This is a genomic window from Cyanobacteria bacterium FACHB-DQ100, assembly GCA_014695195.1.
Lineage (GTDB): Bacteria > Cyanobacteriota > Cyanobacteriia > Leptolyngbyales > Leptolyngbyaceae > Leptolyngbya.
The window spans coordinates 56695-287380 of sequence record JACJNW010000023.1 but is presented as its reverse complement, the minus strand read 5'-3'; the positions used below and the strand labels follow the sequence as shown (position 1 = coordinate 287380).

Here is a 230686-nt window from a genome sequence, read left to right as displayed (position 1 = left end):
ACTCACGCCAAAGGAGAGAGCCGTTGCAGTCATGGCAAGGTTAAAACTGATACGAGCTTGGCGTAAGCGTTCCTGCATGATTTCTTCAAGGAGATGGTTCATAGGTTTAAGAGAAATGAGTGGACGTGGGGCGAGGCGCGTCTTTGCCTTAAACTCATCAAACTCGAAAATCCTTGAGTCATGGTTTGAGTAAGGAATTTAGTTGTGTCAGACTTATGTCAGTGTTGCGGTGAGCGTATGGGTAGGGGCATTCGAGCATCGATCGCTGGAATCGAAACAGCAAAGCAGGCACTCAAACTGAAGGGCTGGACTCAGGAGTATCTGGCTGGTGCGTCTGATTGTTCTCGGCAGACTTTGAACAAGTTTTTTAAGGGGAACGCGATCGAGAAGCGAATCTTTCGAGCGATCTGCACCGAACTCGAACTGCAATGGGACACGATCGCGGAAATTGAGCCAGAAAGCAATCAGCCACCGAGTTTAGATGAACTGGTCGAGGCGGTGCGCATCAATCTCTACGACACGATTCAGAATCAGTGCGGCTCTATGCGAGTCTTGGATATGTCGCAGCCGCTCACGTTGAATGCCATCTATACGGCTGTCAATATTTTGGAGAAAATTACCGGACGCAGACGATTAGAAATGGCAGAACTGCTCCAGACTTGCTCGCTGGAGAACTTCGATCGCTTTAGCCTCGGTGGAGTGCAAGAGGAACGAGTTCCGGGGCTAGAAGCGGTGAGAAAGTATTCCAAGCTCATGATTTTGGGCAAACCAGGAGCAGGAAAAACAACGTTCCTCAAGTATTTAGCGATTCAGTGCGTTGATGGAGCGTTCAAAAAGGATCTCGTTCCTTTGTTCATTACGCTCAAGGATTTTGCCGAAGCGCCGAATCAACCCAGTTTACTAGAGCATCTGATTCAGCTTTTCGAGCGCTATGGAATTGCAGTCGAAACCAAAGTGAATCTGGGCGGAAATGCAACGCCTGTAGAACTGCTGCTGAGACAAGGCAGGATCTTGGTGCTGTTAGATGGATTAGATGAAGTGAGAGAAACGGATAGCAGTCGAGTCTTAAATCAGATTCGGGACTTTGCTAACCAGTTTTCTAAAAATCCGTTTGTGATTACCTGTCGAATTGCAGCACGTGAATACACTTTCGATCAATTCACTGAAGTTGAAGTTGCCGACTTTGATGATCAACAAATTGCGACTTTTACAAATCAATGGTTTCAAGCTAAAAATGATTCGGTTAAGGCAGAGAACTTTATTAAAAAGCTGAAAGAAGAAGACAGTATTCGAGAACTGGCAACTAGCCCGCTTTTACTGACATTGCTCTGTCTAGTATTTGAAGAAGCGGGCAGTTTTCCAGCGAATCGATCGGAACTCTACAAAGAGGGCTTAGATGTCTTACTGAAGAAATGGGATGTGAAACGCAACATCGAACGGGATCAGGTCTATCACAAGCTTTCTTTGAAACGCAAGGAAGATCTCCTGAGCCAAATTGCTCTAGATACGTTTAAGCAGGGAAACTACTTCTTTAAGCAAAAAGACGCGGAACGCTACATCACACGCTATATCCGAAACTTACCCAATGCCAGTCAAGACGAAGAGGCACTGCAACTTGACAGTGAAGCCGTTCTCAAATCCATTGAGGCACAACATGGACTCTTTGTAGAACGGGCACGAGGCATTTATTCCTTCTCGCATCTCACGTTCCATGAGTACTTTACCGCCCGAAAGATCGTCACGAGTGCTGATGCCGATTCACTTCTGCTAGAGCTTGCGACCCAGATCACCGACAAACGATGGCGGGAAGTTTTTCTACTGACGGTTGGAATGTTAGAAAACGCAGATGCGCTACTGCAAACGATGAAGCAGGGGATCGATCGTATTCTTGCTCAAGACAAAGGATTGCAACAGTACCTAAGTTGGATTGAGAAAAAATCTCGTTCAGTAGAAGCGCCTTACAAGCTTACGGCAATTCGAGCCTTCTATGCGGGACATTATGATTTTCTTCCTCTTCTTGATCGTTCTCTAAGCCGTGACCTTGCCTGGTACTATGAACCAGCCATTGATCCGGAGGTCGAGCGCGAAATTGATACTGCTATGGCAGCTTATCAAGACCAGGAAACGTATCCAGATCTCAATCTTTCTAAAAGCAGTAATATCTCTTCTGAAAGTTGCTTACCTTCTGGTGATTCACTAGATTGGAACATTGCCCTTGATTTTGATCTTCAAATGCTTCTTTTTAATTGCGATGAGTATTATCAAGGTGAAGTATTGTATTGCCATCTTCATAGAATCACTCTCTATGAAGAAGAGCCTATCTTAAAGCGTGAGTTTGAAATTCTTGCTGAACAAATTCTCTATCAGGGAGCGGTGGACTGGGAGAAGTGGGACGAATGGTGGGCAGTAAATAGAAAAACGTGGATAAAACAACTCAGAGCAGCCGCGATTCAGTACCGAAATGTGGGTCACGATTGGCAATTTCATGAGGAGCAAAAAGACCTTTTGCAAAAGTATTACCATGCGAATAGATTGCTAATCGACTGCCTCAACAGCGATTGCTACGTCAGCCGCGAAGTCCGCGAAGAAATTGAAGCCACCCTGCTCCTGCCATTGCAAAGCAGTTCCCGCACCGAGTAAACGTATCTCACGAATAGTAAAGCTAGGTTGCGTATCATATTGAGCAGACCTGAGCAAAAAGGCAGAAAGGAACAGCAAATATGCAAACAGTAGACACGAGAATTTACGATCGTCTCCGCATCCTCCCCGCCCAACTCACCGAGTTTTGTCAGCGTTGGCAGGTTGCTGAACTTTCCCTCTTTGGTTCAGTCCTACGAGACGATTTCAATCCTGAAAGCGACATTGATCTGCTCATTTCCTACCAACCCACTGCCAAGCGAGGCTTATTTGAAAAACTCCAAATGCAGGACGAGCTTGAATCCTTGTTTCAGCGCAAAGTCGATTTGGTGAGTAAAAAAGCGATCGAACAAAGCTCCAACTGGTTGCGTCGCAAAAACATTCTCAGCACTGCCGAGGTCATTTATGTCGCGTGACCAAGAAGCCCTGATCGACATCACCGAAGCCATCAAACTCATTTTTCAGTACAGTGCAGATATCAGCCCAGAAGCTCTAGCTGCCAACCTCGAAAAACAAGACGCGATTTTGCGTCGCATTACGATCATTGGCGAAGCTACCAAACGGCTCTCTCAGGAGTTTAGAAATCAACATCCCAGTATTCCTTGGAAAGCAATGGCTGGAATGCGAGATGTGATCACGCATGACTACAATGAGGTGGATCTCGATGAAGTTTGGACAGTCATCCACGAGAACTTACCTCTGCTTTTGGAATACATTGAACCTTTACTTCCGCTTGAGGAGTAAGCTGTATTCTTCATCCGAAATAATAAAAACAATCACTTTCCCAATGCCCCATAGTCTTGACAAGCTCATCGTCGCCGCGAATCAACTCGACGAAGCAGATCGACTTAGAACGTCAGCTTCTCTACGATCGCGCTCATTAGACACTTTCCGGCTTACTATCGCGCTGCATCAGTTCGCCAACGGCTGACTGGGGCGTAATTTCTCCCCGCAGTAAGCGATCGACCTGAGTGGAAATCGGCATCGAAATTCCTTGAGCTTGCGCTAATTTGACTAAAACCTGAGTCGTATTAATTCCTTCTGCGGTTCCTTCCAGTGTTGCTAGAACTTCGGAAAGCGTTTTCCCTTGTGCGAGTCCATACCCAACTTGATAATTCCGGCTCAAGGAACTGCTACAAGTTGCCAATAGATCACCCAAGCCCGACAAGCCGTAAAACGTCTCCGGCTTCGCGCCCCAATACGTACCGAGCCGAATCATCTCAGCCAGTCCCCGTGTCACTAATGCTGATTTCGCATTCGCACCCAACTGCAACCCGTCACAGGCTCCAACGGCGATCGCAATCACATTTTTTAAGGTTCCACCCAGTTCAACCCCAAGCGGATCAGCATTGGTATATACCCGAAATCGCGCGGAAGAAAAGGCTTGCTGAACGCGATCGGCAACGGCTTGATCCCGACTCGCAACCACACTGGCAGCAGGTAGCCCTTGCTGGATTTCCTTAGATAAATTTGGCCCGGATAGAACTGCGATCGTACTCTCTGGAAATGCAGCCTGCCAAACCTGCGAGGGCAGCAACGGCAACGCCGTTTCACTCCCCGATTCAGAATCTAATCCCTTCGTTGCCGTAACGATCGGCGGCATCGCAATCGAAATTTGCTGAATCACCGATCGCACGCCTTTCATCGATACGGCTGAAATGACAAGATCGGATTGGGCAATCGTTTCATCCAGGGATCGATCGCTTTGCCGCGACCACCCTGCGACCTCATGCCCATTGTCTCGTACCAATCCTGCCAGCGTTGACCCCCAAGCCCCCGCCCCAATTACCGTAATCCTCATCGCGGATACTGCTTCATCAGCGCCTGAACCTGCTCGGCATGATAGGAACTCCGAGTTAATGGAGTCGAAACCACCTGCAAAAAGCCGATCGATTCGCCATAGTCCCGCCAAGCATCAAACTGCTCTGGTTTAACAAAATTCTGCACCCCTAAATGCTTCTGGCTCGGTTGGAGATACTGCCCGATCGTCAAAATATCGCAGTTCACCGCTCTCAAGTCCTGCATCGTCTCGCGCACTTCAGCATCGGTTTCACCCAATCCCACCATGATCCCCGACTTGGTGTAAACGCTTGGATTACTCTTGCGTACCTGTTTCAGCAATTCGAGCGATCGTGCATAATTCCCTTGCGGACGTACCCGACGATACAGCCGTGAAATCGTTTCAGTATTGTGATTCAGCACTTCAGGAGACGCACTTAAAATGACCTCCAGCGCGTCCCAATCGCCGCACAAATCCGGAATCAAAACTTCGATCGTCGTTTGAGGCGAAACCGATCGGATCTCCTGAATACAGCGAACAAACTGCGATGCTCCACCATCCGGCAAATCATCCCGATTCACCGAAGTCACCACGACATGATTCAACCGCATTCGTCGTACCGCTTCCGCGAGTCGAGTCGGCTCCGTCGGATCAAGCGGCTTTGGCTTCTTCTCAAAATCAATGTCGCAATAGGGGCAAGCACGAGTACAAGCAGGCCCCATGATCAAAAATGTCGCTGTTCCCGCATTAAAGCACTCACCGATATTCGGGCAAGATGCCTCTTCGCACACCGTATTCAGCGCTAAATCTCGCAAGACTTCCTTGACAGTTCCGACTCGCTCCCACTGAGGAGCTTTGACCCGTAGCCATTCCGGTTTAACAACCACTGCTTTACCTATGTGTGCGATCGCGTTTTGCGTGTTCTATCTTAATTTGTCCTGACTCTTCTTAACAACCCTGGAATTTTTCGCAAATCCCTCGACGCAGACGCAAACTTGCATTATGATGAAATACGCATTGCAAAAAATGCTTTGCGGGATGTAGCGCAGCTTGGTAGCGCACCTCGTTCGGGACGAGGGGGTCGTAGGTTCAAATCCTATCATCCCGATTTTGGTTAATTGACCGCATGAAACACTAACGATCGCCGCGATCGCTCAACGACTCACAGCAAATAAAAGCCCCGATCCGTCAAGAATCGGGGCTTTATTGTAAGCACAACGACACAGAAGCTTAAACTCGACCGCGTAGCATTTGCGCCATTTCGTTTTGCTTCGGCGACATTTCCAGCGCCACTTCTTCCGTAATTTGACCTTGCTCGTACAGCTTGTACAACGATTGATTCATCGTACACATCCCGTCAAATCCGCAGCGAGGAATAATTGCTTCAATCTCATCGAGTTCCCCTTTGCGGATGTAATCTCGAATCGCATCAGTATTGATCAAGATGTCATGGAACGCTGCCCGCTTGCCGTCCGTCGTCCGACATAGCCCTTGTGCGACGACCGCCACCAGCGATTCCGCCAGCGCAACCCGCATCGTTGCCTGTTCGTTCGGTTGATAAAGGCTGAGAATCCGCTCGATCGTTTTCACCGCGCTATTCGTGTGCAGGGTTCCCATGACTAAGTGACCCGTTTGCGCTGCTTTTAAGGCTGTGTTGACCGTTTCCTTATCCCGCATTTCACCGACCAGGATGATGTCTGGGTCTTCCCGGAGCGCGGCTTTCAGAGCGTTGTCAAACTTGCGAGTGTGCATTCCAACTTCGCGGTGCTTGATCAAGGCTTTGCGGCTTTTGTGAATAAATTCGATCGGGTCTTCGATCGTAATAATATTCTTCGGCATCTCCTTATTGATGTAATCGATCATCGCTGCCAGCGTAGTCGATTTCCCTGATCCGGTAGGACCTGTAATTAGAATCAACCCCTTGTGATAGTGACAGATATCCTTGAACACCGTTGGCAGGTTTAGCTGCTCCATCGTCAGGATTTTCAGCGGAATCAAACGCAGCACCATCGCTGGGCCGTGTAGCGAACCGAAGATATTAATCCGAACCCGTGCAAAGTCGTACTGAGTCGCACCGTCGAAGTCCATACTTTCTTCAAACTGGCTGATCTCCTCCTCAGACAATACTTCCCGCAGCCAACCCATGAACGTTGCATGATCCGTTTCAGACCATTCGGTCGTTTCGATTTCGCCTCGGTTGCGATAGCGCGGAACTTCACCCACTCCCAAATGAACATCCGAAAATCCTTTATCAAATGCGGTGCGGATGATTTGTTCTAGGGTCGGTGAGTCAGAGCGACGAGACGCAGTTGGGACAGACGGTGGAATTGTGGGGCGATGTCCCATTGCAGGGGGAGGAGTTGCTCCAGTCGGAGTTGTCAACGGTGCAGAAGGCGAACTAGCTGGAATTGGGACAGGCGGAGCGGGCGGACGACTTGCAGGCATTGCCAAGGTTTGAGTCGCGCCATTTCTTACTGCTGGCTCAGTCACTTCCGCAGATAGATTGGGCACCGTCCGCAGGGAAGGCGGCGGTGCAGGAGGCATTCTTGGAGCAGGTGGCGGAGGAATGTCGCGAATGGCGGCAGTGCTCTCAGTGTGCGGCGCGGATGAACGCTGTGATTCTAGTGTCATATGCCTACGTTGATAAAATCCCTGAGTACATGGGTTGGATTAATCGGGTGGCGGGGGCAGAGGGGCGAATGAATGCTCGATTTGGAAAATCTTTACGGTTTGAACCTTGGCACGGTGAATGCCAGACCCCTAACATGAATTAAGCTTTCCCAGATGTCACGGGGGAGTATCAAGAGGGATGAGGAGCTATGAGTGCGTCGGAGCGTTGGTACGTAGTGAAGCGACCCACTGCCCAATGTCAGATTTTGACTGAGGATGAGCTAGAAAAAAGCCAAACGACAAATCCCTCTGAGATCGTGGAGCATTGGGGCCCATTTACCTCAGAGGGAGAAGCGATCGCGCGTCGCGTCGGATTGATTCGATCAGGAAAATGCCAGCCGAGCTAGTTTTTAGCGCGGTTGCCTTGTTTAGCAGTAATGGCTTGGTTGAGTACCTGCATGGCTTTGACGTACTGCGGGTCGTTAGCAGTGCCAATCTTCTCGCGGTCTTTCACTAAAGCTTGCCGCTGCTGTTCGCTCAGTTCAACCACCACATCTGGGTCAATTCCATGCTTGTTGATGTCGCGACCCTTGGGCGTGAGATATTTCGCGATCGTCACTGCCATTCCCGATCCGTCACCCAGGCTGCGAACCGATTGGACTAAACCCTTACCAAACGTTTTCGTTCCGACGATCGTGCCGCGCTTGTTATCTTGAATGGCGCCAGAGAGAATTTCACTGGCGCTGGCTGAACCGCCATCTACCAGTACGACGAGCGGCTTATCGGTCAAGGCGCGACCGTTGGCTTCTTCTTTATCTGAAATGCCCTGGCGATCGACGGTTGAGACGATGCCGCCTTTGGGAACCCACATCCGAGCGATGTCCACGCTGGCGTAGAGCAATCCGCCGGGGTTCGATCGTAGGTCAAGCACATAGCCTGTGACGTTCTCTTTTTCCAGCTTTTGAATGGCTTCACGCATCTCCGGAGCGGCATTTGCGCTGAACTGAACGAGACGAATGTAGCCGACCTTGCCCGTGGGCGATTGCTGAACGCTAGCGCGAACGGGATGAATTTCGATTTTGGCGCGTTTGAGGTTGAACTCTAGCTGCTGAGTACCGCGTAGAACCGTGAGCTTGACTTGAGTGTTCACAGGCCCGCGAATCAGCGTCACGGCTTTGTTCACGTCCATTCCTTCAGTGCTTTTGCCGTCGATCTGCTGGATGATGTCTTTCGCCTGGACTCCGGCGGCTGAAGCAGGACTCCCCTCGATCGGCGAAATTACCGTGAGTTTCTTGGTTTTTTCATCGGCTGCAAGCTGGATTCCCACGCCCGTCAACTCACCGGAAGTATCGATCTGCATATTGCGAAACTCGTCCGGGTCCATAAAGCGCGTGTAGGGGTCGCCCAATCGCTTGAGCATTTCCCGAATTGACTTGTAGGCTTCGGTTTTGTCTTTGTAGCTGCGGTTGAGATATTGGCTCCGCACCGATTTCCAATCGACCTGATTAAAGGTCGCATCGACGTAATTGCGATCGATCACTTGCCAGACTTCATCCACAAGCTCTTTAGGACTATCCCGAAAGAACGCTTGCCCTTTATTAAGATGAATCCCGGCTCCGGTGATGGTCACTGCGGTAACGGCGGCAGCCGTTGCTCCTAAGACAAGCGCTCGTTTCGTCATGACTATACCTGCTGAAGTTCTGGAGAAGTGACAAAAGGTTATGCTCAATTTAACACAGGCATTTAGGGCGATCCGTAATTATTGCCCAGTTTTTGGATGGGGATTTGGCGATCGCCGCAAAAAACGGGAAAAGAAGAACTCAAACCGTCAAGATTTGTTTCGCTTTCTCTTGCTGCTATTTCGGCTCGATCCATTTGCCGTCCCCTTTGATCAGGTTAATCAGTTCTGCAACGCCTTGATCTTCTGGGACTTTCTTGATCTCTTCGCGTCCTCGGTACAAGGAAATGTAGCCCGCCTGCTTCCCGACGTAGCCATAGTCGGCATCTGCCATTTCACCTGGGCCATTGACGATGCAGCCCATCACGGCAATGTTTAATCCGGTTAGATGATTTGTGGCTTCTCGGACTTTTTGCAAGACCTCTTCTAGATTGAACAAGGTGCGACCACAAGACGGGCAAGCCACATACTCAACCATCGTGCGCCGCAGCCCCAACGCTTGCAGAATGCCATAGCAAACGGGAATCTCTTTTTCTGGAGCCTCGGTTAGAGAAACGCGAATAGTGTCACCAATGCCCTCAGCTAAAAGGGTACCGATGCCAGCCGTGGATTTAATCCGACCATATTCGCCATCTCCCGCTTCGGTCACGCCGAGATGGAGCGGATAAGCCATCCCTAGTTCGTCCATGCGTCTGACCATCAAACGATTCGCCGCCAGCATGACCGGAACTTTTGAGGCTTTAAGCGAGATTTCAAGGTTGTAGAAGTCGAGCGACTCGCAGATGCGGATGAATTCGAGCGCGGATTCTACCATCCCTTCTGGGGTATCACCGTAAGTAAACAGCATCCGTTCCGCCAGCGAACCGTGGTTCACGCCGATTCGCATTGATTTGTGCTGATCTCGCAGGGAGATCACCAGTGGAGCAAGCGTTTCTCGAATCTTTTCGCCGATCGCGTCAAACTCAGCCTGCGTGTATTCGGTGGTTTTCGGCTTTTCAAACACATACAGACCGGGATTAATCCGCACGTTATCGACGTAATTTGCCACTTCTAGGGCGATCTTCATGCCGTTGTGATGCACATCTGCAACGAGCGGAACGGGCATATAAGTTTTGTGCAGGCGATCGCGGATTTCTTCCATCGCTTTCGCGTGTGCCAAGCTAGGAACAGTGACGCGGACGATCTCGCAGCCAATCTCATGCAGACGACGAATTGCCGCGACTGACCCTTCAATATCGAGCGTGTCTTCGTTGATCATCGATTGAACGGCGACGGGATGATCGCTGCCGATCGAGATGCTACCCACAGGAACAGAGCGAGTTTTGCGACGATGAATCGTAGTGTCAGTGGAATACTGAGCCACCGGAGTAGCCGAGGCGATCGGGGTAGGCAGAGTTTGCATAACGCGGGGATGATGGGTCGATAGCAAAAAAGACAGAATCTCACCAATGAGAGCTTCTGTCTTTCAGATTGCCATAGAAATGAACCATTTAACCGGATTTTCCGCCTATCCCCGGCATAAGCGAGATTCTTGTTTAACAGAACCTGCCATTGCTGCACTTTGCAGCGTCATAAAGGCGCGAAAATCTTCTTGATCGTACTTCGAGGAGAGCAGAAGCCGCAGTTGATTTTCGGCTTCGATCGAGAGCAGTCCGGTCGTTAGCGCTTGTTGAACGACTTCGCGAATTCGTGACATAGCAAACACCCCAACAGCCACAAGTGAACGAGTTTCAGTACGAACAACCCAATGGATTTATGCAATTCCGTAGAATTACGCTTTCGACTGACAGAAGTTTCAGGCTAAATCGATGGTTGAGATCTTAGAGGAGCTTCTCTAAGAAAAGCGGTATAGCAGTGAACAATTTTTTGAATTATCCAAATTGTTCAAACCCAGACCAGAACTAGCCTTGACGCAGATTGACGAATTTGAAGCGAGAATGTTCCCAGACTTTGAAAACAATTTTGCTCTACGATTCTGATTTCAGCTAAGAGACGGCTAATCCGGAGGAAAAAACGAAATGATACAAACAGGAGGGAGGGCTGTGCGAGTTTTCCCTGTGTCCCCAACTGTTTGCCGCTTTGTATCAGAGGTTACTCATTTGGAGGTAATTCCAGCGCGATCGTGCCTAAGTTTCCTTTGCGGAAGTCAGTGAGAACTTGTCGTGCGGTGCGTTCTGCGTCACCCTTGTAATTCAGGTCTGCCAAGGTTTTGATATAGCTTTCTCCGGTTAGGTCTGCGATCGCGAGTCCGTAGCGCGATTCCAATGCCGCAGAGGAGGACTGCAACAATTCCACCAAAGATGCTGCAACTCTTTGATTGTCATAAGCTGCTTCGCCAATATCGTCACAGATGGCTAGTTTAATGGCGGCTTGCTGATCTGTAAGCTTGTTGGGCAAAACTCCGGGCGCGTCGAGTAATTCGATTTGGTCAGAAATTCTCACCCATCTCAGTTGCCGCGTTACGCCGGCACGACGGGCACTTTCGACCACTCGCCGTTTGAGGAGTCGATTGATCAGCGCCGATTTTCCGACATTGGGAAAGCCAATAACAACGGCTCGAACGGGACGAGCCAGCATCCCGCGATCGAGTCTGCGCTGATTCATTTTGACTCCTGCCGTTTGGGTAGCTTTGGCGATCGCTTCGATCCCCTTGCCGTGCTGTGCATCCGTAAACAGTGGCTCCTCGCCCCGCTCTTGAAACCACTGTGTCCACTGCTCTCTTGCTTTTTGCGGGATCATATCCACTCGATTCATTACCAGAATTCGCCCTTTCTCCCCGATCCATTGATCGACCTGCGGATGATGCGTGGACAAAGGAATTCGCGCATCCCGAACTTCCAGCACGACATCGACGCGCTTGAGTTGCTCTAGAAGCGCTCTTTCAGCTTTGGCAATGTGACCGGGATACCACTGGATGGAAGGTGCAGACATCTTAAGTTAATTCTCGAAGAGTTGGGCGGGCGTGAGTTGGGGAAATCGGAGGGAGCGGATCGAGCGATCGTCCTGGAATGTTCCGATTTCAGCGTATTCCTCACCTTGAAGTGCCAGAACCGTGATGGATCGATTTTCGGGATCAATTAGCCAATACTCAGGAATGCCACGCTTGGCGTATTGAGCGCGTTTGCGAATGAGATCACGATCGCGATTGGCTTTTCCAGGACTGAGTACCTCAACGACAAGCTGAGGAGGCGGTGCGTCAATTAGGATCGTAAGGCGTTTCTGAGTCAGAGCTAGGTGAACTTGATCTAGAATCACCAAGTCAGGATATCGGTTTGCTGCATCTTCTCTTTGCAGCACTGGAACTTGAACTTCGCAGGTATGAGGGCGAATTAACCGAGGTGGAACTCCTGCCTCTACAAGTTTAAGTAGAAGAAGGTTAGGAATAAAATCATTCGGCTCAGATTCTGGTGGCAAGGCGAATAATTCTCCATCGATCAGCTCATAGCGATTATCTGTCCCGTCATCGAATTCCAGGTACTCTTCAAACGTGGCAAATTTGGGTTTGGCTTGAGTCATCGGTTAAGGAACGACTAGGACAGGACAGGGAGAAAGGCTGATCACTCGATTGGTGACGCTATCGGATGCGCCTTCGGTCGTGAGTCCGAGACCCCGACATCCCATGATAATCAAATCGGCTTCTACCTCATCAGCGACATCACAAATGGTAAAGGCAGGCTTGCCCTCGCGCTCGATCGCATCGACTTCGATCCCCTGCTGCGAAAAGAGCGAACGGGCACTTTCCAGCAGTGTCGCGACGGCTGTCGGAGACGACATCGCATCGGGATGATCGCTCATCGTTTCCACTACCGAGAGCAGAATCAAGCGGCTTTGATGCACTTTGACGACATCCGCAACCGTTTCAACCGCTTGACGGGAATCGCGGCTTTCATCGATCGGAAACAATACAGTCTTAAACATAATTTCAAATCCAGACTCAACTTATTTCCAGCATTACAGAAACTTCGATCATAGGTGACGCGATTAATGGAAAAATAAGAAATAGGTAGAAAGACTCATTTAGGAGCCAAGATCGTGCCGAAAAAGACTGTCAATGATTTATCGTCCGCCGAATTACAAGGCAAGCGTGTTTTAGTTCGGGCAGATTTCAACGTGCCTGTGGATGATCAAGGGAACATTACCGATGACACGAGAATTCGCGCAGCATTGCCCACGATCGAAGCGCTCACCTCAAAAGGAGCAAAAGTAATTTTATCCAGTCACTTCGGTCGTCCGAAAAATGGCCCCGAAGATAAATATCGCTTAACTCCGGTCGGAAAAAGACTTTCAGAACTGCTCGGTAAGCCCGTGGTCAAGACCGATGACTGTATCGGGGATGAAGTGAAGTCGAAAGTCGATGCGATGCAGCCTGGAGACGTTCTGCTGCTAGAGAACGTGCGGTTCTACAAGGAAGAAGAAAAGAACGATCCGGCATTTGCTGAGAAATTAGCCTCAGTTGCAGATTTATACGTCAACGATGCATTTGGAACCGCTCACCGCGCCCACGCTTCGACCGAAGGCGTAACCAAATTCCTTAAGCCTTCTGTTGCAGGATTGCTGATCGAGAAAGAGCTGCAATATCTGCAAAGCGCGATCGAAAATCCTCAGCGTCCCTTGGCAGCGATCGTTGGTGGCTCGAAAGTTTCCAGCAAAATCGGCGTAATCGAAACCCTGCTCGATAAGGTAGACAAATTGCTGATCGGCGGCGGTATGGTGTTCACGTTCTATAAAGCGCGTGGCTTGTCGGTCGGCAAATCCTTGGTAGAAGAAGACAAGCTGGAACTTGCGAAATCCTTGGAAGCGAAAGCGAAAGAGAAAGGCGTTGAACTGCTGCTGCCAACTGATGTTGTGGTTGCCGATAACTTTGCGCCCGATGCCAACACTCAAACCGTGAGCGTCGAAAATATCCCCGATGGCTGGATGGGCTTAGATATTGGCCCCGACTCTGTGAAAACCTTCCAAGCGGCTCTGGCTGACTGCAAGAGCGTGATCTGGAATGGGCCGATGGGCGTGTTTGAAATGGATAAATTCGCCAAAGGAACTGAGGCGATCGCGCACACTTTAGCTGAACTCACCCCGAAAGGTACAGCGACCATTATTGGCGGCGGCGATTCGGTTGCAGCCGTTGAGAAAGTCGGAGTGGCAAGTCAAATGAGCCACATTTCGACGGGCGGTGGCGCAAGTCTGGAACTGCTTGAAGGCAAAGAACTTCCGGGAATTGCAGCGCTCGATGAAGCGTAGAGTTTTCTGAAATTAAGCAAGCCCGTCGATCGCAAATAACTGCGATCGACGGGTTGTGTTTTATCTCGGATTGACTTTACCGATCGTCTTCAGCTTTCCATCCGGTTCAACTGTCCAGACATCGTAACTACCGACAACATCGCCTGCTGCGTCAATATCAACATCCCCACTCGCACCTTGATAGTTGATGTCTTTTCCTTGACGCAGCAGCTCTAAGCCCTTACACACATCCGTTACCACTTCTCCGGGTGCATTCGTCACCTCGCGTAGCTTATCTTTCATCGCCTCGCCCGTATTTGACTTTGCAGCTTGCGCGGCTAATGCCAAAATCGCAGCGGCATCCCACGCATGAGGCGCATAAGCCACGAGCGGACGTTTTTGCTTTTCTTCCCACAGTTTGGTAAAGGCAGCTAACCCTGCACCACTCGCGCCCGGAACGGTTCCAAGCGCTCCGGCGACAATCGATCGGTTGTTCTGTCCTTTGCCAACTTTATCCACGAAATCCTGCGAGTACACGCCATCGGTGAATAAAAACTGCATATTCTGGCTTTTTCCTTGTTCGTAAGCAGATTTCGCAATCAAGCTGCCCGTGTCGGCATACATCACTGCCATGACCACTTGTGGATTTCCGGCAAAAGCTGCGGCGGCTTCGGCTTCAACGGTCGTCGCCTTCGGATCATACCGAGTCGGTCTGTCTTTGTTCGTCACCTTGCCACCCAGCGCTTCAAACGATTTGACAAACTCGCGCTCAAAGCCAACCCCGTAATCGTTGTTGATCACGATCGTTCCAGCCGTTTTCAGATTGCGCTCACTGGCAAGTTTTGCCAACGCTTGCGCTTGATAGATGTCGGGCGGTGCAGTTCTTGCCCAATAGCCTTGATACTTGCCTTCTTTGGCTTGCTGAGTGAATACAGGACTGGTGCTTCCAGGAGAGATGAGGACAACTTTATTGCGAACGGCGATCGGGATCGCAGCCGTTGAAACGCTACTGGCGAACGAACCGACAACGCCCGCGACTTTTTCCCGTTCTGCCAATCGCGTCATGCCTTCTGCACCTGCGGCGGGATCGGTTTGGTCGTCTACGCTAACAAGGGTAACAGGTTGACCGTTGACACCACCGCACTGATTCACGGCATCCACCAGCATCGGAACAGCGTTGACCATTTGCTGTCCGACTGAGGCGAGGTCTCCCGTTGAAGGCAGGAGCGAACCGATTTTTAAGCCCCCAGCAGGTGCGGCAGAGCCAGCAGGTGATGCCGTTCCGCCTTGTCCGGTAGGTGGGGTGGATTCTTGGCAAGCGGCAGCAAGTAACCCCACAGAGAGCGTGAGGGCAGCCAGCGACAGAGCGCGACCAAGTTTAGGGCGAGAAGCCAGGTTACTCATTGCAGGTTCAACTCCTTTGAACGATCGAGAAATCCGAGTGTAGATCTTAAGTGAAGCCGATTTTAAACCCAAGACTCCCGAAATTCAGCATTATTTACTGAAATTCGTCGATCGTTCGAGTAACCACCAGAGTTCACCTTGCGGCTTGATCAGTCTTGCAGGGTAAGTATTTTCATCTGCTTGGTCGGCAAAAATCTGAGTGAGGGCGTTGTATTTGCTTGCGCCCGCCACCATGAAGATGACGGTCTGTGCTGCATTGATTAGCGGTGCAGTGAAGGTGATGCGGGGATTGCCATCTTTGTCGCCCACAGTGATGAGACGATCGCGCACTTGTAAAGCAGGGGTATGAGGAAACAGGGAGGCCGTGTGAGCATCATCGCCGATACCAAGCAAAATCAAATCGAAAGCGGGAAATTCTCCCGGCTTGGCGTTGAAAAAGGTTTGCAGTTCGGCTTCGTGTTTTTGAGCGGCGATCGCCGGAGCAGCGTCATCGGTTGGCATCGGATGAATATTTGCAGGGGGAATCGGCACTTTATCCAACCAAGCCAAACGAGCCATGCGTTGATTGCTGTCGGGATGATCTGCCGGAACATAGCGTTCGTCACCCCAAAAGATGTGGAGCTTATCCCAAGGAAGATTTTGCTGCGCTAGTTTTTCGTAGAGCGGTTTGGGAGTGCTACCGCCGGAAAGCGCGATCGTGGCAATGTTGCGAGTTGCGATCGCAGCGTGGAGGTTTTCGACCACGAGTTCGAGGGCACGATCGACGAGCGCATTTAGATCAGCGAGAATTTCAATCTGTGGATTCATCAGAGCAATTTCACAATTCTTCTTCGTCAGGATAAGGGAAGAATTTTCAGATCTCTGCTGTCTTTAGATCGATGTAAGAAATCCGATGTCTAAAGAAGTAGGTAAGAAGTAGGTAAAGGGCAATTGCTGCAACAGAAGTGGGTACTCTGCATATTAACTCCCCTCAGTGTTCCACCTGTTAAACTTAGCCCCCAAGTCATGAAAATTAGCCATTGGATCAAAAAGCATTCGCTTGCGGTTGAATGTTGTTTAATTTTTGCAAGCTGCGTTTATGTCTATCTAGCAAACGATAGAACGATTACAACTCACGACGCGACTCCGAATACACTGCTTGCATTTAATTGGCTTTTTAATCACCAACTCAATTTTGATAATTTTAGGGACAGTTATTTCTCTAATAATGTGGTGTGGTACTTTACAGAGTCTCCCACCGGACATTTAACCGCTGCCTATCCGATCGGCACTGCAATCATCACATTTCCCTTCTATGTCGTTTTTGCAGTCATTCGCTGGATACAGCATCTAACGAGCGATGTATTTCTACAGTCCAGCTTATACTCATTTAACATTCATTCAGCTATTTTTGAACCCGATCGACTTTATTTTGAGAAGCTAGCAGGAACTTTGACCACTTCAACTGCAGTGGTTCTGTTTTATCTAGCTGCTCGACTTAAATTTAATCAAACAGTCTGCATAATTTTGACGTTTACCTATGCTTTTGCAACTCAGAACTGGGTGACAAATTCCCAATCGATGTTGCAACATACCGGAGCGAATTTAGCAGTCTGTGGGATTTTGCTTTGTTTTCTGAAGGCGAACCGAACCCAGGGAAAAGCTCGGAAGTGGCTATTATTTGCAGCAGGAGTCTTATCTGGCTTGATTCCTGGTATTCGCCCGACGGATGCTATTTTTTTGGTTGCAGCAGTTGTTTATGCTGTCTTTATTTACCGCCGAGACTGCGTTTTTTTATTGTTCGGGCTACCTTCGGCACTTCTCTGTATTAGCTGGAATTTGTATTATTTTGGAACGCTGTTTTTGGGCGGCTATGCCAGCCAAACGCGACTATATGACTTTTCGATCGAGCCGGTGACTCAAGCCTCTCTAGGTCTGCTGTTCAGTCCTGCGCGTGGTCTATTTACGTTTTCGCCTGTTCTATTGTTTATGATTCCTGGAGCATTTCAAGTCTTTAGGTTTAGAGCCAAGCGAGATGAACAATTACTGCTTTGCTTTGCTAGTGCCGCAGTGGTGTTGTTTATTAATTACTGCTTTTTTTCGGTCTGGTGGGCTTCTTGGACTTACGGCAATCGATTTCTAGCCGATGCTTTACCTATCTTTTGTCTGTTAGTAGGCTATGCGATAGCAGACATCGTTGAATTGAGTGCGACACTTGGTAAAAGAATTAACTATTCGCTAGTTTGCTTCCTGGCTCTCCTGCTATTTTCTACATTCGTTCAATGTGTCGGTGCATTTACTACAAAATTTGGCAGTCTTGATTGGAATGGGATTCCAGTTGAGATTGATGTTAATACCAGTGCCGGAGTAGGTCGATTGTGGGACTGGCACGATAGCCCGATCGAGCGGAGTGCGAGAAATCTGTTTCATGAGCTAACCGGTTTGCCTCAGAATCCAGCTTCTTCTTTTTCTGGACTTAATGGAAAAATTGAAAACGTTCAAGTTTTGAATCAAGCTTGGGAAGGTAGAACTGTGGTAGGCGCTCCCAGTAATGCTGCTCTGCTGCAAGTCGATCTTCAGAATACAGGGGCTACGAAGTGGCTAGGATATGATACAGGTCTGAAGCGTGGCTCGATCGCAGTGAGCGCACAATTTTACGACCAGGAGAATCAGGTTGCAAAGCAGGGTATGCTTTACATCCCTGGAGTGACTCATCCGACTCAGTATGCTCGTGCGATCGGAGTTGTTGAGCTACCCGTGAACTATGGGGCCTATCAATTGAAGCTGTCATTAGTGAATACTCAAACGTCAGAAAGCATCTCAAAGAAACAGTATGAGCTAAGCGTTAAGATTGATCCAAAGTACCAGGTTTTTGAGCAAGAATTTATTCAGGTGCAAGTCCCAAAACAGATTGCTGCTGGAAACACAGCAAAATTGTTTACGGTGGTTCAGACTCGCAGCAATTTCCCTTGGTATCGAGAACCGCGTACCAAAAAGTTTGAAGTTAAGCATCCCTTTAATGCCTCCTACCATCCGGTTCGGTTTGCTTACCGTTGGATCAATGAAAGCGGCGAGGTGACGAAAGGAGAGCAAACTCCACTACCCTGGACGCTGATTTATCGCAAAGATTGGACGTTTGGCATCTTTGATCAAGCCGGTATCAATACAATGATCAAAGCGCCCGATCGTCCTGGCAACTATACCCTGCGACTCTCTATGTTTCAGGAGGGTGTGGGTTGGTTCGACGAAAAAGGCGCGAAACCAAAAGACATTCCTATCACCGTTACAGCGAGTTAGTTATCGTACTTAGCAAATAAACTCAGGTTTGAGTCGGAGATAAGTCACCCAACTGTAAGCGAAATGCTCTTCGCGATCGAGATGTTTTAATCGCGTCGGCATTTCATCCCACAGCGGCTCCAGTGGACAGCCTTCCATTACAGGCGGAATCAGCGCTGGGAAAAGATAATACTCATCAATCCAACTAAAGAGTTCAGGCAAAATCGGATCGTTCCGCTTGAGTAGATGAGTAATGCTGGTGTGATAGGTGTCTTCATACTGATTGTCATCGAGTAGGACGTGCTGAATTCCATATCTCAAACTCTGTTCAATTCGAGGAGCAACGTTTTGATGATCATCGAAGATTGCACAAGTTTGAACAGATGGATCAAGCTCAAAATTGGCGCAGGAAAAGTCTTGTGTACTGTAGCCAGCACGAGGAGACCGATAGCACGTTGAAAGATTGAGCGGCATCATCAAAACTGGATCAAGACAATATAGTTCTGCATTCGGCAGGATTGAATCGATCAGCCAAGTTGAAAAACCACGCCAGAAACCAGACTCGATTACGACATCAGGTGTGATGCGTTTGAGAAAATAGCAGTAGGCAAAAGCCGAGTCGAATCGAATTCCACCTGTATTATCGAAAGGGCGTTGATCGTAGAGATTGGCGAACTGCTCTAACTGCTCTGATAAAGTTGCACGATCGCTAAAAAGCTCCACAGCTTCAACATCAACACCGGGAATTTGCAAGGGAAAATTAGTCTTAACCATAACAATTCAGAATTTAGACAGTGACAAGTTCAAACAAAATGCTTTCTAGTTTTGCAAGCGCTTTCGTTTGCGTGAATTCAGTCATTGCTTTGCGTTGTCCGTTCTGAGCGAGCTGCTTCCAGGCTTCAGGATTTGCTGCGAGAGAAGATAGAGCATCAGCCAGTGATAAAGGATTTTCAGATTCAAAGAGCAGTCCATCTTCTCCGGGATAGACAATCTCGCCTGCACCACCTGTACCACTGGTAATCAGCGTCAGTCCGGCTGCCATTGCTTCGATTTGACTGATTCCGAATGGCTCTTGGAAGCGAGAAGGAAAAACAAGAACATTGTGAGTTTGATAAAGCTCTCGAAGCTGTTGGCGAGATAACACACCAGGGAAGTCAATTCGATCGCTCAATCCCTCAGCAACCGCAAACGATTTCAGCGCTTCCACAAAGTCAGGCTGAAAGGTTCCACCCGCGATCGTGGCGCTAAACTCAATTCCACTCGCGTTCAGAATGGCTAAAGCTTCGATCAGGACATCCGCGCCCTTGTAGGGTGCAACTAAGCTGGCATAAGCGATTCTAAGCCGATCGCGTTTTGGTAACTCCGATCGATAGAATGTTTCGACATCTGCACCTGGATAAATGGCTTGAGCATTGGCGATCGGATAACCTTGCGCCGTTAAGCTATGAATAATCCAATTGCTGCAAGTGATGTAGCGGTATGCTGATCGTCTTGGCGCAAGTTCGGCAACATAACCCGGATTCGCATTCATCACATAATGAGCGATCGGAATTTTTCGGTTTAACAGTGCATCAATCAATTCAGTTCCAACTTCTAAAAAATCCAAGTTTCCAGCAAAGCAAACATCTGGATGAAACTCATCAATATGCTGTTTTAAGGCTTGGATATTGTGCTGTAAGCGATCGCGAACCGTTTCTGGGTCAAAATGTCTCGCTCCCTCAGCAGACCATTCACCCAATAGCAAAAAGGCGCGATCGACTGGAGGTTCTGGATAGCGGCTTTCATGAACACCAAACAATCCTGGAGCATCGCTGGTCAGGACTAGGACTTGATGCCCTCGATGTTGGAGCAATCTGGCGAAATCTGCGATCGAGCGTTCATATCCTCCTAACACTTGAGGGGGATAGAGATTCGTCAGAATCAGAATTCTGAGTGACTTGGCGCGTTGAGTGGAAATCGCGCGATCGAAAATAACTGAAGCAGTCAAAGCAACCTCCAGATATCAATACAATTCAAGAACAATCCTCAGCTTTGGGTGTAAATTGCCCACATTTGCTGATAAGCGCGTTCCATTTCACGGGCAAACTGTCTGCCGTTCCATAAAGGAGCCGATCGCTTTGATTGATGTAGCTTAGAAATGACACTTTGCCGTAGGGCTGCATCGGTTCCGAGCCGTACACCCCATTCAATATACTCGCGATCGTTAAAAGCGATCCCTTCTGTTACACCCGCATTCATCATCATTGTGTAACTGTTCCGAGCCGCGAATTGTTCACCGACACGAGTAACGATCGGAACTTCCATCCAGAGCGTTTCCATTGTGGTGGTGGCTCCATTGTAGGGGAAAGTATCGAGAACCACATCGGCGATTTGTAAGTTGGCGCGATGAATCGGACAAGAGGGATCGCCCTTGAGAAATCGGAGTCGATCGCGAGATACACCTTCTTCTTCAGCCAGTTTGAAAAAGAACTCTTGAACCGATTTCGCATCTGCGAGTCCTTTGATTAAGAAGTAACTATTTGGAACTTCCTGGATGATTTTGAGTTGGCAACGGACGTGATCTTGGTGGCGTTTGTAGCCGCGTTGAGCGCTAAGGAACACGATCGCATCTTTGGGAATGTTGAGATCTTCGCGGCGTAAGGTTGGGGGATCGATTTCAAAGCCATCCACTGCAATGTAAGACTGCGGTAAACGCCAGATCTTTTCGTGGTAATAACTCTGGGCATCGTCGGGAAGCACGTAAGGATCAGCGATGAAGTAATCGATTGTGGGTAAACCTGACGCATCCCAACCCAGCCAAGTTGCTTGAATTGGGGCAGGTTTGAGCGAGAGAATCTGACAGCTTACATCCAGCGTGATACTGTCTAGATCAATCAGAATATCAATCTCATCTTGGTAAATTTGATCCGCGATTTCTAGATAGGTTGCTTCGGCGTAAGTCGTGAACTTGTGAGCATATTCAACGGTGTCGGCATACCAAGCTTGCAGCGGATCAAAGGCTTCTCGATAACCGAGAAAATATCCGTGAAGTTCGATTTGTTCTCGATCGTGATGTTGGAATAACCATCGAGCCAACCAACCGACTGAATGCGTTGCCATGCAGTAGGACAGGTAGCCAACTTTCAGCCGTTGACCTATACGATCGCGCTTTTGATGATGGTAGAGTTTACCGATCGTGGCGGCATGATTTTGAAATCCAGTTTGGGCAAGCTTGATGACTTGGTTTTCTAGAGTTCTCCATTGTTGCGGCTGGTCTTGGAGGTAGGCGAGGTAATAGCCTGAATTGAATAGGCGCGTGAGTTGGGACAGTCGAGCATCAGACGGAGGTTGCTGAACTAGGCGTTCTAGTAGAGTTCGATGATGCTGTGCGGCTTCGACCGCCTCTTGCCAGAGTCCGCCTGCTCCAAGCAATCCCCGCAACATTAAGCCGTTTGAGTAAATTTGTTCAATCAGCGTTTCAGAGTGCTGATAGCGAAATTTAGCGACTTCAACCGCTTTTAGGTGATTACCCAGGTTATGATGCAGGGCGGCTAGTAATCCTAGAATGTCAGACTGAACGGGATTAATTTTGAGCGCACATTCGGCAATACGGATAGCAAATTCTTCCTCAAACGCTGTGAATCCAAAGCGCAGGAGTGCAGCGATGACCGAGTTTGCTGCCGCATCACTGTACTGTAAATGCAAAATTGCAACTTCGACAAAGGCAAGCAGCGCATCAGAAGCGGGAGCCGTTTTTAAGAGTCGATCGAACACCTGCCAGAGATATTCAAGCGAAACTTGGGCGTTCGGTTGTGCAAGCTGCTCAATCAGTCCGATGTCTTCGAGGAGTGAATCAGTTAGAAGATTGAGGTCGATCGAGAGTGTGACAATGTGTAGTAAGTTCTCGATATGCTCAGGGCATAGTTCTCGAAGATGCTGACGAATTACCCAAGCAGTTGTTTGCTCTAGTTTTGCGGTGCGGCGTTCTGCTTCAGTATGCAGAATTTGACTGAGTTCAGCAACGGCGGCATCCATCTGGTCGGTATCAATTTCAGAGAGCGCAAATAACCAAGTCGTTTGGGCTTCTTCTTCTTGTTCCTGAAGCAGCAGCAGTAATCCTAAATGCCAGTAGTGCGAATGGTTAGACGATTCGATCTCAATTGCTTGCTCGTAGAGGGCGGCGGCTTGAGCAAAACTGTCTTGCTGAGTGTAGAGGGCAGCTTGATGTTGCCAATCGATGGATAGGCTTGAGGGGGAAGTGAAAGGAGACATACGGAGGCTGATGCAATTTCGGACATAGTAGACGAAAAAAAGGAAAGTGAGCAGAGAGAATCTACTCACTTTCGGATTAAGCAATTTGAGCTTTAGGCTAAATTACTGAGCTTGAGTGGAGCCACTACCACAAGCAAGGGTAGTACCGCTAACAGTACCAACGGCGACTGCTGTAGTTCCAGGAGCGTTGTTTTCGCACAGAATTCCAGTCGTATTTGTTTCACTGGTGGTGGAGTTCGTCGTCAAGACAACAGTTCCACCATAGGAGCGAAGTGCGGTCACTTTAGAGGTTCCCAAGCTCAAGCTATGAGTTGCGGGGGTGGCGGCACCAGCAGCAGAGCCAGTGGTGGAGTAGTTGTAGTTTGTAGTCGAGTCAGCAACAGGCTGGGACATATCAGCCAAGTTGCTTGCGAAGCGGCTTTTCTCCATGTAGAACGCTTGCTGAGTCCGAAGCACTGTACCAACATATTGCTTCGCTTCAGATTGCTTACCTTTGTTTGCCTGGTTCAAGAACGAAGGAAGCGCGATCGCCGACAGAATACCGATGATGATGATTACAACGAGCAATTCAATCAGGGTGAAACCACCTTCTCTTTTTTTCGAGACCAAGTGGCTGAGGAACTTTGCCTTCAATTCAGATTTCATGAGAGACGCTTCTCCTTTAAGGTGTGGTTTGTTTGAACTTCTAACGCCTGAATCTAATCTGCCCAGCGTGATCAGATTTGATATCACCTGAAGTGAGAAAATCTTGAATCCGAATTTGGCGAATCACTAAACACCACTCTCGATCATGACATAGCCGCTTTCTTCTAAAGGCTGTAACAATTCTTTCACCCGCGCCAATGCTTCGGCTTCTGAGGTCGGTTCCAAAGTCACTAGATCAATCGGTCTCAACTTCTGCCACCATTGAACTAATTCCCGCACCGATCGTGATTTCTCTAATAGCGGCAGCAAGCATCCTGTCCCTTGACTATCAATCACAATCGATTCATCAGTCAGTGGACAAAAGCGATTCATCTCAAAAATTTTCGCCTCAGTCGCACAGCTCTTTAAGGCTGCGCGAAACTCATCGGTAATTAGATGCAAAGGTAGATGCACAATCGCAGTTTGCCAAGCTTCATCGCTCCATTCTGAGATCGACTCATATTGTTGTGATTGTCCAGGCAATCCACACCAAACATCTAGCAATCGATGGCGAGGATTCAATAACTCGTAGAGATGAAGCTGTTGCGCGATCGACTGATCTGAAAAACCCATCATCACATTAAATGGCAATTCACCAATGTCATTAAACAGTGAGAGCAAATCCCATTCCCGCCAATTCACCATTGAGATTAGTTCTAGTCCCACGCTCTCGATCGCTTCAAACAACTCTAGGATTGTCCAGCCTTTATCCCCGTCAAGCAGATAGTTCGCTAAAACTGCCTCATCGCTGGTTTCAAAATTTGAATTCCAACCATACTGTTTCACGAACACATCATTTTTCAGGCATTTCACTATTTCTCGCACAAGTTTTACTTCAGCTTCAGGTTCAGGTCTAGCCATAAAGCCAAGCTGCTTAAAGAATTTCTGAGCGCGATGATAAATTATTCGTTGCAATGAACTATGAAAGTTTGTGCGAAGAATTCCGTCCGGCTTCAGCACTTCTTTCATCGCCTTCAATCCCGCGATCGGATCAGGCAACAAATACAGCACTTCATCATTATTAATGTAGTCGAACTGCATTCCCAGACTGGGCAGATCTTCAAGCGCGATCGCGTGAAACTCGACATTCTCGATGTTGTGGTACTGCAATCGCTTCCGGGCTAAATCCACCGATGCCGGAGACAGATCAATTCCGACAATTTTCGCGCCCGGATTCGCGATCGCCAATTCCAAGGACTTATATCCGGTTCCACAACCCGCATCTAAAATCAGTTTTCCAGCCGGAGTCACTACTTTTTGATTCCGACGATAGTAAGCAGTGACCAGGCTGTGAATATAGAGTGCTCTTGGATTTTTGGGAAACTCTTCTAAGGGGATTCTGGGATACGGAGCATTGTCGAACTGCTGACGCATCTTCTCTAAAAAGTCAGACTTGAGCGGAGTCATTGTCATCGTGGTTTCTCTCGAATTCAGGGCTTAAACGGAAAACTCCTACCAATATGCACGCATCTTCAAGAATGACCTCCGTAAAGCTACGGCTTGATGCAGCTAGGGTAAAAATCAGGTGAGCAAATCTGTCGAGCAACCGAAATCTAAGCTCGATCGCTGAGGCGATCGTCGAGAGAACTAAATCCACAGCAGTATTTTCCGTCTTTGCCTCATACAAATTCCACATCAAATAAAATCACATGGCATAATGATGTGTCTGACCTAATTAGGGGAACTGATAGCACTCCCAAAACCGACTTAATTTAAGGAGAAAAAATGGCACGAGTGATGGTCGTTGGAGCGGGTGGGGTGAGCCGCGTTGTTACTCACAAACTTGCTGCACTGGAAGAGTTTGATCAAATCCTACTCGCCAGCCGGACTCTAGAGCGATGTAATCGGATCGCCCAGAGTATTTCTACAAAGTCCATTCAGACCGCACAACTCGATGCGGATGACGTGCCCGAAACCCTAAAGCTGCTGGAGACGTTTCGCCCCGATATTCTGATTAACGTAGCATTGCCTTATCAAGATCTCGCGCTGATGGATGCGTGTCTGCAAGCAGGCGTACACTATCTCGATACGGCAAATTACGAGCCTCCCGACAATCCCAAATTTGAATATCGCTGGCAGTGGGCGTACCAAGAGCGCTTTTTTGAGGCTGGACTAACCGCCATTCTCGGCTGCGGTTTTGATCCCGGTGTGACGGGCATCTTTACCGCCCATGCTCTCAAACATCATTTTGATGAGATTCACGAACTCGATATCGTGGATTGCAATGCTGGGAGCCATGGTCGCGCCTTTGCAACGAACTTCAACCCAGAAATCAATATTCGCGAGATTACGCAACCCGGACGCTACTACGAAAAAGGCGAATGGGTCACGGTACCGCCGTTGTCGATGCACCAGTCGATCGAGTATCCGGAGATTGGCGATCGTGAGTCCTACTTGCTCTATCACGAAGAACTCGAATCGCTGGTCAAACATATTCCAACCCTAAAGCGAGCGCGATTCTGGATGACCTTTTCCCAGAGCTATCTCACTTATCTAGATGTGCTGCAAAACCTGGGTTTGACTCGGATTGATCCCGTTGATTATGAAGGAACACCTGTGATTCCTTTGAAACTCCTGAAAAAGCTTTTGCCTGATCCATCTTCGCTGGCAGCAAACTACACGGGGCAGACCTCGATCGGCTGTCATCTGCGCGGCATCAAAAACGGCAAACCGCAGCAGTATTACATCTACAACAACTGCGATCACGCCAAGGCTTACCAAGAAGTCGGAGCGCAAGCGATTTCTTATACGACCGGAGTTCCAGCAGCGCTCGGAGCCTTGATGGTAGTAAACGGCGCTTGGCAAAAACCAGGAGTGTTCAACGTCGAGCAGCTTGATCCTGATCCCTTTATGCAGCGAATCGGAGCGCTTGGTTTACCGTGGCATGAAGTGATTGGACATCCCTCGCCGTTTGCGGAGGTCTAGCGATGATTGACAATACAACTTTGGCGACGATTCCGTCGCCTTGCTTTGTGCTGGATGAAGCGCGGCTTGAGCGCAATTTACAAGTGTTTGAGCGAGTCCAGCGATCGGCTCCCGTGAAAGTGCTACTGGCGCTGAAGGGGTATGCACTGTTTCATAGTTTTCCGATGATTCGGAAGTCTCTCGCCGGTGCTTCGGCAAGTTCGCTCTGGGAAGCTCGGTTAGCAGCAGAAGAGTTTGGCGGTGCGCTGCACGTTTACTCGCCTGCCTATCGCGATCAGGATTTGCCGGAATTGTTCGATCGTGCTTCTCATCTGACGTTTAATTCATTAAGCCAGTGGGAAAGATCGCGATCGTTGGCAGAGTCTACATCGATCGGACTGCGGATTAATCCGTTGTATTCCCCGGTCAAAACTGCGCTCTATAACCCGTGTCAGCCTGGATCACGTTTAGGAGTTTTGCCGGAGCAATTGGGCGATCGCTTACCCAATGGCATCAGTGGCTTTCTATCGCACAATCTCTGTGAAAGCGATTCTTTTGCGTTAGAAAAGACTCTGCTTCAGATTGAGCAGCACTATGGTCACTTGCTGCCTCAGATTCAGTGGTTGAATCTGGGCGGCGGGCATCTGATGACGCATGAAACTTATGATGTGGATCACGCGATCGCAGTGCTTTCTGCATTTCACGATCGCTATCCGCATTTGCAGTTGTACTTAGAGCCGGGGTCTGCGATCGTCTGGCAAACCGGATTCTTATTGAGCACAGTTCTAGATCTGATTCCGGTTCAGGATCTCACTCACGTCATGCTAGATGTGTCATTTAGCGCTCATATGCCTGACTGCTTAGAGATGCCGTATCAGCCTGCAATTGTCGGTGCTTCGGTGCTGGAAGCTGGAAAAGTCGGGTATCGTTTGGGTGGATCAAGCTGTTTAGCTGGGGATTTCCTCGGAGATTATCAGTTCGATCAACCCCTCTCGATCGGCGATCGCATTGTGTTTGAAGACATGATGCACTACACGATGGTTAAAACCACGATGTTCAACGGAGTAGCTCACCCCGCGATCGGCTGCCTCAAGCGAGATGGATCGTTTGAACTGTGGCGGCAGTTTGGCTACGAGGATTATCGCTCCAGAGTTGGGTGAAGATTGCAGAAGATCAACCGCGATCGTGAAAATCATGTTTTACGATGTGATTTGACGCGATCGTGGTTTCTTTATGTCTAAACGCAAAAAAGGCAAGCCAGAGTGGATCAAAGAAACGCTGCAAATGAGCGACAATCACGGCTGGAACTCTAAACCAGGCTACAAAATTTTTGTGGCGGGGCGGGGTGCCGTGCGATTTGATGTGCCGCAAGATTGGCATTTTGAACCCGATGAAAAATCTTTTTGCTTCCATGACGCGCCACCGCCAAACGACGACTGTCGGCTGGAAGTTTCTTACAACCACCTGCCCGAAAACGATTGGAGCTTGTTTCCACTCGCGCATACCGTAAAAAAGATTGCGATCGAAGACCGGCGCGATGTGATCGAGCAAAGCGAAGTTATCACACTAAAACGCCAAACTGCTCGAATTGCCTGGATACAAATTAAGTTCATCGATCCGAACGAAAATCGCGAAGCCTATTCCCGGATTTGTGTCGGGCTTGGCTCAAGGATTCAATGTCTGATCACGTTTGATTACTGGGCAGATCAAGCAGAAAAGCTCACGCCTGTTTGGGATGAAGTGATGAATTCGCTAGTGTTGGGCTTGTATATCCGCGATCTAATAACAGGCTTTGCGATGCCGGATTAATTAGACCTTTGCACGGGTTGCGGATGCCTATCGAATGGAATTCGGGCGTTGCATTTTATTCAGAATCTCGATCGTCCAGATTCGATTTCTGCTCCGATGATTTTGATTTTCCCGAATACCGTTCGATTAATGTGTTAAAAACACTATCTACAAAGCGATCGCTAAAGCCAATCAAAAACGATAATACAAGGATTACCTTCCCTGTAATTTGATTATCGCCGCTAGAAGGTAGAAACAATCCCGAAGTCAAAATCAAATAAAATGCAGAGCTTAGAACAATGCCTTGAACATGACGAGTAATCATCCATTTAGTTGCATCATCGAAAAAGTAGACAGACTTACGATTAAATCGATGAATTGTTGCAGCAAAACTACCAATAAAGCTCCAAATGATAACCGCTGCCGGAATTCCTAGAAGGTGAATGTTATGTTCAGCCAAAGGTTGATTTGAGTTAATAACGTTAAAAACCTTGATAAATCCAAGAAAAGAAATATCAGAAAGTTTTGGAAAAATTGTTGTGAGCAGTGGCAAAATGATAATGCAAGTTGCAATGAAAAGAATATAGCCAGTGACCATTGAAAGCGTTTTAGTACGGCGTCTCCGATCTTTCTTAACTAATTGCTCAACGTGTAATCGACGAAGTTCGATCGCAATCATGTCCCCAATCACTGCATTAGCTCTATCGTTATCGTCTAGTACATCCAGTTTTAATAGTTTTGTTGTACAAATCGTCGCTGAATCTTTAGGAGGATATTCGGTAGTTTCTAGAAGATGACTAATAGATTCAAGTAACATACTAATAATTTCGCAGTTACTTTCTGCTTCTTTTTTAAACTCTAAATGACCAATCTTAGAGACATACATTTTAATAACTTTTTCTCTGATTGAGATTGGCCCGATCGAGTTATTAAAAAGACCATTTAATCTCTGATAAATCAAATCAACCTTGTTTTTGAGATCTGCTAATTGCTTTCTTACCTTAGTATCATCAGCATCAGGAGTAGACCAAAGATCATTCAATTGATTGCTGTATTGCTTTAAGCAAACGGAATTTACAGGAGCTGCTAAATTCAACAGAGGCTCATAATCAGCTTCATTCTCCGACTTAAGGTAATTGGAATCAGATGTAGATTTTGATCGGCAATTCGGCTTACTTGGCGTTCCGATCGAGACGCGCACCGGGCCTAAACGTAACTGCCATCCAATTGGCTTGTGATTAACCTTACTTGGCGTTCCGATCGAGATTGCACGTAGCTTAATCAACGACACTAGCGCATCCGAAATGGGAATCAGCTTATTAATTTCCTTCTGCAAGCGCTCAAGCTCACCAGGATGTACAGAGTTCTCAGGATGTGTAAAGTCTAATTTGGGCAGTGTATTTCCGTTCATGTCTAGTACCTCAAAAGCTTGAATGAGATTCGTTAACGTAATGCTTTGCTCAGAAGCAGTGCGATCGTTGATGTTGAGTTGGCGATCGCACTTTCTAGCCTGTCTGTCACCCCGTAAGCTAAATGACCTTTCTGGCTTTCTCGTAGTATTGTTCACGATCGTCTAAACCGTTGTAACCTCCATTGACGCGAAACGTGACTTCCTCAACGGTTCCACCTCGGTCACATAACGCATTCATCTTGTTGTTGTGCCACCAAAATCCAGCGCTAGAGAAAGGATAGATTTTTGCAACATACTCACAGCCTTCCATCACCTTAGGATCACCGATCGCCTGCGCGAAAGCGGCATAGTTCGCTCGTCCGGTAAGCTGAATTGCGCCTGCTCCTTTGTACTTCGGACCGTCTCCCGGATGCACATTGCCCAAGTCAGCGCGGAATTCATAGGCAGTTCCACCGGCAAGTTCCTTTAACCAGCGCAGCCCACCAGACTCATGAGCAATCTGGCTGAGAAAGTGACGCATTCTTACGGGAGTGTTAATCTCATACCGTGCTAAACAAGCATTCAAATCCCGAAATTCTTGGTCATGGAGCGGATTGCCAAAAATTGCTTCTGCTTGCGCTTTGGTGATCAGGGCTGCTGCTGTAGAAGCAATGAACGGCTGCACTGCGCTGCTGCTTAATCCTTCCCAGTGTTCGTTGAACATATAGAATGTTCCGCTATTAGCTGCAAGTGTCACTTTGAAATGCCCATTCTCGGCAGTTTCAAAGCTAACCACCCCGTAGGATTTACCAACAGGAACGATTACAACTTCATGCGATTCAAGCTGTGATGAATCCAGCAGCTTTTTCTTTAGCTTAGTCTCAGTCTTAGCAACAATTGTGTGCATTGTTTTTGCTTAAATTTCCAATGAGTTTTCAGTAGACAAATGTGAGCAGCTTCAGAGCCGCTGGATGTCGATCGAGTCCTCGATCTCACTCTTGTACCAATTCCTTGCTCGGTGTAGTAACTTCCAAATCTTCCCCTCGCTGCTTAACCGAGAAGTCAGAGTCGCTTTTACCGGACTGAGCGAGACCCGCAGCACCTGCGATCGCGGTTCCTGCTAAGCCAAACGCAGCCGTTGCTTTTTCTTTATCGACATCCTTATTCACGACAACTAAGATTCCAATCGCAGCTCCGACTCCTGCTAAAACGAGGGGTGTTGCCGATCGAATAACTTCTGGATTCCAGAATTTCATAACTTGTTGCTCCTTTATAATTGCTGTGGTTCTTGAGGAGATGCGACCCTAGATTCCTTCAAAGAGGATTCAGTTTGTTAGTTCTTGATGATGTGAAACCAGGCGTTTTGCTCAGTTGAGAGCAATGTTTTGCGGTGGTAAATTGCATCCGCGTCACCATAGCCACTTGCCGCAACGCAGTAAGCATAGATGCCGTAGCTGGAGTAGCGTACATTATTGCCAGACTTGGAGGTGTCATACTGACCGCTCGAAAAATCAAACTCTGCATACGGATCATCAACGATGAAACGGTAAGAGAGTGTATTTGGGTCGGCTTCGTACCCAACCAGGCAGATGACATGACCCGAATGGCTGAACCAGCCATGAGTGATTACAACACAGCCATCATCAAGGGCAGCCTTAGCATCGTTCAAAGATCCCGTCAGAAGGAACTCGTAAGATTTGACACGCGGGCGAAGATATTTACCCATCACACTAGGATCGCCAGCAACACCGATCGCGTCTAAATCTGCGCGAATTCCATAAACGTCATCAGTCCCTAAAACTTTAGCAATACAAGCACTTTGGCAGGTATTCACATCAGGTTGTGCAACAAACTCTAGAACTTTGGACATGAAAGCGACTCCTATGAATTTGGGGTTTTTAGTTACAAATGAACCGTAACGTAATCTGCTTGACCAACTCATCTATTCGTGAATCTTAAGTTTTTTATAAACGATTTGACGGGCGGAAGAAGTCAGAATATAGTCGGACGAAAGTCAGAAGAAATACCGAAGAAAGTCGAAGTTTTCGTTTAACTCATTAGATTGAGTTTGTCAGAGCAAGGGATTCGCAGACCGCTGTAATTGCATCAGAAATAATCAACTAGCAAGGTGAAATTTCATCTTCGCTAACTTTTGCTGTTGAAGGATAAAGGAAATGACTACTGAGGAAGCATTAAAGACGATCGGACACGCTTTAGATCGGGGATATCTCAATCAAGTTGAAGAAATTGTATTTCGTGCAGTTTGGGAAGGTCGATCGTATCTTCAAACTGCCCAGATGTCGGGCTACGACTACGGTTATATCAAAGATACAGCCTACAAACTTTGGCGATCGCTTTCAGGCGCTTACAGCGAAAAAGTCACTAAGCACAACGTTAAAGCGATTGTACAGAGGGGTGGACAGAAACCGCTACAAGAATCACAATTTAGGTCGGAACAAATAACAGATTTTACAACATCTTATCAAGATTGGGGCGATGCCATTGATGTATCAACCTTCTACGATCGCACTCAAGAATTAACCAAACTGCAACAGTGGATCGTGTGTGATCGCTGTCGGTTGGTGACGCTACTCGGTCAAAGCGGGATCGGTAAAACAGCGTTATCGGTGAAATTAGCTCAGCTTGTAAAACCCGAATTTAAGTTTGTAATCTGGCGAAGTTTGCGCGATACACCTACGCTGACTGAGCTATTAACAGACTTAATTCAATTGCTTGCGCCCAACACTGATATTCCGGCAACTGTTGGTGGTCAACTTTCTCGATTGATTCACTGCTTGCGTGAGTCACGGTGTTTAGTCGTTCTGGATCACTTCGATATGCTCCTGACTGGTCGAACGCAATCAAATCAATATCAATTAAGCTATGAAGCCTACGGGGAGCTTTTGCGCCGCGTTGCAGAAATTCCTCATCAGAGTTGTGTTGTGCTAACGAGTCGAGCAAAGCCCGCCGAAGTGGTTGCGTTTGAAGGCGAAAAATTAGCAGTTCGATCGCTGCCCGTTGCTGGAGTAACGCCAGCAGCAGCAGAACAGATTCTAGCTGCAAAAGGCTTACAGGGAACTCCTGCGGAAATTGCAGCGATCGTAGCGCACTACGAAGGCAATCCTCTAGCGTTAAAGATTGCTGCAAGCTCAGTTCTCGATGTGTCTAACGGTAGCATTGAAAACTATTTGGGCGAACAAACACTCGATATTCAGACTGCTTAAATAGACCTCTTTCGTAGATCAAGAACTAAGCGCAAGTTCAAGATTGACAGTGCCCTCTCTCGCAAAGTGAGTCCGCGTTGGAGGGTTTTGTTTCTAGAGTCGCAAATTGATTCGCCCAGATTTCTTAATAGGATGGCCAGGTTGATACGATAATCAAGCGGTTTACAGTTTGATTCATGGTTCAGACGATTGTTGTGAAAATCGGGACTTCGAGCTTGACTCAGCCAGAGTCGGGACAGCTTGCATTGGCGACGATCGCGGCTTTGGTGGAAGTTTTAAGTCAGTTGCGCCGACAAGGACATCGCGTGGTGCTGGTGTCGTCCGGTGCGGTCGGCGTCGGATGTGCGCGATTAGGCTTGGTCGAACGTCCGCGATCGATGTCTCTTAAGCAAGCGGTTGCCGCAGTCGGTCAGGGGCGCTTGATGCGGATTTATGATGACTTTTTCACAGCGCTGCAACAACCGATCGCGCAAGTGCTGCTAACTCGTGGAGATTTGATTCAACGCAGCCGATACGTGAATATCCTCCGCACGTTTCAAGAGTTGCTCAATTTGGGGGTCATTCCGATCGTCAATGAAAACGATACGGTTGCTACCGATGAATTGAAGTTTGGCGATAACGATACACTCTCCGCACTGGTGGCAAGCGTGGTCGATGCGGATTGGTTGTTTTTGCTCACGGATGTCGATCGCTTATACTCTGCCGATCCCCGCAGCAATCCTGATGCTCAACCGATTACGATCGTCAACCATATCGATGAACTTGCACAGGTACAAACCGGAAGCTCCGGGACGCAATGGGGCACAGGGGGCATGGTCACGAAGATCGAAGCCGCTCGAATTGCCACGGGAGCAGGCGTGAGAACGGTGATTACCCAGGGTCGATCGCCGCAAAACCTACTGAAGATTCTTTCGGGTGAATTAATCGGCACTCAATTTGAACCGCAACCGCGTCCGTTTAATGCCCGTCAACGCTGGATTGCTCATGGTCTTGTTCCCGTTGGACAGTTGTATCTCGATGAAGGCGCGGTGAAGGCGATTCGGACATCCGGACGATCGCTCTTAGCTGCCGGAATTATTCAAGTCGAAGGCGAGTTCGATAGTCAGAACGCTGTCAAAATCTGCGATCGCTCCGGTGTCGAGATTGCGCGGGGCATCGTCAACTACAACAGTGACGAACTCGAAAAGATCCGGGGTCGTCAATCTGACGAAGTTGCAAAGATTCTCGGCTATGTGGGCGAAGAAACCGTTGTACATCGTGATAATCTTGTCCTTTCGTGATCGCCCCTGCTACAATTCAATCCCGAATAACCCCTCAATCCCGAATCACCCCTGCCGAGGAGACCTGTGACTCAAGTGACCTATTCTGAATCTGTGCAGTCCTTTCCAGTCCTAGGGCTACCGATGCACCTATTAAGCAGCTACGATCGCTGGCTGAGTGAGCGGATCGAGCAACGTTTGGGTTGTCATGTGATCACGCTAAACGCCGAGATGACGATGCAGGCAGAGCAAACTCCGGCACTGGCAAGGACAATTCATCAAGCTGAACTGGTGATTCCAGATGGATCAGGGATTGTGCTGTATGGACGGCTTCACGGCAAGCGCATCCAGCGAGTTCCGGGAATTGAACTGGCACAGACTTTACTGGAGCGATCGACCCAATTTAAAGAGCCTTGGTCGATTTTCTTCTTCGGCGGTGCGCCGGGTGTGGCTGAGACTGCGGCGCAAAATTGGCGACAAAAGATTCCAGGAATTTCGATCGTCGGAGTGCAAAACGGTTATCTCAAGCCCGAAGACGAAATGGAGTTTCTACACAGACTCAAAACGCTACAACCGCGTTTGATCTACGTGGGGTTGGGTGTGCCTCGCCAAGAGTTATGGATCGCACAGCATCGTCATCTTTGCCCGAATTCCGTTTGGGTTGGAGTCGGCGGCAGTTTCGATGTTTGGGCAGGCACAAAAAATCGCGCTCCTCAATGGCTCTGCGACAATCATTTAGAGTGGTCGTATCGACTGTATCAGGAACCCTGGCGCTGGAAGCGAATGATGGCGCTTCCAAAGTTTGTTTTGAGATCGGTCATGTATCGCCTAACCAAGCGCAATCCCGTAAGCGGATAAATGCACCGAATCGAGGATGTGTAACGGCATAGAATGAAGGCTGAAGGGGGATATCCTTCCTTCTTTGTATCCTTCATAGTTTAGATTCATGCTCCATCTCGAATTCAAGCAGCGACGCGATCGCTTTATGTCCAAAATCGGTAACGGAACCGCAATTTTCCGCAGTGCGCCGCTGGCGGTGATGCACAATGATGTGGAATACAATTTTCGCCAGGACAGCGATTTTTTCTACCTCACCGGATTTAACGAAGCAGATGCGGTTGCGGTATTTGCACCTTGGCATGAAGAACATAAGTTTATTCTGTTTGTGCAACCCAAGGATCGCGATAAAGAAACTTGGACGGGCTATCGAGTTGGAGTAGATGCGGCAAAAGAAAAGTATGGAGCCGATGAAGCTTATCCGATCACAGAATTGGATGAGAAGTTGGCGCAGTATGTCACTAAAGCAGAGCGAATTTATTATCACTTTGGACGCGATCGCGCCTTTAACGATCGCATCATTCGTTTGTGGCAGCGCTGTATTGCTCTACATGAACGGAATGGATTTGGCCCGACTGCGATCGAAGATCCAAGCTTCACGCTGCATCCGATGCGGTTGGTCAAGAGCGAACATGAACTTTCAGAAATGCGACGGGCGGTAGAAATTGCAGCGGAAGCTCATAATTTGGCGCTAGAGCTTCGCAAGCCTGGACTGTATGAGTATGAAATTCAAGCGCAGATGGAGCATCTCTTCCGGCTTAGGGGAGGACAGGGAATTGCTTACCCATCGATCGTCGCTTCAGGTCACAATTCCTGCATTCTGCACTACACCGAGAACGATCGCCAAATGCAACAGGGTGAATTGCTTCTAATTGATGCGGGATGTTCGTATAACTACTACAACTCAGATATCACTCGGACTTTCCCCGTGGGAGAGAAGTTCACCGAAGAACAGCGCGTTTTGTATGAGTTGGTATTGAAAGCGCAACTGGCTGCGATCGAGCAAGTCAAACCCGGAAATCCTTGGAATCAATTTCATGATGCTGCCGTTCGAGTGATCACCGAAGGCTTATTAGACCTGGGCTTGCTGCAAGGTGAGATCGAAGAAGTTATCAAAGAAGAGAAATACAAAGCCTTCTTCATGCACGGTACTGGGCATTGGTTGGGGTTAGATGTGCATGATGCCGGAGCGCGGAAGGTTGGCGAAAACTGGCTAAACTTCCAGTCAGGGCAAGTCGTGACCGTAGAACCCGGAATTTATATCAGATCGGACTTCCAACCCTTAGAAGGACAGCCCGAAGTCAGCGATCGCTGGCGCGGCATTGGCATTCGGATTGAGGATGATGTGTTGGTGACAGAAACCGGAAATGAAGTTCTTACGGCAGCCGTTCCGAAATCAATTGAAGCAATGGAGCGATAAGAGCGATGTTTGCACTCGTGTCTTGCGATCGCATCGAACTTCCACCCGGAGCCGTCCTGCGGCTTCCGGGAACTTGGCAGGACTACATCACTTTGAGCGAACAACGGGGAGATAAATCAATTCCTCGAATGAAGTATCGAGCTGGAGAGATTCTATTGATGTCACCGCTCCCCATACATGGACTAGGCGCAAATTTATTAGGCAATATTGTAGAAACGATTCTGGATCATCTAGAGCAGGAATACAATGCTTACACCCCTGTCACGATGACCATACCAGAAGCGTCTGGAATTGAGCCAGACGTTTGCTTTTACATTGATAACTGGCAAGTTTCATCCGGCAAAGATCGGATTGACTGGCAAGTTGATCCGCCCTTTGATTTGGTGATTGAAATGGATGTCACTAGCTATAGCAATGTGGATGATTATCTCCCTTTCAAAGTGCCGGAGGTGTGGATGTTCAAGAATAAGCAGCTTTGGATTTATGGATTAGAGAACGACGCTTACATACCACAAGAACGAAGTCGCTTTTTTCCAGAAACTCCTATCTTCGAGATTGTTGCTGAATGTGTTCAAATTGCCTCGGAGCGAACGACTAGCGCTGCAATTCGTAGTTTACGACAATGGTTAAATTAGGAGTAATCGCCTTATGACAACCACCTTAGTTCCATCTCAGAAACAAACTCCACTTCTGTTTGAAGCGCTTACCTGGCGGGAATTCAAAGCCGTTGAGCAATTGCTCGATCGTCCTGGCTATCGGCTTTCTTTTTTAGATGGAACGTTGGAGATTCGACAAATGCCTGGTGAACCACACGAAATGGTTAAAAAACGCATTGCTGCTCTCTTGGAGCTTTACCTATTGTTGAGAGGGTTCGACTTTACTCCTACAGGTTCGATGACCCTGGAGAGTGAATCTGGATTGGTCAAGCGAGAAGCTGATGAATTGTACAAATTTGCACCAGGAAGAGCGCATCCTGATTTAGCGATCGAGGTTGTTTTTACAAGCGGTGGCATCAATAAACTAGAAGCTTACAGACGCTTAAAGATTGCGGAAGTTTGGTTTTGGGAAGATGGTGTTTTAGAGATTTATCATCTACGGGGTGAAGGCGATCAGCTACGGTATGAAAAACTAACTAACAGCGAGGCAGTTCCCGGAATCGATCTTGAACTGTTTTTACGCTGTATCAATATGGTCAATCACGTTGAGGCAGTCAAAACGTTTCAACAAGCAATTCAGAAGTAAGGACAATGGAACTACCAGAATTAGATCGTGAGACGATCGATAGAATTCTCGAAATGGCATGGGAAGATCGCACTCCTTTTGAGGCGATCGAACTGCAATTCGGACTGAGCGAAAAACAAACGATCGCGCTGATGCGTCGGGAAATGCAGGAATCGAGCTTCAGAATGTGGCGCAAGCGAGTCAGTGGTCGTAAGACAAAACACTTAAAGCAGCGTGATTTTCTTGAAGGGCGGTTTCGCTCACAAAATCAAAAAGGCTCTTGAGCACAAATGCAGAGTTCTATTGAGAATTATTATTAATATGCTTGCTCTAAACTGCGAAATAATTGATAATTCTGGATCTCGGCTTATCGCAGTCACTAGAGCGCCTCATGTCAACCCCAAATTTTCTTAATGCCCTTAGCCGTCGGCAATTGATTCAGTTAGGACTGATTTCAGGGACAGGAGAGGAAATCTATGCCGATGTTGAAGATCAACTGAATGAGCGTAAAGTACCTGAATTCAAGAGTTCATTGATTGCGCTGCAAGATGAAGTCAAAGCTGGAGCTAAAAATGCAGAGAAAATCAGCACCGGATATCAATCTTCACTAAAGTCGATCGATGCTGCAATCAACGCTTTACCGGAATCTGAACGTCAATCTCCGAGATTTGTGCTGCAAGTGATCAATGGATTGTTAGATACGGCAAACTCGGAATATGGAGCGGCGATCGCAAACAATAAGATTTCTCATACCAGATTGATTTGTGGATGCGACAGATTCTCGCCCCCTAAGTCCCCCAGAATGGGGGACTTTGAGTATGATCTGTCGCATTCTATGTTTAATTCGGTATCAGCACTTTGTTTGGATACACCGATCGCTTGTATCTGGTTCAAGCTGTTGCTTACGTGGTCTTTCTGTTCACGGTGGGAAGCCTGTACTTTCAATCGCTGCTGGGTCGATCGTGGTTTTCACGGCGGCAAACTCCAAAGCAGAATTAATCCCATTCTGCCGCTTCTTCTGCTTCTGCTTGAGCGATCTCCCTTCTAACCGCTTGCCAATCAACACGCTTCTGATCTCGAATTAATTGTCCCTGCTGCAACTGTAGAACTCGATCGCTAAACTGTTCCGCCCATTCCAACTGATGCGTTACGACTAAAACTGTAGATTCTATTTGAGTCAGAATTCTTAGCAGTGTTTCATTCCGATTCGCATCTAGATTTGCGATCGGTTCATCGAGCAACAATACTTTGGGCTGACAAATGAGAGCGCGAGCGATCGCAATCCACTGCCGCTCTCCGGTTGAAAGCTCTAACTCAGATCGATCAAGCCATTCACGCGGAATGCTCATGCGGTCGATCGCGTGAGCAATTCGCTGATCAATCTCTCTAACATTTCTCAGTTTTAGCGGATAGCTCAATGCTTCTCTCACTGTCATTCCGAGTAGCTTCGGCTCTTGTGCAACAAACAGGATCTGCTGCCGTAACTGTAATACCGGAATGTCCTGATAACGGTTGCCTTCAAACTGAATCAATCCTGCACTTGGTTCTGCTAATCGATTGATCAATCTCAGCAATGTGGTTTTACCAGAACCCGAAGCCCCAACGATCGCAATCCGATCGCTTTTGTTCACCGTAAACGAAACATTTCGCAGAATCTCACTTCCTGCAATTGAAGTTCCTTTCTGCGTGATTCTGCTTGGAGCGAAGCTGACTTGATCTAACCGTATCAACATCAGATTTTTCCAAGCGAGATTGCTGTCGAAACTGTCCAAGCATCAATCAGCAACAACAAGAACGTGAATCCTAACAGAATCAAATACATCCACGGTTGCGACAACGGTTTCACATCAGTAGTATCAATGCCTGTTTCCGCTTGGACGCGATTCACTAATCGCGTAAATCCAGCCGCGCGCATTGGCAATAGATATCCTTCACCGGATTTACTTAGAAAGTAATAAACCAATCCGCCTTGTCCAGTCGATCGTGGCTTCAGCGCTTTGACTTCTGACCAAGGCAACTGCCACCCTTTGCGAAAGACCTTCGGAACCCAAGCAGGATAAGTCACTTGAATTCCGTCTGCATCCAAGATCACGCGCTCACTCAATGCACCAAATAATGCAATAAAGCCGATCGCAATTCCCGCCCATAGCCATCCACTTGGAACCGGAGCATCGGTGGTTTCAGCCAGCACAGGAAGCGGAGTTGTTAATGCAATATACAAACTGAGCAACGTCAATCGAATCAACGGCGAAATCCGAAAAACATCAGTTGAGGGCGTTTCAGTTGTGGACGTTTCAGAAGTCATGCAATTTCACCAATCCAACTCAGAATCTTACGATTTACGATTTCCGGTTGTTCATCGTGCGGACAATGACCCGCATTTTCAATCTCAACCAGTTCCAGCTTTTGATTGAGTTTGACACAAAATGCAGCCAGACTCGGCGGCACAAACTTATCCTGCTTGCCCCAAAACAACAGCATTGGAATCGTCATCGTCGGCAAAATCGATCGCGCCCGATAGTCCGTAATCTTTGGAGTTGTCACCATTGATCGCAACGCCTTGACCGCACGGGGATCACGCGCCGGAATTGATAAAATTTCCACCAGTTCATCGGTAATTCCGTCGGAACTCGCATACGCCTGCCGCGCCCACAGCCGAATCAAGCGCGAACTCCGCAACACGCGAAAGAACGGATTAAAAATCAGTGGAAACGTGAAAATACTCTTACCCACGGCTGCGATCGGACGAAACACTTTCACCAGCGCTCCCGCCCATTCCGGCGAATCCAGCACCGAAGAATCTGGCAGATTCAGCATCACCACCCCTCTCACCATTTCGGGATACGCCTTCGCCACCGCCAAACACACCGAAGACCCGATCGAATTCCCAATTAACACCACAGGCTCCCCCACAAAGGTTAGCCAAAAATCATGCACTTGTTCGATCCACAGCGCCACATTGTAAGGCGCGATCGCTTTCTCCGAAGCCCCGAACCCCAACAAATCCAAGGCATACACCGTATGATGCTGGCTTAACACCGAGACATTATGCCGCCAATGCCCGATCGAAGCTCCGAATCCATGAATCAGCAGCAACGGCGGCGAACTTTCTGATTTTTGCGATCGCTGATAAGTATATCGGGTTTGCCATCCGCGCCAGATCCAATCGCGCTGACTCCCAATCCGCTGCCGCCAAGGTAAAGCATCTACCACAATTTCACCGATATCACTCTGTTAATCTATTTTAATCGGATGCCCGAACCCCGGATTTTTGATTCCTGCTTTAGAATTTACGTAACAAACTAGAGAGAAATTTCCCCAGACTGAGTAGAATGGCGAATACAAACTCTCAGTTCGACCCCTCGATCGAGCTAATTTCATCGATCGAATCGTGTCGCCCTTATTCACATTATTCAACAGGTGCTTGTGATAGAAAAAAGACCCAATCGAGATATGCCCGTAATCAACGAGCGAATTCGATTTCCCAAAGTTCGTGTGATCGATGCAGATGGCTCTCAGCTAGGGATTATGACCTCGCGTGAAGCACAAACGATGGCAGACGAAAAGGAACTCGACCTCGTACTTGTGAGCGACAAGGCTGATCCCCCTGTCGTCAAAATTATCGACTACGGTAAGCACAAATTCGAGCAGGAAAAGAAAGCCAAAGAAGCGAAGAAAAAGCAGCATACCGTAGACGTGAAGGAAGTCAAAATGCGGTACAAGATTGAGGAACACGATTACAACGTGCGAATCACCCAAGCCGAACGCTTCCTCAAAGCTGGCGATAAAGTCAAAGCGACGATCATGTTCCGAGGGCGAGAAATTCAGCACAGTGATCTTGCGGAGACTCTGCTAAAACGAATGGCGACCGACCTCCAGGAAATTGCTGAAGTGCAACAAGCGCCGAAGAAAGAAGGGCGGAATATGATGATGCTGCTGGCACCGAAGAAGTAGGGAGTAGAGAAATCCTCCCCAACTTTTAAGCCAAATGACTGGGACAACGGGATGATTTCTCGCTGTCCCTTTTGCGTGTTTTGGGGGTTGCACACAATATCTTCGATCGCATCTTGGGCATCTTAGAAAGGATTCCGAGATCAGAGGAATCCTGTGCATGACTTAACCGGACACCCCATATGGCTTCGACAAATCAAGCTTCCAAGAGAGTCGGAGAACATCCCTTTCTCCGCTGGATTAATCTTCGCTCTGGTGAAGGCAATCGAACGTTTTGGATGTTCGCCTTCTATACCTTCACGTCAACGGGGTTGATGTGGCTCGAAGCCTGTTCGGTTGAGATGTTTCTCGCACAGTTCGGAGCCGCGAACTTACCCTTAATCTATATCGTGAGTGCGGTGATTAAGATTGGCTTGGGATGGCTGTATTCTGAGCTTCAGCGCTACTTACCCTTGAGAATGGTGATTGTGGCGATCGCCCTGCTGCTCGCGTCTCCATTGCCGATTTTTTCACTCGGTTTAAGCGGTGCGTTTGGAAACACGATCGGACAGTTCTACGCGCTGCAAGTAACCGTCTTTGCCATGCAGCTTTGGCTTGAAGCCAGCCATGTTCTCAATGATCTCAATGCCTCGATTACCGCAAATCAGCTCTTCAACATTCGGGAAATTAAGCGCACCTATCCGCTGATTAGCAGCGGAATTTTGGTCGCAGATGTTGTGGGCGGATTCTCGCTGCCGTTTGTGTTGGGATTGTTTGCACGAGACACAGCGGTTTCACAAGTGTTGCTGATTGCTTTCGCATTTATGGTCGTTGGCGTAATCATTCTCTGCGGTCTGAGCCACACTTATCAACAGTCGTTTCCAGAAGGGCGACGCAAACGGGAAGAGCCGATCGCGGAGCATTCTACAACGCGACTGCGAGGACAGACGCGGCGATATATGCGGCTGTTGCAGATTTTCTTTGCGCTGGCTCAAGTCTTCTTGCTGCTGGTTGAATTTCAGTTTCTGACTCAACTAGGTCGCCATTCTGGAGCTTCGGTGCAGCTCGGCGGTGGTGAGGTTGCCGGATTTTTGGGAATCTTTAATGGCTCATTGGGAATTTGTGAGTTGGCGATGCAGTGGTTATTTTCGAGCCGCATTCTCGATCGCATGGGAGTATTCCGATCGCTGATGTTGCTGCCGATGATCGTAATTGCATTTACCGGAGTGTCGATCGCGGGAATGTCTTCAGTATTTCTGAGCGTTCTAGCAATGCGGTTTTTCTATGAGTTGCTGCACTACACTTTGCTGAGTGGCAGTGTGCCGTTTTTGTTTTACTCAGTGCCGGATCACCTGAGAAACCGAGAACAGGCAAAAGTGCGCGGCATTGCTGAACCCATTTCAACCGCGATCACCGGGCTGGTTCTGTTGGGACTGGGGAGAGTGGGGGCAAATGGAATCGGAGTTGCAGAGCAGAACTTGAATTTGGGGTTGATGATTCTGTTTGCACTCGGCTGGCTTGCGACGATCGTTTTACTCAAAAAAGAGTATCTCAATCTCTTAGTGCTGAATGCGGGACGGGGGCAACTGAGTACCTCAGACGTAGATATGAAAGCGCTGCGGCAAAAGACGATCGAAACCCTGGAAACCCCCGGAGCCGATGAAGATAAACGCGCCTGTATTGAATTCTTGAGCCAAATCGACGGTAAGAATGCGGCGGAAGTGCTTGCGCCATTGCTGTTAAAGCTCACTCCCGAATTGCAGCACAGAAGCATCGAAGTCATGCTGAATCATCCCAATCCAGCCTTCTTAAATCCAGTCAAGTCGCTCTGCTCTCAACGTCCTGAACCAGAAGTCATGGCAGTCGCCCTAGAATATATCTGGACGACCGGAGAGACGACTGCTTTTAGTGAACTGCGGCATTATCTCAAGCCAAGTCAGCCCTCGATCGTTCGCGCTACGGCTGCATCGTTGATTCTGCGTCAGGGTACGATGTCGGAAAAAGCAGAGGCAACCTATGTGTTACAGGCACTGTTAACACACAAACAGATGCAAGAACGGGTAATCGGTTGTCGAGCATTAGGCGGCGTAGTGCATTTGCAAGGATTGCGGCTCTGGCTCAAACCTTATATTCCAAGACTGTTAAAAGATCCCTCGATCGAAGTGAAATCTGCCACGCTCGAAGCGATCGCAGCGACTCGATCCGAGGAGTTTTACCGCTATTTGCTCAGCGGGTTGTATTGTCGTCCGACGCGCCCAGCCGCAAAATCAGCGCTGGTTCGTCTCGGTGATGAGGCATTACCCAGGCTGATTCGACTTGCCGATGATGTAGAACGTCCGCCGCTCGTTCGGAGTGAAGCTTTTAGCGCGATCGGTCAAATTGGCACACCCGAAGCGATCGATCTTCTAATTTCCCGCTTGGTGACTTCTTGGGGAACCACACGACGCTTACTGCTGCGGATTCTCCTAAAAGTACCAAACGAACGCGGCATCGAAGCGGTTGCAGAGCGTTTAGGCAGAGCGGGAATCGAGGAACTGATCGAACAAGAGTTAATGTTTATGGGGCAAATCTATGCCGCATTAATGGATCTGATTGAAGACCGAGTGCGCTGCGAAGAGACGAAACTGCTCAGAGCCGCCCTGGAAATTTTGCCGAAAGACAGCATCGAGCGATTGTTTCTGCTGATGAAGTTTCTTTATCCGATCGGCTCGATTCGAGTGGCAGAATTCAACTTCCAGTCTGATTCTCGTGCAGCGATCGCTCAAGGCTTAGAAATTCTCGATAGTACGCTCGACATTGCTAGTAAGAGAGCACTACTGGGGGTACTCGATCGAGAATTACCGATGGATAAGCTGCAAAGTTTATCGAGTCTTGTACCCTACACCCCGATGCAGCCCGATGCACGGCTGAATCATTTGCTCGAACTGCGGCATTTTATCTCAGATTGGGCACTCGCCTGCTGCTTTCATTTATCTAGGCGGGCACGCTGGAAGAATCTTAATCCAGATGCGATTCGATCCAGTTTGCGGCATCCCAGAGGATATGTGCGAGAAGCGGTATTGAGCTATGTTGCAGAGCAATATCCGCAACAGTTAGGGCGAGTTTTACAAGGATTCCAAAATGAGCGCGATCCGATCGTGGCAAAGCAGGTAAAACAGATGATGCAGGAGTCGGAGATTATCCTACCCGAAGAAATTTCGCGGGTGGTTCCCCGACATCCGAATCTCAGGGTGATCTAGTTGTTGTGTGAGAAAACGTGAGCGATGCTGAACAGTTTTGAGCGATTGCTGCTAGTACGAGGCGTTCCCATCTTTAAGGAACTGCGGGACGATTTTCTGGTGCGGTTGGCATCGATTATGGAAGAACGATCGTATGCGGTGCGGGAAACTATTCTGATCGAAGGTCAAGAAGGTCGATCGATGTATGTGATTTCCAAAGGAGTTGTCCGGGTGCATAACGGTAGCCGAGATTTGACATTTTGCAAGCGCGGCGATTTTTTTGGAGAGATGTCGCTGTTTGATTCTGCTCCCCGATCGGCTTCAGTGACCGCGATCGAGCCGTGTGAATGTTTGGTGCTCACTCAGCAGCAGCTTTATGAAGCAGTGGATGAAACGCCCGGAATTGCCCTGAATCTGATCAAAATTCTCTCGAATCGGGTGCGAGACATGAACAAAGAAATCGAAGTGCGAGATCAAGAAATCCGGACGCTCAAAGGCGAGCCGATTACGAAGATTCAGTAGAGTGAAGATTCAGTAGAGTGAAGATTCAGTAGAGTGAAGATTCAGTAGAGTCGAGCGCTTCTTTTGCAAGCTGCAAAATTTCCGATTTCACTTGTTCATGATGATTAGCTGCACACCAGGGACGCAGATACAGAATCGTGCTTTCTGGTGTAATCGATTCTACATGGCAAGTGGGCCTTGGTTCTCGCAAAACGAGCGGATGCGGTTGCACCAAAGACAGTAAGTGCGTAATGGTGGATTCGATGTCGCGTTTGCCAATATCAATGTGCAAATCGACTCGTCGAGTGCCCATGATGGTATTGTTTTTCAGCGTTCCGCTAAATAAATTACTGTTGGGAACGGTGATGCGAACATTGTCCGCAGCCACGATCGTGGTCGAAAACAGCCCAATATTATCCACAGTTCCAGAGACTCCTGCGCCTTCGATCGCATCTCCGACTTCAAACGGTCGGAAACTCACTAGCATCACGCCTGCGGCAAAGTGAGACAGGCTATTTTGCAGCGCTAGACCGATCGCTAGACCTGCCGCACCAATTACAGCAACGATCGTGGTCGTTTGCAGTCCGACTGCGTTGAGTGCCGCGACACCGCCTGCCATCCACACTAAAATTCCTGCCACTTGAATCAAGAATTTTTGCAGCGTCGGTTCTGCATACTTCAGCAAGCGAAATCCGATCGGTCTAATTAGATTCACTGTCCAGCGCGTGAATAGAAGAATCACGATCGCCCAAGCCAGCTTCGGGAGAACCTGAAGCGCTAAATTGATCAGATTGCGTTGCAGGAATAACTGATTAATGTTTTCGTTAATTGCAGTTGCTGCCTGAGCGCTGACGAATAGCATAGAAACTCCTTCTTTGTTGTCCTCGCTAGATTAATACATGAGAAATGGAAGCAGTCCTGAAGGGGATCAGTGTACCGCGATCGCGGCGACACGACTGATCACGCCACGACCAGAAATTTCGCAACGCTCAATTCAAGTACACCGTTCACCCATCAAATTGGTATCAGGTTGAACCTTTACGATCGCCCTTCAGTCTAAGGAGTGAAGCTGATTCGTTGGCTTTCAACTGTTCACTTTTCTACAGAAATGATGAAAAAATTCTCACTGATCCTCCCCGGTGCGATCGCGCTTTTGATGGTCGCAACTCCCTTTGCGGTTCAGGCTCGTCCTTCTGGCTTGTTATCACAGCAAACCCAGCAACAACCCAAACGCGATCGAGCGAACAAACTCAATCTCACGGATGCTCAGAAGCAGCAAGCAAAAGCGATTCGAGATCAAGTCCGCGATGGCATCGTTCGGGAAGTGCTGACGCAAGCCCAGCGCGATCAGTACAATGCGGCAAAGCAGCGCAACGAAAGAGTATCCTGGCGATCGCTGAATCTTTCTGACCAGCAAAAAACCGAGATTCGGAGCCGGATGCGGGCAGCTAAGGAGCGTATGGAGCGCGAAGTGTTGACGCAAGAGCAGCGCGACCTGATGCAACAGAGACGCAGCCAGCGCCAACAGCGCGGAGTTCGTCCAGGGGCATAGTCCAAGCTCATCATCTTAAGAGTTCATCGAGGGCATCTGAATTAGATGCCTTTTCTTTTTGTAATTGGCAAAGTTCTCCTGAAACGATCGATTGACACAAGTACCCCCAAGTGATGATAATGGGAGTTTGTTGAAAACTTTAGACTCCTGAAATCCCTTGGCTAACGTAGTTGTAATAGGTGCCCAGTGGGGCGATGAAGGTAAAGGCAAAATTACCGATCTGTTGAGCAAATCGGCGGATGTCGTTGTACGCTATCAAGGCGGTGTTAATGCTGGGCATACGGTCGTTGTCAAGGATCAGACCTTCAAGCTTCACCTCATTCCGTCTGGAATTCTGTACCCGGATACCGAGTGTATTATCGGTTGTGGAACCGTCATTGATCCGAAGGTTTTGATCGAAGAACTCGATCAAATCGAAGCGCTCGGCATTACGACGAAGAATTTGCTGATTTCTGAAACGGCGCATGTGACGATGCCGTATCACCGTTTAATCGATAAAGCTGCAGAAGAGCAGCGCGGCAATCACAAAATTGGTACGACTGGGCGCGGAATTGGTCCAACCTACGCCGATAAGTCGGAGCGGGTAGGCGTTCGAGTGATTGACTTGATGAATCCGGAAGGGTTCCGTGAGCAACTGGAATGGACGATCGCACAAAAGAACCTCATTCTCGAAAAGCTCTACAATCTGCCCCCGTTGAATGCCGAAGAGGTTTTCACCGAGTACATGGGCTATGCAGAACGGTTGCGCCCTCATGTCGTCGATAGTTCTCTGAAGATCTACGATGCGATTCGCCGCAAGCGCAATGTGCTATTTGAAGGCGCTCAAGGAACGTTACTGGATCTTGATCATGGCACTTACCCGTATGTGACCTCCTCGAATCCGGTATCGGGCGGTGCGTGTGTTGGAACGGGGATTGGCCCAACCGTGATTGATCGCGTCATCGGAGTGGCGAAAGCGTATACGACTCGCGTGGGTGAAGGCCCATTCCCCACCGAACTGCACGAAGAAATGGGCGCGTTGCTGTGCGATCGCGGTGCTGAATTCGGCACGACGACTGGACGACAACGGCGCTGTGGCTGGTTTGATGCAGTGATTGGACGGTACGCCGTTCGCATCAATGGTCTAGATTGTCTAGCGATTACGAAGCTGGATGTCTTAGACGCAATGGACGAAATCAAAGTATGTGTTGCCTACGAAATCGATGGGCAGCGCTGCGAAGATTTTCCCAGTAATTCGCGCTTGTTTGCTCAATGCAAGCCGATTTACGAAACCCTTCCCGGATGGAAGCGATCGACCGAAGACTGTCGATCGCTCGACGACTTGCCAAAAGAAGCGCTTGATTATCTCAAGTTTTTGGCAGAATTAATGGATGTACCGATCGCGATCGTTTCTCTGGGAGCCAAACGCGATCAAACCATTATTGTTGAAGATCCCATCCACGGACCCAAACGAGCGCTTTTGTACACCAACGAAACGCCTCAGCCTGCTAACGTTTAGTTACTTTTAGGTTAAATTATGCCGTTCTCGATCGAAGCTCAAAAACGTCCCGAAGGAAGCAAGCCGAATGCGCTGCGTCGCGATGGCAGAATTCCTGCAACTTTGTACGGTCACAATGGAGTCGAGTCCATTCAGCTCGTCGTCGATGCGAAAGCTGCGGGCTTCTTAGTCCGGGATGCTGCACCGAATAAGTCGGTTGTAGAAGTGAGCATTCCAGAATTGTCCTGGAATGGTAAGACTGTGATGCGCGAAGTACAAACCCATCCGTGGAAAGGTTCGCTCTATCACATCAGCTTCTTTGCTCAAAAAGATTAGTCAAAGATTTGTCGTTGCGGCTTGCCGACGAATCTAAGGTATATAAAGCTAGGGAGAGATCCCTGGCTTTTTTAGTGAATGGAATTATGACGACTACGACTCTTCCGCCGATTGTTGAAGCACTGCTTGATCCGACAATCTATGACCATCCGGTGAAGGATACGATCGAGCTTGTACAGACCCACGTTTCTTATGTCTTTCTCACCGGGGACTATGTTTATAAGCTGAAAAAGCCTGTGAATTTTGGCTTCTTGGACTATTCCACGCTGGAGAAACGCAAACATTTTTGTGATGAAGAGTTGCGGTTAAATCAGCGCGGCGCGGCAGAATTGTATCTAGGTGTATTGCCCGTTACGCAGGTGGGCGAGAAGTTCATTTTGGGCGGAGACGGTGAGGCTGTTGATTATGTCGTAAAGATGCAACAGTTTCCGCAGGAGGCATTGCTGAGTGAAATGTACGATCGCGGCGAACTCACCGAACAGCATTTGATTGATCTAGCAAAAGTTTTGGCAGCGTTCCACAAGTCCGCACCAACGAACGACTACATTCTGAGCTTTGGGGAAGTATCGCAGATTCGACAAGCGATCGACGAGAACTATGAACAAACCGTCGGATACATTGGTGTTGCTCAAACTCAAGAACAATTCGATCAAACAAAAGCTTACACCGATAAGCTATTTGCTGAGAATGAAGCTTTGTTTAAGAGTCGGGTTGAGCATCAATTCATTCGTGAATGTCACGGTGATGTTCACTTGAGAAATATTTGCTTCTGGAACAACAAGATTTTACTGTTCGATTGCATTGAGTTTAATGAGCCGTTCCGCTTTGTCGATACGATGTTCGACATTGCTTACATCATCATGGATTTTGATGCTCGAAATCGCTCTGATCTGAGCAATCTATTTTTGAATGCTTATCTTGAGCAATCGGGCGACTGGGAAGGCTTACAAGTTCTGCCGCTTTACAACAGCCGTCAGTCTTATGTGCGGGCAAAGGTGACATCGTTTTTGCTGAGCGATCCGAGTGTTCCGGAGTCTGTTAAGGCAGAGTCGAAAGAGACTGCAAGCCGCTACTATCGCTTGTCTTGGGAATATACCAAACCCAAACAAGGCAAGCTCATTTTGATGTCGGGACTATCGGGATCAGGCAAAAGCACGATCGCATCGAAACTGGCGCGAGAATCAGGAGCCATTCAAATTCGCTCTGATGCGGTGCGTAAACATTTAGGTGGCATTGGGTTAGATGAAAAAGGCGGTGATTCGCTTTACAGTGCTGAAATGACGCAAAAGACTTACGATCGTCTCCTGAATTTGGGCATCACTTTGGCATCTCAAGGGTACACCGTGATTCTGGATGCGAAATACGATCGTCAATCCTTACGCGCTCCGGTAATCGAGCAAGCACAAGCAAAGGGAATTGAGATCGAGATTCTTTACTGTGAAGCCCCGGAAGAGGTGTTGCGCGATCGGATTGCGCAGCGTCAAGGAGATATTTCTGATGCGAATCTCGGTGTCTTGGCTCAACAATCCTTTGAAGCATTTACTGAGACTGAGATGCCCTTGGTCAAAACAGTGAGCTAAGTCAACTGTTATGGAGGCAGAACTGGTTTTGCCTCTATACTTGAAACTACTCCAAGGCTTTCTTCTAGTTCAAATAGCGTTCTTTGGTCTGTTGAAGAAGCTAAGCTCGGAAGAGCCAAAGGTTAAACTGTATCCGGTTGCGGCTTCTGCCATTGCAGCGAAGTCAGCCGCATACACCATCAATTTTTTGGGAATACAGCCGAGATTGACACAGGTTCCGCCCAAGTTAGCAGATTCTGCGATCGCGACTTTTGCACCATAAGTTGCGGCTTTTTTAGCAGCAGCGAGTCCACCGGGATCTGCTCCAATTACAACAAGTCGTAAGTCATGATCACAGCTTTAATTTTGATCAAAGCGTAAATTGAGCGATCGCTGATTTTCGACTACCCAAAGAAAGGTTTAAGCAGAGTGAAGGGGAACCGCAGATAGAGGTGACAAAACGTTAAGCTGCTTAGAGTTTAAATGCAATCCTTTGAAGCGAAAATCATGACCGAGAAATTAAAAAAGGGCGACCATGTAGAGTGGAATACTTCTGGCAAAAAAACTGAAGGTGAAATCAAAGAAATTATCACCGAACCGACCGATTTTAAGAATCATCATTTTGAAGCATCAAAAGAAAATCCTGAGTATCGTGTGGAAAGTTCAAAGAGTGGAAAAGATGCCATTCATAAAGGTGAACAACTGAAGAAAACCAAGGAGAAAAAATAATGGCGCAACATACTGCCACGCAAAATCAAGAGACTCTCAAAGAGTTTCAAGAAGCGGTCAATATGTCGGCTAAAGAATTAGAAGCTTGGTTAAAAACAGAAGAATCTCTTTCGGTTGGAATGAAAAGCAGCGAAGATGCTGAATCCACTGGGCATCAATCGGGCAGACATACGATCAAACTTTTACATAAGAAAAAATCGGATTACGATGAGACTGACTTTAACCATATGCGGCGGGTGGTTAGCTATGTTCATCGACATTTAGCAGAAAAACCAAAAGGCGATATTGAACATACGCGCTGGCGCTATTCGTTAAAGAACTGGGGACATGAGCCGCTAAAAGATTAATCATTCGAGCGATCGTATGTGCGATCGCTCAGTCTAAAAGTTTAGGTAAATGATTATGATTCCTGAATTGGGTTTAGTTTGTATTTCTGCATCAAAAACGGTGCGATTTAAGACGATTACACGAAAGCGATTATTGCAATTTGATCTAGTCGAACAAGAGCGATTATTGCGCGAATTATATGCTGAGAATTTGCGGCGATTGGGGATTGCGATCGAGTTTTGTGCAGACAATAAAATTGGGCTTTATCGACTCGGTTCAGGAATGTTTCCGTTTGCCGATGATCCGTTAGGATCTGCAATTCTAGAAGAGTTTGCAGAAGCAATGGGGCTAGTTGGAGAGCAAGCTACTCAATTAAAAGTTCGATTGGTGCTGCATCCGGATCAGTTTGTCGTGTTGAGTTCCGATCGTCCAGAAGTGATCGAAAATAGCATCAAAATTCTCACGATGCACGCCCGGATTTTTGACCTATTAGGATTGCCTCAATCTCCGTGGGCATTGATGAACATTCACGGTGGAAAGGGCGATCGAGCCGATCGGTTAGTTGAAACCATTCGCAGCTTACCCGATAACATTCGCCTACGACTCACGCTCGAAAATGACGAATACACTTACGGCTCAGAGCAAATCCTGGCGGTTTGTCAGGCGGCGGGTGTGCCTCATTTGTTTGATGCTCATCATCATGTGATTCATGAAAAAGTGGAGAGCTACGAAGACGAAAGCGTGACTCGGGCATTTGAAGCGGCGCGATCGACCTGGGAGAATCCAGATTGGCAGGTCGTTCACATTTCTAATGGGGCGGAAAGTTTCTTAGATCAAAAGCACAATGATTACATTACGGTGATGCCAAGCTGTTATCGTCAAGCCCCTTGGATTGAGATTGAGGCAAAGCAAAAAGAATTTGCGATTAAAAAGCTTCAGGATGAATGGTTGTATTCGGATTTGAATGTGCTGCCACCTGTGATCACTGAAACAGAGGAGCCGAAAGCGGAGGAAATTCAAATTGAAGCGGTCACGCCCTCGACACAGGATGAAGAACCTTCTGATCTAATGGAGCAACCTGTTTCGGTGTAGTTAAAAGCTGAGTTTTTGAGGTTAATTATGACTTTTACACTCGATCCTGTCGTTGGTACTCCGAATCAAGAAGCTGCGCTCCAAGCCTTCGATCGGTTTGTTTCACAAATATCTCACTCCTCTAGAATGGTTGCCATTCATGATTCAGATGCCGATGGAGTGACGGCGGGAGTCGTGTGGCAACGAGCATTCGAGCGAGCCGGATTCGCCTCAGTGCATCGAGTCATTCCCGATCGAGAGCGCAATGCTTGGACACCCAACAATCGCGCGATCATTCAGTCGGCGAATCCGGCTTATCTATTTGTGATGGATTTGGGCAGCCGGTCTGAGCCTGTGATTGCTGGAATTCCGACTTGTTTTATTGATCATCACCATCCCGAAGGTGTTCCTGACGGAGATACATTAATTACCGCATACACTTGGGAACCGATTCCGAATACTTCACTGATCATTTGGCAACTGTGTCAAATGATCGCAGACATCTCTGATCTCGATTGGATTGCAGCGATTGGAACACTGAGCGACTTAGGCGATCGCGCTCCATTTGAACTGTTAACGACAGCAAAACGAAAGTACACCGCAAAGTACCTCAAAGAAGCAACAGCGCTAATCAATGCGTCTCGACGAGCTTCTCACTATGATCCGGAAGTTGCAGCACGAGCATTATTAAATCATTCCAGTCCGAAAGCATTAGTCAATTCAGAAAGTACGGATGTACAACACCTGCGATCGGCGCGGGAAGAAGTCAAATTAGCACTCGATGAAGCTCGAAAAACGGCTCCAATATTCTCTGGAAATGTGGCTCTAATTCGGATGAATTCGCCGTGTCAGATTCATCCGTTGATTGCTCAGAGTTGGCGTGGTCGTTTATCGAAAATGATTGTGATTGCGGCAAACGAAGGCTATATGCCAGGACGAGTGAACTTTGCAGCACGATCAAACAGTGCTAATGTCCTCGAATTTCTGCGGAGTCAAAACCTTTCAGTCGGCGAAGGCAGTTATGGGCATGGACATGATCAGGCATCGGGAGGTAGCTTAAGCATCGAGCTTTGGAATGAACTGTTAGAGAAGCTAGGCTTTCCCAGGACAGCGTTTGCAAAAGTATAAAACTATCCCTTAAGACTGAGCGATTTATCTCTGAGGTAGATGCAACTTTAGGTTTCGATAAACGAGCATAGAAATGAAAATCGCGTCCTCACTAAAGATAAATGCACGGTAGTTTAGTTGCGCCCCTGCCCACCCGATTGATGCCAGAGGCGATCGAATCCATTGTTACAAACAATCCCTACTACAAGGCTGAACAAACGTTCAGTGGGCTAATCGAAGCTGAGAACTTAGATCAGCGCCTGAGTGAACTTGCCGATCAGATTCGTTACTTTGAAACCGCGCTAACGTTTGCACTCAAGGAAGCTTACGATCAAGCGCAGGGTTCTGATGCAGCACATCTTTTCCTGCAGCGTGTTCTCTATCGAATCAATCGTTTGAACCTATTTTGGTATGACGATCTGACTCATTACACGAATGAGCGATCGCACTATCTGCAAAAGGTTCGCAACGAAATCGAAGCAGCTTGGCAAGCTTGGGAACTGAAGCAAATTGATACTGAAGGCTATCAATCGATTGATCTCAAACAGGCATTGCTCGATCGTTACCAAGCCGATCTCGATCCGGAGCTATCCGCCGATGCGATTTACCTGCGTAAAGAAATGCCGTTTGAAGGCTATCGGTATCTTTTAGCCATTACCTCGTTTGATGGATTGGTGGAAGCAAGCCGTTTATCGCGGATTCTTGGTGGTGCTGCAAACGAAGTACAAGCCACTTTAACAAAAGTGCTGCTTGAAGAATACGGCAATGGTCGCCTATCGCGGAAGCATTCGACCTTCTTTGCCAAGATGATGACCGAATTAAGTCTCAGCACTCAGCCAGAAGCATACTTTGATCTGGTGCCCTGGGAAGCTTTGGCAACGACAAATCACAACTTCCTGCTAACTGAATGTAAGCGTCATTTTCTGCGCTATAACGGCGGACTCGCTTACTTTGAGGTCGCAGGTCCTTCGGCATACCGCAACTATCTTGCAGCGGCACAGAGACTAGAGCTGTCTGAGGGCGCAATGGGGTATTGGGACTTGCACATCAAAGAAGACGAGCGGCACGGACGCTGGATGATCGAAAACGTGACGTTGCCTTTGGTTGATATGTATCCGCAGCAAGCTTGGCAGCTTCTGTTGGGATATGACCAAGAGAAACTCATGGGCGATCGTGCAGGTGCAGCCATTGTTGCCATGATTCGACGTGGAGTAGAAACGGAATCATTGCCTGCGATCGTGCCTCAGTAAGCGACTAAAGGTGTGAGGGGGCGGGTTGTCCGCCCTTATTTGTTTGTTGTGATTTGTGTTGTGATTTGTATTGATGAGGGTATTACCTTGACTGGGACATTATTAAAACCGATTTCGCAGACTACTGAAACCGAAGTATTTTTCTGCCCTGAAGAATCACATTTCTATTCGCATTGTTTAGAACGGTTAGTTTTTTCGCAGTGCGATGATTCACGGTTGATTGTTGAATTTGGTTCTGGGGATGGTAGCCCGGTAATCAATTCTTTGGTGCGATCGCGCTGTAATGATGTGATTCATGGGTTTGAACTGAATCCATCTGCTTATGGTGTGGCAAAATCGAGAATCAATCAGTGTAATTTGCACGATCGATATGTCTTGCACAATAAGTCATTCTTTGATGCTGCACCAACTGATGCAGATTGTTTGATCGCGAATCCGCCTTACATTCCCGCGCCGGACAATCAGATTCGGATGCCGCTCCTGCATGGCGGCATAGATGGAGCCACGTTAACGAATCGATTGCTGACCCTGGACTATGCGAACGTGATGGTCTTGATCTCAAGCTACTCGAACCCATTAGGAACTTTCAAATGTGCTGCCGAGCAAGGATACACGGTTGCAGATTTTATGGTGACACCGTTGCAGTTTGGTTGCTATAGCTCTGAACCGAAGGTGAGAAATTGGATTGAAAAGCTACGGGAAAACGGGCAAGCATTCTATTCGGACAACATCTATTTTCTTGCAGGTGTTCTGTTCCAGCATTCTAGTATTGCATCTGTCGATATGTCAGATGAGCTAGTTCGCGTCATGACTGCTTTGTAAAACCCAATTCTGTAAAACCCAATGTTGAGGGTGTGACTGATTTACACCCTTTTCCAATCGATATGTCTAAAGTTGATATCTTAATCCCAACCTACAATCGCGCTTCAGCATTAGCTGTTACATTGGCCAGCCTGATTGCTCAGACCTTTCAAGATTTTAATGTAATCATTTCAGATCAAACTGAAGATCCAAACGAAATTGCTTCCAACATAGTCCAAACGCCAGTTCGAGTTCTACGATCGCACAATCACAAAGTTCAAATCCACCATCACTTACCCCGTCGCGGCATGGCAGAACAAAGACAGTTCTTGCTGGATCAAGCAACTGCTCCTTATGTTCTGTTCATTGATGATGACATCATCCTAGAACCATTTGTCCTGGAACAATTCGTTAATGCGATCGAAGAGGAGAACTGTGGTTTTGTCGGCAGCGGATTGATCGGACTCAGCTTTATTCAAGATGTTCGACCGCACCAACAAGCGATCGAATTTTGGGATAGTCCAGTGCAGCCCGAAAAGCTCCAGCCGGGAATGCCAGAATGGGAACGTTGGAAGTTACACAATGCAGCAAACCTGTATCATATTCAGCGATCGCACAACATTACTCCAGACCAACCTCGAAAATACAAGGTTGCTTGGATTGGAGGCTGCGTGATGTATAACACTCAAAAGCTTCGAGAGGTCGGCGGTTTCAACTTCTGGACAAAGCTTCCTGAGAATCACTGTGGCGAGGATGTTTTTACTCAACAGCGAGTAATGGCAAAGTATGGCGGCTGTGGTGTGCTGCCATCTGGCGCATATCATCAAGAATTGCCAACAACGGTGGTCGATCGTAGCTTCAATGCTCCAGTTGTACTGTCGATCGATGAACCATTTGATACGATCGAGGGCAACGAGTTGAGCTTATCGTATGATTCCTGAGTTTTTCGATCGTGCTTCAGTCGGATCTGTTTGGCGTGTTCCGTATCAGCAACGAGCAATTGAAGCGGAACAATGGGCGAAAGAACACAACATTCCGCCTGCAAGTGACGATCGAATTCGGGTTTGTTTGCTAGCAATCGATGTGCAAAATACGTTTTGTATTCCCGATTTTGAACTGTTTGTTGGGGGTCGATCGGGAACTGGAGCCGTTGAAGATAATGTGCGACTGTGTGAGTTCGTTTACTGCAATTTAGGTAGCATTACCGAAATTGCTCCAACAATGGACACGCATACAGCAATGCAAATCTTTCATCCGATTTTCTGGATCAACGAAGCCAGAGAGCATCCCACTCCCGCAGCAACCCTAATTTCATATGAAGATGTGCAGAAAGGCGTGTGGAGAGTCAATCCAGCGATCGCGCCCAGCTTAAAAACCGATTACAACACCCTCAACAGTCACGCGCTCCACTACACGAAACAGCTAACCGACGAAGGCAAGTATCCATTAACGGTGTGGCCTTATCACTCAATGTTGGGTGGAATCGGTCATGCGTTAGTGTCAGCAGTTGAGGAAGCTTTCTTCTTTCATTGCATTACCCGTAAGAGTCAGACCAGCTTTGAAATCAAAGGCAGTCACCCGCTCACCGAAAACTATTCGGTGCTGAGTCCGGAGGTTCTAACGACAGTTGGCGGTGAACTATTGGCACAGAAAAATAGTCAGTTGATTGATAAGTTACTCAAGTTTGATGCGGTGATCATTGCAGGTCAGGCAAAGAGCCATTGTGTGGCTTGGACGATCGACGACTTACTCACCGAAATCCAAGCCTATGACCCTAGCCTAACCAAGAAAGTCTACCTGCTCGAAGATTGCACTTCTGCGGTTGTGGTTCCGGGCGTGGTCGATTATACCGAGCAAGCCGATCGCGCTTACGATCGCTTTGCTGCTGCTGGAATGCACTTGGTAAAATCGACCGATGCAATCTCCGATTGGTTCTAGCGTGAGGAACGGCGGCGGAGTCGGTCAATCGTGACTGCCACGATGATCACTAAACCTTTAACGACTAACTGCCAGAAGTAAGACATATTCAGCAGCGTCAAACCGTTGTTCAGTACCGCAATGATCAACGCACCCAGCAAGGTTCCGGGCATGGTTCCAATCCCACCCGTGAAGCTTGTGCCGCCGAGAATCACAGCCGCGATCGCATCCAATTCATACCCATTCCCCAACAGTCCAGTCGCACTATACAGGCGGCTGGAACTCATGATGCCTGCCAACCCTGCTAACAATCCACTCACACCATACACAAACAAGAGAATCCGACTGACTTTGATTCCGGTAAGTCGCGCTGCACGTTGGTTTCCTCCCACTGCATAAATCTGCACGCCTAGAATCGTCCGACGCAGCACAAACCAGCTTGCTAAAACAGTCAACAGCGCAATCACAACTAACCAGGGAAAGGGGCCGAGATAGTTATTGCCAACCCAAGCAAAGTTTAGATTGCGGTTCAAGACAGTCGTACCGTTTGCTACGAGGTAAGCAGCTCCTCGTAGCGCAGTTAAGCCGCCCAAAGTCACAATGAACGGAGGTAAGTCGAGAAAAGCAATCAGCGCGCCATTGATCAACCCGATCGCTAAGCCAGTTAACAATGCGGCTGGAATCGCAAACCAACCCAATGCGCTTGAAAGCGAAACCAGCACTCCAACAACCGCAGACACCCCCAAAATTGATCCCACCGAAAGGTCAATCCCTCCAGTCAGAATCACAAAGGTCATTCCCGTTGCTAGCACAATGTTGATTGATGCTTGCCGGAGAATGTTCACAGCGTTTCCCGCCGTGGGAAAGTTGGGAGTCAGCACCGAAAACAGAATGCAAATCAGAATTAGAATCGGCAGAATCCCAGCCACCTGAAGCCAGTTGTTTGCAGGTTTGCGCTGAACAGGGGGGCGATTGCTCGGTTCTCTTAACGGACGTAGTTCTGTTTGACTCATAGTGCGGCGACCTCCGATGCGCCAGTAGCATAAGCCATAATGTTTTCTTGGGTAATCTGCTGTCGCGAACCGTCAATCTCACCGACGATTCTTCCTTGACGCATCACTAACACTCGATCGCTGAGTCCGATCACCTCCGGCAGTTCGCTCGATACCATCAGCACGGCAACGCCTGTTTCCGCCAAGTCACTAATGATGCGGTAAATCTCGCTTTTTGCGCCGATGTCCACGCCGCGTGTGGGTTCATCGAGCAGAAGCACTCGTGGTTTAATCGCGAGCCAGCGAGCCAGGAGTAGTTTTTGCTGATTCCCTCCAGACAGATCCATTGCGCGAATTTCCAGGTTTGCCAGTCGAATGTTGAAGTTTTCGACCGCATCGTTAGCAATCTTGCCGAGCGTTCCCCAGTTAATCACTCCTGCTTTGGCATCCTTTCTCAGCATATTGAGGATGATGTTTTTGCCAGAACTCATTTCGAGAAATAAGCCCTGATCTTTGCGGTCTTCGGGGACATACCCAATTCCAGCGGCGATCGCATCTTTGGGCGATCGAATATCGAGCTTCTGACCATTTAGAAAAATCTCACCGCTCGTTTTTGGATCAGCTCCAAAAATCAGCCGCGATAGCTCCGTTCGTCCGGCTCCGACCAGTCCCGCTAAACCCACAATTTCACCCGCCCTCAAAACTAAATCAGTGGGTTGCACCTTGCGCCCATCGCTGATGTGCCGGGCTTCCAAAACAACATTGCCGCGATTTGAGCGGCGTTCATGTTGATAAAAGCCCTGCATTGATCGACCCACCATCATTTGCACCAATCGTTCCGGAGAGATCTCAGCGCGATCGAGCGTTCCAATATACTGACCATCGCGTAATACACTGACCCGATCCGCCAGCGCATATACTTCCTCCATGCGGTGACTGATGTAGACGATCGCAATTCCATCCCGTCTCAGTCGGTGAATCACTTCAAACAGACGTTCTGTTTCTCGTTCGGACAGTGCCGCAGTCGGTTCATCCATCACCAAAATGCGGCTATTGTCTTTGAGGGCGCGGGCGATTTCGACTTGTTGCTGTTCTGCAATCGACAGCTTTGAAACCACATCATCGGGTGAAAAACTCGCACCCAGGGCTTGCAGGACTTTGACCGCTTCCCGGTGCATGGCTTCGCGATCCAACAGTTGCCCGCGATTGATCTCGCTGCCCATAAAGATATTTTCAGCAACCGTCAGATTCGGAGCGACATTCAACTCTTGATAAATTAAATTAATGCCTGCTCGTCTGGCGATGCCTGGATCAGTAATGTTGAGCCGCTGACCATTCACCCAGATCTCGCCCTCATCAGCAATGTAAGCCCCCGCTAAAATTTTCATCAATGTGCTTTTTCCGGCACCGTTTTCACCCATCAGGGCATGAACTTCACCCGGATAAAGCGTGAGATTGACGTTTTGTAATGCAGGAACACCGCTAAACCGTTTCGTAATCCCCTTCATTTCGAGAACTGGAGTCGCGATCGACGGATTGTGCGGCACGGATTGTTGATTCATTGTCATTACTGCCACCCCTTGTATTGGCTCACGTTGTCTCGCGTAATCAACTGCACAGGGATTTGAATGTTGGGATTGGCGGGTCTTTGACCGTTGAGAATGTCATTACCGACCTGCACCGCTTTCTGAGTCATGCCCAATGGATTTTGGGCAGCAGTCGCGACAAACAAGCTGCTCTTATCTTCGATCGCCGATTTTGCTTCCGGTGCGCCGTCCACTCCGACAATAAAGAAATCACTGCGTTTTGCTTGTCGTGCTGCAAGTTCTGCGCCCACCCCGCACGGATCGTTGATGGCAAAGACCGCATCGATTTTAGGAAACGAGACCAACAAATCACTCATCACCCGCAATCCACCGTCCCGGCTCCCTTCGGCGTTTTGATCTTTGGAAAGAACTTTAATTCCGGGATATTTTGCAAAAACCTTTTCGCAGCCTTCAACGCGATCGAACACTGATTGCACAGGTGGACCATTCACAATCACCACATTCCCTTTGCCTTTTAAGCGATCGGCAATGTACTGACAGCTTAGTTCTCCCGCTTGCAGATTGTTCGAGGTAATGGTGGCATCAACTCCACCGCCAGCCCCCGTATCTACTGCAATGACCACCGTTCCAGCTTGTTTTGCTTTTTCAACCGCAGGCGCAATTCCTTGACTATCCGCAGCATTAAGAATGATCAAACTGGTGTTGGCTGCAATAAAGTTTTCAATCTGGTTGAATTGTTGGTTTAAGTCATATCCCGTCGAAACCACGGTTGTCCGAACACCATCTCCGCCGATCTTTTGCGCTTCGGATTGTGCACCTCTGCCCATCAATACAAAGAAAGGATTACTCAGATCACCAACGGTTACAGCAACCGATCGCAGCTTTGAGTTTGCGTTGTTCTGGTTGGTTTGCTGAGTCGATGAACACCCAACTAAAACACCGCTGATCAGCCCCAAAGCGCCCACCGCACCCAAACCACGGCATAACGCTCTGTGAAATCTATCCACGTTCTTTTCTCTCCCATAAGCAACTGAATGAGAGTCAACTGAATCTAAACCTGCATACCATCGCGCAAATTTGGCACGATCGAACCTGTCTCAGTCTTTCAGAACTTCATGCCTGAATGATGCGAAGGATTGAAGCGGACGACATAAAAATCGCGCTGCTACAAAGAATCATGATTAAATCAGTCTTGAAGTGAAGTCGTCTTGAGAACAGCGTTTCAATAAAGCGAAGAATTGCAATGGTTTTTGCAGAGATGTATTCAAATTGAATTCCTAACTTTTATCGTGCGCTGAACTAGAAATCCGACACATCCATCTAACTGTGTACGGCTAAGGATAGATTAAAAGAATGAGTCAGCAAAAGTAGCCCTGGCTGCGAATTTGCAGCTTTATTGCGTTTGATTGCAGCCAGAGGGGTTCGTAAAATGTAACCTAAAACACTAAGCTTTCTTTACCCAAAGCGATCGTGGCATCAGACAATGAATCGTCTTCGCGCCCGGTTCAATTCGTCCGATTCGCGCATCCATCGCTAAACTTGCCAGCGCATAACTATCCAACATCGATAGCTTCCTTAATCGTGCAATCCGCTCGATCATTTGCATCGAAGCAAGGTTCATTGCAGTCTGCACATCGGCATTTGTCGCCGTTGTGACATAACTATCGCGGGTGTCTTGCGTTGGATTAGGAGCGCGTTTCGGGCTGGCTTTCTTCGGCAACATACAGTAAGTGCCTTTCACCTGATTAACGATCTCAGCAACCTGGCAATCGCCGTAATCGTTCATGAACTGCTGTGCTTCTTTGCTCGATATGCGTTTCCAGTCTGAGACAAATTTCACCGTTTGTTCGTTCAGCATATCAACGGCTTTGTTGAGATCGCGATCGTATCCCAAAGTAATCCAGTGAGTTGGTGTTTCAATCCGAGGAAACGAGAGCGGCGTTTTTTTGATCACTTCGATCGTCATGTTCAATTCACTAAACGCACTCTCGATCGCGGTTAAATTCACTTCTCCATTTCCTTGTGCCGCATGAGAATCACCCGACCACAACAATGCGCCCTCAACAAACACAGGTAGATAGATTGTTGTTCCTTGCACCAATTCGCGACAGTCCAAATTCCCCCCATGCGCCCCTGGTGGAACCGTACTATATTGACCGCTTTCTGCTCTTGCAACCCCAAGAATTCCGGGGAACGGACGCACGGGAATCTCAATTCCCGGTAAAAATTCCGTCACACCCCGACCCAGATCGAGATAGAAATGCTTGACTTGCGCTTCAGTGAATTTGTCCGGGAACTGTCCTAATTTCAGATTGCCAGGAAGGTTCCAGTTCGCGCCATAGCTGCGGGGAACAATCCGATTGATCCGCACCTTCAGCACGTCACCGGGCATCGCTCCTTCCACGAAAATTGGGCCTGTGACGGAGTGAGGGCCGCGACCCGGATAATCGACGCGGAGTTTAGTGATTTGTTCGATCGACGATCCTGGCAAAATCTGATTCAACGATGCCATCATCGTTTCCATCACGACGGTATCACCAGATTTGATTCGAGCACGAGGCGGTTCTGCATTGTTAAACCAACCCCACTGCGCCGTTTCATCGTTCGCGGGTAAGAGATACACGCCGCCTTGATATTGACCGACGTAGCCTTGTCTTAGCGCGTTGATTTCAGGACGCTTAGAAGGTTGATTATCTTGGGCGTTTGCTTTAGAGAGCATGGATACAGCGGCAGCACTTGCAGCACTGCCGATTAGAAAATCTCGACGCTTGGGCATATAGAAATAATGGGTCAGGTCGGAATTCATTATTTCCTACGGGTTCGCTATAAAATGTGACATAAGCTACTGTTTACACGGTTGGCAGGTCGGGCAGAAATGCGACGATCGTCCCGCCAACTTTACCCGCTCGATCGTCGCTTCACAGTTGCGGCAGCGATCTCCATCCCGCCCATATACCCAAGCAATCCCGCCATAGTTGCCATTCACCCCCGACACATCGCGAAAATCGCTAAAACTCGTTCCTCGCGCTGCAATGCTATCTTTTAGCACTCGAATGACATTCGCTCGGAGTTTAGAGGCTTGTTCGATCGATAACTCACTACACAAAGTCTCCGGATGAATGCCACTGAGAAATAAAGCTTCATCTGCATAGATATTACCAATTCCCGCAACTAAGGCTTGATCAAGCAGTGCATTTTTAATCGGACGCTTCCGGTTTTTTAGCTGTTCGTAGAAGTAGAGATCTGAAAAGTTATCAGAAAATGGCTCATGGCCTAATCGCTGAAGTCCCGTAATAATCGTTTTTGGGTCGCGATCGTCCTCGACGTGCCACATCTGCCCGAACGTGCGCTGATCCACAAACCGAAGCTCTCGATCGTGATCAAAAAACAGTCTTACTCTCGTATGTTTCTGCAATGGGTCTGATTGTTTCACCCACAAAAGCTGTCCGGTCATTCGCAAATGCACACCGAGCCAGCCCACCGGAGCTAATTTCGCCAAAAGGTACTTGCCGTAGCGCTGCCATTCTGCGATCGATAAGCCCTGCAATCCAGCGATAAACTGATCAGCGATCGGGTAAGCGATCGTGCGATCAAGTAACACGTCTCCACCAACGATCGGCTGATTTAGCGTCACTTGGTTTAAACCCAATCGAACCGTTTCAACTTCAGGCAGTTCAGGCACAGCGAATACACTCGTAAAAGTCCATTCTAAAAAACTGAGCCAGCACCAACAGAAGAAAGGTACTGGCTCAAACTTAATTATCGCAGAGAAATTACTCTGCTTTCTTGGCTGCGGGTTTTGCCGCTGCCGCCGCTTTCTTTGCGGGCGGCTCAACTTCTTCGAGTTCGCTCAGTGCAAAGTTATTGGTGTTGACACCGCCAGCTTGACCACTGTAGCCCGTGTAATTGACCTTATCAAAGCGCACAATCACCGGATATTTGATGCCGCTTTGGTCGATCGAGGCGACGGTGCCGACATCGCGATACCAGTAGGACTCTTTACGCAGAATGCGGACTTTTGAACCACGTTGAACCATGACTGTTCTCTTCCTTTTGTTTTGAAAATTAACGAACTCAATCTATGCAAAAACACATGATGCCGCGTCAATTTTCCTCAATTTACTACGGGAGTTGAACCGAAGCGCGATCGCCGTTACGAGTTGAAACATTCTGATACAAATTCAGCCCAAAGCCACGTCCAGAAACATCATCAGCACAAATCCAATCATTACCCCTAGCGTCGCTTGCTTCTCGATTCCTAAGCTGTGCGACTCCGGAATAATCTCATCGCTGATTACAAATAACATCGCTCCGGCTGCAAATGCCATTCCCCACGGCAGCACGAGCGCGGCGATCGAAACGACCCCCGCCCCGATTAAACCTCCGATCGGCTCGGCAAGTCCCGTTAACAGCGCCACACCAAATACCTTTCGTCTGCGGTAGCCCTGAGCCAGAAGCGCGATCGCCACCACCAGTCCTTCAGGGAAATTTTGCAAGCCAATTCCTAGCGTTAGGGCAATTCCATTCGCGACATCGCCCCCACCAAATCCAACTCCGACCGCTAATCCTTCGGGAAAATTGTGCAGCGTAATCGCAATCACAAACAGCCACACTTGACGTAATCGGCTTGCAGTCGCTCCTTCTGCCCCTTTAATGAAGTGTTCGTGCGGAAAGTAGCGATTTGCTAACCAGAGGAACGCACCCCCAAGCAGAATGCCACAAACAACGATCGCGGCTGCGGTTAGTTTGTTCTGCGTCAACTTCTCCGCCGCTTCAATGCCCGGAATCACCAGAGAAAAAGAAGTTGCAGCTAACATCACGCCCGCCCCAAACCCCAAGAGTGCGCCCTGAGTTTGCGGAGTGATTTCCTTGATGAAAAAAATTGGGAGCGCGCCTACTCCGGTGCCCAATCCCGCGACTAAACTCCCCGCCAACCCCAAAAGTGTGACGTTATCCGCCATAAGTTCGACCCCGCCAGCTTTTCGGCTTTCGAGTAGAAGACAGGAAGATTCGGAAGACTGCGGCTGGATCGGCTAAAGGAGAGAACCAGAATAACCAAGCACCTTTGGCAGAAGAACGATCGTAGGACTGCAAGACCGCCGCATTTAATCCAATTCGCATCGCGACCAATGCTCCATTCAATCCAAGGGCGATCAATGCAGGTAATGTTGTATGTCCAGAAGAGACCATCCAAGCGCTTACAATCAACAACGGAATCGGCAATGCTTGCACCAAGATCAAAAATGCTAAATCTCCCCAAACTTGCGCGGGTGTTGCAGCATCTTTGAGATCGAGCGATCGACCCCATTCATCCCAGGTTTCCGCCATGCCTTCGTACATTCGGACTTTCAGCACGTTTGCACCATCGAGAAAGCCCACTTTTGCACCCGTTGCCGCAATGTTACGAACGAGCGTGACATCATCGCAAAAGGAACCTTTGGCGCTAGTGTAGCCGCCCACTGTTTGAAGGAGCGATCGCCGACAAAAGAAACACTGCCCGTTTGCCATCACCCGCTCTGGAGAGCTACCAATTTCACCCGCTGCCCCGAATCGATACACCAGCGTCATCAACAACGCAGGCTGAAGCCAAAACTCACCCGGATATTTGAGAATAAATCTCGGTGACAACGTGATCAGATCGTAGCCCTCAGTTGTCGCCGTTTCGAGCAAGCTACACACCAAACTTGGATGCGGAATCGTATCGGCATCAATTCCCAAAATCCACTCGCTGTCCGGCGAACTCGCCAAAAATCCGTTATGCAGCGCCCACGGACGACCGACCCAATCCGAAGGAAGCGGATCATCATTCATTAATCGAAATCGCGGATCAGTTTCTTGAGCAGCTTTAACCAAATCCGGCGTTTTATCGATCGATCGACTATCGACGATCGTAATCTCTCGCACTTCATACGTTTGGCGCGTCAACCCTTCGAGACAGGGCGCGATGCGATCGGCTTCATTCAGCGTCGGCACAACGACGCTCACCGCACCCAAAAAAGACGGATTCGGTAACTGAGGCTGAAGGGGGGAACGACGCACCGCACCTTTAAGCAACCGTGATAGCAAAATCGCCGCCGCCGGGATTTGAACCAGCAGCAACCCAAAGAAAAATCCATCTTGAAACGCAAAAGCCTGGGAATCGACTAATCCCAGGCAAATCATTCCGGTGTGCAGCATAAAATTCGTCAACCCTTTAACCCCTTATCGCTTTGAATGATTACAAAAAAGAGATGCTCGATCGAGCATCTCTTCTCAATCTCTATTTTTGAGAAAGTCCGACCGAAACGGTGGGCACATCTCGCGAGACCGTCCCAGAAAGCGAAGCTTCGAGTCCTTGAGTGGGTCTACTCATCCACCAAAGACCGATCGCCGGAACAACTCCCAGCACAATGCTCATGCAGGTTGGAATCAAATAGCGCGAATCCAATTCTGCCACCGTAATGATCGCCCCAAATGCAAAGTTAATCAGGTAAACCACCAGCGGCACTGTCAATTGAGCGCGAGTTAAGTTTAGCGGCTTTGCTCTCCAGAACAAGGAAGCCACAAACATAAATAGCGCACCAGTTCCGAGCCAGCCCGTGACATTGCGATAAGGCATTCCAAAGAATTCGCCGACTTCCCCAAATTCCCAGAACGGATAAGGTGCCTGGCTCATTGCCGGATCAAGCACGAAATCCCATGCCGTTAACAGAACTGAACCCAGTGCGATCGCTCCGGTTAATTGCGCCCACAGGGGTAACTTCAGGCTTTCTAAGCCTGCTCTTGCCAGCACAAAGCAGCACAAGCCGACATAAAACCACGACAGCGGAATTGTGAATGGCACAAGCCCTGCAATCTTATAGCCCAATCCGCTCAAATAGCCGTATGCCCCAAAGGGAAACCCTGTACTTGTACCGAGTAGTTCGCTTCCCAAAGATAGAAACACCGCAGGCAACATAAAGGTGAGCCAGTGCCGCATTCCGAGCGTTCGGTAAGCATAAAGAGCTACCGTAATCGCGCCGAGCAGAATATATCCCACACCGCCATTTGCCATGCTCCAACCGAAAGCAGATTGCCCGATCGCCGGGAGGGAAGCGATAAATTCTGGATTGGGCAGCACCAGTAATAATCCTGCCAATCCAAAAGCCAGCGCCAACGTATGTCCCATTAAACACAGGCGCTCCACAGTAACCAGTTGCTTCATACCGTTTCCTCAGAAAATATGGCACTCATTTTGCCTGATCATACAGTTTACAAATCTTCAGGCTCATTCTTGCGTTTCCGATGATGCTTTTTTAAGATTTCCGTAAAAAAGATCGCTGCATTCGGTTGAGGCCCGATCGCGCCAAAACTTCAGAATCATCTGAAACGTCCTTCTGATTAGTGATAGAAGATCTGTTGCTAATTTTCTTCCTTTACAATCTCTTCAGGATCTCCAGTTCCTTGCTATGATCCCCTCAATCTCTTCACATTCGGATTGAATGGCTCAGATTAATAGTGCGTTCACCCTCTTTTTGAGTTTGATGGTTGAGGCAATGCCCTTTTTGCTGCTGGGGGTATTGTTCTCTGGATTGCTTCAGTTTTTTGTGGATGAAAAGAAGCTTGTCGCGATTCTGCCAAAAAATCCGTTTCTAGGCGCGTTTGCAGGCAGTTGTATTGGATTTCTGTTTCCGGTGTGCGAATGCGGCAATGTGCCCGTGGCGCGGCGGTTGATGCTACAGGGTGCGCCGACATCGGTGGCGATCGGTTTTCTGCTGGCGGCTCCGACGATTAACCCGATCGTCTTTTGGGCAACTTGGACAGCATTTCGCGATCAGCCGGAAATTGTGTTCTATCGCATCGGGTTTTCGCTGGTGATTGCCACGATGATTGGCTGGGTGTTTAGCGCTCAGAAAGATGTGCGCCCCCTGCTGCAATCGAGCGTTGCATCCTATCTTTCTCGCAAACTAGATCCGCCTAAATCCTCGGCTTCACCGCTGTTGCAGTCGGGGACTTATTTTCTGGGACAGTCGAGCAAGCCGCTGATTACTGACCCGATCGAGCTGCAAACCGCCATGGAAAGCACCATTTCAAAACCCACTAGCTATCGCCTGAGATTGCTGCTCGACAACACGCTGCAAGAGATGCGCGAGTTGGGCGGCGTTTTGGTTTTAGGAAGCGCGATCGCGGCGATTTCGCAGGTGTTTGTGCCGCGTGAAATTATTCTCGGCTTGGGTCAGGATAATGTCACCTCGATTCTGGCAATGCTGATTTTGGCGGCGGTGGTTTCGATCTGCTCAACGGTTGACTCATTTTTCGCGCTGTCGTTTGCATCGACGTTTACGGGCGGATCGCTGGTTGCATTTCTCGTCTTTGGCCCCATGATCGATCTCAAAGGTGTGGGATTGATGCTGTCGGTGTTTAAGGCGCGAGCAATTCTCTATATTTTCGGATTGGCGGGATTGTTGACGTTTCTATTTTGCTTGTTTGTGAACTTGTATATCAGTTAATGATGTCTAGAATTCCTTGGCATATTTTGATCCCGTGGCTGGATCTGTTAGCGCTGATGGCTTGGGGTTTGGCAATTCTCAAGTTCTGGTTAACGAATGAATTATTTCTGCTGATCCATCCAAATTACAAGATTTTGACGATCGCAGCCGGATTCTCGCTGCTGGTGATTAGCGGTATCAAAGGCTTTTTTGTCTGGAAAGCCAGTCAAAATGCGCGACCGATTCCGAGCGATTTGCCGCATATCACGCTGTTTCCGCCAGGGCTGAGTAGTGCATTGTTGTTGGGGGTCGCGATCGCCGGATTGATCATCACGCCGCGCCCGTTTACGAGTCAGACGGCAATCGATCGCGGCGTGAATGATTCGATTACGCTGACGCGAGTTCGACCGCAAACGTTTCGCGCCTCGGCTCGGACTGAGGATAAAAGCTTGATTGACTGGATTCGGACGCTTCAGGTGTATCCGGAACCCGATGCTTATACGGGACAAAAGGCAAAATTGCAGGGATTTGTCGTCGTCACACCGGAATTGTCCGATCAGCATTTTTTACTGACCCGATTTGTGATTACGTGCTGCGCGGCGGATGTCTATCCGGTGAGATTGCCGGTGAAGTTGACCACGGGGTCGCGATCGGACTACAAGGTTGATTCTTGGCTCGAAGTCGAGGGTCAAATGACTACAGAAACTTTAGCTGGCAAGCGCCAATTAGTCGTTCAAGCAAGTTCAATTAAGCCGATTCCAGAGCCGAAGAATCCTTACGATTATTAGCAAACGGGCGGGGAGATGGTAGTTTCCTCGCCGACGCTTGACTATTCCACTTCGCCGGGTTCTAGAATGCGCTGGAACAGGTAGCCCGTTCCGCGTGCCGTCAGAATCAGTTCGGGGTTGCTGGGGTCGTCTTCTAGCTTGGCGCGGAGGCGAGAAATGTGGACATCCACGACGCGGGTATCGACGTGGCGTTCAGGTGTGTAGCCCCAAACTTCCTGAAGAATTTCCGATCGCGAGAACGGTTCCCCAGAGCGACTCACCAAGAGTTCGAGCAAACTAAACTCCATTCCGGTTAGCCGGATGCGTTCGTCGCCTTTATACACTTGGCGCTTGTTTGTATCGATGCGGATGCTGTTGATGTGAATCACACCAGAACTGGGAATTCCGGTGACACCTGTTTTATCCACGCGACGCAGAACCGATCGAATGCGGGCTTCGAGTTCCTTGGGAGAGAACGGTTTCACCACATAATCATCGGCACCGAGTTCGAGTCCGGTAATGCGATCGGCGACATCCCCAAGCGCGGTCAGCATGATAATCGGCACATCAGACTCTTTGCGGAGTTCCTGGCAAACCCCGTAGCCGTCGAGCTTCGGCATCATCACATCGAGAACCACCAGATCTGGATCGGCATTGCGGAAAGTGTCGAGGGCTTCTTCACCGTCTGCTGCTGTCACCACATCGTATCCAATCATCGACAGGCGAGTTTCTAGAATGCGACGGATGCTGGCTTCATCGTCTACAACCAGAATCTTTTCTTTATGACTTTCCACAGTTTGTAATGCTCCTTGAAGTCAAATCTGTAGTCGTTAATTTTTTCAACTTTTATTATGGAGATAGTAGCTCACTTTTTAATTCTCAGGCTATCAAATCCTGATTATGGCTGAGCTTCAGGCTTTCTTAAGCTTTACGAAAGTTCACAAGCAATCTATTTTTTTAAGTTTTGCAAATGCCTAAAGTACGATCGACGTTTGTTTGCAACGATTGTGGAGCGGAATTTTCTCAACATTTCGGTCGCTGTCCGTCTTGCTCGACCTGGAACTCCCTCGAAGAACAGGTCGCTCGTCCGGCAACTCCGCCCGCAGCGATGGCTCAGATTACACGGATACGCGGCACGAATGGCAAGAGTCGATCGAATACTCCTGCCCAAGCGATCGCGTCGCTAAAGCTAAACGAGATTTCTGATCAGGCTCAAGATCGCTTGGCATCGGGATATGTGGAACTCGATCGCGTGTTGGGCGGTGGGATTGTGCCCGGATCGCTGGTGCTGATTGGCGGCGATCCGGGAATTGGGAAATCGACGCTGCTGCTTCAGACGGCAAATCGATTGGCGACGCGCTATCGAACGCTGTATGTCTGTGCGGAAGAATCGGGACGACAGGTGAAATTGCGGGCGCAGCGATTGGGCGTGGGGAAAAAGGCGACTCCTGAAGAAGCGGAATTGATTGAGCCATCTGAGGAGGGCAGTCTTCATCTGTTGCCAGAGATTGATTTGGATACGATTCTGACCGAGTTGGAATCACTGAAGCCGAGAGTGGCGATTATCGATAGTATTCAGGCGCTGTACTACAGTGCGCTGACTTCGGCTCCCGGATCGGTATCGCAGGTGCGAGAGTGTACTTCGGTTCTGATGCAGGTAGCGAAACGGCAGAATATTACCCTCTTCATCGTTGGTCACGTCACCAAAGAAGGCGCGATCGCAGGCCCGAAAGTTCTAGAACACCTGGTCGATACGGTGCTGTACTTTGAGGGAGATCGCTTTGCAAGCCATCGATTGCTGCGATCAGTGAAAAATCGCTTCGGGGCGACCCATGAAATCGGCGTGTTCGAGATGGTCGATCAAGGGCTACAAGAAGTACTCAACCCGTCGGAGTTGTTCTTGGGCAGCCGAGAAGATGCCGCATCGGGGACGGCGACGATCGTCGCTTGTGAGGGCACCCGTCCGATCGTCGTGGAGTTGCAGGCGCTAGTAAGCGCGACGAGTTATAGTTCACCGCGGCGATCGACCACGGGAATCGAGTACAACCGATTGCTGCAAATTCTGGCAGTGCTGGAAAAGCGAGTCGGTATTCCCTTATCGAAACTGGATGCTTATGTTGCCTCGTCGGGCGGTTTGAATGTAGCTGAACCTGCAGCAGATTTGGGTGTAGCGGTGGCAGTGGCGGCAAGTTTTCGCGATCGTATCGTTGATCCGTACACGGTGTTGATCGGGGAAGTTGGACTCGGCGGACAGGTGCGCCCGGTTTCTCAGACCGAATTGCGATTGAAAGAAGCCGCGAAACTGGGATTCAAAAAAGCGATCGTGCCTAAAGGTGCAAATTACGGGGATGTAGGGATGGAAGTGATTCCGGTGGCGCGGGTGCTAGATGCGATTAGTGTGGCGCTGGCAGGAAGTCGGGCACGACAGCCAGAGGAGCATGAAACAGAGGAATAAAGAAAGCTCTGCCTCGATGAGGCAGAGCTGATTCTCTACAGGAATAAAAGCAGCATCGGCAAGCTAGGGTGATGCAAACCCATGGCTTTTGTCAACGATCGATACCCGGACTTGCGAAAGCTAGAAATCGCTCAAAAGGGCGAGCTTTCGCAAGTCCGGGTTCACCGCGACTAATTACTCAAAGCAAAGCTTGAGGTTATTTGCCGATGACCGCTTTCGCACGCGCTACAACGTTCTCCACGGTGTAGCCGAATTTCTTCATCGCTTCACCGCCCGGAGCCGAAATTCCGAAGCGCTCAATGCTGATCATGTCGCCTTCTGATCCCATGTACTTCTGCCAGCCAAAGCTCGAAGCTGCTTCTACAACTAAGCGCTTTTGATCCGCTTTCGGGAAAATCGTGTTTTTGTAAGCTTCATCCTGCTCCTCAAACAGTTCCCAGCAAGGCATTGATACCACGCGAACTTTATAGCCTTCAGTCCGTAGCTTCTCAGCCGCTGTAACACACAAGCTGACTTCGCTTCCGGTTCCAACCAAGATGATGTCCGGCAGGTCGTCGCTACCAGAGAGAATGTAAGCGCCACGGGATACAGCATCGATCGAGCTGCCATCCAGGTTCGGCAAGGCTTGACGAGTCATTGCCAGCAGCGAAGGCTGATCGCGGCGCTCCATTGCGATTTTGTACGCGCCAGAGGTTTCGTTACCATCAGCAGGACGGAAGACCAGCAGGTTTGGGATGGCGCGTAACGATGCGATCGTTTCGATCGGTTGGTGCGTTGGGCCATCTTCACCCAAAGCCACTGAGTCATGCGTCATGACATAAATGACTTGAGCTTGCGACAGTGCCGACAGACGAATGGCGGCTCTCATGTAGTCTGCAAACACCAGGAAGGTTGCACAGTAGGGAATCAGCCCTGAACCGTGCAGCGCAATGCCGTTACAGATTGCGCCCATTCCATGTTCACGGACTCCAAAGCGGAGGTTGCGGTTTTGATAAGAGCCTTTCTGGAAGTCGCCGAAGCCTTTGAGTAGAGTCAAGTTCGAGTGGGTTAAGTCGGCAGAACCGCCGATTAATTCAGGAACGACAGGCGCGATCGCGTTTAGAGTTTTCTCAGAGGTTTGACGAGTAGCTAAGCCTTTGTCTTCGGGAGTGTAGGTCGGTAGGCACTTTTCCCAACCGTCTGGAAGTTTGCCGCTCAGCATCCGCTCAAATTCTGCGGCTTCTTCGGCATACTTCGATTTGTAGTTTGCAAACGTCGCATTCCATTCGTCTTCGAGTTTTGTGCCGCGCTCGATCGCTTTGCGCCAGTGGTTCAACGCATCTTCAGGCACAACAAACGGTTCGTGATCCCAACCGAGATTGTTCCGTGTTGCCGCAACTTCATCGCCACCCAGTGCCGCACCGTGAACGCCTGCGGTGTTGGCTTTGTTCGGAGAACCATAGCCGATCGTCGTGCGAACTTTGATCAAAGTCGGTCTACCGGTTTCCTGCTTCGCCGTTTCGATCGCTTCTTGGATCGCTTGCAGATTGGTGTCACCGTCGGGAACGACTAAAACTTGCCAGCCGTAAGCTTCAAAGCGCTTGCCCACATCTTCCGTAAAGGAAACGGAGGTATCACCGTCGATCGAAATGTGGTTGTCATCGTAGAGTGCGATCAGTTTACCGAGTCCTAAGTGTCCAGCGAGTGAACAAGCTTCACCGGAAACACCTTCCATGTTGCAGCCATCACCCAAAATCACGTAGGTGTAGTGGTCTACGATCGTCGCCTCTGGCTTGTTGAACTTCGCTGCCAAGTGCGCTTCCGCCATTGCCAATCCAACCCCGTTGCAAATCCCCTGACCGAGCGGACCTGTCGTGACTTCTACACCCAGGGTTTCAAAGTTTTCCGGATGTCCGGGAGTGCGCGATCCGAGCTGACGGAACTGCTTGATGTCTTCGATCGTCACGCTGTCGTAACCTGTCAGGTACAAGAGCGCGTATTGCAGCATCGAACCGTGACCCGCCGACAAAACGAAGCGATCGCGATTAAACCATTTGGGATTTTTCGGGTTAAACCGCATGAACTTATCCCACAGCACAAAAGACATCGGAGCTGCACCCATCGGCAAGCCTGGGTGTCCGGATTTTGCCTTTTCAACTGCGTCGATCGCTAAGAAGCGAATCGAATTAATGCAAAGTTCTTCGAGTGACTGGGCTGCAACGACCATGATTTCTGTTAAGAATGAACGACGATTGGGCAATAACGGAAGAATTCGGACAGAACGCGAATACCTGTTTCCATTATGAAGAATGGTAGGCAAAACTACCTAATCAGAAAAAGCTATCGGAACCTGCTATTCGATAACAGCCTCCTAATAATCCTCGATAACGGTAGACACTTCAAGCTCAGGGCACAAACTTTTTGAATGCCAGTGTGACGTTGTGTCCACCAAAACCGAAGGAGTTTGAAAGCGCCACGTTGACAATATGATCACGGCTTTGATTCGCCACGTAATCCAAATCACACTCTGGATCAGGCTCAACTAAGTTAATCGTGGGAGGAACGCGATCGTGCTTGATTGCCATGACGGTTGCGACCGCTTCGATTCCCCCAGATCCGCCGAGTAAGTGTCCGGTCATCGATTTGGTTGAGCTGACGAGAATTTGATGAGCGCGATCGCCAAGGGCAGTTTTGATCGCCATGGTCTCGTTCGGATCATTCACGGGTGTACTTGTGCCGTGAGCGTTGACGTAATCAACTTGATCCGGGGTTAATCCGCCATCTTTGAGGCAGAGCTGCATTGCTCTGGCGGCATCTTTTCCGCCGGGAGTTTGGCTGGTGATATGGTAAGCATCGCAAGTCACGCCGTAGCCGACGATTTCCGCGTAGATTTTGGCTCCACGGGCTAGAGCGTGTTCCATTTCTTCGAGCAGAAGAATGCCTGCCCCTTCACCGAGTACGAAGCCATCGCGGTCTTTGTCAAACGGACGGCTAGCGTGAGCCGGATCGTCGTTGCGGAGGGAGAGCGCTTTACAAGCGGCAAAGCCAGCAACCGCAAGCGAGGTCACGGCAGCCTCGGTTCCGCCGCAGATCATCGCCTGAGCATAGCCGCGTCGAACCCATTGAAAGGCATCACCGATCGCGTTTGATCCGGCAGCGCAGGCTGTCACTGAACAAGAGTTTGGGCCTTTCGCACCGATTTGAATCGCGGTTAATCCCGCCGCCATGTTCGCGATCATCATCGGAATCATGAACGGGCTACAGCGATCGGGGCCTTTGGTTAGATTAACTTCTTGCTGATCTTCCAGCACTTTCAAACCACCAATGCCCGTTCCGATCAACACGCCGACCTGCTCGGCGTTGAGGTCGTTGATCGTGAACTCGGCATCTGCCAAAGCTTGCTTACTGGCTGCGATCGCGAGTTGACAGAAGCGATCCATCCGCTTGGCTTCTTTGCGATCCATATATTGATGCGGGTCAAATCCCTTCACCTCAGCCGCAAAACGGCAATCGTGCCGGGACGCATCAAACAGGGTAATCGGGGCAACGCCATTGCGCCCGCTCATCAAACCGTCCCAGAACTCAGAAAGCGTATTGCCGATCGGCGTAACTGCACCAAGCCCTGTGACCACAACGCGCTTATTTACCGAATTTGTCATGATGTCCAATAAAGAAAGGGAGTAGGGAGTTGGGAATAGGGAGCGGGGGGTGGCACATTGCGTCTCCCGACTCCCGACTCCCGCTCATTATGCGGTTTCTGCAACTCTGCTGCTGATGTAATCGACTGCCTCTTGGACAGTGGTCATCTTTTCTGCCGCTTCGTCGGGGATTTCGATTTCAAATTCTTCTTCGATCGCCATTACAAGCTCAACGACATCGAGCGAATCGGCACCGAGATCGTTCTGGAAGTTTGATTCCGGACGGATGGTGCTGGGATCGTCGATGCTCAACTGTTCTGCGACGATCGCTTTGAGCTTATCAAACAATTCTTGACTCATGATTCCTCTTGGGTTGCAGCAGCAACAAATCTGACTAAACGAAAAATCCACTCCTCCGTTGTTCTGTCATGGCAAAGATTGCTGGCTGCTGCGCACCCAACAATTTGAGCTTGACAATACGGTTTTGAGCATTTTTTCATCTTACCCCGTAAGAATCTCGTTTCAGCTTTAAAAGAGAGACACAAGAGCGATCTTATTTCAGTCCTTGATGAGCAACGTTGTACGCGATCGAGAGTGAGATTTAGAGCGATCAGTTAGGCGTCGATTGCTTTTCCTCAGGTGCTAAAAATTGATGCGCTAATTTCTGATGCTGGTGGAATTGGTTTCGCATCACTTAGAAGGTTAAGAGAAATTTAGAAGGTTAAGAGAAATTTTTAGAATGCAAAGCTGTGCATCAAACGGCAATAAAACAATACAGATTTCTGGGACAAAATCTATCCTAAAGCGTAATTTTTGAACCACGGCTTCCCTTACAACTGTTGAAGTTGACCAGATGCAGGTGGGAATGATTTCAGATCAGCCGATCCAAAAAGATGTTGAAGAGAGTTTTATTTTTCCAGCCTCATTTGCTCAACAGCGCTTATGGTTTATTGAACAACTTTTGCCGGGAGCCTCTCTCTATAGTATCCCCCTGGTCTTTCGGCTGACGGGTGATTTAAGGCGAGCGCAGCTTCAGCAAAGCATCGATGCGATCGTTCGGCGGCATGAAATTCTCAGAACAACATTCGAGCAGATTGATGGGCAGTTGCTTCAGGTCGTAGCTCAAGCCGCGCAAATCCCACTGAAATCTACTGATTTACGAACAATGCCTGCGAGTGTTCGCGAGAACATTGCAGTAGAGGAGATTTGGCAGGAGATTGAGCGACCGTTTGATTTGAATGCGGGGTCACTATTGCGATCGCGTCTTTGGCAGTTACACGATCAAGAGCATTTGTTTCTAATTTTGCTGCATCACATTATTTTCGATGAATGGTCGAGCGGCGTTTTAATTCGAGAGTTGGGGGAGTTTTATGCGGCGATCGTTCACGGTAAGCCTGCGGTCCTGCCAGAACTGCCTGTGCAATATGCAGATTTTGCTCACTGGCAACGACAGTATTTGCAAGGCGAGGTACTGACAACCCAGTTGCACTATTGGAAGCAGCAGCTAAAGGATTTACCTGCACTCAATTTGCCAAGTTCTATTTCTCGCGAGGATGAGCCACGTTACCGGGGGGCGAGTCAATTAATCGAGCTACCACAGCAACTATTAGACGCGCTGGAGGAATTAAGTCAGGAAGCGGGTGTCACGCTATTTATGACCTTATTGGCAGCGTTCCAAACTTTGATTTATCACTACACGGGACAGACAGATCTTGCGATCGGTTCTCCGGTTGCGAATCGTCACCAAAGCGAGTTAGAGGGCTTGATTGGCTTTTTTGTGAATAGCTTGGTGCTAAGAGCGGATTTAACAGGCGATCCAACGTTCCGAGAACTCTTAGATCGGGTGCGGAAGGTGACATTAGCTGCGTATGCTCATCAAGATTTGCCGTTTGAAAAGCTAGTTGAAGAACTCCAGCCGGTTCGGAACTTGGGACAGAATCCACTGTTTCAGGTTGTATTTGCGCTACAAAATACGCCGATGGAACAATTAGTGTTACCGGGTTTAGTGTTAAGTCCAGTAGATTTAGAAACAAAGACTTCGCGCTTTAATCTGGAAGTTTATCTTTGGAAGTGCGGCGATAACTTTCGGAATCTATGGGGTAAAGACTGGCAACAGACAGATGGATTACGCGGCATCCTTGTTTACAACACTGATTTATTTGATGGCAGCACGATCGCAGCTCTGCGCCAGCATTTTCAAACGCTATTAGAAAGCATTGTTGCGAATCCAGAGGCTTGTTTGTCTGAACTATCCTTGTTAAGTGTTCAAGAGCAAGACGCATTACTCAAGCATTGGAGCAGTCATCGATCGCATTATCCTGCAAGTGTCGGAATCCATCAATTGTTTGAAGCACAGGTTAAACAAAGACCAACTGCGATCGCGGTTCAATTTGGTGATCAATCATTCACCTATTCAGCTTTAAATCAAGGAAGTAACCAGCTAGCGCGGTACTTGCAGCGCTACGGTGTGCGGGCGGGAATGCCTGTTGGAATCTGTTTAGAGCGGGGGATTGAAGCGATCGCAGCAATGTTGGCTGTGCTAAAAGCGGGGGGTGCTTATGTGCCGCTTGATCCAAGCTATCCATCAGAGCGATTGCAGTTCATGATCGAAGATGCGGGAATTGCGATCATTTTAACCCAAGCAAGTTGGGCAGAGCGATTTGATCGAACTAGAGTGATGTGTTTAGAGCAGGAGTGGAGCGCGATCGCTGAAGAATCGGATGAAAATTTATCCAATGTTTGCACAGGAAATGAGCTTGCTTATGTGATTTATACTTCTGGTTCAACTGGAACACCCAAGGGAGTAATGGTGTCCCATCGCAGCGTTAATCGATTGGTGTGTGATACGAATTACATTGAGATAGAACCGAACGATCAAATTGCACAGGTAGCAAGTTTGTCCTTTGATGCAGCAACTTTTGAGGTTTGGGGAGCATTACTGAATGGAGCGCGATTAGTTGGGCTAGAGCGAGAGAGTACCCTTTTGCCGACTGATTTTGCGGCTCAATTGCAGCAGCATCAAATTAGCATTCTGTTTCTGACAACGGCATTGTTCAATCAAACGATTCGTCAGATTCCCGATGCTTTCCGTTCGCTCAAATTCCTATTATTTGGGGGCGAGATGGCGAATGTGGAGTGCGTACGATCGCTGCTGCATCAAGGAAAACCTCAACATCTCATGCATGTTTACGGCCCGACAGAAAACACCACGTTTTCAACCTGGTATGAAGTGCAAAGCGTGTCAGAGAATGCAGCTACCATTCCAATCGGTCAAGCGATCGCCAATACTCAGGTCTATCTATTAGATGCAAAGCTAAATCCAGTTCCCGTAGGGGTGAGAGGTGAGATTTACTTAGGGGGTGATGGTTTAGCGCAGGGATATCTCAACCGCCAGGAATTGACCGCAGAAAGATTTGTTCAGGTTGGAGACTTGAGGCTTTATCGGACGGGCGATCGAGCGCTGTATCGTCCTGATGGCAATCTTGAGTTTTTGGGACGAATAGATGACCAAGTTAAAATCCGAGGATTTCGAGTTGAGTTAGGTGAGATCGAGGCAATTCTCATACAGCATCCGAAGGTACAGACCAGCATAGTCATGGTGCGGGAGATAGACCACGATCGCCAGTTAATTGCTTACGTTGTTCCTCAAAGCTCTGAAGAGGTAACGGAGAAAGAGCTAAGAGCATTTCTCAAAGCTAAAGTACCTGCTTATATGTTGCCTGCTGGGTTTGTAATGTTAGATGCGTTGCCTTTGACTGTGAATGGCAAAGTTAATCCCAGAGCATTACCTCTTCCGAACTTCAGCAGCATAAAAGAAAATAGTCTGGTGCTTCCCGCAACCTCATTAGAAGCATCACTGATTGAACTCTGGATTCAACTGCTTGGGCGCGAACAGATCGGAACTCAAGATAGTTTTTTTGAGTTAGGGGGGCACTCATTGTTAGCGACTCAGCTTGTTTCACGCATTCGCGATCGATTTCAGGTTGAACTCCCCTTGCGATCGGTATTTGAAGCGCCAACGATCGCGCAATTAGCCCAAAGAATCGAAGCTTTAGGACAAACCAATTCGCGCCATCGTGAGGAAATTGAACTATGACGAACCGAACGATCGCTGAATTGGTGTCTTATCTTCAGAGTTTAGATGTTCAACTATCGATTAGGCATGATCATGCTGAAGTTCGATTGCGCTGTAATGCTCCAGAAGGAACTTTAACAAAAGAGTTACGCCAGGAATTAGCTGGGCGTAAAGCTGAAATCATTACGTACTTGCAATCTACTCAATCCGCTCAACTCAAAACTCAAGTATTTCCTTTATCGTTTGCTCAGGAACGATTGTGGTTTTTGTACCAACTTGCGCCTAATAATCCGTTCTACAATGTGCCTGCTGCCATTCGCCTGAAAGGAACTGTGAATCGAGCGGCTTTGGAGCGATCGTTTAATGAGATTGTGCGCCGCCATGCTGCCCTTCGTACTCGATTTGCTGTGGTTGACGGTCAACCCGTTCAAGTGATCGAACCGGATATCAAAGTTGATTTATCAGTGGTGCAGCTATCCAACGTCACAGCGCCTGAACAGATAAGCCAACAATTAGCGACGACTGAGGCACAGCGATCGTTTAATCTCGCAACGGATTCACTTTTACGAATCACACTGCTGGAGTTTAGCTCAACAGAAGCAATGCTGTTGCTCACCCTGCATCATATTGTTGCAGATGGCTGGTCGCTGGGTGTGCTGGTTCAAGAATTAGCGCACTGTTACACCGCATTTGTTGAGGAACGATCGCCAGAATTACCACCCCTACCGATGCAGTACGCCGATTTTGCTTGCTGGCAGCGCAACTGGTTGCAGGGAGAAATTTTAGAAAAACAACGATCATACTGGCTGAAGCAGCTACAAGATTTACCCGTACTGAATTTACCGAGCGATCGCCCTCGTCCTACAGTTCAAACCTATCGTGGCGCAACTTATCCTCTGCAATTTTCTCTAGAGCTGACCGAGCAATTAGAAGCTCTGAGTCAGCAGACTGGAGCCACTTTGTTTATGATTCTGCTTGCAGCATTTCAGACATTGCTACATCGGTATACAGCGCAAGAGGACATTGCGATCGGTGTTCCAATTGCAAATCGTCATCGCAGCGAAGTAGAAGGATTAATTGGCTTTTTTGTGAATAGTTTAGTGATGCGATCGGATCTGTCTGGCAATCCAACATTTCGTGAACTATTGGAGCAGGTTCGCAAGGTCGCATTAGAAGCTTATGAACATCAGGACTTACCGTTTGAGAAGTTAGTCGAGGAGTTAGATCCAGAGCGGGATCTGAGCCGTAATCCTTTGTTTCAGGTTGCTTTTGCACTCCAGAATGCTCCGATGCAATCTTTAGAATTACCTGGATTGACCTTAGAACCTGCACCCTTAGAGTCAGCTAGTACGCGATTTGATTTAGAGGTTCACTTGTGGGAACCTGCACACGGATTACGCAGCTTATGGCGATCGCAAGCAGGCTTAAGCGGATTTATTTCCTACAGCACAGATTTGTTTGATCGCGATCGCATCAGTCGTTTAGTTGGTCATTTTCAAACCTTGCTTGAAAGGGTTGTGGCGAATCCTGACGATCGCCTATCTGATCTCCCTTTACTCACTCCTGTAGAACACCAGCTTCTAGCTCAGTGGAACCAGACTGAGAGCCAACTTCAGAACGATCAATGTTTTCATCAAATCTTTGAAGCACAAGTACAGCGCGAACCCAACGCAATCGCACTTGTTTCAGAGCAAGAAACGCTCACTTATCAACAGCTCAACCAGCGAGCCGATCGCCTCGCACAAACTCTCAGACACCTGGGAGTGCAAGCCGATTGTTTAGTGGGATTGTGTGTCGATCGTTCTGCCAATCTGCTGATTGGGATTCTCGGAATTCTCAAAGCGGGAGGAGCCTATGTGCCGCTCGATCCAAACTATCCCCACGATCGACTCCGCTTCATGCTGATGGATACTCAGGTTTCAGTTTTGCTTACACAGTCTTGGCTGATTGATGTTCTCCCTGAATCATCCGCAAAGATTGTGTGTTTAGATCAACCGCTTCCACTTGATGAAGAGTGCGCGATCGCTTCTCCCCCAACGCCCGATCAGCTTGCTTATGTGATTTATACCTCTGGCTCTACAGGCACACCTAAGGGAGTGCTTTTATCGCATCGAGGATTGTGCAATGTGGTTGAAGCACAGCAACGAGTGTTTCATCTATCTCGCAACAGTCGAGTTTTGCAATTTAGTTCCTTGAGCTTTGATGCCTCCATTTTTGAGATTGCTTTAGCACTGGGTTCTGGCAGCACACTCTACATCCCGTCTAAGTCTGCTCAGCTACCGGGAATCGCTTTGATACGCTATCTACAAGACAATGCGATTACTCATGCTTTATTAACGCCAGCCGTCTTAGCTGTGTTGCCGTCGGCGGATTTGCCTGCGCTTCGGGTGCTGATTACAGGGGGAGAAGCTTGCTCTCAGCAGGTTATCGATCGTTGGGCAGTCGATCGCTTGTTCTTTAATGCGTATGGCCCCACCGAAACCACAATCTGGTCAACTGTTGCCGAACTTCACCCCGGCGATCCTCCTCTGTCGATCGGTCGTCCGATTGTTAACACGCAAGTTTATCTCTTAGATACCCACCTCAATCCGGTTCCTGTTGGCATTCCAGGCGAATTGTATATCGGCGGTGTAGGGCTTTCTCGGGGTTATCTCAATCGCTCGGAATTAACTACGGATCGATTCATACATAAAAAAGACCTGAGACTCTATAAGACAGGCGATCGTGCTTGTTACCGCCCGGATGGTTCGATTGAGTTTCTTGGTCGAGTCGATGATCAAATCAAAATTCGAGGATTCCGGGTTGAACTCGGTGAAATTGAAGCCACGCTACAGCGTCATCCTGCTATCCAAGATGCAGCCGTTCTCGCCTCTGGAGCAACGTCGAATGAGATGCGGTTAGTTGCTTATTTTAGTTTAGATCTTCAACAGTTACAGCAAACATCGCTTCAAACTCAACAAGTCGAGCAACAGGTCGAACAATGGCAAACGCTCTACAACCAAACCTATCAATCTCCAGCCTCTCGTTTTAACATCACAGGCTGGAACAGCAGCTACACCGGAGAGCCAATTTCCCCAGAGCAAATGCAAGAGTGGATCAGCGATCGAGTCCAGCAAATTCTCGCGCTTAAACCAAAACGAGTGCTAGAAATCGGCTGTGGTACTGGATTGTTACTGTTTCAGCTTGCGCCGCATTGTCAGAAATATGTAGGCACAGATTTTTCAAAAATTGCTTTAGAAGGAGTTCAGAACCAACTAGCAACACTTCCTCAAGTGGAACTATTGCACCGAATTGCGACTGATTTTACAGGGATTGAGGTTGAATCATTTGATGGGGTGATTTTGAATTCGATCGTGCAATACTTCCCCAGTGTGGATTACTTAATGCAGGTGCTAGAAGGAGCGATTCAAGCTGTAGCACCAGGAGGAACTTTATGGATTGGTGATGTGCGAAATCTATCATTGCTCACTGCTTTTCATGCTTGGATGCAATTTTGTAAAGCAGACGCAGGAATGGAGCGATCAACCCTGCAAAAGTTGATGAATCGATCGCGCTTTGAAGAACCAGAACTTGCGATCGATCCAATGTTCTTTTACGCATTACAAGATAGGTTTCCTCAGATTCGCTCTGTGCAGATTCGATTATCACGCGGGCAGCACCACAATGAAATGACTCAGTTTCGCTATAACGTTTTACTGCACATTAAAGACAGCTTGATAGATGAGGCTCAACTGAAATCTCCTGCAATTCAATCCCTAAACTGGAAAATCAACTCAGTGAATGTCGAGAAGATTCAGGAAGTTTTAATTCAGACGCAGCCAGAAATCCTCATCATCCAGAATGTTAAAAACAGTCGAGTGAATGCTGCTGTTAGAACTGCAACTTGGTTAAGTCGTGGAAAAACACCAAAAACAGTCGGGCAAATGCGAGAACAGTTCCAGGAATCGCCTGAATTTGCGATCGATCCTCAGGATTGGTACAGCTTAGAAGCATTACTGCCCTACACCGTCGAGCTTACCTGGACAACTGAAACAGAGACAGGTGATTATGATGTATCTCTGATCCGACAAGATATTGATGCTAAAACTAGCTCTCGTTCGGGAAGAATCAACTCATGGCAACAATACACAAATAATCCGCTTCAAGCTGAATTTGCGCGGCAATTGGTTCCTCAATTGCGCCAATTTCTCAAAGAAACCCTGCCGGAATATATGATTCCGGCTATCTTTTTACCGCTAGAAGCACTTCCAATCACAGTAAATGGTAAAGTCGATCGTCAAGCTCTACCTGCCTTCAGCGAAGACATCACCCACAGCGCGATCGCTAAAAGTTCAACTCATCCTACAACTGCCACAGAAACAACCCTATTAGAGATTTGGCAAAATCTTCTACGACTGAAGCAGATCACAATTCACGATAACTTCTTTGAGTTAGGCGGGCATTCCTTGCTCGCAACCCAAATGACTTCTCGTGTTCGTGATGGGTTTGGGCTAGAGCTACCCTTAAAGAGCGTGTTTGAAGCACCCACGATCGCTCAACTCGCCCCCGTTCTCGATACTTTACAGCAGCCCGCCTCAAAGATTCCGCCCTTAGTTCGACTCGATCGAACAGCCTTCCGCCGTCAACGATCGACTCCAGCCTCGAACATTCCCGACAAACCCTCTGTATCCTGGTCGCCCTTAGTCCCGCTCACACTCGGAACCAGCAAACAACCTTTCTTTTGCATTCATCCGATGTTTGGCGTTGTGCTGCCCTATCTAGAACTTGCAAATGCTCTAGATTGCGATCGCAGCTTTTATGGACTACAACCGTTGGGGCTGGATGGAAAAACACCACCGCTCAATCGAATTGAAGCGATCGCAGCTTACTACATCAAAGCAATCCAAACGGTTCAACCTGATGGAGCTTATCTTCTAGGAGGCTGGTCTTTTGGTGGCATTGTCGCCTTTGAAATGGCGCAACAACTCACCCGTGCAGGATATGAAGTGAAACTCTTAGCAATGTTAGACACCCCCGCTCCTTGCTATAAACCTTCCTTCTATCAAAGCCTGAAGTTTCTTTTAGGCACTGCACTTTGGTCAACCCTGCCATTTTTGCTCGACTATAGTACCCTTGCGCTCGATCGACTACAAGCTCGAAATTCTTGGTTTTCGCGCTGGCAATGGTCTACGATTTTGCGCTTAATTCCCGAAGAAACTCGGCTCCGATTTCTAGAAGAATCTGCCATTCCCTCACTGCTGCGGATTGTCTATGCCAATGCTCAAGCGACCTATCAATATGTACCTCAAGCTTATCCACATCGTATGGTTCTGTTTAAAGCGGCTGAACAGTCCGATCGCAATTCAATCGATCGCAATCCAACTTTAGGTTGGGATAGTTTGGTCGATCACCTTCGGGTACATCAAGTCCCAGGTAATCACCTCTCTTTACTCAAACAGCCCCATGTGCAAACCTTAGCGCAACAGTTGAATCACTATCTTTTAGATTAAAGCCCTTTAGATTAAAGCCGCCGGGCAGCGCAATATTTACGGTCTTGATCCGATTGCGGCTCCTGCCAAGAATAAGCAAAATGACTAATCGCCGAAATACGCGGTGACAGCGATCGCAATGCCTCCATTTGCACCTCTAACGGCGGACGATTGCTAATCGATTCCTGCCAAACTCCAGCTAAAACAGGTTTTACCTCGGTTCCCGGTGCTGCCTGCGCTAACACGCGCTGAACCTGCTGCACAACGCACTTTGCATTCCCACAAGTCGCATAAGACATCGGATGCCATGCGATATTATGCGGAAAACGATCCCACGGCTGCAAGCGAGAATCATACCCCTGCCCGATCGTTTGATTGCCCTCTGGAAAAAACACCGCTCCTGCTGGCAATCCTGCTTGTCGCACCGGATAGACTGCCAGATTGAGAAAATCAACCACGCCCTGCATAGCATGAGCCACACTCAACCGCCACAACTCTGCTTGCAAAACTCCGGCTCGCTGAGCCGAAGAGCCACGGGCTTCGATCGTGCTGGGAACGCGTCCCTGCCACATCGGAACTTTCTCACGCGGAAACAGCTTATCGACTGTCGCAACATCGCTAGCACTGATAAAGCCACGATTGATATAGCGTTTGATCAATTCCCGCCCTTTGTTATTCAAACCCCGATCGATCAGCGCTTGCCTCGATGCCTCTCCAAAAATCCACAAATCCTGCACGCTGGTTGTAATTGATTGTTTACCTCGACTGCGCGGATAGCGAATGTAATCAAACAGCACACCATCAGGCTTACGCTTGAGGACTTCTTGCATCATGCGGTAATAATCCTGTTTTGCCAGCAGACTATACGGGTCAATAAAGGCTTCATCCGGGTTCAATGTGCCTAAATCGGTACTCAGCCCCGCAACCGTATTGGCACGAAAGCTAGTCTGCCCACGACCATTACGTAACAAGGTCACTTGCTTTTCAGGCTTGATCGCATAGGTGTAGCCAAAGTTCATGCTAAACATCCAGGCATACACTTTTAAGCCACGATCGCGCCCTTTCTGAATCACCTGAGCTAACAAATCAGCATTATTCGGAGATTGCACCATCGATTGCCAGGCGGTTGGATTGTTCGCAGCAGGCAGCAACACTTGTCCGTTGAAGAATGTTTCCACATAAATCTCGTTGTAGCCGCGATCGACAATTCGATCTAATACCTCGTCGATCGCGCCCGGTCGAGCATCACAGGCATACAGTCGCAGCCAAATCCCCTGAGTTTTCAGCCAGTTCTGATTGCGACACTGCCGCAGTTGCTCCGCCTGTTGCCGAATTAAAGTTTGATAAGATTGCTGGGCTTCAGGGGTACCATTCAGCGCTGCCCGACGAGCCCCATCTTTCTGCCGGATTGCGTCTGTAGTTTGCTGGCAATAAGGCAGAAACTCCGCCTTAGCAACGCTCTGACATAGACCTTGGGCAACTAAACTGGTTGTAACGATCGCAAAAGCGATTCGGCTCCGAAGCCGACAAACGGAAACGAACATAAAGTCAGATCAATTCAACAGGTTCACAGTCATTCCAGAGTTTAGCGTTGAATTCAAAACTCTGAAGCAGGAGAATGGTCTCTTTATTTAGATGAAAGCCGCATGAGTTGCGATCGTTGAAAAATTTTCCCTGCATTAGCTCCGCGCCCAGCGAAACTTCCGGTCTGATTCCTGAATCGGCAAATCGTTGATGCTGGCTTCACGTCGTCGCATCAAACCATTCTCGGCAAACTCCCACTGTTCATTGCCATAGGAACGGTACCAGTAGCCAGAATCGTCGTGCCATTCATACTCAAACTTAACCGAAATCCGATTGTCGGCAAAGCTCCAGAGTTCTTTTCTCAGCCGATAATCTAGCTCTTTATTCCATTTGCGCCTGAGAAATGCCCGAATCGCCTCGCGCCCGTTGAGGAACTCCGATCGATTGCGCCATTGCGAGTCCTCAGTGTATGCCAGCGCTACGCGATCTGGATCGCGAGTATTCCACGCATCTTCAGCCGCTTGAACCTTAGCTTTTGCCGTTTCAAGCGTAAACGGCGGTACAGGAGGTCTCATTTCCATCAGTTAGCCCGAAAATGTCGGTGTTCATTCTACGCGCTAGATTCAACCCGACAATGGACAAAATGCTTAAGCTTTTTCACAACAAAACGCACCAGCCTGCTTGAACTGATGCGCCTTCAATCCCGTTAGCGATCAGAATTAAACCGCCATATTGCCCGGATCGGAGTTGTTTCCAGCGGCAATTCCTAGCTGTTTGCGGCTTTTTTTGAGTTGTTTCCACAACGATCGAATTTCTTGAAACGATTCTTCAGGTGTCATCTTACCGCCTGTCTCCAGACAGCAAATATACGACACTCGCTGAGAAAACTCCTGCAAATTCGCATTAAACACCAAATTCTCTGGTTTGACTTGCCCCCGATAGCGGCTGCGCGGGTATAAGAAATTGTGTTGATCTGCCATCTCTTAATCTCCTGATAAAAAGGGTTTTGGTGTTTGCGCTTCAGCGACATTATTCGCTGGGTTGCACGATCGCGGGTTGCTCCTGTATGAGAGGAAATCTGACCAATGTTCTAATTTACCTTGTCTTAACCAAAGGTTAACCTAGTCTTCCGGAGGATGTTGTATCTAAAAACACGATTTTGCCGAAATTAATTCAGATATCGAACTACAACCGTAATCTCAGTTTTCACCGATTTTGGCGCAAGCTTTCACAAAGCATAGTTTGTTGTTGGATAAGTTGCTCACTAGGTTTAGAGACGATTAGTAAACCGTAGTTTGACAGTGGCGTTTGAACACTGAATAAAAGATCGAGAATGCAGCACATTGAATGCAGTAAATTGTCTGTCTTTGTAATAAGCCGTAAGAAATCTGTACGATAGGAGGGATTTTCGGTCACATTCGCGTGTGCTATAGGCATCGCCCACTCCAATATGATCAACTCCCTGTCCTGGTTCAACTCGTTTGTTTTTTCACCCCCACTGCTCGCTGCTGCCGAAGCAGAAAGCAGTTCTCTCGTATTGGCAGGCGTTCTGCTCAGTTTAGTCGTCGTGTATTTTGCCAGCAAAATTGGCGGTGAGATTTGCGCTCGACTCGACTTGCCCTCGGTTCTCGGTGAGCTTGTTGCGGGTGTGATTGTCGGTGTGTCCGCGCTGCATTTGCTGGTGTTTCCAAGTGCGGAGTTCGATGCAAGCCGATCGCTGGTGATGCAAGCGCTCCAAATGACTGCACATCTTAGCCCCGAATCGCTCAATCTCGTATTTGAAACGCAGAGCGAAGTGATTTCAGTGCTTGCAGAGATCGGAGTCGTGATTCTGCTGTTTGAGATTGGGTTAGAATCCGATCTCAAAGAACTGATTCGGGTCGGTTGGCAAGCCGCGATCGTCGCTTGTGTCGGGGTCGCCGTTCCCTTCGCGCTTGGCACAGCCGGACTGATGACCCTTTTTAATGTCCCTGCAATTCCGGCAATTTTTGCAGGAGCTGCCCTGACCGCAACCAGTATCGGCATCACCGCACGGGTATTGTCGGAACTGCAACAGCTTAGCTCTAAAGAAGGACAAATCATCATCGGAGCGGCAGTTCTAGATGATGTGCTTGGAATTATCGTGCTGGCAGTGGTTGCAGGACTGGCAAAAACTGGAGAAGTACAAGTCACCAGCGTTATTTATCTGATTATCAGTGCTGCTGTCTTTTTAATCGGTAGCCTCTGGCTCGGACGATTGCTCAGTCCCTTGTTTGTCACCCTGGTGAATGAGCTGAAAACTCGCGGACAGCTACTGGTAAGCGCTTTGATCGTGGCGTTTGTGCTCGCAGATATCGCCGCCGTCATTCAGCTAGAGGCAATTTTAGGCGCGTTTGCTGCGGGATTAATTCTGGCTGAAACCGAGAAGCGGGCGGAGCTTGAGGAGCAAATCAAGCCGATCGCAGATATGCTTGTGCCTGTCTTTTTCGTCGTCGTCGGTGCGAGAACCGATGTCAGTGTGTTGAATCCGTTTGATCCGGCGAATCGCGAGGGCTTGATTATGTCTGCCTTCTTGATCGTGGTCGCGATCGTGGGGAAAGTGGTCACGGGCTTTACGCTGTTTGGGCAATCCGGATTAAATCGACTGGCGATCGGAGTCGGAATGATTCCACGCGGCGAAGTGGGGCTGGTGTTTGCGTCGTTTGGTGCCAGCACGGGCATCCTCTCAGATGCGTTACAGGCAGCGATTATTGTCATGGTGATTTTAACCACCTTTCTTGCACCGCCGCTGTTACGCGTCGTCTTTCCTCAAACTGACTCTGTAGCTGTTCCAAATCTCAGTAGCGTCGATGACCTCTGAGCAAAAAAATTAGGCTGAACTTGAGGCATCCATACTAAAATGCTCTAGCCCAAACCTGAGAAATGAGATTTTTTAGGTTTGGGATGTCCTTGTGTCACGCTTTGGGGTGTATGCAGCCGCTATTTCTAAAAAATTTGATCTCGCCTTTAAGAAACTCGATCGGGGTTCTTTGCGTCGCCCACACCGAGTCTAGACAACTCTATTTTCCAAACAAAACGAAGCGCAAATTTCCAGATCTCAGGAACGAGCTTGGGAATATTAAGTCAGTCGATCCAGTGATTTGATTTTGCTCTGAATTTTTTGAGTAATAATCGTTGAATTTCTGCGGTGAATATCAGCTTCAGTCTTGATGTTTAGCTGAGCAAATATTCATCGATCGTGGGTGAGAGAGGATGCAAATTTAATTTTGGCGATCGAAGCTGTCAGCGAAAAGTCTTAATTTCGTTGCTCAATTTTGATTATCAAAGCATAGAAATGATTGCCGAAAAATAGCGGCGCAACGCACAAAAGGAGAGAAAAGTTGGAACGCGGTCTTCAGTCTACCAGTGCAAAAAAGTCTCAAAGAAGATTTCATTTCCGGACTTACTTTTTGCTCTGCTCATTCTATTTTTTGCTATTCACCTTTCCGGCTCAAGCAGCAAGATTACAGTCCTGGCGCTTGAGTCCAGCCCAGAATCAATTGGAATTTTCGACCGATGATGGCGTTCAGCCCAAGGCACAACTGCTGAACGATCCAACTCGATTGGTAATCGATCTGCCAGGTGTCACATTCGGGCGACCACAGGTCACAGAATCTTATAACGGTGGCGTGCGATCGATTCGGGTGGGACAGTTCGATCGCCAAACCACTCGAATTGTCGTTGAATATGCACCTGGATACACTGTTGATCCGAGCCGCATTCAATTTCAAGGCAGAACCGCAAATCAATGGTCGGTACAGCTTCCTACGCCAACCTTTTCAGGCGTTGCAACCCCTCCTGTAACCCAACCTCCCATTACCCAGCCTCCCATTGCTCAACCCCCCATTAGCCAACTGCCGCCAACTTCGACAGGTCGCACCTTTGTTCAGAGCCTTCAAGCAACCGGAGATGGCTTATTTCTAAGAACAACGGGCGCTACTCCACAAGTTCGATCGCTGAGATCGAACGATCGTCGCCAGATGATCATCGACATCTTTGGCGCAACCCTTTCTCCGAATCTGTTTCCGCGTGACCTTCCAGTGAATGTAAGCGGTGTCTCTCGCGCTCAAATCTCACAATTCACGCCAGATAGCGTTCGCTTGACCTTAACGCTGTCCCCCCAGAGTGCCGATTGGCGAGCTAGCGCGAGTCCTTCTGGCGGGTTAATTGTCTTACCTCAAGCTGTAGGTTCAACTCCGGTCACACAGCCTCCGGTCACACAGCCTCCAGTCACGCAGCCTCCTGCCAGTCAAACCGCGATCGTTCAATCTGTCGAGCTTGATGCGAATCGCCAACTGATTATCCGTGGCAATCAGCCGCTTAGCTACACCACAGGCTGGGATCGAGCGACTGGAGCATATCGAGTGTTGATTCGATCGGCACGCACCGACCAGAGCTTTAGAGGGCCTCAACTGCCTGCAGGTAGCTCAATTCTGCAAGCGCGAGTCCGGCAAGACGGCAACGATCTCGCACTCTTGTTCGTGCCTGCTGCAAATGTGCAGTTTGGCGACATTGTGCAGACATCTCCGCAGCAGTTGATCTTACCTGTGCGTCGCGGATTGTTCCCGGTTACTCCGCCGACGACACCCCCAATCACGCCTTCTCCGCTCCCAGCCCCGCCTACGACTAATCCGCGCCCCGTTCCGCCGCGTGTTCCCAATGGTCGCCTAGTCGTGGTAATCGATCCGGGACATGGCGGGCCTGACCCCGGAGCCGTTGGCATCAGAGGAATTCAAGAAAAAGAAATCGTGCTCGATATCAGCCGCCGTGTCCAGGCAAATCTAGAGCGAGGAGGGGTTCAGGTCGTGATGACCCGCAACGCTGATACTGACCTTGATCTCCAGCCCCGCGTTGATATTGCACAGCGAGCAAATGCAACCGCATTTGTCAGCATCCATGCCAACGCCATCAGTATGAGTCGTCCCGATGTGAATGGGCTAGAAACATACTATTTCCAAAGTGGCTTGGAACTGGCCCGCACAATTCATCGCAATGTCCTGCAAGGAACTGGAGTTCAAGATCGAGGAGTTCGCAGTGCCCGCTTCTTTGTTTTGCGCCGCACCTCGATGCCTTCTGTTCTAGTGGAAGTTGGGTTTGTCACAGGTCGGACTGATGCGGCTCGCTTGGTAGAGTCATCCTATCGTCAGCGCATGGCGGATTCGATCGCTCGCGGCGTTCTCGAATATCTAGGGAGCCGCAGTTCGCGTTAAATCCTACCCATAATCCTACCCCTACGGTGTTGAGCCACTTGACAAGAGCGCTTAGACTGAGATGAAAGTAAGAAGCCTGAAGCAAAAAATCAGAGTACGATTGCTTCAGCCTTCTGGCTTTTGATGTTCTGATCTGAATGTTCTGAGTGGTGTGAGGAAGTAAGACATGATCAACCTGGGAGAAGAGTTCGGTTGCTTAGCTGAGTCACCGAATGGCTCAAATCCGATCGGGCTATTTGATAGCGGGGTCGGTGGCTTAACGGTGCTGCGCGAGATGTATCGCCAGCTGCCGAACGAATCGCTGTTGTATTTTGGTGATACTGCTCGTGTTCCGTATGGCACTCGATCGCAGGCCGAAATTATTCAGTTTGTGCGCGAAATTTTGAATTGGATGGTAGAACGTCGCGCCAAAATGGTGATTATGGCGTGTAATACCAGCTCGGCATTGGCGATCGAAACCATCCGCCAAGAGTTTCCAAGTCTACCGATTCTGGGTGTGATTCTGCCAGGTGCAAGGGCAGCCGTCAAACAAGGACGACGCATCGGAGTAATTTCGACTCCTGCCACTGCTGCCAGTGATGCCTATCGCCAAGCCATTCTTGAAGTTGAGCCGACCGCTGAAGTTTGGCAAATTGGCTGTCCTGAGTTTGTGCCATTGATTGAGCAAGGGCGAATTGAGGATTCTTATACTTATAAAGTCGCTCAACGTTATCTCAAGCCGCTATTAGATCAAAGCATTGACACGCTAATTTATGGCTGCACGCACTATCCGCACCTCGCTCCGGTTGTGAGATCGATCGTCCCCAGTTCAGTACAGCTGATTGATCCGGCCGTCTCCGTTGCGAAAGCAGCCGCGCAGGAGTTGGAATTGCTGGGCTTGCGATCTGCACAGCCTCCTTTACCGACGCAGTTTTATGTCAGCGGCACTCCAGAGCCATTTGTGGAAGTGGCGCAACGCTGGCTCGGTTACACTCCGACAGTACAGCAAGTGACACTCTCGGAATCGGTCGCCGTGGGTTAAGACCATTGGTTAAGACTATTTGGAGCTTGGTGAAGGAGCTAGGTTTGCGCTTGTCGCCACTGCTTCAATTCCTCAAGCGTGTTGAAGTTAAGCGGCGCGATCGTGCCGCTTGAAACCGGCTAAACTGAGAACCGCAAATTTTTAATCCCCTAGATTTGCGGATTTATGAGTAAAATAAGGTCACAAGCCGTAAAAAAACTTAACCTATAGCTTCTGAGTCGGCAACTACATGACCTCAGCCACATCCCTCTTTTCTCCGGTAGAAGCGGATTTACGTTTACTTGCCGAGAACCTTAAAAATCTGATCGGTGCGCGTCATCCTATTCTTTACGCTGCCGCAGAACACCTGTTTAGCGCCGGAGGAAAACGTATTCGTCCCGCGATCGTCCTGCTCGTTGCTCGTGCTACGATGCGCGGACAGGAGATTACTCAGCGTCATCGCCGTCTTGCGGAAATCACTGAGATGATTCATACCGCTAGCTTGGTGCATGATGATGTGATCGACGAGTCGGAGATGCGGCGAGGACTTCCCGCAGTTCATAGCCGATTTAGTACACAGGTTGCCGTATTAGCCGGGGATTTTCTGTTTGCTCAGTCGTCGTGGTACTTGGCAAATCTAGAAAATATCGAAGTGATTAAGCTGTTGTCTGAGGTGATCAAAGACTTTGCCGAAGGTGAAATTCAGCAAGGATTGCTTCGTTTTGATACAGGTTTAACGATCGACTCTTATCTAGAAAAAAGCTATTACAAGACGGCATCTTTGATCGCAAATAGCTCGAAAGCGGCAGCACTATTGAGTGATGCTTCCGATGCAGAGGCACACAAGCTGTATCAGTACGGACGGCACTTAGGCTTAGCGTTTCAGATTGTTGATGATATTTTCGACTTTACCAGTTCAGCCGAGGGGCTTGGAAAACCTTCGGGATCGGATTTAAAGAGTGGAAATTTGACGGCTCCGGTGCTGTATGCCTTAGAAGAAAAGCCTTATTTAGAAGAGTTGATCGATCGAGAATTTGCTCAGGAAGATGATCTAGAACAAGCCTTGGCGCTGGTAAGAGATAGTCAAGGCATTCAAAGGGCGAAGGAATTAGCAACCTATCATGCCAAGGCTGCGATCGAACATCTATCAGATTTGCCGCCTTCTGACTCGCGCCAAGCTTTGATTAAGCTGACAGACTATGTATTGAACCGATCGTATTAAAGCTTAAAGTTGGACTTCACTGAATCTAGGCAGGTAACCCTGCCTTTTTTTATTGCAAAATCTAACCAGCGATAGAAGAGATTCGCTTCTATCGCTATCTAGCTATATAAACTTATCCTACGATTTCTGACTCCTGAAGGATGGGGATTGCGCCATTTATTACTACGCTTAAACGCAATGGTTATGAAATTTCACATTTGTTTTCATTCATCGTGTTTTGGTAAGAGAAATTATGGCTATCTCAGGTGAGCGTCCCCGGATCGCATTGATTTCCGTGCATGGCGATCCCGCGATCGAAATTGGCAAAGAAGAAGCGGGCGGGCAGAATGTCTACGTGCGGCAAGTGGGCGAAGCGCTCTCGCGGCAGGGGTGGCAGGTCGATATGTTTACTCGTCGATCGACTGCTGATCAGCTTGAGATTGTGCAGCATAATCCACATTGCCGCACGATTCGGCTCACCGCAGGCCCGAAAGAATTTATTCCGCGTGATGATCTGTTTGGTTATTTGCCGGAATTTGTGCAGAATTTTCAGCAGTTCCAAACTGATTTGGGCGTTGAATACCCGTTAGTGCACACCAATTATTGGCTATCGTCTTGGGTTGGCATGACGCTGAAAAAGCTCCAAGGCTCGAAGCAGATTCACACTTATCATTCATTAGGAGCCGTTAAGTATCAATCGGTTTCAGCGATTCCGATGATTGCAAAGACGCGGCTTGCAACGGAAAAACAATGTCTCGAAACCGCAGAGCGGATTGTTGCCACCAGCCCTCAAGAGCAGGAACATATGCGATCGCTCGTTTCGCAGCACGGCAACATTGATATCATTCCTTGTGGAACTGATATCAAGCGGTTTGGTCAAATTTCTCGCGCTGAAGCTCGTGAGGTTCTGGGATTGAATCAAGATGACAAGATTGTGCTGTATGTGGGACGGTTCGATCGACGTAAAGGCATTGAAACCGCAGTCCGCGCTGTCGGGCGATTACAGCACGAGAATCTGAAATTGATTATCGGCGGTGGCAGTCGTCCGGGACAAAGCGATGGGATGGAGCGCGATCGCATTGAAGGGATTGTAAATGAATTAGGCTTGCAAGATATCACGCTGTTTCCCGGTCGTTTGGGGCTGGAGAATTTGCACTTGTACTATGCTGCGGCAGATGTTTCGGTGGTGCCGAGTCATTATGAGCCGTTTGGATTGGTGGCGATCGAAGCAATGGCAAGCGGTACTCCGGTGGTGGCCTCAGATGTGGGTGGATTGCAGTTTACGGTGATTCCTGAAGAGACTGGACTGTTAGCACCCCCGAAAGATGATGCGGCATTTGCACAAGCGATCGATCGAATCTTATCTGATTCAGCTTACCGCTATCAGTTGGGACGGGCGGGACGCGATCGGGTTGAACAGATGTTTAGCTGGGATGGAGTAGCCTCTCAGTTGGGCAAGCTGTATCAGCAAGTATTAAGTGTGCCTACGGTTGAGCGATCGGCGGTGAGTGCATAGCGATCGGAATTCAAATTGCTTAAAGCTCCAACTTTTCTTATTGTGAAAGGTTGGAGTTTTTCGATGTTTATTCAGGGATTGGCGGCAATAAAATCTCTAGCTGGATTAGCAAGGGTGGCAATTCTGAATGAATAATTGTCCACAAAGTTTGTTGGCTGATCCAATCCTGCAATTCAACCATTTTCCCAAACCTGAAGCACTTACATTTACATTAGCGAAACGTGCGCGGCGATAACTTTCCAACCGTCAGCCGTTCGCATCCAGGTTTGGCTTTGTCGTCCAGTTTTACCAGAGCGGACAAACTCCGTATTTGCTGTAGCAAAATCCTGCCCGTAAGTGGTGATCACTGTATGGTGTAGGGTTCGATCGAGTCCCACCGCCGATCGCCCTGCCCGAAATTGCGCGATCGCTTCATAGCCATATAAATTCTCAGTTGCACCATAGCGAATCGTATGCGGACTTTGCCAAAAAAGCTGATCTAACACCGCAACATCATTACTAATTAAAGCCTTTTCATATTGTTCAAAAAGGGCAGTCACTTCCGCCAACACATCAGGAAGGTTAATTTCCATCGCAATTTGCTCCTCAACCTTTAAGACTATACTTCCTTGCAGATTTCAAACATCGTTCAGTTTGATACGGTCAAGCTATCCCGAAATGATGTTTGAAATCATGAATTTAGCCGTCGCCGAGCTTCCTACCGAAATTCCCACTGATCCGATCGAGTCTGCCGAAGCGGTTGGATTACACTACATCAGCGACGAGATGCCAGGAATTCGACGCAAGCGATCGGGAAAAAGCTTCATTTATTTTGATCCAAATGGCGATCGTATCAAAGACGAGAAAACCATTCAGCGCATTAATTCTCTCGCAATTCCGCCTGCTTATCGGGACGTGTGGATTTGTCCGCTTGAAAATGGGCATTTGCAGGCAACTGGACGCGACGCAAAAGGACGAAAGCAGTATCGGTATCATCCACTGTGGCGATCGATTCGCGACCAGACAAAATTCTCCCGCATGATTGCTTTTAGCCAAGCCTTACCAGAGATTCGGCGGCGATTAGAGCAGGATTTAGCGCTTCCCGGATTGCCGAAACAAAAAGTATTAGCGACTGTTCTCAAGCTCATGGAACTAACGCGAATTCGAGTCGGCAATGAAGAATACGCGAAAACAAATGAGTCTTACGGTTTAACAACATTGCACGATGATCATGTGAATGTGATTGGCTCAAAAGTTCGCTTTACATTCCGGGGAAAAAGCGGAGTTGATCATGCGATCGACATCAACGACAAACAACTTGCAAAGATTGTCAAACGTTGTCAAGATCTCCCCGGTCAGGAGCTTTTTCAATATTTAGATGAGAATAAACAACCGCAAGATATTAAATCGAGTGATGTGAATGATTATCTGAGAGAAATCACAGGTCAAGATTTTACAGCAAAAGATTTTCGCACTTGGGCAGGAACAGTTTTAGCCGCTACTCATTTAGCTGAAATTGGCAAATTTACCTCACAAACAGCCGCAAAAAAGAATATTACACAAGCGGTTAAATCTGTGTCTTCTTATTTGGGAAATCGCCCTGCAACTTGCCGGAAATATTATATTCATCCGGGTGTATTAGAGGCGTATTTAGATGAATCGCTGCATGATTTAGTTGAAAAACACAGCACGATCGTCATCGAAGACTGCCACGCGCTCCAGGCTGAAGAATTAGTCGTGGTGGCGCTGTTAACAGGAGAAGTAAAGGATTAATTGCATCCTTGAGCAAACTGCTTACTATGGATTAGAGCGCACGATCGCAAATCTGACTGGACTCAAATTCGGTCAGTTGAAATGCCGCGCTCAAGGTAAAGTAGGGAAAGTTTTATTAAGAAGCATTACATCGGGTTCATGGATCTGCGATTTCTGTACAGTCAGCTACTCGTTCAATGCCTCCTTGGATTTTCTGCAATTGTTCTTGCAGAACTGATACGGGACGCTTATCACCTTGCCGGACACTACTGGCAACCCCTAAAACGTTTTCATAATCTCCATCACAAAGCTTATCGTCCGGATTTGACGATCGCCAGTTTAGAACTTTACCAACGGGCGCAACTCTACAACGATGTGCCAGAATCAATGGCAATGTTCAGCGCCACAACCCTACTGGCAGGTTTGACCCAAATGCCGGGATTCTGGTTAGGATCACTCTACTCGCTGGTGTTTCTAATTCCAGCTTTGGCACGATCGCAAGGCTTACTTTTACAAACCGATGTCACCCACAAGCCTGGGGATTTAATTGATTTACCAAAGCCTTGGATTGTGAATCGCACTTACCACTGGCGACACCATTTTGATCAGCCAAATGCTTATTTCTGTGGTCACTTTACGATCGTAGACAAAATGCTGGGAACAAGCTTGTCGCTCAAAGATAAAGTCGTGGCGGTTACAGGAGCGTCTGGCACGCTGGGACAGGCGTTAGTTGCAGAATTAACTCGGCAAGGTGCAAGAGTGATCGCACTGACAACCCGTGAAAATGCAAGCTTTGATCCCAAAGTTGAGGTGCTGCAATGGCAGATCGGAGCGGAAGAAGACCTTCGATCGCGCCTGCAAAAAGTGGATATCTTCATTCTCAATCATGGGGTGAATGTGTATGGCGATCGTTCTCCTGAAGCAATTCAGACTTCATACGAGGTCAATACTTTTTCGACTTGGAAGCTCGCAGAATTGTTCTTAGAAACTGTTACTGTGTCTTCGCATAAAGCGCTCAAAGAGCTTTGGATCAACACTTCAGAAGCAGAAGTAAACCCTGCTTTTAGTCCGCTTTATGAACTATCGAAGCGAACATTAGGTGATTTGATTACTTTGCGGCGATTAGACGCACCTTGTATTATTCGGAAGCTGATTTTAGGCCCGTTTAAGAGTCAATTGAATCCTTATGGGGTGATGTCAGCATCGGGTGTCGCTTGGGCGATCGTTGCTTTAGCAAAACGAGATTTTCGCGACATTATTGTGACGATCAACCCGCTTACCTATGCGCTGTTCCCGGTAAAAGAGGCGTTGCAGTCGCTTTACTTCCGATTGTTTACAAAACCCTAACTTTTAGATTTCGAGTGGTGTAAGAACTCCGGCTGCATTAGGCGATCGGAGTTCTGTTGTTTTCAATAGAATAGAGAAAGCGCGAGGAAAGCCTATGTCATTCAGCCAGTTCAGAACGATCGGTGAAGTCGTCAAAGAATTCCAAGTGCGATATACCGAAGCAGAATTTATTCAGCAACTCGCATTTCAGATTTCTGAGTATTTTCGAGAAGATTTGCAGTTAATGCTGCGCGAGGCAGTCGTTGATAATTCTGAGTTTGCGATTTGTGAGAATTTAATCTATCCCGTTCTGAAGGAAGTTTGGAAACACTACCGCGATCGCTTCATCATCTGGAGCCATCAATCCCTGAACTACGATGAAAGGCTGGGTGGCTTTCCAGAGTACATTCTGGCACGTCGGTCTCCACTCGGTAAAGTCGTGTTTGACAAACCCTATTTGCTTCTAGTCGAAGCGAAACAAGACAACTTTGAAACAGGTTGGGCGCAATGCCTTACAGAAATGATTGCGGCTCAGAAACTCAATGGAGAACCGGAAATTATCATTTACGGAATTGTGTCGAATGGTGATCGCTGGCAATTTGGCAAGCTCGAAGCCGAGGTCTTTACCCGCAACACAACCTTCTTCACGATTCAGGAACTCGATGTTCTGTTTGGCGCATTGAACTACGTGTTTCAACAGTGTGAAGTGCAACTGAGAAGTTATGTTGCGGTTTAGTTTTTTACAGTTTGTTACCTTGTCTGGTTCCTCACCATCAACGTTTTAGACTTGTAAAGCATCCTCGATCGAACCCCGTATTTAACGCTATGTTTCCAACCCATCGCCCTCGTCGGCTCCGCACCCATCCCCAACTGCGCCGCATGGTGCGGGAAAACGTTTTAACCACCAGCGATTTAATTTACCCGTTGTTTGCTGTACCCGGACAAGGAATTGCCAATGAAGTGAGATCGATGCCGCGAGTGTATCAGTTGTCGATCGATAAAATTGTCGAAGAAGCAAAGCAAGTTTACGATCTCGGCATTCCTTCGATCATTTTGTTTGGCATTCCTGACGATAAAGATACCAATGCAACCGGAGCTTGGCACGATTGCGGTATTGTCCAAAAAGCAGCAACAGCCGTCAAAGAAGCCGTTCCAGAGTTAATCGTGATTGCGGATACGTGCTTGTGTGAATACACCTCGCATGGGCATTGTGGCTATCTCGAAGTGGGCGATTTGACTGGGCGCGTTCTCAACGATCCAACCCTAGAACTGCTGAAGAAAACCGCAGTTTCGCAAGCAAAAGCTGGAGCCGATATTATTGCGCCCTCTGGCATGATGGATGGCTTTGTCGCTGCAATTCGAGCAGGATTGGATGAGGCTGGATTTCAAGACATTCCGATTCTGTCTTATGCAGCGAAGTATGCGTCTGCTTATTACGGGCCATTCCGGGATGCTGCGGAATCGACTCCGCAATTTGGCGATCGTCGCACTTATCAAATGGATCCTGGCAATTCGCGAGAAGCGATCAAAGAAATTCAACTCGACATTGCAGAAGGCGCAGATATGCTGATGGTGAAGCCTGCTTTGGCTTACATGGACATCATTCACCAGGTCAAGCAAGCGTCTAACCTTCCCGTCGCGGCTTACAATGTGTCGGGTGAGTATGCGATGGTGAAAGCCGCAGCCCTGAACGGCTGGATCGATGAAGAACGAGTCGTCATGGAGACCTTGCTCAGCTTTAAGCGGGCGGGAGCAGATTTGATTCTGACTTATCACGCGAAAGATGCAGCCCGTTGGCTAGGTGCATGATTGTTGAATAGAACTTTTGCGTGAATGCTTTGCCGAATCAAATCTGCGGCTATCCAAACGAAGTCCGTCTACATTTGATTCGGCAAAGCATTCACGCTTCACGCAAAGATTTAATATCAGTGTCAAGCGCGATCGTGCTTCTCATGTTCTAAGCAACCTGTAGTTTCAGGAAAAGTTGTAGGAGAAAAACTGCGGTAGAATTCCCCTGCACTGGATAGAAGGAAGTGTTGTGAACTGGAAGCGAATTCTGCCTTATCTCACTCTGTTACTTTGGGTTTTGCCGATCGTTCTAATTCGCAGTTCTCAGCAAAGCCTGATGGCACACGATGAAGGGATTTATGCAACGCAGGCACGAGCCATTCTGAGAACCGGAGACTGGATTACGCCACAGTGGGGCGGGGGATATAGCTTCGATCGCACGATCGGAATTCAATGGCTGATTGCCGGATCGTATTTGTTATTTGGAACGAATGAGGGAGTCGCACGACTCCCAAGCGCGATCGCGTTTGTGCTGAGTGTGTTGCTGACGTACGCGATCGGGGTACGGTTGACTACGCCTCGAATTGCTTGGCTTGGGGCAGCGATTTTTAGTGTAATTCCGTTAGTAGTGCAATACGGACGATTAGCTACGCAAGATATGGTTCTCGTCTGCGTGGAACTGATCGCAATTTGGACGCTACTCATGGCAGAATCTTCAGAGCGTCCCTGGAGGTTTCTCACAGGCTTGATGTTTGGTGTGGGATTCATGATCAAAGGATTCATGATTATTCCCGCGACGATCGCGCTATTTCCTTATCTAATTTTTCAGCATCGCCGCCATCGTCATTTGTTTGATCCCCTACTGTACTTGGGATGTGCGATTGGGTTATTGCTACCGATTTTTTGGCTATGGGCAGCAGTTGAAAAATATGGAACCGCCCCCATTCAAGAACTGTTTGGTAAACTAATTCATCTAAAGGGGCAAACCTATCAGGGTGCAAATCAGTTCTATTATCTCTGGAATATTCCTGCAAATGGTTTTCCTTGGGTCTTTTTTGCGTTAGCTGGTTTGTGGCTTTCGTGCTTTCATTCTGATATTCGAGCATTGTTAAAATCGAAGCAGAGTCGTTTTTTACTGATTGGCTATCCGGTTATATTATTTATTGAATTAAGTATCTTTGGAACGCGAACACACTATTATCCAATCCAGTTAATGCCGTTTATTGGATTATTCGCGGCGATCGCACTGTCTCATCTTGCATATCTTTACAGGCAGCGCAAACAAACGGGTTTATTCATCGGGCTAAATCTATTTATAGGCGCGATCGCAATAATTTTGCTCGTCATTGTGAATCGGCGCATGATGATTGCTCAGGTATTTTCAACCACACTGCGGAGTGGCACGATCGAATCGATTGCGCTGGTTGTGCTGGCTGTGGGATTAGGGTGGCTCAGCCTACCTGTAATTTGGCTACTGCGGAACCGTGTTTCGAGGCATCAATCTGCAAATTATTGGATCGCAGTTTGGCTACTTACATCCTGGTTAGCAATGGCAATGCTGCACCTGACTGGATTATGGGGAGACTATGATCCCCGACTCAAACAGTTTTTGTCACAGCCGAATGTTCAGTCAATTTTGCGATCGCAGCCTGTGAGTTTTGTGGTGAATGAAGCGTTGATTAGTCGCGACGATCGCAAGCGGCAATTGCTGCTGAATTTTTATACGCCCCAAATTGGGCAATACATCAAAGATCCGAAAATTTCACCGAATACAAAGTACGCCTGGATTGATCCCAATCTTGCCAAAACGCCGATCGTGAATTACGAGCCTGAAGAAATTTTTGAGGGTTGGGTCTTGGCGAAGCGCTCAGGCTCTTGACAAATTATCACATCCTAAGATTCCAAAAGTTTGAGAGATTTTTGCAAAAGAGTGCCTCAAGTCTGGCGATAGAGTCTAGCGAATGAAGCCTGAAATGCTTATCAGGAAGAAAAATCAAGAGGAGCAGGCGAGCCGATCGTCCTTTTTTGATACATTTGCTTGACAGTGATTCCAAACTCCTTTAAGTTCCTTATTAGTAACTTATGTCAATTAAGATAGAATTTGCGGGCAGATTACTGCGAGTTCTAGCTAGTTTGGGCATCTCGAGTCCTGGTGGAACACTTCAATATGACTATGAAAAGACGGCTTTTTTTGGCTTCTGGTGCAGCGATCGCCGCTGTGACTGCCCATCAAATTTGGGGATTCAACACCGAACAATCGATCGCCGCACCCCGCGTTCTCAATCTCTACTCTGCTCGTCACTACGACAGCGATAACGCTGTCTATCAAGGCTTTACTCAAAAAACAGGCATCAAAGTTAACTTGGTGGAAGCGGATGCCGACAAGCTGATCGAGCGGATTAAAAGCGAAGGCGCAAACAGTCCCGCAGATGTTCTACTCACCGTGGATGCAGGACGGTTGTGGCGTGCCCAACAGGAGAACTTACTCCAGCCTGTGCGGTCTTCGAGGCTCACCAGTGCAATTCCTAAAAACCTGCGCGAACCCGGTGGACACTGGTTTGGCTTTACTCGGCGGGCGCGGGTGATCGTGTACAACAAAGACCGCGTGAAGCCGTCTGATCTCTCGACCTACGAAGATTTAGCCAATCGGAAATGGAAAGGACGGATTGTCGTGAGATCGTCGAGCCATGTGTATAACCAATCGCTCACAGGGTCGATGCTGGCAAAACATGGTCCTCAAAAGACCGAAGAATGGGCGCGGGGACTGGTCGCAAACTTTGCGAGATCGCCTGAGGGCAATGACACCGCTCAGATTAAAGCAGTCGCCGCCGGACAAGGCGATCTCACCCTGGTTAATACCTATTACGTAGTGCGTCTAGCTAAGTCCAACAAACCGGAAGACAAAGAGATCGCTTCTAAAATCGGAGTCTTTTTCCCGAATCAGAAAGAGCGAGGCACTCACGTCAATATCAGCGGTGGTGGCGTAGTCAAAACGGCTCCCAATCGTGAAGCAGCGGTACAATTTTTGGAATATCTCGCCAGCCCGGAAGCTCAGGCCATCTTTGCGGGAAGCAACAACGAGTATCCAGCGGTAAGAGGTGCGACGATCGATCCGGTCTTATTAAGCTATGGTAGGAACTTCAAAGAAGATCCGCTGAATGCTTCGGTGTTTGGTAAAAACAATGCAGAAGCGCTAAAAATCATGGATCGCGCAGGCTGGAAATAGCAGAAATCTCAATGTCAACGCTGTTTGATTTGATTGCGAAAGGCGGTCCCGTAATGATTCCAATTGCGGGACTGTCGATCTTGACGATCGCTTGTGGTTTGGAGCGATCGTTGTTTTGGTCAAAAGTATTACGGGGCGAAGACCGCATCGCTCACCGAATCTTGGATGCAGCTCGATTTGATTTGCTTGAAGCGCGATCGATTGCAGAAGCCGCAACGAATTTGCCGATTGCACGGTTCATGTTAGCAGGGCTGAAACTTGATCAGCCTTCTCCCGAAACGATGCGATTGGCGCTCGAAGCAGCGGGCGATCGGGAATTTGTGCAGATGCGAAAGGGCGATAAGCTGCTTGAAACGGTGATTGCAATGGCTCCATTGTTGGGGTTGTTGGGAACAGTCACCGGATTAATTATCACGTTCTTTAATCTCCGAGTTGGAGGTGGAACAACGGTTGACACGAATAAAGCTGCGGCTGGAATCGCCGAAGCCTTAATCACCACCGCAGGCGGCATGATCGTGGCGATCGTGGCACTGGGCATTTTTCGGCTGTGTGTGGCGTTGCAGGCGAATCAGGTTGATTATTTTGCGGATATGGGCAGCGAGTTGGAGTTAATTTATCGCCAATGGTATGAGCGCAAACGAGAAGATTAAACTTCCTGTCCGAGTGCGGCAAGTTGCGCTCGTGCTTTTTGCAAAGATTCAAACCACTCTCGTTCGGGATCGCTATCTGCTACAATTCCCGCGCCAACCTGCCCCCAAACGATCGCGCTCTCTTCCTGACGTGCATACAACAACGTGCGAATCAGAATGTTGAGATCAAGATTTCCACGTCGATCGAGATAACCACAAGAGCCATAAAACAAACTGCGCCGCACAGGTTCTAACGCTTCAATAATCTCCATGCACCGGACTTTCGGGCATCCGGTAATGGTTCCACCCGGAAACAGAGCGCGAATCACATCGATCGAATTAGACTGTGGCTGTATCTTGCCGATCACATTGCTGACTAAGTGCATCACATGGCTATAGCGTTCGATCGCGAGTAATTCATCAACCTGTACACTGCCCCATTCACACACTCGTCCCAAATCATTACGCTCTAGATCCACTAGCATAATGTGTTCAGCTTGCTCTTTAGTGTTGCCGAGTAATTCTTGAGCTAGATCGCGATCGTGTTCGATTGTGGTTCCACGCGGACGAGTTCCAGCGATCGGGCGGGTTTCTGCGATTCCATCTTTTAGTTTGACCAATCGTTCTGGAGAACAGCTAATCACATCCCCCCAAGGCGTTTTCCAATAGCTGGCAAACGGTGAGGGATTAATGGATTGCAGCGATCGATAAATTGTCCAGCTTTCAGCTTCGGTTCTCGCTTCAAATCTCAGAGATAAATTAGCTTGAAAAATATCACCCGCCCGGATGTGTTGTTTAGCCTTGAGAACGATCGCTTCATAGTCCGTTTGCTTCATGCAGAACTGAGTCTCAAATGCTGAACTTTTGAAGGAGGTTTGAACTAAATTTGATAGCCGTTTCTCAAGCTGATCCAATTGAGGTTGATTACTTGCCGCCAACCATAAAACTTGCTGCTCGTGATCTAACACCGCAAAGCATTCTGGCTCATACCAAAACGCCACCGGAAACGGTAAAGTCTCTGGTTTGAGATACGGAAGCCGCTCAATTTCCCAAGCAAGATCATAGCCCAACCAACCCAACCAACCGCCCGTAAACGGTAAATGCTCTGGCGCTTGAGACGGGATTTCCTGCTCGATCAACTGATTGAGAAACGGCAAAATTTCTCCGATCGCAGGTGTCCAAACTCTAGCCGCTCTAGGCTGTCCCGCGCAGATAGAAAAGCGCCCCAACTGCGGATAGTCCGGCGATGCTGGAGAAGGACTTTCTAATAAAGCTGCAATCTTATCCTGCAAAAACAAAGCAGCAAACACTTCTGAACCTGTGCGCTGATGCAATGGAATCGATCGCCAAACCCAAGGAAGCAACATAAAAGAAAACAGCAACAACGTAAGCTAACGACAGTTCGACGAGTCTTTCTGCTTCGTTGAGTGCGGCGATCCGAATCCATCATCAAAGCAAGTTACTTCTGTCTCACTGACATTAAGCCTTATCCTACGATGTGCTGTTCCAAATTAGTGTGTCAGCAGTGCCACCGGAAAATCTTTCAGGGCATCTTTGAGCGCGATCGTGCTTCCAGTATGTTCAGTCTCAGAGATCGCATTCTTCCAACCTGAAGCGGGAAGCTCAATTGCAGTATCTGCCCAAATTTCGCCAATTGGCAGTTGATTCGGTTGAATCAATCGGGTGAAAAATCTGGGTGCGATCGTCACCACCATTTGACCTGCATCTTTACGCGCAAAGGCAATGATGTGATCTTTGAACTTTCCGGTTGCTTCTAGCGGAATATACTCGCCACTGAGAAAGACCGACTTGAATTGATTCCGCACTTTTAGCGCTTGCAGTGTCAGGAACAGCTTCACTTGTCCGTCTTCTGGCTTTTCTAAAAGTTTTGGCATTAACGCTGAGGGTGCTGCGGCTTGCATCGCATCTAGAAACGCTTCACGGATTGTAAAATCAACCGGACGGCGATTATCTGGATCAACCAAACTGAGATCCCAAAGTTCAGTGCCTTGATAAAAATCAGGAATACCCGGAGAAGTAATTTTGATCAAAGCTTGGGATAAAGAATTGAAAATCCCATAGTGCGAAATCTTCTGCTGGAAGGGCAGGAATTCTTTGAGAAACTGATCGTCCGCTAGAATTGCTTTCACAAAGTTAGTGCAAGCTTCTTCATAGGCACTATTTGGACGTAACCAAGCCGTAGAGACTTTCGCTTCTCGAATTGATTTGATCGCGTACTGCTCGACCCGATCGACAAACCCATCCATTTCGCTTTCCTGAAACGGATACGCCCCCACTAACGTTTGATAGAACGCATACTCGTCATTCGCGCTGGGCATCGACGCTTTCTTGTGTTGAATCTTGTATTGATGATTCATTTCACGCCATTTTTGTACTTGCGCTTGCCATTCATCAGGAATTTCCGAAAGCACATTAATTCTGGCACGAAGGTCTTCGCCCCGTTTTGTATCATGTGTAGAAGTTGCATTCATTGCAACGTTCCAATGCTGTTGCCGATACTGATTAAACTGGTGAAACTCGGTTGTACTAATACCAAATCGACCCGGATCACCACCGACTTCATTTAGAGAAATCAAGCGGTTGTACACAAAGAATGCAGTATCTTCAACGCCTTTTGCCATCAGCGGCCCGGTGTACTGCTGAATCCGCATTGCAAAATAAAGCCATTGTTCTTTATCTTTTGCCGTGAGCGAATCATCGTATTCAAGCAGCAGCACTTTTTCGATAAAATCTAATTCCTTTTGTGAAAAAGGTTGATTTTCGCGAGCAATCTCGATCGCATTTTTGACGTAATTACGATCGTCCTCTGCAACTCCCTCTTCAGTGGTGTAAGTGCGATAGATCGAAAATTGAATTAGGACTTCAGCGATCGCGCGTTTCAAGCCATTAATCGTGAAGTCATTTCCGTAGCGATCTTTAAGCGAAATGTCTTTTAGCAAGGTGGCTAAATTATCTAAATCGCCTGCCAAATTCTTATCAAGAATCAAGCGCTTCTTATCAAGCACAACTTCTTCAAAAGGAATCGATCGACCCTGAATCCGTTGATAAATTTCATCAAAGCGCGGCTCGTTTTGCACATCACAAAACACGCTATTGAGGTAATTCAAGTAGTCGTATCCTGATGTTCCTTGAATACTCCAATCTTTTGGCAGATCTTCTCCAGGCTGTAGAATCTTTTCTGCGACAATGTACGTATCGCCTACTTTCTCCTGTAGCCGATGTAGATATTGTTTTGGATTGGAGAGACCATCAATATGATCAATTCTAAGTCCGGTAACTTTACCCTCTTGGATGAGCTGAGCAATGAAATTATGCGTGTAGTTAAACACTTTTTGCTCTTCAATTCTCACCGAAATTAGCTCATTGACTGTAAAAAATCTGCGATAGTTGATTTCCTCGGCTCCAACCTTCCAATAAGATAAACGGAAAAACTGCTCTGACAATAGCTTGTCTAACCAATCCACGCTGTGCGAATTGCCTGCTTCACCGTTGAAAAATTGAATATTTTCATCAATAAAAGTTTTAACTTCAGGATTTCCTTCATACAGCTCCCAAAGCAATCCTTTAACGAATTCAGCTTGGTCTTGTCTCTGTTTACCACCCGACTCAGCAGGTAAGCTTTTTAACATATAGAGAACAGCAAGAAGCTTAACAAAATCAGGATTTCTTCTTCCTAAAGTTTTAGCTAATTTTCCTAAATCGCGAGTTAGAAAGATCGAATAAGATTCAAGCCTTAAAGGAACTCGAAGTGCATAATAATTAACTGATAATCCCTCTTGACCGTACTGAAGTTTGATATCTCCATTCTCTAAGCAGGAGCCATAAAAGTCCCCCAGTAACGGCGCGAGAATCGGTTCTTGACTGCTTCTAAAGGGCGAATTCCAAGCCAGATCAAAGAACTGCAAATATTCTGAATCAAAGCCGTTTTCTAAAACGTCCATTAGATAGCGATTATTGCTGTCGTAAGACATATGATTTGGCACAATGTCTTGCAGCCATCCCATATTGTGATGCTGTAATTTTTCGACGAGTTGATCAAACACTTCTGGTGTCCCTAATTCTGGATTGAGTTGTGTCGGATCAACTACATCATATCCATGACTACTACCCGCTTTCGCCTTAAAAATAGGAGACGCATAGAAGTCAGAAATGCCTAACTTTGCCAGATAGCCCACAATTTTGGCAGCCGCTTCAAACGGAAACTCTTGACGTAATTGAACTCGATAAGTTGCTAGTGGAATTCGCATAAGTCCTCAATTAATAGCGTTCATAAACCACAAAACTTTGTGCGCTCACTTGCCCACTTTCGCCGTGCTGCCCTTTTTCTGGCGCGGTCACGCTTGTGTGTGCCGAAGGCAGCGCTTCCTTGCCCATCCAGCGATCGTCTGATGAATCTAACAGCTTCCGCCACTGCCCATCTGGAAACTCAAAAGTTTGCTCCGACTGGTTGAAACTCATCAGAATTAACAGCGTTTGTTCAGCGCTCGATCGCTGCAACCAAACAAACTGCTTTTCTTCTTCAGCGCAAGCTGAAATCGAATCACGATCGCGATTGATTAATGCAGGCAGCGATCGACGCATTCTCAATAATTCCTGATAAAACTCCCAGAGGGTTTTATACTTCCCGGCCTGATGGCGCTCCCACTGCAAAATGCATTCTTCATAAGTTTGCACAGCTTCAGGATCAGGCGGTTCACCATCAAAATGAAAGTGTTTAAACTCTGCTTTTCTGCCTTGCCGCACCAGTCGAATTAACTCAGGATCAGAATGGCTGACAAAGTAGGTAAAGGGCACTTCTTCTCCGTATTCTTCACCCATAAACAACAGCGGAATATATGGTGAAAGAATGATTGCTCCTGCCGCCAACTTCAAGCCTTCAAATGAAATTAATTGCGATAACCGCTCTCCTTTCATTTGATTACCGATTTGATCATGGTTTTGAATACAAACTACAAATTGAGTCATTGCACAATCGGTTGCAGGCGCACCATGAAAGCGCATCCGATGGGGGGCATATTTCCAGTCATAAACAAACGTTTCACGATACGCTTTTGCTAGATCTTCACAGGTACCAAAATCCTGATAATACCCAACATCTGATCCCGTTAACAAAGCGTGTAAAGCATGATGAAAATCATCGCTCCACTGTGCATCTAATCCAAATCCATTCGCTTGCTTCGATCGCACTAATTTCACATCGTTTAAATCACTTTCAGCAATTAGGTAGAGCTTGCGGTTCTGCTGGCGTGAAAGGTCATCAACGCGATCTGCGAGTTCGGATAGAAAATGTCGTGCACCAAGATCGTAAATTGCGTGTACCGCATCTAATCTCAGCGCATCAATGTGAAATTCTTTCAGCCAGTACAGCGCATTTTCTATAAAATAGCTGCGAACACAATGACTATGAGCATCATCGTAGTTAATTGCTTGACCCCAAGGGGTTTTGTAGGTTTCAGTAAAGTAATCCCCATACTGATGAATGTAAGTTCCTTCAGGACCGAAATGGTTGTACACCACATCCAACATCACAGAAATTCCGTGTTGATGACAGGCATCAACTAGCTTTTTCAGACCCGCTACACCGCCATAAGAATTCTGTACCGCATAAGGATAAGTCCCGTCATATCCCCAGTTGCGATAAGCCTTTGGATCGTCGGTTCTACTGTCTCCGGGAAACTGTGCGATCGGCATAAGTTCGATCGTCGTAATTCCCAATTCTTGTAACGTTTGCAATCGCGGAATAATTGCCTCAAACGTTCCCTCTGGCGTAAACGTTCCAACATGCAACTCATAGATCACCATCTCTTCTAAGGTGATCCCTTTCCATTCCCCGTCATGCCACTCAAACTGATGATCTACAACTGCTGAAGCTTCATGCACCCCGAATGGCTGGAATTGCGAGGCGGGATCAGGATAAGACTGCTGATCATCCAGCCGATAACGGTACTGCGCCCCCGGTTTGACATCAGAAACGATCGCGCTCCAATATCCCTCAGCCTTCTGCGCCAATTCGACCGATCGCTCACCCAATTCCAAGGTCACACTCTGCGATCGCGGTGCCCAGACCGTAAACTCAGCGCGATCGTCGCCTAAATACCAAGCCCCTACTTTCATAGCAATATCGATGAAGGTTCAGCAAATTCCCGCCAATTGTTCCCGCACGTTGAAAAACGTTACAATCAGCTTGCTGTCACAGTATCTGAATTGCCCCGATTGGCTTATCTATCTGAAGTGGGAGTCAAGGGATGAAATTTTATCAGAGCAAACACCCAATCGGACGATCGCTGCAAGGAAATTTTTCGCTTCGGTTTGAGCGCTGCCCCGGATCTTAAGCAAAAAATTTAGAAAGCTTTCGGGCTTCGACAGAAGTTTATTCTGATGTCGAAGCCATCTAAAAATGGTGCCGATCGCAGCAACATTTCTTAAGTCTAAAGAAACACCCGATGTTGCAGTGACGGCATTTGTCGCCGGACTTGCTCTAATCGCCCTGGAATGATTTCCGCGATCGCCACTCCCGGCATTTCTCCGGCATCCGCCAAAATCACACCCCACGGATCGATAATCATCGCGTGCCCGTGAGACTGCCGCAGCGAATTGTGTCGTCCAGTTTGAGCAGGCGCAATTACATAGCACGTATTCTCGATCGCTCTTGCCTGTAACAACACCTGCCAGTGATCCTTCCCGGTATGCGCCGTAAACGCAGCTGGAACAAACAACACCTCTGCGCCCATCTGAGTCATCTGGCGATACAGTTCAGGAAATCGCACGTCGTAACACACCGACAGGCCAATACTGCCCAGCTCTTTCGACGGGTGGATTGGCGGCACTCGCGTTCCGGCTACCACGGTTGCCGACTCGCGGTAAGTATTGCCATCGGGGAGATTCACGTCAAACAGGTGCACCTTCTGATAGCGGGCAAGTTCTTGACCATTCGGAGCCACCAACAGGGCTGTGTTGTAAACCCTGCCTTGCTCCACCGGAACCGGATAGCCACCGCCCAAAATCGTCACCTGAAAGCGTTGCGCCATCATCTTGAGGAATTTCTCACTCTCAAGCGCGATCGTTTCCGCCTGGGCAAGCTTGGCTTCTTCGTCCCCCAAAAACGAGAAATTTTCGGGCAAACCAATTAACTCTGCGCCCCGGCGAACCGCCAGATCAATCAATTCTTCTGCTTGTGCCAGATTCTTGTGCAGATCAGGCAAGCTATTCATTTGTACAGCGGCAGCTAAGTAAGACTTCATAGGATCAACTCACGGAATAGGTTAGAGAATAGCTCTAAATTTTACCGAGTTTTTAAAGCAGCTTTAAGTGAGCAAAATCACCTCTGGAAATTGCTCACTTACTACTTTAGACTGCGGTGATCCCGATCGAGATATCTTTTCTATAAATCCGATCGCTCTGGCGGATTATGATGCACCACGAGATGCACCATCGAGTTAATCGTGCCCGCAATTCCTGCAACTAATAAAAACATCATCAGCATCGCCAATGCCGAAAATGGCGATACCACAAATAAGATTAGCAACGTCATCACTAAGAGCGACACTACAGCCCGGTTCATATTCAACTCCTACGCTTGAAAGCCGTTTTCACCTTAGCGATGCAAGATAGGATTTGCCCTCTAACGAAAGCCACAGTTCAATTTATCCAAGCACAGAAAGCGTAAAATTCCTTCACGGTTGCATTGCAAACATTCAAGTTATGATCACGCCTAATGAGCGATCGAGCGCGATCGTCAAGAGCAGGTTAAACCTATAAATTCTGTGCAATTTCCCCGGCAATCACTGTTATGAATGAATGGCAAAAAGACTGGTTTGAAATGTTTGACACGATCGCGGATCAGATTGAAGGTTTTTTTCTCGATGTGGCGTTAGATGTGACCGAAGCGCTGAATGGAATGGTTGAATTTTCAGAAGAAGTTTCATCACATCTAAACTCGGCGCTCGTCGATGAGGTTGAGCAATCGCTGACGGTCTTAGTTAGCCCAATTTTAGAGGCGTATTTTGGCATCGGAGGAGCGATCGAGGACATCACGCAACCTGTTACCCAAACCGTCGAACCGATGCTGAAGCAGCATCCGGTCTGTTCGGGCTGTCGTCACTTTCACGGACAGTATTACGGAGAAAGCTTGCTGATCTGTGGAATGCACCCCTACGGAGTCGGAGAAGGAGCTGAAACCTGCCCGGATAAGGAAGCGGTCAACTGGGGCGTATTTAGTCGCTCAGACGACTCTGAAATCTGGTAGATTGCGCTAGAGGCGCGGACGGGGAGCCGAAGCCATCCGGGGCATCGGAGCCGCCGGTTTCCGCGCCATATGACCATTCTGAGCAGGCGGAACCGCCTTCAAAACTTCCAGGTTGAGCCGATAGCCGACATTACGAACGGTTTGAATTAGATTCGGCTGACGCGGATCGATTTCAACTTTTTTCCTCAGTGAGAGCACATGAGTATCCACAGTCCGAGGGTTATCGATCTCATCGGGCCAAGCGCGTTGTAGAAGTTCAGCCCGGCTCAGCGCCGCTCCACCCGCCTGCGCTAGGACATAGAGCAAGCTAAATTCTTGCGGCGTGAGTTCGATCAGTTCGCCTTTGAATCGCACTCGTCGATGCACTAAATCGATCTTCAAATCGCCAAAATCGAGGTTGATCGGGGGTGCCGCGACTCGTTGTCGGCGCATCAGTGCTTCTACTCGGGCAAGGAACTCTTGCATTCCAAAAGGTTTAGTCAGGTAGTCATCCGCGCCCGATCGCAGACCTTCGACAATATCAGATTCGGCTGTCCGTGCAGAGAGCATCAAAATTAAACACTGTTGCTGCTGAAGCCAGCGGCAAAATTCCAGGCTGTCACCTAAAGGCATCTCAGAATCGAGGATCACCAGATTCGGTTGGCGAATTAAAAAAACTTCTCGCGCTTGGTGCAGATCAGCGGATTGATGCACTTGGTAGCCCGTCTGCTGAAGATGCCATCCTAGCAGCGATCGCAGGTGCGGATTTCCCTCAACGATTTGTATGTGAATGGCTCCCACGGGGGCTAATATCCTCAAAATGCTTGAGATAAGGGTAACAAAGCTTATCCGGTTCGGTTTGTAACGGGTGCTACCCCATTTAAACGGGTTTAGACGATGACCCACCCCTCGGTATACCGATCTGTAAAATTGCTATACCGATCTGTAGAATTTCGATACAAACCGAGAGACTCCGGGACAAAATGTTAATGTTAGGTAATACCACTGTGAGTCCGATGTCAAACGGCATCTATATTCTCGTCGATCGCATATGCTTCAAGATTCATTGACGATCCGTTACTATCAACGCCTCTCCGACAACCTCGTCGAACTCTGGAACCGTGGCTATCGCTTTGATGATCTACGGCTTTATCTGGACGGCTATTTGTCGGCACTCAGACAGGCTAGCGTTCTAGAGCCGTATCAAATCAATCGGCTTGAAGAGGAAATTACGCGCTACATCTACGATCCGTCTAACTTTGACAGCGTGATGCCGGAACCAGATTATCGATAAAGAAGGGGCACGATCGTGCCCCTTCTTTGTTGAGATTAGGAGGCAAGGGCAACTTCGACGAGTTGTTGCAGTTCGCCTTTCTGATACATTTCGATCATGATGTCCGAGCCGCCGATAAATTCCCCATTGATATACACCTGGGGAATGGTGGGCCAGTTCGAGAAATCTTTGATACCTTGGCGGATCTCGTAATCTTCCAGCACGTCTACGGTTTCATACGGAACACCGAGAGTGTTGAGAATTTGCACGACATTATTAGAAAAGCCGCACATTGGCATTAATTTACTGCCCTTCATGAACACAACGATTTTGTTGTTAGTCAGGAGGGTTTTGATTCGATCTTGAACGTCGGTAGTCATAGGAATTTTACGGGGGTAAAGGAAACGTCAGTTTTTCGTTGCCCATTCTTCGGGCGTGTAGGTATTCAGTGAAAGTGCATGAATTGCCTCGGATGCCATCGCTTGCTGAACCGCACCATAAACCAGTTGGTGCTGTTGAACTCGCCGCTTTCCAGCAAATGCCGGGGAAATTACCGTCACCTCAAAATGTTCACCATCTGGGCTGACCGCTGTAACTTGGGCATCCGGCACTCCTGCTTTGATCATTGCCTCAACTTGATCCGGGCTAATCATGCTTTCTCCTCGTGGTTAAATCGATCGCTCGCTTTTCTAGTCTAGCGGTTGATGCTAGCGGATATAGAGAAAAACTTGCTATCGAATTCTTTTCCATTGCTGAATGGCTTTTTGTGCTTCGGCGTACACTTGAGGGCGATCTTTGGGAACGAGTTGCGCAGCGGCGATCGCTTGCTGGAACTGCTTCTGGGCGGCACGTTGGCGGGCGATGTCGAGAATGTTACGGCTCCAGCGATCGATATCTTGCTGTGCTTGAGCGTAAAGCGGATCACTAGGGGGAATTTCACGGGCGCGATCGATGGCTTTACTGGCATCAGACGCGAGGGTGGGCTTGATCAGCGATCGAGCTTCGTTCAGGGTTTGCGCGGAGGAGTTTGTCGCTGGATTGGCGGATGCGCTTGGAGAGGCGATCGCTTGGGGAGAAGCCTCAGTTTTTGCAGTCTGCTGACCTCCCGTAAAGGCTGACCAGTTGCGGAACAACACACCGAGCAGCAAGATCAGCAGAATTGCACTTCCGCCAAAGATTAGCCGCTCCCAAAACATCTGATTGTACTGAGGTTCTTCAGGGGGTAAAGGTGGAATTGGGTCTGGATCAGATTGAGTTGGGGCTTCAGGCAAGCTCAGGTCGGGTACGGGGTCTGGCTCGATTTCAACTGGATCAAGGATAAATTGTTCTGGAAGATCTGCGTGGGGCGGTATATCTCCTGCGGTTGCACCCATGATCGTCGGTTGAGCCGCGAAATTATAGAATGACGGATCGCCGTCTGCGCTCAGATATAAATCATCCTGGATGGCAAATGGATTTGAGGATGCCGCTACCCAGGATTCTGTTTCCGCCCAGTTTACAGGCATGATGACTTGATAAAGCTGCTGTGGGTCGGAGACGACTAGCACTGGATCTTGAATGGGTCGATCGTTGTGATCGCACAATTCCGGCAGACGCGCCTTGAGGAACTCTTCTAAAGCAGACAACGTAGAGCATTGATGCGATCGCAATCCTTCGATCAATGCCTGAGTAAATAAGCCGTGATTGTGGGCGGGTGCTTCGTGAGAAAACTGCTCAGGACGACAAGATAAAAACGTCGGAATACCCGATTCACGCGCCAGCGCGATGGTTTGTGTTCCAACTTTTTCGTTGGAAACGGATGCCGAACGATTGATATCGAGCAATACCAGAATCTTTTGAGTGGGGAGCGATCGCAAGGTTTGAAACAGCGATCGGACTGATATTCCTGTTTCTTGAACGCGAGTCGGATCGCCATCGATCGGAAGCAAATAATCTTCGCCATCTGTACAAATACTGTAGCCGCTGAAGTAATACCACAGACCCTCTTCAGGCTGGAGCTTATCTTTAAGAACGGCTAACCAATGCAGTAAATTTGCGGAGGTGGGATCGGTGGAATGCTCGAACAATTCCGGTGAAGTATCGGTAAGCAACAAACAATGTTCGGGTAAAAAACCAGCATCACCGACCAGATTTTCACAGAGAGATTGGGCATCTGGTTGGGCAAAATGAAGGGGTTGAAGGAACTGGTAGTGATTGATTCCGATAGCGATCGCCCAATAGTTGCTCATCCCAACACCTCGACTGTTTCTAGAGACTCGCGCAGTTCTCGCGCTAACACATCATATGAAAAAAACGCTTTTTTGCAACAAAAACCTAACCCTCAACTAACATGAATCGCAGCTTTTCTATTGTTGTTCGTTCTTTGACTCCTATGGCTTTTCGTTCTTCGTTGGTTCTGAGTTTGCTGACATTTGGGTGTGCGATGTGGAGTATTGAGGCGATCGTTGCGCCGATCGCGACTGAGGCATATACGTCTCGGATTGAGGTGACGCTCGATCGAGGGTCGAGTGAGACTTATGAAAGCTTGGTGCGACGAGCGGAGTTAGTGGCGCGGACTGCCGCGCAGCGGGGATTCGATCGGGATTTGTTAGCTAGCGAGATGTCCATTGTAATCGTGGGGCGCAATGGTGGAATGGCGGCTCCGGTGGTGACGCTGTGGGTGACGCGATCGCAGTGGCAGTCTCTTCCAGATGCTCGGCGCTGGGCGACTTACTATCGAAATTCTGCTGGATTGCTGGGATTTTAGTTGGACAAAATCGCCCTGAATTCAGGGCGATTTCTTTTAATGTGCGTACATTCGATCTAGGCGCAGAAACGTCTGTAGCAGCACGTTCGTGCCTTGAACACATTCTTCAGGCGAAGTGTATTCTTCGTGAGAATGACTAATTCCCGCACGACTCGGAATAAAAATCATCCCCATATCCGTAATTCGTCCAATTTCTTGGGCATCGTGTCCGGCACGACTCGGAAGCTGCATATTCGATAGGTTGAGCGTTTGACACACCTGCTCGATCGTGTTCATAATTCCCGGTGCGGCTAGCGTCGGAAGAATGTGCAAGGTTTGACGCATTTCGATTTCGGTTCCGGTGGCATCGGCGATCGCGCTAATTTCTGCTCTCAGTTGCCCAACCAGTTGTTCCAAGTGCGATTGCGACAAATCCCGCAGATCGATCATTAAATCGACTTCTCCAGGCACAGTGTTCGTCGCATTGGGGGAAACGGTTAAATAACCCACGGTTGCAACTTGATCTCCCGGTGTCTCTAACGCGAGTCGATTGACTGCAAGAACGATTTGCGCTCCGGCGACTAACGCATCTTTCCGCAGATTCATCGGAGTTGTTCCCGCATGGTTTGGGCGACCTTTGATCTTGACTGCAAAGCGATATTGACCGACCACACCTGTAACCACGCCGATCGGAACTTGAGCATTTTCCAAAACGCCGCCTTGCTCAACGTGCAGTTCCACAAATGCAGCAAGATCTTTGCGTTTTGCCGTGGCAATCTGCGACCAATCGCCACCGACTTTAGCTAAACAGTGCTCGATCGATAAACCATCCAATCGGACGTAATACGCTGGATTTTCATGCACTTCACCCGCGATCGCTTTACTGCCAATCACCGATCGTTCTTCGTCGCTGAAGACGATGACTTCGATCGAATGATTTAAGCGAACGTTGTTGTCTTTGAGTGTCCGCACAACCTCGATGCCTGCCAACACCCCCAAACAACCATCAAATGCACCTGCAACTGGAACGGTATCAATGTGTGATCCGGTTGCTAAAGCGGGAGCATTCTCGGATCGACCTGCATAGCGACCGATCACATTTCCTGCCGCATCAATTCGCGTCGTCATGCCAGCTTCTTCCATCCAGGCTTGCACCTGCTGTCTCGCTTGCACATCCGCATCTGTGAACGCGATCCGGCAGACTCCACCGTTTTCGAGTTTGCCGATCGCGGCGAGGTCGGCAATGCTGCGATTTAGGCGATCGCCATTAATCGATAAGCGGGTTGTCGTGGATAAGGGTAAGGGGGTCAGGGTCATACTGTCACCTGTTGTAAAAGACGAAAATAAGCAATCTGGGAAATTTCAGCGATCGCTTGTCGCATCTCTGTGGCTTGGGAATGTTGCAGACGAGTTTCAAACGCTTCGAGAATACTGGTTTTGGTGTGATTCTTGACCGCGATGATAAAGGGAAACCCGAACTGAGATTTGTAGCGCTGATTGAGCGAGTGGAAGCGATCGTACTCGTCGGGTGTGAGGCGATCGAGTCCGGCTCCAGCTTGCTCTTGCACCGAGGCTTCCGCCATTTTTGCTTTACTGCCTAGATCCGGATGGGCACAAATCAGGGCGAGTTGCTGCTCATTACTCATAGTGCTGACAATTTCAAGCATTTTCTGATGCAAATCATCCACGTCCTTGAAGGGTCGCTTTTCCCAGGCTTGAGCCGCGATCGTCGGAGTTTGTTCAAAAATCTCGCCTAATGCTTCGCTAAAGGCGGATTGATTCAGTTGATTGAGTTGTTCGAGCGAGTAAGACATTATTGCAACGGCCCTGTAAGAATCGTTTTGGCGATCGCACCTGTGACAGCGCTAGGAGCTTCCTGGCGCAGTTGGTCGTACCATTGAGCGGTAATTTCAGGATCTTTGCCGTGAATCACCTCGGCACGATTCCGAGCTTTTTTGACGATCGAACTGGTGCGATCTTTGCGAGAGCTTTCGTAACGCTTCAAGGCATCTTCAACGCTAATGTTTGTGGTCAGCAAAAAGTGATTCAGCATATACACATCTTCGAGTGCCTGACAGCCCCCTTGCCCCAAATCTGGACAGGTGGCATGAGCCGCATCACCGAGCAGTGCCACTCGTCCCCGCACCATGCGATCGACTGGGCCGACATCCGAAATTTCTAAGCGATTTGTTTTTTCGGGATCGAGGCGCTGAATCAACGCTTGAACCGGATCAGCCCATCCCTGGAAATGCTCCACCAGTTCAGAGCGAATTAATTCAGGTGGCGCACTAGTTCCCGACGGTAGCGGCACGTCAAAGAAGAAATACAGGCGATTTCCGCCCACGGGCATCATGGAAGCGCGTTGATGATTGCCCACATAAATTGTCCAAGTATTCGCGGGAGTTAAAGCTTCATCCACTTCGACCAATCCGTTCCAGTTCACATAATCGCGGTAAGTCGGCTGCACTTCGCGATCGAGCACATATTGCCGCAGGGTCGATCGCACTCCATCCGCAGCAATCAGTAAGTCACCGGTCGCCTGATGTCCATTTTCAAAGGTTGCCGTCACTTGCTCCCCGTGTTCTTCCACTGCAATACAGCGATGTCCCAGATTCACTTTGCCGGGATACGCATCGAGTAACATCGCTTGCAGGTCTGCGCGTGCAACAGGGTAAGGGCGCTGTCCCACTTCTTCGATCAAAGGCAGAAGGCAAATGTGATTCAGGATTTCGCCTTGGCTGCTGAGATATCGCATCGCATCCATTTGACCCCCGATCGCCGCAATCTTTTCGCCCAGTCCGAAGCGATTCAGCACTTTGACCCCGTTCGACCAGAGCGAAATTCCAGCCCCCCGTGGACGCAGTTCTTGTGCGCGTTCGTAGACCTCGACCTCATATCCAGACTGAGAAAGCGCGATCGCAGCAGTGAGTCCTCCAATTCCGGCACCAATCACGACGACCTTTAAGCGATACATATAGCGATTCCCCCTAGAGATTGAGCGGATCTTTATCTTTCACAGATCCGCCCGAAAAGCGGGTGAACTCCGGGCAGATTTTTCACTGACAGATTTTCACCCCTTGATTGTTACAGATTTCAAGCATACTGTATACAATTGAATTCCGTTCTCGGCATTGAGAAGGATCTATCTTGCAAACCGAAAGAGATTCCAATGCTTGAGCGGTCTAGGTCACGCAACGCTAAAAAATAAAGAGTTGCTAACCCAGAGCAGTACGGTGAAACCGTTCTTTTGAAAGTTCTATACCATGACAAAAGGAGAGTTAGTATCGTGACGAGCAATGTGACCCCCGGAAATCGTCGTGTCTTTATTTGTGGCTCTGCCCTCCGGGGACAGCCTGATCATCAGAATTTACAAGGTGCAGAATTTATTCGGACTGCTGCAACACAACCGCGCTACCGCTTGCACGTTGCGGGAGAGGATTGGCACCCTGCGATTCATGAAGTGGAATCGGGCGGAATTTCGATTCCTGGGGAAGTGTACGAGATGACGCAAGCCCAGTTCAATTACCTCGCTTCAAATGAGCCACCCAATATGTATCCGACCGATGTGTATTTGGATAACGGCGAAGTTGTGACCGCTTTCCTGTATCCCAAGGCACTGATCGATGAGTACAATCTGCCCGACATTTCTAATACTTATGGCGGCTGGGCAGCGTATAAGGCGAGAACTGCTGCTGTTTGATTAATTGAGTACCTTTTCATGATGAATCAGGCGTTAGAGAATCGATTGTTTCTCACTCTCAATGGCGATCGCCTTTGTCTAAAAAATGTGTCGCCTTCGATGACCCTGCTGCAATATCTCCACCAAACTCGCCGCACCGGAACGAAAGAAGGCTGCGGCGATGGGGATTGTGGCGCTTGTACAGTCGCGATCGTCGGTCGCGATGCTGCGGGAGATCCCACGTATCAAGCGGTGAATAGCTGTTTGATTCCGATGGGGGCGATCGCAGGTCGAGAAGTCGTCACGATCGAAGGCATCGCGAACGGAAAATTGCATCCGGTGCAAGCGGCAATGGTTGAAACGGGTGGTTCTCAATGCGGTTACTGTACGCCTGGTTTCATCATGAGTATGTTTGCTGCGTATTATGCGGGCAATGTTGATGATCTTTCAGTCGAAGGGAATTTGTGCCGCTGTACAGGTTATCTACCGATTCGACGGGCAGCGCAACAAGTCACGAATGCTCAACCTTCAGATCAGTTCTCTGAGCGGTTGAAGCAAGCGGACTTAGATCTCAGCCCGATTACATACAGCAATCAGGAACAGCAGTTTTATCGTCCAACGCAGTTATCCGAAGCTTTAGAGTTATTGCAGCAATATCCAGATGCAACGTTAGTGGCGGGAGCAACGGATTTAGGCTTAGAAATGAGCCATCATCGTCAAACTTTTCCGATTTTGATTTCGCTGGAAGGGGTGACGGAACTTCAGCAAATTGAGCAAACCAACGATCGTGTCACCATTGGTGCAGCCGTCCCACTTTATCAAGTCGAAACCAATCTACACGGGATGTTTCCCAGCCTCGATGAAATGCTGCATTTGTTCGCAGCGCGACAGGTGAGAAATCGAGCGACGATCGGCGGCAATATTGGAACTGCTTCACCGATTGGGGATTTACCTCCGGTTTTGTTGTCGCTTGATGCAGAAATCGCAATCGCGAGTTTAACCGGGGTGCGATCGTTACCATTAATGGAATTCTTCAAAGGCTATCGTCAAACTGACCTAAAACCTAGCGAAATTATTGTTTCAGTAGCGATTCCGAAAACGATTTCTGAAACTGCTGTTAAACGTTTGAATCATTCCTACAAGATTGGTAAGCGCGGAACTGATGATATCAGCATTGTCGCGGCTGCTTTCACGATCGATCTCGATTCTGATTACAAAATTGTTCATGCTCGATTGGGATATGGCGGAGTTGCAGCCACTCCAGTGAGAGCGATCGCAGTTGAAAACGCGCTAGTCGGTCAACCTTGGACGATCGAAACCGTTCAACAAGTCAAACCCTTATTAAAAGAGATCTTTACTCCATTAACTGACTTACGCGGCAGTGCAGATTATCGAAAGCTGCTGGTTGCAAATTTGTTTGAAAAATTCTTTGTAGAAACGGAGGATCAATCATGAGCGTCGGTCAGCATAAATCCCACGAAAGCGCAGCCCTCCACGTCACCGGAAAAGCCATCTACACCGATGAGCAACGCTTACCCACTGGAATGCTCTCGGTTTATCCGGTAATGGCTCCTCACGCCAAAGCGAAGATTCTCAGGATTGATCATGCTGCCGCATCCGAAGTCGAAGGCTTTGTCACAGTCGTGACTGCGGCAGATGTTCCGGGTTTGAATAATACAGGCGTGATTGTTCACGATGAAATTTTGTTACCGACGGATAAGATTAGCTATTGGGGTCAAGCTGTTGTCTGGACAGTTGGAGAAACCGAAGATGCAGCGCGAGAAGCAGCAGCGAAAATTAAGATCGACTACGAACCGATCGAGCCAATTTTGAGCATCAAAGATGCGATCGCAAAAGACAGCTTTCATTCAAAACTTCCCACGATTAAACGCGGCGAGCCGCAAAGCGCCCTTGCCACTTCTGCCTTCACGCTGAGCGGCGAAGTTTCAATGAATGGTCAAGATCACTTTTACCTTGAAACCCAAGCAAGTTGGGTCATTCCAGATGGTGAAGGGAATTATCAGGTCTATTCATCAACCCAACACCCCACCGAAACCCAAATCATTATCGGTCATGTGTTAAATCTGCCTTCAAATCGAGTCACCGTCACCTGTATTCGCATGGGCGGCGGATTCGGCGGCAAAGAATCTCAAGCGAATCCCTACGCTGCGATCGCTGCGATTGCCGCTCATAAAACAGGTCGTCCGGTGCGGGTGAAGCTCAAGCGATCGCACGATATGATCCTCACCGGAAAGCGCCACGGTTTTCTCGGAACCTATCAGGTTGGCTTCACGGAGACTGGAAGAATCACAGCGCTCGATGTGGATCTCTATGCTGATGGCGGCTGGAGCTTAGACTTGTCGCCGCCTGTGTTGCTACGGGCAATGCTGCACGTCGATAACGCTTACTACATCCCAAATCTAGAAGTGCGAGGCTCGATCGCCAACACCAACAAAGTCTCAAACACCGCCTACCGGGGCTTTGGCGGGCCTCAAGGCATGGTTGTGATTGAGGATATTGTCGATCGCATCGCCCGTACCCTCAATCTCGCACCTGAAATCGTGAGAGAGCGCAACTTTTATCACGGTTCCGGCGAAACCAATACCACACACTACGGTCAAGAAATTGTGGATAACCGCCTCGATCGCGTGTGGAGCGAAGTTCAAGAGAAATCCAATTTTGGAGAGCGAAAATTCGCGATCGCTCAATTCAATCAATCCAATCGCTACAAAAAGCGCGGACTTGCGATTACTCCAGTTAAATTCGGAATTTCTTTCAACAAAACCCAATACAACCAAGCAGGCGCACTCGTTCACATTTACACCGATGGCAGCATTCAACTGAATCACGGTGGAACCGAGATGGGGCAGGGCTTACATACGAAAATGCTGCAAGTCGCGGCAACGACTCTGGGTGTGAACGTCGATCGTTTCCGTATGATGCACACCAGCACCGATAAAGTCCCCAACACTTCCGCGACTGCCGCTTCCAGTGGGGCTGATCTCAATGGTCAAGCCATCAGAATTGCTTGCGAAACCCTCAAAGATCGGCTTGCGACTGTTGCCGCGCAGTTACTCAAACTCGATACGCCCAGTGAATTAGTATTCGAGGACAATTGGATTTACTGCCCTAGCTATCCCAGCACCCGCATCTCATTCGACGAAGTAGTCAACCAGGCTTACGGCTATCGCGTTTCGCTCTCAGCCACTGGATACTATCGCACCCCAAATCTGACTTGGGATAGCGCGACCGGAAAAGGTAGACCCTTCTACTACTACGCTTACGGGGCAGCAGTCAGCGAGGTCGAAGTCGATGGCTTTACGGGAATGTTCAAACTGCGTCAGGTGGATATCGTGCATGACGTGGGAGAATCGCTCAATCCCTTGGTCGATCGCGGTCAGATCGAGGGCGGTTTTGTTCAAGGCATGGGCTGGCTGACCATGGAAGAGCTGGTCTGGGATGCTCAAGGACGGCTCCGCACCGATGCGCCCAGTACCTACAAAATTCCAACGATCTGCGAAGTGCCCGAGGCCTTCAATGTTCACTTATTACAACGTGCAGCCCAAACAGGCGTAATCTACGGCAGTAAAGCGATCGGAGAACCCCCGTTTATGTTGGCACTGTCGGTGCGTGAAGCGATTCGATCAGCGATCGCGGCATTTGGGCAAGTCGATTCTGTGCCGATCCCCTCTCCTGCGACTCCCGAAACGATTTTGTGGGCGATCGAGCAAGTTCGCGCTAGTTCAATTCAACCTGCACTTAGCGAAGTTCGTTAATCGTCCTCAACTTTTAATAGCTGCTCATCGATCGTTTTCAAGCGCGGTCGCACTACTTCCTCAGACAAAATCCGCTTTCTGAGGGCATCGTTCAGCGCGTTTTTCTCCGCCAACAACAATCGCCGCCGCACCGCATCAAAGCGCGAATCGCGAATCGCAATTTCCGTTGCCTTTTCTGATCGCCGATTATAAAAATTTCGCAGCGATCGTTCTGCGGCAGCGATCCGGATTTGATAGCTCGATCTCAATTCTTCATACACCGATTTCGGCAGCACTCCACTCTTCAGCAAAGTATCCAACTCATCTTGTGCTGCCTTTGCGGTCATTAACTGCGACTGCAAGCCTTCAATCCATTGCTGCACTTCGGACGTGTGCGACAGCCTTAATCGCTGCACGGCGAGGGGTAGTCCGACTGCTTGACCCACGAGCGACAACAAAACGGCTCCAAACACAATCACAATCAGCGACTCTCTGCCCACAATCTCCTCTGGCAAACTCAAGACCAGCGCCATCGACAGAGAACCCTTAATATTTCCCAGAAACAACACGTGCTGCCACTTGAGCGGCACAGGTCGATCGAACACTTTCACCAGCGCCAACAGCGGATACACCGCCAGCAATCGACCGATTTGATACGCCAACACCGCCAGCAACACAGCAGGTAGAGCGCGACCCAATGCATCGAGCCGAAGCTCCAACCCAATCAGCAAAAAGATAAACGTATTCACCCCAAACCCGGCATACTCCCAAAAGCTCAGCACCGTAATCCGACTCGATGCCGACACACTTTGAGAGCGCTCCAGATTCCCAATCATCAATCCGGCAATCACAACCGCTACCACGCCCGACACTTGAAGAAATTGACCCAACTGAAACGCACTCAGTGCCACTGCCACCGTCAACAAGATGCTACTCAGCGGATCGTCCTCGGATTGTCGATACAGTCCTACACCCAAGTAGCCCAGCACCAAACCGATCACCATCCCACCGACAATTACGACCACAAACTCACGAATTCCATCAATGACTGTAATATTTCCAGTAGCGTTAAATTTCAAAATCAAACTAAATAAAACGAGCGCAATCCCATCGTTAAATAAACTCTCGCCTTCGACGATCGTGATTAACCGCGATGGCACCGCAATTTCTTTAAACACAGCAATCACCGATACCGTATCCGTAATCGCCAAAATCACTCCCCCTAACAGCGCCGGAATCCACGCGATCGCCAGCCCAAACTTCAAGCCGATCGCCGTCACCCCTACCGCTATCAGCACACCAGGCCCCGCCAGCAGCAAAATGGGCATCAGCGTACTTCTCAACCGCCGAATATCCGTATTAATCGCCGCCTCAAACAGCAAAATTGGCAGAAACAAATTAATAATCAGCGCCGAATCCAGCCCCACTTTACGCGGCAAAAATTCCGCGATCGCCACACCCGCCAGCACCAATCCCGTCACATACGGAACCTGCAACCGTCGCGACAGCAAAGCCACGATCGTTGCCACCAGCAGCAAAATAATCAGTACGGTGACTAACTGCGCGAACTGCCCCTGATCGCTCGTTGCGATCGCCAAAATTTGCTGTGTCATCATTTCTTGATGCTTCTGCCCTGAATCGTCTGTAAAGACCATACTGGATCTAGGCGAGTTTCCGCGCTTGAAGAACTTCCATTAAGATGTTCTTTTGACTTGCATTTGAGGATCAAAACCAGTGAGTCCAGAAACCCTTGTAAAATCTCCCACTCCCGCACCGTTTTCGATCGCAGAATTTGACGATTACGTCATGACCACCTACGCCCGCTTCCCGTTGACTTTGGTTCGCGGGTCAGGTTGCCGCGTGTGGGATGACCAAGGACGCGAATATCTGGATTTTGTCGCTGGAATTGCCACTTGTACCCTCGGTCACGCTCACCCCGCCCTGATCGAAGCCGTCACCGAGCAAGCCAAAACTCTGATCCACGTCTCCAATCTTTACTACAACGCACCCCAAGGCGAACTGGCGAAATGGCTGGTTGAGCATTCTTGTGCCGATCGCGCCTTTTTCTGTAACTCTGGAGCCGAAGCCAACGAAGCTGCGATCAAACTCGCTCGGAAGTACGCTCACACCGTCCGCAATATCTCCAACCCCGTAATTATCACGGCAAATGCCAGTTTCCACGGACGGACCCTTGCAACCATCACCGCAACCGGACAGCCGAAATACCAGCAAAACTTTAATCCGCTCGTTCCCGGTTTCCACTACGTTCCGTACAACAACCTGGAAGCCCTGAGAAGTGCGATCGCTGAACTCGACCAATCGGAACCCCAAGTTGCCGCAATCATGCTGGAAGGCTTACAGGGTGAAGGCGGTGTGCGTCCGGGCGATCGGGCTTATTTCCAAGCGATTCGTCAAATTTGCGACGAAACAGGCATTCTCCTGATCCTGGACGAAGTGCAGGTCGGCATGGGACGGAGTGGCAAACTCTGGGGTTACGAAAATCTCGGCATCGAACCCGATATCTTCACCTCAGCAAAAGGTCTAGGCGGTGGAATTCCGATCGGTGCAATGCTCTGCAAATCCCGTTGCAATGTTTTCGCACCCGGAGATCACGCCAGCACCTTTGGCGGCAACCCGTTTGCCTGTGCCGTTGCGCTTGCGGTCTGCCACACGATCGAGCGCGAAGATCTGCTCGCTCACGTCCAAGCGCGGGGCGAACAACTGCGATCAGGACTGGCTCAACTGGCTCAAAAATATCCATCGCGAATTGCAGAGGTTCGGGGTTGGGGACTGATCAACGGTCTGGAACTCACAGCAGACAGCGCCTTTACTGCCGCCGATGTGGTTAAAATCGCAATTCAAGAAGGCGTTCTGCTCGTGCCAGCCGGTCTAAAAGTCCTGCGCTTTGTCCCCCCGCTTATCGTCACCCCTGAGGAAATTGATCGCGCCCTTGCCGCAGTCGATCGTGCCCTCACCGAGTTGGGCTAACTCTCTCAGACTAGAAGACTCTAAATCTAAAAATCTTCTTCAATTTGGAGAGCTTCCTTTTCTCAAAGTCCCCCAGTCGTGGGGGATTTGGGGGCAATCCAACGCTTTCATCGAAGCAGCTCCCTATCAATCTTTTGCCAAATGTCCTCCATTCCCTATAATGGAGGACTGTAATAAATCCTAATCTGAACTAATCGGAGATCAAGCGATGTCACGTCGATGTCAACTCACTGGCAAAAAAGCCAATAACGCAATGGCAGTGTCTCACTCACACCGCCGCACCAAGAAACTCCAAGAAGCCAACCTGCAAGTCAAGCGCATTTGGTGGGAAACGGGCAAGCGCTGGATCAAACTGCGCCTCTCCACCAAAGCCATCAAAACGCTAGAACACAAGAGTCTGGACGTGTTCGCTAAAGAAGCAGGGATCGATCTGAGCCGCCTGTAGAACGTTTGCCAAATAACATAGGCAGATTCGCAACAATTAACTTTTTGCACCGCAAGCATTGATTCTCCGATCGCTTAGGTGTTTTTGCGGTGATGTCTAGCGTATAAAACTGGGGTAAGCTTTCCACGGCTTCACCCCAGTTTTGCTATCTTCATTTGCTAAAATCCTTGTGCCTGATAGCGTTCCCTGGCGAATGGGTAATCTACATACATCGCGCTTTCTCTCGATCAAGAAACCGCGCCACTCTGAGACGCACCGAATATCCAACATCATCCTACGTAGCTTACCGGACTCATCCTTTAGCTACTACCGATCGTGAGAGCGCGTGTCTTCTCGGATGACCTTGCCGCAAATTATGAAGACAGTAGAAGAAGTCACTCGGCAGTGATGAAGTTTTGATTAAATTCAGACCATCATCTTGCCTCTTCCTCAAGGAAAAATCAGACGATATCTAGCAATAGATTTCGTCAATTTAATTTTCTTTGCCCCTGTTGATTTGCGATCGCGAATTGCCCCTTCGGATCGAGTGTTGTTCGATCGTCACTTTTGTTTCTGCCAATTCAGCAGCTATGTCAAATCGCAAACTTACATTCCAGGGCTTCTTCCGCAAAGGCGGAAGACTCTACCGCAAGATCACAAAATCTTTTGTAAATAGAGTTCTGCGCTACGTTTTGCTCTATCAGCGTCGAGGCAAGCTTTCTACATCAGGCTTTATCTTGCCGACCACAGTTCTGCTGATTTTAGTTGTAGCGCTGACGGTCGGCGCGCTCACGTTCCGGGCATATAACCGCAATGTGCAAGTAATTGGCGAAGCGCAGCAGCGAGTGATTTACAACGCCGCGACTCCCGCTATCGATCGCGCCCGTTCCAAGCTCGAATTCCTCTTCGATGCCACTAAAGATACACGCTTGCCGAGCGGTATCCCTTCACAAGCGACGCTCGAAGCTATGCTGCTCAACAATGACACCATGCCGCGCAGTACCAAGCCAGGTGGAGAAGCCTTCGCGCAGTTGCCCTACAAAGATGCAAGTGGCAACCAAGTTGATGCGTACACATTTCCTGATGAAACCCGCATCGACATCAACAAAGATGGCAAAGTCGATAACGCCTGGTATTTCCGTACAGATACCAATGGTGATGGCAAACTCGATACCCAGGATTCCACGGTTGTTTACTCGATCGTCTTAAATACACCCCTCCCCGACCTAGCGAACAGCAGCGCGGGTACTCCAGCAAAATCGATCGCAACTAAAATGCTGGAAGAAACAGACGATGCAGTCAAAGCTGGAAATCGCTGGGTCAGACAAGCACCGCTCAGCGTCGATGGGGCTTTAGGTTGCGCTAGAAACTCTGGTGGCGGCAATGCGGGGCCTGAAGGCTGGTTTGAAGACAAAACTACCACCTCGAAATTACGAAAGAATTTCCAAGTCGATGCGCTAGTTATTCCGGGCAACGCAGGCGGAACGAAAGCCACACTGGAATTTACCCAAGATCGCGAACTCGATCGCGGCAACAAATGGGGAGCCTGGTTCCGCCATGACTTAGAGATTTATCCGGGTGCCGATTTCAGGTGGAATGGCGCAATGCACACCGAGGGCAACTTGATTATTGGGGCTGGGCTGAAGGCTGACGGAGCACCAGAACCTCAAGACAAGTTCACCGCGTACCTGATCAGTTCTCCGTCTTCCTGCTTGTTCACACCATCGGCTTCTGAAATTAGTGTGACCGATCGACGGGAAGGAAAAGATGATTTGCTCGGACTTGTGGTAGCAGGGGCGATGCAAGATGGTCAATCAAATACCAATGACAGCAGCACCATTCACCTTCACAGTAACACTCCAGATAATGGTAATAGCCAAGTCAAGCTCACCAGTACAACAGATAACGTCTCAGACGAAGCTGGACAAGACTTGTACCGCATCACGACTGATCCAGAAGCCGTTCTGCTGGAAAATGGCTACACGAACGTTCCGGTCGCTGCAAACATTAGCAACCAAGATCGCAATAATCGGGTTAAGAACGTAAATCCAGCGAAACAAAATCTGCCGGATCTGAAAAGAGGTAGTCTGCCGCAGCGGGTTGTTATTGAGAAAGCGGATGCGCCTTATGTAGACGACTTGTATCGAGCGGATAACCTCTGGGGACCTAAGCCCAAGTACGGCAGCGAACCGAATAAAATTGTGCCGGATGGGAAGTATGGACAGCCGATCGATTCAGGCAATACGGTCATGCTCAACGATACAGTCGCCCCAGATGATGCTGAGGCTTCAGGCGTTGGGCTGGATGGCTACTGGGAGCGACGTGCGCGTGTGACAGGGCTGAGACTGTTGGTAGGACAGCGACTAGAGCTTGGCAACCTGTTCACCTGGTATGCACCCCGAAATCCAAACGGGGATAACTATGTGGCAAACAGCAGCGCTACGGTTGATCAAGATACTTACGAACACGAGGGAGACCCGCTCTATCCCGTCACGGTCAAGCCGTATCCCGTCACTCCAACCGGACAGCTTTCTCATGTCGATCTGCATCGCCGATCGCTGCGTGATAATCTGTCAGCAGTTCAAAGCACCGCCGTCTATCATTCTGCCGAAGATTTAGATTATCCGGTAGCTTGTCTTGCAACCACTTCACATCCTGGAACCGTTTGGTCACTGCGGCAGACAGTCACATTCCGTCCGTCTGAGTTCTTTGGCACAAACGATAGTGGTGTCGCAGATACCACGGCAACTTCTCTACTCACCAACTTCTTTACAGGAGTCGGAACGAATGGATGGGAATTTACAACTCCGGGCGGAGATTACAGCGGCTTCCTAACCGCAGTTCAAAACGAAACTGGTTCACTGCGGTTAGCGCTACAAAACTTGGCGAATTTCGCAGGTGATCACCAAATGATCGGAAGCGTCCTCAAGAGCGGCGCGTTTCCTCCTACGCCAAATGCAGCAGAAATTCACCCTTACCCAGCGCTTTCAATGTGGGGAGACTACTCTAATCTGAAACGCGCACTTGCGAACTTAAAAGCTGCTAACAACGATTTCACTAAGCTCAGCATCGCCGATCGCACCTACATTCAAACGGCATCTTGTACGCTCGGAATGTTGGCTTACAACATTGATCGTATCCAGAAATTCGATCCCAGCGCGATCAATGGACTAAATGCACCAAACGATATAGACATGGGCAGCAGAGGTAACAACAGACAGCGCCTGATGGCAAAACTGGGACGCGATCTCTGGAGGCTCATGGATGGAGTAAACGATGGTGCGACAAGCTCCAACCCAGAAGTTCTCCCTAGAGAGCAGCTTGCAACCTATGACTACTCTGTGGCGGGAAACCGCAGAGCAAACCTGTATAACCCTAAAGATTATCAAGGCGTAACCCCAGAGGCGCTAATCGGTGCACTAAGACAATATTTGTTAACCAGAGGAACGGCAACAAACGGAGACAACCTTAGACCAGATCATCCAGAGTTCGTGGCTGAGATGCGACTGGCAGAGACAATCATGCTCAATCATCAGATTCGCCGCGATCGCACCTATGGATTCAAGCCATCACCCAGATTCGGACAATACACCGTCTTTCCAGGGGGGATGAATAATCCAATCACAATGCCAACGGCTTGCGACCCCGATCAATTTGTTTTCACTGGTGGTCTAGATGGTGACACTGATCTCAGAACTGGGATGTCGGCAGATCCCGTTCTTTCCAGATCCTCAACGACGCTAAGTGCCAGTGGATTAGCTCCTGTTTCTCTACCCACAGATCCGAGAGACTACAACACGGTCTTCCCTTCTTCCAGAGGCAGCAACGGACTGAAACGTGACCTGGCTTATTATCGATTTGCCTTGTCGAAACTGTGCGGAACACTAGATGAGAGCGGAACCCAAGTCTTGCCCAAATTCCCTGCTCTTTACTATCTGTTCCCAGAGGTTGATCACGACTATAACGGTGAAGGGTCTACAGACGGCTTTGATCATGCACAACCCACGACTGAGCCTTACATCGCAGACAGCTATGTGGCTTCGATTCAAGCTGAATTCAAGCGAATCAGTAGCACGAAAGCAACAGGTCGAGCAGGTCATCCCAGCGTGTCATTCACGTTGCCGATTTGTCCGCCGAACACCAATACTCCAGTTTGCAATGCGTACAACGATCTCAGCCGTAAACCGGACGATCGCAATCCCGCAAGTCCAACAGGTGAATCGGTTAGGGTCATTCCGATCGAAGACTACTCGGTAAGCAGCATCGCACTCACCCCTCGTCCGACAACAATGATGGATTGGGATCTACCAACCAACAGCTCACCCAGAAGTTTTGCAACGAAAGCAAACTTCTCAACCAATATCATTCTCAAAGCAGACAGCCCCACCGGAAGTCTAACCCGTGTTGCAGTTCCATTCCTCGATCGAGCGTTCTTCGATGGACGACAGTTAATGCTGGTGCGGACACTGGACGTTGACTTAGGAATGCTCCGCAGTTCGCAAGTTGGATCAAAAACTGCGGTCTGGCTACCTCAAAGCGGGATTGTCTACGCTTTCCGGGAAGATGCCGTTCGAGAAGATGCGATTTCTAGACCCGCTTGTACAACAACGGGCTGCGAGATGGATTTGCGAGATCCGGCAAATCCGAAAGATCCAAAAGTGAGACCCGTCAATCCTGCGCCCCCCAGAACCACTCAAAGCGATCTCAATTCTGGAGAGAACGGCATTTCGACAAAATCGGTCGATCGCTTCCCCGATCCCGATCGACGAATGCACGGCTTCCGACTCCGCAATGGGATGCAACTCAAGCGCAATGACAGTCTTGAAGGCACAGCTATTAATGCTGCCGACAATATCAAGGGATTGTCGTTCTTTACCGACCAGCCCGTATACATTCAGGGCGACTTCAACCACCATCAGGACGGTGACGACGATACAACGGGCAACCGTTTAGAGGAGTTTGATGGGACTGTTGCAGCTCAACTTCTGAATGACGATTACTCGAATTTCTACACCCGCAACAGGCCTGATCCGAACTTTGCAGCACCGAATAGAGATCGTTGGCGACCGTCAGAAATTCTGGCAGACAGCATCACGATCTTGTCTAATGGCTTCTGTGACGGCTCGATCGCGGATACGTTCGTTCGTTACAATCGCGATACCAACACGGATGTGATCGGGAACGGCTTCAGTCTCGGCGGCACTGCGAGATACCCAGTCCCAGATTCTTTCCCGGTATCTGTTACGAACTTAACGGATACGAATAGGAAGCGCGACTATTACCACGAAAACAGCGGCTTGTTTGACCCTGGTTGTGCCGACGCAATCAACACCTCTTTCCACAACCAGAATCGCCCTGCTCAGCAAATTCTAGCGAAGACCGCAGGCAACCGAGACGGTTGGACTTGGGTGCGTGAGAACTCCCGATATGATGCGATCGCAGAACGCCGTGGTGACATAAACGCATCCAACCCCAATACCACACAGCACTTTGTTGACATCACTGCCCCGATCAAGATTTCACGGTCTGGGCAACCGCTAGTGGTGCGTGCTAGAGACATTACGGCGGGCGATTCCAACACACCAGGGGTGCGCGAAAAACCGCTTCCGCCTGTTGCCTTCAACGTTCTATTTCCCGAAAGAGCTTACTACGGCTACGGTCAGGACGTTGGTGAGAATAGTGTCTATGCCAGCTATGGAACAACCGACGGCATGAGAGAACCGAATCTATTAAATGCGCTTGAAACCCGAGTCAACTCCATCATTGTGAGTGGCATCAATCCCTCACGTTCAAAACAGGGCTACGGGGGCTTACACAACTTCCCACGATTCTTAGAAGATTGGGACAGTAAACAATTGTTCTTCTCAGGCTCCTTGATTCAACTGAGCTACGCCAACTATGCAACCTCTCCGTTTGAGCTTGAGAACATCGAACCATCGCTTTCTAGCTGGGGTGCCAACTTAGCATCTGATCCGGACAAACAGAATATTCCGTATTACAGGGCACCCAAGCGAAGCTGGGGCTACGACGTCGGGCTGCAATTTAGTCCAGCTAGCCCTGCTGCTGCCCGCTTTGTCTCGGCAAGTAAGAATCGGAGTGAGTATTACGTTGAGCCGCCTGCAAGCGATCCGTATATTGCCAATCTATGCAATGCAGCAAAATCGGCTCTCAATCTGAATACAAGCTGTCCAAGTAAGTGAGGAGGTTGAGATGGTATCCAAATTCACAAAGCGACAAACACCTCTCCCCTCTAGACTGGGGGCGCTCCGCCTTATTCACAACGGCACGATCGCTAAGCAATCAGATGCAGGTTTAACGCTGATCGAGAGCTTAATTGCGATCGTCGTGATCGCCATCACAATGGTCAGCATCACTCCCCCGATTTTCTGGGCAGTCGCCTCACGAGTGCAAGTCCAACGGGCAGAGCAAGCCTTAAAGCTGGCACAAGGCGAAATCGATCGTGTCCGGGTCATCATCGAGCGCGGCGAAACTGCCAATCTTCCTCCCTCTGTAGCGAATTTAACCGAAGCAGATGTGCGTAACTCTACTTCAGGTCGGTTCCCTGCTGCACCCAATACTGCTGGAACTGGAGTCATCTCTACCAGGGCTTGTACCAATGTTGGTAGCATTCCAAGCGCGATCGGAACGTTCGCTCAATTGGATACAAATGGTGACTGTGTTGGCGATTATCTGCTGCAAACCTTTCGTAGCCAAGGATTTGACCAAAATGGCAATCGATTTGAAGGCACAACAGGGCAAGTTCTCACAGGATTTGTGATGGGTGTTCGAGTGTACTCGGCGATTGCAAGAGACGAGTTAACTGCACAGCGAGGTGAGACGCAGCCTGCTTCTTTGCGCGGCACAAATGGTCTTGGCAATCAGCGTAACCGTCCCTTAGCCGTCCTCTACTCGACGATCGTTCGCAGCAGCGAGAGCCAGAATCTAGAGCTTTACCGCAAGCTCTGTCCAGCCGCAAGCCAGACGACTGGAGCCTGCTAAGTTTGGCATCGCTAAATGCAAGGATACCTTGTTCTTCTTACAGAACGTGACAATACTGCCCGATTCCTATCAAGGTTCGGGCAGATGCAAGGCTTTTATTCTCGTCCAGCAATGCTCTAAATCCCTGCCCAACCTTACTGTAGAGAAGAAATGATTAAGTCATTTTTGAAGCGATACCAAAAACACCATCTCCGTACCAAAGCAGGTGGGTTTACGCTTTTAGAACTCCTCGTTGCGATGCTCGTGGGTTCACTCATTTCGGCTGGACTCTTGTATATCGTGGTGCAGCTCATTGAAACGAATCTGCGCGAATCGGCTCGAAGCGATACCCAGCGCGATTTACAAGCAGCAATCGACTATATAGCCCGTGATGTGCGCGAAGCCGTCTTTGTGTATGATGGCGACTGTTTGCTCGATCGTCCAGCCAGCCCGAACAACACGCGCTGCCCTGGATTAAGGAGTTACTTACCCGAAACTATTGTTGGCACCAGTGGTTTCGGCACGACTAATAATGTTCCAGTATTGGCATTTTGGCGCGTTGATCCACTGCCCGATGAACTAAAGGCTGTTTGCACTAGAAATAGCGATGCTTATTCCAGTTCGGCTGCGCTTCCTGCTGCGATTCAGAACGTCCCCTGTCTGTCTGAGCGAATGTACACCCTCGTCGTCTATTCGCTCAACCGGGAAACCACAGGTCGTGTGAGTCGCGGTCGCGCCAGAATTGTGCGCTACCACCTGCCTCAATTTACGGGGAGTAGTGTTCCCACAACAGAGTCGCCAGCGCCAGTTACAGGATGGGTCAATCCACGCGGAAGAACTGACGGAAAAGAAACGAGTTTTCTCGCTTGGCCCGTTGAGCGGTCTTCGCTGTCGCAGACGACCCTAGTTCCACTACAAACCAGTAGACCCGTAAGCAATAATACCAACACCTTACCGCTAACAGACTTTGTAGACTGGGTTGGATTGTATAACCCATCTGACTCGTCTGGTAGAGGACGAGCGCCTAATCGATCAACAGAAGGTCTCGTTTTGACTCCACGGGACGGAGCTTCAGCCACAGCCGATCCTCCACGCGGTTTTTATGTCTATGTTCGGGGAGGAGACCGAGAAGGCGATCTCAATCAGGAAGTTGTCATCCGAATTCAGGGAGATGCGGCGGGTAGACCTGGTGTACCGGATATCGGGGCTACAAATCGCCCCAGAGTGCCCATCGCGCTCGAAACTCGTGTCTTGACTCGCGGTGTCACCAACAAAACGCAGTAATGCCTTACTCCAGGTTAAATTTATGCAAAGGCAATCTTTTTTCAAATCTGACTCTACGACAAACGGCTTCACCCTACTGGAAGTGCTGATCACCATGATTTTGATTGGGATATTGTTTGCGATCGCGGCTCCAAACTGGGTTGCATTCATCAATCAACAGCGAGTGGGTTCGGCTCGGAGTCAAGTCGCTCAAGCAATTCGGACTGCCCAGTCTCAAGCACAACAGACCAAAGTGAATCGCGCAGTCGTGTTTGACAATAACAATGGTCAACCTCGATATGCGATCGTCGCTGCAGCGAATAACTCAGTTGATATCAATCAAATTACCAATTGGCAAACGCTCAGTGATGGCAGCATTCAACCTGGCATCATTCGTCTTTGGGGCGATCAAGGGACTGATCGAAACAGAGCAACTCTGATTTTTGATGGTTACGGTGCTATTGTCGCTAGTCCGGTGCCTTACGCGATTACGATCGGAGCCGCGATCGGAGTCAATCCAAGGCGATGTGTCTCCGTCGAAACGTTGCTAGGTGCAACCGCAGAAAATTCAGATGCAGCATGCCCAGCAGCGCCTTAATTTTGGAACTTGAATTTTGTGTTAAAGCGCTTAAATTTGAGTCCTGAATTGATAGGAATTAAGCCATCATGGATGTGACGCTCCATTTCTGTCATGCACGACTTTAGACACAAAATTCACACCAAGCAACACAAAATCATTCAAGCTTATTTGCGGCGAAACCCGTGGCAGTCCAGTCAGGGGTTTACGCTGTTAGAAGCCATCGTCGTGGTTGCACTCTTTGGCATTTTAGCGGCGATCGCGGCTCCTGCTTGGCAAGCCCAGTTAAACACTCAGCGCCTCAACGCAGCTCGAAGCCAAGCCGTCACTGCCTTATCCGAGGGGAAAACTCGCGCAAAGCAGCAGAACATTCCGTATGAAGTCGGTTTTCGGCAGCAAGGGCAGCAAGCTCAGTGGGCGGTCTATCCAACGAACGCAAATCCGTTGGTTCAGCCCTGGCAGAACCTTCCTGATGGGGTGAGGCTACTTGGTTCGCCGGATACAACACTACTTCAGCGAGACAATAGCATCTATCGAATTCGGTTTAATCACCGGGGAGGAGTCGATGGGCAACTGGGTCGCGTAACCTTCTCCACGCCATCAGGAGGCGGCACTAAGCGGTGCGCGATCGTCTCTAACCTCCTCGGTACAGTCCGAGAAGGAGAGAACCGACCAACTCGCCAGAATAATCCTTGTGACTAATCACTGCTTTGCTGGGGTCTTTTTGCGATCGAGTTTGAAGATCAGGGTGGATAAAGGCGGGAGGCAGAGGTCGATCGAGTAGGGGTGGTTGTGGTAAGCCCATTCGTCTGTCCATTTGCCGCCGAGATTGCCCATATTGCTGCCGCCAAATTCGCGAGCATCACTGTTGAGCAGTTCGGTGTAGAAGCCCGCCTCTGGAACACCCACGCGGTAGTGACTATGAGGCTGTGGGGTAAAATTACACACCGCTACAATAAACTCTCCTGGTTCTTTTCCTCGGCGAATGAAAGAGATGACGCTATGGCGGTTGTCGCTACAGTCAATCCATGAAAATCCTTCTTCAGAAAAGTCTTGAACATAGAGCGCGGGTTCCGATCGGTAAAGCGAATTTAGCACCGTCATGAAGTGCTTTAGTTTCTGATGTGGCTCGAATTGCAGCAGATGCCAATCAAGGTCGCCCCAGACATTCCACTCGCTCCACTGTCCAAGCTCCATGCTCATAAATAGCGTTTTCTTACCGGGATGGGCAAACATATAGCCATACAAGCAGCGTAAATTGGCTAGTTTTTGCCATTCATCACCCGGCATTTTGCCGATCATGTTGCTCTTGCCGTGGACGACTTCATCGTGCGACAGCGCCAGCATGAAGTTTTCGCTGTGATGATACCAAATGCTGAAGGTGAGATTGTTTTGGTGGAATTGGCGGAACCACGGATCCATGTGGAAGTAGTCCAGCATATCGTGCATCCAGCCCATGTTCCATTTGAGGTTGAAGCCTAAGCCGCCTACATAGGTGGGCCAGGAAACCATGGGCCAAGAGGTCGATTCTTCCGCGATCGACAGACTTCCTGGAAAGTAGCTGAACACTAGATGATTCATCTGGCGCAAGAACTCAGCCGCTTCGATGTTTTCTCGTCCGCCATATTGGTTGGCGACCCATTCTCCGTCTTTGCGGCAGTAGTCCAGGTAGAGCATGGAGGCAACCGCATCGACGCGAATTCCATCAATGTGATATTTGTCAAACCAGAAGAGCGCATTGGCAACAAGATAGTTCCGCACTTCGTTGCGCCCGTAGTTGAAGACCAGCGTTCCCCATTCTTTATGTTCGCCTTTGCGGGGGTCAGCGTGTTCGTAAAGGTGAGTGCCGTCAAAGAAGGCGAGTCCATGCCCATCTTTGGGGAAGTGTCCGGGAACCCAGTCTACGATCACACCGATGCCGTTGAGGTGACACTGATCGACAAAGTACATGAAATCTTGCGGGGTGCCGTAGCGGGAAGTGCAGGCATAATGTCCAACGACTTGATAGCCCCATGAACCGTCGAAGGGATGTTCTGCGATCGGCAAAAGTTCGATGTGAGTAAAGCCGAGTTCTTTGACGTAAGGAATGAGTTTCTCTGCAAGTTCTCGATAAGTGAGGAATCGCGCTCCGGGTTTAAGATCGGTGACGATTACAGGCGGAATAATTTCGCCGTTGGCGGAGCGGGCGGGTTCGGCAGAAGAAGCATGAAGCCAAGAGCCTAAGTGAACTTCATAAACCGAGATGGGTTGAGTTAAAGCATCGGTATGACGGCGCTTTTCGAGCCAGTCTTGGTCGTTCCAGGTGTAATCGGTTAGATCGGTGACGATCGAAGCCGTTTTCGGACGGACTTCTTGCTGAAATCCGTAGGGGTCGGATTTTTCGTAGATGTGACCCGCTTGGTTTTTGATTTCGTATTTGTAGTGAGTGCCGGTGCCAAGTTCGGGAATGAAGAGTTCCCAGACTCCGGTTGATCCCCGTCGCATTTGGTGCTGTCGTCCGTCCCAGTGATTAAAATCACCTAAAACAGAGACGTTGCGGGCGTTGGGTGCCCAGATTGCAAAGTAAACGCCTGAAACCCCGTTTTGGGTCGTGAGATGTGCGCCAAGTTTCTCGTAAATCCGGTGGTGATTGCCCTCGGTGAACAGGTGCAAGTCAAACTCGGTGAGGAAGGGAGACGGAAAGGCGTAAGGATCGTAGATGACGTGATCGTGTTCGCCCTGTCGAATCCGGAGTTGATAGTTGGCGAGTTCTGGTATGTCGATCGTGCATTCAAAAAAGTGAGGATGATGCAAGGGTTGCATCGGGTATTCAGCGCGGGATTCTGGCACGATCACAGAAACCGCATCGGCAGTGGGTTGATAAGCTCTGACCACCCAGACCGTTTCGCCGTCTCGCTCGATTGGATGAGGGCCAAGCACCTCAAACGGATCATGGTGCTGGTTTCCTACAATCCGCTCTACCTGGTCTGGGGCGATCGTCATCGACATGAAGCTACCTACCTTAAGTGGGTTGTGTTAATTAGTTCAAAACTGGAACGTGATTAAACTTTAATGTAAAAGTTCTGTAATAGAAATTAGCAAATCATTGTGAAAGTCTCAATTCTTTTTGTTAGCTTTGGCCGCTGAGTCCGTTTACAAGGAATTGTAATAAAAGACTCCCAACTGATGTAATCGAAGTCAGGAGTCATTTCGATTATGAAAATTCCGAGGCAATCAGATTCAGGCGCTACCTGTGAAGGCGACTTCCGGGAATTTGGCTTGCGCTTCTGCCATGGGGCGATTTTTGCCTTCTTCTTGCCAGTAGTTGATGACTTCGGTTGCTTTGTTAAGCAATTCGACGCGATCGACTTCTGAAATCCAGTGTTTTTTCTCCAACTCGGTCTTGAGTTGTTCCCAGGCATCGTTGCGGGGCCAGAAGAAATAAGAAGTCAGCGGGCTTGTTCCCTTACCCACGACTTGATCTACTGCCAGCGCAACGTTTTCGTCGAGCCACAAAACTTTTAGAATAAACTTCGTCAACTTCTAACCTCCAGCGCAGTCCCAAGCTTGGAATATTACGATCAGCTATTCTACCGCACAGTTTCGGTAGATGATGGAAATCGCTGCATAGAAAGTGGGAGAAAGTGTCGTGGCGGTTGTGGTGTTTGATATTGACGGGGTGGTGCGAGATGTCAGCGGATCGTATCGTCGGGCGCTGGCGGATACGGTGGAGCAGTTTACAGCAGGGCAATATCGTCCTTCGTCGCAGGAGATTGATGCGCTGAAGGGTGAAGGGGTTTGGAATAACGATTGGGAAGCGTCGCAGGAATTAATTTATCGCTATTTCGAGGCACAGGGACAGGAGCGCGATCGAACGAATTTGGATTACAGCGCGATCGTTCAATTCTTTCAGTCGCGCTACCGAGGGACTGAGCCGATGAATTGGACAGGCTACATTTGCCAAGAACCGTTGCTTTTGAGTGCAGATTATCTGCATGAACTGAGCGAAGCGGGAATTCGCTGGGGATTTTTTAGCGGTGCAACTCAAGGATCAGCGCGGTATGTGTTGGAAAAAAGAATTGGCTTAGAGTGCCCGGTGCTGATTGCGATGGAAGATGCGCCCGGAAAGCCTGATCCAACGGGGTTATTTCTAACACTGGAGCGATTAGAGAATCAGGATGCTCCGGTGCTTTATGTCGGGGATACCGTTGCAGATATGTACACGATCGTTCAAGCCAGAAAGATTCATCCAGAGCGATCATGGATCGGGGTTGGAGTTTTGCCGCCGCATGTGCAAGAGACAGAGGCGCGATCGATCGCTTACGGAGAAACGTTGAGACAGGCAGGAGCGGCGATCGTGCTGAGTAACGTGAAAGAGTTAACTCCAGAAGTTGTAAAACAATTAATCACCCAAAGTTAATTGCAAATTTCAGGGTGGATCTAACTTACGCGCTGCTTATCGTTAGATCCATTTGTTCGTTCCTGATGAAAAACTGCTTTTTTTCACAAAAAACTGCCTGTTTCTTACAACAAGCTTCCTGTTTCTTAGGTTTGGCTGCGATGAATTAGGTTTATTAATGCCGTCGTAGCGGCGATCGCGATTTTTAGCTTATTTGCTTATCGTTTTTGAGAACAATCAAGATCCTTATGAAAAAGCAAAAGGCGATCGTGATGAAGCTGGTCGGAATTTCAAACGAAGATTAAGCTGGCGTGAGTCTCCAGCAAAGATGCGCTTGGGGAAGGGTGAAAGAAACAGAGCTGTTTCTTAGAAGTTCGACGAATTTTTCGCTTCATTGATGTCCAGTCATGCCCCCTAAATCCCCCATTCTGGGGGACTTTGAAGATTGGAGAACTTCCCCATATTTGGGAATGGCTTTGCTTTAAGTCCCCCATTCATGGGGGATTTAGGGGGCGACCCGTAGATTCAAACGCAGCCAAAAACTTCTGTCAAACTGACGTTAAACTGTGCCATTTTTTTAAGCTTAAGCAAATTAAACCCAAAAATTATGACCCGCAAGGATTAAACTTGCAGGTCATTGTGCGATCGTATTTCGATTCAATCTCTACGATTTGAGGCTGAGAAAATTCTCTAGTGCGATCGTCATGGTTGGAGGCCAGCGGCGGACAGTCTTCACCCAGTCAAGGTCTTTATACCGTTTGTCGAGTCCGACCGCAGATACCCATTGGCTCTCTGCTTCACCTTGCTTGCCTTGTGCCCAAAGCGCAGCGGTTAAAGCCGCTCTCATGTCCGCGAACTTCGGATATTTGCGAACTAAGTTTCTCATCGTGCGAATTGCCTCTTCAGTCTGTCCAAGTTGGTATTGAGCCAGCGCATAGTTCGCACGAGCAAAGGCATAGTCTGGGGCAGAATCGGCAGCTTTGAGGAAATCTTTTGCAGCAATCTCCCATTGTCCGAGTCCGGCTTCCGCATTGCCGCGATTGTTGTATGCCGCCGGATCGTTTGGATCAAGCTCGAGGACTTTGTTGTAATCGGCGATCGCTTCATTCCATTTGCCTAATCCTTCTAATGCCGTACCGCGATTGAGATACGGGTCAGGGGCGGTTGGATCAAGCGAGATCGCTTTGTTGAAGTCTTCGATCGCGCTTTCGAGTTTGTTTTGGCTAACTTTAGCGTTACCGCGATTGCTCCAAATCGCAGGATTGTCAGGCATCAGGTCGATCAGTTCCGTCCAAAAGGTTTCAGCAGCGGCAAAATTACCTTTGTTGGTGGATTCAAACGCTTGCTGTCTGAGATTTGCCAACCGCTCGAAAACTGAAGTAACAGACGGCATCTCAGAGTCAGCCAAGACCGGAACCGGATGCCACGCGAAAGAGAGCACGATCGCGACAATCAGCAAGGATTTGAACAGATGACGAAACATGAAACCTCCAAGACTTTAAGACAGAAGCGCCAACTGGTTATCAGGCGGAGTATAGCCCAAGTGTTTCCAAGCGGCAGCCGTGGCGATGCGACCACGGGGAGTACGGCTAAGATACCCAATCTGCATTAAATACGGTTCATACACTTCTTCGATCGTCTGGGCATCTTCGCCAGTCGAAGCCGCAAGCGTTTCAAGTCCGACCGGCCCACCATTGTGTCGTTCGATCATAAAGCTCAGCAAGCGGCGATCTGTCCAGTCAAGACCGCAGGGATCGACATTGAAGAGTTGAAGCGCTTCGGCGGCGATCGTGCGATCGATGTCCCGCATAGATTTTACTTCAGCATAATCGCGGACTCGTTTCAACAAGCGATTGGCAATCCGAGGAGTGCCACGAGAGCGACGGGCGACTTCTTCGGCTCCGTCGGTGGTGAGCTTCATTTTGAGCAGGGCAGCCGTGCGGAGGACGATTTGCGAGAGTTCGTCAATTTCATAAAAGCGCAAGCGTTGAATCAGACCGAAACGATCGCGCAACGGTGAAGTCAGCGCTCCCACTCGCGTCGTTGCTCCCACTAAGGTAAACGGCGGTAGCGGCAGCGATTGAATCTTGGCGCTCTTGCCTTTTCCGAGTGGAATATCTACCCGAAAATCTTCCATTGCAGGATAAAGCAGTTCTTCCGCCACCTTCGCCAGCCGATGAATCTCATCAATGAACAGAACATCTCCGGGCTGAAGCCCAATCAGTAAGCCCATAATGTCGCGAGGACGTTCTAAAGCAGGAGCGCTGGCAATTTTGCATTTCACGCCCATCTCTTGCGCCAGAATCAGCGACATCGTGGTTTTACCCAGTCCGGGAGGGCCGTAAAGCAATAAGTGATCTAGAGGTTCATTGCGGGATTTCGCCGCACGAATCGCAATATCCAGCACATCTTTCAGGTCTTTTTGTCCGACATACTCATGGAGCGACTGCGGACGGATTTTTTCTTCGAGCTTGCTGCGTTCTTCAGGCTCCGGTTCGGCTTGGAGAATGGTTGTCTTCGCGGATTGAGTATTGCCACTGACATCAGCTTTGGGGACAGCTTGCACCATGACGGACAACTCGCCAGAGGACGCAGCAGCTTTATCCCGATCGTTAGGCTGTTTTTTAGATGAAATGATCGCCATAATTGTGAACAATCATACCTAGAGACATTGCGAACATGGAGATTCCGTCTACCTTTTCCGTCTCGGATTCGATTTCGTTTGAGGGCGCGATCGAACTCACTCAATCACTCCTTCAAGAAGTCGAACAACGTCGCGTACCGGAACCTGAACTTGAACGAATCATAACTGCATTAGTACAAAGTGAGAATGGTGCGCGAGGATTTTTTGTTACTTATTTATCCGACGATCGCGAGTTTATTGATCAAATCCTGCCAACCGTTGTGTCAGCACTGCTGAGATCCGAGGAGACTGTCGGAGATTTACTGGCAAAAAACTTAGCCATGTCTACGGGAATGATTCTGACCCATACGCGCAACCAAAACCTACAGATGGCAGCAGGTTCAGCACGGGTACAACGTCGAACAGAGGTAATTATTAAGCAAATGAGATCGTCCAAAGTTGATCAACATCTCGATCAATTGAAAACGACGATCGAGACCGGAACCGGAGAGTATCAGCGCTTTCTAGAGCGTTGGAAATATGACGCAGAGCAAAAAGCCGCAATGTTAGAAGCAATCAAATCTGCGCTCTCAACCTGATATCCTGACCAAAAGCGAGGTGAAAGGAGTTCTCTGTGCTAATCCCTGTGAAAGTTGCGGCGCGTAAGTTTGGAAGGGTTTTACATTTACTGCCTGTGCCGCCGCATTGGTGGATGAAGTTAGACTTGCTCAAGACCCTAGTTCAGCGCGATTTAGAAGCGAAATACAAAGGCTCCGTTCTAGGGAATGCTTGGGCGATTCTGCATCAGCTTGCACAGTTATTAGTATACACGTACTTATTTTCGATCGTTCTTAAAGTCAAATTGAGTCTTCGCGGACTACCAGCCAATGATTTTACGTTTGGATTGTGGTTGTTTGCGGGGTTAATTCCTTGGACAGCTTTTGTTGCAGGCTTGAGTGGTGCAGTCGGTTCGGTCATCGGTCAGCCAAACTTGATTAAGAAAGTCGTGTTTCCGCTGGCGCTGCTGCCTTTAGTTCCGATTTGTACAGCGCTGGTGGAAAGCTCGTTTGGCATGATGTTGCTGATTACATTTGTGGCAATTAGCGCCAAGACGATTCACTCAACGCTGTGGCTGTTGCCTGTGGTATTGTTGCCGCAGTTGCTGCTCACGGCGGGATTAGGCTACTTGTTTGCCGGATTGACGGTCTTTCTGCGCGACATTCCCCAGACGATCGCGGTGCTGCTGAGTTTGTGGTTTTATGTCACTCCGATCGTGTACCCTGCCTCGTTAATTCCTGAAACTTGGCGGTTCTGGGTATTTTGGTTCAATCCGATGACGACGATCGTTGAAGTGTATCGCGATTTGTTTCTCGTCGGTGACATGAAGCACTGGCATGAATTGGGCGTATTGTGGGCAGTCGCAGTCGTTGCGTTTGCGATCGGGTTTGGGGTGTATCGGCGGTTGCGTCCGGCGTTTGCCGATGTGGTTTGATTCGGGCATTAAGATGGCGGAGTGAGGTTAAGAGGAGGCTTATGGACGAGATCGCGATTTCCCTAAAGAATGTCTCGAAATGTTATAAGCGCTATGCTCGTCCGGTCGATCGACTCAAAGAAATTCTCTTGCCTGGAAAGAGTCGGGCTGAGTCATTCTGGGCGATTCGAGACATTGACTTAGACATTTCAAAGGGCGAAACGGTTGGAATTGTCGGGCAAAATGGTGCGGGGAAAAGTACGCTGCTGCAAGTGATTACGCAAACGTTGACTCCGACCACGGGAAGCTTGAGGGTCAACGGTCGAATTTCGGCACTGTTAGAGCTAGGTAGCGGATTCAATCCAGAGTTTACGGGACGACAAAATGTATTTTTTAATGGTCGAATCTTGGGATTGAGTCAGGCAGAAATCGAGGAAAGATTCGATAGAATTACGGGATTTGCTGATATCGGAGACTTTATCGATCAGCCTGTTAAAACCTATTCCAGCGGAATGTTTATTCGCCTAGCTTTTGCAGTTGCCGTGAACACTGATCCGGACATCTTGATTGTTGATGAAGCACTGGCAGTTGGAGATGTCTTTTTTCAGCAAAAATGCTTCACGCGATTGAGAGAACTGCAAGAATCGGGTGTGACGTTGTTGTTTGTGTCGCACGATTCGGGCGCAGTTTGTAAGTTATGCGATCGCGCGATTCTGATCGAACACGGGAAAGTTGTTTTAGATGCCACACCCCGCCAAGTTGTCGATTTATACGAAGCAAAACTATTAAAGCGAAAAGATCAGGCTCCAAACAGCATTGCTATCACCATGCCCGATTCACAAGGAAAGTCTGATCAAACCGCAGTGATGAGTTCAGGCTCAGTCAAGCCCCAATTCGTTCAGCTACTCGATGAGCACGATCGCATCATTCACACGGTCTTTAGCGATGCTGAAATTAAACTTGCGATCGGGCTTCTGTTTCTCGAAACGGCTGAAGATCCGCACGTGGGTTTTAAGATTCGCAATCGCACCGGGGAAGTGGTGTTTGAATCCAATACCTGGTGTATGCAGGAAACGATTGGAGAAGTGACGGCAGGAACCGCGATCGAAGTGCGCTTTGCGTTCAAAGTTCCACTTCCCACGGGCGAGTACACAATTACCCTCGGCGTTGCGGATGGTGGAATCGGACTCGATGAATTTAAGCGATCGCTGTTAATGCTGCATGACACCATGACGCTGAAAGTGCTACAAAATCCAGATTCAATTCACTGGAACGGCATGGTGAATCTGTCCCCGCAGTTTGAAATTCATACAAGAACGATGGATTTACGATCGCAGGAAGCCCTTTCTGAACTAAAGTAATCCGAATTAACAGTAATCCGAATTAACCTGTCAAACCCAACAGTCTAACCCTAGCTGCCTGTCTGAGGGTTAGCGCAGAATGAGTTCATCGCTTACAGTCGAGCTACCCATAATGCTTCTGTCCGCCTTTTCGCTTGAGCAAGTCAAACCTTACACCCTTTGTACGCCCGATCGACTTGAAAATCTCGCGACGCTTTGTCACTACCTGAATGCTCATGCAATTCCAGGAGATTTTGTTGAGTGTGGAACCTATAAGGGTGGTTCAGCAGCGATTCTATCGAAGTTTCTCGCACAAAGGCATCTTTGGCTGTATGACAGCTTTGAAGGAATGCCGACGACGACTGAAAAAGATGGCGAAGACGCAAAACGCTGGATCGGTGAATGCGTGGCAACGATCGCAGACGTAAAAGCCGTTCTCAGTGCGGTTGGCACTAGCGAATCTTCCTACACGATTAAACCCGGATGGTTTGAAACCACATTCGAGCAAGAGTTACCGCAGCAAATTGCGCTCCTACATTGTGATGCTGACTGGTACGATTCGGTCACACTGGTTCTCGAAACCTTCTATCCCCGCCTTGCGATCGGCGGCTGTGTAGTTCTCGACGACTTTGGCCATTGGGAAGGCTGTCGAGAAGCCTTTTATGATTTTTGCAATCGACAAGGCGAGAAGCCTCTTTTAGAGCGGATTGGAACCGATCAAGCGTTTTGGATCAAAGGTCGATCCAATAACCGCAGCCCCATTCCTCAAGTCAACCATTCGGGCAATCAGTCCTTTGAAACGCTTCAAGCCCTAGAGCAGAAACTCCAAACGCTCCAGCTTGAACTCGAACAAGCCCGATCGACGATCACCGCAATGGAAACTAGCAAGTTTTGGAAACTTCGATCGCTGTGGTTTCGTCTGAAACAATTAGTTTAACGACCGTCAGAGGCAATTCAGACCGCACGATCAGCCAAGTCTTCAGTCAGTTGGTATACTACTGGATACGTTACGCACCCTTAAAACACGGGCATTCATGACTTCTAGCGATTTATCCACTCCGATTGCTGATTATATGCCGACAGGTGAACGCCATATTCCTGTTCAAGCGGGAGAGGATACGTCGATCGCCAACGTTGACCACCTGATCCGATATGCGATGGTTGCGCCCTTTGTCCACGGAAAACGAGTCTTAGACATTTCCTGCGGCACAGGGTATGGAACACAATTTATGGCGCTACAGGGGGCACGAGAAGTCATTGGCGTGGATGTGGATCAAAGCTCGATCGATTTTGCCTCGAAATACTATCAGCATCCCCAAGTGTCTTATCTCCAGTCGGATGCTCATTATGTGCGATCGCTCGAAGATGCTTCGTTTGATTTGATTGTTTCGTTTGAAACGATCGAACATCTCCAGCATCCTCGGCAATTCCTCGCGGAATTACGACGCTTGCTCAAACCCGGTGGGCAACTGTTTCTGTCCTGTCCAAACGATCATCGCGTTTCGCCCTGGATTAGCTCTTATCATCTGCATCGCTTTCGGTTTACCGAATTTCGCGATTTATTTTTGAGTTTGTTTGGGGAAGCGGTATTTTTCGGACAGCACTACGTGATTGCAAGTTGTCTAGTTAAGCCGATCGCCCCCAAGGCTAAAGTGTCCCAGTTTGATGCGTACCAAAATAGCTTGCCTGACGGATTTTTTGGACAGCATTATTTAGAGCATCTATCGTCGATCGAAGACGCAGATGGCTATTTAGCAATCGTAGGTGTGGATGAATCGCAATTGACCAATCAGATGAGTTTGTCGCAGAGGGCTTTTCAAGTATTAATGCACGCGATGTGCCATGCGGAAGCTGCACGAATCGGGCAACAGCACGACCAAATTCAACTTCAACACTTGCAAGCTCAGTTAGCTCAAGCTCAACAAGAAGTCGGAATTGCACAAGCGAGAATTGCAGCGATGGAAAGCAGCAAGTTTTGGCAGTTGCGGCAAAGCTGGTTTCACGTCAAACGGCGGCTCGGCTTACCTGTTAATGAGTAATATGTTCTAAAGATTGAATTGAGAATGTCAAAGCAAATTGTTTGCACTACGATTACAAAAAGTCATCTAGCTTATGCAAGAACGCTAGCAGAAACGCTGCTTGAGTATAATCCTGATGCAGAACTTTATGTGTTATTGGCAGATCGACTCGACGATGCGTTTGATCCAGAGATCGAGCCGTTTAAGTTAATTCAGCTTGAAGCATTACCCGATCAAAATCTGATCGAGCGGATGAAGTTTTACTATACGCCGTTTGAGTTCTGCTGTGCTTTACGGGGGCTTTTACATCAATACGTTTTTGAAACACTCAACGCTGAACGCTGGATCTTCTTAGATTCTGATGTGATGGTCTGTCACTCGTTAGACGCGATTTTTGATCAGCTTTCTGATGTTTCAATCTTGTTATCACCTCACGCAGAAACTCCGGTTGAAATTGAATATGCGGCTCATGAGGCTTGCTTTCTCAATGCAGGAATGTACAACGGGGGATTTCTAGGACTGCGGCGAACTGAAGAAACCTATCGATTTATCAATTGGTGGAAAGAAAGATTAATTCATTACGGTTTTTCGGATCTCTCGATCGCTGATCCACGCGGATTATTTGTCGATCAACTTTGGCTTAATTTTGTGCCTCTATATTTCCGAGACTTCAAGTTACTTCTGCATCCGGGGACAAACATCGGGCATTGGAATTTTTACGATCGTCAATTCGAGTACGACGGCAACGGCAGCATTCAGGTCAATCAACAACCACTTTTATTTATTCACTTTAGCGGTTGGAATTTGTCCAATCCCTATCAAATTTCAAAGTATAGTTTGCTGCCGTATGAGGAGCAAATTGATTCACCTTGGGGAAAAATGGCAACGCAGTATCGTGAAAAGCTGCTAAAAAACGGTTACGAAGTCACAAGCCAGCTACCCTATGCGTTTGGAACATTTCAAGATGGCAGCTCGATCGATTGGATCAGCCGACGGGGTTACTACGACGAGTTGAAGCGTGGCATTACGGGAGAAGATTCACCCTTTGATCGGGCTGCGTATTTTCAAAGCCAGTCTTATTGGATCGATAGCATTCCGCTTTTAACTGAGAAATTGCATCAAGCCAATCAAACCATCCATCAACTTCACGCTCAAGTCGAACAGATACAAACATCACTACAAGAGACGATCGCACAACAACAACTCACAATTGAACAGCAGCAGCAAACAATCGAACAGCAGCAACAAACAATCGAACAACAACAACTTACAATCGAACAGCAGCAACAACAAATTTGCGAGAAAGACGGTATGCTTGATCAAATTCATCTGCGGTTGCAGGCAATTGAGAATAGTAAGTTTTGGCAATTCAGGAATCTGTGGTGGAAGCTGCGACGATCGCTGGGACAAACAGATACATTAGCGCAGTAATTTCTCACTAGAGACAGGATCGTGAGCGGTACAATTGACCGAATCCTTGATGTGATTCAACAAAGGAATGGTGGAGATGGGAGCGGATCAAATTCAAATTGATGTTGATAAATTGATGCAGCAAATCACTGAAGATGTCGCTGATCGTCCGCTAATTCCGATTCCACCTCCCGCTTCTTCGATCATCCAACAGCCAGTCCAAATGCTCGTTCGCCCGTCGCTGTGGAAAAGGGCTAAGGGCAGAAGTAAGCGGTATGCGTTAGCGATCGCTCGACGAGTGAAACATTTCGGTTCACGAGCGCGACAATCGCTTGCCGCAAAAAAGCACAAGCTTAAAGCGATTATTGTGCAATCCAAGCCTGCCCCGCCCCCAATTGTTGAAACACCGATCGGATCTCCTCAACCCGCTCCGACTCCGGTGGTTGAAGCGCCGATCGATCCCTTTGTAAATCGCAGAGATTCAGAGATTCGGATTGCTGTTTTGACTCCTTGCTTAGTCGATGGCGATGCCGTGGGAAACGATGTGATGGGAATGTATCACGTCTTAATGAAGCAGGGCTATGTGTGTCAAATCTTCTGCGATGTCTGGACAACATCCGCTGTAGACGTGAAGCACATCAGCCAAATCAAATCATTCTTGACTAAACCTTCCGATATATTGATTTATCACTATTCTGTGGGTTGGGATGCTGCATTAGTTCCGATTCGAGAAATTGACTGCAAGAAAGTGATTAAATATCACAACGTGACACCGCCGCAGTATTTCGAGAACTTTAACCCAGACTATACCAACGTCTGTCGGGCTGGACGCGCACAGCTTCAAACGATCGCCAACATTCCAGGAGCAACTTATCTATCAGATTCTGCCTATAACGCTGGTGAGCTACTTGAACTGGGTGTATCGCCTGAAAATAGTTCAGTCTTGCCCCCGTTTCATCATATTGACAGCTTGCAGTTTACAGAGCCGGATTCTTCGGTTCTAAGCGCTTACCACGATGGCAAGTTCAACATTCTCATGGTGGGTCGATTGGCTCCGAACAAGGGTCACGCTGCGTTAATTGAAGCCTTTCATCATTATTACCGCTATTACAACCCCAACAGTCGCTTACTGATTGTAGGTAAAGCCGATCCCCGCTTAGACAAGTACAGTAACTTTCTGAACCAAAAGGTTGCAGAATTAGAACTTGCAAATGCAGTCGTATTCACCGGAGGCGTTTCTGCGGAGGCGCTGAAATCGTATTATTTGGTATCGCACGCTTTCATGATTACAAGCGATCACGAAGGATTCTGTGTGCCGCTAGTCGAAGCCATGTCGATTAAGCTACCGATCGTCGCTTATGGCTCCACTGCCATTCCACACACGGTCGATAAAGCGGGCTTAGTGTGGTCGCAAGCTGATCCTGCCCTACTTGCGGGTTCGCTCGATCGAATTGCAACCAGCGAGTCTGTAAGCCGTCAACTCGGTCAATTGGGTTGGCAGCGCTATGAAGAAGTATTTTCTAATCGCAGAATCGAAGCAAAATTTCTTCAGTTGATCAATCATTTAGCCGTAGAGTCGAAATGAAACGAATTGCACTGGTTGTTCAACGCTGTCATCCGAGTATTGTCGGTGGCTCAGAGTCCCTAGCTTGGCAATATGCGACCCTGTTGCAGAATCAATTTCAGGTGGATATTCTCACGACAACTGCGCTGGACTACAAAACCTGGGCAAACGATTTACCCGCTGAGTGCGAGAGCCAAGGCAATATCCGAATTTTTCGGTTTGAGGTGACGATCGAACGCACTGCCTTTTGGGAAGGACTGCACAATCGCTTGCTGCATGATTTTCATCGGGGTCGATCGCTCTCCTATTGGACAACTGCGCTCCAGGAAGAATACATCCGACAGCAGGGGCCTCATTCTACGCCGCTGCTCGAATTTCTGGGCGATCGCCATGCAGAGTACGAAGCCGTTCTCTTTTTCACGTATTTGTATTCCCCAACTTATTTTGGGGTCGAACAAGTGCCCGCTGAGAAGGTTCTGATTGCGCCAACGCTGCACGATGAAGCGCCCGCTTATTTTCGCGTCTATGGGGATATGGTTCACAAGGCACGATCGCTGATTTGGCTGACCCACGCGGAGCAACAATTTGGACAGGCCCTTTGGGGGAAATTGCCCGGAAAAGTGATTGCAATGGCGATCGATACAGACTTACACTCGCCCATGGAATTAGACTATCCCTACATCTTGTACTGCGGTCGAATCGACGCAGGTAAAGGCTGTGCCGAGTTGATCGAGTTTTTTACTCGGTTTAAGAAACGCTACCCGTCGAAGCTGCGGTTAATCTTGACCGGACAGAACCACATGGTACTGCCGCAGCGCGAGGATATTGAGTTTCTCGGATTTGTTTCAGCGACGATGAAATTTCAGTTGATGGCAGGCGCATCGATTTTTGTGATGCCCTCTCCTTACGAAAGCTTTAGTATTGTGACTTTAGAAGCAATGGCACAAGTTACGCCAATTTTAGTGAATGGCGCTTGTCAAGTTCTAGTTGAACATGCGGAGCGCAGCGAAGGCGGTAGAATTTACGCCGACTACACCAGCTTTGAGCATCACCTTAAAGACCTGTTATCAGACCCAAGCCAGCAGGAAAGAATGGGCAAATTAGCCAGACAATATGTGTTGCAGAATTATTCATTCGAGCAAATTCAGAAAAACTTGATTGAGACAATTCAGTACAATACGTGAGCGATCGTTTGCTATTTTTTGTGGGCTACTGGCAATTCAATGATTGTTGCAATTGCAGAGGAGCATTGCAAAATAGGCAAACCGGAGTAAGCTGTAAGGCGAACTGAGGCATTGAGTGTGTGAAGGAGTGGCAAGTACGATGAAAAGAGCATTGATTACCGGATTAACTGGACAAGATGGGTCGTATCTCGCAGAGCTTCTGTTGCAGCAGGGCTATCAAGTGTTTGGGCTAGTACGACGATCAAGTTCGGGCAACGTCGATCGCATTAGTCATCTATCGGGAACGATCGAGATTTTGTCGGGTGATTTGCTCGATCAGTGTTCTCTGATGGATGCTATTTCTTACGCACAACCAGATGAACTCTACAATCTAGCTTCTCAAAGCTATGTGCCACTCTCCTGGACACAGCCCGCTTTAACAGCGGAATACACCGCCTTGGGTGTGTCTCGGCTGCTGGAATCGATTCGCCGCTGTAAGCCGGATGCTCGATTTTATCAAGCTTCCAGTAGTGAAGTGTTTGGGCAACCCGACGAGTCGCCGCAAACGGAACGCACTGCTTTTCGACCTAGAAATCCTTATGGTGTCGCGAAGGCGTATGCCCACTGGATGACTATCAACTATCGGCAACAGTACGGTCTTTATAGCTGCTGTGGTGTGACCTACACGCATGAATCTCCACGACGGGGAACTGAGTTTGTGTTCCGCAAAATCACACGCGGAGCGGCGATGATTAAGATGGGACTGGCAAAGGAATTGAAGCTGGGAAATCTGGATGCTAAGCGGGATTGGTGTTACGCCAAAGATGCAGTCAGAGCGATGTGGATGATGTTGCAGCAAGAGCAGCCAGATGATTTCATTATTGCGAGTGGCGAAACGCATTCGGTTCGAGAATTGGTGCAGACGGCGTTTGATTGTGTGGGGTTAAATTGGGAGAACTATGTTTCAGTTGATCCAAACTTCTACAGACCCGATGAAGAAGTGCAGTTAGTCGGGTCGATCGATAAAATTCGTCAACAGCTCAATTGGGAGCCGCAATATTCCTTTAAACAGTTAGTGGAGTTAATGGTCGATCACGATCTGAAGGAATTGAGCGAGTCATGAGGGTTGCGATCGATGTTACGCCTTGGATGTCAAAACCCAGTGGAATGGGACTTTATGTCGCAAATCTAGTCCAAGGCTTAACAACGTTGCAAGCAACTGAATTTTTTGATTTGGAGCTAATTTATCAGCCTCGATTGAAGAATTGGCTCACAAGAGATTTAGCGTTTCCAGAGTATTTGCAACCGTATTCTAATCTGAGGCTGTTTCCATTTCCGGTGCGAATTTCAAATCTGTTTATTCAGTTTCCATTGCTGTCCGCTCATTATTTGGAAAGTTATTTTAATCAGGCTGACATTGTTCATGGAACAAACTACACCGTTTTTCCGATTCCGGGAAAGCGCAAGATGACTACGATTTATGATGCGAGTTTTGTTAGATATCCTGAGTATTCCAACTCTACTGTGAGGGCTTATACCGATCGCTTAAAGAAATGCCTTGAATGGACGGATTTAGTTCTAACCATTTCACATAGTTCTAAGCAGGATATTGTTGAATATTTAGGTGTTGATCCGAGTCGAATTTGGGTGACTCATCTAGCAAGCCGTTATTCTCCAGTTGAAAACCCTAAATTAGAACTGTCTAAGCCTTATATTTTGTTTGTTAGCACGATCGAGCCTCGAAAGAATATCAAGGCATTGATTTCTGCGTTTGAATACTTGAAGAAAAATTATCAGATCGACCATGAGCTACTTCTAATCGGGCAAAAAGGCTGGCTTTACGAACCGATTTTTCAGCAGATCGAACAATCTTTCTATCGCTCCTCGATTCGGCATTTAAGCTATCTAACAGATGCTCAGGTCGCTCAGTTTTATCAGAATGCTGATGTTTTTGTGTATCCATCACATTATGAAGGATTCGGAATGCCCGTGTTAGAGGCAATGACTTTGGGCACGCCCGTTGTCACCAGTAATACTTCATCATTGCCGGAGATCGCGGGAGATGCGGCAATTTTAGTTGAGCCGACTGATATTCAGCAGATCGGAGAAGCAATTTTTAAAGTGATTCACGATCGTCCCTTCCGCGATCGTTTAATTCAAAAAGGCAAAGAACAAGCTAAATTATATTCTTGGGAAAAGACAGCAAAAGCAACGTTAGAAGCTTATCGATCGATTCTGTGATATTAATCAACCTCGCATTTTTAGCCTCAAAGCCCACAGGTCATACAGTGTATGCCAAAAATCTATTGCCTGGTTTAACTCCTCTTAAACCAGTGTTATTAACTGGACAAGATATTCCTGATTATTCCTGTTATAAAATTTCAGATCAGTTGACTCCAGATCAAGGAAAAAAAGGACACTTTAAGCGCTTGAAATGGACTCAGTTTGATCTGCCTAAAATCTATCAAAAGCTTCAAGGCAACCTTATTTTTTCTCCAATTCCTGAAGCCCCAATCTTCACGAAATGCCGCTACATTGTGACCTTACACGATTTTATTCCGCTGCGATTCCCACGCTTTACGTCTCCTCTAACACAGTATTACAGATACTATATTCCTCACGTTCTGAATCAAGCTCAGCATATTTTGAGTGATTCAGAATCGACCGCAAATGATGCGATCGCATTCTACAAAATCCCAGCCAACAAAATCACTGTTGTTCCACTGGCTTACGACAGTCAACATTTCAAGTTTCTCGATCTGCCAACGCAAAACTATTTTCTCTACGTGGGAAGACACGACGCTTATAAAAATATTGGGCGATTGCTCACCGCTTTCTCTCAACTTCCAGAAGACTATGAATTTTGGATTGCAGGCTCACCCGATCCAAGATTTACCCCTAGTTTAGAGGCACAAGCTGAGGAGCTAGGAATTCGCGATCGCGTCAAATTTCTCAGCTATGTTTCTTATGCCGAACTGCCCGAATTAATTAATCGTGCGATCGCGCTTGTTTTCCCTAGTTTATGGGAAGGATTCGGCTTACCTGTGCTAGAAGCAATGGCATGTGGAACTCCAGTGATTACCTCAAATCTTTCTTCACTGCCTGAAGTCGCGGGAGATGCAGCACTACTCGTTGATCCGTACAAAGAAAGCGCGATCGCAGAGGCAATGAAATTGATAGTGACTGATAGCCAACTACGCCATCAACTGCACCTCAAAGGACTCGATCGTGCCTCAAACTTTAGCTGGCAAAAAACGGCAGCTCAAACCGCTGAAATTCTCAGCCAGTATTTGTAAGCCTACTTCTTCGCCATCAGCATAACCACGCCACAAATAATAAATGCCACTCCAAATAAGCGAATTACTGGAATCGACTCATTAAACAGAAATTTTCCCATCATCACTGAGAATACATACTGCAACGCTACCGCAGGCGCGAGAATACTTAACGGAACACGAGTGAGCAATAAGATATACAAAATCGCGCCAATTCCGTAGCAACAAAGACCAATGACCAGTTCAGGTATTGTTGCAATTCCGAGAACATGACTGATTGCATTACTCGCTGTCACTTGACCGAGCTTCAGCGCCCCGGACTTGAGAAAAAACTGACCGCTCACACCAGCAATGATCGAACCTAGAAACAGCAAAAATTCTTGAACACTCACAAGTAATCCTTAAGTCATTCATTTCATATTCAGTGTACAGCCCGCTTGAACACCCACCAGGAAATCCAATTCTTAAGCTACGATTTGTCTTGAAGTGAAATACAAGCCGATGGACTCTTCAACCTCTGTTAGACCCAATTACACCGATGAGCAGATTTCAGTTTGGTTACGCTGCTTGCTGACTTTAGCTTGGGCAGATGACAATTTCGATGCCGCTGAGCAAGAGTTGATTGTCTCGCTCACGGATCATCCCTTAATTCAGGAAGGAGCCGCACGATCGTTCCCTGCTGCTTCTGACGATGAACTGCGAGCGAGCTTCGGATCAGATGCAGACTTAGCTGAGAACTTCTTGAGAACTGCGGTGATGGTATCTTTAGCCGATGGTTCTTATACCTCAGCCGAAGATGCAATTCTAGAGCAGTTTTGCCGCACGTTGAATTGTGGAACTGAGATTCTAGAAAGTCTGCGGCTGACCTTGTGCGATTGCGCTCAGTCGTCTGAAACTCACGCTCCTCACTCCAATCTTCATCCTCATTCAGAGCCCCATTTAGATGTGTTGAAACCAGTGCGATCGTGGCTCGATCGCACTGAGATTCACGATCCGAAAGTGGCTCGATTCATCTGCAAAATGATTCCGCCCCAGTGTCCCTTCGAGCGCACGATTACCCTATTCGGACACAAGGTGATTCACATCCCGCCGCTTTGTAAATTGAATCCGCTTTATGATCAGCTAGTCGGAATTCGCTTCCGGGCGCTGTCCTACCTTGCGGATGAATGCGGCGAAGATGTGACTCCTTATTGCTGAGGATAAATCAGGATCTTATAGGTATCGGGTGTTGGAGAAACTGCACGATAGACCGCTTTCGCTAAATCTTTAAGTGGGAAGCGATCGCTAATCAACGCATCAACATCAATTCGCCCTTGAAACACAATGTCTGCGGCTAGTTGCTGCACCCGATACGAGGAACTGTAGCTGCCCATCAAATCGATTTCGCGTCGATACAGCACATTTGGATTGATCGGAATTTCGACTTCATCGGGAAACTCTGCAAAGAAGAGAATTTTCCCACCTTTGCGGGTGCAGTCGATCGCCTGAAAGAATGCTTTATCGCTGGGAACCGCCAACAAACTAACATCGGCTCCCATTCCTTGAGTCATCGCCTGAATTTTGCTCGAAAGATCAGGATCACGCGCATCAAAGGCGGCATCGGCTCCGACACTTAGCGCTTTCTCGATCCGGGACGGGAGCAAATCGGTGGCGATCGCGCTTGCTCCAAAATATTTCACCAGCATGATAAACATCAGACCGATCGGCCCTGCTCCCGTAATCAAAACGGTCTGTCCTGGCTGAATCTGCGCTTTCTTCACTGCCTTTAAGCAGCAATTCGTCGGTTCAACAAAACTCGCTTGCTCAAACGTCACATCGTCGGGAATTCGCATCAATCCCCCGTTTCGCACAATATGTCCCGGAACTTTCACATATTCCGCAAATCCGCCACCGCTCGGCACAAATCCGGCTGTCGTCGTGATGTTCTTGTACACCTCACACATCGAGAAATTCTCGTTCAGACAATAGGCGCAGTGCATACAGGGAATATGGTGAAGAACGATGACGCGATCACCAACGTTCCAATTCTTCACTTCAGCGCCGACAGCCGCGATCGTGCCTGCGGTTTCGTGCCCAAAAATCCGAGGCGGCTCTAGCAAGGGATACTTGATCTTTTTAATATCCGACTGACACAAGCCCACGACTTGAACCTGTACTAACACTTCGTCGGCTGCAATTTCGGGTTTTGGAACATCTTCGTACTGGAGTTGATTCACTCCACGAAAGACTTGCGCTTTCATAGTTGGATGAATTGCTTGATTGGTCGATCGAGACTTTATCACTAACTACCAAGCTTCCTTAGATAAACTGAAAAAAACTTTCATTTCAGTTGTCGCCTATGTCCGCCTCAGTTCAACAACAGGTTCTCGATGGTTTACAACGGCTCTCCTCCGAGGAGCAACAACTTGTTTTAGATCTTGTGATTAGCCTTCAGAATAAACACGCTCAATCCTCTGAGCTTTTGGAAACTCCCCAGTCTTTCCTTGACGTTGCAGGAGAGTACATTGGTCGAGGGGAAGGGGCAAGCGATCTATCAACCAACCCCGAATATATGGAAGAATACGGAGAAAATGCGTCAACAGGTCATTCTTGATACGGGTGCGATCGTTGCCCTAATCAATCGTCAAGATCAGTGCCATCAATGAGTCATTTGATCGATCAAGATTTTCTAGTTTATCGAAAGAATGCTAACCAACTGATTTCGACGATCGCCCCTTGGAACTAGAGAAGCGGTGCATCGAGACTCTATCACCAATTTATGCCGCACTGATGGCGCGTTGAGGTTTAGGTAAAGGTTTCCCACTTTCTTGATAATCCTCAATCAACATTTCAAGCACTTCTTGTCCGTGTCTCGCTGCCTCTTCATAAGTTTCGCCATGCGTGACGAAATACTGTGAGGGAAACTCAGGGAGATGTACCAAATAGAGATGGTCTTCCTCTGACCACTGAATCACCATACTGTATTGAAATTTCATTCTTCAGAGTCCTCCAGCGATTCCAACCGCTTCAATGCTTGTGTGACTTCTTTCTCTAAATATTTTGGAGCATCATCTCCATCTTTGCCGGGAATGACCAAGGGATCGTCTGGTAAGCGAGGATGTTTCCAGTAGGTGTGGCTTCCCTTGCCGCGCTTCGGCTGATAAACATAGCCCGCATCTTGAATGAGTTTTTTCAGTTCGCGAATTTTCTTGGGCATTTCAGAGGGTCTTGATAAGTTCCATTATCTCTGAGACGCGATGATCTAAACAGCGATCGAGCCTCTCACTTAGAATACTGAATAGTGTTTGAGGTAAGAGTGATGTTCTTATCCATTTTGACTGCTTACTTCTTTGGAATATTGCTAATAGCACTGATCATCTTCACGCATTGGTGTTTTCATCGAGCTTATATGTCCATTTACTTCCACCATATTGGCTATCTTAAATTGATTTTTAATTCTGCTAGAGAGGAGCTATTTTCTGTAGGTTTCTTTCTCTATTTATTTCTTTTGTGTTTTTGGGCTTTACCCTTCCTGTTAGAAATAGGTGTCTCTTTTCTCTTTATATTTTTAGTCGATACATATTTAAGAAGCTTGTCTGCTTTGGACATTTTTGTGATCATTTCTATTCCATCTTTAATGCTGTTGTTGAGCCGGTTGCCAGCTATAGGTAGAAAGATGTTTTACCTACAAGGCTCGATCGTGGTCGATGAAGATATTGAAGTGACCCCAGTATTTACTTGCTTTCTTGCAATTGGGCTAATGGCTGGCTTTCTAACAACTAAATATTTCTAGTTAGCATTGCTCAAAGCTCCGTTAACCGAGATGATTGAGAAGATTTTTAGCTCAGGTGAACAATGCGGGAACTGATTGCAGATGTGCTGGTCGTGGGAGGCGGAACCGGAGGGATAGCCGCAGCAATCCAAGCCGCGAGGCGGGGAGCCAAAACAATTTTAGTCAGCGAATTCTCCTGGCTCGGCGGAATGCTCACCAGTGCAGGTGTTACTGCTCCAGATGGCAACGAACTCGCAGCCTTTCAAACCGGAATTTGGGGCGCGTTTTTACGAGAACTAGAACAGCGTCAGCCTGGAGGACTCGATAATGCTTGGGTGAGTTTCTTCACGTATGAGCCGCACATCGGAGCCGAAATCTTTGCCGATTGGGTGAAAGCCTTGCCGAATTTACAGTGGATTCAAGGCGAAATTCCAGAGAAAGTTTTAAGAAAAGATAATTGCATCCTCGGAGTCGAATTCCAAACCGTCAAAGTCGAGGCAAAAATCACGATCGATGCCACCGAACTCGGTGATCTACTCGAACTCGGAGACATTCCCTATCGCTGGGGTTGGGAACTGCAATCCGAATTCAATGAACCCAGTGCCCCGATCGCACCCAACACACTCACTCAAACTTACCCAGCCCAAGCCCCAACTTGGGTCGTTGTGATGCGCGGCTTTGGCGCATCAAACGCGCCCGAAATCCCCAAACCTCTAAATTACGATCCAACCAAATTCGAGAAAGCTTGGACAAACTACGGAGCCGAAGCCTTTCTCAATTACGGACGCTTACCCGGCGATCGCTTCATGATCAATTGGCCCATCTCCGGCAACGATTACGGCGAAGGTTTGGAACGCTTGCTCAACCGAGAAACCTGCACCCAATTCCACCAGGAAGCCAAAGATCACTCTCTCAGCTTCGCCCACTTCATCCAATCCCAGCTCGGAAACCGCTACGGACTAGCAGAAGACACTTTCCCGACAGGCGCACTTGCACTTCATCCCTACTATCGAGAAAGTCGCCGACTCATTGGAATCACCACGCTACGTGAACAAGACTTACTGCCGCAAGAACGAGTCGCCCCCTTACCCTATCGAGTCGAAGCGATCGGCTGCGAATATGCCGAAAACTTCTGTCAATCGATCGCGATCGGCAACTACGCCAACGATCATCACTATCCAAGCGGCGACATTCCGCTCAAGCCAAAATCAATTCGCTGGGGGGGACGCTGGACAGGAACGCCCTTCACAATTCCCTACACCTGCCTCGTGCCACAAACGATCGACGGCTTTCTCACCTGTGAAAAAAATATCTCCGTCACTCACATGGCAAACGGCGCAACCCGATTACAGCCGGTCGTTTTAGGCATCGGACAAGCCGCAGGGATGGCAGCCGCACTCTGCATCGAGCAAAACTGTCAGCCGCGAGAGTTAAATGTGCGATCGCTCCAACTCGCCTTAATCAGTGACCCGACTGCCCCTGCTGCTATTTTCCCACTGTTCAACCTGTCACCCTCTCACCCCGAATGGCTGTACTGGCAACGCTACTATATCGACCACCCAGAAAGCTATCCCAATCACGGTGAATGCCCTGCAAACTCCAGAACGCTATCTCCCAGCGCAACGGCTCAACGCTTTTCAGGAAGATTCGATCGCAAAGCAATACAGGACTATGAATTGACTTTGAGCGATCGCCCCAATCAAAGTTGGGCACTTATCACTTTAGAAACAGAAATCAATACTCAACTCCAAAACATCCCATCCGGGCAAATACTGAATGGATTTGGCAAATTTAACCACTCAGGAAATTGGGTCTTAGTAGAAGCACTGAACTAGAAGTTCTTAGACAAACACTAACAGTTGTCAATCTAGTAAAGCTACTGAATTTTATTGGGTTGATTTGTTTCGTCCTGATCTAAAAGCTTCATAGATGTAAAGGGATATGTCACCCTAAGAATGTATCTCCTATGAATGCTCAAGTTCTGGTTGCGCTTTTTATCTCGCTTGTCGGAGTAATTACTGTCAGTCAGCACACTGAAAATAGCAATAATCCCACCTCTCAGTTTAATGTTGCTCAAGAGGTTCAGCCGTTTGTTGAGCATAGAGGGAGCGGACGAATTTATACTGACGCTGTGACAAACGAACTCTAATCTTTTCGTGCGGTAAGGGTTTCCGAAAAAAGGTTCTTCAGAACGCAGACAACCCTTCTAACGTTTGTTTCCCAATCAGAAATAACTTTCCATCCTAGAAACAAAGGCTATAGAATTCGACTGTTGAGTTTCGGCTGAAGTTGGGCAAGCTCAAGACAGCAAGTTGTCATCACACACATTAACGTAAACTTGGCTGCGGCTTCCTAACTATAAAGTTTTGCCTTACAGAAAGTCCGTGCGATTACGGATTGCAGTCTCTCACGGTAGACTAAACTTTACGACTGTTTTGACTGTGTTCCTGTTTCAGGGGTGGCGCTTGATATGACCAATGACCTCGATCTGATCAAATTGCTCAGCCCTAGCGCGATCGATCAGATCATGTTGTATCTTGCCTTTAGCGCTATGCGAACCGGCGGACACCGACATGGTGCATTTCTCGATGCCGCAGCCACGGCTGCCAAATGTGCGATTTATATGACGTATTTGGAGCAGGATGGCAATCTCCGGATGACGGGGCATTTGCACCATATTGAACCAAAACGAGTCAAAGCGATCGTCGAAGAAGTCCGGCAAGCCCTCAGTGAAGGCAAATTACTCAAAATGCTAGGGTCTCAAGAACCTCGGTACTTGATTCAGTTGCCCTACGTCTGGATGGAACACTATTCTTGGCTGCCTGGACGATCGCGGGTTCCGGGAACAAGTTTGACTTCGGACGAAAAGCGCCTGATCGAACGAAAACTGCCGCCTAATCTTCCAGATGCTCAATTGATCAATTCTTTCCAGTTTTTAGAGTTGATCGAATTTCTGCATACTCGCTCGCAAGAAGATCTGCTCCAAGAACAACGAATGCCCCTAAGTGAAGCGCTGGCAGAACATATTAAGCGACGGCTTTTGTACTCTGGCACAGTCACCCGCATCGACTCGCCTTGGGGAATGCCGTTTTATGCGCTCACTCGGTCTTCCTATTCTCCAGATGACCACGAAGAACGCGCCTACGTCATGATCGAGGACACAGCGCGGTTTTTCCGTTTGATGCAGGACTGGGCACAGCGTCAAGGGCGGGTGATGCGCGTGTTAGAAGAATTGGATATTCCAAGCGATCGGGTGGAAAGCGCGATCGCAGAACTTGACGAAATCATTCGTAACTGGGCGGATCGCTACCATGCAGAAGGCGGAGAGCCGTTTGTCGTGCAAATGGTGTTTGGTTCTGCTGAATTGTGATCAGCCCTCACATTACGCAATTTAAAGTTTTGCAACTGTCTGAAAGAGTGTAACAACACGCCAGAGTACACTAGGCATTGATTCTGAGAGTAAGCGGTTTATATCGCGAATTTCAGAACTAACAGATGATGCCAAGTCATAAGCACTAATCTGGAGCCTTCCATAATATGTCGCATACGGTCAAAATCTATGACACCTGTATTGGGTGTACGCAATGTGTTCGGGCTTGCCCGACCGATGTTCTAGAGATGGTTCCCTGGGATGGGTGTCGTGCGGGTCAAATCGCATCTTCGCCTCGTACCGAGGACTGTGTTGGTTGTAAGCGGTGCGAAACCGCTTGTCCGACCGACTTCCTCAGCATTCGGGTTTATCTCGGCGCTGAAACAACACGCAGTATGGGTCTGGCTTATTAAGGCAAAACTTCATACAGCAATCATTTTTCATTTATGTGGGTTCAAAGTTATGGGGGCAGTTCGCCCTCTTTTTTTTGCCCTAAATCCAGGCTGAGAAGTCCTGACTAAATTGTGCCAGAGACAACAGGTGAACGCGATCGCTCTTCTTCGCCTGTTGCCGCTCTGATGCGGTGTTGTAGCCCCAATCCGCTAGAAATAACTCAACTTGTGTAAGGGTTTCTTGTTTCTCGACAGCTTCTAACGTTTTCAATCGATCCTCAACGAACCAAATTGAAGCGGTTTCTCCATACGCTTGTCTCAGCTCGTTTAGCACTTGGGCTTTAGGACGCTTCGATTCTTTACCGTAGATTTGTTCAGGTTTGAGTTCAATTCCTTGCTTGTTCAGTAGTTGCTTGATAAATCGCCCTTCTTTGGTGCTGATAATTACGAAATCGGTTGAACTGCTCAGAATCGATCGCAACCGCTCCAGAACTCTTGGATAAAATTCGTGTTCTGCGAGCCAGCTTTCTAGATCTGTTGCGATTAATTGATCTCGAATCGTATCAACGATCGCGCCCACCTCTAAAGGCTTCAGATGATTGTCTACAACGATTTGAGCCACGATCGCAGTCCAATTCTGAAAAATCCCTGCTTCGGTGATTCCTGTAGCCAACGCTCGAATCACGAGCGGCATTTCCCAGCCTGTCTCAACCACGGGACGCAATCGGTAAAATGCAGGTGCGATCGTTGCGTCTGGAGGCGCTGTAACCTGCCAAATCTGCGCGTAAGCCTTCCAAGCAGTCTGAAAATACTCCTTCAGCCCATCGCAAATCACACCGTCAAAATCAAGCGCTAGAACGCGGGGAATCACAGACATTTTGTTAGAAGATGGCAACTTTTCCAAAGTAGCGCATTATTCGTCCGCGATCGCTTCAACTAATGGGCGCTTCGTGCTGGTCGTGACGATCGCGTTCATCGCATCCGGGCTAACAATGCCACCAGAAATAATCACCTTAAACGCATCTTCGATCGGCATCGACAAATTAATCACGTCCGTTTCAGGCACAACCGCATACCAGCCTGTTGTGGGATTCGGAGTCGTGGGAATGAACACGCTCAGCATGTCATGCTTAAAGTGCGATTGCACCTCAGCTCCGATTGCACCTGTGACAAATCCAAGTGACCAAACGCCCTGACGCGGATACTCCACCAACACCACGCGGCGAAACTTACCGCTTGAATCGCGCAGAATCGTCTCTAGAAGCTGCTTCAGCGTCTTGTAAATTGCCCCTGCAAGCGGAATCGCTTGTAGCACCTGTTCGCCCACATCGAGCAGCCAACGTCCGGCGATATTTCGCGCCATCAGCCCGATAAATAGAATGCTGAGCAACGGAACCGCTAAACCCACTCCAAAATTGAGCAGATTCACCAAAAATGGGTTCAAGCCGTCAAACGGGTTTAGCTGCTTAGGAACACGAGTGAGAAAATTAATGACCCAAGTCGCGATCGTATAACTCAACCAAATCGTCGTTGCTAAGGGAATGACAACGAGCAACCCGGCAATCAGATCGTTTTTGAGGTCTTGCTTAAGACGATGGATCACAGACACCCTACTCTCCTTCATCTGGGGCAATTTCTGCCATTAATATAATTTGGGAGCGGAGACAAAAGTTAGCACGCTCCCAAAGCACTGATTGTAGCCGCGCTACTCTATTTTTAAAGCCTGTAAAGAAATGTTGCAACTTTAGGAAGGTTTCTAAGCTGAATCTCCTTATTTAATCATTGATTCCCCTTCGACCATATCCGAATGGAATTAGTATATTATTTTACATTTTGAGATGCAACGTGAGCAGGCTCAGGAATTTTGGGGGCTTCGACTGACGAATTTTTGAGTTCCCACATCTTGAGCAAGATCAAATATTCATAAAATGCTTGTAAGGTACACCAAGTAAAACCGGGATAGCCATCGAGAATGCCACCCAGCAGAAAATACATATAGAAAAATCGAATTAACGGACGAAACGGCAGGCGTAATGAAAGATCTTTAAGGGCGCGTCGCCGCTCCACCTCTGAACGTCCGAAAATGAGCGATCGCCAATCAATCGAACCAGATTCCAGTTGATGCAGCGTTTCGATCGCCTCGTTCGTCGAATAGCGATTATGTTTATCAATCCAGCGACTAAAGCCCTTTCCAGAAGTGTAATGCGGGTAGGTTTCCTGCAAAAATCCAGTCGAGCCTTCGACCACCTCGCGTTCGGTATGTCCGTAATCCGTAAACCACACCTTCTCGCGCTGAAATAGGCGCAACTGATAACGTGGGTATTGGGTACTGCGGCGAATCCAGTGACCCATAAACATCACCCGCTCAGCGACATAATATCCTGCGTGTTCAGCCGTCGCGATCGTATCCAGACACTCTTGAAACAGTTCCGGAGTCATCCGCTCATCGGCTTCAAGAATGTAAACCCACTCGTATTTCACCGGAACCGATCGCAGCATCCAAGTGCGCTGTTTGCCGTGGCTCTCAAATCGATGTTGAACCGTTCTAATTGGATAAGACTGCGCGATCGCCATCGTGCGATCGTCGCTATAAGAATCAACCACCACCACATCATCTGATAACAGCGCCGATTCAATACAGGCAGCAATTTCGACTTCTTCGTTATGGGTCAGGATGAAGATGGAAAACATAAAACAAAAAGATGAAGAGGGTAAAAGGGACGAATATCAGGTTAGATTCCTTTTCTATTTCTCCCTTTTTTCACGCTTCATCTTTCATCGGGTTGAATTTAGCGCATCACAGGCTTGCGCTTGCCACCGAGAACTCCCATCTCTTTCAAGCCTGTCCAACCAATGAGAAAATAGCCCAACGACAGCAAGAGACTACTAATTCCAACTCGAACTCCGGTTTTCCAAAATTCGCCTCTAGCCTGACTCTCAGCTTGCTGGCGACGTTCGCGCAGTTGAGTTAGCTGCTGGTTACGAAATTCTTTAGCGCGATCGGCAACCGAACCCGGATTTGCTTTCAGCGCTTGCAGTTCTTTCTGAGCGCGTTGTGCTTGAGTTAATTGATCGCCTTTGAGTTGACCGCTTGCGATCGCAGCATCGATTTGTCTTAGCTGGTCATCCAACTGCTTCGCCTGATTCGGATCGCGCAGAGCTGCACTAATTTGGTCTTGTCGCTGCTGAACTTGGGCATTGAGCTGGGTTTCAGCATCTCTGGATTCTCGATCGATGCGCTCTAATGCTTGGTCTGAAACTTGACGGGTGTTATTCAAATGCAGCGGGAACGCGATCAGAAACGCCAGTCCCAGCAGAAGCGAGAGCAGAAGCGCCCAGAAGCGAAACGTCGTAAACGGTTTGGCGCGATCGCCTAAAGCGAGAGAACCCGCTTCAAGAAATGCGCTCAGTGAGAGGAAACCGAGTCCGACCATCGGGATGATACCGCGATCGACAAACTGCGTCACCACGCTGGCAAACCAGGCTTTGTCCGAAAAATTCGGGGGAATTAGAAGCGAAATATAGTCCACCAGCGCTGACAAAATCAAAATAATGCCAACAATTCGGAGGATGAAGGGGGCGGTAGGAAGAGAATTCGTTGCTTTCATCGGGCTTTACAGTTCTAACGGTTGTCTAGGGCATCTGTCTAGGGCATCGCAAATCACTCAAACCCTCTGGGCAATTGAGACCTCTGCGCCATTTTTCTAAGGAAGGTGCATAAAGTCGCCTTAGAAACTCAGTCATTTTACATGGGTTATCTCACGATTCAAGCGCAGGAATACCGAAGAAAGTTTGCGCGACAAGAGCGATGAGAATCTGAGAGTTGCACCGCAAGTAGAGGGTAACATTGCTGCGTCAAGAAATCACAAGCTTTGCTGACTTGAAACATTTAGGGTTTTGGCTTTATGGTGTCGATTAATCCATTCTGTTCCCACCTCCCCGATGGCTGAAGTTGCAGTAATCGCTCAAAAGCTAAATATTTATACGCTGCAAAGTGTGGCAGTCAGTAAAGGTAACGTGATTGTACCGATGTTAGATGGACAATTGCTGAAAGTTACGCCAGATGGAAAACAAGCCCCGATCGTCAATTTAGTGCAAGCTGAGTTAGGTGTCCCATTCGGAATTAGCGATCAAGACGAAAATTTGATTGTGACGGTTTCAGGCTATCTCCCTCAACATTATTTATTGCGGGTGCAACCTGATGGCAAAGTCGAAACGATCGCAGATTTGACGCGACGGAGCGGATTTTATGGTGCGCCCTTTGGGGTGATAGTGGATCAGGGTGATTACATTGTGACGTTGGCAACCGATGTGATTGATTCAGCGAGTGAATTGATTCGGGTCAGCCCAACCGGAGAAATTAGCCTGATCGCCAATTTGACTCCGTTTGGCAATCCGTTCGGTCTAGTGGTACAGGATCAATCGATCGTCGTGGCGCAATCTTACGGGCAGTTGGTACGAGTCGAAAAAGGCAAAGCAAGCACGATCGTGGATCTCAAAGCGCAAGGGTTTGGAATTCCTTTTGATGTCACGATTTGGCGCGGTCAATTAACTGCAACAACCAATTCTGGGCGAGTCGTCCAGGTCGATGCAAATGGAAAAGTGACAACGATCGCGGATTTAGCAAAAGCGAAATATCAAATTCCATCAGGGATTGCAACGCTGGGCGAAGATTTGATTGTGACGACAAACGGCGGATTTGTCTTGAGAATTTCCGCTTAGAGCAAACTGGAATGTGAGGCCGTCGCAGCCTGAATTCGTGCCTGTAGCTGTTACGAATCGGGACAAATTGGCAAGACTAGGGATACTGAAACCTCTGTCTCCCGTGACGCGAAGGAGTGCTGATCGCATGGAATACACCATTCCAGAACTAGAACCCATTAGCCGCCAATTCATGATGCTCGATCGACCAAAGAAAACGAAAATGCTCGTCGTCGATGACGAACCCGATAACCTCGATTTGCTCTACCGAACCTTTCGTCGCGAATTCAATGTTCTGAAAGCAGAAAGTGGCATTCATGCGCTGCAAGTCTTAGCGCAAGAGGGCGAGGTTGCGGTTATTATTTCCGACCAGCGGATGCCCGAAATGAAGGGAACAGAGTTTCTCAGCCGCACCGTGCCCGAATTCCCCGATACGATGCGGATTATTCTGACTGGGTTTACCGATGTTGAAGACTTAGTCGAGGCAATTAACTCTGGACAAGTTTACAAATACATCACAAAGCCTTGGGATCCAAACGAACTCAAAGCCGTCGTGCAACGAGCAGCCGAAACTTACGAATTGCTCAAACAGCGTACGGAAGAATTACGCCGATCGCAGTCGCAAACCGCTTTGTTGTCCACGATCGTTTCTGTTGCTCAGAGCCATAGCACCCCGGAAAGCGCGCTAGAGCCGATCGCGACTGCCTTTGGTGAAAACTTCGCTGCCGATCGCTGCACTGTCCAATTGGTTGAAAATGGTACTCTAACAATTGCGGGAACTTATGGCATGAGCAGCGATTTCGATCTCGTGCAATCGCAAGCGGTGAAAGACGCGATCGCAACTCAGCAAATGCAAATTGTCACGGAAACTAACGATGTCGCCTTCAGCGCCCATCTCGTTGTTCCAGTCACACTCCGAGGCGAAGTTCTCGCGGTGCTCTCCCTGCAATGGAAACAGCCGCAAAGTCTGCGAGAAGATGAGCTTTTGTTACTGCATCTCTCAGCCCAGCAAGTCGCTCTGGCGTTAACCTGTACCCGTTCGATCAAGAGTGCCGTTGCTGCCTAATCTAGCCCGATGAGCCGCTTCTCTAAAATTGCTCGTCCCAATTGAACCGCCCGAAACTTAGAATTTTAAACAGAACAATTTTAGAGAAGCACTCATCATAAATGAATTCTGATCATATTCAAGCGTTGTTCGATCGTATCGCTCCAGTCTACGACGAGCTTAACAACGGTCTGAGCTTTGGACAGCATCGCATCTGGAAGCGTATGACCGTGAAGTGGAGCGGTGCCAAGCCCGGAAATATTGCCCTTGATTTATGCTGTGGTAGCGGCGATATTGCCCAGATGTTAGCGGAAGTTGTTGGTAGAACTGGACAGGTGTACGGCGTTGATTTTTCTGCCGCTCAACTGGAAGTTGCCCGCGATCGTAGTGAACGTCGCTGCATTAAACCTCCCATTCACTGGGTCAAGTCCGATGTTCTAGATTTACCGTTTTCTGATAATCATTTTGATTGCGCGACGATGGGATACGGCTTGCGGAACGTCGTGGATATTCTTGGCAGCCTCAAAGAGATTCACCGAGTGCTAAAACCTGGAGCAAAAGCCGCAATTCTAGATATGCACCGTCCAGACAGCAATCTCGTGCGTGCGTTTCAGCAGTGGTATCTCGACGAAGTGGTGGTTCCGGCTGCTCAGCGCTTCGGCTTTACTGAGGAATACGCCTATATTTCACCCAGTCTCGACAAATTTCCGACAGGCAGAGAGCAGGTTGGCTTAGCAAATCAAGCGGGTTTTACCAGTGCTACCCATTATCCGATCGCGGGCGGTACGATGGGAGTATTGGTGATTACAAAATAAGGCGATCGCCTGTTTACCCCTCATTACTTCTTAGTCCCTGTGGATCTCTCGACGCTCTGGCTTTTTCTAGGCCCTCCTGTGGTTGGTGGAGTCATTGGCTACTTCACCAACGATATTGCGATTAAAATGCTGTTTCGCCCGTATCGAGCGCTTTACCTCGGCAAACAGCGACTTCCGTTTACGCCCGGACTCATTCCTCGCAATCAGGAGCGCTTAGCAAAGCGAATTTCTGACACAATTATGGGGTCATTATTGACTCCTGAAGAATTGCAGAATTTGGCGCGACGACTTTTACAGACGGAGCGAGTTCAGGCAGCAATTCTTTGGCTATTACAACTCGCGATCGAGCAAGTTCAGGAAAGCAAAGGGCAAAAAACAGCAAAGATTTTAGGCAATATTTTGAGAGACCTATTTGGTCAGTCTTTGCCGCGATTGCTGAAAGTTTTAGCGCGTCAAGAAGAATTTCTTGAAGACCAGTTAAATCATATTTTCGACCAAGTTATTCTGGAGTTTCAGCTTACCGAAGACCAAGCAGAAAAGCTCTCGGAATGGCTGATTCAAATGGTAATTCCGCCGGATGTTTTGCGTCAAACTTTGGTAGATTTTCTCACCGATCGTAATATCCAGGTGATCGATGAAGGCTTCCGAGAAAAAACAAGTGGTACTTATTGGGTTGTTGCAAATTTATTCGGCATTCGGAATACTCTCACTCGACTGAGAACATTTTGTTTAGATGAGAAAGAAGCCAGCAATTCTGTTTTGTCTGAGCTAATGTTTTCGCTCGGTGTGAAACAGCGCTTTAAAGAATGGCTGCAAAATATCTCACTCCAAAATCTACCTGTTTCTACCGTTAGGCAACTTCGTAAAACAATGCGAGATAGCACCCGACATTATTTGCAAGATCGAGGCTCGGAAGTCCTGCAAGGACTGAGTGAATCGGTCGATTGGGAGAATGTTGCGTCGGTAGTGTTAAACCGATTACAAAGTTCAGAAGCGGTCAATTCTTCTTTGGAGCTTGTGAGCGAAGAACTAGCGTTAATTCTGGAGCGTTATCTAGAAAAAGATTTAGAAAATATTGTTGCTCAAGCCATTCCAATTTTGAATATTGATCAAGTCATTGTTGATCGAGTCAAAGCAACTTCTCCAGCCGATTTAGAAGCCGCAATCAACGGGATTGTTCGGAGTGAATTGCAGGCGATCGTGAATCTTGGTGGAGTTTTGGGATTGCTGATCGGGGCGCTGCAATCCGCCTCACTCTTACTCCGCTAAGAGTCATCTAAATTCTCGTTTTCCTCGCTTTTCATCAGCTGATCAATGTCGAGCTTACGGAGAGATTGCTGTCGATTTCTACGAGATTCGCGCCGGTATTTTTTCAGTTCTAAGCGCGGCTCATATTCTGTCCCTTTGCCCGTTGTTTTGAGCTTTAGAACCTCATCGGGATCAGATTGCTGATTCAATTGAGTTTCATATACGATCGCGTCTTCCAGAAAATTCAAGTAATGCTCATACCGCTCCCACTCTCCTCGCACAGTACAGCCAGGCTCGTCTCGATGTAAGCAATTACTAAACTGACAGCTTCCCTCTGCTAGTCTTCGACGCGCTTCTGGAAAATACTGCACTAATTCTTGGGGCAAACAGCACAAATCTGGCTGATTAAATCCTGGGGTATCTGCAAGTAATCCGCCTGTTGGAAGCTCAAATAACTCAACGTGGCGCGTCGTATGCCGCCCTTTTTCTAACTTTCCAGAAACCGCACTCACCCGCAAATCAATATTAGGAATAATCTGGTTGATTAAGCTAGATTTGCCAACACCAGAAGGACCAGAGGCAACGGTAATTTTCTGGTTTAAACGTTGCTTTAACTCAATTAAGCCAAGTTGTTGATGAACACTGATAAAAATCGGCTGATAGCCCCATTCGCCTAGTCGAGCTTTCCAGCATTCCTGCTCGTCGATCGACACTAAATCACTCTTACTTAACGCCAAGCAAACCGCTACTCCAGTTGACTCGGCTTTAACTAAAAATCGACTCAGTTGATAAGGCTCGATCGTCGGAGAGGCAAGCGCAAATACAAGCAAAATTTGATCGACGTTGGCGATCGGCGGACGATCCAATTCTGAGCGCCTCGGAAACACCTGCGAGATTGCGCCGCGCTCTCCGTTCCAGTCTGGCTCCTCAATGAGAACGCGATCGCCCACCATGACACGCTGCCCGATCTTCTTTAGCCGGGTTCGTCGAGTACAAAGCAACATTAATTTGGGTAGCGTCTCCTCCTGAAGTCGCACCTGATAGAAATTCGCTTGCACTGCTAAAACCGTACCTGTGATTTGGCGCGGCTGATCACCTTCCAAAATCTTGCTGAAGTCTTCAAAACTCATAAGATCTCAACGGAAGATTAACGACGAATTTTGACAGCAAAAAAGCTCGATCGATCCTCGATACTCTCAATCTTGTAGCCTTCCATCGTCAGGCTGTCTGGTACCTGCTCGATCGGTTCTCCCGGGTCGAGCCAAACTTCCAACAGCGAACCCGGAGTCATCTGCTCTAGCCGTAGCTTGGTGCGAACGAAATTGATCGGGCAAGGTGTCCCGCGTAAATCCATCTGCACATCTGAGGTTTCTGCTGCTTGACTCATCCGCCAAAAATCTTCCCGATAAAGCCTTCAACACCGCCTTTTCCGACGCGATCGCCCCTAATTTTTGCCAGTTTTTCCAGCAGCTCTCGCTCTTCTGGACTAATTCGCGTTGGAATATCCACCGATACTGTGATCAAATGATCCCCACGGCTCACCGGATTCCCAAGTTTCGGTACGCCCTTGTTCTCTAGCGTCAAAACCGTTCCCGGCTGAGTCCCCACAGGAATCGTTAACTCCTCTTCACCATCAACCGTCTTGACTTCGATCCGAGAACCCAGAATTGCCTGTAGATAACTAATTTTGACATCCGACAGAACATTAATTCCATCACGACGAAAATCAGCGTCCTCGTTGATGAAGAGATAGACATACAAATCGCCCGCAGGCCCGCTGCGCTGCCCCGCATCACCCTCACCTGATACTCTCAATCGAGTGCCATTATCGACACCTGCCGGAATGGTGATTTTGAGCTTTTTCGTTTCCTGTCGCTGTCCATTGCCGCTACAAACTTCGCATTTCTCCTCGATCATCTGCCCAGTACCGTTACAGGTTGGACAAACGGAAACTTGAGTAAAACTGCCAAACGGAGTCCGAGTTGCACGACGAACCTGACCCGCACCCGAACAAGTTGAGCAAGTCTTAGGGCGAGTTCCTGGCTTCGCACCACTGCCACTACAGTTCGTACAAGTTTCCAGATGGCTGATCCGAATTTCCTTTTCACCGCCAAACACGGCTTCGCGAAAATCTAGCCTTAAATCTAGCCGCAGATCATCGCCTCGGACTGGGCCACCTCGCCGTCGGGTTTGACCCCCAGGTGCCCCACCCGCAAATCCACTAAAGAAGCTTTCAAAGATATCAGCAATGCCACCCATATCGCCGAAATCTTGGTAGCCCCCTGCACCGGCGGCAGAACCAATACCCGCTTCACCAAAGCGATCGTACCGCGCCCGCATCTCTGGATCAGAAATCACCTCATAGGCGCGGTTGATTTCTTTGAAGCGCTCTTCTGCACCAGGCTCTTTGTTAACATCCGGGTGATATTTTCGAGCGAGACGACGGAAGGCTTGCTTGACTTCTTCCTTGTCCGCATCACGGGAAACGCCAAGAATTTCGTAGTAATCACGAGCCATAGGGTAGAGATTCAGGGGGTAAGAGGGCTAAAAAGAGGCGTAGGGCAACGGTCTAGACTCCCTATATTACTACCCTACACGCTCAACTAATCGACTGTCTCGTAATCCGCAGTGACGGTCGCATCTGTCTCAAAGCTGAATCGGCTCATATCTGCTGCAACCGTTTCATCTTCAAAATTCATACCAGAAGTGGTGCGCATTTCAAAGGCAGAATTTTCGGAAGGTTGAGCACTTTCATAAACTGATGAACCAATGGTATACAACAGTTGCTGCAACCCGTCGAGATGCGTCTTCACTTCATCGATACTAACCTTTGGATCAGCGATCGCGCTTTTCAGCCCCACAATTTTCTCGTTTGCCTGCACTTTCAGACGATCGTTAATGAATGCGCCGCTTTCTCTCAGCGTCGTTTCATAGCTGTGGAATAAGTTGTCTGCTTGGTTCTTCAGTTCTACGAGGTGCTTTCGACGATTATCCTCCTCAGCAAAGAATTCGGATTCTTGCCGCATGCGCTCAATTTCAGCATTGCTCAAGCCGCCTGTGTTTGAGATTTCCACACTTTGGGCGCGTCCTGTCCCTTTGTCGCGGGCCGAAACTTTCAGAATTCCGTTGGCATCGATTTCAAATGCCACCTCAATTTGAGGCACACCTCTGGGTGCGGGCGGAATTCCAGTCAGTTGAAATTTGCCCAGACTCTTGTTATCTCTTGCCATTGCCCGCTCCCCTTGCAGGACATGAATTTCAACCGAGGTCTGTCCATCGGTTGCAGTTGAGAAGACTTGAGTTTTGCTGCTGGGAATCGTGGTGTTGCGATCGATCACGCGGGTAAACACTTCCCCTAACGTTTCAATTCCCAAAGACAGAGGTGTGACATCAAGCAGCAGCAGGTCTTTGACTTCACCGCCTAAAACTCCCGCCTGAATTGCAGCTCCCAGCGCTACCGCTTCGTCAGGATTCACAGAGCGATCGGCGGTTTTGCCGTTAAAAAACTTCTTCAGCGCTTCTTGAACGGCAGGAATGCGCGTCGAGCCACCCACTAACAAAATGCGATCGATATCTGCCGTAGACAAGCTCGCATCTTTTAACGCCTGCTCCATTGGATCGATCGTGGCTTGAATTAATCGGCTTGACAGCTCCTCAAATTTGGCACGAGTCAACTCGATTTCCAGGTGTTTCGGTCCTGTTTCGTCTGCGGTGATAAACGGCAAATTGATCGAAGTGCTGAGCGTCCCGGAAAGCTCGATTTTTGCTTTCTCGGCCGCTTCTCTTAGCCGTTGAAGCGCCATTTTGTCTTCAGTCAGGTTAATGCCTTCCTGCTGCTGAAACACCTCGTTTAGCCAATCTACAATACAAGCATCAAAGTCATCACCGCCCAGATGATTGTTGCCTGATGTGGCTTTTACTTCAAATACGCCATCCCCAAGCTGCAAGATCGAGACATCAAAGGTGCCGCCGCCTAAGTCAAAGACTAAAACGCACTGATCTTGATCTTGCTTATCCATTCCATAAGCTAGAGCTGCCGCAGTCGGTTCATTGATGATTCGCAACACTTCGAGTCCAGCGATCGTGCCTGCGTCTTTTGTCGCCTGACGCTGAGCATCGCTAAAGTAAGCAGGAACCGTAATCACCGCCTGTGTCACTGATTCGCCTAAGTAATTCTCTGCATCCTGCTTGAGTTTTTGCAGGATCATGGCGCTAATTTCCTGCGAGGTGTAATGGCGACCGCGAATTTGCACATCCACGGTCTCGTCTTTGCCCTTCGCGCAGTTGTAGGGGACTCGCGATCGCTCAATCTGTGTATCGTCCCATCGCCGTCCGATGAAGCGCTTAATACTAAATACCGTGTTTTCAGCGTTGGTGACAGCCTGCCGTTTTGCTAATTGACCGACTAGACGGACAGCTTCGCTGTGCCCTTGGGCACCGCCCGTTTTACCGAATCCCACCATGCTTGGCGTGGTTCTTCCGCCTTCAGAATTCGTGATGACGACGGGCTGCCCGCCTTCTAACACAGCTACACAACTATTCGTTGTTCCTAAGTCGATGCCGATGACTTTTCCCATATCTAGCGCTGCCGAAAGTACGCGAGGTGAACGCAGAACGCAAGGTTCCTAGTTAGTTTTCCGTAGCTACGGACAAAGCTGAACTAACTTTACAAAGGTTTCCCTGTTTCAGAATTTTCTTAACGTTGCGTTCACAGACAAGCCGCGCTTGTCGATCGTCGTACTTTCACAGGTCGCTAACTTTGGCTAGTAGATTCGTCTTCGGGCGGTGCGGCAACTTTCACCATCGCATGACGCAATACTTTGTCATCGAGCGTATAGCCGCGCATTAGCTCTTCTACGACCGTTCCTTCAGGATGTTCGCTCGTCGGTTGGCGCATCACTGCTTCGTGCAGGTTTGGATCGAACTCCTTACCTTCTGCCCGCATCGGTGCTACTCCGACTTTCTTTAGGCGATCGACCATATCCTTGTAAACACCCTGATAGCTCTTGTGGATATTCGACTCGCTTTCGGTCTGGGGCTTGATCTGCGATCGAGCACGCTCAAAGTTGTCCACCACAGGCAGCAACTCTTTCACCGTATTGCATTTAATTTGCGTTTCTAGCTCTTCTCGCTCTCTCTGAGTGCGACGACGGAAGTTCTCGAAGTCTGCGGCGATTCTCATGTACTGATTGTTCAGTTCTTCCGCCTGCTTTTTCAGTCCTTCGATTTCTCGTTCTTTAGCGGCATAGTTCGATCGTAGCTCCATAAACGCCGCTTCATAATCCGTCGTGTCTTGGTCAGTAGAACCTTCTACACCAGAGTTGGTTTCCACAGCGTCGCTCGCTGGCTCAGATAGAGGATCAGAAGATTCACTGACGGGTGCTTGAACTTCATCGGGCTGCTGCTGCTGATTTTGTTCGTCGATCATTGTGCGCTAATTCCCCTGTATAGAACGCTGGCTTAAGCAAGCCTCTCTCATCCTAGCGAATGGGATGCTGGATGCCGCGCCGCTTATAACCGTTAAGCATCATATCGCACTGCTCTGGATTTAATCTCGCTCCGAAATGAAGCGATCGGCTTCATGCGTTCTTCAAAAAACATTTTGGGCATTCTCAATATGGTGATCTTCGTTCATCCGTTATGACAAATTCTTCTTCTGCCCGGCGTGCTCTTGTTGTCCAAAACAACTTTTCGCCGTTTGGTAACAAACTGATTCAATCTGGCTATGTCAATAACGAGCAGATGCAGCAGGCACTGATCGAGTGCCGCAAGTCAGGTAGACCGCTTACCGCAGTTCTAGAGGCGATGACCGGACAGCAGTTGTCGCCCGATCTGATTCGTCAATATAAAAAGCAGCAACTGTTTGAGTTGAAGATTCTCTACGGAGTTGAATCGCTAGATCCTGAGTTAAATCAAGTTTCCGCAACTCAAATCGGCAGCTTGATCGGCGAATTAATCCCGGTCGAACTCTGCCGCCGCTACAATCTCATCCCGCTTTCTCAAAACGAGGGCAATCCCCCGTCGCTCTTGGTGGCAATGGTTGATCCAGACAACCTCGCCGCTCAAGATGAGCTGAATCGAATTCTGCGTCCAAAGGGATTGGGGCTTCAGCGATTGGTGATTACGATCGACGATTACCAGCGCCTGATGTCAGGCTACATGGATGCACGGCTTGAACAGGAAAAGCAGCTCGAAGCGCAATCTAGGGTCGATGTTCGCTCTGACCTTGAAGGCTTAGAAGGACTGGCAGAACTGAAAGAAGACGACAGCGCCGAAATGGATCTCGATGCGTCAGCAGATGCAGAAGCGGCTCCGATCATTGCGCTGGTGAACAAGATTTTGATCAAAGCCCTGCAAATGGCGGTGTCTGACATTCACGTCGAGCCACAAGAAGAATCCCTCCGCATTCGGTTTCGCAAGGACGGTGTCTTGCGAGAAGCGTTTGAGCCATTCCCGAAGAAGATTATTCCGGCTGTGATCGCCCGCTTCAAGATTATTGCTCAACTCGATATTGCCGAGCGTCGCCAGCCCCAAGACGGTCGGATTCGCCGAATTTTTGATGGACGCAAGGTAGATTTCCGGGTGAACACGCTCCCCAGTCGATACGGCGAAAAAGTGGTGCTTCGGATTCTCGATAACTCCGCCACTCAGCTCGGCTTGGACAAGCTGATTACCGACGAAACCTCGCTCCATACGGTTCAAGAAATGGTGCGGCGACCGTTTGGATTGATCCTGGTAACAGGTCCAACTGGGTCAGGAAAAACGACGACGCTCTACTCAGCCCTGGCAGAGCGAAATGATCCAGGAGTCAATATTAGTACAGCAGAAGATCCGATCGAATATTCGCTTCCCGGCATCACCCAGGTTCAAGTGATCCGCGAAAAAGGCATGGACTTCGCCGCAATCTTGAGGGCCTTTCTCCGACAAGATCCCGATGTGATTCTGGTGGGTGAAACACGAGATAAAGAAACCGCAAAAACCGCGATCGAAGCTGCGTTAACGGGTCACTTGGTTTTGACGACCCTGCACACCAATGATGCGGCAGGTGCGATCGCTCGACTGGATGAAATGGGCGTTGAACCATTCATGGTTTCTGGTGCACTGATCGGCGTTGTCGCTCAGCGGCTCGTGCGAAAGGTCTGTGATGAATGCCGCATTCCTTACACTCCCACTCAAGCAGAACTGGCGCGATTTGGTTTAACCGGTGCGCGAGATGCTCAGTTGACCTTGTATAAAGCGAACACACTAACAGCACAAGAAATTCAAGACGCAAAGGTAGGGAGTCAGCTTTGTCAAAAGTGTAACGGGGTGGGCTACAAAGGGCGGTGCGGTGTTTACGAAGTCATGCGCGTAACCGAGAGTCTACAAACCCTAATCACTGAGGGCGCACCGACCGAGCGCATCAAAGAAGTCGCAGTCGAAGAAGGAATGCAAACCCTGCTTGCCTACAGCTTAGAACTTGTGCGCCAGGGACTTTGCACCCTCGAAGAAGTCGAGCGTGTCACTTTCACTGACACAGGGCTAGAAGCAGAACTCAAAGCGAAGCGCAAAAGTACACTTACCTGCCGGACTTGTGGTGCAGAGCTACAGCAAGACTGGCTCGATTGCCGTTACTGCACGACTCCCCGCTTTCAGGATTGATCTAGCTGTCCTCCAGAGTGAACTAATTTTCAATTTTCTCAATCTAGCAATCAGGAGCAAATCAAATGGAATTAATGATCGAAGACTTGATGGAACAACTGATCGAAATGGGCGGTTCAGACCTGCACCTGACGGCTGGACTGCCGCCCTATTTCCGCATCAGTGGTCATCTTCAGCCGATCAGCGATCAGGTTCTCAACGCCGAAGAGTGTCAACGGCTGATCTTCAGTATGCTGAACAACACACAGCGTAAGAACTTAGAGCAAAACTGGGAGCTTGACTGCTCTTATGGCGTTCGTGGACTGGCACGATTCCGGGTCAATGTTTATAAAGACCGCGGAACCTATGCCGCTTGTTTACGAGCACTCAGTTCCAAAATTCCGAACTTTGAGAAGCTGAATCTGCCAGATGTCGTGCGGGAAATGTCCGAAAAGCCAAGAGGATTGATTCTGGTGACAGGCCCGACTGGATCAGGAAAAACAACCACACTGGCAGCGATGATTGATTTGATCAATCGCACCCGCGCTGAACACATCCTCACGATCGAAGACCCGATCGAATTCGTGTACGAGCCGATTAAAAGTTTGGTTCACCAGCGTCAACTCGGTGAAGACACGAAGAGCTTTGCCAATGCCCTCAAAGCCGCGCTGCGTGAAGATCCAGACATCATTCTGGTGGGTGAAATGCGGGACTTAGAAACCATTTCGCTGGCGATTTCTGCGGCTGAAACAGGTCATTTAGTGTTTGGAACGCTGCATACCAGTTCTGCAGCTCAAACTGTTGACCGGATGATCGATGTCTTCCCCTCCGAGCGTCAAACTCAAGTCCGAGTCCAGCTTTCCAACTCGCTGGTTGCTGTCTTCAGTCAAACGCTGGTTCCCAAGAAAAATCCAAAACCCGGTGAATACGGACGAGTGATGGCGCAAGAAATCATGATCGTAACTCCTGCGATCGCAAACCTGATTCGCGAGGGTAAAACCGCGCAAATCTACTCTGCGATTCAAACGGGCGGAAAGCTGGGAATGCAGACCCTGGAAAAAGTCCTTGCTGATCAATACAAAGCAGGACTGATCACCTTTGAAGCCGCTGCCTCTAAAACCTCCCGCCCAGACGAACTTCAACGCCTCATCGGCGGAACACCAAACGGCGCTGCCGCCGGAGCCGCAGTCAAGCGCTAGTCCCACTTTCGCACTTCGTTCCCACCACTCCTACTGAAATCCTATGCCAATCTACGTTGCCCGCGTCCGAGATGCCAAAGGAAACGCCAAAAAAGAAAAAATCGTTGCTGATTCTCTCAGCGAAGCACGATCGGCACTGCGCGAACAAGGACTGTTTGTGCAAGAACTAAAGCAAAATGAGAGCTTTGACATCAATAAAAGTTTTGAAAATTTCCAAACTTCACTGGTCTCTGTTTCGGTCAAAGATCGAGCGGTTTTCTCCCGCCAATTTGCTGCCCTCGTTAATGCAGGGGTTGCCCTGGTTCGGGGGCTAGGCGTACTAGCGGATCAATGCACAAATCCCAAGCTAAAAAAAGCACTAATGGAGATTAGCAGCGATGTTCAGCAGGGGGTGAACTTATCCGACGCGATGCGGAAACATCCTCAATGCTTTGATGGCTTGTACGTCAGTATGGTGCAAGCCGGAGAAACAGGTGGGGTGCTAGATGAAGTGCTTAACCGTCTTGCCAAGCTGCTCGAAGATGTCGCTCGATTGCAGAACCAAATTAAATCCGCGATGAGTTATCCGGTTGTCGTTGGCTTTCTCGCAACAGCGATCTTTCTAGGAATGACGATCTTTCTCATCCCAATTTTTGCAGGTATTTTCAAGCAGCTTGGAGGCGACTTGCCCGCCTTCACGCAGTTAATGCTGGACATCAGTGCATTTCTGACGAGTCCTGCCGCCTTTAGTCTCTTAATCATTATTCCGCTCATCGTTTTTGCCTATAAGCAATACTACAAAACGCGGGTTGGACGAGAGACGATGGATCGCTTCTTTCTGAAAATGCCATTGTTTGGAGATTTGATCCAAAAAACGGCAACCGCAAGATTCTGCCGCACCTTTGGTGCCTTAACACGCTCCGGGGTTCCGATCCTCACTTGTTTAGAGATTGTGCGAGACACATCAGGCAATCAGATTGTGGCAAATGCGATCGACGAAGCCCGCAAAGAAATTCAAACAGGCGGCATGATCAGCATCGCGCTCCAAAAAGAGCAAGTCTTTCCAGCAATGGCAATTCAGATGATCAGCATTGGAGAAGAAACTGGAGAAATTGACAAGATGCTGATGAAAGTGGCTGATTTTTATGAGGATGAAGTAGAACAAGCCGTCAAAGCCCTGACGAGCATTATGGAACCAATTATGATTCTATTTCTTGGCGGCATGGTTGGAAGTATTCTAGTTGCGATGTACCTACCAATGTTCGCGATTTTCGACAAGCTGGGTTAGACCACGATCGCGCTCTTCATGGTGATTTGGGTCAGGTGGTTGGCGCTGAGACTGCTAGCATCTGACCTTTGTTCTCTGGATTGAATGCTATGGAAATTTCCGTTCAAAAAGCCCAGTACGAGGAACTACTTGCTACCTATAGCCATTCGCTCGAAGCGATCGAGCTTTTAAAGTGCCATCGTAGCTATCTTGAAATGATTCCTAGTATGCGTCGTGCCGAAGAGAGCGTCATTACAATTCCATTGCCGATCGTGCGAATCCGTCAGACCGTTCGCGCGATCGATGCGACCAACATCACAGCCGCCGAATCCCAGCTCCTACCCTGTGAGTTGGCAATTCTCATGTGTGATCCAGAGTGGAAGATTAAAACGGGTAAAGAAATTTTCGTGTTTATCCACCGGCCTGATGAAGACTTCTCAGATCTACTCGGCCGATGGCGACGCACACAGCTAGCCTTGGGCAGAGAATACGAATGGGTAATGCCACCGCGATATCAGCACTTTCTCAACGATGGCGCAGAGAAAATTTATCCGCTTTTCGTTGTATTCGAGCAAACTGCTGAGCGGATTAAGCGGGGTCTAACTGGAGCACACTTACCGTTTGCAGTTCAACCAGCCCCTGAGAACTCTGCTGAAGCGCTGGAAACAACACTCTCTAACCAAGCTGAAGCATAAAAGCTCCAAGTGATAAACCACTTGGAGCTTTCCAGTTGCTCGATCTAATTTGGCTTGCGCTTCGACTTCTGCTTGCGATGATTCACAGCGATCATCGCGTGATCAACCGGAAATCCGGCAACCGGAATCACCTGATACTTGCGCTCTTCTTCTAGCCGCTTCAACTCGGCATAGTTGACCCAGTGAATACAATCAACCGGACAGGTGTCGATCGCTTCTTGAATCAATTCTTCAGAATCGCCATCTTGTCGAATGACCCGCGATCGACCATAATCTGGCTCGATGTAGAACGTGTTTCGTGCAACGTGAGCGCAGTGCTTACAGCCAATGCAAGTAATCTCGTCAACGTAAACTCCGCGCTGTCGAAAAACTCCCCCCAACTCAGGCTCCAGGCCCGATCGTCCCTCTGCTTCCCGCAGGAATCCACCCAGCTCAGGCTCTAGACCTGAACGTTCAGGAGCAAGGTCAGAAGAGAAATGCTCCTCTTGAGGCAGTTGAAAGGAGTCAGGCATTACGCACTCCAGCGTTGTAGGACGAGACGAATCGAACCATCTTCATTCTTTTGCTGCTCAGACAACTGGAAGCCCTTTTGAGCGCTTTCGTTGACGATCGTGTGATACGCGTAACGCTGCGTCACCTTGCTTAAGAAACGATCAACTGAATGATCGAGCTTCCAGAATTGCAGGTCGGCAACCAATTCATACTCGTGACCGTTCCAGGCAAATCCGACATCGTAGCCGTTATCCTGCTCGATGACGACTTCCGCAGCTTGAGTCTGACCGCGATAACCTCGGACATCACGGGGGCCAGATTTCCAGTCCATGCCCAGATCAGACAGGGCGGACTGCAAAGAAGTCAGATTGCGGATTTGTGTTTTAATTTGGCTAAAGTGTGACATGGCAGTGGTTATGATTCAAATTGCAAGGGGTTTAAACAAACTTACCAATCGCTGTAGGTTGCTTGGGTCTTAATGGTTTCGGAGGGTTTGACCGTCTGGGCAAAGTATTCAGAGGTGCGCTCTTGAGCCATCACTCGACCCAATTGCGCTTCGATCGCAGTTGTGACTTCCTCGCAGGAGGTTCCCACGATTCCGGTCACTTTTTCTTGCACTCGACCATCTGGATAAATAATGAACTCTAAGGTTTCCATGTGGCTTGCCCAAGGTAAGAAATATCCAGCAAAACAGCGACCTCACTTCAGAGATAAATTTCAATGGGATTTATCGAAATTTACCTGTTTTTAAGAGCTTAGCTATTTCGCTTTAAAACGTTACAGAACTTTGCAGTTAATAGAAGTAGCTTCTAATTAATTGTCAGTTTCGCTTAACTTCAAATTAGAGTCAAGACATCGCAACTCTGTACAGGTTATAAATGCCGGATTGCTCTCAATGCTTCTTCACGAAGAAGCAGAAGAGAAAAGCGAAAGTCTGCATCCCCTTCCAGCTTGACGAAGACTGAAGCGAGGGCGCAATAACCTCTTGATCCAACAGAATTGCGAGGTAAGCTCGCGGGACGCTTTACAGAAGTATGCATTTGTTTAATTCTCGCAGACTTCTATCAATAGGCTGATCCCCAGATGCTGCTCAGCCTGACCGAATTGAATCAGGAGTATCGCCGGATTTCAAAAATAGCAAGTGAGGGGTCTTGCCCTACGGGGGAATTCATGAACTATGTGTAAATATTGTTACAACGAGTCACGTTTTGTCCTGTTTCTAGAACTCTGTAACCAACATGGTGCCCTCTATCACGCCAGGAACCCTGTTACGGCAGCGGTATTTGATCAAACAAGTTCTCGGTCAAGGAGGATTTGGGCGGACTTATCTCGCGGCCGATCAGGAACGCTTCAATGAATTGTGCGTCATCAAAGAGTTCACGGTTCCGTATCGGGATGACACCCTGGTAGAGAAAGCAAAAGCGCTGTTTCAACGGGAAGCGAGTACCCTTTATCAAATTCAGCATCCGCAGATTCCACAGTTTTGGGCAGCGTTTGAGAGCGACCAACGGCTCTTCCTTGTACAGTCTTACATCCAGGGGCAAACTTACCGCAGCCTGCTACAAGCGCGTCGATCGCAACAACAGACGTTCTCTGAGGCTGAGATTCTTTACTTATTGAGTCATTTATTGCCTGTTCTGGCTTATTTACACGATCGCGGCATCATCCACCGAGATATTTCGCCGGAAAATATCATTCTGAAACTGCCGGAGCGCGTAATTCCAGCCGAGGCTATCCCCCCTCAAGGGCTGCCTGTCTTGATTGATTTTGGAGCCGTAAAGGAAGCAGCAAGCCATTGGCCGATCATTTCGACGATGACTCGCGTGGGTAAGATTGGCTATGCTCCACCGGAGCAGCTGCAAACCGGAAATGTCTTTCCGCATAGCGATTTGTATGCGCTAGGTGCAACTTGCTTGGTACTGTTAACTGGACGAGAGCCACAAGCGCTGCTCGATAGCCAAACTTTAACCTGGCGATGGCAGCCCTACACGCAGCTGAGTGATCCACTCGCCAACGCACTTCAGAAAATGCTGGCGCTACATCCAAATGATCGCTATCAATCTGCTCAAGCAGCCTTAGCAGACGTGCAGCCGTTGAGCCAAGCCGCAGTGAAAACAACGCTGCTCAATCCAAACCTGGAACCTTCTCAATCAATCGATCGAGAAATCGCACCCGCAGCGCGGGATCTGAGTCAGAAGCAATCTACTACGACCAGAAAAACTTCTCTGCTGATGGCAACTCAGTTAGGTCGTGGAATAGCAGACAAGCCGAAGCCTGGAACCGCTAAGCATCCAAACAGAAGATTGGCAAGGATGAACCGCTGGGCGGTGCCGAGCGCGATCGCCTCTAGCTTGATCATCTCAGGCGGAATCGGGCTGCATTTATTTAGAGTCACTGAGCCACTCCCCAGCACCCAGCAGATTAAAACCGATGCGCCATTTCGCAACAAATCTGGAATCACCAGTAATGGTCAGCCCCAGCAGATTCAGTTTGCGCCGGGTGCCATTTCGGCAGTAGTAGTGGGAAATTTAGACGAGCGAAATTCTGAGTCTTATACCCTCGAAGCGTCTCAAGGACAGTTTATGGCGGTGACGATCGAGGGAACGGGTGTCCTTATGAACTTGCTTCAGCAAAACGCACAGCCGATCAATAAATCATCGAACCAGACCCGCAGTTGGATGGGTCAGCTGCCAAAAACGGGTCAATATACGATCGAAGTGACTGGAACCGGAGCATATTCGATAGATGTGGCAATTCCACCCGCTTCTCAGTTTGTAGACTCCAAGATTCAGCATATCCAGTTTCCTAGGGGTCAGAATCAAACCACTGTCACCGGGGAAGTTCAACCAAAACAAGGACAACGATACTTGCTCAAGGCATCTGGTCGTCAGATTATGACAGTTCGTTCACTCAAGGGCGATGTTTCTGTGGCTGTGCTGGCTCCGACAGGACAGCGAGTTGAGAGCCGTTCAGCAGAGGCACACCACTGGCAGGGGCGATTGCCGATGGATGGAGAATACACGGTTGAAGTCACCTCAAAGCGCAAGCAATCCTTTGCTCTAGCATTCGAGATTTATTAAGGCATTAACCTAGCGCGGTGAGGGCGATCGTGCAGTACGATCGCCCTTTTTCTACTGTGCTTCCAGGAAAGTTTGAACGACACCTTTTGGAGTGAGGCGTAACCGGATTGTAGGCGAGCCACCTCCTTTAATCGGCGAGACGAACGCCTGACCAGTAACCGGAAATGCAGAGTCAAGAAAGCGACCCGCAGCTTCACCCAACGGCTCAATTCTATCGATCGTGCCATCAGGCTTAATAGTGAGGCGATATTCGACATCCTCGGTCATGCCTTGGGGGGGGTTCCAGTTCTTCTGGAAGAATGTTTTCACTTCGGCAACTTGTGGAATGGCTGTTCCTGCTGCAAGAGAGGGGGGAGCTTGAAGACTAGCAGCAGCAGGTGAAGAAGCGCTGCGACCGGCAATCTGGACATCTCCGGTAGCTGGCGGAACGGGAGCCGTGTCGGAATTCGCCGATCGAGCCGCTGCATTTGGCGGAGTCGCGGGTGCTTTAGTCTGGTCGGGAATCGCCGCAACTGGCACATCTCGCACGGGAATCTCAAGCTGAGGGGGGGGAGCAGTCACCACGGGTTCTTGAGAGACTTTAAGCCTTGGAGCTTGAGCAGGCTGGGTTGGCGTTGTCGGAGCGGTACCAGGAGTCGGCACGGCTGTACCGGGAGGCAGGGAAGTGAGCGGAGGTGGAGCAGTTGGCAGGGTTGCGATCGTGTTGGGTGCGGTCGGACTCGGCAAAGGTTGAACCGGAAGCCGCTGATCGTTGCTGCTGGCTCCTTGACTGGTGGCGATTTGAGTTGGGGCAGATGACTCGAAGACGCGCGCGATCGAGGCGGTAATACCGATTGCAACAATTAATCCGGCTGCGATCGTGCCCCAGGCGGGTGTGGCGTTGAGCCAACGAGGTTTTTCTAAAGTTGGTAAAGCTGTGACATCTGCAGAATATTCGTCGAGAGCCGCTGCGAGATCTGCGAGTTGCACTGCGCTCAGTTGCAGCATTGCGCCCGAAGCATCGTTAGCGAGGGTGCCGAGATAAAGCTGGTGGGAGATTAAACCCTTGGGTTGCAGATAGATTCCCGCAGAATTTTGCTGGGACTGAGCGATTAAATCGGGAGCGGGTTCTGCAACAGTCGTTGTGGAATACTGCCTGAAACGACTGGACTGACTGAGGAAGTTTTGAACGTAGTGGCTGACGGCATCGCTGAGGGCTTCGAGTTGGACACGATCGCCTCGAACGGTAGCCCATTGATCCTCGCTGACTCGTGGATCGTCAAAGCTGAGTTTAAAGCGAAGATTTTTTAGCACCGATTGTCCCATCCAGCGGGAAAGCGGTGAGTCTTTCGCGGCAATTTCTAAAGTGCAGGTGGGTGGAGTGTAACGGCGAATCACAGAGTTAGGTGAGGGCATGGGTTCAACAGTTAAGCACGTCAGTTCGGAGAGGCGGGCAGTGAGCGATCGAGCAAGGTTAGCCAAAGCCGTCGAACGCCCTGCGGACTGCCATAAAAGAGCAAATCGATCAGCAATTTTAGAGCAAGCTGGGTGAGGATCTCCGTGGAAACGGTATCGCCCTGTTCCATGCGCTCTTGGTAGGTGTTTTGGAAGGTGTCCAGGTAGTTGCCTAAGAGCGCCGCTTGATGGGGTTCGCGATTTTGCTCGGTGAGTTGTTCGAGCAGAGCCACAGCACGACGAATCAGTTCATTTTGCTGTTTTGCGAGGTGACAGATAATCAGCGTGAGTGCCCTTGCTTCATCGACATCCAGTTTTTTGCGTCCGCCTTGTCCTTTCCGCAAGGGACTCGATTGCCTCAGCCGCCAGAGTGAGACACGATCGCTAATCATCGATTCGAGATTCAATTCAGTTGCCGCTTGCAGCATGGCTTCTGAGGAGAGATTGGCGATCGCTTCGATCGCCAGCAAAATCAGATCCAGTTGAGCTTTGATGTTGTCTAACTGGTCGGGATTGGGCTGGGCGGAAAGGTGATGGTTTTCCCAGTTGGAGGGAGAGGCGGAGGGCTGCACAATCGAGGTCATAAATTCAGCTTAAGGAACACCCTTGAGAATGGGCGGATGGTTACAGGTCTTGAAACAGCGACTGCGTTCAATTTCAATTTGTTTCCTCGCCTAAATTCAACCACAGATCAGGCAAGGGACGAGAAAAGTTCTGCCAATAGATAGAGTTTCAACCGAGCAGGTTCTGAGTCAGGAAAAACGCGATCGCTGCACTCGAAATCGGCACCGTTAAGTTATCAATGCCAAATTTCGAGAATGCTTCTAATGCGGCTGCACTCAATCCTACGATTAGCGCAATCAGCCAGATTTGCCAGAGATTACCGATCGTTCCTAGCAAAATTAAGGCACAAACGGACGCGCTAATGATTGCCATTGCGCCAGATCCTTCCCAGCTTTTTTTCATATCCCAAAGGTGATAGGAATGCTTGCCGAAGCGCTGTCCGATCAATGCGGCGAATCCGTCTCCCCAGGTCATTACAAGAATTCCGATCGCGGCAAATTGTGGCTGAGCGATCGTCCAGAACCATGCGACTAAAACGCCAATACTGACGGCATAGAAGAACGTTCCAAAGCTTTTTCGCCCAATGCTGTTGATATTAGGCAGGATTGGGACGTAATAGGAGAGCAGTGTGATCGCGCTAAAGACGATTGAGGCTCCCACACCCAGCCAGAGCGGAGTATTCAGCCACCAGGCAATCAGAATGACGTTACCTGTGCCGATGTGAATCACCTTGCGAACCAGTTCGTTACTGTTGGTCGATCGATTGGCAATTTCGGCACACACGCCGACTAGCGAAAGCCAGGCAAGGACGATCGCAATTTGCCCAAATAGAGAATGAGTCCAGCTAGAATCCACAGATTTTCCATCTAACCCGATGTTTTCACTTTATCGGGTTTGGCTGTCAGAAAGGATCGTCCATGCGCCATAGCGATCGCTGTAATGCGCCAAAATTTTCTCCACTTGGTTTCGCACTTGCGAGTTATTGGGATCAGAAAATTCGATTTCCAGGCTACCAATTTGGCTCAGCGTGTATTCAAATTGCTGGGAAGCCTGGGGAGTGAGGCGAGTTTGAACGCCATCGACTTGAGTGAGGTGGGCTGCAACTTCGCGGTAGACTGCCAGCGGTAGGGTTGGATTTTGAACTGAATAACTCACAGCGATTTTCCGTTTCCATTCGCATTGTAAGGAGGCAGGGTACAGCAATTCACTTCATCAAGGCAAACTTTGCCCCATTGGAGCGCCCATCTAACGAGGGCGACGCGGTTTTCGGTTTCAGTTTTGGTCAGGATATTGCTGATATGGTTATCAACCGTTCGCTTGCTGATTTCTAGTTTTTCCGCGATGTCTTGGTTGGTTAAGCCAGCGGCTACTAATTCAATAACCTGCAACTCGCGTTCCGAGAGCGGCGCTTGTGCTTGAGATTCACCGTCTGACATAAAGATATCCTACGCTGTGTATATGTACTCATCTCTAATTCCATTCTAGGTGGAAATGCTCAATTCGCAAATGAGATCTGAGGCGGCAATGATTTGAAGTTGAAGGGATGCTGGGGAATCAGCATTGGTTTTGAGAAAATCGATAGACTAAGAGAGGCGTTAGTTCAAATCAAATTTGTTAGGGCGAATCATGCAGCATCCGAAGTCGGTTCCAACTGTGTCGCTCGATCGACGGACATTGAATTATCAAGAAGCTTACCCCTGCCCGATTTGTCGTCATGGACAGGTGGAAGGATTAACGCTGATGGATGCGTTTGCCTGTAATTTTTGTCGTCATATTTTCACGGCGAACTTGAACGAGCAGACGGTTCATGTGGAGGATAGTTCGCAGCCGATGACGTGGCGGTGGAATGGGCGCAAATGGCAGGCGGCGAATCAAACTGATGTGGATTTGTCGATCGTGATTTGGCTGGTGGGACTGGCATTAGTGGTGCTGCCACCGAGTCTGATTTGGTTGCCGTCACAAGTTTTTGTACCGCTTGATGGAAGTTCTGGTGCTTGGTTTCCGAGGTTTTGGATCACATTAACGTTTGCTTGTCATTTCGGATTTGTCTCTTGGCTGTTGGCAGAACACTATCAACTGCCATTTTATGTTGCGGGTAAAGTTAGAATTCGGCGCTGGTTAGAGCGGTTTTCATCCTAAGTGATTCAGCGAAAAATGCGGCTGAGATCGAGAACAAATTCTGGTAGAACGGTTTCACCTGGGAGAATGTCGGGACTTTGCAATGTTTCTACGGGTTGCTCTTGACGATCGATCTTGATTTGGTGAGTAATTGGATCGATTAGCCAGCCGAGCAGAACACTCAACCCTGAATCTCAAAGACTCATTTACAAGTCTCACAGACTCATTGCTGACTCTCATACCAGATTGATTTGTGGATGCGACAGATTCTCGCCCCCTAAATCCCCCATTCTGGGGGACTTTGAGTATGATCTGTCGCATTCTATGTTTAATTCGGTATCAGAAACTAATTGACGAGTCTTAGAACCTCATTGCCGACTCTCAGAACCTCATGCACGAGGCTCAAAGACTCGATCACGACTCTCAAAACCTCATCCGCGACTCTTAAAAGCTCATTGCCGACTCTCAGAACTTTATGGACGAGGCTCAAAGACTCGATCGCGACTCTCAGAAGCTCGGCTGTGAGAAAAAATTGCTCCTTTTTGTCGATCACCTAAAGCTTTGCAGATCTGATTCAGCGAAAAATGCGGCTGAGATCGAGAACAAGTCCGGGTAAGACCGTTTCACCAGAGTGCGTGAATGGGTTTTGTAAGATTTCGACGGGTTGACCTTGGCGGTAGATTTGAACTTGTTTTGTTTGTGGATCAATCAGCCAACCGAGCCGCACTCCATTGTCCATGTATTCCTGCATTTTCTCCTGAAGATCGCTCAAAGCATCAGTTTCGGATCTCAATTCGATCAAAAAGTCAGGCGCGATCGGCGGAAATTTCTTTTGTTGTTCGGGCGTTAACCTACTCCAGCGATCGTACTCAATCCACGTCACATCGGGCGATCGATTAGCTCCATTCGGCAGTTTGAAGACCGTTGAAGAATCAAAAACAACTCCCAATTCTGTTTGTCGATTCCAAATGCTGACATCTGTTATCAGGTCTGCATTACGGTATCCTGATTCTCCTCCTGTCGGTGGCATGATAATTAATGCTCCGTTCGCAGTGCGCTCAAGCTTAAGATCTGGATTTTGCTGACAGAATTCGTAGAATTCATCGTCGGTGAGATCGATCGTCGGACGCAGATTGATGATTAGTGCAGACATCGCTTATCCTCCTTGCTAATCCAGTAAGACGCTTTCTGCAAGCTCCATTGGTAAGCCGACCAGCGATTTCACTCGCAATTCTTGATAGAACTCATCCTGCGATAATTCCACTTTTGATTGGGCGGAAAGCAGCAATAACGCCCAAAAGACACCCACGCGCTCATGATTCTCCGAATGATGTGGATCGATCTTATTGTTGCGCTCTTGCAGTGCCACCCAGAATTCTAAAACCAGTTCAAAATCAATCCAGTCTTGCCCTTTAGCAACTTCCGACCAGTAATCGGCAAAAAAGCCCTCGATCGCTACCGCCATTTCTGACAAATTCTCTTCGTGGGCGAGTGCGGCGATCGCTTTGACGGCTTCTGATCTCGGAATCTTGGTGCGCTTCGCTCGATGGCGCGGCTCTTTTTCTTCCAGCGCAGTGGCAATAATTTGCAGTTGTTCGATGAGTTCTTTGAGGGTGACGCGCCGCCGTTGAGGAGGTTGGGCGACGGCTCTGCGGCGTAACTGGCGCTCCAAATTGAGCGGCAAAGCCGTTTGACCCAACTCTAAAGAATCGAGAAATTCGTCACCTTCGGGAAACTCTGGAATCTCTGGCGTGGTGTCTACTTGCGCTAAAGTGTTGGCTTTGAGCAAGAGCAGCATCGACGCATAGAGAAATGCTTGCCCCGACTGGGTGAGATTCGCTTCGTAGAGTTCTCGTCCGGTCGCCGGGGCAAGCTCACTGAGAAAGCGATCGATCACATCGATCACCTTCACATCCCACGGATCAATTTCACCGCGTTCAGCTAAATCAATTAAAAGCGCGATCGCGTCTTGAGCGAGAGAAACTGGCATAGATTGGGAGAATTAGCGAATCTTGACCCGTGCGAAATAAACAGCAGCCAGCACAATAAAGGCTAATAGGGTCAATGGTACACAAAAACTCCAATCTCGACTCGTTAACTCGTCTAGATTCAGAAAGGCGAGGGGCATTAATAAGAGCGACATTCTCGCGTCCTACTGAGCGTAAATCTCGCGAGCTTCTGCATCCTGCACCGTTTGGGCGGCGGGTAAGAGTCGTTGTTGCTCTTCGAGTTCTGCTTTGTAGCGCTCAAGGTCGTCTTCAAGGGCATGAATGCGGTTTTCGCGCACCGTCACTTCTTTACGAATTTCAACCATTCGCTGAACTTGCGACCAAACACTAAAGACCCACGCTAAAACCGCACCGATTCCACCCGCTAAAATTAGCTCGATCGACAAAGGCGCTTGAACTTGAATATCTTTGACGACATGAATCGTCGTAGGTTCAGTGTTCTCAATTCCGAAAAAAACCAGAGCCAAACAAATCACGAAAATGATTAAAAAGTTAATCTGTCTCATCACTGATGCTCCAAATCACGCCGCTAGTCTAGCAAGCTTCGCTCCAAACTGATCAAAAGAAAATCTAATCAAGCGGTGGCAGTTTGGTTTCAGGTTCAACAATGATCGTAGAGTCCGCAAGCCGAATCGCATCGATCGTGCCCTTAATCGTGCCGGCAACGGGAACCGCAACAATAATTCCTAACACGCCCGCCACTTGCAGCCCGATTAACAACGCGATAAAAATCCAAAGCGGATTCAGCCCGGTAAAGTCTCCCATAATTTTCGGAGCAAGCAGGTTGTCGCGAATTTGCTGAAGAACGATAGCCGCAAACGCCACCTGCAACGCTAGCCAGCCACTCTGAAACGCGACCAACAGCGTTACCACTCCGATTCCAAGCGCCGCACCAATGAATGGAATAATTTCAGCAACACCGATGATTAAGGCAAAAACTAAAGTAAATGGAACCTTTAAAGCAGTAAATACGGGAATGACTGCTAATGCCATAAATAGCGCTAGAAGAATTTGGCTCAAGAAAAAGTTATGAAAATTCTTCCGCAGTGATTCACCAAAAGGCACAGCAAGCTTAGGCGGAATTAAATTAAGCAATCCCTGCCAAAGTTTTTCTCCATATAGCAGCATATAAAATGCCAAAACAATGACTAAGATTGTGTCTACTAATCCGGTCACTGTTCCCAACGCAAGACCTAATGCTTGCGGCGCAAAGTTTTGAATTTGGTTCTCGATCTGAGTGCTTAATCGACTGCCAAAACCTTTGAGATCGATCGGATAATTTCGCGCTTTTGCCCAACTATCCCAAGCATCCAAATTCAATCGACTCGATTCTAACCAACCGGGGATTTTTTCGAGTAATTGCGAGGTTTGAGCCAATAGAATCGGCATCAGAGTCAGCGTTAGGATTGCCAGAAGTGCGATCGTAATCAAAATAACGATGACGATCGCACCTTGGCGTTTAATTCTTACTTTTTGGAAAGCGCGGACTGGATAATCTAGCAGAAATGACAGAATTGCTGCGATCGTCAACACCGCAATTAAATGATCAAAATAAGTGAAAAGCTGGCTTAACAACCAAATATTCAGAGCAGCGATCGGGCCAATCAATCCAATCACTAACCATCGTTGTAAATCAGGTTGACGACGCGCCATAGTGTCTTAACTCGCTGGCTTTGCCGCAGGCGGTAATTGCTGATTTTTAAAGTAGATTCCAACAGCAACGATCGCAGCAACCATTACGGTTCCAATTCCTAATGGGTTTAACATCCAGAATGCAGCTTCAATATGATTTTGTTGTCCGGGCTGAAGCGTCCAAATTAACTGCTTACCCTCGCGACGGACAGCCCCTTTTGTGATGCTCTTCGCACCCCAGGGTGCATCTAAACTAAATTGCAAATCTAAGAGTGAATTTGGATTGACTAAAGCACTACCATCAGGAGCAGGGATACCGAGCGATCGTAAATCCACATCGTAAATTAATCGCGTCCGCTCAAATAGAATAAAATTGCCTTGTTTTACCACTAATTTAGAATCAATCTTCGGCAAATCTAAAGGCTTTTTGTTACGGATTTTCGCAGCCAGCTCAGCACTAAAATACTGATTAAATTTCTTCTCTAAATCCTGCCCATTGCTAAATGGAATGGTTGCCAAAACTTCTTGGTTTGAAAGTTTGAGCGTTTTTCCTTGCAGTCGTTTGACTCGCTGATCAAGGTTGGCTAACCAAGTTTGCGCTGTTCCGCTCGTAAACGTGCTTAAGCGATCGTCGAGTTGGATTCGCTGTACGATTGCGCCCCGGTTTGGGCTATTAAACTGAATCCCGACATCATAGTTGACACATCCAGTCGTCACCAGACAGACAACCAGTAAGATGACGCAATGTTTCAAAAACCGAGAGAGTTTTGCAATCATATCCGCAGGAACAATCGAGAAGAGCGATTTCTATGATGGCGCACGATCGGCGATCGTGGATAGTTCGCTTCATCTGAATTAAGAAATTGCCCACTTCGATTGTTCCCACTTAAGAAGCGACTATGCCGCAACTGGCTCTGCTTGTGTCTCAGTCATATCGACAGGCGCACCTTCTTCCACCATTTGCGCCATCTTTCCGCCCTTGTTGATGAAGCTTTGCATCGCCGCAAGCATGGCATCCACTTTACGAGTGCGCCATTCATCAATCAGCTTTTGAGTTTCACGCGCTCCATATCGTCGCTCCATTGCTTCGCGAAGATAGGCTGCATGTCCGGTTTCATCCTGAGCAACGCTGATGATTCCTTTTTTCAAATTTGCGCTGACCGCATCATTGGGAAGTGCATCTGCAAGTCGTAAAAAGTCCTTGCTGGCATCGAGTTCGAGAATGTAAGTGCTGGCAAGAAACGTACTCCACTCTATATTCTGAGGTTTTAATTGCTCTTGAGAATAGCCCTTGAAATAAGCGTCAAAAAACGGACTCCGTTTTTCGCCGAGTTCGTCCAGCTCTCGCTCTCGCATCTTGCTAAAGTCCATCACGCGGCGATTCAGTTGTTTCAGCCCCTGAGCAAAGATTTGACCATGCCGCTTTTCATCGCTGGCGTGGCGATCGAGCCGTTCAGCTAGCCAAGTTTCTCCTTCTGTGGCGGCACGATCGCGGAGTGCTTGTAAAAACGGCACTGAACCCGATTCTGCCATCTGAAAACCAGCGATGAGATTCGGACGAGTTTTAGAGTCGCGAATGCTGCTCGACAGAATGTAAGCGCTTGCACCTGAGCCAATAATATGCAGAACTTGAGTTAAAAGATTCATAACGTAAAGTCAGAGATTGTTACTGCTCAGGCTAACGCGCAATTTTGAACGTGCAATCCAACGATGTGAGTAACTAACTTTGTCTATAAGTAACTAATTTTGTATTCGTGAGCAGGAGTACAATTTTGGCGCAGTAAACGAGTAAAAATATGGGGAATTCAGCGATAGGTTGTTGAGATGCTCACTGTCGGAAATTGGCGCAAAACCTTGGAGGCGATCTGTATCCCGATCGCGGCTCTACTCTTCGCACTGGTTTTGTTTGGAATATTTTGCTTTGCTGCGGGTGCAAATCCCTTTGAGGTTTATTCTGCAATTTATCAAGCTGCCTTTGGGAACTGGTCGTCGTTTCAGAACTCTCTGCTTCGAGCGGCTCCATTGATGCTGACTTCGCTCTGTACAGCCTTGCCCGCTCGTTTGGGATTGGTGATCATCGGCAATGAAGGGGCGTTAGTCATCGGCGGAATTGCAGCGACGATCGTCGGACTCTCCAGCCTGAATCAAGCGCCTGCGGTCGTTACGCAAGTCTCGATGGCGATTGCGGGCATGATCGGGGGCGGACTGTGGATCGGAGCAGTCGGAGCATTGCGACATTACCGCGCCGTCAATGAAACCATCAGCAGTTTGTTGATGAACTATATTGCGATCGCGCTGTTGAATCATCTGGTTGGAGGCCCGATGCGCGATCCGAGTTCGTTGAATAAACCCTCTAGCTACGCGATTCCGGATCTCGATCGCTTAGGCACCATTCCGCTATTTCCTAGAGTTCACTACGGATTAATTTATGGAATTTTTGCCTGTGTGATTGCTTATTTTCTGATTCAGCGCACGACGTTTGGATTTGCGGCGCGGACGGCAGGTGGCAACGTCAAAGCAGCGCGAATTGCTGGGCTTCCCGTCGGACAGTTAACGCTGGCAATTTGCTTTTTAGCAGGGTCTTGTGCGGGACTGGCAGGAATGGTTGAGATCGCCGCCGTGCATGGACGCGCGAATGAATCTCTGAACGCCAACTACGGATATTCGGGAATTCTGGTAGCATTTGTCGCCCGAAATAATCCGATCGCAGCCAGTATCATTGCCATTCTATTTGGTGGAATTCTCGCAAGCGGCAGTATCTTGCAGCGACGATTGGATTTGCCCGATGCAACAGTCTTTGTCTTACAAGGCTTAGTTTTTCTTGTGGTGCTGTATAGCGAATCGCTGTACGGACGGTTCAAAATTTTCAAAGAACCAGAACCAAAAATGCCCGCAACATCAGTAATTCAGGGAGGTTAACACATGGCAACAGAAGCGATCGGATGGTGGGGAGTGCCCTTAGCGATCGTAGCGGGAACGCTGCGAGGAAGCGCACCCTTTTTGTTTGTCAGCTTAGGGGAATGTTTGACCGAGAAAAGCGGCAAGATTAACCTCGGTTTAGAAGGCAATTTGCTGCTGGGCGCGATGAGCGCTTATGCGGTGTCGTATTTGACTCAAGGCACCGTTGGGAGTGCAATCTCTCCTTGGCTCGGTGTGCTGGCGGCGGGAATTGCTGGAATGCTCTTGGCATTCATTCATGCTTGGTTATCTCAACAGCCAAAAGTGAATGATGTTGCGGTGGGCATCGCGATGATTATTTTCGGCAGTGGACTCGCGTTCTTTTTGGGTAAACCGTTTATTCAGCCTTCTGCACCCGGATTACCGTCGATCGGGCTTGCAGATTGGACAGGCATTTCGCAAATGCAGCAGACTTTCAGGATTAACTTACTGTTTGTCTTGGGAATTGCGATCGCGCCGTTAATGTCCTGGTTCTTCAAGGCTACACGCTGGGGGCTGTTCATCCGAGCGGTCGGCGATAATCCTGATGCAGCATTGGCGATGGGGATTTCGATTTCTAGGGTGCGGATGCTCTGCATTATGGCAGGCGGATTTTTGGCGGGAATTGGTGGAGCGTATTTGTCGCTGTATTATCCCGGAAGCTGGTCGGAGCGGATTTCGAGCGGTCAGGGTTTGATGGCGGTAGCGCTGGTGATTTTTGCCCGATGGAATCCGGTTCAGTGTTTGTGGGCTTCGATGCTGTTTGGTGGAGCACAGGCGATCGGGCCTTCGCTACAAGCAGTCGGAATTGACGGGGGTACCTATCTGTTTAATGCAGCACCGTATGTTCTGACGCTGGTGATTATGATTTTGACTTGTTCTCCAAAACGCACAATTTCGGGTGCGCCGGGGGCATTGGGAACGCTGAATTAATCCAATTTCTCAATTCTCAGTTTAATTTCTCGATTCTCAGTTTAATTTCTCGATTCTCAGTTTAATTTCTCGATTCTCAGTTTGATTTCTCGATTCTCAGTTTCGTTTCTCTAAAACAGACTTGATTTTTCTCAAACAATTCTGTTTTCTCTAAAACAATTCTGGTTTCTCGATTCCCAAACCGATTTCTCCAAAACAATCCTGGTTTCTCCAAAACGATCTTGGTTTCTCTAAAACAATTTTGGTTTCTCGAATCCGTACAGCCATTCCGCCAGAATTACGGAATGGCGTGTACAACCCGACAAAGCGATCGCATCTAAATCTATGACAACCGCAACTGAACTCTCCATATCAGACACTCAAAACTTCCCGCCACTACTCAAAGTTCGGGAAATGACCAAACGCTTCGGAAGCTTCACGGCGTTGGATCACGTCTCGATGACGCTCAAGCCCGGAACCTTTCATGCGCTTTTGGGGGAAAACGGAGCCGGGAAAAGTACGCTGGTGAAGTGCATCATGGGCTTTTACACCCCCACAAGCGGCAGTATTCAGCTAGATGGGCAAGACTGCACGATCGCTTCTCCCCGCGATGCCCAGAAATACGGAATCGGCATGGTGTATCAGCACTTTACCTCTGTTCCCGCGATGACCGTTGCAGAAAATTTGGTGATTGCACGATCAGGCGGCAATCTAGTGATCAACTGGAAAGCGGAAACAGAAAAGCTGGCGGCATTTATGCAAACTTCTCCGTTTCAGTTACCCCTAGACGCATCGGTTTCACAACTAGCAGCAGGCGAAAAACAAAAGTTAGAAATTCTCAAGCTGCTTTATCTCAAAAGCAAAATTCTGATTCTGGACGAACCGACTTCAGTTCTCACCCCGAACGAAGCCGACGAAATTCTCGGATTGCTGCGGGAACAAGTGAGCGCAGGACAACTGAGCGTTCTGCTCATCAGCCACAAAATGCGCGAAGTCACAGGCTTTACCGATGAAATTACCGTTCTGCGGCGCGGCAAGCTTGCAGGCACGGGCAGCATGAGCGTTCTAGCCGTTCCCGATATTACTGAAATGATGATGGGCGAACGGCGGGAGGCGCAACCCGTCGAGAAAGTGCCGCACGATAATCCGGTTCCGGTGCTCGAAGTCCGCGATCTTCATGCAGATAAAGACAATGGACTCGAAGCGGTTTCAGGAATTAACCTCAATGTTCGTAGCGGCGAGATTGTTGGCATTGCAGGCATCTCCGGCAACGGACAGCGCGAATTTGTGGAGGTCTTAGCGGGACAGCGCGCCGCAACATCGGGCGAAGTCATCGTCAACGGGGAACTCTATCAGGCAAGCCGATCGCAAATGTTTCAGCATGGCGTATTTCTCTTGCCCGAAGAGCCGCTAAAAAATGCCTGTGTGCCGCATATGAGCGTGGCGGAAAACTTAGCGCTGAGAACGTTCGATCGTCCTCCTCAATCAAAAGGCTTACTGCTGATCTTCAAGGCGATTCGGGAAGCGGCGCAAGGGCTGATTCAACAGTTCAAAATTAAAACGCCTTCTCCAGAAACTCCGGTACGAAATTTATCAGGCGGTAACGTCCAGCGAACGGTTTTAGCGCGGGAACTCTCGTCGGATCACGTCAAGCTCTTGATTACTGCAAACCCCTGCTTTGGGCTAGATTTTGCGGCAGTCGAAGACATTCATAACCAGATTCTTCAAGCGCGGAATCGCGGTGTTGCAGTGCTGCTCGTCAGCGAGGATTTAGACGAACTGCTAAAACTGTCCGATCGTATCCTCGTCATTAGTGGCGGACGATTTTTATACGAAAGTACAATTGACAATGCGGACTTTAATGAGATCGGACGCAGTATGACTGGGCACTAATAAGAAGCACACGGCGATGCTGTAGAAAATTTACAGAGCGATCGCCGCTTCTGACTAGATGCCTTTATGAAACTATTTTGGCGATCGTTGCTTGCACCGCATTTCGCGTTTGCGGTCTTCTTGACTCCACTGCTCATCGCACCAGCCGAAAGTCTTGCCCAAGTAACACCTCCGGCGCTTGCAGAAGAAACTCCTCCAAGCCATCGTGCTTTTGAGCAAGGATTAAGGCATCTCAAGAACCGGAGTTATCTAGCCGCGATCGCAGAGTTTAATCGTGCGATTCAGCTTGATCCCAATTTCAAAGAGGCGTACAGCGGACGGGGATTCGCACAACTGCAAAGCGGTGAACTCTCACAGGCGCTCGAAAGCTATCGTCGAATTTTGCAAATCGAGCCGAAATCTGCGATCGCTTATTCGGGTTTGGCGCTAGTGAGAGCGCGATTGGGTGACGATCGCCAAGCAAAGGTTGATACCGAAAAAAGCGCGGCTCTACTCGCTCACCAAACAGCCCGACATCTCTATCACAGTGAATTGAGCATTCTTGAACTTTCCGTCGCGACTGCCGGACGACCTTCAAAAGCTCAAGTGTGGGCGCTGATTGAGCAAGGAAATCGACAGATTAACGATCGCAACTTTCGGGCAGCCTTGACCACGCTTAACCAGGCAGTTGAATTAATGCCTTCGGGATCAGAGCGTCCTTATATTGATCGTGGAGTAGCGTACTTTGGGATGCAGGACTATCGATCGGCGATCGCTGATTTCTCGACTGCGCTTCGGTTCAATCCGTTCTACGTCAAGGCGTATGAGTACCGCGCCCGCGCCTACGAGCAGGCCGGACAAGCTCAAGCCGCTCGCGCCGATATGCAGAGAGCGATCGAGTTAGCGCGGCAGTTTGGCACTCAGGCAATGTACGAGGAATTGATAGCACGGCAACGACAAGCGAGACAGTAAAGATTACACTTCTTCCGGTTGGGTTTTGAACTCCTGATAATCCTGTTCAACTTGTGCCGCATACGATCGTGCATAATCAATCACATTCGGATGCCATTCTTGAGCAGTTTGAGAAAACGCGATTAAATCATCTGCGATCGCAGAGTTTTGTCGTCCGGTGCTCCGCATTTGTCCCCAAGCGGTCACTTCTGCCATTGTTTTGATCACTTTTTTAAGCTGCTTCGTTTTGCCATCTTTGCTTTCAAGATTGACTCGATCGGCAGTCGGCTGAAGCTCTCGCAGAACGTAAGGTCGATTCCCAATTAGTAAGGAAGTCAACAACGCGGGCGGAGATTCTTGAAATCGGTCTTGGATGGCGGTAATTCGATCGGCTTCGTTTTTCCAGTTAGGCTGTGAATAAGGCGTATAAGGTTGTAGCGAAGACGATCGGGCAGCCTTGAGATCCAGTAAATAATTCTGATTCGGTGAACCGTTGCCCTCAACTAGAATCACATAGCGATCGAGTCCCAAACTCCCAGTCCCCGCAATCCGGTGCATCACATCCAGAACTTGATAAAATTCCGGGTTCGGCTGGGTCGCGGCACATTCGGCGATCGCGTCCGTCACTTTTTGACGTTCGGCTTCGGTTACAGGTGTAGTTTTACCTTCGATCAGTTTGAGCGATCGCTGTTTGCCTTTAACTTCAGTTCGCTCATCTAAAAAATCTTTGCGTTTTCGCGTTTTCAAACTATCGATTAACTCTTTCACCAATCCCGTTGAAATTTCGCTGTGTACGGTTCGATCTTTTCCGGTTGAAAGTTCTTTTGTATAGATTTCAAGGAAGTAGTCACAAAGCGCAAGTGCATCTTCATCACTAATATTCAGCGTATGAGCACCGACAATAATACTGGTTACAAGTCGCGTAATGTCCCACGTACAGGGGGCTAACAGCGCCTCATCAAAATCATTCACATCGAAATAAACGAGACGATCGTCTCCTTTAAACGTGCCGAAATTCTGCAAATGCAAATCGCCACAGATCCAAACAGGCGGAGCCGATCGAAACATGCCCTCCACAGGCAAATCCTGATAAAACAGATGACAAGTTCCTCGCAGAAACCCAAACGCATCTTTTTGCATCGTTTTGTATTTCAGCTTCAGCAATTCGAGATTGCGTCCTCGATTGAATTCCCGAATCCGATCGACAACAGATTGATTTGGCATTTGCAGAGATTTGCTCAGAAATTAGGTTCCAATTTTAACAATCGGATCTGCGATAGCCTAATCTCTGAAGATTAATTTCAACATCTCCAATCTACTTAGCCCCGTCCTTTCAGTCCTGGATAGTCCGGGTAATATCTGACAATTTCCACCGTTTGCGGCAACACACCTACCATCAGCGCAAACGCCTCACTCGGCAACCGCGCCACCATTTCCGCACCAAAATAGTTCTCAAACTGATTCAAAATCATTTGTGCCCGCTGAAACGGCATCGGATTGTCGGTAATCTGCTGCGTCAGGCGAATCCACTGACGGCGAATTAGATACGCCTTCTGGCGTTCTTCATGCGCTCTCGGATCAATGAGTGGCGACGAATCCCCGACCTCGATCACCGCCTTACAATCTCGATCAAACAGGTTACCGACCGCTGCTCCCGGCCCTGCAAACTCAGCGTGAAATTGCTTAAAAAGAATTAATCCATTTCGTCTACGGCTATTCACCATTAGCAGTTGCCCCTGGTGAAGCTGAGACAGAATATCAGACACGATCTTAAAAAAATAATTAGGGGGCTTGTGTGATTACAATCTAAAAGCTTTTTTTCATTCTGTCATGGGTAATGGACAGTTCTCGAACAGGACGATCGCTATATTCGATACCATCACTTTCGCCCTTGGCTCGCAAGATTAATTCGATCCCCAAGCTGGCGTAAAGTCTGCGCCATACTGGAATCTTTCTCTTTAAGCTGTCCGATCTTTTCGCAGCTATACATGACGGTTGTGTGATCTTTGCCACCAAAGACCTCGCCGATTTTGGGCAAGCTTAGCTCGGTGTGATACCGCATCAGATACATACCAACTTGCCGCGCTACGCTGATTTCCCGGCGGCGTGAGTTGCCTTTGAGGTCATCGATCGACACCCCAAACGCTTCGGAAACTGCCTGAATCACCACTTCCGGCGAGGCTTCAACCTTTTCAACCGGAGGATTGAGCACTGGGGCAATATTTTGCACCGTCATCGGCAAGCCAGAGATCGAGATATACGCGACGGCTCGAATTAATGCCCCTTCTAGCTCCCGAATATTCGAGGTATAGCTTGAGGCAATATATTCGATCACTTCACGCGGCAAGCGCATATTCTCGTATTCGGCTTTTTTCTGCAAGATTGCCATCCGGGTTTCGAGATCCGGCGGTTGAATATCTGCAATCAACCCCATCGAGAAGCGAGAACAAAGCCGTTCTTGCAAACGAGGAATCTGATTCGGGGGACGGTCGGAAGCCAGCACCACCTGTTTACCCGCTTCATGCAGCGTATTGAACGTATGGAAGAATTCTTCCTGGGTGTATTCTTTGCCCTCAATGAACTGAATGTCATCGACCAGTAACACATCCGCTGCCCGATAACGATCGCGAAAACTCTGCAAGTCGTCTTTGCGAATTGCTGTAATCAGATCGTTCGTGAATTTTTCAGTTGAGACATAAAAGACCTTGGCATCTGACGAAATTTCGATGCGGTAATGCCCGATCGCTTGCATCAAATGCGTTTTGCCTAATCCAACTCCCCCACAGAGAAAGAGGGGATTGAACTCGCGCCCCGGAGATTCCGCCACCGCTAGCGATGCTGCGTGTGCCATGCGGTTATTTGGCCCCACGACCAAACGCGAGAACACATACTTCGAGTTGAGATCGGCTGAACTGCTCGATCGCGCCGCCAGCACCGGTAATTCCGGCTGCGCCGAAGACTCGATTACAAACGGGTAAAACAAATCCGTATCGTCACCTTCTGCGTTCGGCACAAAGCGAAACTGCACCTCAACGGGTCGCCCTACGATACTGTGAACGGCTTCTTGAACCGTCTTCATGTAATGCTTCTGAATCCAGTTCTTCGCAAACGGATTCGCCGTTCGCAGCGTCAAGCAATTCTCGGTCAACTCCTCTGGAACGGCAGTTTTGACCCAAGTGTCAAAGGTTGGCGGACTAAACTTGAGCTTCAAAATTTCCAGCACTTGCGACCACATCGCATCGATCGACGAGCTTTCTACCGCCATATTTCCGCTCCGAACCCCAGACCAAAGCATAGAATAATTTACTCTACTTTGCCGGTGAGCGGATAAGGAAGTGCTTAAGATCTCTTAGCGACCGAGAGTGAAAGTCAAGAACTGCAATCCTCGCGCTAGGATAAAGAAATATTTTCCTTGATTTTTACGGCTTACTCCCTGTTGTGAATACTTCCTCTCCTAGAGTCGATCTTGCTCAGCTTTATCCGTTTGAACTCGATGAATTTCAGCTCCAAGCGATCGCGGCTCTAGAAGCGGGAAAATCTGTTGTCGTCTGCGCTCCTACAGGCTCAGGAAAAACATTAATCGGGGAATATGCGATTCATCGAGCATTAGCAGCAGGTCGGCGCGTCTTCTACACCACCCCACTCAAAGCGCTTTCTAATCAAAAACTCCGGGATTTTCGCGATCAGTTCGGAGCCGAAAACGTTGGACTCCTCACTGGCGATGTCTCGATTAATCGCGATGCCCCCATTCTGGTGATGACGACCGAAATCTTCCGCAATATGCTGTACGGAACGCCGATCGGCGAAGTGGGAACCTCTCTAGTGGGTGTCGAAGCCGTTGTGCTGGACGAATGTCACTACATGAACGATCGTCAGCGCGGGACAGTTTGGGAAGAATCAATTATTTACTGCCCGTCGGAAGTTCAGCTCGTTGCTCTTTCTGCAACGGTCGCAAATAGCGATCAACTCACCGACTGGATTGCTCAAGTTCACGGCGCGACAGAGCTAATTTATTCTGATTTTCGTCCAGTTCCGCTTCAGTTTTCGTTCTGCAACACGAAAGGGCTGTTTCCCTTGCTGGATGAATCGGGCAAGCGCTTAAGTCCCCGCTTAAAGCCAAAGCGAAGTGAATACCGCCCCAGAGGCGCAAACCAGCGGGGCGCACCTCGTCCAGAGTGTCCCAGCCTCAGCTTTGTGATCAGTCAGCTTGCAGCCAAAGATATGCTGCCTGCGATTTATTTCATTTTCAGTCGGCGCGGCTGTGATAAAGCGGTGACAGAACTCGACAATCTGACGCTAGTGAATGAAGCAGAAGCCGCACAACTGAAAGAGCGAATTGATGCGTTTCTCGATCGCAACCCCGAAGCAGGTCGCGCTGGACAAGTCGAACCCCTGTATCGCGGAGTCGCTGCCCATCATGCGGGAATTTTACCGGCTTGGAAAGGTTTGGTCGAAGAACTGTTTCAAGAAGGCTTGATCAAAGTCGTCTTTGCGACTGAGACGCTTGCGGCTGGAATCAATATGCCTGCTCGAACCACAGTCGTTTCCAGTCTGTCTAAACGCACTGATGCCGGACACCGCCTGCTCAATCCGTCTGAGTTTCTGCAAATGTCAGGACGGGCAGGACGGCGCGGCATGGACGATCGCGGCTATGTCGTTACAGTGCAAACCCCATTCGAGGGGTCAAAAGAAGCGGCATATCTTGCAACCTCCGGAGCTGATCCGTTGGTGAGCCAATTTACACCGAGTTACGGCATGGTGTTGAACTTGCTGCAAACGCATTCGATCGAAGAAACCAGAGCCTTAATCGAACGAAGCTTCGGGCAATATCTTTCTACGCTCTATCTGCGACCGCAGCAGCAGGAACTCGAACGCTGCAAACTTGAACTCAACCAACTGCAATCGATCGTCTCTGAGGTGGATTGGAAACTGCTTGCTCAGTACGAAAAACTGCAAGAACGCCTTAAAGAAGAAAAACGCCTACTTAAAACGCTGCAAAATCAAGCGGATGAAATGCAGGCGGGAGAACGAGCGATCGCGCTACAGTTTGCGGTTGCGGGTACGATCTTGGCGCTCAAGGGTGACGGAGGCACAATCATTCCTGCCGTTCTCGTCACGAAAGTTTCTGGCTCTGGTCAGTTTCCTTATCTCGTCTGCTTAGGACAGAACAATCGCTGGTATGTTGCCTCGGTTTCAGATGTTGCCGCCCTGCGCGGTGAAATTCCTCGCTTAAAAGAGGTCGATCATCTGACACCACCGCCAGAACTGGTGCTCAAGGCTGGACAAGCCCGCAAAGGGACAGAAGACAGCTTAGCGATCGCCGAACTCGTCCCCGATCCACCCGGACTGCCCGACGAAGCACCTGAAGTCTATGCCCAAGGGCAACGCCTCAAAGCCGTACAAGCCCAAATCGAAGCGCATCCGGTTCACCAACGGGGCGATCGTCCGCAAACGCTCAAACGTCAACGCAGGATGCAAAGCTTGCAAGAAGAGATCACCGATCGCCAAGCTAAACTCGACGAAAAAACGCAGCGCCACTGGGAAGAATTCGTCGCGCTGATCGAAATCTTGCGGCGATTTGGCTGTCTCGACGACCTAGCCCCAACGACTCTCGGACAAGCTACCGCAGCAATCCGGGGCGATAACGAACTCTGGCTCGGTTTAGCACTGATGTCTGGCGATCTTGATCATCTTGATCCCCATCATCTCGCTGCCGCCTGTGCTGCACTGGTGACTGAGGTTTCACGCCCAGACACCTGGACACGCTACGATGTCTCTGAACCTGTGCTCGAAGCCCTGAGCGAACTCCGCAGCATTCGCCGTCAACTGTTTCAACTCCAGCGCCGTTATCAGGTTGCCCTTCCCGTCTGGCTCGAAGACGAACTGCTGGGACTGGTGGAACAATGGGCGCTGGGGACAGACTGGTTAGAACTATGCAGCAATACTAGCCTCGATGAAGGTGATGTTGTCAGAATCTTACGCCGCACCTTAGATTTGCTCTCTCAAATCCCCCATACCCCACACCTCACACAAGCGCTACGTTCCAATGCCAATCGCGCCATTCAACTGCTCGATCGCTTCCCGGTGAATGAAGGGGTGGAATAATTTTATGTTCGTGAGAGTATACGTTGGGCACTCTAAGTTTGAAGTGTTTTCAAAAACTCGCAATGGGAACTCAAGCTGGTGTTGGGATTAGTCATCTTCGCAACGTCACCCAAGCCGCAAAAGAAGCAGTGCAGAAAGCGCTCAGCGCCGCCCACATTGATCAGCCGGATTTCGTTTTTCTCTTTGCCTCGCTTGGATACGATCAGCAAAAAATAGTTGAAACCGTGCGTCAAGCCACCGGAAACTGCCCACTAGCGGGCTGTTCAGGGCAAGGCGTTATTGTGCAAAACGAAGCCGATGAATCGAATTTCTCGATCGCAGTGATGGTGATTCGCTCCGACGAAATTCGCTTCACCACTCGGTATGCGGTGGGATTGCAAGACGATGCCACCGAGGTTGGAAAAACGATCGCCAGTAAATTATCGGTTGATCTCAGCGATGACAGCCAAGCGATGTTCGTGTTCACCGATGGTATGGCGGTGAACTTCGATCTCCTACGTGACGGCATCGAATCGGAACTACCGCGCTCACTTCCCCTTTTAGGAGGAGCCGCAGGCAGTGATGCTGAAATGCGGGAGACGTTTCAATACTGCAATGATCAAGTGTTTTCCGATGGAGTCGTTGCCACACTGATTTCCGGTCACTGCAATTTGGTTTGGGCGCTGAATCATGGCTGCGTTCCGATCGGCTATGAGCGTAAAATCACTCGTGCTGAAGGGAACCGAATTTATGAAATCGATGGTCAACCCGTGCTCAACGTGCTGAGAGAGTATCTCACCGACGAAGAAATCAAGGCGTGGGATCGAACGATCGTTGCCTTTTGCTTTGGGCTGAAAGCACCCAACGAGGCACAAGACGAATTTTTCATTCGATACTTGCCTAGTAGAGATGAAGTCGCAGGTTCCGTAACGCTGCAAACCGAAGTTGTAGAAGGAAGTAGCATCTGGATTACTCGCCGCGATGTCGAGAAGATTACACAAGGCATTGATTTAATTGCTCAAACTGTGAATACGCAACTTGGCGATCGACCTGCGAAGCTGATCTTCCAGTTTGATTGCTACGGACGCGGAAAATCTGTTTTAGGTGAAGTGAAAAAGCAGCACCTTGAGCAACATTTGCAGCAGCAGGTTGGTACCTCCCTTCCCTGGATTGGATTGTACACTCACGGCGAAATTGCTCCACTTCAGAATAGAAATAGCTTTCACAACTACACACTGGTTCTTGTAGCAATTCATTAACGCAAGTTCGACAGATTCTTCGCTGCGGTTTACGCGGCTTCTTGCCGCCTAAATCCTCCACTCGTGGGGACTTGAAGAGTTAGTCATCACTAAAGCCTAGAAAATCTCTTTGCTCTTAGTCCCCCACAAGTGGGGGACTAAGAGCAACCCAGATGCAGCATCGAAGCGAATTCTTTTTATCAAATTCAGGTACAGTCAGCGTCGAGCGAATTCTTTCTGTCGAACTCGCGTATTCTTCAGCAGCCTCAGTACGCTTGGTGATATTGATTTGTATGCTTCCTTTATCCTCAACTGAGCAAGAGATTGTCCGGCTTCGAGCCGAGAATCAGCAGCTTTCTGAACAAGTCAAGCGACTCGTTCGAGCAGAGCGCCGCATGATTGAATCCCAAGAAAAACGCGATGCTCAAGTCGTCACGTACCGACGACTGAATGAAATCGGCAGACAGTTTAGCCGAACGTTTTCGATCGCTGAAATCTTTCAGCGCACTGTGCAATTCGTCGTCTACGAATACAATTTTGAGCGTTGTCTGATTCTACATAGAAATTCTGGGCAGGTCTTCACCGTAGAACAGTGTGAAGGCTACTACGACGATGATTCTGCGATCGCATCTCTTGTCCTTGCTTGGCAGCATCCAGCCTTCCAGCCGCTTGTGAATGGAGCAGAATTTATTCTGGTGCAGCAAGACAACGATGCCTCGGTGCTGCAAGACTTGAGCCAACAAATCGAGATGGACGAGTTTGTCGGCTTTGCGATCGGGAAACCCTCGCTGCCTGAATTTCTGATTCTGATTGGCAACAGGCGTACGCGAGCCAAATACCATCAGCGCATTCAACCGGATGACGACTCGCTTCTCGGTCTAATCAATCTGCTACAGAGCGTTCGATCCGCCATTAGCCAAGCGAATCTTTACATTCAAATTCGTGATCGCGCCTCAGCCCTCGAACAAACGCTACAAGAACTCCAGCAAGCCCAGAGCCAATTGGTTCAGAGTGAGAAAATGTCGAGCTTGGGTCAACTGGTTGCCGGAGTCGCACATGAGATCAATAATCCCGTCAGCTTTATCTATGGCAACCTAGTTCATGCCAGCGAGTACGCAGATGAATTGATTGAATTACTCAAGCTGTATCAGGCTTGCTATCCGCAGCCAATGCCCAACATTCAAGCCAGAGCCGCAGAAATCGATCTAGAGTTCTTGCTGGAAGATCTGCCAAAACTTTTGATTTCAATGAAAGTGGGAGCCGATCGTATCAAAGAAATTGTTGCATCCTTGAGGACGTTCTCGCGCATGGACGAAGCCGACTGTAAAGCCGTCGATCTTCATGCTGGAATTGATAGCACCTTAATGATTCTGGAGCATCGTACAAAGTCAAACCCGCGCCGAAAAGCGATTGAGATTATCAGGGAATACGGCAACCTCCCGCTCATTGAGTGTTATGCCGGACAACTCAACCAAGTATTTATGAATCTCATCAGTAACGCGATCGATGCTCTAGAAGAATATACTCAACAGCACCCGAACTTCAGTCCTCAAATCAGAATCACGACTGCATTACTCGACTCAACCTCAGTCATTATCAGCATCAGCGACAATGGCATTGGGATTCCAGAACCAATTCAATCCCGGCTTTTCGATCCCTTTTTCACTACAAAGCCTGTTGGAAAAGGAACAGGCATGGGGCTTTCAATCAGTCATCAAATTATTACAGAGCGTCACAAAGGTCACATTGAGTGCATTTCAAAGCCAGGAATGGGCACCGAATTTAGAATTACCATTCCTTCACAATCCCAGTAACAAGCACGAATTCACCCCTAAAGAGTTCTCTCCGTAAAATACCTGATTGCTTTAGCCATAACTTTGCTCATACTGACAAAAGGGCTAGAAGAGCGTGTCGGGTCTTTCTTAAAGCGCTCAAGTCATTTGCCCACCTTACAAACTGTTTCAGTGACGTAGGCATTGTCTTTGTGAACGACCTGGACTTAGAGCGACCCAGAATCTTAGTTGTAGATGATCATCCTTCAAGCCGGATGACGGCTGTGGCGCTACTGACGATCGAAGGCTACGACGTGATCGAAGCCGAGAGCGGCGCTTCAGCGTTAGCAAAACTGCACCAAGCCGCTCCAGATTTGATTTTGCTCGATGTGATGATGCCAGGAATGGACGGCTACGAAGTGTGCCGCCGCCTCAAGGAAGACGAGCAGACTCGTTTAACTCCGGTTGTCTTTATTACGGCACTCGACGATCGTCGATCGCGCTTGCAGGGAATCGAAGCAGGCGGCGATGACTTTCTCACGAAACCTTTTGATCAACTCGAACTCTCTGCGCGAGTCAAATCGCTGGTTCGGCAAAAGCGGCTCAATGAAGACCTCGACCACGCAGAGAAAGTGTTATTTTCGATCGCTCGCACCGTAGAAAGCCGCGACCCCAATACCGGAGATCATTGTGAACGATTGGTATTGCAAGGAAAAGCGTTTGCAGAATACTTAGGGTTAACGCGATCTCAGATCCGAGATTTGATGTGGGGCGGCTACCTCCACGACATTGGCAAAGTCGGTATTCCAGACGCGGTGCTGCTGAAAAAAGGCAATCTCACCGTAGAAGAGTTCAGCGTTATGAAACAGCACGTCCTGATTGGCGAAAAAATTTGTCAGCCGCTACGGACGATGCGAGGCGTTTTGCCGATTATTCGGCATCACCATGAGCGGTGGGACGGTTCTGGATACCCAGATGGCTTGAAGGGCGATGACATTCCCTTTCTGGCGCAAGTGTTTCAGATTCTCGATATTTATGATGCGTTGACGAGCGAACGTCCTTATAAAAGAGCATTTTCTTCTGAAGAAGCCCTGAGAAAAATTGTTGAAGAAACCAACCAAGGCTGGCGCAATCCAGAGCTGATCGAAGCCTTTTGCAGCTTTATTCGAGCGATCGAGATGCAAACGACGAATGAACCGGTTTGGTTTCAAAAGTACATTAAGCTTGAGAATCACGTTTAGGCGAAGAGGCTATGGCGAATTCTGTTTGAGCTGTGAGCACTAAAATGAGTTGTGAGCGCTAAAAGAAGTGAGGTAGAGAGTAGGGGGCTAAGAAGGGAACGACATCTCACTCCCCACTAATTTAAGATCGCTATATCTTTCTTTTTGGGAAAGCTGCTTTAGAATTGGTGTAATGCTTCCTTGAGTCGATGAACGCAGAAACGGCAAAGCAATGCTTCAACCCATCATCTGAAGCAGGTTTGAATTTAAGTTGTTATTTAATCGAAATGTTGGAGGCGCGATGTTAGTCATTCTAGCGGGCGATCAACTCCTTTCAGTACACCAGGTCTGTCAAGGCTGCTTAATGGCAGACCAAAGCGGCCAACCCCGATGGCGACAAGGGCAATTGCGCTGCGGTCAAGCGATTAGTCGATTGGGTGAAAAGCTGCCAGCGCAGTTTGAGTGCCAAATGGGATTTAGAGTCGCCAATATCGAGTAATCCTTGGCTGTAGACGTGATAGCCGGGAGACTGTGTTCTTTCATCGTCTGCGAAGTGCGTTATTCTGGGCATAGCTTATTTGCATGACAACGCTTAGGAGAATTTAGTTATGTCGTGGCGCGGATCTACAACGGTGTCCGATCGCATCTTTGCTTCTCTGGTCTATCTTTTGCCGCTGTTAGATGTCTTGCGCTTTGTGGGACAAATTCTGAGGCTCACAGGCTCTGTTCTGAGTCCACTCATTGTGCTCGTTGAAACGCCGCTCAGACCTCTCCTCTCGATTTACACAGGCTTTGTCCCATTTATTGTGTTTATTGCGCTGTTTGCTCTCGTTGTGCGAAACGAAAACATTCCGCACTTCATCCGATTCAATACTTTACAGGCGATCTTCTTTGGAATTGTGCTGAGCTTGGTCGAGATTATCTGGCAGTTTGCACTCTCTCCAGTATTCGGGACACTGCTTACCCAAACGTTGTTCAATGCCGTTTTCTTAGGCATGATTGCAGCAGTTGGATACTCGATCGTTCAAACCGTTCTAGGGCGATATGCCGAGATTCCCACGATCTCGGATGCCGTTTACACCTACGTCCGCTAATCCTGTAATTGGGTTTGATAAAGCGGCGATCGCAAGCTGACTCCATTTTCGAGAAATCCGATCCCTTCGATTTCGACTCGAACGCGATCCCCTGCTTGCATCGCCCCAACACCTTCTGGAGTTCCGGTGAGAATCACATCTCCTGGAAGCAGCGTCATAATCTGGCTGATGTAAGACACAAGCCTATCCGGTGAGAACACCATGTCTCCGATCGAAGCCGACTGCACCGGCTGATCGTTGAGAAAGGTTTGCAGCCGCGCATCGGGATTGATTTCACGCACGATCCAAGGGCCTAACGGACAGAACGTATCGAAGCCCTTAGCGCGTGTCCACTGCCCGTCTTTTTTTTGCAAATCTCGCGCTGTGACATCGTTGGCGATCGTGTAGCCCCAGATTTTGCTGTGCGCTTCTTGGGCAGGGCAGTCTTTGACGCGATCGCCGATGACGAGTGCTAATTCGCCTTCATAGTCAACCCGTTGAGATTGCGCGGGATATAGAATTTCGGCATTCAGTGCAATCACCGTCGTTGGAGGCTTGAGAAATAAGAGCGGCTCTTGGGGAACTGGGGTTCCCATTTCTGCAGCGTGGTCTGCGTAGTTTTTGCCAACGGCGATGATTTTTGAGGGCGCACAAGGCGCAAGCAGATGATAGTTGGTGAGTCGCTGATCGGTCGGTTGTCCTTTTAGCCAGGGGGGAGCGTCTAAAACCTGAACGGTGCGATCGATTTGCAGCAATCCATAGTAGATTTTGCCATCAGGAGTTTGAACGCGGACATAACGCTGTGCCATAAAAATAACCAGAATCGATAGGGGTAGACCAGATCAATGAGCGCGACGAATTCACGAGAAACTGGTATAGAATTGTAATTCCTTGCCCTTTTATTATTGGGGTTTCTCTGCCTAAATCAAGTGCGAATCACTAATTTATGCAGTTACCCGAATAACTTGAAAGAGCCATTTAGTCCGTAAGGAGTTGTTTGATGAGTCAGTTGTACGAAACGATGTATATTTTACGTCCTGACATCGGGGACGAAGCAGTCGATCAGGCGATCGAGAAGTATCAATCGATGTTGAGAGAGAACGGTGGGGAGATTATCGAGACTCAGCATCGGGGTAAGCGGCGGTTGGCTTACGAGATTGACAGACTGCGCGAAGGAATTTACGTGCAGATGAATTTCCGAGCGAACGGCAACCAGATTGCGCCGATGGAGCGAGCAATGCGGTTAAGTACCGAGGTGGTTCGGTATTTGACGGTGAAGCAAGAGGAGCCGGAAGTCGCTGAGGCGGTTGAGGCTTAGCATTTCGCAGTTTGAAGTTTAGAAAACTCCGGTTTCATTCCGAAACCGGAGTTTTTTTAATGAAAATTTTCAGCCCAGTCTTATCGACTGAGCAAAATTCCCCTTAATCCCGCAGCGTTGGCGGCTTCGTAATCTTCTTGCAGACTGTCGCCAATGTGCCACGCATCGCCAGGGTCACATTGATGTTTAGCAAGCGCGATCGCAAAAATCTTCGGGTCAGGTTTGGCGACTCCTGCTTCTGTTGAGATAGTGATCGATGCAAAGAAGTCTGCCAGATCCAGCGCTCTGAGAACTTTGTACAGTCGAGAATCGAAATTCGAGAGAATGCCTAGCGGAATATCAAGACTCCGGAGTTTTGTCAGGGTTGGAACTGTATCGGGATAAACGATCCAAGGTTTAGCCGTCTCGAAATGCACATACAAATCGGAAAAGAAGCCGGAAAAATCCTCGAACTGGTGTAACACGCCCGCTTGATCGAAGGTCTGCTGTGCGATCGTGTTCCACCACTGCTGCTCAAGCTGGGGAATTTCTAAGATGTCCACTCCCGGAAAGGTGCAGGGCGGAGACGCTTTGAACGCTTCGTAGAAGGCACTATCAATCACGCTGGCATTGACTGCGACCCCGTATTTCTGAGCGATGTCACGATACACTTGACCAACACTGCCTCGCACCCCAAACAGTGTGCCAACTGCATCAAAAAACACCACACGGGGACGCTTCATCGCTCGATCACGCCAAACTCAACAAAGAATCGAACTCCTATTATCAATTGTTTTGGGTCAATGTGTTGACGATCGGGCGGGTGATCCAGTTGAACCCAACGCGGAGTTGATGTCTGAGGGTTGGCATTCGATTCAGGTAAGCTAAGCGGCGAGCCAGATGAGCTAGGGTACCATCGAGCTGAATTCCAAGCCCAGTCAGGGTCGCTTCATTGATGCCCAGGGTCATCATTTCACCGAGATATTGATAACGGAAAGGCAGAAGCGGTCGATCGCTCAGCGATGCCCAAATATTCCAGCCTGCGTAATCCGATTGCTGAAAGGCCGCTTGAGCTGTGGAGGGAACTTGCTGATTGTCAGCATCTTTGCAGTCGGCGAGATCCCCGATCGCGAAAATTTCAGGCCGATCAACGACTTGTAGCGTGGGCGTAACGACGATTTGATCGCGTGAATTTTGCTTGAGGGGTAGATTCTTCACGACTTCATTCATGCGAGTGCCGATCGTCCAAAGCACCAAATCGACCGGAATCGTATCGACTACGCCTTTGTAGAGCAGCGAGATACTGTCAGCCGCGATCAATTCCACTGAAGTTTCTAAATCCGTCCAAATGCTGCGCTTTTCAAGGGCTTGCGTGGCTGCTTCGCGATTATGCGGAGAGGACGATCGCAAAATTTGATCCGAAAGCTCAATCAACCGAACCCGACCGCGATCGCCGAGCTTATCGGCAATCTTACAAGCGAGTTCTACGCCACTGTAGCCCGCCCCGATGATCGCAACCCGAATCTTATCGGCATCTGAGGTTTCTAGCTGTCTGAGCCGATCCTCTAGCCGATAGGCATCTTGAATTGTTCTAAACGGAATCGCAAATTCTGCCGCACCCGGAACGAGATCCAACGGAGTTTCCCCGCCCATTGCTAAAACTAGGCGATCGTAGTCGAGCAATCCGCCGTTCTCTAGCCGGACTTGCTGCGTTTCGATGTTAATTTCAGTCACCGCCGACTGACGGAACCGGATCGACGTGCCTTGGAGCAGTTCTTCGTAAGGTGGCGCGACTTCCCACGATTGCAGTTCTCCGGTAACGACCTCGTAGAGCAACGGAGAGAAAACAAAGCGATCGCGCGAATCAATGATCGTAATTTCTGGTTTCTCGGTCTTTGTCCAAGGAAGACCATGCAAACGGAGCGCAGTGTACAAGCCCCCGAAGCCACCACCGAGAATACAAACTTTTGCAGGAGTGTGAGACATAAGACACGCGAGAAAGGGCAACTTTCTTAATTCTAAGTTCGGAATTCTAAATTCGGAATGACTGCTGCGCCGATCGCCCGAATTTCTACCTTACGTCCGGTGGCTTGGTAACTTAGGCAAATTTCCAGGTAAGACTCTGGTTTATAGGCGAGTCGTTCTGCCCACTCGATCGCGCAGATTCCTGGTTCTACTTCGATGCCTTCCCAGTAGATTTCGGGGTAAAGCGTGGCGGTTTGGTGCAGTTCTAATCGGTACAGATCGAAGTGATAAAGCGGCACTCGTCCGTCAAGGTATTCGTTAATTAAGGTAAATGTTGGGCTTTCGATCGAGTCTTCGATCCCCAATCCCTCACCCAATGCCTGCACAAATGCGGTCTTGCCGCTGCCTAAATCGCCTTGCAATAAAAGCACCGTTCCCGCAGGCAATTGCTGCCCGAACTGAAGACCGAGCAATCGGGTATCGGCGGCGGTTTTGAGGTCGATCGTTTTCATCGTCTTGAGCGTTCATACCAGCGAAGAATGACCCGTGCGAGCTTGCGCGAATCATGACGCACATAGCCTGTTTCTTCATCCTCGGTCATGATGTTGGCGCGAATCACCCTTCGTCCAAGCTGCATCACTCGATCTGGATCGAGATCAACCGGACGAGACTGTTCTTGAGCGTATCGTAAGAGCGCCTTCGAGGAAGGCGGCGTTTTTTGCACCAAGACCGAATCGAATAATTGCTGTCCACAAGCTTGATCGATCGCCCGAATATGATCTGCAACCGAATAATCATCGGTTTCTCCGGGTTGCGTCATGATGTTGCAAATATAAATGCAGGGGACTTGCCGAGCCGCGATCGCCTCGGCAATTTCAGGCACCAGTAAGTTTGGAATGACGCTGGTGTAGAGGCTTCCAGGCCCGATTACGATATAGTCTGCGTCCTCGATCGCGTCGATCGCTTTTGGCAGTGCAGGGGGATTTTCGGGTTTACAGCCAATGCGAACGATTTTTCCTCGCGCTTCCGTGATGCTCGATTCGCCTTCAACGTAGCGACCATCGGCGAATTCTGCCCACAATTTCACATCGCTTAAAGTGGCGGGTAGCACCTGACCGCGAATCGCTAACACTTTGGAACTCGCTGCGATCGCTCTTTCAAAATCTCCGGTAATGTCGCTGAGTACAGTGAGAAATAGATTTCCAAAGCTGTGTCCAGCCAGTCCATCGCCTGCTTTGAATCGATATTGAAACAGTTCGGTTAGAAGTTTTTCTTCGTCTGCTAGCGCCGCAATACAGTTGCGAATATCTCCCGGAGGCAACACACCAATTTCGCGCCGCAAGCGTCCCGACGAGCCGCCATCATCCGCCACCGTGACGATCGCCGTGATATTTGCGCTAATGCCTTTTAGTCCTCGCAGCAGCGTTGACAGCCCAGTTCCACCCCCGATCGTTACAATTTTCGCGCCTCGATTCAGCTTGCGGTGGCTAATCAGCACATCGACTAAATCTTCATCGCGATCGCTCATCAAAACTTCGGTAATCGATCCAAACGTGCGCGTCTGTCCCCAAAACACCAGCAGCAGTCCCAAAATCAGTACCAGTGGGCCGCTAATGTAGTTTGGAATCAGGCTCGTGATTAACTCCAGCAACTCGCCGGAGAACTGCATAATATAAAACACCGGAGTCAATCGGCTCCAGATTGCTACACCCAGTAACACCATCAGAATGCCGCTGACGCTGATAAACATCCAGCGCTTGACGAGCAAACCCGGAGACAGCCACTTAAACCAGTGACCCGCTCGATCGGGAAGACGGCGCGAATACGAACGCGAAACGCGCATTGCCTTTTTGAGAAAACGATTGGTCGTCATGCTGGGGTAAACCTTAGCGGGATGGCTCGATCTAGCTATGCAGCATACCCTAAGTTTGGAATTGCAACGGGGCAATCCTGAACGGAGGACGCGCAGTTATTCTGACAACTACCTTGTTTTCTCCGACTTTGCCTCGCTAACCGGGAAGAATTTACGGAAAATTTATTAGAAGACCAGAAGTATTACGGATCTAATTTGGGTGCTTTTGCGGGTCGGGGGTGCGATAAATTCCGATTAACAAGCAGATAATGCCGACATTGATGAAAATATCGGCAAAGTTAAAAATCGGAAATTGAATCCAGATGAAGCGCGGAAACGGATTCGGATAAGGGACATACACAAACGGAACTTTAATAAAATCGACCACATGACCCAACACAAAGCGATCGATACCGTTGCCTAGCGCTCCGCTCAGAATCAAACCATAGCCGATCTGCTCCCAGCGTGGCATCCGTCTGCCAAACCACGCCCACGCCATCAGCGCGACACTCGCCAACAGCGACAACCACCGCAAGATCGGACTCCCAGAGAGAATGCCAAATGCGGCTCCATCATTAATCACATAAACCCAGTGCAAAATCCCTGGAATGACAGGAATATCCTGGGGCGGAATCGTCAGCGCCATCGTTCTGACCACAATTAGCTTGGTGAGTCGATCGATGATCAATCCCGCGATCGCGACGATCCAGAAAAAGCGGTTTTTTAGCATGACGTGACGGTAAGAGGAGCAGATTCCAATTCTCACAGAAAATTGATCCGCTTAGTAGAACATGATGCGGCGCAGCACCAAGGCTAGAACAGCGATCGCGCAAGTCACTGCTAATTGTCCCGGCAGTAAATTCACGGAATAGGTGAGAAACGCTTGCCAAATCGAAGCCGTTCCGAGATCCACCCATCGCAGCACCGAACCGACCACCAAGTATAGAATGCCGACCAAGTGAATCACGAATAGCCCACAAAGCCCGCTAAATGCGAGAGTTTCCAAGCGGGGTACTGTTTTGAATGCAAGATAGCCGCAAATCCAGGCACCTGGAACAAATCCCAGTAAGTACCCAAAGCTAGGAGCGCTGACATACTGAAGCCCGCCTCCTTGCGAAAACACTGGAAGTCCTACCAGTCCCAGCGTCAGATAAGCAATTTGTGACATGACTGCCGCATTTTTCCCACCCAGGCAGCCCACCAGCAGCACGGCTCCGATTTGATAGCTCACACCGAGAAAATACAGCGGAACCGATTGCGATGCCCAGGGAAGCCCCACAATTGATGCCCTCAGCAACGTTCCTCCGATCGTCAACATCAGTCCAATCAGTGCCCACATCAAATCGGTGATCGTAATCCGAAATCGGGGGCGCGATCGGGCCGGGGGGCGGCGGGAGGGGGTACGAGTCATCGTGAAGAAGTTTTCCATCAGTCGTGTACGGGAAGCGCCAATCGCAAAATCCGGCAGTGGAGATTGTATCGCACGGCAGAATCGATAATGATAAAGAATCGTTCTTTAGCGTTGACTTATGATTGCTGCTGTTCAAACTCGCGATCGGATTGCCCAAATTTATCATCAGCCGTTCCCTGATTTGCTGTTTGAGGCGCAGCGCGTTCATCGCGAACACCACAACCCGCGCACGGTACAGTTTTGCACTCTAGGAAATATTAAGAGCGGTGCTTGTCCTGAAGATTGCGGCTATTGTGCTCAGAGTGTGCATCACAATACGGGCTTGAAGCCGGAACCGCTGATGGAGATTGATTCGGTGCTTGAAGAAGCAAAGGTGGCAAAAGCAGGCGGATCAACGCGGTTTTGTATGGGAGCCGCTTGGCGAGAGGTGCGAGACGGGGCACAGTTCGATCGCGTTCTGGAGATGGTGCGTCAGGTGGCAGCGCTGGATCTGGAGGTTTGCTGTACGCTTGGAATGCTCAAACCGCATCAGGCACAACAACTTAAAGCGGCAGGGCTAACAGCCTACAATCACAATTTAGATACGTCCGCAGAATACTACGACAAGATTATTACCACCCGGACTTATCAGGATCGCTTAGAGACGATTCGGGCGGTAAGTGAGGCAGGGATTTCGGTGTGCTGTGGTGGCATTTTGGGGCTGGGTGAATCAGTGAACGATCGCCTCTCGCTGCTCGAAACTCTGACGACGTTTGATCCGCCCCCTGAATCGATCCCAATCAATGCCTTGATTCCAATTGAAGGGACACCGCTTGAGACTGCGACTCCGATCGATGGTATTGCTTTGGTGCGAATGATTGCGACCACTCGGATTCTGTTTCCGAAAGCGATGGTGAGATTGTCTGCAGGTAGAACTCAAATGAGTGATGAACTGCAAGCCCTGTGTTTCTTTGCAGGAGCAAACTCGATTTTTACGGGTGCGAAGCTGTTAACGGCTCCGAATCCAGAACGATCGCACGATGAGGAGCTGATTATCGATCGATTGGGAATGATGCCGAAACCGCTTTAAGGTACAGACTCCCACGGCAGATTACAGCGATCGTGGGAGTTTTTTGATTATTTCAAAGGATGAATCAGCCCTGGAATTTAGGGAGCAACTCCGAATCTAATATCGAAGCGAACCTTCTCTATCGAACTCATTTCCTTTGAGTTGTGCAGTTTTATTGCGATCGCGATAAGTCGAAAGAAACACAATAAACAGAATTGCAAAGGTCAGATCAATCACACCAGAAAGTAGATAAAACGGGTGAAGCTTACCCAGCAGCGTGTGATATGCCAGAATTGCAAAAACGCTTGATTGACCAATAATCCCTAACCTAACAATGTCGTGATTTTGAGAAATATCGCGACCCACCCACCAATAACCAATCCCGATCACAATTACAAAACCATAGAATAGTTGGTTATATTCAGGATTCATGAGAGATTCAGTATTCAAGGCAGTCCGAATCCAACCATCGGCAAAGAGAAAAACGATCGCTTCAATCCAGTTAATCACTGCTTTAACTTGAAACATCCGTTTCCAAGCCATTGCATTATTCATTGCATTGTTTATCGAACCTTCCTCCCATTGATGGTTATGATTTCGATCGCTGGTTTGTTGCAGTAGATGTGGAAGCTGCTCGTGTGCTTGTAGTTTGCTTTTCGCTGCTTTGAAGTCAGTTGCCATTTGCTTTTGCTGTTCCGGGCTAAAGTTGTGCTTCAAAATTGGAAAGATATCTTTTTCTTCTTGATTGATATGGTCTCGAACAGCCTGCCTCACTTGCTTCACTTTCGATTTGAAGTCTGGATCTCTAACATCAAGCGATCGCACCTCGTCTAACATTCCGATCGCCTCATCGGTTTGCTCCACAATGTCCGGCATAGCTCGATAGTAGGGACTAGCCGCATGATAAACAATCTGCTCTTCTGCAAGACCATGAATGCTGACATCCTTGTAAAGTTGGACAAAGCACTCTTGAATCTTTTCCGGATCATCAGTTGCCAGAATTTCAGCAAACAAAATATCTGACTTGGTGTGATCCATCAGCAACAGATCCCGAATCGACATCTCATCATCCGTGCGAGTAATCACACTGCCTGCGACACCCGTGAGCGCGGCGATCGCATCTTCCACCCGTGCCCAAAGTCCTTGATCTGGCTCTTGTCCGGTCAGTTCTCGCACCCCCAAGATTTCTAAGATGCCTTTGAGTTGTTCTTGATGGGCGCGATTTTCAAAATTAACCGTGTGAATCGGAGCGATCGCAGCCTCAACATCAGCCCCAACCAACTGTGCTGCTTTATGAATCGTGAGACCTGTCATCGTTTGCCGGTGTTTGAGAAGCTCATGCTGAAAGACTTTCTCAAACACAGACAGTTTAGAATCTTGCATCTGAGTTTGAATCTCTTCTAGCTGCTGTTGGATACTCCTTTTAGGCTGAGATTGAATACCGGACTGAATAATCACGGTCTCTAGAATGCCTAAGTTTTTTTGATCGTCTTCCAGCATTTTTAGCAATCGCCGGCGAATATGATCATCGTTAACTAAGTTAATTAAGCATTGATCATTAGAAATTAGTAATTGTTGCAGCGATCGCATCTCTGCTAACTGGATTGCGATCGCGCCTCTGTTTGTGGCATTTAGCGGCATCACCATAACTCCCTCTCTTCTGAAAGGCTTACAGCCGCTACAATACTCAACCCAAAATGACCCTTCCTCTACTCTAGGAAGCACGTTTTCAACTTGAGCGCTGCAATCCTTTGTTGTGCAAATGCCGCTCAATTTGCTGCATTTCTTCTATTGTGGCTCCGGTGACAATGCCATAAATTTCGGTGTAGATTTTGCCGTATTTCACTTTTTCTAGGGCTGATAGGATTAAAAAGTCTTTTTGCTCTAGCTCTGGCTTTAAGCGGGTCAAGATAGAATCTAATGTGCCTTCCATCCGGTAGTCGCTAGAGTATTTAGCGATCGCTTTATCCAACTTCAACAACTCATGGCGCTGTAGACACAGAGGAGTAGAGCCGTTAATGCGAAAGTTGGCATCGATCGCATACAGTTGCCCGTCTCGGTCTTCCAACACATCTACACCAATCACGCCAAAATAGCCTTGTTGGTGAGCATACTGCGCGACGTTGGCAATCAATTGAGAGAACTGGCTCAAGTCGTCAGTATAGTCAATCAAGCCGCCCAGATAGTCCCCTGTAGAAGTCGTAAGCTGCTGAGTCACACCGATTAACGTAATCTCACCCTGTTGATTCACATAGAACTGAATGCAGTAGTTTTGAACTTCGTGTTGAACAAACTCTGAAACAATGATTGTTTCTAATAAATGAATTCTTAGATACTTCTTTAGTTCTTCCAGACAATAGTGCAAATCACTAGGGTTACGAATGATATAAGTTCCCTCACCGGAAAGACCATGCGAGGTTTTGATCAGGTAAGGAAACTGCTCTGGAAGCTGGATCTCGTCAAGACGAGTTTGCTTAAGCTGATAGGTTTGATAGTTCGGACAAGGCACTCCTAGCTTAGAAAGAGTCACTTTACTCAGCAGATGATAGTGTATGTCTGGATCAACTGCGTGTTTTTCGGGAAGCAATCGATCGAACGGAAACAGAGTAATCACACGATCGATCTGTCCACTCTCGCTGAGATCATCCAGATAGGTGGAACAATCCAATCGTTCGATCTGACTATATTGAAAGCCAAACTGATCACGCCAGTATTGCATCAGTAAAGACTGCGGCGGAACAATCACAACACCCGGTAACACATCCCCCAGTACGGCTAGATTCTTCCAAGATTCTTTTTGGCAAATCTTATCAAACGCAGTTTTGGTCGCTTCACTGCTACCATCCTGCAAAAAATACTTTCGCGTGTTTGGATATGCCGCCCAACTTGCAGTTGCAGGATAATTCAAAATCAACGCATCCCGATCGGGCTGAATGTCTTGAGCAAACAAATCAGACAGCGAATTCCCTTGAAAAAATTGAAATGTGTGCTGAAAAGACATAGTGAAGCGGAGTCGGAGGTTATTTTTTGCGAGTAAAAGTAGCAGGTTGCTCTAAATCCTCATTCATGTACGCAACTGCCATATCTTGAGAATTGTGCGCCCAACCGATCCGTCCTTGAGAATCAAGCAAAATACATCCCGCTTCACCTTCTACACGGCTAACTAAGGTCTCGATCGCAAATTGGGCTGCCTCATCTGGATGCTGGTGTCTGAGCGCATCGATCGCAGTCTTTGCTAGCACAACTGGAATAATCGATTCACCATCGCCTGTGGTTGAGCAAGCACCGACCTGATTATCGGCATACAGTCCGCACCCAACCACCGCCGAATCGCCCACTCGACCTTGAGGCTGTCCCGTGATTCCACCTGTGGATGTCCCCGCAACCAGGTTGCCATTCGCATCCAACGCCACACATCCCACTGTATTTGGACGATCCAAAACTTCTGCCTCTTCTTTCCACTCCTGGTATTGTTCTCCGCTCACCAAGGCTTCTTTTGCACAAATCTCTAAGCCATGTTCGTGAGCAAATCGTTCTCCGCTGCGAGCCACCAAGAAGCGGGAGCGCTTTTCCATAATTTTTCGAGCAACTGCGATCGGATGACGTACTCCCTGAACCGCAGCGATAGCCCCCCACCCTAATGTTGCTCCGTCCATGATTGCAGCATCGACCTCGACTTCACCTTCGCGATTCAGCGTCGAACCGAAACCCGCATTAAAAGTCTGATCCGATTCTAGTACCCGAATCGCGGCTTCGACGGCTTCTGCTGCACTTCCACCTTGACTCAGCACTGCCCATCCAGCTTCGACTGCCGATCGACAACCTGCTTGATTCGCTGCCACTTTGTCCTCTGAAATCGTTTTCGCCCCGCCATGAACAATGATCACGGGTTTTACGCTGCTCATTTCTGCCCTAGCCCAACATTTACTCACTACAATAGCGATTGCGAATCAGCGCCATCTCTACCGCAGGGATCACGATCGTGGAGCAGACTCGCGGTTTTGAGCCGACGGAACCGGACACGCTAATTGCAGCAGATTTTTGATTTCAGTGAATAGAACTTCCAGCACGATCGGCTTGGCAATGTGAGCATCAAATCCTGCGGCGATCGCGCTTAGTCGATCTTCTTCTCTCGCATTTGCCGTCAGCGCGATCGCCGGGATGCGGCAAGACTCAACAGCACGAATATGCTGGATAAAATCGTACCCATCCATTCCCGGCATACTGATATCGCTGATAATCAAATCGGGCGCGAATGACGAGAATTTAGCGATCGCGTCTTGAGCCGAGTCCGAGAGCGAAACGATCGCTTGCTCATCTTCCAAGATAAATCGCAGCAACTCTCTCGCATCTGCTTCATCTTCAACAATTAGAACTTTGTAGCCGCTGAGACATCCAGTTACCTGTGGAGTCAGGGAAATCACTTCAGGCATCAATTCAGCACTAGGATTCAATACAGGAAGCTTCACGATGAAGGTCGCACCGCGATCCACTCCTTCACTTCTTGCTTCAACCTTGCCCTGATGCAGTTCGACCAAGTGCCGCACGATCGCTAAACCCAACCCCAACCCACCAAAATTCCGAGTTGTGCCGCTATCCTCCTGCCGAAATCGCTCAAATACGTGCGGCAAAAAGTCTGGATGAATCCCTTTTCCAGTATCACTGACGCTGATTTGCACAAAACCGAGTGTCTCGTTCGGAGGGTATTCAAGTGCGATCGTGACTCGTCCGTTTTGTGGGGTGAATTTAACCGCATTCGTCAGCAAATTAATAACCACCTGCTGCAATCGATTCGGATCGCCGTGGACTAACAGCCTAGACTCCGAGTTTGGAGGCGAAAACGCGATCGAAATGCCTTTTGCTTCTGCGGATAGTCTAACCGTTTCGATCGCCGATCGAACCACTAACCCAATCTCTAGTTCAATCTGTCGCAGCACCAGCTTGTCCCGCAGAATCCGGGACACATCGAGCAAGTCTTCGATCAGTTGCGATTGCAATCTAGCGTTGCGATCGATGGTTTCGATCGCTTTTTGCGTGGTGCTGGCATCGAGCTTACCGCTCTGTAATAATCTTGCCCAGCCTAAAATGGGATTCAGCGGCGTTCTCAGTTCGTGCGAAACGACAGCAAGAAATTCATCTTTGATGCGGTTGGCTGTCTCAGCTTGTGATCGAGTTGCTTGCTCTCGCACTAGCAGTTGATCTTTTTCTAGATTCGTTCGCTCTAATTGAGCATTCGTCTTTGCTAAGGTGCGATTGGTCTGTTCTAGAATTTCGTTCAGGCGCGATCGGGCTTCGTATTCTGCAAGTTGGATTTGAGAAATTGCGAGTTTAACCTGCGCTTGAGTCTGTTGAGTGATCGCGGTTCCAGTAAATAATCCAATCACACATTGAGTCAGCAAACTGAGCTTATGCACCGTCAGCACGTCTGAACTAATTGGAAATTCAGGCAGGGTTAGTGCTTGAGGATATTTCAGCACATAGCTTAATAAGGCGGAGATGACACAAAGACTAGCTGTACTGGCACCCCCCACGGCTCCAAACCGCAGTGCTGCCCAGAGAATCGGCACAAAGTTCAGAAAAGAAAATTGCTGAAACGCAAATCCTGTTTGACTGGTTTGGGAAACGCTCAACAGCGCGATCGCAAAACACAGACCGACAATCACAATCTTCTCTGCTCTCAGTCGGGATGAATCTTGACACCGGGGAGACGGAGCAAGCAGATCTTCTGGTAACCATTGCCAGCGCTGTAGAGTTGGAGTCAGCGTCAGAAGCGCGATCGGGGCAAGCACCAGCGTTGCGATCGCGTTTCCCAGCCACCAGTGTGGGATTGTGTTCACCACGGCTTGCCAAGACATTGTGCCAGTCAACGCTAAAGACAAACTCCCTACAACCGCAGAACTTGCACAAGCAAACACGGGCGCACTCAAAATAAAGGCGCTGACATCCTTGAGCCGCCCCAGAAACAGAGATCGCTGCCAAAACTGACGGTAAAACCACCATGCGACGAAGGGTTCAACCGCATCGGTCATACCAACCCACTGCATCCAGCCGCTACTGCCCCAGAGCGGCGCGAGAATAGTAGAGACGAGTCCAGCGATGATCGCGGCGGCAGGTCCAAACCAAATCGCTAATGTAATCGCGACTCCTGACGGCGGAAACCAGAGCGATACCGCTGGGTGTATCCGAAACAGTAGTGCGGCGTAGTGTGCGAATACAAGACCACCCGCACCAAGCAGCAATGGCAGCCAATTTTGCTTGAAGCCGCGATTGCGATCGCGGGTGCCAGTGGCATCGTTCATGTCAAACTCAAGCCTGTGCTAGACGGGATCTGTCTTATGATAGACATAAAATATGAGTATATTCCCGATAGCAGATCCACTGATCAAGGGGCACATTCTAAGCAACGCATCCGTGATCCTCCGAGCTGCTCAGATCTCATCCTGGCACTGATCACTTGGTACTCTGGCGGCTCCGCCATCTTAGCAATTTTGGTTATTGAAATTCCGTCGCAGATTTTGGCTAAACACAATTTAGGGTCGAATCGTTAAGAAACTTAAAGAATATACTTTGAGAGAGGCGAACAGCCTGTGTTAATCGCATTGCTATCCTCAAATTCTCGACGTTATGACCCAACCTCAGACCGATTTGATTCAGCGCCCTGCTCGGTTTCAAACTTTCACCCTACCGTCCATTCTTTCCGTCCTCACGCTCTGTTTTGCTTTGTTCGCCCTTGCAAGTGGTTCAATCTTTATGGCGATCGCTCGGCAAGACATGAGTGCCAATCAAGTGGCATTTTACCGAGTGGCGATCGCGGCGATCGTGTTTGCAAGTTGGAATAGTATTCGAGTCGTTGCCCCAAGGAAAGAGCCAGAATCCGATCAAATCCGTTGGCATGAGGTTAGGTTACTGATTGTTGCGGGTGCTAGTTTTGCAGGATTTATCGTTTCGCTGGCTTGGGCACTAGCGCATACTCAAGTCGCAACCGCGACATTACTGACTCACATGATGCCCATCTTCACAACCTTGGGAGCGTGGTTGTTTCTCAAGCAGCAGTTTAGCTCACAGTTCTGGATGGGTTTAGTCATTGCATTATCGGGTGCAGTTGCGATCGGAGCGGGAGATTTTAGCTTGTCGAATGCAACAATCTGGGGGGATGCTGCGGCTTTACTGGCGGCAGTGTTGATTGCGATCGAAATGCTGATCGTCGAACAACTGCGGACGCGACTGACAACCCCAACGATTGCGATGTGCGAAGCGGCGATCGCTGCTGTTTTAATTCTTCCCGCAATACTATTCAGTGGTTCGGCCATCCTTCCACCTTCTTGGCAGAGTGGTTCAGCCGTGATTGCTGCCGCATTGATTACGCAAGTTGCAGGGCATGGATTGTTAACGTACAGTCTGAAGAAGTTTTCAGCCGGGCTGGTTTCGGTTGCGCTCTTAGCGGTTCCGATTATTGCAGCCGGATTAGCGCTGGTGTTATTCAGGCAAACGATTCAGATCGGAAGCGCGATCGCGTTTGTCGTGGTTTTAGGTGGAATTTATCTCACAGTGACGGCTCCGAAGGCGGAAAATCATGAGTCGTTTGCTCGATCCACCGTTGCAGAATAGGATTCACTAATTCTGGGGCTTCATCCTGCGGACAGTGACCAACTTGTGGCAGCGGAATGAATTCTTTGACTTGAGGATACTCGGCAAATTTGCGACCGAGCGCGATCGGCTCCCACGGATCGTTTTCGCCCCAGAGAACGATCGTTGGACAAGGCAATTTCGGGAACAAATCTTCGGGTAACGGCCCTGAAGAATATCCGGTAAATGCAATGAAAACGGCGGCGGCTCCTTGGTCGCTTGCGGCTCCAAGCAAGAGTTCAACTAATTCATCAGTCACCGCTTCGGGTCGAGCGTATGCCTTGAGCAGAATGTTTCGCACCGCTTTTGGTTTGGCAACCTGGCTGAAAAACCATTGCCCGAACGCTTGATTTTTCAGCACTTTTTGCAGAATGGGCGCACCAATGCGTTTAATCCAGGGTTGGGTTGCCCGATGTCGATCGTGCAGCAACCGTAAAGAGCAATTGAGCAAGGAGAGCGATCGTGCAATTTCAGGATGATCCACCACTGCCTGCATCACGACAATACAGCCGATCGAATTGCCAATTAAAACCGCAGGCTCTCCGACCACTTCGCGACAGAAATCTGCAATTTGATCGCCCCAAGTTTCAAACGTATATTCAATCTGTTCAACAGGTTTTGGTTTTGCCGATTTGCCGAAACCAACGAGGTCGATCGCATACACGCGGCAAGTTTTCGCCAGTTCTGGCAGGCTCTTGCGCCAATGAAAGAACGATGCACCAAAGCCATGCACTAACACGACTGGAGTTCCTTCAGTTCCCTGAGTTTGATAGGCAACTTGGAACCCCTTCCACATCCAGATCTTGTATTCGGTTGAAACTGTGGGAGCCGTTAGCATGATGGCGCTGTGAAGTAGTCGTACTCTTTAAGCGTACAAAACTTCACAAAGTTGCGCTACTTGGTTTTGATATCGGCGATCGCGTTTCGGGCAACTCCAGCGATCGCAGCATCCGTCGCTTTCGGCAAGTGATGATACTTTCCACCCGCTTGTTTGGCAAGTTCTTTAGCAAATCCAGTTGAAATGAATTTGTTTTCCGTATCTATCACCAAAAGCTGAATGCCCAAGGCGCGAATCTTCGCTGCAAGTTCTAAAAGCTCGCCTTTGATGTCGGGTTTTTCACCTTCGGGAAGGGTTTCACCCAGCGATCGAGCCAGTGGAATATTGCCGCGCCCGTCCGTAATCGCCACAATCACAACTTGCCCGATATCCCCGGATTGTTTTGCATTCAGTCCGACTCGAACTGCTTGCGTGAGTCCATGCGCCAACGGAGAACCGCCACCACAGGGTAAGCGATCGAGCCTGCGTTTCGCGGCTTCAATCGATCGAGTCGGCGGTAATAACACCTCAGCCTGTTCACCCCGGAATGGAATCAACGACACTTGATCTCGGTTCTGATACGCTTCAGTCAGCAAACTTAGAACCGCACCTTTGGCAGCATTCATCCGATTGAGTGCCATTGAACCAGACGCATCCACCACAAACACGATCAGCGCTCCGGCTTTTCGAGCCAGTCGCTTTGCCCGAATGTCACTTTCTTCGACAAACACTCGTTTGCGTCCGGTCGAGGCTTCCTGAGATCTGGATCGTCTTGATTTTTGATAGGGTGCTGCCGTTCTCAGAGTCGCATCCACTGCAATTCGCCGGACTTTACCTTTCGGTAACATCGGTTTGATATAGCGCCCCCGATCTTCAGAGAGCACGATCGTTCGACTGCCGGATTTCCCTTGCCGCGTTGCCATCTGTGCAAAATACAGCACTTCTGGATCGAGAATTACACCTTCTGGATCAAAGACAAATTCTTCAGGAATGTTCGGAGTCTCTTGCTCTGGCTGATCTTCCGGTTCGTCTTGGTCTTCTTGATCTTCTTGCTGATCTTGCTCTTGATCCGATTGATCTTGAGGCGGTGGCGGTGGCGGCGGTGCTTCTTCGGGTGGCGTTTGAACAATGGTCGATCGTGGAATAATCACCAGTTCCACCGCTTTTCTCAAATCTTCTGCATTGACCTGGGTGCGTCCTTCTAATGCGGCATGAGCTTTCGCAACCCGCAGCGCAAACAGTTCGGCACGATGTCCCTGAACCCCACCGCGAATGGCTTCTGTGACTAAATATTCAATTTGATCCAAGCTAATCTGCACATCTTGGAGCCATTCCCGCGCCAAGAGAATCTGCGTTTTCAGCGCGTCAATGTCTTCGTTGTATTGTTCAAGAAATGCTTGTGGTGAATTGGAATAGCTAGTCGCTTGTTCGACCGCTTGAACACGATCGTCTAATCCCAACACCATATCTGCCGACAAAGAAATCGCAATACGATCGAGCAAATGTTCACGCAGCGTTCCTTCTTCAGGATTGTAGGTTGCAATCAATAACGGCTTACAAGGATGCTGAAAACTGATGCCTTCACGCTCGATCTGATTTCGTCCATCGGTTAGAACTGACAACAATAAATTTGAAATTTGATCATCCAGCAGATTAACTTCATCGACATACAACACGCCGCGATTTGCTTCTGCCAACAATCCAGGCTGAAACACCGTTTCGCCTTGCTTAATCGATTGGCTCACGTCTACCGAGCCGAGCAATCGATCTTCGGTTATACCTAAAGGAATCTGTACAAATGGGGCGCGAATCACTTCCGTCGGCACATCTTCGGCATCGCCAAATTGCTCCAGCGTGAAGTCGTCCCACTCTGCGATCGCACCCGGTTCGCAATTGCTCACTGAGTCTTTCACAACTTCGATCGGCGGCAGGAGCGCGTGAATTGCTCGCGCCATTACAGATTTAGCGGTTCCGCGCCTCCCCGCGATCACCACGCCACCTAAGCCGGGATCAACCGCAGCAAGCAGCAGCGCCAGTTTGATCGCTTCTTGACCCACAACGGCAGCGAGAGGAAAAGCAGTAATTTGAGAATCGATCGTGGCAGGCATTGATAAATTTAGATTGCTATCAATCTCCACCATACCAAGATCTGCGGCTCGATTTCGCTGTACTCCAAAAGGTTTGATATAGTACCCAAATACCAACTGTGTTGCTCATGCCTATCAAACCTTCCCAGATTTTGAGCTTGCTCGATCGTAAGCGCGAGGAGTTTATGTCGTTCGATCGTACTGCCCTCCAAGCGCTTCAGCAGTACGGAACCGCATTGATTCAGATGTCGCAAAAGTCTGATCAAGCCTTACTCAAAGCATTAGAGGGGATAAAAGATTGTGGGGCAAGACCGTTAGAGCCGTTGGGCTTGTTTCCCGAATGGATGATGCACTCAAATCTAAGCTGGCAAAATCGCGAAGAGAGTTTAGAGTGGGTGCGCGATCGCATTACCGGAGTTTCGACTTTTTCAGTCGATGGTTCTCAAATCTATCCAAGCAAAGATTTCTCAATTCCGGTTGCCTTAGTGCAAATTGGCTGGTTCGAGAACGATCATCTTGAATCAGGCAAGTATGAAAAAGACATTGCTCTCGATGTGATGACCCCGAATGATCTGAAAGTGGGACGGGGCGATCTTGCCGATCGACGAGTCAATTTACGTCGCTTTGAAATGGAGTGCGATCGTATTGTTCAATACATAGAAGAACACGCTGGAAGTCGATCTTGTCTTGCCTTCTTCGATGGCTCACTGATTGCAACGTTTGCAGAAGCATTCGACGAAGAGACAAAGAATTTTTATGTCAGATGTATTCGCACGGTATTACAAGCGAGTGAAGATTATCGCGTTCCTGTCGTGGGCTATGTCGATACTTCCACAGCGCGAGATCTCACAGAAATGCTACAGCGATTGTGTCAGCTACCTGAACGCAAAACCATCCATGATGCCCAATTGCTCAATCGCGCTAAGAACCAGATGCAATGGGGCGATCGCACTCCGATCTTTCTCTCTCAACGTCCTGGCATTCGAGATTTATATTTTGAACATCGCGATCGCATTGCCTTCACCTATCTAAAAACCACACAAGATGGCTATCCGGCTCGAATTGAATTACCTGTCTGGATCTACGAAGAAGGCTGGCACGAGCGCGTTTTAGATTGGGTACGCGCAGAAGTGGCGATCGGAGGCGGATATCCTTATGTGATTGAGACGGCCGATCAGGTTGCAGTCTTGAAGAATGACGATCGGCAAACCTTTTACCGATTGCTGCAAGACTGGGCAGAAAAAGAAGATCTCACCCTCCGACTCTCACGCAAGATGATCAGCAAAGTCCGACGACGCTAATTATGCAAAAACTAATTTGTGCTTTAGTCCGATCGACGCTCTCGCGTGAATGTAAGCCGGATCGGGATAGCGATCGATTGCGCGATCGTATGACTCGATCGCATTGCCATACGCACCCATTTCCATCAATAACAATCCACGATTAAACCAAGCTTGATGATAATCGGGCTGTAAGAACGTCGCACGATCGTAGTTACTCAATGCTTCTGCATACCGTTTTAATACAGAAAGCGCATTCCCACGAAAGTTCCAAGCCTTCGAGCAACTTGCATCAGTTCCAATTGCTTGATCAAAATGCTTGATTGCCTCTAAATATTCTTCTCGCTGACAACATTCACAACCTTTTTCTAAACTATCCATCCCAAACACCTGAATCTCTGCATCTTAAGTATCTGATCGAAGTTCTCTACCGTGTGGGAGGGATTTCTCGACTCGATTTGATTCGGTTAGCAGAGACAGGAATGCGCGATCGCGCCCTACACTCGAATTAGAAATTTGGATAAAGTCAGTGGACTCGACACTTCACACGATTATTGAAATTCTTTTGGGCATCAGTTTAAGTGCGGCAGCAGGATTTCGCGTGTTTATTCCCCTGCTGATTGTGAGCGGTGTCTCTGTATTTGGACATTACGATTTACCTGCTGACTTCGACTGGCTGGAAAATTCTCAAGCATTTGGATTGTTTGCGATCGCCAGCATTCTTGAAGTGATTGGATATTCGATTCCCTGGTTTGATCATGCGCTCGATGTGCTTGCAACTCCCGCCGCGATGATTGCCGGAACGGTTGTCGC

At 48.7% G+C, this 230686-nt stretch carries 209 protein-coding genes, 1 tRNA gene and 2 pseudogenes (2 of these 212 running past the window's edge); 107 read left to right on the top strand and 105 right to left on the bottom strand.

What is annotated here, in order from left to right; translation table 11 throughout:
* On the bottom strand, positions 1 to 102 hold the 5' portion of the coding sequence (locus tag H6F51_09445) for a hypothetical protein (GenBank protein ID MBD1822720.1). The gene continues 150 nt to the left of window position 1, outside the view; only the first 102 of its 252 coding nucleotides appear in the window; its start codon is at positions 100 to 102; the stop codon falls past the left edge of the window.
* Between the two features lie 135 nt (positions 103 to 237).
* On the opposite strand from H6F51_09445, the gene H6F51_09440 reads away from it, so the two are divergent.
* The 3 genes from H6F51_09440 (at position 238) to H6F51_09430 (ending at position 3381) form a co-directional block, all read left to right on the top strand.
* Positions 238 to 2640, top strand: a complete 2403-nt coding sequence (locus H6F51_09440; protein ID MBD1822719.1) for an NACHT domain-containing NTPase — start codon at positions 238 to 240, stop codon at positions 2638 to 2640.
* An 80-nt stretch (positions 2641 to 2720) separates the two neighbouring features.
* Positions 2721 to 3053: a nucleotidyltransferase family protein gene (locus H6F51_09435; GenBank protein MBD1822718.1), complete on the top strand. Its 333-nt coding sequence runs from the start codon at positions 2721 to 2723 to the stop codon at positions 3051 to 3053.
* Positions 3043 to 3381, top strand: a complete 339-nt coding sequence (locus H6F51_09430; protein MBD1822717.1) for a DUF86 domain-containing protein — start codon at positions 3043 to 3045, stop codon at positions 3379 to 3381. Before H6F51_09435 ends, H6F51_09430 begins: the two co-directional genes overlap by 11 nt.
* Positions 3382 to 3517: 136 nt before the next feature.
* Here the strand turns inward: H6F51_09430 and H6F51_09425 are convergent, their stop codons facing one another.
* Positions 3518 to 4438, bottom strand: coding sequence for an NAD(P)H-dependent glycerol-3-phosphate dehydrogenase (locus tag H6F51_09425; GenBank protein ID MBD1822716.1), 921 nt, complete (start codon positions 4436 to 4438; stop codon positions 3518 to 3520).
* Positions 4435 to 5304, bottom strand: a complete 870-nt coding sequence (lipA, locus tag H6F51_09420) for a lipoyl synthase (protein ID MBD1822715.1) — start codon at positions 5302 to 5304, stop codon at positions 4435 to 4437. Before lipA ends, H6F51_09425 begins: the two co-directional genes overlap by 4 nt.
* 147 nt (positions 5305 to 5451) lie before the next feature.
* On the opposite strand from lipA, the gene H6F51_09415 reads away from it, so the two are divergent.
* Positions 5452 to 5525 (top strand) — tRNA-Pro (locus H6F51_09415).
* Between the two features lie 122 nt (positions 5526 to 5647).
* Here H6F51_09415 and H6F51_09410 read toward each other — a convergent pair.
* Complete coding sequence (locus H6F51_09410) at positions 5648 to 7048, bottom strand: type IV pilus twitching motility protein PilT (protein ID MBD1822714.1); 1401 nt, start codon at positions 7046 to 7048, stop codon at positions 5648 to 5650.
* Positions 7049 to 7236: 188 nt separating this feature from the next.
* Here H6F51_09410 and H6F51_09405 point away from each other — a divergent pair, with 188 nt between their 5' ends.
* The gene (locus H6F51_09405; GenBank protein MBD1822713.1) at positions 7237 to 7434 is read left to right on the top strand and encodes a hypothetical protein; all 198 of its coding nucleotides are present in this window, start codon (positions 7237 to 7239) and stop codon (positions 7432 to 7434) included.
* On the opposite strand, the gene H6F51_09400 is transcribed toward H6F51_09405, so the two are convergent.
* The 6 genes from H6F51_09400 to H6F51_09375 all read right to left on the bottom strand — a co-directional run bounded on the left by H6F51_09400 (position 7431) and on the right by H6F51_09375 (position 12623).
* A complete protein-coding gene (locus H6F51_09400; protein MBD1822712.1) occupies positions 7431 to 8708 on the bottom strand; it encodes a PDZ domain-containing protein in 1278 nt (425 codons plus the stop codon). The two genes, H6F51_09405 and H6F51_09400, sit on opposite strands and share 4 nt — an antisense overlap.
* Positions 8709 to 8883: 175 nt before the next feature.
* Positions 8884 to 10107 carry a (E)-4-hydroxy-3-methylbut-2-enyl-diphosphate synthase gene (gene ispG, locus H6F51_09395; GenBank protein ID MBD1822711.1) on the bottom strand — a complete coding sequence of 408 codons (1224 nt, stop codon included), beginning with the start codon at positions 10105 to 10107 and terminating at the stop codon, positions 8884 to 8886.
* A gap of 105 nt (positions 10108 to 10212) precedes the next feature.
* Positions 10213 to 10401, bottom strand: coding sequence for a hypothetical protein (locus tag H6F51_09390; GenBank protein MBD1822710.1), 189 nt, complete (start codon positions 10399 to 10401; stop codon positions 10213 to 10215).
* A gap of 395 nt (positions 10402 to 10796) precedes the next feature.
* Entirely contained in the window at positions 10797 to 11636 is an 840-nt protein-coding gene (gene ylqF, locus H6F51_09385; protein ID MBD1822709.1) for a ribosome biogenesis GTPase YlqF, read from the bottom strand.
* 6 nt (positions 11637 to 11642) lie between these two features.
* On the bottom strand, positions 11643 to 12221 hold the full coding sequence (locus H6F51_09380; protein ID MBD1822708.1) for a Uma2 family endonuclease: 579 nt from the start codon (positions 12219 to 12221) through the stop codon (positions 11643 to 11645).
* A 3-nt stretch (positions 12222 to 12224) separates the two neighbouring features.
* Positions 12225 to 12623, bottom strand: coding sequence for a universal stress protein (locus H6F51_09375; GenBank protein MBD1822707.1), 399 nt, complete (start codon positions 12621 to 12623; stop codon positions 12225 to 12227).
* A 114-nt stretch (positions 12624 to 12737) separates the two neighbouring features.
* Here H6F51_09375 and H6F51_09370 point away from each other — a divergent pair, with 114 nt between their 5' ends.
* On the top strand, positions 12738 to 13943 hold the full coding sequence (locus H6F51_09370) for a phosphoglycerate kinase (GenBank protein ID MBD1822706.1): 1206 nt from the start codon (positions 12738 to 12740) through the stop codon (positions 13941 to 13943).
* A 60-nt stretch (positions 13944 to 14003) separates the two neighbouring features.
* Here H6F51_09370 and H6F51_09365 read toward each other — a convergent pair whose 3' ends face one another.
* Positions 14004 to 15326, bottom strand: a complete 1323-nt coding sequence (locus H6F51_09365) for an ABC transporter substrate-binding protein (GenBank protein MBD1822705.1) — start codon at positions 15324 to 15326, stop codon at positions 14004 to 14006.
* 90 nt (positions 15327 to 15416) lie between these two features.
* A complete protein-coding gene (gene pgl, locus H6F51_09360) occupies positions 15417 to 16133 on the bottom strand; it encodes a 6-phosphogluconolactonase (protein MBD1822704.1) in 717 nt (238 codons plus the stop codon).
* 405 nt (positions 16134 to 16538) lie between these two features.
* On the opposite strand from pgl, the gene H6F51_09355 reads away from it, so the two are divergent.
* Positions 16539 to 18602 carry a hypothetical protein gene (locus H6F51_09355; protein MBD1822703.1) on the top strand — a complete coding sequence of 688 codons (2064 nt, stop codon included), beginning with the start codon at positions 16539 to 16541 and terminating at the stop codon, positions 18600 to 18602.
* A 9-nt stretch (positions 18603 to 18611) separates the two neighbouring features.
* Here H6F51_09355 and H6F51_09350 read toward each other — a convergent pair whose 3' ends face one another.
* From H6F51_09350 to H6F51_09330, 5 genes are all read right to left on the bottom strand, one after another.
* A complete protein-coding gene (locus H6F51_09350; protein ID MBD1822702.1) occupies positions 18612 to 19355 on the bottom strand; it encodes a hypothetical protein in 744 nt (247 codons plus the stop codon).
* 13 nt (positions 19356 to 19368) lie between these two features.
* Positions 19369 to 20568, bottom strand: coding sequence for a glycosyltransferase family 4 protein (locus H6F51_09345; protein MBD1822701.1), 1200 nt, complete (start codon positions 20566 to 20568; stop codon positions 19369 to 19371).
* 38 nt (positions 20569 to 20606) lie between these two features.
* Positions 20607 to 22832 (bottom strand): O-linked N-acetylglucosamine transferase, SPINDLY family protein, encoded by a 2226-nt coding sequence (locus tag H6F51_09340; protein MBD1822700.1) that lies wholly within the window; start codon positions 22830 to 22832, stop codon positions 20607 to 20609.
* 102 nt (positions 22833 to 22934) lie between these two features.
* Complete coding sequence (locus tag H6F51_09335; protein MBD1822699.1) at positions 22935 to 23477, bottom strand: type IV pilin-like G/H family protein; 543 nt, start codon at positions 23475 to 23477, stop codon at positions 22935 to 22937.
* Positions 23478 to 23603: 126 nt separating this feature from the next.
* Entirely contained in the window at positions 23604 to 24923 is a 1320-nt protein-coding gene (locus H6F51_09330) for a methyltransferase domain-containing protein (GenBank protein ID MBD1822698.1), read from the bottom strand.
* A 318-nt stretch (positions 24924 to 25241) separates the two neighbouring features.
* Here H6F51_09330 and H6F51_09325 point away from each other — a divergent pair, with 318 nt between their 5' ends.
* The 3 genes from H6F51_09325 (at position 25242) to H6F51_09315 (ending at position 28229) form a co-directional block, all read left to right on the top strand.
* Positions 25242 to 26441, top strand: coding sequence for a saccharopine dehydrogenase family protein (locus H6F51_09325; GenBank protein MBD1822697.1), 1200 nt, complete (start codon positions 25242 to 25244; stop codon positions 26439 to 26441).
* Between the two features lie 2 nt (positions 26442 to 26443).
* Positions 26444 to 27580, top strand: a complete 1137-nt coding sequence (gene nspC, locus H6F51_09320) for a carboxynorspermidine decarboxylase (GenBank protein MBD1822696.1) — start codon at positions 26444 to 26446, stop codon at positions 27578 to 27580.
* A gap of 73 nt (positions 27581 to 27653) precedes the next feature.
* A complete protein-coding gene (locus H6F51_09315) occupies positions 27654 to 28229 on the top strand; it encodes a hypothetical protein (protein ID MBD1822695.1) in 576 nt (191 codons plus the stop codon).
* A 55-nt stretch (positions 28230 to 28284) separates the two neighbouring features.
* Here the strand turns inward: H6F51_09315 and H6F51_09310 are convergent, their stop codons facing one another.
* The 4 genes from H6F51_09310 to H6F51_09295 form a co-directional block, all read right to left on the bottom strand.
* Entirely contained in the window at positions 28285 to 29775 is a 1491-nt protein-coding gene (locus H6F51_09310) for a hypothetical protein (protein ID MBD1822694.1), read from the bottom strand.
* The gene (locus H6F51_09305) at positions 29738 to 30505 is read right to left on the bottom strand and encodes a chitinase (protein ID MBD1822693.1); all 768 of its coding nucleotides are present in this window, start codon (positions 30503 to 30505) and stop codon (positions 29738 to 29740) included. Before H6F51_09305 ends, H6F51_09310 begins: the two co-directional genes overlap by 38 nt.
* Positions 30506 to 30590: 85 nt before the next feature.
* Positions 30591 to 30854, bottom strand: a complete 264-nt coding sequence (locus H6F51_09300) for a hypothetical protein (protein ID MBD1822692.1) — start codon at positions 30852 to 30854, stop codon at positions 30591 to 30593.
* 77 nt (positions 30855 to 30931) lie between these two features.
* Positions 30932 to 31468, bottom strand: a complete 537-nt coding sequence (locus tag H6F51_09295; protein ID MBD1822691.1) for a hypothetical protein — start codon at positions 31466 to 31468, stop codon at positions 30932 to 30934.
* A gap of 304 nt (positions 31469 to 31772) precedes the next feature.
* Between H6F51_09295 and H6F51_09290 the strand changes: the two genes are divergently transcribed.
* From H6F51_09290 to H6F51_09255, 8 genes and pseudogenes are all read left to right on the top strand, one after another.
* Entirely contained in the window at positions 31773 to 32822 is a 1050-nt protein-coding gene (locus tag H6F51_09290; GenBank protein ID MBD1822690.1) for an NACHT domain-containing protein, read from the top strand.
* Positions 32823 to 32998: 176 nt separating this feature from the next.
* Positions 32999 to 34102: a glutamate 5-kinase gene (proB, locus tag H6F51_09285; protein ID MBD1822689.1), complete on the top strand. Its 1104-nt coding sequence runs from the start codon at positions 32999 to 33001 to the stop codon at positions 34100 to 34102.
* Positions 34103 to 34225: 123 nt separating this feature from the next.
* Positions 34226 to 34939 (top strand): WecB/TagA/CpsF family glycosyltransferase, encoded by a 714-nt coding sequence (locus tag H6F51_09280; GenBank protein MBD1822688.1) that lies wholly within the window; start codon positions 34226 to 34228, stop codon positions 34937 to 34939.
* An 88-nt stretch (positions 34940 to 35027) separates the two neighbouring features.
* A complete protein-coding gene (locus H6F51_09275) occupies positions 35028 to 36338 on the top strand; it encodes an aminopeptidase P N-terminal domain-containing protein (protein ID MBD1822687.1) in 1311 nt (436 codons plus the stop codon).
* Positions 36339 to 36343: 5 nt separating this feature from the next.
* A complete protein-coding gene (locus H6F51_09270; GenBank protein MBD1822686.1) occupies positions 36344 to 36973 on the top strand; it encodes a Uma2 family endonuclease in 630 nt (209 codons plus the stop codon).
* A 13-nt stretch (positions 36974 to 36986) separates the two neighbouring features.
* The gene (locus H6F51_09265; protein MBD1822685.1) at positions 36987 to 37580 is read left to right on the top strand and encodes a Uma2 family endonuclease; all 594 of its coding nucleotides are present in this window, start codon (positions 36987 to 36989) and stop codon (positions 37578 to 37580) included.
* Between the two features lie 5 nt (positions 37581 to 37585).
* On the top strand, positions 37586 to 37843 hold the full coding sequence (locus H6F51_09260; protein MBD1822684.1) for a TIGR03643 family protein: 258 nt from the start codon (positions 37586 to 37588) through the stop codon (positions 37841 to 37843).
* A gap of 182 nt (positions 37844 to 38025) precedes the next feature.
* A pseudogene (locus H6F51_09255) lies at positions 38026 to 38304 on the top strand (helix-hairpin-helix domain-containing protein).
* A gap of 250 nt (positions 38305 to 38554) precedes the next feature.
* Here H6F51_09255 and H6F51_09250 read toward each other — a convergent pair.
* Genes H6F51_09250 through H6F51_09240 form a run of 3 tightly spaced genes read right to left on the bottom strand, consistent with a single transcriptional unit; the run spans position 38555 to position 40772 of the window.
* Positions 38555 to 39292 carry an ATP-binding cassette domain-containing protein gene (locus tag H6F51_09250; GenBank protein MBD1822683.1) on the bottom strand — a complete coding sequence of 246 codons (738 nt, stop codon included), beginning with the start codon at positions 39290 to 39292 and terminating at the stop codon, positions 38555 to 38557.
* Complete coding sequence (locus H6F51_09245; protein MBD1822682.1) at positions 39292 to 39864, bottom strand: hypothetical protein; 573 nt, start codon at positions 39862 to 39864, stop codon at positions 39292 to 39294. The genes H6F51_09250 and H6F51_09245 overlap by 1 nt, the downstream gene beginning before the upstream one ends.
* Positions 39861 to 40772: an alpha/beta fold hydrolase gene (locus H6F51_09240; protein ID MBD1822681.1), complete on the bottom strand. Its 912-nt coding sequence runs from the start codon at positions 40770 to 40772 to the stop codon at positions 39861 to 39863. The genes H6F51_09245 and H6F51_09240 overlap by 4 nt, the downstream gene beginning before the upstream one ends.
* A 207-nt stretch (positions 40773 to 40979) precedes the next feature.
* On the opposite strand from H6F51_09240, the gene H6F51_09235 reads away from it, so the two are divergent.
* The 3 genes from H6F51_09235 (at position 40980) to H6F51_09225 (ending at position 45229) form a co-directional block, all read left to right on the top strand.
* Positions 40980 to 41513 (top strand): translation initiation factor IF-3, encoded by a 534-nt coding sequence (locus H6F51_09235; protein ID MBD1822680.1) that lies wholly within the window; start codon positions 40980 to 40982, stop codon positions 41511 to 41513.
* Positions 41514 to 41692: 179 nt separating this feature from the next.
* Complete coding sequence (locus H6F51_09230; protein ID MBD1822679.1) at positions 41693 to 44728, top strand: HEAT repeat domain-containing protein; 3036 nt, start codon at positions 41693 to 41695, stop codon at positions 44726 to 44728.
* Between the two features lie 24 nt (positions 44729 to 44752).
* Positions 44753 to 45229, top strand: coding sequence for a cyclic nucleotide-binding domain-containing protein (locus tag H6F51_09225; protein ID MBD1822678.1), 477 nt, complete (start codon positions 44753 to 44755; stop codon positions 45227 to 45229).
* A 25-nt stretch (positions 45230 to 45254) separates the two neighbouring features.
* Here H6F51_09225 and H6F51_09220 read toward each other — a convergent pair whose 3' ends face one another.
* A complete protein-coding gene (locus H6F51_09220) occupies positions 45255 to 46070 on the bottom strand; it encodes a mechanosensitive ion channel family protein (GenBank protein MBD1822677.1) in 816 nt (271 codons plus the stop codon).
* A 249-nt stretch (positions 46071 to 46319) separates the two neighbouring features.
* Here H6F51_09220 and H6F51_09215 point away from each other — a divergent pair, with 249 nt between their 5' ends.
* The 4 genes from H6F51_09215 to H6F51_09200 all read left to right on the top strand — a co-directional run bounded on the left by H6F51_09215 (position 46320) and on the right by H6F51_09200 (position 50153).
* The gene (locus H6F51_09215) at positions 46320 to 46760 is read left to right on the top strand and encodes a P pilus assembly/Cpx signaling pathway, periplasmic inhibitor/zinc-resistance associated protein (protein ID MBD1822676.1); all 441 of its coding nucleotides are present in this window, start codon (positions 46320 to 46322) and stop codon (positions 46758 to 46760) included.
* A 157-nt stretch (positions 46761 to 46917) separates the two neighbouring features.
* On the top strand, positions 46918 to 48258 hold the full coding sequence (locus tag H6F51_09210) for an adenylosuccinate synthase (protein MBD1822675.1): 1341 nt from the start codon (positions 46918 to 46920) through the stop codon (positions 48256 to 48258).
* A gap of 18 nt (positions 48259 to 48276) precedes the next feature.
* A complete protein-coding gene (rplY, locus tag H6F51_09205; protein ID MBD1822674.1) occupies positions 48277 to 48573 on the top strand; it encodes a 50S ribosomal protein L25 in 297 nt (98 codons plus the stop codon).
* An 86-nt stretch (positions 48574 to 48659) separates the two neighbouring features.
* Positions 48660 to 50153, top strand: a complete 1494-nt coding sequence (locus tag H6F51_09200; GenBank protein ID MBD1822673.1) for an AAA family ATPase — start codon at positions 48660 to 48662, stop codon at positions 50151 to 50153.
* A 156-nt stretch (positions 50154 to 50309) separates the two neighbouring features.
* Here H6F51_09200 and H6F51_09195 read toward each other — a convergent pair.
* Positions 50310 to 50462: pseudogene (locus H6F51_09195) on the bottom strand (FAD-dependent oxidoreductase).
* Positions 50463 to 50639: 177 nt separating this feature from the next.
* Between H6F51_09195 and H6F51_09190 the strand changes: the two are divergent.
* The 8 genes from H6F51_09190 (at position 50640) to H6F51_09155 (ending at position 57355) form a co-directional block, all read left to right on the top strand.
* A complete protein-coding gene (locus tag H6F51_09190) occupies positions 50640 to 50861 on the top strand; it encodes a DUF2945 domain-containing protein (GenBank protein MBD1822672.1) in 222 nt (73 codons plus the stop codon).
* Complete coding sequence (locus tag H6F51_09185; GenBank protein ID MBD1822671.1) at positions 50861 to 51208, top strand: DUF3140 domain-containing protein; 348 nt, start codon at positions 50861 to 50863, stop codon at positions 51206 to 51208. The genes H6F51_09190 and H6F51_09185 overlap by 1 nt, the downstream gene beginning before the upstream one ends.
* Positions 51209 to 51263: 55 nt before the next feature.
* Positions 51264 to 52280, top strand: coding sequence for a UV DNA damage repair endonuclease UvsE (gene uvsE, locus H6F51_09180; protein MBD1822670.1), 1017 nt, complete (start codon positions 51264 to 51266; stop codon positions 52278 to 52280).
* Positions 52281 to 52307: 27 nt separating this feature from the next.
* Positions 52308 to 53387, top strand: a complete 1080-nt coding sequence (locus H6F51_09175) for a DHH family phosphoesterase (protein MBD1822669.1) — start codon at positions 52308 to 52310, stop codon at positions 53385 to 53387.
* A 101-nt stretch (positions 53388 to 53488) separates the two neighbouring features.
* The gene (locus H6F51_09170) at positions 53489 to 54616 is read left to right on the top strand and encodes an iron-containing redox enzyme family protein (protein ID MBD1822668.1); all 1128 of its coding nucleotides are present in this window, start codon (positions 53489 to 53491) and stop codon (positions 54614 to 54616) included.
* A gap of 111 nt (positions 54617 to 54727) precedes the next feature.
* Complete coding sequence (locus tag H6F51_09165) at positions 54728 to 55438, top strand: SAM-dependent methyltransferase (GenBank protein MBD1822667.1); 711 nt, start codon at positions 54728 to 54730, stop codon at positions 55436 to 55438.
* Positions 55439 to 55500: 62 nt separating this feature from the next.
* The gene (locus H6F51_09160) at positions 55501 to 56358 is read left to right on the top strand and encodes a glycosyltransferase family 2 protein (GenBank protein MBD1822666.1); all 858 of its coding nucleotides are present in this window, start codon (positions 55501 to 55503) and stop codon (positions 56356 to 56358) included.
* Complete coding sequence (locus H6F51_09155) at positions 56348 to 57355, top strand: isochorismatase (GenBank protein ID MBD1822665.1); 1008 nt, start codon at positions 56348 to 56350, stop codon at positions 57353 to 57355. Before H6F51_09160 ends, H6F51_09155 begins: the two co-directional genes overlap by 11 nt.
* Here the strand turns inward: H6F51_09155 and H6F51_09150 are convergent.
* The 9 genes from H6F51_09150 to H6F51_09110 form a co-directional block, all read right to left on the bottom strand.
* Entirely contained in the window at positions 57352 to 58347 is a 996-nt protein-coding gene (locus H6F51_09150; GenBank protein ID MBD1822664.1) for a ribose ABC transporter permease, read from the bottom strand. The genes H6F51_09155 and H6F51_09150 overlap by 4 nt on opposite strands.
* Complete coding sequence (locus tag H6F51_09145; protein ID MBD1822663.1) at positions 58344 to 59894, bottom strand: sugar ABC transporter ATP-binding protein; 1551 nt, start codon at positions 59892 to 59894, stop codon at positions 58344 to 58346. The genes H6F51_09150 and H6F51_09145 overlap by 4 nt, the downstream gene beginning before the upstream one ends.
* On the bottom strand, positions 59894 to 60880 hold the full coding sequence (locus tag H6F51_09140; protein ID MBD1822662.1) for an ABC transporter substrate-binding protein: 987 nt from the start codon (positions 60878 to 60880) through the stop codon (positions 59894 to 59896). Before H6F51_09140 ends, H6F51_09145 begins: the two co-directional genes overlap by 1 nt.
* A 437-nt stretch (positions 60881 to 61317) precedes the next feature.
* Positions 61318 to 62649 carry an acetamidase/formamidase family protein gene (locus H6F51_09135; GenBank protein MBD1822661.1) on the bottom strand — a complete coding sequence of 444 codons (1332 nt, stop codon included), beginning with the start codon at positions 62647 to 62649 and terminating at the stop codon, positions 61318 to 61320.
* 66 nt (positions 62650 to 62715) lie between these two features.
* Positions 62716 to 63555, bottom strand: a complete 840-nt coding sequence (locus H6F51_09130; protein MBD1822660.1) for a DNA-formamidopyrimidine glycosylase — start codon at positions 63553 to 63555, stop codon at positions 62716 to 62718.
* Between the two features lie 91 nt (positions 63556 to 63646).
* Positions 63647 to 63910, bottom strand: coding sequence for a photosystem I reaction center subunit IV (locus H6F51_09125; GenBank protein MBD1822659.1), 264 nt, complete (start codon positions 63908 to 63910; stop codon positions 63647 to 63649).
* 144 nt (positions 63911 to 64054) lie between these two features.
* The gene (locus tag H6F51_09120) at positions 64055 to 64834 is read right to left on the bottom strand and encodes a ZIP family metal transporter (protein ID MBD1822658.1); all 780 of its coding nucleotides are present in this window, start codon (positions 64832 to 64834) and stop codon (positions 64055 to 64057) included.
* Complete coding sequence (locus tag H6F51_09115) at positions 64824 to 66035, bottom strand: glycosyltransferase (GenBank protein MBD1822657.1); 1212 nt, start codon at positions 66033 to 66035, stop codon at positions 64824 to 64826. Before H6F51_09115 ends, H6F51_09120 begins: the two co-directional genes overlap by 11 nt.
* A gap of 97 nt (positions 66036 to 66132) precedes the next feature.
* Positions 66133 to 67056 carry a carotenoid biosynthesis protein gene (locus tag H6F51_09110; GenBank protein ID MBD1822656.1) on the bottom strand — a complete coding sequence of 308 codons (924 nt, stop codon included), beginning with the start codon at positions 67054 to 67056 and terminating at the stop codon, positions 66133 to 66135.
* Between the two features lie 277 nt (positions 67057 to 67333).
* Between H6F51_09110 and H6F51_09105 the strand changes: the two genes are divergently transcribed.
* Positions 67334 to 68341 carry a permease gene (locus H6F51_09105; protein MBD1822655.1) on the top strand — a complete coding sequence of 336 codons (1008 nt, stop codon included), beginning with the start codon at positions 67334 to 67336 and terminating at the stop codon, positions 68339 to 68341.
* Positions 68341 to 69108: a TIGR03943 family protein gene (locus H6F51_09100; GenBank protein ID MBD1822654.1), complete on the top strand. Its 768-nt coding sequence runs from the start codon at positions 68341 to 68343 to the stop codon at positions 69106 to 69108. The genes H6F51_09105 and H6F51_09100 overlap by 1 nt, the downstream gene beginning before the upstream one ends.
* Positions 69109 to 69149: 41 nt before the next feature.
* Here H6F51_09100 and H6F51_09095 read toward each other — a convergent pair whose 3' ends face one another.
* On the bottom strand, positions 69150 to 69881 hold the full coding sequence (locus H6F51_09095) for a response regulator transcription factor (GenBank protein ID MBD1822653.1): 732 nt from the start codon (positions 69879 to 69881) through the stop codon (positions 69150 to 69152).
* 176 nt (positions 69882 to 70057) lie between these two features.
* Here H6F51_09095 and radA point away from each other — a divergent pair, with 176 nt between their 5' ends.
* Positions 70058 to 71542 (top strand): DNA repair protein RadA, encoded by a 1485-nt coding sequence (radA, locus tag H6F51_09090; protein ID MBD1822652.1) that lies wholly within the window; start codon positions 70058 to 70060, stop codon positions 71540 to 71542.
* 196 nt (positions 71543 to 71738) lie between these two features.
* Here the strand turns inward: radA and tkt are convergent, their stop codons facing one another.
* The 3 genes from tkt to acpP all read right to left on the bottom strand — a co-directional run bounded on the left by tkt (position 71739) and on the right by acpP (position 75519).
* The gene (gene tkt / locus H6F51_09085) at positions 71739 to 73748 is read right to left on the bottom strand and encodes a transketolase (protein MBD1822651.1); all 2010 of its coding nucleotides are present in this window, start codon (positions 73746 to 73748) and stop codon (positions 71739 to 71741) included.
* A 178-nt stretch (positions 73749 to 73926) separates the two neighbouring features.
* Positions 73927 to 75180 (bottom strand): beta-ketoacyl-ACP synthase II, encoded by a 1254-nt coding sequence (fabF, locus tag H6F51_09080; protein ID MBD1822650.1) that lies wholly within the window; start codon positions 75178 to 75180, stop codon positions 73927 to 73929.
* Positions 75181 to 75267: 87 nt separating this feature from the next.
* Positions 75268 to 75519 (bottom strand): acyl carrier protein, encoded by a 252-nt coding sequence (gene acpP / locus H6F51_09075; protein ID MBD1822649.1) that lies wholly within the window; start codon positions 75517 to 75519, stop codon positions 75268 to 75270.
* A gap of 505 nt (positions 75520 to 76024) precedes the next feature.
* On the opposite strand from acpP, the gene H6F51_09070 reads away from it, so the two are divergent.
* Entirely contained in the window at positions 76025 to 79255 is a 3231-nt protein-coding gene (locus H6F51_09070) for an amino acid adenylation domain-containing protein (GenBank protein ID MBD1822648.1), read from the top strand.
* A complete protein-coding gene (locus H6F51_09065; protein MBD1822647.1) occupies positions 79252 to 84723 on the top strand; it encodes an amino acid adenylation domain-containing protein in 5472 nt (1823 codons plus the stop codon). The genes H6F51_09070 and H6F51_09065 overlap by 4 nt, the downstream gene beginning before the upstream one ends.
* A gap of 11 nt (positions 84724 to 84734) precedes the next feature.
* Here the strand turns inward: H6F51_09065 and H6F51_09060 are convergent, their stop codons facing one another.
* From H6F51_09060 to H6F51_09050, 3 genes are all read right to left on the bottom strand, one after another.
* Positions 84735 to 86246 (bottom strand): hypothetical protein, encoded by a 1512-nt coding sequence (locus H6F51_09060; GenBank protein MBD1822646.1) that lies wholly within the window; start codon positions 86244 to 86246, stop codon positions 84735 to 84737.
* A 135-nt stretch (positions 86247 to 86381) separates the two neighbouring features.
* Entirely contained in the window at positions 86382 to 86807 is a 426-nt protein-coding gene (locus tag H6F51_09055; protein ID MBD1822645.1) for a nuclear transport factor 2 family protein, read from the bottom strand.
* A gap of 138 nt (positions 86808 to 86945) precedes the next feature.
* Positions 86946 to 87206, bottom strand: coding sequence for a hypothetical protein (locus tag H6F51_09050; protein MBD1822644.1), 261 nt, complete (start codon positions 87204 to 87206; stop codon positions 86946 to 86948).
* A 470-nt stretch (positions 87207 to 87676) separates the two neighbouring features.
* On the opposite strand from H6F51_09050, the gene H6F51_09045 reads away from it, so the two are divergent.
* The 5 genes from H6F51_09045 to H6F51_09025 all read left to right on the top strand — a co-directional run bounded on the left by H6F51_09045 (position 87677) and on the right by H6F51_09025 (position 95171).
* The gene (locus H6F51_09045; protein MBD1822643.1) at positions 87677 to 89065 is read left to right on the top strand and encodes a cation:proton antiporter; all 1389 of its coding nucleotides are present in this window, start codon (positions 87677 to 87679) and stop codon (positions 89063 to 89065) included.
* Between the two features lie 589 nt (positions 89066 to 89654).
* Complete coding sequence (locus H6F51_09040) at positions 89655 to 91454, top strand: N-acetylmuramoyl-L-alanine amidase (GenBank protein MBD1822642.1); 1800 nt, start codon at positions 89655 to 89657, stop codon at positions 91452 to 91454.
* A gap of 166 nt (positions 91455 to 91620) precedes the next feature.
* Positions 91621 to 92475, top strand: a complete 855-nt coding sequence (locus H6F51_09035) for a glutamate racemase (protein ID MBD1822641.1) — start codon at positions 91621 to 91623, stop codon at positions 92473 to 92475.
* Between the two features lie 229 nt (positions 92476 to 92704).
* Positions 92705 to 93676: a solanesyl diphosphate synthase gene (sds, locus tag H6F51_09030; GenBank protein ID MBD1822640.1), complete on the top strand. Its 972-nt coding sequence runs from the start codon at positions 92705 to 92707 to the stop codon at positions 93674 to 93676.
* 232 nt (positions 93677 to 93908) lie between these two features.
* The gene (locus tag H6F51_09025) at positions 93909 to 95171 is read left to right on the top strand and encodes a glycosyltransferase family 1 protein (protein MBD1822639.1); all 1263 of its coding nucleotides are present in this window, start codon (positions 93909 to 93911) and stop codon (positions 95169 to 95171) included.
* 206 nt (positions 95172 to 95377) lie between these two features.
* Here H6F51_09025 and hpxZ read toward each other — a convergent pair whose 3' ends face one another.
* Positions 95378 to 95743: an oxalurate catabolism protein HpxZ gene (hpxZ, locus tag H6F51_09020; GenBank protein ID MBD1822638.1), complete on the bottom strand. Its 366-nt coding sequence runs from the start codon at positions 95741 to 95743 to the stop codon at positions 95378 to 95380.
* A 100-nt stretch (positions 95744 to 95843) separates the two neighbouring features.
* Here hpxZ and H6F51_09015 point away from each other — a divergent pair, with 100 nt between their 5' ends.
* The 7 genes from H6F51_09015 (at position 95844) to H6F51_08985 (ending at position 103892) form a co-directional block, all read left to right on the top strand.
* The gene (locus H6F51_09015) at positions 95844 to 96923 is read left to right on the top strand and encodes a DNA topoisomerase IB (GenBank protein ID MBD1822637.1); all 1080 of its coding nucleotides are present in this window, start codon (positions 95844 to 95846) and stop codon (positions 96921 to 96923) included.
* 138 nt (positions 96924 to 97061) lie between these two features.
* Entirely contained in the window at positions 97062 to 98249 is a 1188-nt protein-coding gene (locus tag H6F51_09010; protein ID MBD1822636.1) for a bifunctional sterol desaturase/short chain dehydrogenase, read from the top strand.
* Positions 98250 to 98343: 94 nt separating this feature from the next.
* Positions 98344 to 98964 (top strand): hypothetical protein, encoded by a 621-nt coding sequence (locus H6F51_09005; GenBank protein ID MBD1822635.1) that lies wholly within the window; start codon positions 98344 to 98346, stop codon positions 98962 to 98964.
* A gap of 89 nt (positions 98965 to 99053) precedes the next feature.
* Positions 99054 to 100037 carry a porphobilinogen synthase gene (hemB, locus tag H6F51_09000; GenBank protein ID MBD1822634.1) on the top strand — a complete coding sequence of 328 codons (984 nt, stop codon included), beginning with the start codon at positions 99054 to 99056 and terminating at the stop codon, positions 100035 to 100037.
* 229 nt (positions 100038 to 100266) lie between these two features.
* Positions 100267 to 101895 carry a glycosyltransferase family 39 protein gene (locus tag H6F51_08995; GenBank protein MBD1822633.1) on the top strand — a complete coding sequence of 543 codons (1629 nt, stop codon included), beginning with the start codon at positions 100267 to 100269 and terminating at the stop codon, positions 101893 to 101895.
* A gap of 288 nt (positions 101896 to 102183) precedes the next feature.
* The gene (locus H6F51_08990) at positions 102184 to 103242 is read left to right on the top strand and encodes a Fe(3+) ABC transporter substrate-binding protein (GenBank protein ID MBD1822632.1); all 1059 of its coding nucleotides are present in this window, start codon (positions 102184 to 102186) and stop codon (positions 103240 to 103242) included.
* An 11-nt stretch (positions 103243 to 103253) separates the two neighbouring features.
* The gene (locus H6F51_08985) at positions 103254 to 103892 is read left to right on the top strand and encodes a MotA/TolQ/ExbB proton channel family protein (protein ID MBD1822631.1); all 639 of its coding nucleotides are present in this window, start codon (positions 103254 to 103256) and stop codon (positions 103890 to 103892) included.
* Here H6F51_08985 and H6F51_08980 read toward each other — a convergent pair.
* The 5 genes from H6F51_08980 to H6F51_08960 all read right to left on the bottom strand — a co-directional run bounded on the left by H6F51_08980 (position 103889) and on the right by H6F51_08960 (position 111453).
* Complete coding sequence (locus H6F51_08980) at positions 103889 to 105238, bottom strand: anthranilate synthase component I (GenBank protein ID MBD1822630.1); 1350 nt, start codon at positions 105236 to 105238, stop codon at positions 103889 to 103891. The two genes, H6F51_08985 and H6F51_08980, sit on opposite strands and share 4 nt — an antisense overlap.
* A gap of 144 nt (positions 105239 to 105382) precedes the next feature.
* The gene (gene treY, locus H6F51_08975; GenBank protein ID MBD1822629.1) at positions 105383 to 108139 is read right to left on the bottom strand and encodes a malto-oligosyltrehalose synthase; all 2757 of its coding nucleotides are present in this window, start codon (positions 108137 to 108139) and stop codon (positions 105383 to 105385) included.
* A gap of 10 nt (positions 108140 to 108149) precedes the next feature.
* Complete coding sequence (gene treZ / locus H6F51_08970; GenBank protein ID MBD1822628.1) at positions 108150 to 110006, bottom strand: malto-oligosyltrehalose trehalohydrolase; 1857 nt, start codon at positions 110004 to 110006, stop codon at positions 108150 to 108152.
* Positions 110007 to 110320: 314 nt separating this feature from the next.
* The gene (locus H6F51_08965; protein MBD1822627.1) at positions 110321 to 111133 is read right to left on the bottom strand and encodes a carbon-nitrogen hydrolase family protein; all 813 of its coding nucleotides are present in this window, start codon (positions 111131 to 111133) and stop codon (positions 110321 to 110323) included.
* A gap of 140 nt (positions 111134 to 111273) precedes the next feature.
* Positions 111274 to 111453 (bottom strand): hypothetical protein, encoded by a 180-nt coding sequence (locus H6F51_08960; GenBank protein ID MBD1822626.1) that lies wholly within the window; start codon positions 111451 to 111453, stop codon positions 111274 to 111276.
* 228 nt (positions 111454 to 111681) lie between these two features.
* Between H6F51_08960 and H6F51_08955 the strand changes: the two genes are divergently transcribed.
* Positions 111682 to 112137, top strand: coding sequence for a hypothetical protein (locus tag H6F51_08955; protein ID MBD1822625.1), 456 nt, complete (start codon positions 111682 to 111684; stop codon positions 112135 to 112137).
* A gap of 6 nt (positions 112138 to 112143) precedes the next feature.
* On the opposite strand, the gene H6F51_08950 is transcribed toward H6F51_08955, so the two are convergent.
* A complete protein-coding gene (locus tag H6F51_08950; GenBank protein MBD1822624.1) occupies positions 112144 to 112917 on the bottom strand; it encodes a winged helix-turn-helix domain-containing protein in 774 nt (257 codons plus the stop codon).
* 250 nt (positions 112918 to 113167) lie between these two features.
* Here H6F51_08950 and H6F51_08945 point away from each other — a divergent pair, with 250 nt between their 5' ends.
* Complete coding sequence (locus H6F51_08945) at positions 113168 to 113410, top strand: hypothetical protein (protein MBD1822623.1); 243 nt, start codon at positions 113168 to 113170, stop codon at positions 113408 to 113410.
* A gap of 35 nt (positions 113411 to 113445) precedes the next feature.
* Here H6F51_08945 and grxD read toward each other — a convergent pair whose 3' ends face one another.
* From grxD to H6F51_08930, 3 genes are all read right to left on the bottom strand, one after another.
* Entirely contained in the window at positions 113446 to 113769 is a 324-nt protein-coding gene (gene grxD / locus H6F51_08940; protein MBD1822622.1) for a Grx4 family monothiol glutaredoxin, read from the bottom strand.
* Between the two features lie 27 nt (positions 113770 to 113796).
* On the bottom strand, positions 113797 to 114042 hold the full coding sequence (locus H6F51_08935) for a BolA/IbaG family iron-sulfur metabolism protein (protein MBD1822621.1): 246 nt from the start codon (positions 114040 to 114042) through the stop codon (positions 113797 to 113799).
* A gap of 78 nt (positions 114043 to 114120) precedes the next feature.
* The gene (locus H6F51_08930) at positions 114121 to 115617 is read right to left on the bottom strand and encodes a caspase family protein (protein ID MBD1822620.1); all 1497 of its coding nucleotides are present in this window, start codon (positions 115615 to 115617) and stop codon (positions 114121 to 114123) included.
* Positions 115618 to 115718: 101 nt separating this feature from the next.
* Here H6F51_08930 and H6F51_08925 point away from each other — a divergent pair, with 101 nt between their 5' ends.
* Complete coding sequence (locus tag H6F51_08925) at positions 115719 to 116135, top strand: hypothetical protein (GenBank protein ID MBD1822619.1); 417 nt, start codon at positions 115719 to 115721, stop codon at positions 116133 to 116135.
* A gap of 36 nt (positions 116136 to 116171) precedes the next feature.
* Here the strand turns inward: H6F51_08925 and H6F51_08920 are convergent, their stop codons facing one another.
* The 3 genes from H6F51_08920 to hpxO are packed head-to-tail and all read right to left on the bottom strand — an operon-like array spanning position 116172 to position 119088.
* Positions 116172 to 117431: a Zn-dependent hydrolase gene (locus H6F51_08920; GenBank protein MBD1822618.1), complete on the bottom strand. Its 1260-nt coding sequence runs from the start codon at positions 117429 to 117431 to the stop codon at positions 116172 to 116174.
* Positions 117428 to 117928, bottom strand: a complete 501-nt coding sequence (gene uraD, locus H6F51_08915; protein ID MBD1822617.1) for a 2-oxo-4-hydroxy-4-carboxy-5-ureidoimidazoline decarboxylase — start codon at positions 117926 to 117928, stop codon at positions 117428 to 117430. The genes H6F51_08920 and uraD overlap by 4 nt, the downstream gene beginning before the upstream one ends.
* Positions 117928 to 119088 carry an FAD-dependent urate hydroxylase HpxO gene (gene hpxO, locus H6F51_08910; GenBank protein ID MBD1822616.1) on the bottom strand — a complete coding sequence of 387 codons (1161 nt, stop codon included), beginning with the start codon at positions 119086 to 119088 and terminating at the stop codon, positions 117928 to 117930. Before hpxO ends, uraD begins: the two co-directional genes overlap by 1 nt.
* Before the next feature lie 324 nt (positions 119089 to 119412).
* Here hpxO and H6F51_08905 point away from each other — a divergent pair, with 324 nt between their 5' ends.
* The 3 genes from H6F51_08905 to xdhB are packed head-to-tail and all read left to right on the top strand — an operon-like array spanning position 119413 to position 123569.
* Entirely contained in the window at positions 119413 to 119814 is a 402-nt protein-coding gene (locus H6F51_08905; GenBank protein ID MBD1822615.1) for a gamma-glutamylcyclotransferase, read from the top strand.
* Positions 119815 to 119832: 18 nt separating this feature from the next.
* A complete protein-coding gene (gene xdhA / locus H6F51_08900; protein ID MBD1822614.1) occupies positions 119833 to 121248 on the top strand; it encodes a xanthine dehydrogenase small subunit in 1416 nt (471 codons plus the stop codon).
* Positions 121245 to 123569, top strand: coding sequence for a xanthine dehydrogenase molybdopterin binding subunit (gene xdhB, locus H6F51_08895; GenBank protein ID MBD1822613.1), 2325 nt, complete (start codon positions 121245 to 121247; stop codon positions 123567 to 123569). Before xdhA ends, xdhB begins: the two co-directional genes overlap by 4 nt.
* Here the strand turns inward: xdhB and H6F51_08890 are convergent.
* Entirely contained in the window at positions 123566 to 125161 is a 1596-nt protein-coding gene (locus H6F51_08890; GenBank protein ID MBD1822612.1) for a sodium:proton antiporter, read from the bottom strand. The two genes, xdhB and H6F51_08890, sit on opposite strands and share 4 nt — an antisense overlap.
* 121 nt (positions 125162 to 125282) lie before the next feature.
* Here H6F51_08890 and H6F51_08885 point away from each other — a divergent pair, with 121 nt between their 5' ends.
* From H6F51_08885 to H6F51_08855, 7 genes are all read left to right on the top strand, one after another.
* Entirely contained in the window at positions 125283 to 126536 is a 1254-nt protein-coding gene (locus H6F51_08885) for an aspartate aminotransferase family protein (GenBank protein MBD1822611.1), read from the top strand.
* Between the two features lie 208 nt (positions 126537 to 126744).
* A complete protein-coding gene (locus H6F51_08880) occupies positions 126745 to 126981 on the top strand; it encodes a 50S ribosomal protein L28 (protein MBD1822610.1) in 237 nt (78 codons plus the stop codon).
* A gap of 569 nt (positions 126982 to 127550) precedes the next feature.
* Entirely contained in the window at positions 127551 to 133160 is a 5610-nt protein-coding gene (locus tag H6F51_08875; GenBank protein ID MBD1822609.1) for a hypothetical protein, read from the top strand.
* A 10-nt stretch (positions 133161 to 133170) separates the two neighbouring features.
* The gene (locus H6F51_08870) at positions 133171 to 133959 is read left to right on the top strand and encodes a type II secretion system protein (GenBank protein ID MBD1822608.1); all 789 of its coding nucleotides are present in this window, start codon (positions 133171 to 133173) and stop codon (positions 133957 to 133959) included.
* 150 nt (positions 133960 to 134109) lie between these two features.
* Positions 134110 to 135222, top strand: coding sequence for a prepilin-type N-terminal cleavage/methylation domain-containing protein (locus H6F51_08865; protein MBD1822607.1), 1113 nt, complete (start codon positions 134110 to 134112; stop codon positions 135220 to 135222).
* A gap of 22 nt (positions 135223 to 135244) precedes the next feature.
* Positions 135245 to 135799 carry a prepilin-type N-terminal cleavage/methylation domain-containing protein gene (locus H6F51_08860; GenBank protein MBD1822606.1) on the top strand — a complete coding sequence of 185 codons (555 nt, stop codon included), beginning with the start codon at positions 135245 to 135247 and terminating at the stop codon, positions 135797 to 135799.
* 93 nt (positions 135800 to 135892) lie between these two features.
* Positions 135893 to 136480 (top strand): prepilin-type N-terminal cleavage/methylation domain-containing protein, encoded by a 588-nt coding sequence (locus tag H6F51_08855; GenBank protein ID MBD1822605.1) that lies wholly within the window; start codon positions 135893 to 135895, stop codon positions 136478 to 136480.
* Here the strand turns inward: H6F51_08855 and glgB are convergent, their stop codons facing one another.
* Together glgB and H6F51_08845 are read right to left on the bottom strand one after the other, a co-directional pair.
* Positions 136481 to 138766: a 1,4-alpha-glucan branching enzyme gene (gene glgB, locus H6F51_08850; protein ID MBD1822604.1), complete on the bottom strand. Its 2286-nt coding sequence runs from the start codon at positions 138764 to 138766 to the stop codon at positions 136481 to 136483.
* A gap of 231 nt (positions 138767 to 138997) precedes the next feature.
* Positions 138998 to 139297 carry a 30S ribosomal protein PSRP-3 gene (locus tag H6F51_08845; GenBank protein ID MBD1822603.1) on the bottom strand — a complete coding sequence of 100 codons (300 nt, stop codon included), beginning with the start codon at positions 139295 to 139297 and terminating at the stop codon, positions 138998 to 139000.
* Between the two features lie 94 nt (positions 139298 to 139391).
* Here H6F51_08845 and H6F51_08840 point away from each other — a divergent pair, with 94 nt between their 5' ends.
* Positions 139392 to 140177 carry a TIGR01548 family HAD-type hydrolase gene (locus H6F51_08840; GenBank protein MBD1822602.1) on the top strand — a complete coding sequence of 262 codons (786 nt, stop codon included), beginning with the start codon at positions 139392 to 139394 and terminating at the stop codon, positions 140175 to 140177.
* Positions 140178 to 140820: 643 nt separating this feature from the next.
* Here H6F51_08840 and H6F51_08835 read toward each other — a convergent pair.
* Entirely contained in the window at positions 140821 to 141639 is an 819-nt protein-coding gene (locus H6F51_08835; protein MBD1822601.1) for a tetratricopeptide repeat protein, read from the bottom strand.
* A gap of 15 nt (positions 141640 to 141654) precedes the next feature.
* The gene (gene ruvB / locus H6F51_08830) at positions 141655 to 142800 is read right to left on the bottom strand and encodes a Holliday junction branch migration DNA helicase RuvB (GenBank protein MBD1822600.1); all 1146 of its coding nucleotides are present in this window, start codon (positions 142798 to 142800) and stop codon (positions 141655 to 141657) included.
* 35 nt (positions 142801 to 142835) lie between these two features.
* Here ruvB and H6F51_08825 point away from each other — a divergent pair, with 35 nt between their 5' ends.
* The 11 genes from H6F51_08825 to H6F51_08775 all read left to right on the top strand — a co-directional run bounded on the left by H6F51_08825 (position 142836) and on the right by H6F51_08775 (position 155041).
* A complete protein-coding gene (locus H6F51_08825; protein MBD1822599.1) occupies positions 142836 to 143378 on the top strand; it encodes a hypothetical protein in 543 nt (180 codons plus the stop codon).
* Between the two features lie 47 nt (positions 143379 to 143425).
* Positions 143426 to 144271, top strand: a complete 846-nt coding sequence (locus tag H6F51_08820) for an ABC transporter permease (protein MBD1822598.1) — start codon at positions 143426 to 143428, stop codon at positions 144269 to 144271.
* A gap of 41 nt (positions 144272 to 144312) precedes the next feature.
* Positions 144313 to 145611 (top strand): ABC transporter ATP-binding protein, encoded by a 1299-nt coding sequence (locus H6F51_08815; protein MBD1822597.1) that lies wholly within the window; start codon positions 144313 to 144315, stop codon positions 145609 to 145611.
* A gap of 112 nt (positions 145612 to 145723) precedes the next feature.
* The gene (locus tag H6F51_08810) at positions 145724 to 146527 is read left to right on the top strand and encodes a class I SAM-dependent methyltransferase (GenBank protein ID MBD1822596.1); all 804 of its coding nucleotides are present in this window, start codon (positions 145724 to 145726) and stop codon (positions 146525 to 146527) included.
* A 157-nt stretch (positions 146528 to 146684) separates the two neighbouring features.
* A complete protein-coding gene (locus tag H6F51_08805; GenBank protein MBD1822595.1) occupies positions 146685 to 147629 on the top strand; it encodes a class I SAM-dependent methyltransferase in 945 nt (314 codons plus the stop codon).
* A 24-nt stretch (positions 147630 to 147653) separates the two neighbouring features.
* Positions 147654 to 149039: a glycosyl transferase, group 1 gene (locus H6F51_08800; GenBank protein MBD1822594.1), complete on the top strand. Its 1386-nt coding sequence runs from the start codon at positions 147654 to 147656 to the stop codon at positions 149037 to 149039.
* Positions 149040 to 149115: 76 nt separating this feature from the next.
* Complete coding sequence (locus H6F51_08795) at positions 149116 to 150603, top strand: glycosyltransferase family 4 protein (GenBank protein MBD1822593.1); 1488 nt, start codon at positions 149116 to 149118, stop codon at positions 150601 to 150603.
* Positions 150600 to 151766: a glycosyltransferase family 4 protein gene (locus H6F51_08790; protein MBD1822592.1), complete on the top strand. Its 1167-nt coding sequence runs from the start codon at positions 150600 to 150602 to the stop codon at positions 151764 to 151766. The genes H6F51_08795 and H6F51_08790 overlap by 4 nt, the downstream gene beginning before the upstream one ends.
* A gap of 139 nt (positions 151767 to 151905) precedes the next feature.
* Positions 151906 to 152868 carry a GDP-mannose 4,6-dehydratase gene (locus H6F51_08785; protein ID MBD1822591.1) on the top strand — a complete coding sequence of 321 codons (963 nt, stop codon included), beginning with the start codon at positions 151906 to 151908 and terminating at the stop codon, positions 152866 to 152868.
* Positions 152865 to 153986: a glycosyltransferase family 4 protein gene (locus tag H6F51_08780; GenBank protein MBD1822590.1), complete on the top strand. Its 1122-nt coding sequence runs from the start codon at positions 152865 to 152867 to the stop codon at positions 153984 to 153986. Before H6F51_08785 ends, H6F51_08780 begins: the two co-directional genes overlap by 4 nt.
* Entirely contained in the window at positions 153983 to 155041 is a 1059-nt protein-coding gene (locus tag H6F51_08775) for a glycosyltransferase family 4 protein (GenBank protein MBD1822589.1), read from the top strand. The genes H6F51_08780 and H6F51_08775 overlap by 4 nt, the downstream gene beginning before the upstream one ends.
* Before the next feature lie 2 nt (positions 155042 to 155043).
* On the opposite strand, the gene H6F51_08770 is transcribed toward H6F51_08775, so the two are convergent.
* On the bottom strand, positions 155044 to 155412 hold the full coding sequence (locus H6F51_08770) for an EamA family transporter (protein ID MBD1822588.1): 369 nt from the start codon (positions 155410 to 155412) through the stop codon (positions 155044 to 155046).
* A gap of 109 nt (positions 155413 to 155521) precedes the next feature.
* On the opposite strand from H6F51_08770, the gene H6F51_08765 reads away from it, so the two are divergent.
* Positions 155522 to 156217: a nitrogenase gene (locus H6F51_08765; GenBank protein MBD1822587.1), complete on the top strand. Its 696-nt coding sequence runs from the start codon at positions 155522 to 155524 to the stop codon at positions 156215 to 156217.
* Here the strand turns inward: H6F51_08765 and H6F51_08760 are convergent.
* Positions 156208 to 157260, bottom strand: coding sequence for an alcohol dehydrogenase catalytic domain-containing protein (locus H6F51_08760; GenBank protein MBD1822586.1), 1053 nt, complete (start codon positions 157258 to 157260; stop codon positions 156208 to 156210). The two genes, H6F51_08765 and H6F51_08760, sit on opposite strands and share 10 nt — an antisense overlap.
* Before the next feature lie 98 nt (positions 157261 to 157358).
* Between H6F51_08760 and H6F51_08755 the strand changes: the two genes are divergently transcribed.
* Positions 157359 to 157613: a hypothetical protein gene (locus H6F51_08755; protein MBD1822585.1), complete on the top strand. Its 255-nt coding sequence runs from the start codon at positions 157359 to 157361 to the stop codon at positions 157611 to 157613.
* Between the two features lie 163 nt (positions 157614 to 157776).
* Here the strand turns inward: H6F51_08755 and H6F51_08750 are convergent, their stop codons facing one another.
* Positions 157777 to 157995, bottom strand: a complete 219-nt coding sequence (locus H6F51_08750) for a type II toxin-antitoxin system HicB family antitoxin (GenBank protein ID MBD1822584.1) — start codon at positions 157993 to 157995, stop codon at positions 157777 to 157779.
* On the bottom strand, positions 157992 to 158216 hold the full coding sequence (locus H6F51_08745; protein ID MBD1822583.1) for a type II toxin-antitoxin system HicA family toxin: 225 nt from the start codon (positions 158214 to 158216) through the stop codon (positions 157992 to 157994). Before H6F51_08745 ends, H6F51_08750 begins: the two co-directional genes overlap by 4 nt.
* A 102-nt stretch (positions 158217 to 158318) precedes the next feature.
* Between H6F51_08745 and H6F51_08740 the strand changes: the two genes are divergently transcribed.
* From H6F51_08740 to psaC, 5 genes are all read left to right on the top strand, one after another.
* On the top strand, positions 158319 to 158792 hold the full coding sequence (locus tag H6F51_08740; GenBank protein ID MBD1822582.1) for a hypothetical protein: 474 nt from the start codon (positions 158319 to 158321) through the stop codon (positions 158790 to 158792).
* Between the two features lie 62 nt (positions 158793 to 158854).
* Complete coding sequence (locus H6F51_08735; GenBank protein ID MBD1822581.1) at positions 158855 to 160606, top strand: FAD-dependent oxidoreductase; 1752 nt, start codon at positions 158855 to 158857, stop codon at positions 160604 to 160606.
* 131 nt (positions 160607 to 160737) lie between these two features.
* The gene (locus H6F51_08730) at positions 160738 to 160920 is read left to right on the top strand and encodes a hypothetical protein (protein MBD1822580.1); all 183 of its coding nucleotides are present in this window, start codon (positions 160738 to 160740) and stop codon (positions 160918 to 160920) included.
* Positions 160921 to 161241: 321 nt separating this feature from the next.
* Positions 161242 to 162141, top strand: coding sequence for a heterocyst differentiation master regulator HetR (gene hetR, locus H6F51_08725; GenBank protein ID MBD1822579.1), 900 nt, complete (start codon positions 161242 to 161244; stop codon positions 162139 to 162141).
* 167 nt (positions 162142 to 162308) lie between these two features.
* Positions 162309 to 162554 (top strand): photosystem I iron-sulfur center protein PsaC, encoded by a 246-nt coding sequence (gene psaC, locus H6F51_08720; GenBank protein MBD1822578.1) that lies wholly within the window; start codon positions 162309 to 162311, stop codon positions 162552 to 162554.
* A 79-nt stretch (positions 162555 to 162633) separates the two neighbouring features.
* Here psaC and H6F51_08715 read toward each other — a convergent pair whose 3' ends face one another.
* The 4 genes from H6F51_08715 to H6F51_08700 all read right to left on the bottom strand — a co-directional run bounded on the left by H6F51_08715 (position 162634) and on the right by H6F51_08700 (position 166081).
* Complete coding sequence (locus H6F51_08715) at positions 162634 to 163410, bottom strand: HAD family hydrolase (protein MBD1822577.1); 777 nt, start codon at positions 163408 to 163410, stop codon at positions 162634 to 162636.
* Positions 163411 to 163446: 36 nt separating this feature from the next.
* Positions 163447 to 164157 (bottom strand): DUF502 domain-containing protein, encoded by a 711-nt coding sequence (locus tag H6F51_08710; GenBank protein MBD1822576.1) that lies wholly within the window; start codon positions 164155 to 164157, stop codon positions 163447 to 163449.
* A gap of 197 nt (positions 164158 to 164354) precedes the next feature.
* A complete protein-coding gene (locus H6F51_08705) occupies positions 164355 to 165224 on the bottom strand; it encodes a glycosyltransferase family 2 protein (GenBank protein MBD1822575.1) in 870 nt (289 codons plus the stop codon).
* A gap of 98 nt (positions 165225 to 165322) precedes the next feature.
* Positions 165323 to 166081, bottom strand: a complete 759-nt coding sequence (locus tag H6F51_08700) for a hypothetical protein (GenBank protein ID MBD1822574.1) — start codon at positions 166079 to 166081, stop codon at positions 165323 to 165325.
* A 394-nt stretch (positions 166082 to 166475) separates the two neighbouring features.
* Between H6F51_08700 and H6F51_08695 the strand changes: the two genes are divergently transcribed.
* From H6F51_08695 to H6F51_08680, 4 genes are all read left to right on the top strand, one after another.
* Positions 166476 to 167255 carry a hypothetical protein gene (locus H6F51_08695; protein MBD1822573.1) on the top strand — a complete coding sequence of 260 codons (780 nt, stop codon included), beginning with the start codon at positions 166476 to 166478 and terminating at the stop codon, positions 167253 to 167255.
* A 127-nt stretch (positions 167256 to 167382) separates the two neighbouring features.
* Entirely contained in the window at positions 167383 to 168300 is a 918-nt protein-coding gene (locus H6F51_08690; protein MBD1822572.1) for a response regulator, read from the top strand.
* A 101-nt stretch (positions 168301 to 168401) separates the two neighbouring features.
* Positions 168402 to 169094: a bifunctional demethylmenaquinone methyltransferase/2-methoxy-6-polyprenyl-1,4-benzoquinol methylase UbiE gene (gene ubiE, locus H6F51_08685; protein MBD1822571.1), complete on the top strand. Its 693-nt coding sequence runs from the start codon at positions 168402 to 168404 to the stop codon at positions 169092 to 169094.
* 39 nt (positions 169095 to 169133) lie between these two features.
* Positions 169134 to 170363, top strand: a complete 1230-nt coding sequence (locus H6F51_08680) for a DUF445 family protein (protein MBD1822570.1) — start codon at positions 169134 to 169136, stop codon at positions 170361 to 170363.
* Here H6F51_08680 and rsgA read toward each other — a convergent pair.
* From rsgA to grpE, 5 genes are all read right to left on the bottom strand, one after another.
* Positions 170360 to 171472, bottom strand: a complete 1113-nt coding sequence (gene rsgA / locus H6F51_08675; GenBank protein MBD1822569.1) for a small ribosomal subunit biogenesis GTPase RsgA — start codon at positions 171470 to 171472, stop codon at positions 170360 to 170362. The genes H6F51_08680 and rsgA overlap by 4 nt on opposite strands.
* Before the next feature lie 17 nt (positions 171473 to 171489).
* Positions 171490 to 171729, bottom strand: a complete 240-nt coding sequence (locus tag H6F51_08670) for a sulfurtransferase TusA family protein (GenBank protein ID MBD1822568.1) — start codon at positions 171727 to 171729, stop codon at positions 171490 to 171492.
* Positions 171726 to 172859, bottom strand: coding sequence for a molecular chaperone DnaJ (dnaJ, locus tag H6F51_08665; GenBank protein MBD1822567.1), 1134 nt, complete (start codon positions 172857 to 172859; stop codon positions 171726 to 171728). The genes H6F51_08670 and dnaJ overlap by 4 nt, the downstream gene beginning before the upstream one ends.
* Before the next feature lie 86 nt (positions 172860 to 172945).
* Positions 172946 to 174919: a molecular chaperone DnaK gene (dnaK, locus tag H6F51_08660; GenBank protein MBD1822566.1), complete on the bottom strand. Its 1974-nt coding sequence runs from the start codon at positions 174917 to 174919 to the stop codon at positions 172946 to 172948.
* 176 nt (positions 174920 to 175095) lie between these two features.
* Positions 175096 to 175770: a nucleotide exchange factor GrpE gene (gene grpE / locus H6F51_08655; GenBank protein ID MBD1822565.1), complete on the bottom strand. Its 675-nt coding sequence runs from the start codon at positions 175768 to 175770 to the stop codon at positions 175096 to 175098.
* A 212-nt stretch (positions 175771 to 175982) separates the two neighbouring features.
* Between grpE and H6F51_08650 the strand changes: the two genes are divergently transcribed.
* The 4 genes from H6F51_08650 (at position 175983) to H6F51_08635 (ending at position 181102) form a co-directional block, all read left to right on the top strand.
* A complete protein-coding gene (locus H6F51_08650; GenBank protein MBD1822564.1) occupies positions 175983 to 177983 on the top strand; it encodes a type II/IV secretion system protein in 2001 nt (666 codons plus the stop codon).
* 65 nt (positions 177984 to 178048) lie between these two features.
* The gene (locus H6F51_08645) at positions 178049 to 179161 is read left to right on the top strand and encodes a type IV pilus twitching motility protein PilT (GenBank protein MBD1822563.1); all 1113 of its coding nucleotides are present in this window, start codon (positions 178049 to 178051) and stop codon (positions 179159 to 179161) included.
* 43 nt (positions 179162 to 179204) lie between these two features.
* Entirely contained in the window at positions 179205 to 180428 is a 1224-nt protein-coding gene (locus H6F51_08640; GenBank protein ID MBD1822562.1) for a type II secretion system F family protein, read from the top strand.
* Between the two features lie 95 nt (positions 180429 to 180523).
* Positions 180524 to 181102: a hypothetical protein gene (locus H6F51_08635; GenBank protein MBD1822561.1), complete on the top strand. Its 579-nt coding sequence runs from the start codon at positions 180524 to 180526 to the stop codon at positions 181100 to 181102.
* Positions 181103 to 181146: 44 nt separating this feature from the next.
* Here H6F51_08635 and H6F51_08630 read toward each other — a convergent pair whose 3' ends face one another.
* The 3 genes from H6F51_08630 to H6F51_08620 are packed head-to-tail and all read right to left on the bottom strand — an operon-like array spanning position 181147 to position 182251.
* The gene (locus H6F51_08630; protein ID MBD1822560.1) at positions 181147 to 181614 is read right to left on the bottom strand and encodes a ferredoxin; all 468 of its coding nucleotides are present in this window, start codon (positions 181612 to 181614) and stop codon (positions 181147 to 181149) included.
* Positions 181614 to 182000, bottom strand: a complete 387-nt coding sequence (locus H6F51_08625; protein MBD1822559.1) for a DUF1257 domain-containing protein — start codon at positions 181998 to 182000, stop codon at positions 181614 to 181616. Before H6F51_08625 ends, H6F51_08630 begins: the two co-directional genes overlap by 1 nt.
* 41 nt (positions 182001 to 182041) lie before the next feature.
* Positions 182042 to 182251, bottom strand: a complete 210-nt coding sequence (locus H6F51_08620) for a DUF2997 domain-containing protein (protein ID MBD1822558.1) — start codon at positions 182249 to 182251, stop codon at positions 182042 to 182044.
* 581 nt (positions 182252 to 182832) lie between these two features.
* On the opposite strand from H6F51_08620, the gene H6F51_08615 reads away from it, so the two are divergent.
* A complete protein-coding gene (locus H6F51_08615) occupies positions 182833 to 184674 on the top strand; it encodes a serine/threonine protein kinase (protein MBD1822557.1) in 1842 nt (613 codons plus the stop codon).
* A gap of 51 nt (positions 184675 to 184725) precedes the next feature.
* Here H6F51_08615 and H6F51_08610 read toward each other — a convergent pair whose 3' ends face one another.
* The 5 genes from H6F51_08610 to H6F51_08590 all read right to left on the bottom strand — a co-directional run bounded on the left by H6F51_08610 (position 184726) and on the right by H6F51_08590 (position 188108).
* Complete coding sequence (locus H6F51_08610) at positions 184726 to 186135, bottom strand: DUF4335 domain-containing protein (protein ID MBD1822556.1); 1410 nt, start codon at positions 186133 to 186135, stop codon at positions 184726 to 184728.
* Positions 186090 to 186692 carry a DUF3038 domain-containing protein gene (locus tag H6F51_08605; protein MBD1822555.1) on the bottom strand — a complete coding sequence of 201 codons (603 nt, stop codon included), beginning with the start codon at positions 186690 to 186692 and terminating at the stop codon, positions 186090 to 186092. Before H6F51_08605 ends, H6F51_08610 begins: the two co-directional genes overlap by 46 nt.
* Before the next feature lie 148 nt (positions 186693 to 186840).
* Positions 186841 to 187527: a phosphatidate cytidylyltransferase gene (locus H6F51_08600; protein MBD1822554.1), complete on the bottom strand. Its 687-nt coding sequence runs from the start codon at positions 187525 to 187527 to the stop codon at positions 186841 to 186843.
* Between the two features lie 30 nt (positions 187528 to 187557).
* Positions 187558 to 187827 carry a hypothetical protein gene (locus H6F51_08595; GenBank protein ID MBD1822553.1) on the bottom strand — a complete coding sequence of 90 codons (270 nt, stop codon included), beginning with the start codon at positions 187825 to 187827 and terminating at the stop codon, positions 187558 to 187560.
* On the bottom strand, positions 187824 to 188108 hold the full coding sequence (locus H6F51_08590) for a response regulator transcription factor (protein MBD1822552.1): 285 nt from the start codon (positions 188106 to 188108) through the stop codon (positions 187824 to 187826). The genes H6F51_08595 and H6F51_08590 overlap by 4 nt, the downstream gene beginning before the upstream one ends.
* A 190-nt stretch (positions 188109 to 188298) precedes the next feature.
* Between H6F51_08590 and H6F51_08585 the strand changes: the two genes are divergently transcribed.
* On the top strand, positions 188299 to 188811 hold the full coding sequence (locus H6F51_08585) for a hypothetical protein (protein ID MBD1822551.1): 513 nt from the start codon (positions 188299 to 188301) through the stop codon (positions 188809 to 188811).
* 5 nt (positions 188812 to 188816) lie between these two features.
* Here H6F51_08585 and H6F51_08580 read toward each other — a convergent pair whose 3' ends face one another.
* From H6F51_08580 to H6F51_08550, 7 genes are all read right to left on the bottom strand, one after another.
* On the bottom strand, positions 188817 to 188975 hold the full coding sequence (locus tag H6F51_08580; GenBank protein MBD1822550.1) for a Uma2 family endonuclease: 159 nt from the start codon (positions 188973 to 188975) through the stop codon (positions 188817 to 188819).
* A gap of 389 nt (positions 188976 to 189364) precedes the next feature.
* Positions 189365 to 189943, bottom strand: a complete 579-nt coding sequence (locus H6F51_08575) for a Uma2 family endonuclease (GenBank protein ID MBD1822549.1) — start codon at positions 189941 to 189943, stop codon at positions 189365 to 189367.
* A gap of 15 nt (positions 189944 to 189958) precedes the next feature.
* Entirely contained in the window at positions 189959 to 190780 is an 822-nt protein-coding gene (locus H6F51_08570) for a segregation/condensation protein A (GenBank protein MBD1822548.1), read from the bottom strand.
* A gap of 162 nt (positions 190781 to 190942) precedes the next feature.
* Positions 190943 to 191305 carry a LapA family protein gene (locus tag H6F51_08565; protein ID MBD1822547.1) on the bottom strand — a complete coding sequence of 121 codons (363 nt, stop codon included), beginning with the start codon at positions 191303 to 191305 and terminating at the stop codon, positions 190943 to 190945.
* Positions 191306 to 191369: 64 nt separating this feature from the next.
* On the bottom strand, positions 191370 to 192452 hold the full coding sequence (locus H6F51_08560) for an AI-2E family transporter (GenBank protein MBD1822546.1): 1083 nt from the start codon (positions 192450 to 192452) through the stop codon (positions 191370 to 191372).
* A gap of 6 nt (positions 192453 to 192458) precedes the next feature.
* Positions 192459 to 193208 (bottom strand): DUF3153 domain-containing protein, encoded by a 750-nt coding sequence (locus H6F51_08555; protein ID MBD1822545.1) that lies wholly within the window; start codon positions 193206 to 193208, stop codon positions 192459 to 192461.
* Positions 193209 to 193328: 120 nt separating this feature from the next.
* Entirely contained in the window at positions 193329 to 194078 is a 750-nt protein-coding gene (locus H6F51_08550) for a ferritin-like domain-containing protein (protein MBD1822544.1), read from the bottom strand.
* Positions 194079 to 194255: 177 nt separating this feature from the next.
* Here H6F51_08550 and H6F51_08545 point away from each other — a divergent pair, with 177 nt between their 5' ends.
* From H6F51_08545 to H6F51_08530, 4 genes are all read left to right on the top strand, one after another.
* Positions 194256 to 195350, top strand: coding sequence for an ABC transporter permease (locus tag H6F51_08545; GenBank protein ID MBD1822543.1), 1095 nt, complete (start codon positions 194256 to 194258; stop codon positions 195348 to 195350).
* Positions 195351 to 195353: 3 nt separating this feature from the next.
* Positions 195354 to 196301, top strand: coding sequence for an ABC transporter permease (locus tag H6F51_08540; protein ID MBD1822542.1), 948 nt, complete (start codon positions 195354 to 195356; stop codon positions 196299 to 196301).
* Between the two features lie 324 nt (positions 196302 to 196625).
* Complete coding sequence (locus H6F51_08535) at positions 196626 to 198173, top strand: ABC transporter ATP-binding protein (GenBank protein ID MBD1822541.1); 1548 nt, start codon at positions 196626 to 196628, stop codon at positions 198171 to 198173.
* 66 nt (positions 198174 to 198239) lie between these two features.
* Positions 198240 to 199124, top strand: coding sequence for a tetratricopeptide repeat protein (locus H6F51_08530; GenBank protein MBD1822540.1), 885 nt, complete (start codon positions 198240 to 198242; stop codon positions 199122 to 199124).
* A gap of 3 nt (positions 199125 to 199127) precedes the next feature.
* Here H6F51_08530 and H6F51_08525 read toward each other — a convergent pair whose 3' ends face one another.
* From H6F51_08525 to dnaA, 3 genes are all read right to left on the bottom strand, one after another.
* A complete protein-coding gene (locus H6F51_08525; GenBank protein ID MBD1822539.1) occupies positions 199128 to 200327 on the bottom strand; it encodes a DUF2252 domain-containing protein in 1200 nt (399 codons plus the stop codon).
* A gap of 95 nt (positions 200328 to 200422) precedes the next feature.
* Positions 200423 to 200872: a hypothetical protein gene (locus tag H6F51_08520; GenBank protein ID MBD1822538.1), complete on the bottom strand. Its 450-nt coding sequence runs from the start codon at positions 200870 to 200872 to the stop codon at positions 200423 to 200425.
* Between the two features lie 110 nt (positions 200873 to 200982).
* Complete coding sequence (dnaA, locus tag H6F51_08515) at positions 200983 to 202368, bottom strand: chromosomal replication initiator protein DnaA (GenBank protein ID MBD1822537.1); 1386 nt, start codon at positions 202366 to 202368, stop codon at positions 200983 to 200985.
* 173 nt (positions 202369 to 202541) lie between these two features.
* On the opposite strand from dnaA, the gene H6F51_08510 reads away from it, so the two are divergent.
* From H6F51_08510 to H6F51_08485, 6 genes are all read left to right on the top strand, one after another.
* Positions 202542 to 205208: an RNA helicase gene (locus H6F51_08510; protein MBD1822536.1), complete on the top strand. Its 2667-nt coding sequence runs from the start codon at positions 202542 to 202544 to the stop codon at positions 205206 to 205208.
* A gap of 62 nt (positions 205209 to 205270) precedes the next feature.
* On the top strand, positions 205271 to 206446 hold the full coding sequence (locus H6F51_08505; protein MBD1822535.1) for an FIST C-terminal domain-containing protein: 1176 nt from the start codon (positions 205271 to 205273) through the stop codon (positions 206444 to 206446).
* Between the two features lie 152 nt (positions 206447 to 206598).
* Positions 206599 to 208239: a HAMP domain-containing histidine kinase gene (locus H6F51_08500; protein ID MBD1822534.1), complete on the top strand. Its 1641-nt coding sequence runs from the start codon at positions 206599 to 206601 to the stop codon at positions 208237 to 208239.
* A 170-nt stretch (positions 208240 to 208409) separates the two neighbouring features.
* Positions 208410 to 209438: a two-component system response regulator gene (locus H6F51_08495; GenBank protein ID MBD1822533.1), complete on the top strand. Its 1029-nt coding sequence runs from the start codon at positions 208410 to 208412 to the stop codon at positions 209436 to 209438.
* Between the two features lie 280 nt (positions 209439 to 209718).
* On the top strand, positions 209719 to 209916 hold the full coding sequence (locus H6F51_08490) for a hypothetical protein (protein ID MBD1822532.1): 198 nt from the start codon (positions 209719 to 209721) through the stop codon (positions 209914 to 209916).
* Between the two features lie 109 nt (positions 209917 to 210025).
* Positions 210026 to 210511, top strand: a complete 486-nt coding sequence (locus H6F51_08485) for a hypothetical protein (protein MBD1822531.1) — start codon at positions 210026 to 210028, stop codon at positions 210509 to 210511.
* Here the strand turns inward: H6F51_08485 and H6F51_08480 are convergent.
* Entirely contained in the window at positions 210508 to 211299 is a 792-nt protein-coding gene (locus tag H6F51_08480; GenBank protein MBD1822530.1) for a fumarylacetoacetate hydrolase family protein, read from the bottom strand. The two genes, H6F51_08485 and H6F51_08480, sit on opposite strands and share 4 nt — an antisense overlap.
* 191 nt (positions 211300 to 211490) lie before the next feature.
* Between H6F51_08480 and H6F51_08475 the strand changes: the two genes are divergently transcribed.
* On the top strand, positions 211491 to 211808 hold the full coding sequence (locus H6F51_08475) for a 30S ribosomal protein S6 (protein ID MBD1822529.1): 318 nt from the start codon (positions 211491 to 211493) through the stop codon (positions 211806 to 211808).
* An 80-nt stretch (positions 211809 to 211888) separates the two neighbouring features.
* On the opposite strand, the gene H6F51_08470 is transcribed toward H6F51_08475, so the two are convergent.
* From H6F51_08470 to H6F51_08445, 6 genes are all read right to left on the bottom strand, one after another.
* On the bottom strand, positions 211889 to 212530 hold the full coding sequence (locus H6F51_08470) for an HAD family hydrolase (GenBank protein MBD1822528.1): 642 nt from the start codon (positions 212528 to 212530) through the stop codon (positions 211889 to 211891).
* Positions 212531 to 212573: 43 nt separating this feature from the next.
* Positions 212574 to 213773, bottom strand: a complete 1200-nt coding sequence (locus tag H6F51_08465; protein MBD1822527.1) for an NAD(P)/FAD-dependent oxidoreductase — start codon at positions 213771 to 213773, stop codon at positions 212574 to 212576.
* Positions 213774 to 213805: 32 nt separating this feature from the next.
* Positions 213806 to 214264, bottom strand: a complete 459-nt coding sequence (gene tsaE / locus H6F51_08460) for a tRNA (adenosine(37)-N6)-threonylcarbamoyltransferase complex ATPase subunit type 1 TsaE (protein MBD1822526.1) — start codon at positions 214262 to 214264, stop codon at positions 213806 to 213808.
* A complete protein-coding gene (locus H6F51_08455) occupies positions 214261 to 215280 on the bottom strand; it encodes a YvcK family protein (protein MBD1822525.1) in 1020 nt (339 codons plus the stop codon). The genes tsaE and H6F51_08455 overlap by 4 nt, the downstream gene beginning before the upstream one ends.
* Positions 215281 to 215815: 535 nt before the next feature.
* On the bottom strand, positions 215816 to 216334 hold the full coding sequence (locus H6F51_08450; protein ID MBD1822524.1) for a lipoprotein signal peptidase: 519 nt from the start codon (positions 216332 to 216334) through the stop codon (positions 215816 to 215818).
* Positions 216335 to 216385: 51 nt separating this feature from the next.
* Positions 216386 to 217015: a biotin transporter BioY gene (locus H6F51_08445; protein ID MBD1822523.1), complete on the bottom strand. Its 630-nt coding sequence runs from the start codon at positions 217013 to 217015 to the stop codon at positions 216386 to 216388.
* Positions 217016 to 217133: 118 nt separating this feature from the next.
* On the opposite strand from H6F51_08445, the gene bioB reads away from it, so the two are divergent.
* A complete protein-coding gene (gene bioB, locus H6F51_08440) occupies positions 217134 to 218084 on the top strand; it encodes a biotin synthase BioB (protein ID MBD1822522.1) in 951 nt (316 codons plus the stop codon).
* Positions 218085 to 218180: 96 nt separating this feature from the next.
* Here the strand turns inward: bioB and H6F51_08435 are convergent, their stop codons facing one another.
* The 4 genes from H6F51_08435 to H6F51_08420 form a co-directional block, all read right to left on the bottom strand.
* The gene (locus H6F51_08435; GenBank protein MBD1822521.1) at positions 218181 to 219710 is read right to left on the bottom strand and encodes a hemerythrin domain-containing protein; all 1530 of its coding nucleotides are present in this window, start codon (positions 219708 to 219710) and stop codon (positions 218181 to 218183) included.
* A gap of 82 nt (positions 219711 to 219792) precedes the next feature.
* The gene (locus H6F51_08430) at positions 219793 to 221064 is read right to left on the bottom strand and encodes an ATP-grasp domain-containing protein (GenBank protein ID MBD1822520.1); all 1272 of its coding nucleotides are present in this window, start codon (positions 221062 to 221064) and stop codon (positions 219793 to 219795) included.
* Positions 221065 to 221083: 19 nt separating this feature from the next.
* Positions 221084 to 221968 (bottom strand): isoaspartyl peptidase/L-asparaginase, encoded by an 885-nt coding sequence (locus H6F51_08425; GenBank protein ID MBD1822519.1) that lies wholly within the window; start codon positions 221966 to 221968, stop codon positions 221084 to 221086.
* A gap of 69 nt (positions 221969 to 222037) precedes the next feature.
* Positions 222038 to 224362 (bottom strand): MASE1 domain-containing protein, encoded by a 2325-nt coding sequence (locus tag H6F51_08420; protein MBD1822518.1) that lies wholly within the window; start codon positions 224360 to 224362, stop codon positions 222038 to 222040.
* Between the two features lie 325 nt (positions 224363 to 224687).
* Between H6F51_08420 and H6F51_08415 the strand changes: the two genes are divergently transcribed.
* On the top strand, positions 224688 to 225671 hold the full coding sequence (locus H6F51_08415) for a DMT family transporter (protein MBD1822517.1): 984 nt from the start codon (positions 224688 to 224690) through the stop codon (positions 225669 to 225671).
* On the opposite strand, the gene H6F51_08410 is transcribed toward H6F51_08415, so the two are convergent.
* Both H6F51_08410 and bchD read right to left on the bottom strand, forming a co-directional pair.
* Positions 225607 to 226527, bottom strand: coding sequence for an alpha/beta fold hydrolase (locus H6F51_08410; GenBank protein MBD1822516.1), 921 nt, complete (start codon positions 226525 to 226527; stop codon positions 225607 to 225609). The two genes, H6F51_08415 and H6F51_08410, sit on opposite strands and share 65 nt — an antisense overlap.
* 56 nt (positions 226528 to 226583) lie before the next feature.
* Complete coding sequence (bchD, locus tag H6F51_08405; GenBank protein ID MBD1822515.1) at positions 226584 to 228614, bottom strand: magnesium chelatase ATPase subunit D; 2031 nt, start codon at positions 228612 to 228614, stop codon at positions 226584 to 226586.
* A 107-nt stretch (positions 228615 to 228721) separates the two neighbouring features.
* On the opposite strand from bchD, the gene H6F51_08400 reads away from it, so the two are divergent.
* Positions 228722 to 229894, top strand: a complete 1173-nt coding sequence (locus H6F51_08400; protein MBD1822514.1) for a DNA double-strand break repair nuclease NurA — start codon at positions 228722 to 228724, stop codon at positions 229892 to 229894.
* On the opposite strand, the gene H6F51_08395 is transcribed toward H6F51_08400, so the two are convergent.
* Positions 229895 to 230254, bottom strand: coding sequence for a tetratricopeptide repeat protein (locus H6F51_08395; GenBank protein ID MBD1822513.1), 360 nt, complete (start codon positions 230252 to 230254; stop codon positions 229895 to 229897).
* Between the two features lie 148 nt (positions 230255 to 230402).
* Between H6F51_08395 and H6F51_08390 the strand changes: the two genes are divergently transcribed.
* Positions 230403 to 230686 carry the beginning of a DUF4126 domain-containing protein gene (locus tag H6F51_08390; protein ID MBD1822512.1) on the top strand. Its footprint extends 319 nt past the window's final position, so the window shows 284 of its 603 coding nt (coding positions 1–284); its start codon is at positions 230403 to 230405; the stop codon falls past the right edge of the window.

Excerpts from the sequence above, each read along its gene's own strand:
- H6F51_09440 (MBD1822719.1), top strand. The coding sequence starts at position 238 with ATGGGTAGGGGCATTCGAGCATCGATCGCTGGAATCGAAACAGCAAAG.
- H6F51_09435 (MBD1822718.1), top strand. The coding sequence starts at position 2,721 with ATGCAAACAGTAGACACGAGAATTTACGATCGTCTCCGCATCCTCCCC.
- H6F51_09430 (MBD1822717.1), top strand. The coding sequence starts at position 3,043 with ATGTCGCGTGACCAAGAAGCCCTGATCGACATCACCGAAGCCATCAAA.
- H6F51_09425 (MBD1822716.1), bottom strand. The coding sequence starts at position 4,438 with ATGAGGATTACGGTAATTGGGGCGGGGGCTTGGGGGTCAACGCTGGCA.
- H6F51_09410 (MBD1822714.1), bottom strand. The coding sequence starts at position 7,048 with ATGACACTAGAATCACAGCGTTCATCCGCGCCGCACACTGAGAGCACT.
- H6F51_09405 (MBD1822713.1), top strand. The coding sequence starts at position 7,237 with ATGAGTGCGTCGGAGCGTTGGTACGTAGTGAAGCGACCCACTGCCCAA.
- H6F51_09400 (MBD1822712.1), bottom strand. The coding sequence starts at position 8,708 with ATGACGAAACGAGCGCTTGTCTTAGGAGCAACGGCTGCCGCCGTTACC.
- ispG (MBD1822711.1), bottom strand. The coding sequence starts at position 10,107 with ATGCAAACTCTGCCTACCCCGATCGCCTCGGCTACTCCGGTGGCTCAG.
- H6F51_09390 (MBD1822710.1), bottom strand. The coding sequence starts at position 10,401 with ATGTCACGAATTCGCGAAGTCGTTCAACAAGCGCTAACGACCGGACTG.
- ylqF (MBD1822709.1), bottom strand. The coding sequence starts at position 11,636 with ATGTCTGCACCTTCCATCCAGTGGTATCCCGGTCACATTGCCAAAGCT.
- H6F51_09380 (MBD1822708.1), bottom strand. The coding sequence starts at position 12,221 with ATGACTCAAGCCAAACCCAAATTTGCCACGTTTGAAGAGTACCTGGAA.
- H6F51_09375 (MBD1822707.1), bottom strand. The coding sequence starts at position 12,623 with ATGTTTAAGACTGTATTGTTTCCGATCGATGAAAGCCGCGATTCCCGT.
- H6F51_09365 (MBD1822705.1), bottom strand. The coding sequence starts at position 15,326 with ATGAGTAACCTGGCTTCTCGCCCTAAACTTGGTCGCGCTCTGTCGCTG.
- pgl (MBD1822704.1), bottom strand. The coding sequence starts at position 16,133 with ATGAATCCACAGATTGAAATTCTCGCTGATCTAAATGCGCTCGTCGAT.
- H6F51_09350 (MBD1822702.1), bottom strand. The coding sequence starts at position 19,355 with ATGGTTAAGACTAATTTTCCCTTGCAAATTCCCGGTGTTGATGTTGAA.
- H6F51_09340 (MBD1822700.1), bottom strand. The coding sequence starts at position 22,832 with ATGTCTCCTTTCACTTCCCCCTCAAGCCTATCCATCGATTGGCAACAT.
- H6F51_09335 (MBD1822699.1), bottom strand. The coding sequence starts at position 23,477 with ATGAAATCTGAATTGAAGGCAAAGTTCCTCAGCCACTTGGTCTCGAAA.
- H6F51_09330 (MBD1822698.1), bottom strand. The coding sequence starts at position 24,923 with ATGACTCCGCTCAAGTCTGACTTTTTAGAGAAGATGCGTCAGCAGTTC.
- H6F51_09325 (MBD1822697.1), top strand. The coding sequence starts at position 25,242 with ATGGCACGAGTGATGGTCGTTGGAGCGGGTGGGGTGAGCCGCGTTGTT.
- nspC (MBD1822696.1), top strand. The coding sequence starts at position 26,444 with ATGATTGACAATACAACTTTGGCGACGATTCCGTCGCCTTGCTTTGTG.
- H6F51_09315 (MBD1822695.1), top strand. The coding sequence starts at position 27,654 with ATGTCTAAACGCAAAAAAGGCAAGCCAGAGTGGATCAAAGAAACGCTG.
- H6F51_09305 (MBD1822693.1), bottom strand. The coding sequence starts at position 30,505 with ATGCACACAATTGTTGCTAAGACTGAGACTAAGCTAAAGAAAAAGCTG.
- H6F51_09300 (MBD1822692.1), bottom strand. The coding sequence starts at position 30,854 with ATGAAATTCTGGAATCCAGAAGTTATTCGATCGGCAACACCCCTCGTT.
- H6F51_09295 (MBD1822691.1), bottom strand. The coding sequence starts at position 31,468 with ATGTCCAAAGTTCTAGAGTTTGTTGCACAACCTGATGTGAATACCTGC.
- H6F51_09290 (MBD1822690.1), top strand. The coding sequence starts at position 31,773 with ATGACTACTGAGGAAGCATTAAAGACGATCGGACACGCTTTAGATCGG.
- proB (MBD1822689.1), top strand. The coding sequence starts at position 32,999 with ATGGTTCAGACGATTGTTGTGAAAATCGGGACTTCGAGCTTGACTCAG.
- H6F51_09280 (MBD1822688.1), top strand. The coding sequence starts at position 34,226 with ATGCACCTATTAAGCAGCTACGATCGCTGGCTGAGTGAGCGGATCGAG.
- H6F51_09275 (MBD1822687.1), top strand. The coding sequence starts at position 35,028 with ATGCTCCATCTCGAATTCAAGCAGCGACGCGATCGCTTTATGTCCAAA.
- H6F51_09270 (MBD1822686.1), top strand. The coding sequence starts at position 36,344 with ATGTTTGCACTCGTGTCTTGCGATCGCATCGAACTTCCACCCGGAGCC.
- H6F51_09265 (MBD1822685.1), top strand. The coding sequence starts at position 36,987 with ATGACAACCACCTTAGTTCCATCTCAGAAACAAACTCCACTTCTGTTT.
- H6F51_09260 (MBD1822684.1), top strand. The coding sequence starts at position 37,586 with ATGGAACTACCAGAATTAGATCGTGAGACGATCGATAGAATTCTCGAA.
- H6F51_09250 (MBD1822683.1), bottom strand. The coding sequence starts at position 39,292 with ATGTTGATACGGTTAGATCAAGTCAGCTTCGCTCCAAGCAGAATCACG.
- H6F51_09245 (MBD1822682.1), bottom strand. The coding sequence starts at position 39,864 with ATGACTTCTGAAACGTCCACAACTGAAACGCCCTCAACTGATGTTTTT.
- H6F51_09230 (MBD1822679.1), top strand. The coding sequence starts at position 41,693 with ATGGCTTCGACAAATCAAGCTTCCAAGAGAGTCGGAGAACATCCCTTT.
- H6F51_09225 (MBD1822678.1), top strand. The coding sequence starts at position 44,753 with ATGCTGAACAGTTTTGAGCGATTGCTGCTAGTACGAGGCGTTCCCATC.
- H6F51_09220 (MBD1822677.1), bottom strand. The coding sequence starts at position 46,070 with ATGCTATTCGTCAGCGCTCAGGCAGCAACTGCAATTAACGAAAACATT.
- H6F51_09215 (MBD1822676.1), top strand. The coding sequence starts at position 46,320 with ATGAAAAAATTCTCACTGATCCTCCCCGGTGCGATCGCGCTTTTGATG.
- rplY (MBD1822674.1), top strand. The coding sequence starts at position 48,277 with ATGCCGTTCTCGATCGAAGCTCAAAAACGTCCCGAAGGAAGCAAGCCG.
- H6F51_09200 (MBD1822673.1), top strand. The coding sequence starts at position 48,660 with ATGACGACTACGACTCTTCCGCCGATTGTTGAAGCACTGCTTGATCCG.
- H6F51_09190 (MBD1822672.1), top strand. The coding sequence starts at position 50,640 with ATGACCGAGAAATTAAAAAAGGGCGACCATGTAGAGTGGAATACTTCT.
- H6F51_09185 (MBD1822671.1), top strand. The coding sequence starts at position 50,861 with ATGGCGCAACATACTGCCACGCAAAATCAAGAGACTCTCAAAGAGTTT.
- uvsE (MBD1822670.1), top strand. The coding sequence starts at position 51,264 with ATGATTCCTGAATTGGGTTTAGTTTGTATTTCTGCATCAAAAACGGTG.
- H6F51_09175 (MBD1822669.1), top strand. The coding sequence starts at position 52,308 with ATGACTTTTACACTCGATCCTGTCGTTGGTACTCCGAATCAAGAAGCT.
- H6F51_09170 (MBD1822668.1), top strand. The coding sequence starts at position 53,489 with ATGCACGGTAGTTTAGTTGCGCCCCTGCCCACCCGATTGATGCCAGAG.
- H6F51_09160 (MBD1822666.1), top strand. The coding sequence starts at position 55,501 with ATGTCTAAAGTTGATATCTTAATCCCAACCTACAATCGCGCTTCAGCA.
- H6F51_09155 (MBD1822665.1), top strand. The coding sequence starts at position 56,348 with ATGATTCCTGAGTTTTTCGATCGTGCTTCAGTCGGATCTGTTTGGCGT.
- H6F51_09150 (MBD1822664.1), bottom strand. The coding sequence starts at position 58,347 with ATGAGTCAAACAGAACTACGTCCGTTAAGAGAACCGAGCAATCGCCCC.
- H6F51_09145 (MBD1822663.1), bottom strand. The coding sequence starts at position 59,894 with ATGACAATGAATCAACAATCCGTGCCGCACAATCCGTCGATCGCGACT.
- H6F51_09135 (MBD1822661.1), bottom strand. The coding sequence starts at position 62,649 with ATGCCCAAGCGTCGAGATTTTCTAATCGGCAGTGCTGCAAGTGCTGCC.
- H6F51_09125 (MBD1822659.1), bottom strand. The coding sequence starts at position 63,910 with ATGGTTCAACGTGGTTCAAAAGTCCGCATTCTGCGTAAAGAGTCCTAC.
- H6F51_09120 (MBD1822658.1), bottom strand. The coding sequence starts at position 64,834 with ATGGCGGATAACGTCACACTTTTGGGGTTGGCGGGGAGTTTAGTCGCG.
- H6F51_09115 (MBD1822657.1), bottom strand. The coding sequence starts at position 66,035 with ATGATTTGCCTGGGATTAGTCGATTCCCAGGCTTTTGCGTTTCAAGAT.
- H6F51_09110 (MBD1822656.1), bottom strand. The coding sequence starts at position 67,056 with ATGAAGCAACTGGTTACTGTGGAGCGCCTGTGTTTAATGGGACATACG.
- H6F51_09105 (MBD1822655.1), top strand. The coding sequence starts at position 67,334 with ATGGCTCAGATTAATAGTGCGTTCACCCTCTTTTTGAGTTTGATGGTT.
- H6F51_09100 (MBD1822654.1), top strand. The coding sequence starts at position 68,341 with ATGATGTCTAGAATTCCTTGGCATATTTTGATCCCGTGGCTGGATCTG.
- radA (MBD1822652.1), top strand. The coding sequence starts at position 70,058 with ATGCCTAAAGTACGATCGACGTTTGTTTGCAACGATTGTGGAGCGGAA.
- tkt (MBD1822651.1), bottom strand. The coding sequence starts at position 73,748 with ATGGTCGTTGCAGCCCAGTCACTCGAAGAACTTTGCATTAATTCGATT.
- fabF (MBD1822650.1), bottom strand. The coding sequence starts at position 75,180 with ATGACAAATTCGGTAAATAAGCGCGTTGTGGTCACAGGGCTTGGTGCA.
- acpP (MBD1822649.1), bottom strand. The coding sequence starts at position 75,519 with ATGAGTCAAGAATTGTTTGATAAGCTCAAAGCGATCGTCGCAGAACAG.
- H6F51_09070 (MBD1822648.1), top strand. The coding sequence starts at position 76,025 with ATGATTTCAGATCAGCCGATCCAAAAAGATGTTGAAGAGAGTTTTATT.
- H6F51_09065 (MBD1822647.1), top strand. The coding sequence starts at position 79,252 with ATGACGAACCGAACGATCGCTGAATTGGTGTCTTATCTTCAGAGTTTA.
- H6F51_09060 (MBD1822646.1), bottom strand. The coding sequence starts at position 86,246 with ATGTTCGTTTCCGTTTGTCGGCTTCGGAGCCGAATCGCTTTTGCGATC.
- H6F51_09055 (MBD1822645.1), bottom strand. The coding sequence starts at position 86,807 with ATGGAAATGAGACCTCCTGTACCGCCGTTTACGCTTGAAACGGCAAAA.
- H6F51_09050 (MBD1822644.1), bottom strand. The coding sequence starts at position 87,206 with ATGGCAGATCAACACAATTTCTTATACCCGCGCAGCCGCTATCGGGGG.
- H6F51_09045 (MBD1822643.1), top strand. The coding sequence starts at position 87,677 with ATGATCAACTCCCTGTCCTGGTTCAACTCGTTTGTTTTTTCACCCCCA.
- H6F51_09035 (MBD1822641.1), top strand. The coding sequence starts at position 91,621 with ATGATCAACCTGGGAGAAGAGTTCGGTTGCTTAGCTGAGTCACCGAAT.
- sds (MBD1822640.1), top strand. The coding sequence starts at position 92,705 with ATGACCTCAGCCACATCCCTCTTTTCTCCGGTAGAAGCGGATTTACGT.
- H6F51_09025 (MBD1822639.1), top strand. The coding sequence starts at position 93,909 with ATGGCTATCTCAGGTGAGCGTCCCCGGATCGCATTGATTTCCGTGCAT.
- hpxZ (MBD1822638.1), bottom strand. The coding sequence starts at position 95,743 with ATGGAAATTAACCTTCCTGATGTGTTGGCGGAAGTGACTGCCCTTTTT.
- H6F51_09015 (MBD1822637.1), top strand. The coding sequence starts at position 95,844 with ATGAATTTAGCCGTCGCCGAGCTTCCTACCGAAATTCCCACTGATCCG.
- H6F51_09010 (MBD1822636.1), top strand. The coding sequence starts at position 97,062 with ATGGATCTGCGATTTCTGTACAGTCAGCTACTCGTTCAATGCCTCCTT.
- H6F51_09005 (MBD1822635.1), top strand. The coding sequence starts at position 98,344 with ATGTCATTCAGCCAGTTCAGAACGATCGGTGAAGTCGTCAAAGAATTC.
- hemB (MBD1822634.1), top strand. The coding sequence starts at position 99,054 with ATGTTTCCAACCCATCGCCCTCGTCGGCTCCGCACCCATCCCCAACTG.
- H6F51_08990 (MBD1822632.1), top strand. The coding sequence starts at position 102,184 with ATGACTATGAAAAGACGGCTTTTTTTGGCTTCTGGTGCAGCGATCGCC.
- H6F51_08985 (MBD1822631.1), top strand. The coding sequence starts at position 103,254 with ATGTCAACGCTGTTTGATTTGATTGCGAAAGGCGGTCCCGTAATGATT.
- H6F51_08980 (MBD1822630.1), bottom strand. The coding sequence starts at position 105,238 with ATGTTGCTTCCTTGGGTTTGGCGATCGATTCCATTGCATCAGCGCACA.
- treY (MBD1822629.1), bottom strand. The coding sequence starts at position 108,139 with ATGCGAATTCCACTAGCAACTTATCGAGTTCAATTACGTCAAGAGTTT.
- treZ (MBD1822628.1), bottom strand. The coding sequence starts at position 110,006 with ATGAAAGTAGGGGCTTGGTATTTAGGCGACGATCGCGCTGAGTTTACG.
- H6F51_08965 (MBD1822627.1), bottom strand. The coding sequence starts at position 111,133 with ATGAAGTCTTACTTAGCTGCCGCTGTACAAATGAATAGCTTGCCTGAT.
- H6F51_08960 (MBD1822626.1), bottom strand. The coding sequence starts at position 111,453 with ATGAACCGGGCTGTAGTGTCGCTCTTAGTGATGACGTTGCTAATCTTA.
- H6F51_08955 (MBD1822625.1), top strand. The coding sequence starts at position 111,682 with ATGAATGAATGGCAAAAAGACTGGTTTGAAATGTTTGACACGATCGCG.
- H6F51_08945 (MBD1822623.1), top strand. The coding sequence starts at position 113,168 with ATGCTTCAAGATTCATTGACGATCCGTTACTATCAACGCCTCTCCGAC.
- grxD (MBD1822622.1), bottom strand. The coding sequence starts at position 113,769 with ATGACTACCGACGTTCAAGATCGAATCAAAACCCTCCTGACTAACAAC.
- H6F51_08935 (MBD1822621.1), bottom strand. The coding sequence starts at position 114,042 with ATGATTAGCCCGGATCAAGTTGAGGCAATGATCAAAGCAGGAGTGCCG.
- H6F51_08930 (MBD1822620.1), bottom strand. The coding sequence starts at position 115,617 with ATGAGCAACTATTGGGCGATCGCTATCGGAATCAATCACTACCAGTTC.
- H6F51_08925 (MBD1822619.1), top strand. The coding sequence starts at position 115,719 with ATGAATCGCAGCTTTTCTATTGTTGTTCGTTCTTTGACTCCTATGGCT.
- H6F51_08920 (MBD1822618.1), bottom strand. The coding sequence starts at position 117,431 with ATGACCCTGACCCCCTTACCCTTATCCACGACAACCCGCTTATCGATT.
- uraD (MBD1822617.1), bottom strand. The coding sequence starts at position 117,928 with ATGTCTTACTCGCTCGAACAACTCAATCAACTGAATCAATCCGCCTTT.
- hpxO (MBD1822616.1), bottom strand. The coding sequence starts at position 119,088 with ATGTATCGCTTAAAGGTCGTCGTGATTGGTGCCGGAATTGGAGGACTC.
- xdhA (MBD1822614.1), top strand. The coding sequence starts at position 119,833 with ATGATGAATCAGGCGTTAGAGAATCGATTGTTTCTCACTCTCAATGGC.
- xdhB (MBD1822613.1), top strand. The coding sequence starts at position 121,245 with ATGAGCGTCGGTCAGCATAAATCCCACGAAAGCGCAGCCCTCCACGTC.
- H6F51_08890 (MBD1822612.1), bottom strand. The coding sequence starts at position 125,161 with ATGACACAGCAAATTTTGGCGATCGCAACGAGCGATCAGGGGCAGTTC.
- H6F51_08880 (MBD1822610.1), top strand. The coding sequence starts at position 126,745 with ATGTCACGTCGATGTCAACTCACTGGCAAAAAAGCCAATAACGCAATG.
- H6F51_08875 (MBD1822609.1), top strand. The coding sequence starts at position 127,551 with ATGTCAAATCGCAAACTTACATTCCAGGGCTTCTTCCGCAAAGGCGGA.
- H6F51_08870 (MBD1822608.1), top strand. The coding sequence starts at position 133,171 with ATGGTATCCAAATTCACAAAGCGACAAACACCTCTCCCCTCTAGACTG.
- H6F51_08865 (MBD1822607.1), top strand. The coding sequence starts at position 134,110 with ATGATTAAGTCATTTTTGAAGCGATACCAAAAACACCATCTCCGTACC.
- H6F51_08860 (MBD1822606.1), top strand. The coding sequence starts at position 135,245 with ATGCAAAGGCAATCTTTTTTCAAATCTGACTCTACGACAAACGGCTTC.
- H6F51_08855 (MBD1822605.1), top strand. The coding sequence starts at position 135,893 with ATGCACGACTTTAGACACAAAATTCACACCAAGCAACACAAAATCATT.
- glgB (MBD1822604.1), bottom strand. The coding sequence starts at position 138,766 with ATGTCGATGACGATCGCCCCAGACCAGGTAGAGCGGATTGTAGGAAAC.
- H6F51_08835 (MBD1822601.1), bottom strand. The coding sequence starts at position 141,639 with ATGTTTCGTCATCTGTTCAAATCCTTGCTGATTGTCGCGATCGTGCTC.
- ruvB (MBD1822600.1), bottom strand. The coding sequence starts at position 142,800 with ATGGCGATCATTTCATCTAAAAAACAGCCTAACGATCGGGATAAAGCT.
- H6F51_08825 (MBD1822599.1), top strand. The coding sequence starts at position 142,836 with ATGGAGATTCCGTCTACCTTTTCCGTCTCGGATTCGATTTCGTTTGAG.
- H6F51_08815 (MBD1822597.1), top strand. The coding sequence starts at position 144,313 with ATGGACGAGATCGCGATTTCCCTAAAGAATGTCTCGAAATGTTATAAG.
- H6F51_08810 (MBD1822596.1), top strand. The coding sequence starts at position 145,724 with ATGCTTCTGTCCGCCTTTTCGCTTGAGCAAGTCAAACCTTACACCCTT.
- H6F51_08800 (MBD1822594.1), top strand. The coding sequence starts at position 147,654 with ATGTCAAAGCAAATTGTTTGCACTACGATTACAAAAAGTCATCTAGCT.
- H6F51_08795 (MBD1822593.1), top strand. The coding sequence starts at position 149,116 with ATGGGAGCGGATCAAATTCAAATTGATGTTGATAAATTGATGCAGCAA.
- H6F51_08790 (MBD1822592.1), top strand. The coding sequence starts at position 150,600 with ATGAAACGAATTGCACTGGTTGTTCAACGCTGTCATCCGAGTATTGTC.
- H6F51_08785 (MBD1822591.1), top strand. The coding sequence starts at position 151,906 with ATGAAAAGAGCATTGATTACCGGATTAACTGGACAAGATGGGTCGTAT.
- H6F51_08780 (MBD1822590.1), top strand. The coding sequence starts at position 152,865 with ATGAGGGTTGCGATCGATGTTACGCCTTGGATGTCAAAACCCAGTGGA.
- H6F51_08765 (MBD1822587.1), top strand. The coding sequence starts at position 155,522 with ATGGACTCTTCAACCTCTGTTAGACCCAATTACACCGATGAGCAGATT.
- H6F51_08760 (MBD1822586.1), bottom strand. The coding sequence starts at position 157,260 with ATGAAAGCGCAAGTCTTTCGTGGAGTGAATCAACTCCAGTACGAAGAT.
- H6F51_08755 (MBD1822585.1), top strand. The coding sequence starts at position 157,359 with ATGTCCGCCTCAGTTCAACAACAGGTTCTCGATGGTTTACAACGGCTC.
- H6F51_08750 (MBD1822584.1), bottom strand. The coding sequence starts at position 157,995 with ATGAAATTTCAATACAGTATGGTGATTCAGTGGTCAGAGGAAGACCAT.
- H6F51_08745 (MBD1822583.1), bottom strand. The coding sequence starts at position 158,216 with ATGCCCAAGAAAATTCGCGAACTGAAAAAACTCATTCAAGATGCGGGC.
- H6F51_08740 (MBD1822582.1), top strand. The coding sequence starts at position 158,319 with ATGTTCTTATCCATTTTGACTGCTTACTTCTTTGGAATATTGCTAATA.
- H6F51_08735 (MBD1822581.1), top strand. The coding sequence starts at position 158,855 with ATGCGGGAACTGATTGCAGATGTGCTGGTCGTGGGAGGCGGAACCGGA.
- H6F51_08730 (MBD1822580.1), top strand. The coding sequence starts at position 160,738 with ATGAATGCTCAAGTTCTGGTTGCGCTTTTTATCTCGCTTGTCGGAGTA.
- hetR (MBD1822579.1), top strand. The coding sequence starts at position 161,242 with ATGACCAATGACCTCGATCTGATCAAATTGCTCAGCCCTAGCGCGATC.
- psaC (MBD1822578.1), top strand. The coding sequence starts at position 162,309 with ATGTCGCATACGGTCAAAATCTATGACACCTGTATTGGGTGTACGCAA.
- H6F51_08715 (MBD1822577.1), bottom strand. The coding sequence starts at position 163,410 with ATGTCTGTGATTCCCCGCGTTCTAGCGCTTGATTTTGACGGTGTGATT.
- H6F51_08710 (MBD1822576.1), bottom strand. The coding sequence starts at position 164,157 with ATGAAGGAGAGTAGGGTGTCTGTGATCCATCGTCTTAAGCAAGACCTC.
- H6F51_08705 (MBD1822575.1), bottom strand. The coding sequence starts at position 165,224 with ATGTTTTCCATCTTCATCCTGACCCATAACGAAGAAGTCGAAATTGCT.
- H6F51_08695 (MBD1822573.1), top strand. The coding sequence starts at position 166,476 with ATGGCTGAAGTTGCAGTAATCGCTCAAAAGCTAAATATTTATACGCTG.
- H6F51_08690 (MBD1822572.1), top strand. The coding sequence starts at position 167,383 with ATGGAATACACCATTCCAGAACTAGAACCCATTAGCCGCCAATTCATG.
- ubiE (MBD1822571.1), top strand. The coding sequence starts at position 168,402 with ATGAATTCTGATCATATTCAAGCGTTGTTCGATCGTATCGCTCCAGTC.
- rsgA (MBD1822569.1), bottom strand. The coding sequence starts at position 171,472 with ATGAGTTTTGAAGACTTCAGCAAGATTTTGGAAGGTGATCAGCCGCGC.
- H6F51_08670 (MBD1822568.1), bottom strand. The coding sequence starts at position 171,729 with ATGAGTCAAGCAGCAGAAACCTCAGATGTGCAGATGGATTTACGCGGG.
- dnaJ (MBD1822567.1), bottom strand. The coding sequence starts at position 172,859 with ATGGCTCGTGATTACTACGAAATTCTTGGCGTTTCCCGTGATGCGGAC.
- dnaK (MBD1822566.1), bottom strand. The coding sequence starts at position 174,919 with ATGGGAAAAGTCATCGGCATCGACTTAGGAACAACGAATAGTTGTGTA.
- grpE (MBD1822565.1), bottom strand. The coding sequence starts at position 175,770 with ATGATCGACGAACAAAATCAGCAGCAGCAGCCCGATGAAGTTCAAGCA.
- H6F51_08650 (MBD1822564.1), top strand. The coding sequence starts at position 175,983 with ATGACAAATTCTTCTTCTGCCCGGCGTGCTCTTGTTGTCCAAAACAAC.
- H6F51_08645 (MBD1822563.1), top strand. The coding sequence starts at position 178,049 with ATGGAATTAATGATCGAAGACTTGATGGAACAACTGATCGAAATGGGC.
- H6F51_08640 (MBD1822562.1), top strand. The coding sequence starts at position 179,205 with ATGCCAATCTACGTTGCCCGCGTCCGAGATGCCAAAGGAAACGCCAAA.
- H6F51_08630 (MBD1822560.1), bottom strand. The coding sequence starts at position 181,614 with ATGCCTGACTCCTTTCAACTGCCTCAAGAGGAGCATTTCTCTTCTGAC.
- H6F51_08625 (MBD1822559.1), bottom strand. The coding sequence starts at position 182,000 with ATGTCACACTTTAGCCAAATTAAAACACAAATCCGCAATCTGACTTCT.
- H6F51_08620 (MBD1822558.1), bottom strand. The coding sequence starts at position 182,251 with ATGGAAACCTTAGAGTTCATTATTTATCCAGATGGTCGAGTGCAAGAA.
- H6F51_08615 (MBD1822557.1), top strand. The coding sequence starts at position 182,833 with ATGGTGCCCTCTATCACGCCAGGAACCCTGTTACGGCAGCGGTATTTG.
- H6F51_08605 (MBD1822555.1), bottom strand. The coding sequence starts at position 186,692 with ATGACCTCGATTGTGCAGCCCTCCGCCTCTCCCTCCAACTGGGAAAAC.
- H6F51_08590 (MBD1822552.1), bottom strand. The coding sequence starts at position 188,108 with ATGTCAGACGGTGAATCTCAAGCACAAGCGCCGCTCTCGGAACGCGAG.
- H6F51_08585 (MBD1822551.1), top strand. The coding sequence starts at position 188,299 with ATGCAGCATCCGAAGTCGGTTCCAACTGTGTCGCTCGATCGACGGACA.
- H6F51_08575 (MBD1822549.1), bottom strand. The coding sequence starts at position 189,943 with ATGTCTGCACTAATCATCAATCTGCGTCCGACGATCGATCTCACCGAC.
- H6F51_08570 (MBD1822548.1), bottom strand. The coding sequence starts at position 190,780 with ATGCCAGTTTCTCTCGCTCAAGACGCGATCGCGCTTTTAATTGATTTA.
- H6F51_08565 (MBD1822547.1), bottom strand. The coding sequence starts at position 191,305 with ATGAGACAGATTAACTTTTTAATCATTTTCGTGATTTGTTTGGCTCTG.
- H6F51_08560 (MBD1822546.1), bottom strand. The coding sequence starts at position 192,452 with ATGGCGCGTCGTCAACCTGATTTACAACGATGGTTAGTGATTGGATTG.
- H6F51_08555 (MBD1822545.1), bottom strand. The coding sequence starts at position 193,208 with ATGATTGCAAAACTCTCTCGGTTTTTGAAACATTGCGTCATCTTACTG.
- H6F51_08550 (MBD1822544.1), bottom strand. The coding sequence starts at position 194,078 with ATGAATCTTTTAACTCAAGTTCTGCATATTATTGGCTCAGGTGCAAGC.
- H6F51_08545 (MBD1822543.1), top strand. The coding sequence starts at position 194,256 with ATGCTCACTGTCGGAAATTGGCGCAAAACCTTGGAGGCGATCTGTATC.
- H6F51_08540 (MBD1822542.1), top strand. The coding sequence starts at position 195,354 with ATGGCAACAGAAGCGATCGGATGGTGGGGAGTGCCCTTAGCGATCGTA.
- H6F51_08535 (MBD1822541.1), top strand. The coding sequence starts at position 196,626 with ATGACAACCGCAACTGAACTCTCCATATCAGACACTCAAAACTTCCCG.
- H6F51_08530 (MBD1822540.1), top strand. The coding sequence starts at position 198,240 with ATGAAACTATTTTGGCGATCGTTGCTTGCACCGCATTTCGCGTTTGCG.
- H6F51_08525 (MBD1822539.1), bottom strand. The coding sequence starts at position 200,327 with ATGCCAAATCAATCTGTTGTCGATCGGATTCGGGAATTCAATCGAGGA.
- dnaA (MBD1822537.1), bottom strand. The coding sequence starts at position 202,368 with ATGGCGGTAGAAAGCTCGTCGATCGATGCGATGTGGTCGCAAGTGCTG.
- H6F51_08505 (MBD1822535.1), top strand. The coding sequence starts at position 205,271 with ATGGGAACTCAAGCTGGTGTTGGGATTAGTCATCTTCGCAACGTCACC.
- H6F51_08500 (MBD1822534.1), top strand. The coding sequence starts at position 206,599 with ATGCAGCATCGAAGCGAATTCTTTTTATCAAATTCAGGTACAGTCAGC.
- H6F51_08490 (MBD1822532.1), top strand. The coding sequence starts at position 209,719 with ATGTTAGTCATTCTAGCGGGCGATCAACTCCTTTCAGTACACCAGGTC.
- H6F51_08485 (MBD1822531.1), top strand. The coding sequence starts at position 210,026 with ATGTCGTGGCGCGGATCTACAACGGTGTCCGATCGCATCTTTGCTTCT.
- H6F51_08480 (MBD1822530.1), bottom strand. The coding sequence starts at position 211,299 with ATGGCACAGCGTTATGTCCGCGTTCAAACTCCTGATGGCAAAATCTAC.
- H6F51_08475 (MBD1822529.1), top strand. The coding sequence starts at position 211,491 with ATGAGTCAGTTGTACGAAACGATGTATATTTTACGTCCTGACATCGGG.
- H6F51_08470 (MBD1822528.1), bottom strand. The coding sequence starts at position 212,530 with ATGAAGCGTCCCCGTGTGGTGTTTTTTGATGCAGTTGGCACACTGTTT.
- H6F51_08465 (MBD1822527.1), bottom strand. The coding sequence starts at position 213,773 with ATGTCTCACACTCCTGCAAAAGTTTGTATTCTCGGTGGTGGCTTCGGG.
- tsaE (MBD1822526.1), bottom strand. The coding sequence starts at position 214,264 with ATGAAAACGATCGACCTCAAAACCGCCGCCGATACCCGATTGCTCGGT.
- H6F51_08455 (MBD1822525.1), bottom strand. The coding sequence starts at position 215,280 with ATGAGCGATCGCGATGAAGATTTAGTCGATGTGCTGATTAGCCACCGC.
- H6F51_08450 (MBD1822524.1), bottom strand. The coding sequence starts at position 216,334 with ATGCTAAAAAACCGCTTTTTCTGGATCGTCGCGATCGCGGGATTGATC.
- H6F51_08445 (MBD1822523.1), bottom strand. The coding sequence starts at position 217,015 with ATGACTCGTACCCCCTCCCGCCGCCCCCCGGCCCGATCGCGCCCCCGA.
- bioB (MBD1822522.1), top strand. The coding sequence starts at position 217,134 with ATGATTGCTGCTGTTCAAACTCGCGATCGGATTGCCCAAATTTATCAT.
- H6F51_08435 (MBD1822521.1), bottom strand. The coding sequence starts at position 219,710 with ATGGTGATGCCGCTAAATGCCACAAACAGAGGCGCGATCGCAATCCAG.
- H6F51_08430 (MBD1822520.1), bottom strand. The coding sequence starts at position 221,064 with ATGTCTTTTCAGCACACATTTCAATTTTTTCAAGGGAATTCGCTGTCT.
- H6F51_08425 (MBD1822519.1), bottom strand. The coding sequence starts at position 221,968 with ATGAGCAGCGTAAAACCCGTGATCATTGTTCATGGCGGGGCGAAAACG.
- H6F51_08420 (MBD1822518.1), bottom strand. The coding sequence starts at position 224,362 with ATGAACGATGCCACTGGCACCCGCGATCGCAATCGCGGCTTCAAGCAA.
- H6F51_08415 (MBD1822517.1), top strand. The coding sequence starts at position 224,688 with ATGACCCAACCTCAGACCGATTTGATTCAGCGCCCTGCTCGGTTTCAA.
- H6F51_08410 (MBD1822516.1), bottom strand. The coding sequence starts at position 226,527 with ATGCTAACGGCTCCCACAGTTTCAACCGAATACAAGATCTGGATGTGG.
- bchD (MBD1822515.1), bottom strand. The coding sequence starts at position 228,614 with ATGCCTGCCACGATCGATTCTCAAATTACTGCTTTTCCTCTCGCTGCC.
- H6F51_08400 (MBD1822514.1), top strand. The coding sequence starts at position 228,722 with ATGCCTATCAAACCTTCCCAGATTTTGAGCTTGCTCGATCGTAAGCGC.
- H6F51_08395 (MBD1822513.1), bottom strand. The coding sequence starts at position 230,254 with ATGGATAGTTTAGAAAAAGGTTGTGAATGTTGTCAGCGAGAAGAATAT.